The following is a 230686-nucleotide window of genomic DNA, read 5'->3' on the forward strand; positions in this document are numbered from 1 at the left end:
AACTTCGCGACGTAGATCAGCCGGTGCTCGCGACCAGTGCGTACTCGAATCTCGCACACCCCGTCGCCAATACTCGCCATCGGTTTCCAGTCAGTCGGGTCCAACCCGAGCTCAAGACGGTACACTTCGTAACCCGCGCGAGCTCAAGCTTCCGCGGGGAACTCACGGATGCACCGCCGCGTCGAGCCTAGCCATACCGCTGGCTTGCTCATCAAATGGCACAATACAAGAACTTGTATTAGCCGGCAAGTCTACCATAACAATGCATGGAGCGGTCGGGCAATGGCGTCCTCGCGACGAGGACGGTCTCGTGCCCGCCGCTCATGCTTTCGTTATGCTTTAAGTGAGGAGTGATTGTGCCCCTGACACCATCGGAACGCGGAGACATTGCGGTTGCCGCGCGTGTCCTCGAAACCCATTGCCCTTCGGTGGACGACCGGCGCGCCATCTGTGCGCAGTTGATTCGTTCTGTTGGAGTCGCCAACCGACTGTCACCGCGGTCCTGGGCGACAACGCTTCAGGAGGACGGGTTCCGTCTCAATGTCGGAGCCGTAGAAGCATACTGGTTCTTTTCCGGCCGCACCGCAATCTTCGTCGTCGGAAGCGCGCCGCAGTTGTCACGGCCCAACGTCATCGTGGATCGCATGCGGTACGGGCACATCGCCCAGCAGCATTGGCGGATCACATTTCCCGTATCTTACACCGCGGAGATCGCAGCCGAATTATGGGACTCCCATAAGGAATATCTGGAGGAAGCGGCTCTCACGGCGGATGGTCGGCCTCGTGGAACCTCCTTTCATACGACCCATTCGGCAGGCTTGATCGACTATGCGAACAAGATCCCGGCTGCGTGACGGTGCTTACTTGGGTACCGCTAACCGATGTTTGCATAACAGCGCACGGAGCAGCCCGGCATGGGCGTTGGCCTCACGTCCGGCGCCTCGCGCCGGCTGCTCATGCATCCGTTGGGCAGCATAGTTGTCGCTCTCTTCGGGACGCGTTTTTTCTGCGTCGTTGCCAGCGTGCGAACTTTTCTAGGGTCTTGCCGGGTCCAAGCCCGGCGGCGCCTTGCACGAGCCGGGGCCCGGCCTACACTTGGCGGAATGTAGATGCGGAGCTGCGCCATGCACACGTTCAACGTCGTAATCGAAAAGGACCCAGATACATCGCTCTACCTCGGGTACGTCCCGGGCTGGCCGGGGGCTCACAGCCAAGGTGCGTCGATCGATGAGCTGCATGCGAATCTGCGGGAGGTCGTAGCAATGTTGCTTGAGGACGGCGACCCGGAGTTCGAGTCGGAGTTCGTCGGCGTGCAGATCATTCGCGTCGCGTAGTGGGAACAGTTCCGGTTCTAAAGCCACGTGAGGTGGCTGCGCTGCTTGAAGCGCTAGGCTTTCAGGAAATCCGACAGCGTGACTCGCACAAGCAGAGGTCATCGTGGAGCCGGACAAGACGGAACAGCTCATTGTGGTCATCACGGCGTACCCGATCGCGGAGTAGGCAACCTATGCAACAGCCGTATCTCGAAGTTACCTTTCGTCATGGCAAGCCCATCGCCGGCTACTACTATCTTCCGCGTCCGACCAAACAGAAGAGCTACCGCACGGAGAAGCTGAGTTCTGGTCTGCTCGTTGACTACAATCGCGCGGGGCGACCGATTGGAATCGAGATCACGGCGCCTGGCGAGATTTCGCTGACTGTCGTCAATCGGGTTCTGCGGCGGCTTGGGCAACAGCCTCTCCAGAAGCAAGAGCTGGCTCCACTGCTTGCCGCATAGGTGCCGAACAATGCATGGAGCGGCCGGGCAGCGACGTTGCAATCCATCGCAAGTCTGTCGCGCCCGCCGCTCATGCCCTCGTTCGGCTGACAAGCCGCTGGAGAATCATTGATAGTGGGGTACATCGGTTTGGTACTGGGGCTCCTGCTGTCAGCGTGCTCTGAGCAATCTCAAGTCAATGTTTTCGGGCCGGCTATCGTTCGAGTTGGCACGTCCTATGAACTTGCGCTTCCCCGAGCGATGGCCCATGCGATCGAGCGAGCCGTGCCCGGATTCGAAGTCGAGGCCCTCGCCTCGTATGACGCGGACGTGCAGCGGTACTACCGCATCACGGGCCGCCAAGTTCCGTGGGCTGTGGTTGCTGATTTTGACGGGGACGGCGCGCAAGATGTGGTAGTCGACGGCCACGTCGGCACCGTCTTCCACAGATTGGTCGTGTGGGGCGGCTCCGGTGGGTCCTACGCGTCGTCAGATTGAAGTCCGCTCCACTTGCTAGCCGCGTCGGTTGCCGAACAGCGCATGGGCGGGCTGGCCCTTGGCCGGACGGGATTTGCACCCGCTGGACGGCAAACGAAGTTTCATGGAGACATCGCATCCTCCAATTCCCATCGACCGGCATCGCTTGGTCGCACTGAAAGGCTCTGGAGACGCGCGAGGCTCCCGCCGACAAGCTCATCGCGCTCGAGAAGATGCTGGCTTCGCCGCGCAGGTTCACGCTTCCAAGGTGAAGGCGCACCAGGTCGCGCGCTCCGGCGGGCCGCCGGAGGAGTAGCGTGGGCAGCATTCCTGGCGCCGAGTGTGCCGATGGTTGACGAGAACCCTCCCCATCCGCTACAGCGACTGAGACGGCGAAAGCCGCCGGGGGAGAAATATGCGACATTCCGCTCAGGCCGTGGTCGCGGCGTTGTTTATCATCCTGGCACCCCGCATCGCCTCGGCGGACGCCGCTGCGGACTTGGCGGCGTGTCAGCGGGCCGTTGCCGACGCGAGTTCGAAGTACCAGGCGGCAGTCACCAACGCCGTCGACGGTTGTCTGAAGAAAATGTCGGTTGCCGTCATCGCCGGCGGGCTCGACACGAGCGCAGCGGCAACGAAGTCGGCCAAGAGGTGCGCGGCGGCGTTCCGAAAATTCGAGAACGCGATCAAACCGGACAGGGAGTTGGCGACCGTCTTCGACACCACGGTCGGCCGTGCGTGCAATCCCGCCGTCAATCCTGACCTCGAGCATGCGGAGTCCGACATCTGGCAGGTCGGAGCGACGACACTGGCGGCCGGCATCATCGGCAGCTACTGCAATGCCAACGTCGCAGGCCCTGCCACCATCGACAGCTTCGCTGGATGGCGCGACTGCCTTCGGTCGGCGACCGAGTGCGAGGCGCGCGAAATGATCGCAACGCGCTGGCCTCGGGTGCTCGAGTACCTGGCGGCGCTGAAGGTGGAGCTCGCAATGATTCCGGACACCGCCGATGCACTCGCCGCGTTGGCGGCTCTCGACGCTGCGCTCGAGGGAGCCACGGAAGACAACCGCCCGGAGATCGACTGTGCAAGACCGCGCGGGCTTCTCGTCACCGGTGCGATCAACTGTGGACCGGATCACGACTTTCTCACGAACGTCGAAGACATCTTGTGCGAGACGAATCCCAGGACTCTCCATGACGGGTTTTTCCGGTACGGAGTGCCATTCGATCACACCGACAATGGCGACGGCACCGTGACGGATCGCGTGACCGGCCTTACCTGGGAAAAACTCGACTACAGCGACGGAGTTCACGACGTCGATTCGTACGGAGACTGGGCAACCATGGTCTCTGCCAAGATCACCCAGCTCAACGCATCGTCGTTCGCGGGGCACAGCGACTGGCGAGTTCCGAACCGGCGCGAGCTCGAAAGCCTGGTCCGGGTCGGAATCCATGCCCCGGCCATCCAACCGGAATTCAACAACGGCTGCACAACAGGATGTTTGAACACCTCGTGCAGTTGTACGGCGTCGGCAGCGTACTGGTCCTCGACCGCTTATGCCGGCGATCCGTCCCATCGATGGATCGTGGACTTCGGTAGCGGCGTCGTCACTCACGTCGACAAGCACTCCGCACTCTACCGGCTGCGGGCCGTTCGCGGCGGCCTGGTGATCCCATGAAACGCCAACTCCAGGCCATGCTCTTTGTTGCGGCGATCCTGCTGCCGGCTGCTGGGTCGATCGCCGCGACCGCCGACGAGAGCCTGAGCAAATGCCAGATGGCGGTCGCGGCGCGGACAGCCAACTACGTCCGGTCCGTCGCGAAGGCCGTCGGGGAGTGCGTGGGCAATGTCTCGACGTCGGTCGTCCAAGGCGCTTCCCTCTCGGCGGCGGCGGGAGCGAACGCGGCGGGCTGCGCGTCCAAGCTTCGCAAGCTCCGGAACTCGAGCAAGCCGAAGAAGCAGCTCGACAGGAGACTCCGCGCCAAGATCGCTTCGGCCTGCGATCCTGCCGTCAATCCCAAGCTCCCGCACAGCGAGACCGACACCTGGGCCGTCGGCAGCAACACGCTCAGCGCGGCACGGCTTACCGAGTACTGCCTGAGGACTGGCGGCCCGACATCGATCGCGAGCGTCGACGAATGGACGAGCTGCCTGCTGGCGGCATCCGACTGCCAGGCCAATCAAGCCATCGCGCTGCGCTGGCCGCGCGCGCTGGAGTACCTCGAGGCCGTCCGGGCAGCGCTCGCGGCGATGACCGGAACGTCCGACGCCGTCGCTGTCATCGCGGAGATCGAGCAGGCGCTCGAAGGCGCGTGGGACGATAACGTCGTCGAGGGTACCTGCGCACCGTCGATCGGGCTGACAGCGACGGGACAGACGATGTGCGACCAAGATGACGGAACGTTCGGCGCCTGCCCCGGTCCCGAACGCGGCCAGGACGGTGAAGCACAGTCCGGCATCCACTCGCGCTTCACTGACAACGGCGACGGAACGGTTACCGATCGGGCAACCGGACTGATGTGGACGCAGAGCTCACGAGACGCTTGGGTGAACGACGACAGCAGGGTCGTACCGGGGTGGAACAGCAGCCTGACGCTGCATCGCAATGTGCCTGGCGCGAGCCCCAGCGGAGGTGACTGGATCCTTTGGGCGTTCGGCTTCGCCGGCTATTCCGACTGGCGTGCGCCGAACCGTCGGGAACTGGAGAGCCTGGTCGATCTCAGCCGTCACGACCCGGCCATCGACCCCGTCTTCCATCACGACTGCACTCCCGGTTGTACTCTGGACGAATGCGCCTGCACGGCCTCAGGTCCGTACTGGACGACGACGCACGCCGAGGACTCGCCGCATTCATGGGCAGTCGACTTCGCCGACGGCTCCGTCGTTCAGGTCTCGCGAGACCAGGCTCTGCCGGTACGCGCGGTTCGCGGAGGAAGTACGAATTTCGGAATTCCACTGGGAAAGCCGACCATACGACCGATCGACATCAAATCCCCCTGGAAGCAGTCCTGCGTGCTGATCACTTTTGTCGGAACCGACCTCGACGGCAGGTGCTTTCGCGGGCTTCACATCGTTTCCTCCCCCCAGAACGGCTTTCTCACGGAGTTCGTTTCCGGCGTCGCAACTCCGATCCAGCGGGACATCGACGCCGACGGATGTCCGTACAACGGTAAACAAGACTGGCCGCCGGGATCGGAATACGCCATGACTCCCTTCGGCCACAACTTCCATAGGACACTCTGCTACGTGTCGTTCAGCTCCACGTTCACAGGCACCGACTCGCTGACTTGGCAGATGGTGGATTGGGAGGGCAACGTCAGCGACCCTGCGGTTCTCACGATCACCATCTTCGAGCCTTGAATCGTCGCGGCTTCCGAGAGGGTGTCGGCCTGACCGCCGCTCAGCTCTTCGTCCGCGCCGCCGACGGGCGTGATTTTCTCGCTCGAGTTGACGCGGGACGTGAACACGATGCTCCCGCTGCTGGTCGCGGTACCGGTGGCGCACGCGTTTACTGCGTTCGCGACGTCCATCTCGGCGACCTCTGCGCTCCACAGAACGTGCGCGTATCCGGCCGGGCGGCTTCGGTGCAGCGCCGCGCGCCGGCGAGTCTGGGGACGCGTGGAGCAGCGCGGCGCCGCAAGTCAGGCGTGCAAGAGGTGCGTCGGTCGGCTAACAACACCAGGAGCGGACGGGCAGGGACGGCGGCGATGATGGCGAGCGTCTTCGCGCCCGCCGCTCAGGTACTCGTTCGGCAGAATGGTTGTCGTTCGTATCGATATGTTCGCTTTCCGCGGTGCCGCAAGAGGACCCGGGCAACAGGAACTGCCGTTCCATCATCCGCTATGGCCCTGCCCGTGCCCGGAACGTCAAGTGCTGTTGTAGGGGGCGGCGCCGTCTGCTGATCGCACACGGGCTGGCGAGCGAGCGCCAGTCGATCGCCCGTCAGCTTCCGAGCCTGCTGATGCCGGAAGCAAAGCGCTGTTGAACAGGCACTGCCGCATGCACATCGAGCCATACCACCCCGACCACCTGGCGCAGATCATCGCTCTCTCGCTGCGGGCGTGGGCGCCGGTGTTCGCGTCGCTCGAGAAGGCGATGCCGCCGGCGCTCTACGATCATTTCTATCCCGATTGGCGCGACAGCCAGCGAAAGGTCGTCGAGAAGACGTGCATGGCCGAAGATTCGACCGTCTGGGTCTCGCGCGTCGGTCAGCAAGTCGTAGGCTTTGCTGCGTTGAAGCTGGATGCCGAGGACGGGATGGGCGAGATCTACATGATCGCGGTCGACCCGGATCATCAGCGATCCGGCGTGGCCACTGCCTTGATGCAGCACGCGCTGGCTTGGATGAAGCAGCGGGGCGTTGCCGTGGCCATGGTCGAAACCGGCGCCGACCCGGGACACGCGCCGGCGCGACGCACCTACGAGAGCCTCGGCTTCAGCGAATTTCGGGTCGCTCGCTACTTCCTGAAGCTGTAGCGCCGCCGCGCCGCACCGACCACGGCCCCGGTCAGCACTCACCGCCGTTGGCCGTGCACCGCATCACCACCCGCCGCCGCGACACGAACCGATGGCCACGCCGCACTGAGCCGCTGCCGCGCGTGCCTTTTCCAAAGCATCCGGGCATTGTCACCGCAGGCGCACGCTGCTGGAGACGGCCTCTTCCCGCTCGGCGCGCCGGACCGCGACGGGCACGGAGGCACTTCATGGCAACCACGACGAGCACGGCATCGGAGTCGCCGATGGACTTCTGGGGCATCGTCCTCGGCATCTTCTCGCTCGGCAATCTTGGCAACGCCTTCTGGATGCTCGCCAGCCCGCCGAACTGGTACGAGAACCTCCCCGCGGGCGTTCCAGACTTCGGGCCTCTCAACGAGCACTTCGTTCGCGACATCGGCGCGATCTATCTGATGATCGCGGTGGCGCTGGCGGTTGCTGCCTTCTCCCGGCGCTGGCGCTTCATCGCCACGGCTTCGGTCACGGTCTACCTCGCACTGCATGCGCTCGTGCACGTGCTCGACACGCTGCGCGGCCTGGTCGGTCCCGAGCATTGGCTCATCGACATGCCCGGCGTCTACATTCCGGCGATCCTTCTCGCGTTCATCACATGGAAGGTGGCCGACCAGCCGCGCTGACCTGGCCGCGCCTGCTCGCGGCGGTCGCATTCGGCGGCTATCTGGCCGTCACCCCGTTCCTGCGCTACTCGAGCTACGGCCATTCGAGCATTCCCCACGGCAATCACGCCGCCCGTCACGGCGGCCAGCTTGCCATGATCGGCGATCATCACGTCGAGCTGCGACGTGCCGATGGACGGGTGGAGGCGTTCGTCAGCGACGCTTGGCGCCGTCCGGTGCGTCCCCGCAGCGGCCGAGTACGCTTCGACGGCGGTCGCCGTGCACCCATGCAGTGGGACAGCTATCGCATGACGGCTGCGGACGTTGCCGCATCGAGCGCAGTGGCCGTAACGATCGAGCTCAACGACGGCACCGAGCTCACCGCCGACTTCGACTTCACCTCGCTCGCCAACGATTGAACGGACTGTGCAAGGCGCGTGAGCGGAGCACGCGCGGCCGCTCACGCCTGCATGTTCAACGTCATGTCGCGCGTGCCGACTCGGCAGCGTTCAGCGGACCGAACGCACACTCGCTTCCACTGCTGAAGACCGCGCCCTCAGTCCACGATCGCCCGCCCATCCTTCAGTGCCAGCCACCCGCGCCCGATCCGGTACACGACCCACAGCCCGATGAGCACTGCGGCAAGGAACAGCGTCAGGAAGCCGAGACCGAACAGCAGGATCAGTGGCGCCGAGACCAGCGCAGCCAGGATCATCCACAGCAGCGCCAGCCAGAAGGTCCGGATCTGCCAGCGGAAGTGCGTTTCCAGGTAGGTGCCGGCCGCATCCGAGCGCCGCACGTAGTTCATGATGACGGCTATGATCGAGGGCAGGCCAAACACGAAGCTGCCCACGATCGTTGCCGGTCCCGTGATGCCGATCAGCACCGACAGCGCATGCAGCGCGTAGACGGCGTGCGTGTAGGTGACGAGCGAGGGATCGGCGCCGCCATGGACCTCAATGGTGTGGGACGCACGAGGATCGACATCATTGACCATGTCCGACTTGTACGCCCGACACGGCGGCGGCTTCAACCCCGCGGGCAGAAGCCGCGGGCAAAAGTCCTGCTACTCAGGCGCACCCTCGGCCACCTCGGCCGCCGGACGCTCGCGCGAGATGATCAGCACTCCCGCCAGGATGATCGCGCCGCCGACGGCGGCGCGCGCCGATATCGTCTCTCCCAGAAGCAGCCAGGCCAGTGCGATGGAGAAGACAGGGATGGAGGTCAGCACGACAGCCAGCACGCTGACGTCGAGAAGCTCCTGGCTGCGCGCGTACACGACGTAGACGCCGATGGTGCACAGCACGATCAGCGCACCGAGCATCATCGTCGCGTAGGCGCCGCCGTCGCCTTGCCATGCGCTCGGCACCGCGAGGCCCGGCATGGCGGTCAGCGTTGCGGCGCCGAAGATCGGTGCCATCAGCTGAAAGATGCTGCCCGTGCGATGCGCACGCCGCTGCGCCACGGCGTAGAGCGACCACAGCAGGCCTCCGAGCATCACGAGCAGGTTGCCCGTTAGATACTGCGCGGCGACGACGTCGCCCAGGGCGGCGCCTTCGGTTGCCACGTACAGCGTGCCGAAGAGCGTGATGGCCGCGCCGGTTGCGCTGCGAGGCGTCAGCCGCTCGCCGAGCAGCCACAGCGCAAGCAGGATCGTCGCCACGACCTCGACGTTGACGACCAGGCTGGCAAGGCCCGCCGTCGTCAGCTTGACGCCGTGGTTGTAGACGAGGAAGTCGGCGCCGAGCGCGACGCCCGCGATGGCCGTCCAGCGATCGCGCGGCAGCCAGCTCGTGCCGGGCCCGCCGAGGACACGGAAGAAGACGGTGGTCAGCGCCAGACGAACGACGGAAATCACCTCGGGGCTGTAGCCGTCGAGCGCTCCCTTGATGGCCACGGGCGTCAGCCCCCACAGCGTCGCTGCCAGCAGTGCCAGAGCCAGCCCCACCGCTGCGCTCTAGCGCGCGCGCCGCCCGGTGTCACGATCAGCGCTGACGATCCGCAAGCTGTGGCGCGCTCTCGTGCCTCTGCTCGCCGGCCAGCGGCGGCGTGAGCGCCAGTGGTTTACTCGCGCCTACAATCCGAACGGATACGTCTCCGGAACGCCCTCATGCCTCTGCTCGCCGACCAGCGCGGTGACGGCATCGGTCTGGTCGAACCAGACGTAGGCATCGAACTGCCGCGGAAGCGCGGCATCGAAATAGTGGCTGAGCAGCTCGGTGTCGGGCCGGTAGATGACGCCGATGGCGCGCTCCAGGCGCGGCTTCAGCAGCTTGCCGCGCAGTTCCCTGTGCACCCCGCTTCGAAGGTCGAGCAGGAAGCGCCGCGTGCCGCTCTCGTGGCAGAGCCGCTCGTAGCTGTCGCGGTGCGCGGGCCGCACCTGCTTGATCTCCATCGGCCCGTCCCAGTCCGTGGCTGCGGCAACCGTCCCGTGGTCGGTGCCGAAGCCGATGAGCACCGCGCGATCGGCAAAGCGCTCGCGGCACAGTTGCCCGATGTTGAGCTGCTCGCGAACGATGCCCATCTCCGTGGCCGCGGCGTTGCCGACGTGCGAGTTGTGCGCCCACACCACGGCCCTCGCATCGGGTCCGGCGGCCGAGAGCAGATGCTCGAGCGTCTCGAACATGTGCCGGTCGCGCAGGTTCCAGGAACTCGCCGACCCGAAGTACATGACCCGGTAGTAGCGCTCGGCCGAAGCGATCAGGCGCGCGTTCTGCGCAGCATCGAGAAAGCTCTCGCCGTCGTGACGGACGTAGTCGAGCCTGCTCGCCAGCAGCTTCTGCAGCGTCTCGACCACCGCCTGCTCGCAGGGCGCGTAACCGGCGGTCAGCGCCGCGCGGCCGTAGACCTGCGGGTCCTTCTGCCACGGCGTCAGGCAGCCGTAACGCTCGCGCGCCACCCGCGCCGCTTCCGGGTCGATGCTGTCGAGGTAGGAGATCACGGCGTGAATCGCCGCGTTCATGTTGTACAGGTCGAGGCCGTAGAAGCCCGCCCTGTCGCCGTGCGGCCGCGCCGAATTGCGCTCGCGCAGCCATTCGATGAAGTCGTGCACCTCGGCGTTGCGCCACATCCAGGTCGGAAAGCGGCTGAAGGGCGGATCGTCGCCGATGGACGCGGGCGGCTTGTGACGGACGTAGCGGTCGATCGCGGCGGCATCGGGCCAGTCCGCCTCCACGGCCACGATGCGGAAGCCGTGCCTCTCGATCAGGCGCCGCGTGATGGCCGCGCGCGCCTCGTAGAACTGAGAAGTCCCGTGCGTCGCTTCACCGAGCAGCACGACGCGCGCGCCGGCGAAGCGGTCGAAGAGAGAACCGAACGCCGCATCGTCGACGTCCGGCAAGGGCTCGGCCGTGCTAGCGATCAGCTCGGGCACGGATGGCTCACGCGCAGGTTTCTTCGCAGGGGGCGGCGCCTCCTGTTCGGGAGCGCACCAGCCGTGCTCACCGATCAGGGGGACGAACGCCACCGCGCCGAGGTCTTCTTCGTCGTACTCGGCGTCCGAGACGCGCACGATCTTGAGGAGCCGCTGATCGCGCGGAGCCTCGCCCACGGGCATCACCAGCCGCCCGCCGATGGCGAGCTGCTCGAGCAGAGTCTGCGGAATGTCCGGACCGCCGGCTGCCACCACGATGGCATCGAAAGGTGCGGCTTCGGGCCAGCCGTTGGTGCCATCCCCGCAGCGCACGCCGATGTTGTCGTAGCCCAGCTTCTCGAATCTCTCTTGCGCGATCTCGGCCAGGGCCGCGTGACGCTCGATGCTGTAGACCTCGTTGGCGATCAGGCTCGCGACGGCGGCCGCGTAGCCGGACCCGGTACCGACGTCGAGGACACGGTCGGACGGCGTCAGCTCGGCTGCCTCGAGCATGAGCCCGACGATGTAGGGCTGCGAGATCGTCTGGCCTTCCTCGATCGGCAGCGGCGCGTCCTCGTACGCAAACTCTTCGAACCCCGGCTTGACGAATGCCTCGCGTGGGACGGCGCGCATCGCGTCGAGCACCCGGGCGTCGGTGATCCCGCGTCCGGCGATCTGCCTGCTGACCATGCGGCTGCGACTGTTGGAATAGTCTCTCATGCGTCGCCTCCTACGGATGCCGGAGCTTCGTTCGCGTCGACTACGCACCCGGGCTTTGGCCCCGTCAACGCATTTCCCCGCGCGCAGCCCTCTGCGTGGTGGCGAACGACGGCCGCGCACATCTTCAGGTCACTCGCCTGGTGTGCGGACGCCCATGCGAGCGGCAGTTTGTATCCCGGGGTTTGACGAATGGCGGCAGCGGCGCGAAGGATGGACCTTCCGATCGTCGTCATGCACGGAGGCATTCCATGTCCAGATGCGAGAACTGCGGAAACGACTACGACAAATCCTTTGAGATCCGGTGGCAGGGCACGGCGCACACGTTCGACTCCTTCGAGTGCGCAATCCACGCACTGGCGCCGACGTGCGCACACTGCGGCACCCGCATCGTCGGTCACGGCGTCGAGGCGAGCGGCGAGATGTTCTGCTGCGCCAACTGTGCGCGGCATGACGGACATCACGAGCTGAAAGACCGCGCGCACTAGCGGGCTGCCGCTCCTCACCCCGCCGACGTCTCCGGCGCCGGCTGCACGTGCGCGTGCTCCCAGCGGTGCCGCAGCTGCCACTGCTTGGCCAGGTAGAAGAGCACCGGGTAGACGAGCAGTTCCATCGCGAAGCTGACGGCCAGGCCGCCGAGCATCGGCGCCGCCAGGCGTCGCATCACGTCGGCGCCGGTGCCTTCGGCCCACAGAAGCGGCGACAGGCCGATGAAGTCCGTTCCGACCGTCATGGCCTTGGGACGGATGCGCATGACCGCGCCGTCGTGCACCGCCGTCCACAGGTCCTGCCGCGTGCGCATGCGGCCGTCCTGCTCGAATCTCTCGAAGCTGTTCTCGAGATACAACAGCATCACCATTCCGGTCTCGGCGTCGAGCCCGCCGAGGGCGATGATGCCGATGACGACCGCCAGCGACATGTTGTAGTCGAGGATGTGGAGCAGCCAGAACGCGCCCGTGAGGCTGAACGGCACCGCCAGCATCACCACCGCCACGCGAATCCAGCTGCCGGTGGAGGCGTAGAGCAGGAAGACGATGACGACGACGGTCAGCACGGCGGCGGCTGTCAGGCGCGGCAGCGTCTTCTCCCAGAACTCGAACTGCCCCGAGTACAGGATCGTATAGCCCGGCGGCATCGGGACCTGCTCGGAGATCACGCGGCGGGCGTCGGCGATGTAGCCGCCGAGGTCGCGGCCGGCGATGTCGATGAACACCCAGGCGGTCAGCTGGCTGTTCTCCGATTTGATCATCGGCGGCCCCGGCAAGATGTGCACCCGCGCCAGCTGTCCGATCGGTACCTGCACTCCGTTCGGCGCCTGCACGAGCACCTCACGCAGCGACTCGAGGTCGTCGCGCAGCTCGCGCGCGTAGCGGACGTTGAGCGGATAGCGCTCCAGCCCCTCGACCGTCCACGTCACGTTCATTCCGCCCACTGCGGTCTGGATGACGTCCTGCACGTCGCCGGTGGTCAGGCCGTAGCGAGCCGCCGTGATGCGGTCGATGTCGAAATCGAGATAGTAGCCGCCGAACGTCCGCTCCGGATACGCGCTGATGGTGCCCGGGATCGCGCGGACGGCATTGGAGGCGCGCTCGGCGAGGTCGCCGAGCGTTGCAAGGTCGGAGCCGAGGATCTTGATGCCCACCGGCGTCTTGATGCCGGTGGCGAGCATGTTGATGCGGTTCTCGATCGGGAACGGCCAGGCGTTGGCCACGCCCGGCAGGCTGACGACGCTGTTCAGGCCCGGGTGCATGGTTCCGTCGGCGTCGCCCCAGCCGAACTTCAGCTCATCGGTGTTGATGGCGCGCTCGGTGGGCAGGAACCACGACAGCGGCGTGCGCAGGAAGCCGGGCCAGTCGCTGAAGAAGCGCGGCACCTGGCGCCGGCGCCACTTCGACTCGTCCGGCTCCAGCTGCACGACCGTCTCGATCATCGACAGCGGCGCCGGATCGGTGGCCGTGTCCGCGCGGCCGATCTTGCCGTGTACCGACATTACCTCGGGGAACGTCATGATGAGCTTGTTGGTCTGCTGCAGCAGCTCCTTGCTCTTGGTGACGCTGATGCTGGGATCGGTGGTCGGCATATAGAGCAGATCGCCTTCATCCAGCGGCGGCATGAATTCGGAACCGATGCGGGTGATGGGGATCCACGTCGAGGCCAGCGCGGCCACCGCCAGCAGCAGCACCAGGTACGGGTGCGCCATCGCCATGCGAAAAGCCGGATCGTAGCCTGCCTGCATCCAGCGGCTGATGGGATTCCTCTGCTCGTGGATGATCTTCTGCGGGACCAGCAGCATTCCCGCCAGCACCATCCAGACGACGGCGATGACGGTGCGGTACTCCGCCACCGCGTCGATGCGCCCGCACACCACGTACAGAAGCGCAGCGGGGATCAGCATCGCGGCCAGCGTGATGGCGGTGTTGCGCGCTCGCCCCCAGCGCTCGGGCAGCACGCGAGCGGTGATGAAGTACGTCATGAGCACCGGGATGATCGTCACGGCCAGCAGTGAGGAGGCCGCCATCGCCAGCGTCTTGGTCAGCGCCAGCGGCCGGAACAGGCGGCCGGCTTCACCCGTCAGCACGAACACCGGCATGAAGCTGATCGTGATGATGGCCAGCGCGTAGAACAGCGTCGGCCCCACCTCCTGCGCCGCTTCCATGATGACGAGACTTCGAGGCCGCGGCGCCAGGCCGGCGTGCACGCGCTCCTCCTCGCGATCCAGGTGCTTGTGCGCGTTCTCGACCATCACGATCGAGGAATCGACCATCACGCCGACCGCGATGGCGATGCCGCCGAGCGACATGATGTTGGCGTTGATGCCGACCATGTGCATGACCAGCAGCGCCACCAGCATGCCCGCCGGCACAACGAAGACCGCCACCAGCTCGCTGCGCGCGTGCAGCAGGAACAGGATGCAGATCAGGCCGACGGTCAGGATCTCTTCGAACAGCGTGTCGCGCAGCGTCGACACCGAGCGCTCGATCAGGCCGGAGCGGTCGTAGGTGGTGCGGATGAAGACGCCCGGAGGCAGGCCGTCCTCCAGCTCGAACAGCTTGGCCTTGGCGTCGTTGATGACCTTGTAGGCGTTCTCACCGAAGCGCGCGATGACGACGCCGCCGACGGCCTCGCCCTTGCCGTTGTACTCGCCGACGCCGCGCCGCGCCTCGCCGCCGACCTCGAGCGTTGCCACGTCCCCGAGCAGCACCGGCGTTCCGTCCTCGCCCACCATCACCACGACGTTGGCCAGATCGTCGACACCGCGCAGATAGGCGCGCGATCGCACCATGTACTCGTGCTCGGCCATCTCCACGACCGACCCGCCGACGTCGTTGTTCGACTTCTCGATCGCCTCGGCCACCTCGGCGACCGACAGGTTCAGCGCCTGCAGCCGCGCCGGCTCGAGCACGACCTGATACTGGCGCACGAAGCCGCCGATCGGCGCCACTTCCGAGACGCCTTCCACGGACGTCAGCGGATAGCGCAGGTACCAGTCCTGCAGGCTACGCAGGCCGGCCAGATCGTGCCCCGACGAGACCAGCGCCTTGCCGTCGAGCGGACACTGGCCGGGCTCCTCGAAGGCGCGCACGCGCTCCAGCTTCTTGCGCCGCTCCGCCGGCGCATCCTTGGCGCCGGCGTACCAGCGGTCCTGCTCCTGATCGCGCCAGATGCCGCGCGGATGGTCCGGGCAGTAGTGCCCCGGATACAGCACGTACTGGTAGACCCATCCCACGCCCGTGGCGTCCGGGCCGAGCTTGGGCTGCACGCCTTCGGGAAGGCGGTCGCGCGCGAAGTTCAGATACTCGAGCACGCGACTTCGCGCCCAGTAGATGTCGGTCCCGTCCTCGAACAGCACGTAGACGAAGGACAGCTCGAACATGCTGAAGCCGCGCACGACCGTCGAGCCCGGCACCGACAGCATCGCCGTGGTCAGCGGGTAGGTGACCTGATTGTTGACGACTTCCGGGTTCTGCCCGGGATAGTCGGTGATGACGATGACCTGCACGTCCGACAGATCCGGAATCGCATCCAGCCGGATGTTGTAGATGCTCCACACGCCCAGGCCGATGAGCACGCTCGTGATGAGCAGCACCATCGGCCGGTTGCGGATGCACAGCTCGATCAGCCGCGCGATCATCGCCCGTCGCCTCCGTCGGCTGCCGCCGCGCCGGTCTTTGCCGCGCTCGTAGCGGGCACCGGCGCGCCGCTGCCGTGACCGGCATGCTCGCCGGAAGAGGCGTTGCCGCTCTTGCGTTCGTCCAGATACTTGCGAAGCGCTTCCTGCAGCCGGCTCTCCGCATCGAGCAGGAACTGTCCGCTGACGACGACGGTCTCGCCGGGCGCCAGGCCCTTGAGGATCTGCACCATGCCGTGCTCGGCCGCCGAGCCCGTGAGCACCTCGCGCGGCTCGAAGCGGCCGCCCTCCACCATTACGAACACCACCTGGCGCTGCCCGGTATCGATGACGGCGTCGCGCGGCGCCATGACGCCGCGCTCGGTCACCATCGAGTGGATGTGCACGTCGGCGAACATGCCCGGGCGCAGTTCCAGCGACGGGTTGGAGACCGTCGTGCGCACCAGCGCCGTGCGCGTCATGTCGCTCACGTGCGGGTGGATGAACGTGACTTCACCCTCATAGAACTGGCCGGGCTGCGCCTGCACGGACGCCCGCACGCGCTGGCCGTGCGAGATCAGCCCGAGTTGCTGCTCGAACACCTGCGCATCGATCCACAGCACCGTGTGGTCGACGATGCGCAGCACCTTCTCGCCGGCCTCCACCGCCGAGCCCTGCACGACCATCTTCTCGGTGACGTGCCCGGTAATGGGGCTGCGGAACATGATGGTTCCCGGCGCCGTTTCCATCCTGGCCAGGCGGTCGATCTCCTCTCGCGGCAGGCCGTACAGCTCGAGCTTGCGCACCGCCGCGCCGCGAAGATCGGCCGCGATGCTCCCGCCGATGCCGGCGCCCGAGATCGCCGAGGCGCGCTTGCGCAGCGCGATCAGCTCCTCGACCGCGACCTGCAGGTCCGGGCTGTACAGCTCGAAGAGCGGGTCGCCGGCGCGCACGTGCATGCCTTCGGTGTCGGCGTAGAGCTTCTGCACCCAGCCCGAGACCCTGAGGTTGATGTCGCGCACGCCAGGCTCGGCTTCCTTGACGAAGCCGGCGAGGCGCAGATCGCGCGCGACCACGCCTTCGCGAACCTTCGCGGTGCGAAGCCCCATGTTCTGCGTGATCACCGGGTCGATGACGACGGCAGCGCCGGCGCTGACCTCGTCCTCGTAGACGGGCAGCAGATCCATGCCCATCGGGCTTTTGCCCGGCTCGCGCGAGATGTACGGCGGGTTCATCATCGGGTCCCACCAGTACTTGACGTTGCGCTCGGCGCCGGCGGCCGTCCTGGGCCTGGGCGTGTCCATCCGCAGGGGCGTCAGCTCCATGTGACAGATCGGGCATTCGCCGGGATGGTCCTGCACGACCTGCGGATGCATTCCGCAGGTCCACAGCTGTGCTGCCTCTTCGGTCTCGGCGGCCGCGTCTGTCGCGGCGGCGGTGCTGGCGGTCTCGGTGCCGGGCGCCGCGACGTCGCGATCCCCGACGCGCATCCCGATGAGGACGCCGATGACCGCGGCCACCAGCACGAGCAGGATCGTGGAGGCACGGCCGCGCTCGGAGCGGCCGAAAGGCTTGCTCGACGCGTTCATCGCACCGCTCCTTCGGCGAGGCTTTCGGCGGCGCCTTCATCTGATAGGCCGCCGGCGAGACGAGCTGCTCGACCGCTCGCGCCGCCAGTGGCGCCGCCTGCGAGACGCGCAGCTCCATCCCGCGCGCCGCCGGCCGCACCGACCGCCACCACTTCGCCGGCGACGATGGCTTCCATGTCCACGCCTGCCAGCGCTTCCAGCTCCGCCACGCGCCGTTCGCGCTCCACCGCGGCAGCGGCGATCTCGTCGCGTGCCAGCAGCACGGCTTCATGCGCTTCGACGAGGTCGTTGAGCGCCGCCTGCCCCGAGACGTAGGTGGTGCGGGTGGAGGCGACGAGCGCGTTTGCGACCGGCAGCACCTGGTTCTCCAGGAACGCACGCGAGCGCTCGGCATTGCGAAGCGCGATCAGCGCGGCGACGAACTCTCCGGTCCGGTCGAGCTCCGTCTGCCGGATCTTCGCCGCCGTCGACGACCGCAGCGCCGCCGCCTGCGCGATCGAGGAACGAATTTCGACGATCGTGGTCGGCAGGGTGGCCATCAGCCCGAGCACCTCGACGGCCAGGTCCTCGAACGAGAACGAGGGCTGCACGTCGGGAATCCACTGCATGCGCGCCAGGTCCACCTGCTTGCTGCGCGCCTGCAGCATCGCGAGCAGCTCGGCCAGCTCCGGATTGGTGCGCGCACCGCTGGCCAGCAGCACGGCATCGCTCGGCACGGGGCGGGGCGAGGGCAGGTGCGACGGAACGGCGATGTCCTCGGTGTCCAGAGCGACGATGGCGGCCAGCATCGCGCGCGCGCGCCGCACGTCGCTTCCGAGCGTGACGAGCTCGTTTCGCATGCGCGTCTCTTCGAGGCGTCCCTGCAGCGCCGCGGTCTCGGGCTCGCCGGCGGTAACCGAGACGCTGCCGGCGATGCTGCTCAGGCCGGCGACCTCGCGGCGCTGCGACTGGATGCGCTCACGCTCCGCGGCCAGCACCATCTCGAGCCACGCATCCAGAACGCGCTTCTGCAGCGCGAACTTCGCGCCGCGAAACTTCTCCGCTGCGGCGCGTGCCTCCTCCAGCGCCACCTGTCCCGCCTTCATGGTCTTGGTCGGGAACGAGAGGTTCTCCATGGCATCGAAGCCGGCGCTGAAGGCGCCGGGGCCCTCGAACATGGTCTCGTAGCCGACGGCGAGGTTGGTGTCGGGCCAGCCCGAATCACCGGTGACCTTCTCGACGGCCGCCTTCCATTCGAAGTAGGCGGCCTCGAGCTCGCCGTTGGCGAGCAGCGCGCGGTGGACGAGCGCTCCCCAATCGTGCGCATCGCGCGGGACCGGCAGCTCGCGCTGCTCGATCGGCGGCTCGAAGGCAACGCCGGCAGCGGCCAAGCGGTCCTGCTCGTGCGGCAGATCTTTGGGCGTCAGCGCGCAGCCGGCGGCGGCGAGCGCGGACGCGATGACGAGGCCCTTCGCGAGGCAGCGGGAGCGCTGCAGCGACAGCCTGTTCGAGATCGACATACGACCTCTCCTGTAGCTGGGCGACGCAAACGTACCCGTCACTCGCGGGCGTCGCGCGGCGAGGACGGATCTCTAGCGATGGAATGGGTGCGTCAGCGGATGACGCTCAGATCGTCCAGCTACAGAGGAGACTTCGAACGGTGGACGCGTAGGCGTCGGGTGGCGGGATCGGCGGCGCGCCTTCGCATTGCAACGACGGTGCGGCGACGGCGGCCGGCAACAGCGCCGGCGTCAGGAAAGGATGCGCGAGCGCGGATGCTGAAGCATCGCTGGGCTGGCTCTGGCGTGGCTCGCTGCCGGTGTCGGAGCAGCCGCATCGGAACGCAGCCGGCGCCGGCTTCGCGCAGCGCGAGGGCCCATCCGAGGTCTTGCAGCAGTCGCAGCGCTCCTGGCTGACGACGGGCGAGGACATCGGGCACGAGCCCGAGGCGACGGCCGGGAAGGGCATCGCCAGGGTCAGCGCCACGAAGGCCGCCATCAGTCTGCGAGTGAGTCGGAGCATGAGCCGAGGCCTAAGATGCCGCCGCAGGTCCCCGGTTACAACCGGATTGTATGCCCGTGGCGTCAACGGCGGGGCAGCGCACTGCCGGTCTCCGCGCCTCTCCGCCGCGTGGCATGGCACCACGACGCAGTCCGTCCCGGCTCAGCGCCAGCGCACCGGCATGTGCTCGATTCCGCTGATGAAGTTCGATTGCCGTCGCGGCGGCGGCTCCTCGCTTGCCAGCTCGATGCCCGCGAGGCGACGCACCGCTTCCTGAAAGAAGACGTTGAGCTCGAGCCGGGCCAGGCTGGCGCCGAGGCAGTAGTGGGCGCCGAAGCCGAACGCCAGGTGCTCGTTCGGCGAGCGGGCGATGTCGAAGCGATCGGGGCTCTCGAAGACGTCGGCGTCGCGATTGGCCGACGGATACAGAAGGACGAGCTTGTCGCCTTCGCGCAGCGTCCTGCCGCGAAGCTCGGTGTCGCGAGCCACCGTTCGCGCCATGTTCTTGATCGGCGTCACCCAGCGCAGCATCTCCTCGACGGCCGCTGGAATCTTCGACGGATCGTTCTGCAGCGCCTGCCATGCCTGCGGCTGGCGCAGCAGCTCGTACATGCCGCCGGTGATCACGTGCCGAGTGGTCTCGTCGCCACCGATCAGGATGAGCAGCGACTCGGCAACGATCTCCGCATCCTCGAGGCGCTCACCGTCGATCTCGGCGTTGGCCAGGATGCTGAAGAGGTCGCTTTGCATGGGGCAGCCACGGCGCGCGCTGAGCACCGCGTAGGCGTGCTCGAGGAACTCGGAGAACGCGGCCTCGGACGTCGCGAACACTTGCGGGTCCTTGGTTCCGCTGCCGCGCACCATGTCGTCGGACCACCGCAGAACATCGTCATAACGTTCGGGCTCGACGCCGAGCATGTCGCCGATGACGATCAGCGGCAGCCAGGCCGCAAGGTCCATCACGAAGTCGAACTCGTCGCGGCCGCGGACCTTGTCCAGGAGGTCGATGCAGATCTGACGGATTCGCGGCTCGCGCTCCTGCACGCGGCGCACGGTGAAGCCCTTGTTGACCAGCCCGCGGCGCTTGCGGTGCAGCGGGTCGTTCAGGTTGATCATGAACGGGAACGAGGGCGCATCGGGGCGGATGCCGCCGTCGTTGCGGAACAGCTCGGGCTCGCGCGAGACGGCCAGGACATCGGCGTACTTCGTGATCGCCCAGACCTGGCCCGCCTCGTCGAAATGCACGGGATCGTTCTCGCGCAGCCAGGCCAGCTCGGCATGCGGCTCGCGCGCCCAGAAAGCGCCGTCGAGGATCTGGAACTGGCGGGTCGGCGTCGAGGCGGCGGTCGTCGTGGTCACGCTTCCGTTGTGTCCGACAAACGTTCGTTTGCCAAGGCGTGCGTGCGAAAACGCCGCGGGGCCGGACTGACGCAGGGCGCGCGGGCGTTCGCGGGAGGAGGCTGCGGGGTCGGAGGGCGGCAGCGGTCGCCGGCGAGCGAGCGGTCGGGACGTCGCGATTTTGCCCGGCGCGGCGACGGGAGTAGGGACGGCGGCGTTCGCTATCGAACCTGCCAAGGAGCGCCGCCATGGACGACATCGCCAGCTATGCCAACTACGCCGCCGCCTTCGAGCGGGCCTACGCGAGCGACAACTGGGACGAGGTGCGCGAGTACTTCGCCGAAGAGGCCGTCTACGAGGTCAACGGCGGCGCGCCGTTCGGCGGCGTGTGGAAGGGCCGTGACGTCATCGTCAACCATCTGATGGAGTCGGTGAACCAGTTCGACCGCACCTACGACAAGCGCGAGCTGTCGGTGCTGTCGGGACCGGAGATGCGCAACGGCGGCGTGCACGTCGGCTGGACGGCCACGTACAAGAGGGAGGGCAAGCCCGACCTCGTCGTGGTCGGAGAGGAGGAGGCATGGTTCCGCGACGGGAAGATCATCCACCTTCGCGATACGATGCCGTCCTAGCGCCGCGCTGCTGCAGCAGCGGGCGCATGCGGATCATTCGCCGATGGGCAGCGCCGTGCGATATTTGACCTGCTTGAGTGCAAAGCTCGACTTGATGCTCGCCACGCCCGGGATGCGCGTGAGGTGGTCGAGCAGGAAGCGTTCGAACGCGGCGACGTCCGGGACGACGACGCGCAGCAGGTAATCGGCGTCTCCGGTCATGAGGTAGCACTCCATCACCTCGGGCCGCGCGAGCACGTGCTCCTCGAAGACGCCGAGGCCCTGCACCGCCTGCTTCTCCAGGCTCACCTGCACGAAGACGCTGACTCCGAGCCCGAGAGCCGCGGGGTCGAGCAGCGCCACGTAGCGCTGGATGAAGCCGGCCTGTTCGAGCTCGGCCACGCGTCGAAGGCACGGGCTCGCCGAAAGGCCGACCTTCGCGGCCAGATCGACATTGGACAGCCGCGCGTCCTGCTGCAGCGCATCGAGGATTCTCCGGTCAATTGCGTCGAGGGTGCGCCTTGCGGGCGTAGCGCCGGTGCCTGCGCCGGTCTTTCCTGTTCTGGTCATGATCGTCTCCTGCATGTCGTCGTCCGATGCGGGTTGGCTCACGCTCTGCCTGCGACGGTGACGAGCTGCGCCACCGCGGCGCGCGAGTTCGAGAGCTTCACGCTCTGCATGCGCGGTCGCCGCGCCCGACACGGCAGCCGGCGGCGATGAGAATGCTCAGATGCAAGACCTGACCTCGTTGCCGGCTGGTTTTGCCGTTGGGCGTTGAAGCGGCCATAAACGGCGTGGCCGCATCGTTCTCGAGGAGTCAATGCAATGGAACTGGTACTTCGCGCCGGCGCGTTCGCTGGAGAGACCCACATCGTCACGGGAGCCGCGCAGGGCATAGGCAACCGCGTTGCGGCGGTGCTGGCCGCGCATGGCGCGCGCGTTGCGCTCGTCGACCTGGATCCGGGGCGCCTGGAAGAGGCCAAGGCCGAGATGAAGAGCTACGCGGCGGTCGAGCCTCTGACGATCGCGGCCAACGTCGCGCAGGAGCAGGACGTCAGGAATGCAGTGGCGGCCGTGATGGAGGCAAGCGGCCAGATCAACGGGCTCGTCAACGTCGCCGGCATCACGCGCGATGCGCGCATCGTCAAGAAGAGCTTCGACGACTTCAAGGCCGTGCTCGGCGTGCATCTGCACGGCACGTTCCTGTTCACGCGCGAGGTCGCGTTCCAGGACTGGCACAACCGCTTCAACGCCAACGGCAAGAAGCCGCTGCGCGACGGCGTCAATCGCTTCATCGTCAACTTCTCGTCGGTCAGCGCGCGCAACGGAAACATCGGGCAGATCGATTACACTGCCGCCAAGGGCGCCATCGAATCGATGACCAAGACGACGGCGCGCGAGTTCGCCGCCTATGGCGCGCGCGTCAACGCCATCTCTCCAGGGCCGGTGAACACGCCGATGCTGGCCGGAGTGGGGGCCGAAGGGATCGAGGCGATGTCGCGGGCGACGCTGATCGGGCGCGTCTGCGAACCGGTGGAGATGGCCCGCACGGTCGCCGCCCTGGCTGACGGCAAGCTGATGGCCTACGTCACGGGCATCGTGCTCCAGGCCAACGGCGGCCTTCGTTTGGAATAATTCGCTCACCGCGAGTAGATGCGCGCAATGATATTGCGCTATCGGCGCCGCTTCGGCAACGAATCGCAAGCACCTGCCGCAACGGACGGGCTATCCTGCGGCGCTTCCAGGAGGAGCGCCGCAGGTGTCCACGCAGGCCGTTGCCCAACCACCCTCCTTCTTCCCCCGCGACCCTGAGCCTAGGGATCCGGCTGAGGCCCGGCGCCTGGCCCGCCTTCGCGAGCTCGAGCGCAAGGTTCTGTGGCTGGCGTGCTGGACCATCCACAACGCCAACCATCTGCGGCCCAAGCGCGACGGTTTGAAGGTCGGCGGCCACCAGGCCTCGTCGGCGTCCGTCGTCACGCTGATGACGGCGCTGTACTTCGACGTGCTGCGCCCCGCCGACCGCGTGGCCGTCAAGCCGCACGCCAGCCCGATCTACCACGCCATCCAGTACCTGCTCGGCCGTCAGAGCCGCGAGGCGCTCGAGCGTTTCCGCGCCTTCGGCGGCGCGCAATCCTACCCGTCGCGCACCAAGGACGCCGACGACGTAGATTTCTCCACCGGCTCGGTTGGTCTCGGCGTTGCGATGACGAGCTTTGCGGCGCTGGTGCGCGACTACGTGCGGCTGAAGAACCTCGGCGATGCCTCGCTGACGTCCGGACGCATGATCGCGCTCGCCGGCGATGCCGAGCTCGATGAAGGCAACGTCTTCGAATGCCTGCTCGAAGGCTGGAAGCACGACGTGCGCGACGTCTGGTGGATCATCGACTACAACCGCCAGAGCCTGGACATGGTGATCGAGGACCGGCTGTTCCAGCGCATCGACTCGCTGTTCGAGAGCATGGGATGGCGCGTCGTCACGATGAAGTACGGCCGCGGCCTGGAGCAGGCGTTCGCGCGGCGCGGCGGCGATGCGCTGAGGCAGTGGATCGAGACGTGCCCCAACTCGCTCTACTCCTCGCTCGTCTACCGCGGCGGCGCCGGCTGGCGCGAGCGGCTGCAGCACGATCTTGCCGGCACCTCCGGCATCGCCGAGATCCTCGACGAGCACGACGACGACCGGCTGCACGCGCTGATGACGAATCTCGGCGGGCACGACATGCCTACGATCCTCGACGCGTTCGAGAGCGTGCACGACGACACGCCGACGTGCTTTCTGGCCTACACGATCAAGGGCTACGGCCTTCCCTTCGCCGGGCACAAGGACAATCACGCCGGGCTGATGAGCGTCGAGCAGATGGAGGCGTTTCGCGCTTCGATGCGCGTGCGGCCCGGACACGAGTGGGAGCCGCTGGAAGGGGCAGGCGTCGACGAGCAGGAGCTGGCGCGCTTCCTCGAGCGGACGCCGCTGGCTGCGCATCCGCCGCGCCGCTACGGCGCCGGCATCGTGCCGGTGGCGGGCAGCCTCACCGCGCCGCGCGGCGAGCAGATGTCGACGCAGGAAGGGTTCGGCCGCATCCTGAGCGACCTCGCGCGCGGCGGCGGCGAGCTGGCCGACCGCATCGTCACCACCTCGCCCGACGTAGCCAGCTCGACCAACCTCGGTCCGTGGGTGAACCGTCGCGGCATCTTCGACCGCTCCGCGCAGCCTCGCACGGACGCGTTCGTCGCCGGGAACCTGGCCACGACCCAGCGCTGGGTCGCATCGGTCAAGGGACAGCACATCGAGCTCGGCATCGCCGAGAACAATCTTTTCCTGCTGCTGGCGGCGCTCGGATTGTCGCACTCGCTCTTCGGAGAGCGCCTGCTGCCCATCGGCACGCTCTACGATCCGTTCATCAGCCGCGGGCTGGATGCGCTCAACTATGCCTGCTACCAGGATGCACGCTTCCTGCTGGTGGCCACGCCGTCGGGACTGACGCTGGCGCCCGAAGGCGGCGCGCATCAGTCGGTGCTGACGCCACTGATCGGCATGGGCCAGCCGGGCCTCATCTCCTTCGAGCCATCCTACGTGGACGAGCTGGCGGTGATCCTGCGCTTCGCGTTCGAGCACATGCAGCGGCCCGAGGGCAGCGCCGTCTATCTGCGGTTGTCGACTCGCCAGCTCGATCAGCCGGCGCGCGAGATCGACGAGGCGCTCGAGCAGGACATCGTCTCGGGAGCGTACTGGCTCGAGCCGCCGGCACACGATGCGACACTGGCCATCGTCAGCAGCGGCGTGGTGACGCAGGAGGCGCGGCAGGCTCTGGAGATCGTGCGCCAGGATGAGCCGGGTGCAGGCCTTCTGGTGGTGACGTCGCCCGACCGCTGTCACGCCGGCTGGCTGGCCGCCAAGAACGAGCGTGCCGGCGGCAATGCCGGCGCACGCAGTCCCGTCGAGCGCGCGCTTTCGGCGCTGTCGCCGCGCGCGGCGCTCGTCAGCATCCTGGACGGGCACCCCGCCACGCTCTCCTGGCTGGGCGCCGTCTGCGGCCATCGCATCGTCGCCCTGGGCAACGACCGCTTCGGCCAGTCGGCCGACATCGTCGACCTGTACCGGCATCACCGCCTCGATGTCGACGCCATCCTCGACGCCGCTGCGCGCGCGTGCCTGGAGTCGCTGTGATGCCGATCGAGGTGGCGATGCCCAAGCTGTCCGACTCGATGACCGAAGCTGCGGTCATCGCCTGGCTCTGCAAGGAAGGCGATCCGGTGCGCCAGGGCGATGCGATCGCGGAGATCGAGACGGAGAAGTCGACGGTCGATCTGGAAGCGCCCGCCGATGGCGTGCTTGCACGCATTCTCGTCGAAGCGGGGCAGGAGCAGGTGCCGGTTGGAACGGTTCTGGCGCTGATCGAGAAACAGGCATCGGCGGCGGCGCAGCCGGAGCACGGCGAAGTGCAAGGCTCACGCTCGGCTGGCGACGCCGCGCCCGCACACGTCGGCTTCGCCGGAAACAGCCAGATGGCCGCCGATGTGGGCGCGATTGGCGAGGAGGTCTCCGCTGCCGAGCTCACCGGCGGCGGCGAGACCGCGGCATCGGTGGCGGGCAGCGTCGTCGTTGCCGGCCAGCAGGCAGTCGAAGAGGCCGGTGCCGGCGTCATGGCCGCGCCTGCCACGGGCATTCCGCAGCCTCGGCCCGGCTCCAACGGTCATCGCGAGAATCACGATGAGGTCGCCGCAACACCGCTGGCGCGGCGCATGGCAGCGCAGGCCAACCTCGATCTTTCGACGCTGACCTCGAGCAGCCTCGACGGCATCATCCGCAAGGCCGACGTGGAAGCGGCGGTTCGTGGTCGGGATGAACCGCCGACCGCGGCGCGCGCTCCGCGCGGCGACCAGGCGGTGCGATCCACACGCATGCGCCGCACCATCGCCGAACGCATGACGCGCGCCAAGCAGACGATCCCGCACTTCTATCTGTCGGTGGACTGCCGCGTCGACAGCCTGCTGGCGACGCGCCGGCGCCTGAACGAGGATTCGCCGGTCAAGCTTTCGCTGAACGATTTCGTGGTGCGGGCCGCCGCGCTGGCGCTGCGGGCGGTGCCGGCCGCCAATGCATCCTGGACGGAAGCGGGCGCGGCGCAGCATGAGGGTGTCGACATCGCGGTGGCCGTCGCGCTCGACGACGGTCTGGTCACGCCCGTGCTGCGCGACGCCGACAAGGCAGGCCTTGCCACGATCTGCGCCGGCATCACCGACCTGGCTGCGCGTGCCCGAGCCGGCAGCCTTGCGCCCCACGAGTACGACGGCGGCACCTTTACCGTCTCCAATCTGGGAATGTTCGGCGTGGCAACGATGTACGCGATCATCAACCCGCCGCAGGCATGCATCCTGGGCGTCGGCGCCGCCGAAGAGCGACCGGTGGTGCGTGATGGCCGCATCGAGCCGGGCCACGTCATGACGCTGACGCTCTCGGCGGACCACCGCGTCATCGACGGCGCCATCGGTGCACGGCTGCTGGCGCACATCCGCCGCCTTCTCGAGGAGCCGGCGCGGATGCTGCTCTAGCCGTTGCCGACGACGGCGAACGCTGTCTGGCTGGAGACGCTACTCGATGCTGCCGCCGCAGCAGCTGCATAGCAGCGGCACTTCCTGCCCGACCGCGTGTCGCAGTACCGCCAGCGCATCGGTGGCCACCGTCGCGCCGGAGGCATCGACGTCGCACACGCACTCCAGACACAATGCGCTTCCGACCGCCGCGCGCAGGACCAGCAGTGCATCGGTCGCGGTCACGCCGGGCGGATCGGCGGGATCGCCGCATTCGAACGGCGATTCCTCGGGTGTGCTGGCAACGTCGACGGTGAAGCTGCCGCTGTTGTTGAACCAGCCGGTGCCGTCGGCGGTACCGAGGAACAGCCGTGTGGCATCCGGCGGCACCGTGAACGTCTGCTCGACGCCGTTGTCCATGCCCGCGTTCGTGTCCGAGGTCAGACCGTCGCCGATGAAGAAGATCTGTCCGACGGCCGGAGCGATCGAGTGGAAGTCCAGTCCTGCGCCGAAATCGAGCTGGGCCGGCGTCGTCTGTCCCGTCGGCGCTTCCTCGCCGAGGAACACCCCGACGAGCGCGTTGGCGCGGATGTTGGCCGGAGCGGAGATGCCGTCGCCATAGTTGGTCATGCTGAAAGCCTCGTCACCATCGGGATTGTCACCCATCGGCGAGCTCGGCACGTAGGAGACTTTTCCGCTGACCGCGAAGCTGAGCCTCGCGCACGCATCGATGTCGATGGCCGTCACCTGCACGGGCGACTGTCCGGGTACGCTGTCGCCCGAGCAGCACGAGTAGCCGTCGGCCCGGCCGGCAAGATTGGGGTTGGCAGTGCCGGGGACGTTGAAGGCGGCGCCGGCTGCGGCGGCATGCAGGAGGATCAGGGTTGCGCAAGCGACAGAACGCGTGATGAAGGTCATGGCGATACCTCTCGAGCGGGCTCGACGTACGAGCTTTGGCGCGCCCGCTCCCGGAGAGCAAGGCCCTTGCCGGTGCTGCGCGCGAAGCTTTCTTCGGACCGCCGGCTGCGGCAGTGTCGACCCATGCTCCGGCGCATCACGTTCAAGACCAACCCTGCCGACAACCGCTGGGAAGACATCCTTCGCTTCTGGACTGATGCCGATTCCATCGATGCCCTGGACGGCGGTTTCCTCTTCGACCACTTCTATCCGATCTACGGCAATACGAGCGGCCCCTGCTTCGAAGGCTGGACGGCGCTGTCGTATCTGGCCGGCGTCACCAGGCGGCTGCGCCTGGGACTCATGGTGACGGCGGTTCCGTATCGCCACCCGGGGCTGCTGGCCAAGATGGCGTCCACCTTCGACGTTCTCTCGGGCGGCCGTCTCGATCTCGGCCTGGGCGCGGGGTGGATGCAGGAAGAAGCCGACAACTACGGCATCCCCCTCCTGCCCATCAAGCAGCGTCTCGATCAGTTCGAGGAGGCGGTCACGATCCTGGACTCCATGCTGCGCAACGAGGCGACCAGCTTCGACGGCACGCATTACACGCTCAGCAACGCGCGCTGCCAGCCAAAGCCCGTGCAGACGCCGCGGCCGCCGTTCGTCATCGGGGGCCTCGGCGAAAAACGGATGCTCAAGATCTGCGCGCGTTGGGCCGACGACTGGAACTTCGTCGGCGGTCCGGCCGACATGTTCCGAGAGAAGGTCGAGATCCTGCACCGTCATTGCGAGACGGTCGGGCGCGATCCGGCGGAAATCACGCTTTCGAGTCACGTCTTTGCCAGCCAGGGCGCCGAGATGGCGGTGATGCTTTCGGAAGCGCTGGTTGCTGCAGGCTGCCAACACCTGTGTCTGTACTTCACGGACTGCTCCGATCCCGATCAGCTCGGATCGACCGTGGAGGCGGTGGTGAAAGCGGTCGGCCGCCCGGCGTGAACGCAGCGATGCACGCAGCTGAGTCGCCGGCTGTGGCGTCTGGCTGCGTCGCCGCGAGATCACCCACGACGCTGCATCGAGTGAGCGACGACGCGAGCACGGCCTGCTTTCAACGCCGGACCTCCCGCGATAGGTCTTGATGCCGCATGGCCACGCGTCTGATCGATCCGCCACCGCTTCCTCGCCAGGTTTTCGCGAGCGATCTCCTGGCCGGCAAGACGGCGCTGGTTACCGGCGGCGGCAGCGGTCTGGGCCGCGCGATCGCCGACCAGCTGTCAGCCGCGGGCGCCGATCTGCTGATCGCTGCACGCAACGTCGAGCGGCTCGAGCACGCGGCTTCCGAAATCCGTTCCGCCACCGGCCGTCGCGTCGAAACCGGCATGGTCGACATCCGCAGTCGCGAGGCCGTCGAGGCACTGGCCGAGCGCGCGCATTCCCTGTACCCGCGCATCGACATCCTGGTGAACAATGCCGGCGGCCAGTTCGCCCAACCCGCGCGGGATTTTCGGCCGAAAGGCTGGAATGCCGTCATCGAAACCAATCTGACCGGCACGTGGAACATGACGCAGGTCTTCGGCGTCGCCATGCTGGAAGGGCAGGGCGGCGCCATCGTCAACGTGATCGCCGTGGTCGGCCGCGGGTTTCCGGGCATCGCGCACACCGGCGCAGCACGCGCCGGCGTGCTCGAGCTGTCGCGAACGCTGGCGTACGAGTGGGGGCCGAAAGTGCGCGTCAATTGCGTGGCCCCAGGCGCCATCCGCACGGCCGCGTTCGAGACGACCTACCATCCCGACATCGACAAGATGTGCGAAGGAATTCCCATTCCGCGCTTCGGTCGCCCGGAAGAAGCTGCGTACGCCGTGACCTATCTCGCGTCGCCGGCGGCGTCGTGGATCACCGGTGAAGTGATCTACGTGGCCGGCGGCGCTCAGAGCTACGGCCTGAATCAGGCACTGTTCGACGAAGCGTTCGGGCGAGGATCCCACTCATGAAGCTCGAGAAGCTCGCCACCGACATCTATGCCTACCTGCAGCCCGACCATGGCCTGGGCTGGAGCAACTCGGGCCTGATCGCGCGCGGCGGCGGCCTTGTCGTCGATACGCTGTGGGACCTCCCGCGCACGCGTGCGATGCTCGAGACGTACGCGACGGTGCATCCGCAGCCGCCGCAGCGGGTCGTCAACACCCATCACAACGGCGATCACTGCTGGGGTAATCAGCTCCTCGAAGGTGCGGAGATCATCGGCCACCGCGAATGCGCGCAGGGGATGCTGCACGACATCCAGCCCGACGTGCTGCAGGCCATGCTGGAGGGGCCGCTGCCGGAGGGACTGGAGCGCTTCAGCAGGGCGCTGGCCGACTACGACTTCCGCGGCATTCGCATCACACCGCCCAACCACGTGTTCGACGAGCGTCTGGACCTCGATCTGGACGGTGTTGCCGTCGAGATCCTCTACGTGGGTCCTGCGCACACGATGGGCGATGCGATCGTGCACCTGCCGGGGCAGCGCGTCGTCTTTGGTGGCGACGTGATGTGGAACCGCTGCACTCCGATCGGATGGGAGGGAACGTACGCGCAGTGGTTCCGCGCGCTCGACCGCATTGCCGAGCTCGAGCCGGACGTCGTCGTGCCGGGGCACGGGCCGCCTACCGACGTGGCGGGCGTGATGGAGGTGCGGCGCTACTTCGAGTACGTGCTGGCGGAGTCGCGTGCCTTCTATAACCAGGGCCTAAGCGAGATGGACGCGGCGCGCCGCATGGACCTGGGCCCCTACGCCGACTGGACCGAGCCGGAACGCGTGATCTTCAACGTGCGTCGCGCCTACCGCGAGCTGCGCGGCGACTACGAAGCCAGCGTCGATGCGATCACGGTGCTGCGGGAGATGGGAACGCTCGCCGAAGAGATGGAAGCGCGCCGCAGCTGAAGAACGGGTCCCATTCAGACGACGAGGGCTTTCATCGGCTCGAGATATTCGCCGCCCACCGCGGCGGCCACCGCCGCGTGCGTGACCTTGCCTCCGCACACGTTGAGACCGTTGCGCAGGTGCGGATCGTCCATCAGCGCGGTGCGCCAGCCCTTGTTCGCCAGCGCCAGCACGAACGGCAGCGTCGCGTTGTTGAGCGCGAACGTGGAGGTGCGCGCCACCGCTCCGGGCATGTTCGTCACGCAGTAGTGCACCACGCCCTCGTCGACGTACGTCGGATTGGCATGCGTGGTGGGGCGGCTGGTCTCGAAGCAGCCGCCCTGGTCGATGGACACATCGACGATGACCGAGCCACGCCGCATCGTGCGAACCATGTCGCGGCTGACGAGCTTGGGCGCCGCGGCGCCGGGAACCAGCACCGCCCCGACCACCAGGTCGGACTCGGCAACATGGTGCTCAATCGCATCCACGGTTGCGAAGGCGGTGTTGAGCTTCGCGCCGAACTGCAGGTCGAGCTCGTAGAGGCGCGGCAACGACTTGTCGATGATGGTGACGCGCGCCTCCAGGCCCATGGCCATGCGCGCGGCGTTGGTGCCGACGACGCCGCCGCCGATGATGAGCACGTCGGCCGCCTGCACGCCGGCCACGCCGCCAAGCAGCATGCCGCGACCCTTGCGCGGCAGCTCCAGGCAATGCGCGCCGGCCTGGATCGACATGCGTCCGGCCACTTCGCTCATCGGCGCCAGAAGCGGGAGCCCGCCGCGCGCGTCCGTCACCGTTTCGTACGCGATGCCTACGGCGCCGGTGGCCGCCAGGCTGCGCGTCAACTCGGCATCGGCCGCCAGATGAAGATACGTGAACAGCACCTGACCCTCCCGCAGCATCGCCAGTTCTGACGGCTGCGGTTCCTTGACCTTGACGATGAGGTCGGCGCGCTCGAAGACGTCCTTGGCACTTGCGGCGATGGTGGCGCCGACGCTGCGGTACAGGTCGTCGTCCAGCGCGATGGCATGCGCGCCCCTGGTCTCGACCAGCACCTCGTGCCCGTGGTGCACCAGCTCGCGCACGCTGGCCGGCGTCAGTCCGATGCGAGCCTCGTCGGCCTTGATCTCCTTCGGGATGCCGACGATCACCGCGAGTTTCCCCCGTCCTGCGAGCGCGAGATCGTGACGACGATCGACTTGTAGGTGGGGGTGCGGCTGCCGTCGGCGAAGCTCTCCAGCGCCACCAGCGGATTAGCCTCGGGAAAGTAAGCGGCCGCGCACCGGCGAGGGATGTCGTAGGGAATCACGCGGAAGCGGCGCACGGTTCGCGTGACACCCTCGTAGCGGCTGGTCAGATCGACTTCGTCATCGGGCGACAGGCCCAGATCGGCCGCATCCGCATCGTTGAGGAACACGACGTTTCGCCGTCCCTCGATTCCGCGGTAGCGATCGTCGAGGCCGTAGATCGTGGTGTTGAACTGGTCGTGGCTGCGGATCGTCATCAGCAGCAGTTCGCCGTGGGCGAGGCGGCGCCCTGTCATCGGGTTGATGGTCAGCCGTGCAAGCCCGCCCTCGGTGGCGAAGCGGCGCTCCCGCGCGCCGTTGGGCAGACGGAAGCCGCACTCCTGCCGGACGCGTTCGTTGAAGCGATCGAAGCCGGGGATGACGCGCTCGATGCGATCGCGGATGCGGTCGTAGTTACCCACCAGGTGCTCCCACGGGACCTTGGTGCGGTTGCCGAGCGTGGCGCGCGCCAGCCCCGCAACGATGGCGGGCTCGCTGCGAAGATGCTCGGACGCCGGCGACAGGTGTCCCTGCGAGCGGTGCACCATGCTCATCGAGTCCTCGACGGTCACGAACTGCTCGCCGCCGGCCTGGCGGTCGCGCTCGGTGCGTCCCAGCGTCGGCAGGATGATCGCCTCGGCGCCGCCGACCACGTGCGAGCGGTTGAGTTTGGTCGAGACCTGCACCGTCAGCTCGCATTTCGACAGCGCCTGCTCGGCGCGCTCGCTGTCGGGCGTTGCGGCCGCGAAGTTGCCGCCCATCGCGAAGAACACGCGCACCTTGCCGTCGAGCATCGCGCGCAACGTCTCGACGGTGTCGAGGCCGGGCGCGTGCGGCGGCGCGAAGCCGAACTCGCGCTCGAGCCGTTCGAGAAACGCGGCGGTCGGCCGCTCGACGATGCCCATGGTGCGGTCGCCCTGCACGTTGCTGTGCCCGCGCACGGGACAGACGCCGGCGCCGGGGCGGCCGATGTTGCCGCGCAGCAGCAGAAGGTTCGTGACCTCGCGGACGTTGGCGACGCCGTTCTTGTGCTGCGTCAGACCCATCGCCCAGCACGCAATGACGTTGCGAGCCTCGGTGTAGATGCGTGCGGCCTCGGCCATCCGGCCGCGATCGATGCCGCTTTCCTCTTCGAGGTCCTCCCACGGCGTCGCAACCACGTGCTGCCGCAGCTCCGGAAACCCGACGGTGTGCCGGTCGAGGAACTCGTGGTCGAGTACCTTGCCGGGCCGCGCGCTCTCCATCTCGAGCACGTGCTTCATGATGCCCTTGAGAAGGGCGACGTCGCCACCGATGCGGACCTGCAGGTAGAGGTCGGACAGCTCGGTGCTGCGGCCGCCGAGCAGCTCCAGCGGCCGCTGCGGATTGGAGAACCGCACCAGGCCGAGCTCGCGCAGCGGATTGATGCTGACGATCCTGCAGCCGCGCTCCTTGGCACGCTGCAGCGTCGTCAGCATGCGAGGGTGATTGGTGCCGGGGTTCTGCCCGAGGATGAAGATCGCATCGGCCTCGGCGAAATCGTCGAGGCTGACCGTGCCCTTGCCGACGCCGATCGTCTCGCCGAGGCCGATGCCGCTGGACTCGTGACACATGTTCGAGCAGTCGGGCAGGTTGTTGGTGCCCAGCTCGCGCACGAAGAGCTGATACAGGAAGGCTGCCTCGTTGCTGGTGCGGCCCGAGGTGTAGAAGACGGCCTGGTCGGGCGAGCCCAGCGAGCGCAGCTTGCTGCCGATGTGTCCGAGCGCCTCCTCCCACGATATCGGCTCATAGTGATCACGGCCGGCGCGGCGGATCATCGGCTGAGTCAGCCTTCCCTGCGCCTCCAGCCAGTGCGCGCTCTGCTCGCGCAGGCGCGAGACGGGCCAGCGCGCGAAGAAGTCGGCGTCGACGCGTTTGGTCGTGGCTTCGTGCGCGACCGCCTTGGCCCCGTTCTCACAGAATTCGGCGAAAGACCGGTCGCCGGCCTCGGGCCAGGCGCAGCCGGGACAGTCGAACCCGCCCTCCTGATTGAGACGGTACAGCGCGCGCGTGCCGCGGCTGACGCCGGCTTCGTGGAACGTGCGCCGCAGCGCGTGCACCACGGCGTCCATTCCGGCCGCTGCCTTGGATGTCCCGACCTTCTCGCTCACGTTGACCTTTGCCGTATTCGGCTCGTGTTGGCGTACACGTTCATCGCCTGTCCGCGAAGGAAGCCGACCAGCGCCATTCCGGAAGCCTCGGCCAGCGCCACTGCGAGAGAGGACGGCGCCGAAACCGCCGCGATCACAGGGATGCGCGCGGCCAGCGCCTTCTGCACCACCTCGTAGGAGATGCGACCCGAGACCATGAGCGCGTGACCGGCCAGCGGCATGCGTGCGTTGCGCAGCGCCCAGCCGATCACCTTGTCGACGGCATTGTGCCGGCCGATGTCCTCGCGCACGACGAGAAGATTCCCGGCGGTATCGAAAAGGCCGGCCGCGTGCAGGCCGCCTGTGCGCGCGAAGATGGCCTGGCGCTCGCGCAAGCGCGGCGGCATCGACGCCAGCACCTCGGGATCGAAGACCGTCTCGTCGGTGAGCGGCGGCGCGACGGCCATGACGTTCTCGATGGTCGCCTTTCCGCAGATGCCGCAGCTGCTGCTGGCGTACAGGTTGCGACGCAGGAGCGTCAGATCGACGGAGACGTGCGGGGCCAGCGTCGCGCGGATGATGTTGTCCTGCGCCTCGGGCGAGACCACGGCCGTGCAATGCCGGATGGAGTAGATGTCTTCGGGCTTGGCGACGATGCGTTCGGTGACCAGGAATCCCAGCGCCAGCTCCTCGTCGTGCCCGGGTGTGCGCATGACGACGGCCAGCGAGACCGGTCCGAGCTGGATCTCGAGCGGCTCCTCGCTGACGACCTCGTCGGCGTCGTCGGTGGCGCGGCCGTGCTCGAGCCGTCGCAGGCGAACCGGCTGCGCGCCGGCAGCGGGCTCGAGTGCGGAGGTGATGTCGTCGGTGCGTCGAGGGCGCATCGTCAGCGGTCGAGCCTAGCAGAAAAACCGGTCATGTCGGCACGTGGCGCTCGCTCGGGCTGCCTGACAGTCCTAGAGTCGGCTCGCGCGGGTGCACGGGCACCGGCTGCCGGGGGTCAAGTGGCAAAGCGTTCGGCCGATGCCAATCGCAAGGACGCCGTCGTCGGCGTGGTGCTGTTCGTCTCGCTGGCCGTGATTGCGGCCTTCGTGTGCGCGTGGGTGGTCCTGCGCGATCAGGCACCGCCGGCGGCGCCTGCGCCGGTGGCCGTCAACTAACCGGGCATCACCATCTTCTCGGGCCGCACCGCGGCATCGAACTGCTCGGCGGTGCACAGCCCGAGCTCCAGCGCCGCCTGGCGCAGCGTCTTGTTCTCGAGGTGCGCCTTTTTCGCCATCTGCGCAGCGGCGTCGTAGCCGACCAGCGGCGCCAGCGCGGTGACGAGCATCAGCGAGCGCTCCAGGTTCTCGTCGATGCGGCCGCGGTTCGGCTCGATGCCCGCGACGCAATGCTCGTTGAAGGATGCGCATGCGTCGCCCAGCAGCCGGATGGATTGCAGCAGGTTCCAGATCATCACCGGCTTGAACGTATTGAGCTCGAGATGTCCGCTGGCGCCCGCAATGCCGATGGCGACATCGTTGCCCAGCACCTGCGCGCAGACCATCGTCATCGCCTCGCACTGGGTGGGATTGACCTTGCCGGGCATGATGGAGCTGCCCGGCTCGTTCTCGGGCAGATGCAGCTCGCCGATGCCGCTGCGCGGACCCGAAGCCAGAAGGCGTATGTCGTTGGCGATCTTGTTCAGGCTCACCGCCAGCACGCGCAGCGCACCGCTCACTTCGACGATGGCATCGTGCGCCGCCAGCGCTTCGAACTTGTTGCCGGCACTGGCGAACGGGTGCGAGGTGAGCGCCGCGATCTTCGCCGCGGCCAGGTCGGCGAAACCGACGGGTGCATTGAGACCCGTGCCGACGGCCGTGCCGCCCACCGCCAGCGCCAGCAGCGATCGCGATGCATGCTCGATGCGAGCAATGCCGTTGCGGACCTGGGCAGCGTAGCCGGAGAACTCCTGCCCCAGCGTGATCGGCGTGGCGTCCTGCAGATGCGTGCGGCCGATCTTGACGATGGGTGCGAATGCAGACGCCTTCTCTTCGAGCGCGGCGGCGAGGCGATTCACCGACGGCAGCAGGTGCTCTCGGATGCGGCAGTAGGCGGCGACGTGCATCGCCGTCGGGAAGATGTCGTTGGAAGACTGGCTGCGGTTGACGTCGTCGTTGGGGTGAATCGGCTTCTTCCCGCCGAGCGGCTGACCGGCCATCTCATTGGCACGGTTGGCGATCACCTCGTTGGCGTTCATGTTCGTCTGCGTTCCCGAGCCGGTCTGCCATACGACCAGCGGAAAATGCTCGTCGAGGCTGCCGTCGACGACTTCTTCGGCCGCGGCGACGATGAGGTCGGCCTTTTCCTTCGGCAGCACGCCGAGCTCGGCGTTGGCCTGTGCGGCGGCCTTCTTGACCAGACCCAGCGCGCGAATCATCTCGCGCGGGAAACGCTCGGTGCCGATGCGAAAGTAGCGAAGGCTGCGCTCGGTCTGCGCGCCATAGTAGCGATCCTCGCGCACCTCGATCTCGCCCATGCTGTCGCGTTCGATTCGCATCTCGGTCTCCTCGAGTCCGCCGGCGTGCCGAAGGGGCCCTCGTGCATGACGAGATCTGTCGGCGGCGGACGGCGGCGCACCCTGCGGCAGCCGCTTCGATCCAACGCTAGTCCATCCGCCGACGTTTGCGAAGGCGTGCCGGCGAACTTGCCGGGCCACCGCCGCTCCTGCGTGCGGCGGGCCCGCTCTGCCGTCTGCGCACCGCATGCCTGCGCGCTCTTTCTCGGGCTCGTCGTCGGGGGTAAGGTTCGCCGACTTTTCAATCAGAGGTGGAAGATGAGTGAGGAGGCCAGCCGCGTCGAGCGGCCCGTCGTCGAGGCCCTCGACAGCATTCTCGGCGTTCCCTTCAAGGTCCTGGACGACGGCTTCGTGCGCGTCATCGATTACATGGGCGCCGACGAGTCGATCGTGCAGGCGGCGCGCGTTTCGTATGGGCGCGGCACCAAGAAGGTGCACGAGGATCGCGGACTGATCCGCTATCTCATGCGTCACTGGCACACCACGCCGTTCGAGATGTGCGACATCAAGCTGCACGTGCGCGTCCCGATGGACTGCTGGCGGCAGTGGATCCGACATCGCACGGCCTGCCTGGCGGAGGGGACCGAGATCCATTTCGACCTGCCCGGCGGAATGCAGCGGCGCGGGGACCGATTGTGCAAGGTGAAAATCGAAGACCTGTGGCAGCAATGGCAGCCGGCCTGCAATCGCACGCGTCGGGAAGGACAGAAAGATTCCCACTCCCAACGCGACGGCATCCGAGGGATGCACCTACGTCAGATGAAGGAGGATACGCTCCGCCTCGGTCACACGCGCGTCGTCGACATCTACAAAAACGGACGGAAGCCCGTCTTTGCGATGATCCTGGCGGATGGAAAGCGCATCGAGGCGACGAAGGATCACAGGTTCTTCTTCAGTACGGGCTGGGCGACGCTCGAGCAGGGTGCCGGTCTCTGCGAACGCGAGGGACGCGCCGTCTGGAATGCAGGGGAGCACCACGTCTACGTGAACGGAGCCGAGCTGGCGATTCCCGCCGGCCATCAGGACCGCGACTGGCTGAACGAGCAGTCCAACGTCCGCAACCTGAAGATCGAGGAGACCGCCGGAAGCGAGCTGGCCTTCGTGGAGTTGCTGGGTGGAGAGCCGGTGCGCGCACCGTGGCCGAAGAAGCCTGTGCACCAGCAGAAGGTCACGGTCGCCAAGCTCGTCCGCATCGAACGTTTCGAGTACGTCGGAGAAAAGGAGACGTACGATCTGGAGGTGGAAGGCCCGTTCCACAACTTCATTGCGAACGGGATCGTCACTCACAACTCCGTCAATGAGTACAGCACTCGCTATTCGATCGCGATCGATGCGGCGCAGCGTGCAGGCGAGAACGAGTGGCGCGCGCAGTCGGCGGGGAATCGTCAGGGCAGTGAAGGCTATCTCGATTCCGAGCAGGGACGGGCGCTGAGCGAGCGCGAGCAGCAGCTTCACGCGCTGTCGCGCGAGATCTATCAGGAACGGCTGCAGCTGGGCGTGGCGCGCGAGCAGGCGCGCAAGGATCTTCCGCTGTCGACGTACACCGAGGCGTACTGGAAGACCAACCTCCACAACCTCTTCCATTTCCTGCGGCTGCGCATGGACGCGCACGCGCAGGAAGAGATCCGCGACTACGCCAGGGTCATCGGCGAGCAGATCGTGGCTCGTTGGGTGCCCATCGCCTGGGAGGCGTTTCTCGACTACCAGTTCCATGCCACCGGCCTTACGCGGCTCGAGATGGCGGTGGTGCGTGCGGTGGCCAGCGGCGACAACGATGCGGCCATGCGCGCCGCGGCAAGCTACGGTTGGCTCGAGCAGGGCGCCAAGGGGCTGAAGGTCAATCGCGAGCGCGGCGAATGCGAGGCCAAGCTGCGTGAGCTCGGACTGCCTATTCCCTGGGCGCAGTGAGCGAATCGCGGCGCTGCCCCACCACCTCCTCGACGAACTCCTTCACGGCGCGAAGGTAGTCTTCGCGCGCCTCGAAGAACCCGTCGTTGTGCCCGCCGCGGATGTCTAGGAAGCGCTTGGGATGCGGCGCCGCTTCGAAAAGGGCTCGTCCGTGCGCGTAGGGCACCAGGTCGTCGTTGGGGCTGTGGACGACCAGCACCGGCACGTCCAGCTCGCGGATGCGCTCGAGGTTCGGATAGTGGATGCGCATGAGATGGCCGAGCAGCGAGACGCGAAGCACGTGGGCGACCATGTCCGGAATGGACGTGAAGGTTGCTTCGAGCACGATGCCGGCCGGCTTGTGATGCTGCAGAAGGCCCAGTGCCACGCCGCCGCCGAGCGACCGTCCGATGACGACGATTCGCGAGGGGTCGACGCCGCGGGTCTCGGTCATGTGCTTCCATGCGGCCCTGGCGTCGAGGTAGGTCCCTTCCTCGCTCGGCGAGCCGTCGCTGAGGCCATACCCCCGGTAATCGATGAGAAGGACGTTCCAGCCGAAGGCATGGTAGCCACGCACGGCATCGAGCCAGTAGGAGACGTTGCCGGCGTTGCCATGCAGGAAGAGCACCGTCGCAGGTGCATCTTCGGACGGCAGCCACCATCCATGGATGGCAACGCCATCCTCGGTCCGGAGGCGCACCTCCTGGTAGGGAATGCCGAGATCGCCGGGGCTGGCGACCATCTCGCGGGACGGGAAGTAGAGGAATCGGCTCTGCAGCGCGGTCAGCACGATCAATACGACGCCGATGCCGAGCGTGGCACGACCGATCTCGCGCAGCCAGCGCTGCAGCCGTGGCCGTCCGCTGTTCAGTTTTCGGCCGTGACGATCCAGGCGGCCGCCGGCATGCGCACGCCGCGCGGGCCTTCGAAGCTCTTCAGCGCCTGCGCGATCTCGTCGGCGATCTCCCTCTTCTTGGCTTCGGGAACGTCGACCATCGCTCGCGAGAACGGCCCCAGCTCCATGACGAACTGCACGGCCTGATCGACGTCGCCGCCGCCGCCGATGGTCAGGTCGCGGTTGTAGGCTTCGACCGAGATTCCGCTGAAACCTGCGTTGCGCAGGATGCGGTGCACGCGGTCGGCATCGGCGAACGCGAATGGACCCGGCGCGTCCGGACCGGCCGACATCTCCAGGGGGATGTGCTTCATGCCGATCATCACCGGCACCGACATCCACGGATTTCGATCCGGCGCCTGCCAACACACGAACGCGACGTGGCCGCCCGGCCGCAGCGCGGTGCGCATGTTCTCGAATGCCTTGACGGGATCCTCGAAGAACATGACGCCGAAGCGCGAGAAGAGGATCTCGAACTCCTCCTCGGGAAAGCGGAACGTCTGCGCGTCGGCTTCCTCGAACGTGACGTTGTGCAGCTTCTCCTGCTGCGCTCGCTGGCGTGCCAGCTCGAGCATCGGACGGGAGATGTCGATGCCGACGGCGCGGCCGCCGTTGACGAGCTCGCGCGCGAGCATCAGCGTCGTGCTGCCGCATCCGCAACCGACGTCCAGGACGTTCTCGCTGCCGGTGATGGACGCGGCTTCCAGCGCTGCCATGCCGAGGCCTTCGAGCTGGCTGTCGAGCATCTGCTGGAAGCGGACCCATTTCGGGCCGCCGACTTCGTTCCAGTATTGGATCTGTTCGGCGTTGGCGTTGCGCTGAGCAGTGGTCATGGCTGTCTCCTGGGACGAAATGTGCTGGGGCTGCCAGCGCCGTGAAGCTTACGTGCTGGCCCACGCCCATCCAATGCGTGCGGCGAGGAAAGTGGCACGCGCCCATGCATGCGGCAAGGAAGGCCGCCGCGTCCGGAGCGCCGCCGTCGCGCCGTGCCGCCGAGCGCCTTTCGCACTCTGCCGGTGAGCGCGACCGTCGCCGCATCGCCATGCGTCACGCCGTCGCACGGCGCCGGCGCGACGCCGTCGCGCGTCGCATCGCGTCAGCAGCGCCCCCACCTGCCGGGACGCGCGCACCGATGCGGCCGTTTGTCCGCTCCTGGTATGTGTTCTAGTTTCGGCCGAATCGGCCTGCCCGCCGCGGGATTCGCCAATTTTTCCAGCCCCACCTTCCACGGAGGAAAAGCCATGGCCATGCCGAAGGACATCGGCGTCATCGATCTCATGCTCGAGCTGCCCACGGACGACCGTGGCACCTGGTACGACTTCATGAAGCCGCTGCTCATGGACCAGGAGAGCCGGGAGCTGTTCAAGTTCCCCGCCGAGTACATGTTCAAGGCCGTTCCGACGGTGCGCGAGTCCGACGACTACATCGGCATCGCCCTCGACGAGATGGACAAGTACGGGATCGAGAAAGCCATGATCAGCGTCCGCTTCGGCAACCCGCTGGGAGCCCGGGCGCTGCGCGAGCATCCCGACCGTTTCATCGGCAGCTACGCGGTCGAGCCCAACCTGGGAATGGAAGGAGTTCGCGACCTCCGGCGCGCGGTCGAGGAGCTGGGCGCCAAGGCGGCCACCGCGTTCCCCGCCGGCTGCGTGCCGCAGGTGCCGATCAACGACAAGAAGTTCTTTCCGATCTACGCGGCCTGCGTCGATCTGGACATCCCGATCTTCGTCTGCGCCGGCATCCCCGGACCGCGCGTGCCGGCCGCCTGCCAGCACGTCGAGCTGATCGACGAGGTCTGCTGGTTCTTCCCGGAGCTGAAGTTCGTCACCCGCCATGGCTGCGAGCCGTGGACGGAGCTGATGGTCAAGCTCATGCTGAAGTACCCGAACCTCTACTACTCGACGAGCGCGTTCGCGCCCAAGTACTACCCGAAGGCGATCATCGACTTCGCCAACACGCGCGGCGCCGACAAGATCATGTACGCCGGTTATTTCCCGATGGGCCTGAGCCTGGAGCGCATCTTCACCGACATGCCGTCGGTGCCGTTCCGCGACCACGTGTGGCCGAAGTTCCTGCGCGAGAACGCACTGCGCGTCCTGAAGATGTAGCTGCGCCTCAGACGGCGCTCGAGCTGAGCGCTTGCAGCACGATCTCGGGCGTCAGGATGCTGGGAAGCAGGACCGGGTCGCGGTCTTTCCCTCGCGGGTAGAGCACGTACAGCGGCACGCCATTACGCCCGAACGACTCGAGCGCCCGTGTCACCTCGGGATCGCCGCGCGTCCAGTCGCCCTTCATCGCCACGATGTCGAGCTCGCGAATCTTCTTCTGCACGGCCGTCGACTGGAGCGCGACCTGCTCGTTGACCTTGCACGACAGGCACCAGGCGGCGGTGAAGTCGACGAACACCGGCCTTCCTTCGGCGCGCAGCGCGGCGAGCCTGCCGGCGTCGTACGGGATCCAGGAGATCCCATCCTCATCGGCGGCAGCAGCGCATTCGCTGGCGGTGGGCAGCGAAGCGGCGGAAGCGACGAGAGCCACGCCGCCTACGAGTGCAACGGCCGTGGTGGCACGCGCGACGACGCGTCCGATCGCCGCCAGCGGCGCGGGCCCGAAGTGCCCGCCAGCCCATGCGGCCACGCCGATCAGCAGGAAGCCCGAGAGCAGGCGCAGCACGCCGTCGTTGCCCACCTGCTGGCCGAACACCCACACCAGCCACAGAACCGTCGCCATCAGGGGGAACGCCATCGCCTGCCGGAACGTCTCCATCCATGCACCGGGCCGCGGAAGCCGTCGCAGCAGCGCGGGCACGCACGAGAGGACCACGTACGGCATGGCCATTCCCGCGCCCAGCGCCGTAAAGACCGCCATGGCCACGACCGGCGGCTGCGCCATCGCGAATCCCAGCGCCGCGCCCATGAACGGTGCGGTGCACGGTGTGGCCAGAACGGTTGCGAGCACGCCGCTGAAGAAGGAGCCGCGGTAGCCGTCGTGCGAATCGAAGCGGCCGGCGGCGCTGGGGATGATGCTGCCGATGGCGAAGACGCCAAGGAGGTTCAGGGACATCGCGAACAGCAGCAGCGCCAGGACGGCGACGAAGCCCGGCTCCTGGAGCTGAAAGCCCCAGCCCAGCGCCTGACCGCCGGCGCGAAGCGCGAGCAGCGCACCGGCCATGATCCAGAACGAGACGAGCACGCCCGCTGCGAAGACGAAGCCGTGCTGACGCACGCGCGAGGCCTCGGCATGCGCCACGTGCACGAAGCCGAGGATCTTCAGCGACAGCACTGGGAAGACGCACGGCATCAGGTTGAGAATCAGCCCGCCGGCGAACGCGAGCACCAGCGCCAGGGCAAGAGTGACGCTTTCGGCCCCGTCGATGCGCTGGCTCGCCGCACCCTGCGCTGCCGCGGGAGCAATGTCCGTACGCGCCGCGCCGGTTGACGCAGGGGCAGACGCCGTGCGCTCGGCGGGCGGGCTCCCGATCGGTTGCTGCGCGGCCGCCGCCGGAGCCGCCGCGTCGTGCATGGCCGGCGCGGCCTGCTGCTCCTGCGCTGCTGCCGAACCTTCGACCACCACCGGCGCCGAGACCTGCAGCGCCGGAATATTGCCTGCAGCGTCCCAACCGCCCTTGGCGACCACCACCGCGGTGACGTTTTCGGGCAGCGCGCGCGACTTTGGGCGCTTGCGCATCTCGACCTGCAGCCCGAACTCGGTGGCTCTGGCCACTGGCGCGACGTTCTCGTCGATGACGTTGAAGTCGACGGGGAAGACCTCGACGTCCTGCGTCGACGGATAGCCGCCCGCCGGTCCCTCCAGCTCCAGGACGATCGAATCGCCGCGATCGCGCAGGCGTGCCGAATAGCCTTCGAGATTGCGCGGCACGCGTTGCCGCACTTGTGCGAACAGCGGCGCCACGCGCGCGTCGGGAGCCGGGGCCGAGGCGTCGATCGGAACGTTCAGCGTCAGATCGGCCTTGCCCGGAACGCATGCGTCCTCGCGGCACACCAGCCAGCTGACGTTGGCGGCGATCGCCGCCGACTTCTGCGATGACGCCGCCTGCGGCACGTCGACCGCCGCGAGCATGAGAAGATCGGCCTTGTAGCCGTAGCCGACATAGGGAGGCGCGCCGATGCGATCGGGATGAGGCCACTGCAGCGGACCGGCGGTGAAGCCGTCCGGCAGGTCCCACTTCACCCTGGCGGCAAGTCCCGTATGGCCGGGATTGATCCAGTAGGTGTGCCAGCCGGGGTCGGGAACGATGCGGATTCCAAGCGACAGGGGGGTGCCAGGCCGTGCGGTCGTGGTCTCGCTCAGCAGCTCCGCGGTTGCGTAGTTGCCGCGCACGGGCGCGGCCTCGGCGACGGAAGGCGCCGTCACGGCACTGAAAAACAGCAGGGTTCCGAGCGCATGGCCCCACCGGCTGGCCTTGCGGGGACGGAGCGCGGAGGTGGCTGGATTACGGCTCATCGTCTGCAGGAGATGATGGAGATACCACCGACGTTACGCGCTCGCGACCCCAAGGCCTCTGGCGCCATGGACCGGCGCCGCATCGGCTCCGGCACGCGCCGCGTCTTTCCCGAGGCCGTGGAATGGCCTAGGCTCCGCCGCCTGGCCGGCTCCCCATGCAAATGACGGATCAATATCAGCACGCCTTGAGCAGCGTGGGCGTGGCCACGCTCGCGGCGCTGGGCGGCATGGAAGCGGCGGCGCGCTTCCTTCATCCGCCCGAGATGCCCAAACTTCGCGACTGGCTGCGACCGCATCATGCGGAACTGGGACGTGCGCTCGAGCAGTTTCGTTCAGTCACGCCGCCTGCGCCGCTGACTTCCTTCCACGAGCGCTTCGCCGAAGGTGCCGAGCTCACGCACCGCGCGATCGATCTGTTCGTGTCGCCGAGCGATGCCGGTGACGCGATCTTCCGCATCATGAGCAGCCTGCGCACGTTCTGCCGCGCGTGCGAGGCTCTCTACAGCCTGCATCGTTTCCCACCGCTCAGCCGATATTTCGTCGAGCCGGCCTACCACGACCAGCTCGAGCGGCTCGAGGCCACGCCGCCCGAGGGCGTTTCGGTAGGGCTGCATCACACCGGCGGCGAGCGCGGCGCCGATTCACGCGGCGGCTTCTGCCTCTACGTGCCCGAGAGCTACGACGGCAACAGCGAATGGCCGCTGGTGATCGCGCTGCACGGCGGCTCCGGCAGCGGACGCGACTTCCTGTGGTCGTGGCTGCGCGAGGCACGGGGCCGGCGTTTCCTGCTGGCCGCAGCCACGGCGCAGGGCTCGACCTGGTCGCTGGCGGGACCGGACATCGATTCGGCCTCACTCCGCGCAATGGTCGAATACATCGCCTCGCGCTGGCGGCTCGATCGCAGCCACATCCTCCTGACGGGCATCTCCGACGGCGCGACGTACACGCTGCTCGAAGGCCTGTCGCCGGGCGCGCCGTACACGCACCTGGCCCCCGTCTCGGGCGTGCTGCATCCGGCAAACATGGTCAACGGAAACCTGTCCAGGGCGCGCGGCAAGCGCATCTATCTCGTCCACGGCAAGCTGGATTGGATGTTCCCCGTGGCAATCGCCGACGCCGCCAGCGAGGAGCTGCGCCAGGCCGGCGCCGACCTCGTCTACAGGCCCATCGACGATCTCTCGCACACCTATCCGCGCGACGAGAACGATCGGATCCTGACCTGGTTCGACTCGCGGCTGGCTCTTCCGCCGTCATCGCCGGCTTGAGGAAACGGCAAGCCTGGGTAGTTTGAGTCGATGGCCATTCGACCGGTGATGACGATCGGCAACCCCGTGCTGCGCAAGGTCGCGCGGGACCTGACGCCCGTGGAAATCCGTTCCGACCAGACGCGCGCGCTGGTCGAGGACATGATCGATACGATGCACCATGAAGAGGGCATCGGCATCGCGGCGCCGCAGATCGGCGAGTCCGTGCAGCTGGCGATCATTCAGATCGACGTCGATTCGAACCGCTATCCGGATTCACCGGCTTTCGATCTGTCGGTCATCATCAATCCGCGCATCCGCGTTCTGGACCGCACCGAGCAAGGCTACTGGGAAGGCTGCCTGTCGGTGCCGAACATGCGCGGAGAAGTGTGGAGGCCGCGCAAGGTGCGCGTGGACTATCTCGACCTCGACGCGCAGCCTCAGTCGATCGAGGCCGAGGGCTTCCTTGCCACCGTCTTTCAGCACGAGCTCGATCATCTGCAGGGCGTGCTGTTCCTGGACCGCATACGCGACACCAGAAAGCTCGCCACCATCGACGACTACGCCAGGTATTGGCTGAACAAGCCCGGCGAGCTCCACATGCCCGATTGACGGCCGCGCATAGCGCCGCATCCGCGGCGTTGCGCGACTCCTTTCTCAGTGCGACGGGCTTCCAGCGCGGCTCCGCTCGTTCGGCGCCGCGCGCCTTGCGGCTGCGGCACTCTGCGCGGCCTACAAAAGGCCGCTTGCTGGCTCTTGTTGTTGGCTCGTCATGCGCCGCCGCCAATGCTGAGGCGGCCGTCGCCTCGGGAGGCGAGGTAGAGGAAGACGAAAGCGTAGATGGCCGCCAGCTCGCCGTGGTTCTGGATGGGAAGCAGGCCGTCCTTCTGGTGCGCCATGAAGTAGCCCACGGCCATCGTGCCGCTGCAGATGAAGGCGGCGATCGAGGTCTGCCAGCCGACCATCACGAGCAGACCGCCGATGAGCTCGATGGGGCCGGCGGTCCAGATGATGAACGCCGGCGCCTCGGGCGGCGAGCCCCCGAACATGCCGAACACCTTTTGTGCCCCGTGGCACGCGAACAGGAAGCCGGTGACGATGCGCAGAAGAGCGTACGTGATGTCAGCGTAGGGTCGCAGGAACTGCATGCTCGAGCTTCTCCTTTCTGTCGAAGAGGTTGCACCCGCGCCTCGTGCCGGTGAGCACGGAGCAGCGGTGATTGTCCCAGGGCCGGCGCCGCGGGTCCAGCCGGGCGCGGCAGATAGTCGCGCAGCCGCGTGTCAGAAGAAACGTGGCTGCGGGTTCCGGCCCTCCAGGATGCCGTCGACGCGCTCCCGGAAACGCGCGCGGCCGTCCTCCGTCCACGGCAGGATGTAGAAGGCGCCTGCGCGGATGCCTTCGAGGGCATGCTCGGCAACCTCTGCCGGCGACGTCGTCTCCAGCTTTCGGCCCATGGCCTCGAACATCTGCCCCAGACTGTCCAGGGTGATGGCAGGCGCCACCTGCGGGATCTCGCGTTGCAGCTCGCTCGGCCTGTTGCGGGCGGCCGTGAAGATATTGGAAGCAACGATGTGCGGCCCCGGATACAGCACATGAGCGTGAATGGCAGACCCTTGCATGGAGAGCTGCAGATGCAGGCTCTCGGTGATCGCACTGACGGCCGCCTTGGTTGCCGAATAGATCGGCGTCGTGGGAATCAGGATCAGGCCGCCGTTGCCCGAGGACGTGTTGATGACGTGCCCTTCCTCGCCGTGCGCGACCATGCCGGAAACGAATGCCTTGATGCCGTGGATGACGCCCCAGACGTTCACGGCCATGCACCAGCGCCAGTCGTTGAGCGGCAGCTCCCACATCGGGACGTCTTCGTGCGCTCCGACGCCGGCATTGTTGACGAGCACGTGAACGTTGCCGAACGTCTCGACGCTGCGGCGCTCCAGCGCCTGCACCGATTCGAACGAGGTGACGTCGGTGCGCACGCCGATCGCTTCGGCGCCACCCTGGCGCAGCTCGGCGACCGCTGCATCGAGCGCCCCGGCCTCGACGTCGGCAACGACGATCTTCATCCCTTCGCGCGCGAACACGTCGCACAGCGCGCGGCCGATGCCGCTGGCGCCGCCGGTGACGACGGCCGTCTTGCCCCGCAGATCCTTCATCCTCAGATCTCGATGCCGTCGCCGGAGGTGTCGTCGTATCGCTGGTGCAGGAAGGGCGCCAGCCAGTCGCCGGGCACGCTGCGCAGCACCTTTCCGTTGCTCTGCGCCGTGCCTTCCTCGTACTCGGCCAGCAGCAGGCGCCGCACGGGAACGTCGGCCACCGGATCGAAAGGAGAATCGTAGAGCTTCAGGGCGGCGCCCTCGAGCCGCCAGGCGTTCTTATGCTCGTGACGCCATTCCAGGCGCACCAGCAGCGGGTCGGCATCGAAGGCCTTGCTCTTCTCGCACGAGGGCATGGCCTTGTAGCAGTAGCCGTGCTCGACGAACTGGCGCGGGCCGATTTCGGCGCCGATCCTGCCGAGGCCTTCCAGATAGGTGATGCCCATTCGAGTAACCTCGCTGGACACCCGGTCGCCCTCCTTCTTGAACTCGATCTGCGCGATCTTCTTGGGTTCGCCGTACGTCTCGCGCCCCGGCACCACCGCCTGCTCGGTCGTCATCGGCATCGTCACCAGGTAGATGCCTTCGACGCCTTCGTAGCTGGCACGCACGCCGAAGATGGCCGAGCCGATCTCGAACGTGAAGTCGGGGGACAGGTGGATCGCGACGTTGGAGAACGTCACGCACATCTGCGGCTCCGGCCCCACTTCCAGCGGTTTGGGAACGAGCGCGCGTGCGATGGCCGCATCGGTCTCGTAGACGAAGCGCAACGACCGCACGGTGCTGGCCAGGAACTCGGGGTTGGCGTTGCGAGCCTTCTCGACCTGCTCGGGCGTCTTGACGTAGCGCAGCTTGGCCATGGCATTCTCCTTGTGGCGGGCGGCACGCTCAGGCGGCCGCGGCGTTTCGGAACAAGCGTTTTTCTGGGCCGATCTCGCCCGCGATCTCCTGCAGCGCCGCTTCGTCGAGACCGTAGAAGCGCACCGCGTTTCCGCCGAGCATCGCCTCGATCTCCGCCTCCGGGAGGCCGGCGAATGTCTCGAGCATCTGGTTGCGCGTGTGCGGCCATGAGCCTTCGGGGTGAGGATAGTCGCTGCCCCACATGATGTTGTGCAGGCCGATGGCATGTCGCAGCTCGGCTTCTCGGCGCGGCATGCACGAGGCGCCCATCGCCACGTTCCGCGCGAAGTACTCGCTCGGCTTCATCGAAAGGTGGCTGCGGTAGTCGCCGAGCTTGGCGGAGTAATGCGTTTCCTCGTAGCGCTGATCCAGAAGCGTCAGGTATTCGGGCACCCAGATCGTGGTGCCCTCGGTGACGGCCACGCGCAGGCGCGGATGGCGCTCGAAGACGCCGCCCCAGATCAGGAAAGTCAGCGGGCGCGCGCACCACCACACCACCTCGGAAATGTAGATGCCCATGGCGCCGGGACGATGGACGCCGTCGGGCGAGGCGATGGGGCCGAAGGCGTCTTCCATGGGTGCGGCACCGCTGTGGAAGTGCACGACGACCTCGTTGTCCTCGCACGCCGACCACAGCGGGTCGTACTTGGGATGATGGTAGGCGTCCAGGCGTCCCCACAGGCACGGCAGCAGCACGCCGCCGAGCCCGTTGTCGCGTGCCCATTCCACCTCGCGCACGGCTTCCTCCACGCTCCATAGTGCCGGACACAGCGCGACGCCGACGCGCCGCTTGGGCGCCATCGCCACCAGCTCGGCCAGCCACCGGTTGTGCGCGCGCGCTCCGGCCCACTGGAGCTCAGGCACGATGCGTTCCTCGACGGGCAGCGAGAGGCCGGCGCCGAATGGCGGCGTATTCATCTCGGTGATGCCGTCGGGGAAGATGACCTCGGCGGCGATGCCGTCGGCGTCGAGCACGCGCAGCCGCGTGTCGTGGTCCCACGCGCCCGCCAGATCGTCTTCGCGGCCGATGCGCCACTGCGCGTTGATGTCGGCGATGAGGAACATCTTCGACATCCGCTGCATTTCCGAGATCTGGATCGGCAGCGCCTGGTCGAACAGCTCACGGTACTGCGGATCGAGATAGTCGCGATACTGCTCCGGCGGCAACCCGGCATGACAATCCGACGACACCACAACATGACGATCCATGACAGTCCCCTGGGTCAGGTCTTGCATTCGAGCATCTCGTTGCGGCGCATCACCTCGGTCACGCGCCGCGCCAGCCACGCGGGCCGAACGTCAGGCCGCGGGCGTCGTGTAAAACTGCTTCACCCAGTGGCGAAACTCGGACAGGAACGTGTCGGCCTCGCACAGCACGGGGCGCGCGCGGTGCACCTTGTTGGACCAGATGCGAAGGTCCTGCATGACGCCGCTGGTCAGGCCGTTCATGAAGTCCTCGCCGGCCAGATCGACCATGTTGTTGGTCGCGGTCAGCAGCCAGCGCGAGTGCGTCCGTTCCGCAGAGATCGGCGTGGTCGAAGAAAACATCAGCAGCCCGGCGTCGGGAATCCCTTCGGTGCGCACTGCCGACAGGCCGATGCCCCAGGAATCGCGCACGAGCTGCGTCCTGAAGGTGCCCATCGGCGTCACGCGCTCGGTGACGCTGCTGATCCGGTAGGCGCGCCCGTCCTCGGAATAGGAGATGTCCGAGGGCAGCGGTTCCATGGCTCCGTGCACGTACTGGAAGTGCACCGGGTCGTTGTTGTTCTCGTGCATGTCCTGCACGTGCACCGGCACCTCGAGCTCGAACGTGCGCGGCTCCGACCAGTCGGGATCGCCGATCTCGGGCAGCAGCGGAAAATCCCACTGCGGCGGCAGCGCCTGGTCGTGGTGCCAGACGAAGATCATCCCGTTCTTCTCCTGCACCGGCCACGCCCGCACTGCGGCCTTCGCGGGAATGCGATCGCAGTAGGGAATGGAGACGCAGCGGCCGCTCTCTCCGTCGAAGGTCCAGCCGTGGAACGGGCATCGCACCGCATCGCCGACCACGCGTCCGCCTTCACCGAGATGTGCGCCGAGGTGCACGCAGTAGGCATCGACCACGCGCGCCTGGCCCGAGCGCGTGCGGAACAGCACGAGATCCTCGTCGAAGTAGTGGATCGACCGGACCTGTCCGGCAATGAGCTCCTTCGACCACGCCACTGCGAACCAGCCGTTGGGGATGGGAAGGCGTGTGTGCTCGAGATCGCGTCTTGCCATCGTCAGGTCTCCTCGGGCCGCGGCGAGAGCGCATCCGCGAGAAATCTGGCGGCGGCGCGCGCGCGGCGCGCGATCGGATAGTCGTCGAGGTTGGCCCAGTCGAACATCAGCACGTAGTAGGCGCCGAGGATCATCTCGGTCAGCGTCTGCACGCTGTGCCGCCGCGTGACGTCACCGGCCTTGACGCCGTCTCGGACCAGCGCGCCGAACGCTTCGTGCAGCCGGCGTGCATGCTCGGGCTCCTGCGGCGACTGCTGCGCCGCGTGAATGATCTCGGTGAGCACGTCGCGCTGCATCGGCCCGGCCTCGCCGGCGCGCTGGGCGATGCTGTCGAAGAAGCGCAGCAGCCGCTCGCTGGTGGTGCGGCCCTGCCTGCGGGCAGCTTCGATGTCGTCGAGGAGGAACTGGATGGAGGCCGCGGCCAGCGCCTTGACCACGTCCTGCTTGGTCGGGAAGTGATTGAAGAACGTCTTGTGCGCGACGTCGGCCTGCTCGCAGATGTCGGCAACGGTGGTGGCCTGCACGCCCTTGGTCTCGAACAGAACGCGGGCGGCCTCGACGATGCGAGAGCGCACTTCGAGCTTGCGGCGCTCGCGGCGGGTCGGGGTCAGGGCAGCGGCGGTGGACACGGGCCGACCGTACGCCTGTTTACAGGATCATGCAAGAGTATACTGGCGGTATATTTTCCTTCACCGCGGCGTGCCGTGATTGCACGCCACCGCTTCCCGGCCCGGCCGCGCCTCAGTAGGATCGCGCAATGGCCGATACACCCGCGGAAATTCTCGAGCTGGCGCAGCGGTTCTTCGCCGCGATCGAAGCCGGCGACGTCGATGCCGTCCGTGCCGGCTACGCGCCCGGCGCCGTCGTCTGGCACAACCACGATCTGGTCGAGCAGTCGGTGGACGAGAACCTTGCGACGCTCGCCGCGTTCATTGCGGCCAGCCGACAGCGCAGCTACGCCGTCACGCTGCGACAGGCGTTCGCGGGCGGCTTCGTGCAGGAGCACGTGCTGACGGCCATCTCCCACGCTGGGAAGGCTTTCGAGTTGCCGGCCTGCATCGTCTGCAGGGTTCAGAACGGCCGCATCACGCGACTGGACGAATACTTCGACTCGGCGCAGGTGCACGCGCTCATCGACGGCCTCAGCCGCGGCGTGCAGGCGTAGCGGCGGGGCGGCTCCGCCGAAGGATCAGCAGCCGACGAACTCGTTTGACGCCGCCGTGCCGCTTCCGCGCGCCCGATCGCCCGCGCTGCGCTGCCGCGATGGCGGAAGATCGTCGCGAGTCCCGCCTATCCGGCACACCGCTCCCTCAGCGGCTGACCGTCACCGTGTACTGAGCGCAACTCGGCTTGCCTTCACCAACGCGGTACACGCGGAAGAAGATCGTCGAAGGCCAGGGGACCGGCGTGCACGTCGGGCAGCTGTACTGCGTGTCGGTCGTTCCCGAGCCACCGCCCGTCCAGCACGTCGACTGCGCCGGACCTGCGCAGCTCGTGAACAGCTCCAGGCGGAAGGAGCCCGTGGCGTCGCCGGAAATGCGTACCCGCGGAGTGCCTGCGCCGCACACTTCGCCGAATCTGGCGACGTACCAGTCGCTGTCACCAAACTGCAGCGTGTTGCCGCTCACGTTCACCGAGGCTCCAGCGGAGATGGTTCCGAGGTCGGTCGCCGCGCTGCACGCGGCTCCGCCGCCCTGGTTGGTGCAGTTGATATCGAAGGTGGCGGAGATGGACTTGTTCGAATCGACCGTCACGTTGCAGGTGTTGCCGGCGGTCGAGGCGCAGCCCGAGCTCCAGCCCGCGAAGACCGAGTCTGCGTCTCGTGGCGTGGCCGTGAGTGTCAGCGTCGAATTGATGACGTACGCCTCGCTGCACGCGGAGGCCGTCGAGTTTGCGTACCCGCAGTTGATGGGCGTCGTACCGGGAATGCTGGAGCTCGTCACGGTGCCCTGGCCGCTGCCGGCCGCGGCGACGGCGGTGAGGGTGCGGTACACTCGCGCAAAGCTCGCGGTGACGTTCACCGGGCCGCCGAGGTTCGCGATGGTGCAGGTGTTCCCGCTTGGCGATGGACAGTTGGCCCAACCCGAAAAGGCCGAGGTGCTGTCCGCCGTCGCTGTCAGCACCACGTTCGACGACTCCACGAATTGAGCCGAGCAGGTCGATCCGGCGCTGCAGCCGTCGATGCCCGTCGGCGTGGACGAAATGCTTCCGCCTCCAGGTTGGGTCGGCGGGTACGTGCCGGGCAGCGAGCTCGTGACGGACACGGTGTAGTAGGCGGGCGGCGTCGTGGTCGACGTGGACGGGAGAGTGGTGGTGGGAGTTTCGGCTACGGTCGTGGTTGGAGGTTCGATTACGGTGGTGGAGGGAGCTCCGGTTACCGTGGTGGTGGTGGTCGGCGCCTCGTTGCTGGGACAAGCGTCGGGCGCTGGAGCCGCCCTCCGCTTGAAGATCTCCGTCTGGTCACCCTTGGCCGTTCCACCAAACTCGGCGCAGTACCTCTTCGGACCCGTGCCCACAGACAAGATCACTCCGAGGTTGCCCTGAAACGGCAATGCGAAGCCGACATCGCCGCCCCTACAAAACGCCTTCACCACCTTCGCTGTCACGAGCACGAGTTTGCATGGGTCGCCGGGTTCGCCCGCGCCCTTGTACCTGTAGCCGTTCACGTCGCCAGGCGAACCGATCCGCTTCCAGCCAGCGCCCGCCGGAAGCGTGAAGGTGAAGTCGCCGTCAGGACGTAGAGCGGTGTCGAAAAAGCGCAGCGTCGCGCCATTGGTCACCGGGTCGTTCGAGGGGTCGGGCAGCTCAAACCGTGCCGGCCTCACGGGCTTGGCGACGAACTTCGCAATCGTGGCGGGCTCGACTACCGCTACCTTGCCGGGCATCAGCTCATCGGGCTCCGTGACGGCCATCGAGCTCGAAGCCGACATCAACACGGCCAACGCGATCGCGGCAGATCTGGGTGCCATTGCGCATCTCCTCCCTTGGAGCAGGCGCCCCAACACGACGGACGTTAGCAGGCAGGATGCCGAGAGGTAGAGAGTCTGCCTACCCTGAATCTGATCGGGCTGAGGTCGAATGCGGAGCAGCCGGGAGGTTCCGGCGCATTGGCGTCACGGGGCGACGCTCCAGCACACCCGCGTTAGTCTTCGTAGACCGGCGGCCGTCCTTCGCGGCGAGCGCGAATCGCTTCGTCCAGGTTCTGCGTCGTCATCCGCACCAGCAACTGGTTGCGGTTCTCCAGATCGATTGCCGCCTGCAGGCTGCCGGTTTCGAGATTGGCCCACAGCACTTCCTTGGTCATCGCCAGGCCGTGCGGGCTGTAGCCGCACATCTGCTCGGCCAGCTCGAAGCACGCCGGCAGCAGCTCGGCGTCCTCCACGACTCGCGACACCAGGCCGATCCGCTCGGCTTCCTGCGCGCCCATCTCGCGCCCGGACAGGATCAGCTCGCTGGCTCGCGAGGCACCGATCAGCCGCGGCAGCAGGTAGCTGACGCCGCACTCGGTGCCGGTCAGGCCGTTGTTGATGCCGGCGCCGCGAAAGCTGGCCGACCGGGCGGCGATGCGAATGTCCGCGCCCAGCGGCAGGCACATCCCGCCGCCGTAGGCCGGCCCGTTGATCGCGCAGATCAGCGGCTGCGGGATCGCCCGCATCGCCGGTACCACGTCCGACATGAACGCCATGGCGCGCGTGGCGATGCGCGAGACCGGAAGGTTCTCGCTGCCGGGCGGCATACCGACGTCGGTCAGATCCATCCCCGAGCAGAACCCGCGCCCCGAGCCGGTCAGAACGGCGACCCAGCAATCGTTGTCGTTGGCGACCTCCTGGAGCGCCGCGTACAGCGACCCCACGAGATCGAAGGACATCGCGTTGAGGCGCTCGGGGTTGTTGAGCGTGATGGTGCGAACGTGCGGGCGCGGCGCCTCGATGCGAACGAACGGCTCGCCGTCGCTTCGAGTGCGCATGAAATGGCGGGTGTGATTCATCGCGCGCTGCCTCGAACGCGCTCGCGACAAAGTCCAACGCTCGCAACCGAAACGATGAAGGGACGGGTATCGGCTCGTTGCGGGAGCCTCTCCCGTCCCTTCGTGGGACGACATGGAAGAATTGCCCGGCGCCCCTCTGGCCTTGGGGCGCCGGGCCTCACTGTCCGCAGCCCCCCGGGGGGAGTGAGTGCGGACGTGAGCCGTAGCGTTGGGGGACTGTCCTACGGCTCAGAGTCTGTTCGTGTCGGGATCGGCAGAGGCGCGGCCCGTGCGCCGCGCCTCTGTGCTCCCCCTTTCTCCTGACGGCCATCGCCGCTGATTGCCCTACAGCATTTCCCATGCCGCGCGGTTGCATGACCGAGAAAAAAAATTCTCTTGTCATTTCCGCCGCATAGGTACGCGCCGTCGGCACGGGAAGGGGGACTGTCTCAGCGAAGTTGTGTCACGACCGTCTCGTCGCCCTTATCGCTGAGACACCGTGACACACCGGCGGCATCACCTCGTCGCTGCTGCGGTACATGGTCTTGTCGATGCCTGCGTCAGCCGTCCGATGAATCCTGGATGGGAACGCCGAGCGCGGTCAGTCGCCGGTAGAACGTCGCCCGGCTGACGCCGAGCAGTTGTGCGGCGCGCGAACGGTTGCCGCCGGCCCGGTCCAGCGCTTCCAGGATCTCGAGCCGCGCCGCCAGCGGTCCGCGCGGCACCGCCGCCGAGCTGGTCGCACCGTCGACGACCTCGGCGGGCAGATCCTCGGGCTGCAGCAGGGTCCCGCGGCAGCGGGCCGTGGCCACTGCAACGGCGTTGCGCAGCTCGCGTACGTTTCCCGGCCAGTCGTACAGGTGAAGGATGCGCATCGTGTCGGAGGCCAGGCCGCGCACGGGTTTTCCGGTCACGGCCGCCTGCTCCTCGAGGAAATGCCGGATGAGCAGCAGCAGATCGTCCTTGCGCTCGCGCAGCGGGGGCAACGTGATGGTCGCGGCGCGGATCCGGTAGAAGAGATCGGCGCGAAACGTCCCCGTCTCGACCTCGCGGACCAGGCTGCGATTGGTGGCGGCGATGACGCGTACGTCGACGGGATCGCCCTTGGTCTTGCCGACCGACTGCACCACGCGCTCCTCGAGCACGCGCAGCAACGTGGCCTGCACGCGCGGCGACAGCTCGGCGATCTCGTCGAGGAACAGCGTCCCGCGATGCGCGGCCCGGAACAGGCCCTGATACTCGCTGACGGCGCCGGTGAACGCTCCGCGCGCGTGACCGAAGAGCTGACTGATGGCCAGCTCTTCGCTGAGGCCGGCGCAGTTGATGGCGACGAACGGGCCGCCGCTGCGCGGGCTGGCCTCGTGGATGGCGCGGGCGACCAGCTCCTTTCCTACACCTGTCTCGCCGTCGACCAGCACGGGCGCATCCATGGCGGCGAAATCGCGGATCAGCAGGAACACCCGCTGCATGCTCTCGCTGTGGCCGATGATGTTGCCGAAGCTGGCGCGCTCGCCCAGCAGCCGCTCCAGGCTGACCACGCGTGAGACGTCGTAGAGGAAGAACATGCGCCCGCCTTCGGTGCGCACGTCATCCTTGATTTCGACCTCCACCGAAAGGCCTTCGGTGCCGGCGATCTGCGGCTGCACCAGCACCTTCTCGCGCGACTCCTGGGGAGCGGCCGACACTCGCTCCAGCTCCTCGCGCTCGCGTGCCGAGACCGGAAACACCTCCTGCCAGCGCTGACCCACGCCCGATTCGGGCGTCGTGCGAAGCAGCGCGTGCGCGGCCTGGCTCAGGAACGTGATTCTGCCGTCGGGGTCGGTAAGAACCGTTCCCTGCCGCTGCACGTCCAGGATCGCCTGGAGATCGTCGCGCGACTTGCGAAGCTGCTGGTGGATGCGGCTGCGGTGCAGCGCCAGCTCGACGGTGACCTGCAGATCGCGCTGATCGAACGGTTTGATGATGTAGCCGAGCGGTGCGGCCTCGCGCGCGCGCTCGATCGTCTCGCCGTCTGCGTAGGCGGTCAGGAACACGACCGGGATCTCGAAGTCGTTGCGGATCCGCACGCCGGCCGAGATGCCGTCCTCCTCTCCTTCGATCCGGATGTCCATGAGGACGAGGTCGGGACGATGGCGCTCGGCAAGGTCATAGGCCGTCCTGGCGGTGCGCGCGGTGCCGATGACCTTGTATCCGATGCGCTCCAGACGGGAGGCGATGTCGACGGCGACGATGCTCTCGTCCTCGACCACCAGGATCGTGGCAAGCGTGTCGGTGTTGAGCTGAACGGCCTTCATGGATGCGTTGCCCTCTGAGCTTGTCGTGTTCATGCAGCGCGTGTCGGCGCCTGTGCCGGGTCGCCTTGCTCCGGCTGTTTCTTGGATGCGGGGAAGGTGACGCGGAAGGTGGCGCCGCCGTCGTTGAGGATCTCCAGGCGCCCGCCGAGCTGGTCGGCCAGCGCGCGCACCAGCTTGATTCCAAGCGTGGCGCCCGAATCGAGATCGACGTCGGGGTCGAGGCCGACGCCGTCGTCGCTGACGATCAGAATGCGCTCGTCCTCGGCGGCAGTGAACCAGACGCTGACCGTGCCGGCGCGGCCGTCGGGGAATGCGTGCTGGATGCAGTTGGTCACCAGCTCGTTGACGATCAGCCCGCAAGGGATGGCGACGTCGACGGCCACCTCGTCGAAGTCGCACGAGATCTCGACCTTGCAGTCGAGGCGGCCGAGATAGCGTGCGATCTGACGGCTGAGGTTCTCGAGATACTCGCCGATGTCCACGCGCGCCAGGTCGCCCGAGCGGTAGAGCTGCTCGTGAATCAACGCCATCGCTCGGATGCGGCTCTCGCTTTCGATGAAGACGGCGCGCGATCTTTTGTCCTCGGTGCGCGCGGCCTGCAGGCTCAGCATGCTCGAGATGATCTGCAGGTTGTTCTTGACGCGATGATGGATCTCCTTGAGCAGGATCTCGTTCTCACGCAGCGAGCGCTCGATCTGGCGACTGGCCGCCAGGCGCTCGGCGACGTTCTGCATGACGTAGACGTGGCCGGGGCCGGCGCCGCCGCTCTCGCGTAGCGGCGTGGCGGAAACCTGCACGGGCGTGGTGGTGCCGTCGGCGCGCCGCAGCTCGTAGTGCGGCGCGGTCTCGCCCGGCCTCTTGGGCCGCGGTGGCGCCACGCCCTGTGGGGGCAGGCCGGGAACGAAGCGCTCCAGCGGAAGCCCGCGAGCCTCGTTCCCCTCGAAGCCGATCTCGTGCAGGAAGGCGTGATTGGCGGTGACGATGGTGCCGGCGGCGTTCGTCACCACCAGCATCTCGGCCATCGACTGCAGGATGTTGTCGACGTATTCCTTGGAAACCGTCGTCGACTGCAGTGCCGCCGCCATCTCCTTGAACGCGCGCGCCAGGTCGCCCAGCTCATCACTTCGCTCGAGCACTCCCGGCCAGTCCGGAGCATCGCGTTCGCCGCGGCCGATCGCGCGGGCACGCATCGCCAGCGCGGAAATCGGCAGGGCGAGGCGGTTGGCGACGATGGCTGCCGCGAGCATCGACAGCGCCACCAGCGTAAGACCGGCGGCCGCGCCGGTCGCCGCCATCGAGACCCACTTGCTGCGAATCATTGCCGCCAGGTTGCCTCGCTCCAGCTCCACCTCGGCAAGGCTGTCCACGCGTGAGAACTCGACGACGGCCACGCCGAGCAGGCGCGCGCCGTCCATGACCGGCGCCGTCACCCGCAGTGACTCCATTCCGGCAGAGACGATGGGATGGAGCTCCGTGAGGACGGCCTTGCTCCATCGTGCGGGGATGCTGGTGCCCGCCGCCGCGTTGGCGGGCGTGCCGTCGTCAATGACCGTCCCGTTGGGGTCGAGGACGTGCACCGACAGCACCGAGGGATACATGCGCGTTTCGGCGGTGACCTTCGCGATCTCGTGAACATCGAGATCGCGCAGGCCGTGGATCAGGCGACCGGCGAGCACGGAGGCGACCGACAGAGCCTGCTTCTCGCCCTGGCGCTGCAGCGCTCCTTCCATGGCGCTGGAAGTTGCCCGCTCCAGGTCCCGCGTGAAGGAGCGATTCTCTGCCGTCATCGCGATCAGCAGCATCATCAGCGCCGTGAACATCAGGCCGCCGATGGCCAGCGTGTAGCGGCTCTGCAGGTCGAGCTTCACCGTGCGCTCCCAGGTGCCCAGTTTCCCCCTTACCGGCCCCATCGGCTGGCGTGTGTATCATATTGTCTCGCGGCCGTCTCAGGTTTGTCGCGAGATCCTGTGCCCGGCGCGGCGCTGTGCCGTTGCCGGGCCTCGGGCGCCACGGCCAACGTCCTGCGCTCAGGCTGGCGCGCTCGCTGCCGTCCAGCCGCCGCATCATGGGCATCGGTTTGGACCAAGAGCTGCCTTCCTCCAGGTTTTGAACCAGGGCGAGGCGCGGCTATATAGGCCGTCGCTTTGCGGCCTCGGCGCCGCATCCTCTCAGGCTGACGTAGCTCAGTTGGTAGAGCAGCTGATTCGTAATCAGCAGGTCGCCGGTTCGAGTCCGGCCGTCAGCTCCAACTTCACCGGGACTTCCTCATGGCTGCGAGCGCAATGACCGCACTTACCGGCATCTTGCGCTGAAGTTTTTGCACCCGGTGCCCTCGAGGGCCTGGACGTAGCGGCGCGCGCGGGTAAATGAGGGGGAGCCGTTCCTCCCCGGCAGGAGGGGTGGCGCGCGCCCGTCTCCACAACGGACGCGCGCCGTCCACTCCCCTGCGTTGGGCCGCTGCCGGGGAGGGACACGGCTTCCGAAGAAACCGCGACCTGTCAGAGCAGGCGTCGTGCCAAGGCGCCCGCTGCCGTAACGATTGGAATATACAGACTTTGCGTGTGGCGCAGCGGCCGTGGGGGTTCACGGCGGTGCGGCAGGGCGCATAAATGTGCCGCCGAAAGCCCGCACCACCCGTCCGTGAATGCTCACCCCCAACCGAGGGACGCAAAAGTGGCGTACCTCGCGAGGCGCGGAGCGATGCCGCCGCAGAGAACAGGTGGAGAATCGTCCCTTATTTCGCGGCAAATCCCGCACCTCGCGAAGCCGCGACGTCGTCTCTCTGTAAACGCCCGCGACCGTTGCTGATTTTTTTCTTTACACGGCAGCGTACTTGATGCTTTTTTGCGCCCGGGCCGCTTTGCTGGGCGGTCTCCGCGCGAAGATCGATCGCTCGTCCAGCCTCGTGAGGAGTTGGATGAGCAAGTCCCAAAGACTGGCAAGCACGAGCATGATCCTGAGGGCGAGCCGGCCCGACCCTGCGGTCGAAGCCGAGCTCGAGCTTCTGCGCGCGCACGTCCGAGAGCTGGAAGCCAAGCTCGCCAAGCGCAACACCGAAGCCATCGAGATCCCGCCGTTCGCCGCGCGCGTGCTGCACGGCATGCTGTCGCTGCCGTTCATCTGCTTTCGGATCGAACGCGACGGCACCATCACCGAGAGCATCGGCGGCGGCTTCAAGGTCCTGCCGGTGCCGCCGCACAGCATCCTCGGCCTCAATGCATTCGAGATCTTCCCGGAGGTCGCCGACTACATTAAGCGCGCCCTGGAGGGCGAGACGGTCTACCACGAGTCCGACGGCGCCCTGGCCGGCACCGGCTGGTCGGCGTTGACCTACATTACGTATGACGACACCGGCGGCGGCGCGGCCGTCGGCGTCTCGCTCGACATCACCGAGCTTCGCCAGACCCAGGCCAGCCTTCGCGCCAGCGAAGACCGTTACCGGCTGCTGGCGGAGACGGCGCCCATCGGAATCGTCCGCATCGATCCGCAGGGCTTCTTCCTCTACGTCAACGCGGGCTTCAGCGAGCTCGTCGGCGTTCCGACGCACGAGGCCATCGGCCGCCACTGCCTGGAATGGATCCATCCCGACGACCGCGACCGCGTCTGGCAGGAGTGGAACGCCACGCTCTGGAGCCCCGGCGAGCCGAGGCGGCTGACCTTCCGGGTGCCCAGCACCGACGGCCAGTCCCTGTGGGTGATCTGCCGCGGCGTCGAGGAGCGCAACGAGCAGGGTGAGATCGTCAGCTACATCGGCACGGTCACCGACATCGGCGAGCACAAGAAGGTCGAGCAGGAGATCCGCCGCCTCAACGACGATCTGAACGAGCGCGTGGAGCGGCGCACTGCCGAGCTGCGCGACGCCAATCGCGAGCTCGAGGCGTTTTCGTATTCGGTCAGCCACGACCTGCGCACGCCCCTGCGCAGCATCGATGGCTTCTGCTACCTCATCGGCGAGGAGTACGGCGAGGTTCTGGGCGACCGCGGCATGTCCTATGTGGCGCGCGCGCGCTCGGCCAGCCAGCGCATGGGGCGGCTGATCGACGATCTGCTGAAGTTGTCACGCGTCTCGCGCGCCGAGCTCAAGCGCGAGAGGATCGATCTGACCCAGCTCGCCATTGATGTGCTGTCGGAGATTCGCGAGATGTGGATGACCGACCACGCCGAGGTGCAGATCGACGAGAACATGTCGTGCACGGGCGATCCGACGCTGGTCCGCGACGTCATCGCCAACCTGTTCGACAATGCATGGAAGTTCACGTCGCAGACGCAGAACGCGGTCATCCACTTCGGCGCCGGCCGCCTGCCCACGGGACAGACGGTCTTCTTCATGCGCGACAATGGCGCCGGCTTCGACGCGCATTATGCGGACAAGCTCTTCAAACCGTTCGAGCGGCTGCACAACAGCCGCGAGTTCGAGGGCAGCGGCATCGGCCTGGCCACCGTGGAGCGGATCGTGCGCCGCCACGGCGGCGCCGTCTGGGCCGAAGGCCGGCCGGGCGGCGGGGCGACGTTCTACTTCACGATCCCGACGGCTGCCGCCATCTGACGGCCTTCGGTCTGCGGGTCGGCCGCGGTCATCTGCAGGATGTTGTCGGCGGCCGCCGGCTCGGCAGCCAGCTCGTAGAACTGGTGCGCCCAGCGACGCATGCGGCCGATGGGCCCGTCGACGCGCGAAAGCTCGGGCCGGGCGACGTAGACCTTGTTCTCCCAGATCTGGAAGTCCTTCGGCAGATCCATCGCGAACGTCTTGACCCACACTTCCTGCAGCGAGGCCGTCGTGTCGTCGTCCCCGAGCTTGCGAACGCTCATCGCCGCGCGCAGGCAGATGTGTTCCTCGTCGATCGGCGTCATGTAGAGCGAGTTGCGGAAGCAGAAGCCGAACTCCGGCAGCACCGTGTCGGCCTGCAGCACACCAAGCCCCTGCAGGTCCATGCGCACCTTGGTCGGAAACTCGCCCGGAAGGCCGAACGCCTGTCCGTTCGACAGGGTATCGAACGTGACGGTGGAGCGCTCGCCTTCGAACGTCAGCTGCGCGTTGGGCGGAAGTCCCATGCCGTGCACTGCCGGGAAATGCGCGATGTCGTAAGCGTTCTCGCAGATCTCCTGCACGTGCGTGCGCAGCGTCCAGCTGCAGTCCGCCGGCGCCTGCGGGGTGCAGAACGCCTGGGCCTCGCTCATCGGCTGCACGAACCAGTCGGGCTCGGAACCGTCGAGGTCGTGCCAGACGAGGATCATTCCGTCGACCTCGGCCACCGGCCAGCGATGCAGCCGCGCACGCGACGACGGCCGGCTCTGGAACGGGATCTCCACGCACCGCCCGCTCTCGTCGAACTTCCAGTGATGGAAGGGACAGCGGATGCAGTTGTCCTCGATGACGCCGCCGTAGCCGAGATGCGCGCCGAGGTGAGGACAGTGCGCGTCGGCGACGACCGCCTGGCCCTGCTCGGTGCGGAACGCCACGAGATCGCGACCGAAGAAGTGGAGCGGGACGACGGCGCCGGCGGGAACTTCCTCGCCCCAGGCAACCGCGAACCAGCCGCGGGGAAATGGTGGGAATGGAAAGCGATATCGCCCCGGACGCACGTAGGCGTCCCGGGACACCGCGATGGCCGCACGGCCCAGAGCCGCCATCGGAGTCCTCCTAGGTTTTCTGCCGCGCCGGCCGTGGAGTGCCTTCGCGACGGCCGCCATCATCGCTGGGCGCCCTTCTGAAGCAAGGCGAAAAGTGCGACCGGCGCGGGTGTCGAAGCCGCGGGTCTTCGCTTACGGAGCCGTAGGTTACGGTTGCGTATCAAGCCTGCCGCAGTCAAGGTGGCCGGGAGACGCAATGGGCAGGGACGATAAAGGACCGCGACTCTCTTCGTCGGCGCGGCGGGCGCAGCTCGTGGACATCGGTCGCAAGGTCTTCGCCCAGCGCGGCTACGAGGCGGCATCGGTCGAAGAGATCGCCGAGCGCGCCAAGATCTCCAAGCCCATCGTCTACGAGCACTTCGGCGGCAAGGAAGGACTCTACGCCGTCGTCGTCGACCGCGAGATCGAGCACATCGTCACCTGCATCGTCGATGCCATCTCGGTCGGCACGCCGCGCGAGCGGCTCGAGCAGGCGGCGCTGGCCTTCCTGCGGTACGTCAAGGAGCGCCCCGAGGGCTTTGCGATGCTGCTGCGCGATGCGCCGGCGTCCAAACGCACCGGAGAGATGCCGGCGCTGATGTACGACCTCGCCGACCGGGTCGGCGCCATCTTCACCGACCAGTTCCGCAAGGCCGGCTACGACGCCAAGGCCGCGCCCATCTACGCGCACGCGCTGGTGGGCATGGTCGCTTTCGTCGGCCAGTGGTGGACCGAGAGCAGCAAGCCACCGGCGGTCGAGACCGTCGCCAGCCACATTGCGGCGTTGGCGTGGATGGGACTCCGCCATCTTCCGAAAAAGCCGACGCTGACGGCGAACACCGAGAAAAAGCGATGAAAGAAGCTACCGCCATGCGTGAAGTGCTGCTGCACGGTCATCTCATCCGCTACCGGACCGCAGGCCGTGGACCCGTGGTTCTTCTCATCCACGGCATTGCAGGCAGCTCGGCGACCTGGGACGAGCTCATTCCGCATCTTGCGCGCAACTACACCGTCGTCGCTCCCGACCTGCTCGGCCACGGCAGCTCGGCCAAGCCGCGCGGCGACTATTCGCTCGGCGCGTACGCCAGCGGCATTCGCGACCTGATGGCGGTGCTGGGACATTCTCGGGCCAGCGTGGTCGGGCACTCTCTGGGTGGCGGCGTGGCGATGCAGTTCGCCTACCAGTTCCCTGAGCGCTGCGAGCGCCTGGTGCTCGTCTCCAGCGGCGGCCTCGGCGAGGAGGTGCACGCCATTTTGCGCGCCGCCACGCTGCCCGGGTCGGAGTGGGTGCTGCCGCTGATGTGCGCCGCCGGCATTCGCGATGCCATCGACAATGCCGCAGGCTTCCTCGCGCGCCTGGGCCTGCGCGTGGGGCCGGATCTGGAGGAGGCATGGCGCGGCTTCTGCTCGCTCGGCGACGCCGACTGCCGGCGCGCCTTCCTCCACACGCTACGCACCATCGTCGACGTGCGCGGACAGCGCGTCAGCGCCACCGACCGCCTCTACCTTCTGGACGTGGGGCTGCCGGCCATGATCGTCTGGGGCGCGCGCGACCCGATGATTCCGGTTCGGCATGCGCACGAGGCGCACGCTGCCATACCCGGCAGCCGCCTGGAGGTCTTTGACGGCGCCGGCCACTTCCCGCATCGCGACGAGCCGCTGCGCTTTGCCGAGCTTCTCGTGGATTTCTTCGAAAGCACGGAGCCGGGCGTGATCACCGATGACAGGATCCACGCGCTGCTGCGGCGGCGCGAGCGCCAGGGCAGCGCCGTCGCGTAGCTTCACGATCTGCGCCCGTCCTGCTAGGCTCGCCCAACGGCCTCGGCAGCGAGGCCCTCGGGCAGCATCTTGAAGGCCGGTTTCGCACGCTCGGCAGTGATTCTAGTCCGCACCGTGTCGGCGACGCTGCGCATCTCGATCGCAACGATCTGGGAAGTCTATCGCGGCACCTTCCGCCGCTCGGTCGGCGACGAGCGGCTGCGCTGGTGGTCGCGCCGTCTGATCGACCTGGCCGAGCTTCGCTGCCGCGTCGTCAATCCGCGCGGGATCACCTTCGGCAATGACGGCAAGCCGACGATCCTGATGAGCAACCACTCGAGCCTCTATGACATCCCGCTGATCTTCGTCGCGCTGCCCGGCTCCATCCGCATGCTGACCAAAAAGGAGCTGTTCTCGATTCCGATCTGGGGCCGCGGCCTGCGCGCCGGCGAGTTCGCCTCCATCGATCGCAGGAACCGCGAGCAGGCGATCCGCGATCTGGCCCAGGCGCGTGCCAAGATGGAGAGCGGCATCGTGCTGTGGGTGGCGCCCGAAGGGACGCGCTCGCGCGATGGGCGGCTCGGTCCGTTCAAGAAGGGCGGATTCATGCTGGCGCTCGAGACCGGGGCTCAGATCGTGCCGATCGGCATTCGCGGCGCGGGGCAGGTGCTTCCGCCCAAGACCTTTCGCAGCCTGCAGCTCGGCTGCACGGCCGAGGTTCATGTGGGCGAGCCCATCGACGCGAGCAGCTATTCGATCGAGACGCGCGATCAGCTCATGGAAGAAGTCGCCCGGCGCATCGTCGAGCTCGCACGCGTCGAGCGCCGCGGCGCGCCGGCCGAGCAGGAAGCGGCCTGACTTCCGACTTGCAGGAGACGACGCTGGCGCGCCGGACGTGGTGCGTCGTGCGAAGGGAACGCGTGACCGCGCCTGCTCGCCGTCAAAGGCGCGCGCGCGAGCGACGCATCCTCTCCACGAGCACTCGCATCACGTGCAGCGCAAAGAACGGGGTCTCCTGCACCATCGTCAGGAACGCGCTCTCGTCGACGCGCGCCAGCTTGACGTCGGTGCGTGCCACCGCGGTCGCGCTGCGCGCCTTGTTGTCGATCAGCGACATCTCGCCCAGCAGATCCCCGGGGCCCGAAAGATCGAGAAGCTTGTCGCCGAGCATGATGTCGACGGTCCCTTCGAGCACGACGTACATCGAATCGCCGGCTTCGCCCTGTTGAAAGACGGTGGCGCCAGCGGGAAACGACTCGATGTTCCTCGAGCTCGCAAAGAGCTTCTCCAAGCGCAGCAGCGGTCCAGCCATGTCCGTCGTCCCCCTGGAACGGTCGCAGCGATATGTCCCGAGCATCGGCCCTACGCAAGGCGATGCACACGCGCTCTTGCTGCCGACTCCATGTTGACGGCCATGCCGGCAACCGTTTCAACGACCGCAAGAAAAAGGTGACGGCGCCGTCGCCTTGGCGCACCGGTCATGGCCGCCACGCAACCGACAATGAGTAAGCCGGGCACGCCGCCGCAGTACTGGCTCACGCGCTTCGTGATCCTGCGCCTGCTCGGCACGGTCTATGCCGTCGCCTTTCTGGCGGCGGTGCGCCAGCTGCCGGCGCTCATCGGCTCGCAGGGTCTGATGCCGGCGGCGGTCTTCCTGCAAAGCGTGCGCGAGCATTTCGGGTCGGCGCCCGCGGCGGTTGCTCGGGTTCCTTCGCTGTTCTGGATCGACACCTCGGACGCGGCGCTGCAGGCCGTGGCGTGGAGCGGTCTCGCCATCGCCTGCATCGTCGCGGCCGGCTACGCCAACGCACTGATGATGGCCGCGTTGTGGCTGCTGTACATGTCCATCGTGCGCGTGGGGCAGGACTGGTACGGCTACGGCTGGGAGATTCAGCTGCTGGAAACCGGGTTCCTGGCCATCTTTCTGTGCCCGTTGCTCGACGGGCGGCCCTTCCCGCGCCGCGAGCCGCCGCGAGCGATCGTGGCGCTGATGCGCTGGCTGATCTTCCGCATCATGCTCGGCGCCGGCCTCATCAAACTGCGCGGCGATCCGGTGTGGCGCGACCTGACGGCGCTCGACTACCACTTCGAGACCCAGCCGCTGCCCAATCCGCTCAGCCGCTGGTTTCATTTCCTTCCGCGCCCGGCGCTGCGCGCCGGCGTGGCCTTCAATCACCTCGCCGAGCTGGTCGCGCCGTGGCTGATGTGGATCGGCGGCCGCGCTCGCTACCTCGCCGGCGTTGTCATCGTCGCCTTCCAGCTCACGCTGATTCTCAGCGGCAATCTCTCGTTCCTGAACTGGCTGACGATCGTGCCGGCGCTGGCGTGCTTCGATGACGCCTTCTGGAGGCGCCTGCTTCCGGCGCCGCTGGTCCGCCGCTCGATGGCTGCGCAGGAGCGCGCGGAGCCGAGCGTGGCCATGCGCCGCGCCTCGCTGGCAGTCACGGCGCTGGTGGTGGTGCTGAGCCTTCCGCCGGCGTTCAACATGCTGTCGGCAAGCCAGATCATGAACACGTCGTTCGACCCTCTGGCGCTGGTCAACACCTACGGCGCCTTCGGCACCGTCGGCAAGGTACGGATGAACGTGATCTTCGAAGGCACCCACGCTGTCGTGCCCGACGAGCGCGCGCTTTGGCAGCCTTATCGGTACGTCGCGCTGCCGGTGGACGTCGATCGGATGCCGCCGCTGGTCGCGCCGTACCAGCCGCGGCTGGACTGGCAGATGTGGTTCGCGTCGATGAGCCGCGCCGAGGACTATCCCTGGACGCTGCACCTGGTCTGGAAGCTGCTGCACGGCGACGAGGGCGCGCTGTCGCTGTTCGCGGAGAACCCGTTTCCGAACGGGCCGCCGCGCTTCATCCGCGCGACGCAGTACCGGTACGAATTCGCCGACCCGGACGATGAGCAGGGGCGCTGGTGGAATCGCGAGCGCGTGCGGACATGGCTGCCGCCGCTGGCCAAGGACGACCCGCGGCTGCAGCGCGCGCTCGAGCACCTCGGCTTCCTCGGCAAGGCGCCGGACTGAGGCAGCTCCACCGCCCGCCGTCGGTGCAGCGGGACCGCTCGAAAAGATGCGTGACGGCGCGCGGAAGGCGCAACGCGCCGGTGGCGGACAAGGGGCCGGCACCGAAGACGCGCTGCGAACCGAACTGCGCCCGGCTACGGTGTCGCAGCCGGGCGCAGCAAACGCGCTCTCGTAATGCGGGCGATCGATTTACCCGAAACGTCGGGGCGCAATCGCACGTTCCGCGCTCGCTGTCGCGGCCACGCGCTCTTGACCGCAAAGATACGGTTTCAGCAGAGGCGATAGCAAGAAGTAGTTTTCGTTGTCGGTTGTCCGTTCGCGATGACTGCGCTCCTCCGAAACGCGATCGCCCGCGACGGGGCTGCCGCCGCGGGCGATACGCGCATCCGGAGGAGCGAGTCCTCGGAATCAGTACGGGTAGTAGTACCCCGGCGGCGGATAGTAGTACCGGCGAACGGGCGCAGGGTAGTAGTAGCGCGGACCGTAGGAGTAGTAGCCGGGTCCGTAGTAGTAGCGCGGATAGCTGTACGAGTGCGCCAGCGCCGCGCCTCCCAGGATCGCGCCGGTGATACCGAGCGCGATCGCCGCGCCGTGGTGACCATGATGGTGATGACCACCCCAGTGGCCGCCCCAGCGATGTCCGCCGCGCCACCCGGCATCCGCTGCCGTTGCCGACAGCGAGACCGTCATCGCGACCGCCGCCAAAATCATCCCAAGCTTTTTCATCTCTCTTCCTCGTCGAGGCCTGATCGTCCCGCTACGGAATCAGGTCCCTGCCTCAACGACGACGTTGGGGACCCGACATTCAAAAAGATAATGGAAACGGGCGAGTCACGCCACGGATCTTCGGCGGCCGGGGGCGTGTCTGGAATCGCGGCCGACGCTGTCGTACATGACCGTGCGGCTGCGGCAGCGCCGCACCCTGTGTTCATCGACCACCCACGAGGGAGGTGCCGTCATGCCAGCGTTCCTTTGGCCGTCGCTGATCTACGCCGTGCTGCTGGCGCTGCACGTGGTGGTGCCCGGACGCTGGGTCGACGGCTACGTCACCGATAAGACCACCGGCGCCCGCCTGCGCTACCGGCTCAACGGCCTGCGCGTGCTCGCCATTGCCATTGCCTTGTGGGCTGCGGCCTGCGCCTCGGGACTGCTGGCGTGGGACGCCTTCTACGTCCATCGCTGGGAGATGGCGGCCGGCGCCTGCGCGCTCGGCCTCGTCTTCACTCTCGCCATCGTGCTGCCGGCGCCGCCGGTGCCCGGCAGGAGCCTGCTGGAGGAACTCTACCTCGGACGCTGGGAGAATCCGCAGGCCTTCGGCGGGATGCTCGACGCCAAGATGGTGCTCTACCTGATCGGCGCGGTGATGCTCGAGCTGAACATCCTCTCCTTCACTGCGCATCACGTGATGCTGCATCCCGACGACCCGTCACCGGGCGTGTTCCTGTACGCGGCGATGTTCAGCTTCTTCGTCGTCGAGTACCTGAACTTCGAAGAGGTCCATCTCTACACTTACGACTTCATGGCCGAGCGCGTCGGCTTCAAGCTGGGGTGGGGATGCCTCGTGTTCTACCCGTTCTTCTACTGCGTGGGCCTGTGGGCAGTGGCCGAGCTTCCCGACCCTGACACGTCGGCACCGGCGCTGGTGCTGTGCGCGATGATGTTCTTCGGCGGCTGGGTGCTCTCGCGCGGCGCCAACCTGCAGAAGTTCCAGTTCAAGCGCGATCCCCACGCCAAGGCCTTCGGCATCCTGGACCCGCGCCCGCTCAGCGCGCAGGGCCGTCACGTCCTTACCGGCGGCTTCTGGGGCCTGTCGCGCCACATCAACTACCTGGGCGAGATCCTGATGGCGTGCGGCCTCACGCTCAGCCTCGGCTATCCCGCCGTGCTGGCACCGTGGCTGTACCCGCTCTACTACGTCGCGCTGCTCTTCCCGCGGCAGGCCGACGACGACCGGCGCTGCGCCGAGCGCTACGGCGAGCTCTGGCAGGAATACTGCCGGCGCGTGCCGTGGCGCATCATTCCGTTCGTGTACTGAGCGCCGGGTCTTCCTCGCCGGCGGTTGCGGCGATGACGCTGCCTGGTGCATCGCTCTGCCAGCCGCCGCCGAGCGCCTTGTAGAGCGCGACCAGATTGGTTGTCACGGTTGCGCGGCTTACCGCCAACGATTCCTCCAGGCCGAGGCGCGCACGCTGCGCTTCGAGCACCGACTGGAAATCGATCACGCCATTCTCGTACTGCGTGCGCGCCAGCCGCTCCGCCTCGCGCGCCGCGCCCACGGCGTGTGCGAGGCGATCGCGACGCACCTGCTCGCGCGCGAACGCCACCAGGGCGTTCTCTCCTTCCTCGTACGCTGCCAGCACCGCCGCCTCGTAGTCGGACAGCGCCTGGTCGGCTCGTGCGGAGCGCGCCGCGATCTCCGCGCGGATGCGGCCGGCATCGAAGAGGTTCCAGCGAACGCTCGGGCCGATGCCGTAGCCGCGAGCGGCCTCGTCGTCGAGGCCGCTTACGCTCGTTGCCGACAGCTCGAGCGATCCGTTCAGCGTCAGCTTCGGATACAGATCGGCCGTGGCCACGCCGATGGCGGCGGTCGCGGCCGCGAGGCGGCGTTCGGCGGCCGCCACATCGGGTCGGCGGCGCAGCAGATCGGCCGGAACACCGACGGCGATGCGCGCGGGAGCAGCCGGAAGCGGCTGCTCCGTGCTCAGCCCCGCATCGAGCGAGCCCGCCGGCAGCGCCAGCAGCACGGCCAGACGATGGCGCGCCTGGGCCATCTCGCTCTCCAGCGTCGGAATGCGCGCTCGCGTTTCGGAGAGCTGGTACGTCGCCTGCTGCACGTCGAGATCGCCCACCAGGCCCGCCTCGAAACGCCACCGCGTCATCTGCAGCGTCTGCGCCTGGCTCTCGGCGTTGTCGATGGCGATGGCGATGCGCTCCTGCAGCGAGCGCAGCTCGACGTAGTTGCGCGCCACCTCGGCCGTGACGCTGACGAGCGCGCTCCGCAGGTCGGCACGCGCGGCTTCCAGCGTGCCCTGCCTCTGCTCGATGTCGCGGCGCACGCCGCCGAACAGGTCGATCTCCCAGCCCGCATCGAAGCCGGCCGAGAACAGATCGAAGCTGCCGCCGGAGCCGCCGCTTCCGCCGCTCCCGCTCGCGGAGCTGCTCGCACGCTTCTGCCGCTGATAGGCGGTGCTGAGGTCGGCCGTGGGAAACAGCGAAGCGATGGCGCCCGTACGGCGCGCACGCGCTTCGCGCACGGCGGCCATCGCGCGCGAAACGTCGGTATTGCCTGCCAGCGCACGCGCTATGAGATCGTCGAGGACCGGGTCGCCGAGCAGGCGCCACCACTGCGCAAGCTCCTGTGCCCCTGCCTCCAGGCCGCCCTGCAGCGGCGCGTTCCACTCGCGCAGCGACGGCACCGGCGGCGGGCGGTAGTCGGGACCGACGGTGATGCAGCCGCCGGCCAGCACGGCGCAGAGAATGCCGAGCGTCGGCAGCGGCAGGCGCCCTCTACTCATGTCGCAGCGCCTCGATGGGATCGAGGCGCGCCGCGCGCCGCGCCGGGAAGAACCCGAAGATCACGCCGATGGCGCCCGAAAAGACGAACGCGATCGCGACGATGCCGAGGTCGAGGATGAACGGGATCTCCATCCCGCGGGTGATGGCGATGGCCGCCAGGATCGCCAGGGTGATGCCGATCAGGCCGCCGATCAGCGACAGCACGACCGCCTCGACGAGGAACTGCAGCAGCACCTCCCCTTCGAGCGCGCCCACGGCCAGGCGAGTTCCGATCTCGCGCGTCCGCTCGGTGACCGACACCAGCATGATGTTCATGATGCCGATGCCGCCCACCAGCAGGCTGACGGCGGCCACCGCTCCGAGCAGCGTCGTCAGCACGCGCGTCGTGCCGGTGAGCGTGGCGGTGATCTCCTTCATGTCGAAGACGGTGAAGTCGTCCTCTTCCCCCGTGGACAGATGGCGCCGCTCGCGCATGAGCAGGCGAATGTCGCGCGCGGCCTTCTCCGTCGACGTGCTCTCGTCCACCGATACCAGCATCGACGATACGTCCTGATTGCCGGTCAGGCGGCGCTGGAGCGTGTGCAGCGGCATGATGACGGTGTCGTCCTGGTCGGTCCCCATTCCGGACTGGCCCTTGGCCACGAGCAGGCCGATGACCTGGCACGTCACCTTGCCGGCGCGGATCAGCTCGCCGACCGGATCGACGCCGCCGAACAACTCCTCCCGCACCGTCTGCCCGATGACGCAGACCGCCTTACCCGAGCGCAACTCCGCGTCGTTGAACACGCGCCCCGACACCAGCGGCCAGGCACGCGCCACGAAGTAGTCGTTGTTGGTGCCGACGATCGTCGTGTTGCGATTGGCATTGCCATACACCACCACCGCGGCGCTCGAGGACGTCGGCGCGACCGCCCGCAGCGAGCCGACCTGCTCGGCCAGCACCTCCACGTCGCGCTCGGTGAAGGGCCTGGACGTGGAGGATCCGCGCCCGGGGCCGCGTCCCTGACCCGGCGACACGTAGAGGATGTTGCTGCCCAGGCTGGAGATGTCGGCGCTGATCTTGGCCGTGGCGCCGCCGCCCACCGTCACCATCGTGATGACCGCGGCCACGCCGATCACGATCCCGAGCACGGTCAGGAACGAGCGCAGCGCATTGCGGCGGATCTGCCGCAGCGCCAGCAGCAGAGTGTCCCGCCACATCAGCGGTTCTCCCGGTCGGACGATACCAGCCCGTCGCTGAAGTGCACGATGCGGCGCGCGTAGCGTGCCATGTCCTGCTCGTGCGTGACCATGACGATGGTGATTCCGGCGTCGCGGTTGAAGCGCTGCAGCAGCTCCATGATCTCGATGCTGCGCGCCGAGTCGAGATTGCCCGTCGGCTCGTCCGCCAGCAGCAGCGAAGGCCTGGTGACGATCGCCCGTGCGATGGCCACGCGCTGCTGCTGTCCTCCCGAAAGCTCCGCGGGCGTATGCGTCTCCCATCCGCGCAGGCCCACCTCCTCGATGGCCGCGAGTGCGGCGGCGCGCCGCTCGCGCGGCCGCGTGCCGCGATACATGAGCGGCAGCTCCACGTTTTCGACGGCTGTGGTCCGCGGCAGCAGGTTGAAGCCCTGGAAGACGAAGCCGAGCCAGAAGCGTCGCAGCAGCGCCCGCTGGCGCCGCGACAGCGTGGTGACCTCCACGTCCCGAAAGCGATAGCTGCCGCCGCTCGGCGTATCCAGGCAACCGACGATGTTCATGCACGTGGACTTGCCCGAGCCGCTCGGCCCCATCACCGCCACGAACTCCCCGCGGTCGATGTCGAGGTCGATGCCGCGCAGCGCATGCATTGCGGCCTGCCCGCTGCCGTAGATCTTGCGTACGCCGCGAAGCCGGATCAGCGGCGCATTGCCGTTGAAGCCTGCCGTGCTCACTGCGTGTTCGGTGGAGTGGCGTCCACGATCAGATCCTCGCCCTCGCGCAGCTCGCCTTCGACCACTTCGGTCATGCGTCCGTCGGTCAGTCCGGTGGTGATGGTGACGGCGACGGGCTCGCCATCCTCGAGGCGATAGACCGTTCGCGTGCGTCCCTTGGGCTCCTCGCTGCGCTGCGGCCCGCCGCGCCGGCGGCTGAACGGAACGATCTTCTGCAACAGGCTGCGGTCGTCCTCGCGCGTCCTGGGCGGAACGAAGCGGAGCGCGGCGTTGGGGGCGAGCGTCGCCTGCTCGAGCGTGGCCACGACGATCTCGGCGGTGGCGGTCATGCCCGGACGCAGCGCCAGGTCCTCGTTGCGCACCTCGAGCACGGCCTTGTAGCTGACCACGTTGTTGACGGTCTCGGATGCATAGCGAAGCTGCGTGATGCGCGCCGGGAAGCGCCGATCCGGATACGCGTCGACCGTGAACGTGGCGTCCTGTCCTTCGCGCACCTGCCCGACGTCAGCCTCGTCGACGTCCACCTCGAGCTCCATCTGCTCGAGGCTTTCGGCCAGCGTGAACAGCTTGGGCGCCTGAAACGAGGCGGCGATCGTCTGGCCCGGCTCGACCTCGCGGCTGAGCACCACGCCGTCGATGGGCGAGCGGATCTCGGCCTTGGCCAGGTTGGTGCGGTCGAAGTCGACCTTGGCCTGCGCAAGCTCGATCTGCGCCTGCGCGTTGGCGACCGCCGCGCGGCCGCGTGCAACGGCGGCTTCGGCATTGTCCATCTCCTGCCTGGACGGAACGCGTCCGCCGCTGGCCTTTCGCACCGCAACCAGACGCGACAGCGCGGCTTCGGCCTCGGCAAGCGTGGCCTTCTTTTCCTGCAGGCCCGCCTTGGCCACGTCGAGCTCCGCCTGCGACTGCAGCGCCTCGGCCTGCAGCTTGGAGAGATCCAGCCGCGCCAGCACCTGGCCTTTCGTGATGCGATCGTTATAGTCGACGTGGACGGTGTCGATGACGCCCGAAAGCTCGCTGCCGATCTCGACCTGATTGGTGGGCTGCAGCGCACCGGTGGCGCTGACGGTGACGACCAGCGGCCCGCGCGCAACCGCCTCGGTGCGATACTGCACGCGCTGCGAATCATCGTCGGGGCCCATCGCCCACCACAGCATGGCAGCAATGGCGGCCGCGCCGCCGATCAGCGCGAGACGCCGCCGGCGCGCCGCGACCAGCGCGTCCTCCGCCGCCAGCAGTTCCTCGACGTCGCTGCCGCGCGGCTGTTCCTGCGGGGAAGCCATTTCGTCGATTCAATCGCAGCCGTACGGAAACAGAAAGCCGCTTCCTCCCGCTATGGCAGACGTGGAGGTGCTGCCTGCATCCGAGGCCGCATCGCCATCGGCAGGAAGAAACGTGAAGAGCCGCGCTGTCTGGATTCGCGGCAGCCGCCGTAGTACTTGCCGGCATGGCAAGCTCGATGCGCGCTGTCGCCGCTGCGGTGCTGCTGCTCCTGGCGGGCTGCGGCGAACAGCCGCCTCTGGTCCAGAGACCGGCCGGAGACGCAGCCTCTCTGGTCATCCGCAACGTGCGCGTGTTCGATGCGCCGCGCGCGCGCCTGGCCGATGGCACCGCCGACGTTCTGATCCGCGACGGCAGGATCGCGGCGGTCGGTGTCTGCGGGCTCGATTGCGGCGGCGTCCCCGAGCTGGCCGGCAATGGCGGCACATTGCTTCCCGGCTTCGTGGACACGCACACGCACACCGGCTCCTCCTCGAATCCGCCCGGGGCCACCGGCTCGCTTCCCGATCTCGACCAGACGCTTGCGGCATTTCTCTATGCCGGCGTGACGACGGTGCTGGACCTCGGCAATCTTTCCCCGGCCGTGTTCGAGCTGCGCGCGGAGATCGCGGATGGGCAAAGGCTCGGTCCGCGTGTGTTCGCCGCCGGCCCGGTCTTCACCGCCCATGGCGGGCATCCGGCCGAGGTGCTGCGCGAGTGGCTGCCCTGGTATCTGAAGTGGTACGTGCTGCCGCGTGCCACGCGCGAAATCGCGACGCCTCAGGACGCGCGCGAGGCGGTGGCCGAGCTGGTCGAGCATCGGCCCGACATGCTCAAGATCACCGTCGACGCAGGCGCGCGCGGCGACGTCCCGAATCTGACGGCCGAGGCCCTGGCCGCGATCATCGCTGCCGGGCATGACGCCGGCATCCGCTCCATCGTCCACATCGGCGATTCCGCCGAAACGCTGATGGCGGTGCGCGCCGGCGCCGATGCGCTGGCGCATTCGCCGTGGCGCGACGAGCTGACCGAAGAGGCGGTGGCCGCACTGGCCGAGAAGCCGACGCCCGTGGTCGCGACCATCGCCGGATGGGACCTCGGCGGTCGGCCGCGACAGACGCTGGAGGATTTCCTCCCCATCGAGCGCGAGGTGGCACCGCCCGAGCTCGTCGATCGCCTGCTGAAGACGCCGCCGGCGCAGGACGAGATGACGCGGTCCTTCATGCAGGCCGCATCGGCGTCGTGGGATGCGCGCCGGCGCAACGTCGGAAAGCTGATGGCGGCGGGGGTTCCGGTGCTGGCGGGCAGCGACGCGGCCAACCCCGGCAACATCGCCGGTGCCGGTCTGCACCTCGAGCTCATCAAGCTGGTCGAGGCGGGCCTGCTTCCGGGACAGGCGCTGCGCGCCGCAACCTACGACGGGGCTCGATTCCTGGCCCGCCGCGATGCCGACTTCGGCGAAATTGCCATCGGCAAGCGCGCCGACCTCGTCCTGATCGATGGCGATCCCACCGCGCGCATCGAGGACACCGCCAGGATCGCACACGTGATTCTGGGCGGAGTGCCGCTGACGCGCACGCCGCACCGCTGACGCCCGCGCCGCGCGCCGGCGCCACGCTGGGACGCGCGATGCCGTGCGACGCAGGCGCGAGGCCTGCAGCTACGGTTTGGCCACGCCGATGACCGCGCATGCGACGCGACCGCCGGCATCGCCGGTGGGCTGCGTCTTCAGGTCGTCGGCCTTGGCGTGCACGATCAGCCCGCGTCCGAGAATGCTGTTGACGCCCTCGAACGTGGCGCGCTTGTCGGTGTGATCGATGGTCGCCGTGCCGTCCTCGCCGGCTTCGACGTTGCCGAGGTCGCCGGTGTGACGGGCGGCATCGGTGGGCGCCGCGTGCGGCTCGCCGGTCGGATTGAAGTGGCCGCCGGCCGACGTCGCATCGGGCGCCGAGCAGTCGCCGAACTCGTGCACGTGAAAGCCGTGCTTGCCCGGGGTCAGGCCGCTGATGGTGCCGCTGACCTTCACGCCGTCTCCGGCCTTGGTGAAGGTGATGGTGCCGCTGACCTTGCTGCCTTCGGTGGCGCGCAGCACCGCCACGGCTTTGGTCGGCGCGGCCGCGGCGGCATGCGCGCCGTGCGCCGCCGCCGTCCCGGCTGCCGGCGCAGCCGTTCCCTGTGCGTGCGCAGTACCGAGAAACAAGGCGCCGAAAGCCGCAAGAGTCACAGAAGCCGTAGATCGCATTCGGTTACCTCCGGGACGAGCGTTGCGCGGAAGTATCCCCTAAATCCGTTCCACCGCCAGCGCCGTCGCCTCTCCGCCTCCGATGCACAGCGCCGCCACGCCGCGGTGCAGCCCGCGCCTTTCTAGCGCCGACAGCAGCGTCGAGACGATGCGGGCGCCCGACGCACCGATGGGATGGCCGAGCGCACATGCGCCGCCGTTCACGTTGACGCGCGAGTGCGGCAGGCCCAGCTCCTTCATCGCCGCCATCGTCACCACGGCAAACGCTTCGTTGATCTCGAAGAGATCGACGTCCTCGGCGCTCCAGCCAGCCCTGGCCAGCACCTTCTGGATCGCGCCGACCGGCGCCGTCGTGAACCATGCCGGGGCCTGCGCGTGGAACGCATGGCCACGGATGACGGCGGCCACGCCGCGGCCGCGTCGTTGCGCCTCGCTCTGTCGCATCAGCACCAGCGCCGCGGCTCCGTCGGAGATCGAGCTCGAGTTGGCGGCCGTCACCGTGCCATCCTTGGCAAAAGCGGGCCTGAGCATCGGGATCTTCTCGGGCGCCGCCTTGGCCGGCTGCTCATCGATGCGGACGATCTGCTCGCCGCTGCGCGTGGCCACGGAGACCGGCACGATCTCGGCGGTGAAATCGCCGTCGCCGGCGCGTCGCGCGCGCATCAGCGACTCGACTGCGAACGCGTCCTGCTGCTCGCGCGTGAAGCCGAAGTGGCGCGCCGTCTCCTCGGCGAAGCTGCCCATGAGACGGCCCTGCTCGTAGGCGTCCTCGAGGCCGTCGAAAAACATGTGGTCCTTGACCGCGCTGTGGCCCATGCGAGCGCCGGCGCGCGCCTTGGGCAGCAGGTAGGGCGCGTTGCTCATGCTCTCCATGCCGCCAGCGACGATGATGCCGCGGCTGCCTGCCGCGATGGCATCGTGGGCGAGGATCGTGGCCTGCATGCCCGAGCCGCACATCTTGTTGACGGTCGTGCATCCGGCGCTGTGCGCGATGCCCGCGCCCAGCGCGGCCTGCCGCGCTGGCGCCTGTCCGAGGCCCGCGGGCAGCACGCATCCCATCATCACTTCCTCGACATCATCGCCGGCAACGCCGGCGCGCTCGATGGCGGCGGCGATGGCGACCGAGCCGAGCCTGGTGGCGGAAACGCTGGAAAGGTCGCCCAGAAAGCCGCCCATCGGCGTGCGGGCATGACCGGTGATGACGACAGGATCGCTCATGAAGATTTCTCGCCTTCAGGGAACCAGCAGGACCTTGCCGAGGTTCTTGCGGTCCTGAATGTAGTGATGCGCTGCCGCGGCCTGCGCAAACGGGAACGTGCGATCGACGTGCGGCCGCACGACTCCCTGCCTCCACAGCTCCAGAAGATGGTCGCCCCACTTTCTGAGACGATCGACCTCGCCCCACATGTGTCCGAGGTTGACGCCGAAGACGCCCTTGTTCGCGTTGAGCAGCGCGGGCGGATTGAACTGCAGCCACGGCATGCTCGCCACCGTCTTGAGCGCTCCGAGGATGCTGCGCTCCTTGCCCGTGGCGGCCGCCGACATGCCGAACATGCCGAGACGCCCCGTGGGCGCGAGCAACCGGTAGCCTTTCTTGAAAGAATCGCCGCCGACCGCATCGAGAATCAGCTCGACGCCGCGGCCGCCGGTGATCTGCCGCGCGCGCTGCTCGAAGTCTTCGGTGCGGTAGTCGATGAGATGATCGACACCGAGCTGTCGCAGCTGCTCGTGCTTGGAATGCGACGCGGTGCCGATGACGGTGGCGCCGATGTGCTTGGCAAGCTGCGTGGCGGCGATCCCGACGCCACCGCCGGCCGAGTGCACCAGCATGGTCTCGCCGGCGCGCAGGCCGCCCATGACGATGACGAGCTGGTAGGCGGTGAAGTAGTTGACCGGAATGGCCGCGCCCTCCTCGGCGCTCATGCCTTCGGGCCGGGCGAAGACCTGGCTGACCGGGACGCAGACGACGTCCGAGTAGCCGCCGAAGCGCGTCATGGCCAGAACCTCGCGTCCGACCCACGCCTCATCGACGCCTGCACCGACCGCGTCGACGCGGCCGCCGACTTCATAGCCGACCACCACGGGCATGGCCGGAAGATCCGGATACAGACCGAGGCGTCCCATGATGTCGGCGAAGTTGACGCCGCTGGCCTCGACGCGAACCCGCATCTGCCCGGCCTGCGGCTGCGGATCGGGCGCCTCGCGCACCTCCAGGACTTCGGGCGGACCGGCCCTGGGTATCCAGACCTGACGCATGCGGCAGTAGTAGTCGCGGAACGAGGGCAGATACAATTTCGCGGCGGCGCCGCCGGCAGATAGCATCGGACGATGGCTCTGCGGGCGACAGCCGGCGACGGCGCGTTCGACGCCCTCCTGGTGCTTTCCTTCGGCGGCCCCGAAGGACCCGAGGAGGTGATGCCGTTCCTCGAGAACGTCACGCGCGGGCGCGGCGTACCACGCGAGCGTCTGGAGCAGGTGGCCCGGCAGTACATGCTCTTCGGCGGCGTCAGCCCGATCAATGACGAATGCCGCAAGCTCATCTCGGTCCTGGAAGCGGAGCTGCAAGCCGCCGGCCTGCGGCTGCCGGTGTACTGGGGCAACAGGAACTGGACGCCGCTGCTCGCGGATACGGTCGCGCAGATGGCGCACGACGGCGTGACGCGCGCGCTGGCGATCGCCACCTCTGCCTACAGCTCGTACTCGGCGTGCCGGCAGTATCTCGACGACATCGATCGCGCACGCGCCGCCGTCGGCGCCGCGGCCCCGGTCATCGAGAAGATTCCGCCGTACTGGAACCACCCGGGCTTCATCGAGACGATGGCCGCCAGCGTGCGCGCCGCGCTCGAGGCTCTCGGCGACGTTCCGCGGGAGCGCACGCGACTGGTCTTCACCGCGCACTCGATCCCGGCATCGATGGCTGCCACCTGCGATTACGTCGAGGAACTGCGCGAAGCCTCACGGCTGGTCGCCGAGCGCGCTGCGCCGGCTCTGGGGTGGGATCTGGTCTATCAAAGCCGCAGTGGTGCGCCGGGCCAGGCCTGGCTCGAGCCGGACGTGCGCGATCATCTCGTCACGCTGCCTCCGCAAGGCGTGGCCGGCGTGGTGCTGGTGCCGATCGGCTTCGTCGCCGATCACATGGAGGTGAAATTCGACCTGGACGTGGAGGCAGCGCAGGTGGCGGTGCGATGCGGCCTGGCAGTTTCTCGTGCGGCTTGCGTCGGCGCTGCGCCCCGCTTCGTCGCCGGCCTGGTCGACATCGTTCGTGCGCGGCTCGAGGGACGCGCGCCACGAGTCCTGGGCGCGCGCGGCGCGAGGCCGTGGCCGTGCAAGCCCGGCTGCTGCGCGTACACGCCAGGGCGCCCGTAGCCGGCGGCTCAGGCGGCGGGTCGGCACCTGAAAGGCGCGACGTACCGGGTGCGCGAAAGAAGCGCCGCGCAGGCGAAAAAAAGGACGCCGGCATTGCCGGCGTCCTCTCTCCTCTCCATGCCGCCTGGCACGGCGGGCGCCGCAAGGCGCCCATCGCACCATCAGCTCGCTCATCGTTCACTGGAGAAGGGGCAGCTCCAGCGTTCCGCCGTCCGGCAGGGTCGTCGGCACCGGCAACGTCGTCGCTGTCGGCAGCGTCGTCGTGGTAACCGCCGGAAGCGTGGTCGTCGGAATGGGCAGCGTGGTCGTGGTCGGCGGCAGCGTCGTCGTCGGGAACGCACCCTCGACGGCCGGCGTGCACAGACGCACCGACTTCTTGAACTCGATCGACCGCGTCCCGAACTGGTCGCTCACGACCTTGGGCGCGATGTCCTGGTTCGGGCACGAGACCTTGTAGCAGATGCGGCCGCCGCTCTGGTCGTCACCGCCCAGCTCGAGCGGCGATCCATCTTCCAGATTGGTCACGGTCTTCTGCACCGGTACGCAGTACGTCTTGCCTTTCGGCTTGATCTCGCAGTTCTGCAGACCGAAGTCGTCCGACTGCGCCTGCAGGTTCGCTTCCGCACGTTTGAACATCTTGGTGTCCTTGATGCGGTAGCACTTGAGGTGGTCGGAAGGTGCTTCCTGCGCCGCAGCCATCGCCGGGGCCATCAGGATCACCGCGCCGAGAACGGCGCCACAGATTGGTGTCAGTATCTTGAGTTCGGTGATGGGCTTCATTTGGTGCTCCTCCGCTCGCCAGTCGTGCTGGCCGTGTTTCGACCAAGTCTGAGCAACGCATTCGGCGGCTGTCCAGCCTTTCGCCGGCGATTGTCGGCATTGCTTCCGCGATCAGGGTGCTTGCATTCGTGCCATCCCCTCGCCGCGGCAACGCAACCTACTCATAAGCGGTGCATCACGCGCAGCGTGCGCCGTCTTCTCCCTTCGACGCCGAAACGAACGTTGCCCCTCCGCCGGCCGCGGAAAAGTCGTAGTCATGGGGGAGCGACGCACCTGCCGAGGCGCATGCGGTTGCTGCGCAGGCGCTCATCGTGCGGCGCAACGCGGGTGCCGGTGCAGTTGCGACGTGCTTCGCTGGCGGAGGCCCATCCTCGGCCGGGACACCGTTCCTGGATCAATCCTGATTCGTGAGACATCAGGATTGAGACGTGAGGCTTCGGCAAGCATGATGGTGGTCGTTCGGCCGAGGAGCACACACGAGGTGATCACAGCGGCACAGGTGCGAGCCGCCCGCGCCATGCTCGGCATCGACCAGCGCACGCTGGCGTCGCTTGCGGGCGTGTCGCTTCCGACCATCCAGCGCATGGAGCGCAATGCCGGGAACGTGCGCGGCGTCGTCGAGACGCTGACCAAGGTCGTGGAGGCGTTCGATCGCGCAGGGATCGAGTTCATCACCGACGAAGCAGCGAGCGTCAGCGGCGGTCGCGGCGTGCGCTTCAAGATGCCGCACAAACGGTGACGGCCCTGGAGGCGGCGATCCGGCTGGCGCCTGTCGCGCGCATCCTCAATACGTCGCGCATGCGCTGCACGAAGCTCTGCGGCGTGATCGAGACGGCAGGTGCGCAGACCGCCGCGCGGAGACGGAAGCCGGCCTGCGCGTTCCGTCGGCTGTCGGGATCGCTGACCTAGCCTCACCTGGCGAAGCGGCGCTCGCCGCCTTGGTCCGCCGACAATCTTCGTGCTAATTCCGAAGCTGCTCGCAAGCGGGCTGCGAGCATCTTCCATGACAACCGCCGGCAAGCTTACCACCCGACACCGCCGCCGTGCGCGCCCACGCGTTCTCATCTGCACGCCCGAGATCACCGAGCTTCCCGAAGGCATGGGCAACGCCGCGCTCTACATCCGCGCCAAGGGCGGCGGCCTCGGCGACATCTCGGCAGGCCTGATCCAGCACTTCCACGAGGACGCGCGCTTCGACCTGCACGTGGTCCTGCCGCGCTACGACGCGAAGATCCGCGACGTCGCGCGCGTCACCTACCGCGAGATCGACGCCCTTGGCCGTACGCTCGGTCGCCGCGGGGTGCATCTGGTCACCGACAGTGCCTTCTCGTCGTTGTCCGACGTCTACGGCGAGTCCGATGCGCACCCGCGCATCCACCGCGCCGAGGCATTCCAGCGCTACATCATCAATGAGCTGCTCGGGCGCCTGCAGCCCGACGTCGTCCACTGCAACGACTGGATGACGGGCCTGGTGCCGGCGGCCGCCAAGGCCTTCGGCTTCAAGAGCCTGTTCACGCTGCACAACGTGTTCACCGAGTACGAGACTCCGCGGGACATCGACCGCAGCGGCATCGACGTGCGTCGCTTCCACGAGTTCCTGTACTTTCGCGACTTTCCGACCGACACCGAGGCCAACTGGACCTCCAACGGCGTCGACTTCACGGCCACCGCGATCCACGCCTGCGACATCGTCAATACCGTCAGCCCGACGTTTCTCGAAGAGATCGTTGCCGGAGAGTTCGAAGGCATCATCCCTCCGTCCGTGCGCCACGCCATGCGCGAGAAGCACCGCGCCGGACGTGCGCTCGGTATCCTGAACGCGCCCAACGACTCCGACGACCCTCGCATCAATCCGCACATCCAGCCCTACGACATCGATGACGTGATGGCGGGAAAGCGGGCGAACAAGGAGAACCTGCAAAAGGAGGTGGGGCTGCGGCCCGATCCGGAGGCGCCGCTGTTCTTCTGGCCGAGCCGCCTGTACGCGCAGAAGGGGCCCGAGCTGCTGTCGGCGATCGCGGCCGACTGCGTGCGCCGCTTCGGCCTGCAGATCGTGCTGGTGGCCAACGGCGACCGCGTGCACGAGATGGCGTTCCGCAAGCTGTCCGCCGTCACCGACAACAACATCGTGCTGAAGTCGTTTCGCGAGGACCTGAGCACGCGAGCCCTGGCCGCATCGGACTTCGTGCTGATGCCGTCGCTGTACGAGCCGTGCGGGCTGCCGCAGATGATGGGCCCTCGCTTCGGCACGCTTGCGGTGGCGCGATCGACAGGCGGCCTCAAGGACACCGTGGTGCAGCTCGATCCGACGCGCGCCACCGGCAACGGATTCCTCTTCCACCCGCACACACCAGCAGCGCTGGCGGGAGCCATCGGCGAAGCCGTCAAGTTCCATCGCGAGCCCGAGGAAACACGGCGGCGCACCATCCAGCGCATCATGCGAGAAAGCCTGCAGAAGTTTTCGCTGGCCGTAACGGCGAAGGCCTATATCGAAGTGTACGAGCGTCTGATCGCCGGCCGATAGCAGGGAGCGGAGCGATGACGGGGAGAACAGTGATGGCGATGAACATCATCCGGCGTGGACACGTGGGGATGTTTTGCGCGCCGGCGATCCTGGCCGCTGTCGTGGCGGCAGGCACCGGAAGCGCGCAGGATCTGCCCGCAGCGGCCGTGGCCGAGGCTCAGAGCATCTGGGAGGTTCGCTGCAGCACCTGCCACGGCGCCGGCGGCAAGGGGGACGGGCCGCTCGGCGCGTCGCTGACGCCTAAGCCGCGCGATCTGAGCTCGCCGGACTGGCAGAAGTCCGCGACCGACGAGCACATCGAAAAGATCATCGCGGCCGGCGGTCCTGCCGTCGGGATGAGCGTGCTGATGCCGGGCAACCCCGACCTGGCGGGAAAGCCCGATGTCATCAAAGCGTTGCGCGCCAAGGTCCGGTCGCTGGCAGCGCCGTAGTCGTCAGAATGTCGCGCGCCGGCTACGGGTTCTCGCAGAGAATCGTCTTTTCGAACACCGTCAGATGCGGAACGTTCTGCGGCGACTCGCCGACGTCGGCGAGCACGTCCAGCACCGTGTGCACCTGCGGGCGGTACACGACCAGCGCCTGGCTGGCGCATCCGTAGTCGAACGACTTCTGGAAGCGGTCTGCCATCGTCTCGACGAGCGGCTCGGCGACGATGCCGCCCTCGGATGGCGCCCAGGCGCCAAAGTCGTTGTCGGTGTAGGTGGCCGAATCCACCGAGACCGTCTGGCCACCGTCGCCGTCGAACACCTCGACGTCCACCGACACGTCGGGGTCACCGACCTCGGCCGCCTCGGGCACGTCGGCGAGCGAGACGGCAACGCCCGTGCGCACGATCGCCAGCTGCGAGAAATGCGAGAGCGTCGCGCCGGCAGTCATCCGCTCCTGATCGATCTCGACGAAGAGCTGCTGGACCGGCAGCAGCTCGGTTTCGTTGCCGTCGACGCCGACGAGCAGAGGCAGCAGCGCCGTGGCCTGCGTCGGACTGACGACCGGATTCCCTCGCACGACCACGTCGAGCTCGACCGGCGAGTTGAAGATCAGGCTGTCCGGTCCCAGCGCGTACGCGCTTTCGGCAACCTCGCGCACCGACTCGGGCACCTCCGACAGCGCGACCTCCTCGATGGTCAGCTCCTGCGGCGCCGCCAGCGCGCCGGGAGGAATGTTGAGGAAGACCTTGTGATCGGCCGATTCGAGCAGGCCGCCGCCGGGACCGATGGTCTCGGTGACGAGGCATGCCAGGCAGTCCAGCTCGTCCACCGTGCCGACGGCGAAGCGCAGCGTGCGCAGGGCGTCGGAGGCATTGGTGCCGCCGCTGCTGTCGACGTCACAGACGCAGCTCAGGCACTCGAGGCTGCCCACCGCCGCGCGCAGGACGCCGAGGGCGTCGGAGGCGACCGGCTTGGTGAAGTTGGTGACGGGCTGGCCGCAGTCGCCGTTGGCGGCGCGCGCCGCACCGGGCGGCACGAGCGCGGTCAGCCAGGCCGCGGCCAGCATCGAACGGAGCATCGTGGATGGCAGCATGCTCTAGCGGCTAGCACGGCTGGCGCGGACCCAGCAATGGGGGTTTCGCAGTGGCCGCGGGTCGCGCAGCCGACCCACCGTCGAGCGCCTCAGTCGACGCCGTCGCGGCGAACAACCAGCTTCACCGACGGCTCGAGCCATGCCTGCGCCGCCTCGGCCCAACCGACCACGCGCGTGGTGATGTCGGGAATGCGCAGGCAGCCGCGCTCGAGCAGGTCGAGCACCGCCGGCAGCGCCGCGCGCGACTGGACGCGGCTGTTCTCGAACGTGACGCCGCGCGAGTACATAGCCGTCACCGGCAGCGCCACGTCGCCCGCGGGAAAAGGGCCCTGGTTCGTGCAGATGCCGCCGGGCGCTGTCGATGCCAGCGCCAGCTTGAGCGCATCGACGTCGATTGTGGCGTTGGACGTGATCTCGTAGGGGCCGTGACGACCTTCGTACGGCGCACGGATCGCGCCGGCGCCGAGCCGTTCGGCGATCGCCAGCGCCGGGCCGTCCGGAGCCAGGTAGTCGACGCGGCCGGCACCGAGCGCCAGCGCGATGTCGACGGCATACAGGCCGACGGCGCCATGACCGGTCCCGACCACGAGCACGCTGGCGCCAGGACGCTCGGCCAGATACGGCGCCACCGTTCGCCAGCCGTCGGCGATGTTGTCGCCGGCGCCGCAGGCAATGGTGGGCGCCACACCCGCGGGTGCGGGAAGCAGCATCGCATCGGCGAAGGGCACCAGGAGCAGGTCCGCCAGCGCGCCGCCCCAGTCCTTCTCGGTCAGCGGCATCCCGTACGAAGAGCGGAACGGCACCGATTGGCAGCACGCGGTCAGGCCGCGCCGGCATGGGCCGCAGGCGCCGCAGCTGATCTGGAACGGCACCGCCACGCGATCGCCCGGCCGTACCGAAGCGACCGCGTCGCCCACCTCGACCACTTCGGCGATGCATTCGTGCCCGAGCGCGAAGGGACGGCCCGGCTGCACCAGGCCCATGGCGAAGGGCAGGTCGACGTCGCAGCGTGCGACCGCCAGCGGCCGCACCAGCGCCTGCGCGTCATCTTCGATGCGAGGCGCGGGCACCTCGCGCCATTCCACGTTTCCGGGACTCGTACAGAGGAGTGCTTGCATGCGCGGCAGCGTAGGCGAGCGGGCGGCGGCGCGTAAAACGACTCTTTCTCAAGCCGGGTTGCGCGCCGTGCAATCGAGCGGCTCGGCCATGGCGTCGCGAAGCCAGCGAGCCAGCGCGCGCACGGCAGGGCGCTCCAGGTCGGAGCGGCGGCAGACGAAATGGTAGGTGGCATCGCTCAGCGCTTCGTGCGGGAACGGCTTGACCAGGCGACCTTCGGCGAGCTGGCGATGGACGAGCACGTGCGTCGACAGCGCCACGCCCTGGGCCGCGGCCGCCGCGTCCAGCACCAGCTGCGCGTTGTCGAAGGCGCGCTCCTGCCGCGGCCGCAGATCGGGCACGCCGGCTTCGGCCAGCCACTGGCTCCAGGCGTCGGGCACGTGCAGTTCGTGCAGCAGGCGCTGCGATGCAAGATCGCGCGGCTCGTGCAGCGCAGCGGCGATCTCGGGCGCGCACACGGGAAAGAAGCGCAGCTCGAGCAGCGGCTCGCTGTGCAGGCCCGCCCACGGCCCGGCACCGAAGCGGATGGCGGCATCGACGTCGTCGCGCTCGAAGTCGGCGTAGTCGGTGGTTGCGCGCATCTCGATCGCGATGCGCGGATGCTCGCTTTCGAACCGGTGCAGGCGCGGCAGCAGCCAGTTGCCCGCAAAGCTCGGCAGCACGCTCAGCCGCAGCCGTCCCTCGGGCTCCTCGCCCACCAGGCGCTCGGTGGCCCGCACGATACGCGAGAGCGCCGTCTGCACCTCGCGAAGATAGACCGCTCCTTCGTCGGTCAGGCGCACGCCGCGATGCAGGCGGTGGAAGAGCGGCACGCCCAGGTCATCTTCGAGGGCCTGGATCTGGCGGCTGATCGCCGAGGGCGTTACGTGCAGCGCCGACGCCGCCGCCTGGAAGCTTCCCAGGCGCCCGGCGGCTTCGAACGCTTCCAGCGCCCCGAGGCGCGGCATCACCGGCTTCTTCAACTGCGCTACCCTTCGTCGTGCTCAGGCGTTGTCGCCGAAGCGCGTCTGCCATTCGAGCTGGATGCGATCGATGACCGCGGGATACACGACCGCGCGGCGGAACGGGTCGATGGTGCGCATGTAGACGCTCGTCCAGGGGCTGATCGGCTTGACGTAGATCGCCCAGTACAGACGGTAGCCGCTCATCGTCGGGCGCAGCGCCAGGCACGAGAACGCGTGCACGGTGGCATTGCGGATCTCGCTCAGCGCTTCATAGGGCAGCACATAGACGATCTTGAAGATGCTGTCGTCGGTGCCCGGCGGGATCAGCGAGGCTGCGCGCTCCTCGTCGCTGAGCCTGTGGCTGTAGTATTCGCCGGCCCACGTCTCGTTCTCGCGGTCCCACCACAGCATCCAGCCGATGCTGCGCCGAATGAAGAACAGCAGGCGCACCGCGAAATTGGCGGTGGTCGCGGTCTGCGCGGTAAAGCACGTGCGGGCGTCCAGGATGGTGCGGCCGGCACCGCCGCCGTGCAGCTCGGCCAGCCACACGTCGTGCAGCTCGACGTCGGAGAGGAAGGAGTGGACCTTCAGATCGAGCTGGCGGTATTCGGACGGATCGGCCTGCATGCGAACCTTGTTTGCTCCGTCACTGCCCCAGACGCGGGCGGAGCGCGCGGAACGGGCCATCGACTGCGTTGCGCTCCTTGTCCCTCGCTCCGGCGGGCCTCCAGCCCGCCTGCGCTCGTTCCTCGTCGCGCGCCTTGCCGCTGACCCGTTGCGCGCGCTCCGTTCCTCTTGTTTGCTCCGTCACTGCCCCAGACGCGGGCGGAGCGCGCGGGACGGGCCATCGGCTGCGTTGCCCGCGCTCCGTTCCTTGCTCCTGTTGTCCGCTACGGTCGTGGATGCGTCAAAGGGGCCGACCGGGGCGCGGGGCGGTGAGCTCGCGCAGCCATAGCGCTAGCAGGAGAAGCGTGCCCAGGGACCAGCTGGCCACCATGGCGGGCAGATAGAAGGGGCGGTAGCGGACGGTGACGGGGCCGCTGCGGCGAAACTGGACGGCCAGCCGCTTGCGGCCCTGCAGCACCGTGGCGGCTCCGCTCTCGACGACCCAGCCGCCGAGCGCGTTGAGGTTGACCTCCGCGATCGCCGGCGACGCGCCCTCGTAGTGCAGCGTGACGCGTCCAGGCGTGACCGTCTCCAGCGTGGCTTTGCCGCGTCCCGAGCGCAGCTCCAGCTCGCCGACGTAGACCGGCTGCTCCTTGAACCGGATCGCGCGCTGGCTCTGCACCGGCTCGTAGCAGTACCGCGAGCCGAGGCCTTTGCCGTAGTGCGCCGGCTTCTCGGCCATCTCGATGGTGTGATGCCAGTCCTCGACCGTGATCAACGGCGCAGTCGCATCGGCGCGAATCGTCGGGCTTCCCCACGAATAGGCGGCAAGCCACGTCAGCGTCGAGACCGTCAGCGTTTCCGCCGCCAGGAACACGGCAACCGCCAGGAACGCCGCGCGCGCCGGCCGCAGCCGCTCGAGCGATGCCGTCAGCACGACGATCCACGCGATGTGGAAGAGCACGAACAGGCGGCTGGGAACGTGCGCGTTGCGCAGCAGCGGGAGGTTCTGCAGCAGACTCCAGGGGCTCAGCGGCGTCAGCCAGTTCGTAGCGGCCCAGAAGAACAGCACGGCCACGAGCAGCCATCCCAGCATCGACCGTCGCAGTTCGCGCTGCCGCAACCCCCAGGCAACGCATGCCGCGGCGACGACTCCGAGGTACATGCCGTACTCGTGAAAGCGGTACTCCAGGCCGATTCCGTGATGGCGGCTCTGGCGCGGCCAGAAAAGGATGCGCGGCAGCTCCCAGAAAAGCGCGACGCTCTCGACCTTGCGCGCGCTCGTGTCGTGCATCGCTTCGATGGGATAGGCCTTGGAAGCGATCAGCGCGGCCGCCGCCACGAGCAGCGCCAGCGAGAACAGCGGCGCGCGCCACGCCGCCGCCAGCGCCTGACGCCACGGCACCATGCCGGCCAGCGTCAGCGCCAGAGCCAGATACAGCGAGTAGACGAAGGCGTAGATCGCGCCCTCCAGCATGAAGAACGAGAGCAGCGTGGCCAGCGCCAGCTGCATGCGGCGCTCGCTCAGCCGCAGCAGCGTCAGGCACACCAGCGGAAGCAGCGCGATGGCGGCAAAACGGATGTGGCCTTCGCTCCAGTGGAGCGAGAACCACGTGCTGGCGATGAAGAGCCAGCCGCCCAGCAGCGAAAGCGGACGGCTTCGGCCCAGGTGCCGCAGCAGCAGCGTCATCGAGGCCCAGCCGCCGGCGGCGAACAGCCACAGAGTAAGGAGGTTGGCGTTGTGCGGCGTCAGCGCCAGGTCCAGCAGCATGAGCGGCGAGAGCAGACGCGACTGCGGATTGGCGGCCAGGTCGACGCCGCCGCAGACCCACGGGTCGTGCAGCGGGAGCGTCCGGTAATGCAGCACGGCCGAGCGCACCACCCACGACAGCGAATCGAAGTAGTGCCAGTCGTAGCCCGCGCTCCAGCGCCAGAACGCCAGCGGCACTGCCAGCGCCAGCGACGATCCGCAAAGATAGGTGACGGCCTGCAGCAGTCGCGAGGATGGCCGAAACGGCAAAGGCATCGACATGTGCCGTGCCGCTCAGCGCGGAGGACGGTAGGGCTTCTTCAGGCGCGGCTCGATGCCGGCGTCCAGGTACGGCTGCAGCCAGCCGTTGCCGGCATGCGGATGGGCGTCGATGCCGGCGAGGTAGGGCTTGATGTCGAGAATGGGCGTGCCATCGAGCAGGTCGATGCCGTGCACGTGCACGAGGCCTTCGGTCTGCCGCACCTCGCGCACGGCGACGTTGCTCAGCCCGATCTGCGAGGGACGGTTGGGCGCGCGCGTCGCGAACACACCGCGTCTGGGCCCACCGCGCGGCGGCTTGACAGTGGCGCTCCAGCCGCGGCTGCGATCGAACAGGAAGAGGATCCAGATGCGCTCGAAGCTGCCGAGATCCGCCAGTGCCTCACGGTACTCCTGCTCGATCTCCAGCGTGCCGAAGCTGTCGGGCACGGCCGAGGGCTGATGAGGCGCGTCCTCGCGCCGCGTCCAGGGCGTGCGCGCCAGGCCGACGATGCGCAGCTCAGCGATCGTTGGCAGCATCGGTGACCTTGCCGAGGTCGCTCGTGGACATCCCGGTCACCGAGAAGATCTCGGTCAGCGCGTCGATGCGCTCCTGGCGGTATCGCTCTCGGATCTCCTCGCCGGCACCGTCGGGACGCAGGTGCCGCAGCACGCGCTGGGCCGCACGCAGCGTCATCGCCGCATCGGTGAGCCGCTCGAGCTGGGCGTCCTCGAGCTGACGATCGGGCAGCTGCTCGGCAAGCTGAGCCACGACCAGATCGCGCACCTGCTGGCGCGTCAGCGTTTCGCGCCGCTCCAGGCGCTCGGCCTGGCGCTCGATGCGCTCCTTGTCGCGGCGACGCTCGTCCTTTTCGTGATCGACCGCTCGCTGCGGCTGCGGCAGGCGTTGCGAGGGCGCCTGGCGGGGCTGCCGCTCCACCGCGGCCGGCTCCGCGGCGGCACCCGCGCCGCGGCCTTCGTCCTGGTCGCGGTGCGGCTCCTGACGCCCCGAGCCGGTGGCTGCCGGCTCGAGCGGCGCGCGTTGCCGCGCATCGAGAAAACGCGCGGCGACGACATAGCCGCCGAGCAGAGCCGCCACGAACAGAAGCGCGCCGGTTCGCTGCACTCGCGCAGGCTATGAGGCGGACCTCGCGCAAGTCAACACGAGCGGTCTCGTCGGTGGGATCGGGAGCTCAGCCGCCGCATCCTGGTCTGGCCAGTCGCCTCGGGCGCCGAAATCCTCTAAGGAAGGCTTCCGTGAGCGAATCGGCTCGCAAGCGCGTCCCGCGCGACGTCCGCGAAGCAGCGATCCTGGAAGCAGCCCTCAAGGCCTTCTCCGAGGACGGCTATGCCGGCGCCAGCCTCAAGCGCATCGCCACCGATGCGGGCCTGGCATCGCCTCAGCTGCTGGCCTGGTACTTTCCCTCCAAGCGCGACCTCTACCTGCGAACGATGCTGCGCTATGCCGCGGTATTCGCCGACCTGCACGTGGGTCTGGAGGAGTGGGAGGCCGATCCGGAGCAGTACCTGCATCGCATGGCGGAGCGCTTCCTCAGCGGCTTTCGCGACCCGAGCGTGCGCATGGCGTACCGCCTCATCCTTCGTTCTCCGCACGCCAACACGAATCGGCACGTGACCGAATACCGACCCGAGAACATCTACGTGGTGCTGGAGCGTTATCTGAAGCGGCAGATGGACGCCGGCAAGCTCGTTCGGCAAAACCCGACGCTGGCCGCGGCGTCGTTCGTCTCGTTGCTATGGGGCCATGCCACGGCGCGCCTGTTCCCGATGCTGACGCCGCCGCCGCCGTCCGACGAGGAGTGGGCCCAGCACTGCGTGCAGCTGTTCCTGCGTGGCATGCTGCCGCGCTGAGGCGTCAGCTCGGCGGTCACCACCGCGCGCTCATCGCAGCGCCGGAATCACCTTCTCCGCAAACAGCCGCAGGCCGCGGTGTGCGTAGTCGCCCGGTATTCCGGCGAAACGGAAGCACGCATTGAAGATGAAGTCGCCGATCATCTCGCGCCGCTGGCGGAGCTTCTCGACGATCATCTCCGGCGTTCCCCACGCCTGCACCTGCGTGTAGTTCTCGACCACAACGTCCAGGCCGATCGCGCGCAGGATCTCGACGCTGTTGCCGTACATCTCGTAGCCGCGCGCCTTCTTGAGGTGGTCGCTCATCAGCTCGTAATGTTCGAACACGGTGAGCAGATAGCCGCCGACGTACTTGCGCGCCATCTCCTCGGCGCGCCCGGCATCGTCGTCGCAGACGATCATGTCGGCAGTCAGCACCGGGGGAATTCTCTTGCTCGGGTGCCGGGTGCGGAACAGCTCGCGATAGCGGTCGATGCCTTCGCGCGCCGTCGGCCACGGCGCCTGCGAGAAGATGGCCATGCCTGCGCCGATGCGCGCCGCCGCCTCGACCGAGTCCGGCGACATCGCGATCGCGTAGACACGATCGCGAAATCCCGCACGTGGCCGCGGCCGGATCTCGGTGCGTTCGCGCTGGTAGTAGCGGCCGTTGCATTCGAACCAGCCGGTGTCGAGCGCGTCGAGGATCGAATCGGCAGCCTCGTCGAAGCGCTCGCGCGAGGTCTCCATGTCGATGCCGAAGCCGGCGTACTCGCGCCGCGCCAGCCCTCGGCCCATGCCGAAGATGGCGCGCCCGTCGCTGAGGTGGTCGAGCACCGAGAGCTTCTCGACCACGCGAAGCGGATCGTTCCACGGAAGAATGACGGCGCCGGTGGCCAGGCGGATGCGGCGTGTGCGGCCGGCGAGATACGCGAGGTACTGGAGGTTGTCGGGGCAGGCGGCGTAGTCGCGGAAGTGATGCTCGACCACCCACACCGAATCCAGGCCGAGCTCCTCGGCGTCCAGCGCCATCGCGATCTCTTCGCGCCATAGCCCCGCGTCGTCGATGGCGCTTCCATGGTTTTGGAAGATTTGCAGAAGGCCGAACTGCATGGGTCACCTCCGGGCGTGCGCATCGGACCTATCGCCCAGGATGGGATCCGATGCACGTCGACCACGTCGCTGCGGCCTCAGTCCTGCGCGCAGACTCCCCAGGATCACCGGTGCCGAACTGATAGCTGGTGTTGCACGAGGATGCGCGGCGCAGCATCCGGAATGGCTCGGGAGGTGATGTCGACGCAGTTGCCTCGGGCTGGGACGCGCACTGCGGCGAGACGCCGTTTCCGGTCACCGAATAGGCCCCAAGCTCGGGGCCGCTGGCCAGCGTCTAGCCATAGAAACCTTCGGCGCGGATGCCGTAGAGGCCATTGCCGTGGATGCCCGAGCCGCCCAGCACACGGATATGCGACTCGACGAGCGCGCCGCCGCCGCCGTTGTCCTCGATGGTGGAGCCGATGACGGTGGCCCTGACAGCGTCGATGCCGTGCCCGTCGTTGTTCGAAATGTGGCTGTCGCGTATCCGGCAGCGTGTTGACGCGCACGCCGCCTCCTGCGTTTCCAGTGACCGACGTGCGAACGAGGGAGGCGTAAACGGCCGCGTCGATGGCGAAGCCGGCGTTGGTGCCGGTCACTCCGGTGATCGAGCTGTCGCGGATGTGCAGCCGCCGCGTCACGATGCGCCCGACGATGTCGATGCCGGTGACATCGAGCTTCGGCCCCAGGTCGTAGATTTCCCCGTCGCCGCCGCGGATCGCCAGCGGCGCCTGGATGCGCGAAGGCCGAGCGTGGGCAATGTCCTCCACTGCGACCCTCGTCGTCTGTAGGAGGTGAGTCAAGACAGGCGGATGACCGCGATCTCCGTCCAGCCACGAGCTGTACTTGCCATTGGCAGCCGGGAACGATGCGGCATGCGCCCAGCCGCTTTCCTCCTCGTCGCCTGTCTCTGTGTTTCACCGTCGATCGCCATGGGCGAGCGCCTGATCTCCACGTTCGACCCGGTATGGACCACGGCCACGTACGGCAACGGTATCGGGTTGACCGGCATCGAGCATGCAGACCTCGATGGCGACGGCCTCGAAGAGGTCGTCATCGGTTCCGCCCGGCACTCGGGCCGCAACACGATCTGGGCGGTGCAGCAGTACGATCGGCGGCGCCAACGCTACGACCTGCGCTGGCAGAGCCTCGGTGACGGCGACTTCATCAACGACGTGGCCGTTCTGCGCTTCGAGGTCACCCCATGGCGAATCTACGTCGGCCGTCCTAGCGGGACCGTGGAGATCTACGAGGGGGTCCGCCCGGTGCTCGTCGATACGGTCACGGTCGGCGACGAAGAGATCCAGCAGGTGCTCCAAGGCGATCCCGACAACAACGGCGTCGCCGACCTCGTCATCCTGACCGTGGACTCCACCTATTTGTACGATCCGTTCACGCTGGAGCGGCGCCGCCGGCTTTCCATCGGCGCTTCCTCCATGGTCATCGGCAACATGGACGACGACGCCGAGGTCGAGATCGCCTACGATACCGGGCAGGTCATCACGGAAACCCCGCTTGGCCGGCAGTTCCAGTGGCGTCGCAAGCCCTTCGGCAGCTCGATCATCGGCGCCGACATCGATGGCGACGGCCGCATCGAGATCCTTTCGCACGACGATCAGACCGTGCGGGCGTTCGATGTGGAGACCAAGTCGCAGCGATGGGCGCGCTCGGCGGGCGACCACGTCATGGCACTGCACGCCGCCGACATCAGCGGCGACGGCACGGACGAGGTCTTCCATGCCGTCTACCGGGACGACTCGCTGAGCATGCGCGACGGGGCCACCGGCACGCTGGTTCGTAAGATCGGCAGCGTCGGGTGGTGGGTGCACGGTGTCGGCGTCCTGGACGCGGACGGCGACGGCAGGCTCGAGCTCCTGGTCGGCGGCGGCTCGCCTACCGATCTCAGCGCCGCTGCGCTGCACGTATATGACGCAGCCACGGGATCACTGGAGTGGCTGAGCGTCGACGACGATCCGCCCTATTACGGCATCGCCTTGGGCGACACCGACGGAGACGGCAGAGACGAGCTTGTTACCGCCAGCGCGACCAGCAACAACCAGTACGCCGACGGCCTGGTCACCGTCTATGATCCCAAGCGCAACATCCCGCTCTGGCAGACAACGCCCACGACCTTCGGCAGGTGCGTGTGGGAAGGAATCTTTGACGTCGCACTCCACGACATCGACGGCGACGGCGCGGCCGAGATCTTCGTTGCAGGAGACTGCATCCGGGATGGAGTGCTGCACGTGCTCGACGGAAAGACCCGCACGCTGGAGAACACGTACCACTACGATGACAGCTGCGGGCTGTACACGCTCGCGTTTGGCGATCTCGACGGCGACGGAGACATCGACCTAGCCGCCGGCGCCGGCGGCCATTGTTCGCGAATCTATTCGATCGATCCGCTCACCGGCGCCGTGCAATGGCAGGTCGATGGGCCGGCGGTGGCCTGGACTGGCATGTACGACATGGCGGTGGCCAACGTCGACGCCGATCCGGCCGCCGAGATCGTGGTGTCGATCATGAACCTGTTCATCCTGGACACACACACGCGCCAGTACACGAGCATCACTCACCCGCACTACCTGCGAGCATTCGGGCTGGTGGATACGGGCTCGGGCCGCAAGAGGATTTTCGGCGGAACCGAAGGCGGAGAACTGCTCGAGATCGACACGTCGGCCGCAACGGCCACCAGCTTGGGCAAGGTGTGCGATCACGCGATGCTGTCCATCACGCAGCTTAGCCGCCGCCGCATCGCCTATAGCTGTCGCGAGACGCTCGGCACCTACGATATCGGCGCACGCGTGGAGGAGTGGGAAAGCGAGCCGCTCAACTGGCTGCTCGGATATCACGGCTCGATTCTATCATGGCGAGCCGGGGGCAGCCGCCGCCTTGCGGTCGGCGGCTACTACCGCGTCACCGTGCTCAAGGAGACGCTCGTGCCGGCCTCGGCGGTCACTCCGCCTGCATCATCACCGTAGCCGAGGGAAAGGTGCTGGCGGCGAAACGCCAGCGTCCGCCCGTGCGCCACACCGGTATGTTGTTGCCGCCGGCGGCCAATCCGGCGGAGACCTGGCTGCTCCAGGTCACGGCATGCGTGCGCATGTTGAAGGTACCGAGCGTGCGATCGCAGCCGAAAATCAGCGTGGAGGCACGCAGGTAGGCTAGGCCCGCGACGAAGCTGGTGCAGGGCTTTCCCAGCACCGAGGGGCTGCCGGTGGCTGCATTGAGCAACCATAGCCGGCCGTCATTGCTGCCGGCGACGAGCTGCGAGCGAGTGGGATCACCGGACACGGGCATGGGCGCAACTGCCCAGAAATCATTGCGCTCGGTCTGCCATCCCTCGTGCGTGCGGCCGTCGAAGACGAAGACGTGGCCGAGGGAAGCGATGATCTCCAGCGCCGGATCGGCGTCGAGATTGGCCAGCTTCAAGTCGTACGCGCCCTCCCACGATTCCGTCAGCGAGTGCGAGGTCCAGCGCACATTGCCGCTCCTGGGGTTGATGACGTAGACGAAGGTGCCGGGCGAGCCCGTGTGGACCTTGTCGCCTGCCGCTACCAGGTCCAGTCGGCCATCGGCATCGACGTCGCCGACGGCGATGACGTTGAAGGAAGAGCCGTCATCGTAGCTGTGCCACTCGGTCATCTTGCGCTTCTTGCCGTCGATGACGAAGAACGCGCCCGCGTAGCCCTCGTCGCCCGAGACGATGATTTCCTCGGCGCCGTCCTTGTTCAGATCCGCGAGCACGAGGTCGCGCAGGCCCGTCGACATGTGCGGCATCGAATCGGGACCGGTCTGCCAGCGGAAGCGGTAGTTGGCGGCGTCGTAAACGCTGACGATGCCGGTTCCATAGCTGCTTTCGCTCAGGAAGCTGGCCGACACGTACTCCTTGCGCCCGTCACCGTCGACGTCGCCCACGGCCAGGCCGAAGAAGCCGGGATCACGCTGCACCGTCACGTACTCCAGCGCCAGCGTAGCGAGGTCGAGAACGCGAATGTGCTTGCCCGAGGAGATGTTCACGCCGGCACTGAAGACGAACTCGAGGCGGCCGTCGCCGTCGGCGTCGTAGACGACCGTGTCACCGACGCCGGGCTCCTCGTACTCGATCGTATCCAACGGTCGGCCGTCGTCGCCGGCCAGAATGTGGATCCTGGTTCTCTGCGCCTCGGCCCACACGACCTCGCCGACGCCGTCGCCGGTCATGTCGTGGATGGACAGGGCGCTGATGTCCAGATCGGTGCGGCGGTGCCATTTCACGCTTCGCGTCTTGGCATCGAACGCGCGCAGGTTGTGCCACTGCTCGGCCGCGACGATTTCGGCTCTCCCGTTGCCGTCGAGATCGCCGACCGCGAAGTATGCTCCGAACGCTTGGGTGTAATCCCAGTCCAGCGTGAATGCGGCACCGTCCTGGCTGACGACGTAGCCGGAGTCGTAGGCGATCTCGACGCCCGGGGAGCCGTCGACATCGGCGATGCCGAAGGCGCTGCCGCCGACGGGAATGGTGCGGCGCAGAAGCAGGGTCGAAGGGTCGTACAGGTAGGTGGCGGTCGCCGTCAGCGCGACCAGGTCGAGGCTGCCGTCGTTGTCCGCGTCGGCGGAAGCGGTCTGCCATACCGCATCATCGCCGACCTTGATGCGGCGGAATGAGGCGAGGTCGCCGCTCGGCCGCACTTCAATTTCTCCGTTGCCGAGGGAAAGATAGATATGGGGCGCGCGGTCACCGAAACGCAGCACCGCGAGATTCAGGATGTACTCCGGGTAGAACGGGCTCTGCCAGTGCAGGTCGTAGCGTTGGGCGCGGCGGTCGTAGTACTGGACCGACCAGAACTCGTTGGCAGGCGCGCCATATCCGTTGTCTCCGAATACGAGTTCCTCCAGTCCGTCGCCGTTCAGATCGGCGTGCTGCATGCCGCTGCGTCCAGCGCCCTCGCCGTAAGGCGCTTCCACGAAGCGGGGAACGAAACGCATGGCAGCGCCCGAGGCGGCAGCGGGATCCAGCGCGGACGCCGCAATCAACGTGCTCGCGGCCCAGAGCGCGAACAGGCGGGACGGAATCAGGGGGACGGATCTCATGGAGAACTCGTGCGGCGCGACAGGTGATGTCAGCCGTGCGGCGATGTGGCAAGTGCGGGTCATGGGCATGCGACACCGCCCGCCCGGCTGTTGCTCCACCCCGCACCGGCGCTAAAACCGCCCCATGGAATGCTCCATCAAGTTAACCGGCGGCAGCGTCATCGACGGTACCGGCAGCGCAGCGTTTCGAGCCGACGTCGCCGTCACCGGCGGCGAGATCGTGGCCGTGGGCGATCTGGCCGGGCTGCAGGCTCAGCAGATCATCGATTGCAGCGGCCGCATCGTCACGCCCGGCTTCATCGACATCCACAGCCATTCCGATTTCCTGGTCCCGGGAGCCGAGCACGGCAAGCTGCTCGAGCCGTTCGTGCGCCAGGGAATGACCACGCTGGTGGGCGGAAACTGCGGCTTCAGTCCCGGCCCCATCACCGACCGCACGCGCGCGACCATCACCGAGGCCAGCCTGCTCATCGGCGATGAGCCGATCGATCTGCGATGGGAGACGCTCGGGCAGTTCCTGGATGCGCTCGAGCAGGGCGGCGTGGCAATCAACGTCGCGCAACTCGTCGGCCATGGCGCCGTGCGCGCCGCGGTCACGGGTCATCTCAACCCCGCCGCGCCCAGTACCGACGAGCTTTCGCAGATGGAGCGGCTGACCAGGCAGGCGCTGGATGACGGCTGCGTCGGTGTCAGCTCGGGTCTCGGCTATCCGCCCGGCATCTTCGCCAGCGAGGAAGAGCTGGCTGCGTATGCGCAGTGGGCGCGGGAGGCCGGCAAGATCTTCACCTCGCACCTGCGCGCCTACAGCTGGTCGAGCCCTGTCTACCACACCGATCCGACCGCAACGCCGCACAACATCCAGGCCATCGAGGAGATCCTGCGGGTGGCGGAACGGGCCAAGGCGCGGCTGCAGATCAGCCATCTCATCTTCGTCGGCCGCGGCAGCTGGGGAACGGCCGAGCGAGCCATCGGCATCATCGACGAGGCGCGCGCACGCGGGCTCGACGTGGCGTTCGACGCGTTCCCGTACACCGCCGGCAACACGACGGCGAGCGTGATCTTCCCGCCCGATCTGCTGCCGTTCCTCGAGAACGTGCTGTCGAGCCCCGAGCAGATGGAAGGGCTGGTGGCCGTGGGTGAGGCCGTGTTCGCGCAGATCGGCTTCCACCTCGAGGACATCCAGATCATGAACGCCAACGCCGAGGCGTTCGAGAAGTACAACGGCTGGTTCTGCGGCGATGCCGCGCGCGATGCCGGCATGAGCGTGTGGGAGTTCTACGCGCGCATGGTGCTGGCCAGCCACCGCAACGCGCGCGTCCTGATCCACAAGTACAGCGGGGACGCCGCCGACGAGAGCGCACTGGAGGCGGTGCTGCGCCATCCGCTGTGCACGATCGAGACCGACACGTTCGTGACTGCGTGCGGGCATCAGAACCCGGCCAGCTACGGGACGTTCCCGCGCGTGCTGCATACGTACGTGAAGCGCGGGCTGTTCCCGCTCGAGGAGGCGGTGCGGAAGATGACGGGCGCGCCCGCCGAGCGCCTCGGCTGGAGCGATCGCGGCTACGTGCGCAAGCGATGCGCCGCCGACCTCGTCGTGATCGATCCGCGCACGCTCGAGGACACGGCGACGTTCGAGAAGCCGTCGCAGTTCCCGCGCGGCATCGAGCGCGTGTTCATCAACGGGCGCTGCGTCGTCGACGGCGATCGCTATGACGCCGGTGCGAAGGCGGGGGCGGTGATCCGGCGGTAGCTGCGCCGATGCCGCGGCGGAGCGGCATGGCTCGACAGAGTCAGGGCCTCGAGAGCAGCCGAAGGACCGTCTCGGTGGGGAAGGAGTCGCAGGCGCATTCGCGTGAATGAACCCCGGACCTGCGGCGTCGCCTTTCCATCTCGTCCGTCAGGAGGCCCGAGTGCCCTCACGTGTCGCTCGATCCGAATCCTCGACCGCTTCTCGCCGCGGCGTGACTGCAGCGTCGCGTCGGCTTCAGCCGGCGCGGCAGGCGTGGTGGCTGCTTTGCGACTCGAATGATGTCTGCACCATCTGCGGCCACGCCTTCGCCTGCGGCACCGAGTCGCGCTGCAGCTCCTGCGACGGGCCGATCTGCACCGTCTGCGTGACCGTCGAGCTGCACTGCGGAGGCTGCGCGTGAGCCGCGGTTCGGACACGCCTTCGCGGACGAGCGCGCGGCAGGGATGCAGGGGAGGCTCCCGATGAGCGCGCGCTCCATCTGGAAGGGCAAGCTCCACATCGGACGTCAGGCGCTGCCCGTCAAGCTGTACTCGGCCGTCACCGACCACACGGTCCATTTCCACCTGCTCGACAAGCGCACGCGCACCCGCGTCAAGCAGCACATGGTGCACCCGGAAACCGGCGACGAAGTCCCGAACGAGGAGATCCAGAAAGGCTTCGAGGTCGAACCTGGCGTTTTCGTGGTGCTGCGCGAAGAGGAGCTTGCCCGGCTCGAGCCCGAGGCGGCGCGCGACATCGAAGTGGTTCGTTTCGTGCCAGTCGGCGCCATCGATCCGCAGTGGTACGAGCGACCGTACTTCCTCGGCCCCGACGGCGACGCTGCCGGCTATTTCGCTCTGGCCGAGGCGCTGGCGAGGCAGAAGAAGGAAGGCGTGGCGAAGTGGGTGATGCGCAAGAAGCAGTACTTCGGCGCGCTGCGTGCGCAGGACGGCTATCTTGCGCTGGTCACGCTGCGCAACGCCGAGGAAGTTCTGCTTCCGCAGGAGCTGCCCGAGCCGCAAGGCCGCGGCGCCAGCAAGACCGAGCTCAGAATGGCCGAGGAGCTCATCTCCGTGCTCGAAGGCGAGTTCAATGCCGAAGAGTTTCGTGACGAGTATCGCGACCGCGTCGTCGAGTTCCTGGAGGCGCGCGCCAGGGGCAAACGTCCGAAGCTCGTGCGGATGAAGCCGCGTCGCGCGGCCAAGGATCTCGAGTCCGATCTCGCGCGCAGCATCGAAGCGATGAAGCGTGGCAAGGAGCGGGAAGTTGCCTAGACAGAGGAAGAAGAAGGAAGCCGAAGGCGAAACGAGCGCGCGGCCGTTCTGGTCCGGCACGATCACGTTCGGTTTGGTCAGCATTCCGGTCGACCTGTACCCGGCCAACCGCACCAGCCGCGTCTCGATGCGCATGCTCAGCCCGGACGGGCAGCCGCTGCAGCGCCGCTACTACTCCGAGAAGACCGGCCGCGACCTCTCCGACGAGGACATCGTGCGCGGCTACGAGCACAAGAAGGGCAAGTACGTCATCGTCAGCGATGAGGAGCTCGAGCGACTGGCGCCCGAGAAGACGCGCGACATCGACCTGAAGCGGTTCGTTCCGTTGAAGGACATCCCGCCTCTGCACTTCGAGCGCGGCTACTACCTGGCGCCTTCGGGCGGCTCCTCCAAGGCCTACCGGTTGCTGGCCGAGAGCATGGAGGCTTCCGGGCGCGCCGGCATCGCGACCTTCGTCATGCGCGGCAAGGAATATCTGGTGGCGATCCTGGCCGAAAACGGCATCCTTCGGGCCCAGACGATGCGCTTCGCCGACGAGATCCGAAGCCCCGAACAGCTCGGCCTGCCCGACAAGCCCAAGCTCGCCGCGGCCAAGGTCAAGGCGTTCGAGCAGGCGATCAGGCGTGCGACAAAGCGCGATCTTCCCGCCAGCCTGCTCGAGGACGAATACGCCGAGCGCGTGCAGAAGCTGGCTGCGAAGAAGAAATCGCAGGGAAAGGACGTCGTCGAGATCGAGGAAGCCGAGGGCGCCACCGCCGAGGTCATCGACCTCATGTCCGTGCTGCAGAAGAGCCTGAAGTCCGGCGGATCCACCGGTGGCAAGAAAAAGAGAGCAGCTTGAGATCGAGGGACGCCGCCTCGCCGTATCCAACCTCGACAAGGTGCTCTACCCCGGCGGCCGCTTCCGCAAGGGACAGGTCATTGATTTCTACATCCGCGCCGCCGATTTCCTGCTGCCGCATCTGAAAGATCGCCCCGTCACCCTCAAGCGCTTTCCCGACGGTGTTAGCGGCGAGCACTTCTACGAGAAGGACGCGCCGAGCTTCACGCCGGAGTGGGTGCGCACGTTTCCGGTTCCTCGCCGCGGCGGCGGCCCTCCCATCCGCTACATCGTCATCGACGACCTGGCCACGCTCGTATGGTCGGCGGATCTGGCCAATCTGGAGATCCATCCGTTCCTGCACCGCACGCAGGACATCCAGCGACCGACCCACGCGGTCTTCGACCTCGACCCTGGCGAGGGCGCCGACGTGTTGACGTGCGCGCGCGTGGCCCTGCAGCTTCGCGACATGCTCGGCGACCTCGGCCTGCAATCGCTGGCGAAGGTTTCCGGCTCCAAGGGAATCCAGGTCTACGTGCCGCTCAACAGCGAGGTTGCCTACGACGTCGTGCAACCGTTTGCCAAGGCGATTGCGCAGCTCATGCACGCGCGCAGCCCGGACCTGGTGGTCGCGGACATGTCCAAGGCGCTGCGTACCGGCAAGGTCCTCATCGATTGGAGCCAGAACAGCGACTACAAGACCACCGTCGGCGTCTACTCGCTGCGGGCCAAGAACGTCGTGCCCTTCGTGTCCTTGCCGATGACGTGGGAGGAACTGGCGGCGGCGCTCGGTGCCGGCGATCGCGACCGCCTCTACTTCACGCCCGAAAAGGCACTGCGTCGCATGAACGACGTCGGCGACCTCTTCGAGCCGGTGCTGACGATGCGCCAGGAACTGCCCGCCGAGGTGAGGAAGGCCGTTCACGCGCGCCGCACGCGACGCGGCCGCGGCAGCGCGGGCACCGAGCGACAGCTCGCCGCCTACAACGCCAAGCGCGATTTCCGCAAGACCCCGGAGCCTTCGGGCGCCGAGCCGCGCAGCAGCCGTCAGGGCAGCCGGCGGCGCTTCGTCGTGCAGAAGCATGCGGCGAGCCATCTCCACTACGACTTCCGTCTGCAGATGCACGGTGTGCTCAAGTCGTGGTCGGTGCCGAAGGGGCCGCCGTACAAGAGAGACGAGACGCGGCTGGCCATCGCCACCGAAGATCATCCGCTCGACTACATCGACTTCGAGGGCATCATTCCCAAAGGACAGTACGGCGGCGGCACGGTGATGGTTTGGGACACCGGCACCTACGCACTCATCGAAGGAAACTACTACAAGGGCTTCCTCCACATCCATCTGGACGGTAGGAAGCTGCGCGGCGAATGGATCCTGCGCTCGGACGGCGACGGCAGGCATTGGCACCTGATGCGCAGCGGCCGCTCGATGAAGGCGCTCACTCCCGCGCAGGACGATGCGTCGGCTGTGACGGGAAGGTCGATGCAGGAGATCGCCGACGCTGCCGATGCCACGTGGCAGAGCAACCGCGGCGGCGAGCAGGCGCCGGCTGGTGTCACCGAGCGGCGGCCGGCGCGTGCCACGCAGCGTGCGGCACGCGCCACCAGGCAGCGCGCGGCACCTGCCACCGAGCCGGACCTCTCCGGGCTTCCCAAGGCGCGCGTCGCTTTTGTCGAGCCGATGCTGGCAAGGCTGACCGCTCGCCTGCCCGCCGGCGCCAACTGGGCCTATGAAATCAAGCTCGACGGCTATCGTGCCCTCGGCTTGCGCACGGCCAGGGCTTCGCGTCTGCTGTCACGGCGCGGCCGTTCCCTGGAGGATCGCTTCGGCTCCATCGTCGCCGCGCTCGATGCATTGCCGGAAGCAACGATCGTCGACGGCGAGGTCGTGGTGCTCGACGAGCAGGGACATCCCTCGTTCGCTGCCTTGCAGAACGTCGGCAACACCGGCGCGCCGCTGCATTACTATCTTTTCGACCTCCTCGCGTATCGAGGCCGCGATCTGCGCGGGCTGCCGTACTCGCAGCGACGGGAGATCCTGGAAGCGGCGGTCATGCCGCGCGTTGCCGACCCGGTCCGTCTGTCGTTGTCGTTTCTTGCCGATGCGCAGCAGGTGCTGGCGATGGCACGCAAGGAAGGCCTGGAAGGGATCATCGCCAAGCGCACCGACAGCCTCTACGAGCCCGGCGAGCGCTCGGGCGCGTGGCTCAAGCACAAGACGAATCAGGGACAGGAGATGGTCATCGGGGGCTACATGCCGGGAGCCAACGGCTTCGATGCCCTGCTGGTCGGATACTACGACGGCGACCGGCTGATGTTCGCCGCCAAGATCCGCAACGGCTTCGTTCCGGCCTTGCGCAGGAAGATCGCACAGCGCTTCGCGGCCCTGACCATCGCCGACTGTCCGTTCGCCAATCTTCCCGAACCGGCCAATGCCCGCCGCGGGGAGGCGCTGACGGCCGAGGTCATGAAGAAGTGCCGCTGGCTCGAGCCGGTGCTGGTGGCGCGAATCGATTTCACCGAGTGGACGCGCGCCAATCACCTGCGGCACGCGCGCTTCGTGGCTCTGCGCGACGACAAGGAGGCACGCGAGGTCGTTCAGGAGAAGGTGGCCTGAGCCGCCGCCGTCGCTACTCCTTGCGCTGGATCAGCTCGACCGGATACCCGGTGGGGTCCTTGACGAATGCGATGACCGTGCTGCCGTGCTTCATCGGTCCCGGCTCTCGAGTGATGGGAACGCCGGCTGCGCGCAGGGTCTCGCAGACGCCGTAGATGTCGTCCACGCCGAGGGCGATGTGGCCGTAGGCAGTTCCGATCTCGTAGTCGCGGCCGTCCCAGTTGTAGGTCAACTCGATCTCGTGCTCCGTGCCGGGGTAGCCCACGAATGCGAGCGTGAACTCTCCGCCGGGGTAGTCGGTACGCCGGTGGAGCTGCATGCCGAGCTTGTTGCAGTAGAAGTCGAGCGAGGCCTCCAGGTCTTTCACCCGCAGCATCGTGTGGAGGATCTTCATCGTTCACCTCGCAGCGTCGAGGCCGCTGCCGCCATCACCGGCTCGCAGGAGCGAGCGATCATTTCAGAGCCCGCAGCTCGAAGCGCCGCACATCAGAACTCGTAGGTGGAAACGCCGACGCGCCGGTGGTCGGGATCGCGCACGTAGACCGTGTGCTCGGTCTCGCCGTCGAAGCATCCGCGCGCCAGCGCAGCTTCGCGCACCGCCGCCTTGCGTGCGGCATCCACGCGAAACGCCACCAGATCCATCGTGCCGTCCGGCAGCGTCGGCTCCTTGGCCTGACGACTCTCGATCATCAGCACGGCGTCGCCGCCGAGGCCCAGCCACAGCGAGCGCGGGGCCAGATCACGAATCAACGGCAGGCCGAGCATCTCGGCGTAGAACGCGGCCAGCGAATGGATGTCGCCGGTTCGAAGCGCGACGTGATGCACGGCCGGCGGCAAGCTCACGAACGGCTCATACAGGAAGCGGCTGGCAAGGTCTCGCGCTGCGGCTGTCGCTAGCGAGCGCGACGCCGGAAGCTCGAATGCACCGGCGAAGCGCACTATGATCTGCCGATGCTGACCGGCCTCGAGGTTCTCCTGCAGAACCCACGCCGCCACCTCGAGGGCGGGCGCGTGGGCTTCCTCGCCAACCCCACCAGCGTCGACGCCTCGCTGCGGTCGGGCCTCGATCTTCTCCACTCCCATCCCGAAGTGAACCTGAGGCTGCTGTTCGGGCCCGAGCACGGCATCCGCGGCACCGCTCAGGACATGGTCGGCGTCCACGAGGGACGCGACGCCGCCACCGGCCTCCCCGAAGTCAGCTTGTACGGGGCCTCGTTCGCGTCGCTGTCGCCGACGCCGGAGCACCTCGCGCAGATCGACGTGCTCGTCTACGACATCCAGGACGTCGGCGCGCGCTACTACACCTATGCCGCCACGCTTGCGCTGTGCATGCGCGCGGCGGCCAGGGCAGGCGTCAAGGTGCTCGTGCTGGATCGGCCCAACCCGATCGGCGGCATTCAGGTCGAAGGCGGAGGCCTGGACGTCGGCCTCGAGAACTTCTGCGCGCTCTATCCGGTCCCGCAGCGGCACGCGATGACCGTGGGCGAGCTGGCACGCCTCTACAACGTCAGCTTCGACATCGGCTGCGAGCTCGAAGTCGTGCCGTGCCAGGGATGGCGTCGAGGCGAGTACTTCGACGAGACGGGGCTGCCCTGGGTGATGCCCTCGCCGAACATGCCCACGCTGGAGACGGCGATCGTCTACCCGGGCATGTGCCTGCTCGAGGGCACCAACGTATCCGAAGGCCGAGGCACCACACGTCCCTTCGAGCTGTTCGGTGCGCCATTCGTCGACGGCCGTGCGCTGGCCGCCGAGCTTGCCGCCTGCGATCTGCCGGGAGTGACGATGCGACCATGCAGCATCGAGCCGATGTTCCAGAAGCATGCGCGCAGGATGTGCGGCGCGGTCCAGCTGCACGTGCGCGACCGGCGCAGCTTCGACAGCTACCGCACCGGCCTCGCCGTGCTGGTCGCGCTGCGCCGCCTGTATCCGGAAGACTTCGCCTGGCGCACCGAGATGTACGAGTTCCGTGACGACGTGCCCGCCATCGACCTCCTCACCGGCAAGCCCGCGGTGCGCGAGGCGATTGATGCCGGGTGCGACCTCGATGCCGTGGCAACCATTGCCGCCGGCGGCATCGACGTCTATGAGCGCGGCCGGGACGCTGCGCTGATCTATGACTGAGAGCGCGCGGCCGCCGTGCTGCGCTGCCTGCGACCGAGCACGCTGCTGCCGTGTCGCGCCCGCCACGGTGGGACACGCGGCCGCGGAACCAGGTGGCGGATGCGCTGCCGTACGACGCAGCGATCCGCTCAGCGTTCGCAGTCGCCTTCGCTTTCGACCTTGACCTCGCCGCTCTCGAGGTCCTTCTCGTACTTCTGCTTGCAGCCCTTGTCCTCGTATTCCTGCTTGATCTTCTCGGCGTCCGCTTCGTACTTGGTCTTGACGCCCTGATCGTCCTCGTACTCCTGCTTGTACTTGCCGTCCTTGGTCTCGATCTTGTTCTTGGTCTCGGCGTCGACCGCCGGCGGCAAACCCAGCGTCGTGGTCATGGCCGCAACGGCCAGCCACGCGGCGATTCCCTTGCTCATTCTCATAGAGCCTCCGTCTTTCTCCTCACGATAGGTTCCTCCGCTGAGGCCTCGGCCGCCTTCGGGGAGGCATGCGGGTTCGACCGCCGGCATCGGCATTTCATTCGCCGGGCACCGCATTCACCCCGGCGTGGCGGCGCCAGCGGCCCATCGCGACCCACGATCGTCCGATAGAGGACGACGCGGTCGCGGAACCTACCGGTCTCCCGCCCCAGCGACGCTGTCCAGGATCTGCTGCGCCGCGCGCAGGCCCGTCTCGAGGGCGCCGTGCACGGTGCCGCGATAGCCCGCGGTGTCCGTCGCCTCGCCAGCAAAGAACAGCGTTGCGTCCACCGGCGCCGCGAGCGTGGCGGCAGCCTTCGGCGCGCCGGCCGGCACCCAGGAATAGGCGCCGCGCGACCACGGATCCCGAAGCCAGTTCACCGCGGCTGCATCGCGTACGTGTGCGGCGATGACGTCAGCCGGTACGCTCAGCGCGCGAGCCAGCGTCTCGATGCCCGCTGCCACGACGGCGCGATCATCCAGCTGCGACAACCTTTCGGCTGCGGCACCGCCCGACCATCCCACCAGCACCGGCGTCCGCTTCGTGCCGATCTTCCACCACGTCGGGACCGGGGCGTCCGGCGTCTGAAGGAACGTCATCGTGGAGAGCTTTGCTGCAACGGTCTCGCTCAGGTTGGGGATGCGCTCGAGCGGCCCGTGCAGGAGAAGGAACAGCTTGACCACGTTGCCCATGGCGAGCGCACGTGCCGCCGCCGTCTTGTCGGGCAGGGGCGGTTCGAAGGCGATCGCGCCGTGCGCGTCACCGTCGAGCTGCAAAATGGTCAGCGGAACCGTCACCAGCACGCGGTCTGCGTCGACGATCGCGCTGCCGGCGCCGTCGCGCGCACGGATGCGTACGCGTCCCCGGCGCCATCGGATCTCCTGCACCACGGTGCTGGTCAGAATCCGAGCGTTGCGCTGCTGCAGCGAGCGCGCCAGGTGCCGCACGAGCGCATCGTAGCCTTCGGCGATGGACGCGTCGGTCGGCGACGCAATGCCCTCGGCCGCGCGCTCCTCGAGCGAGATCGCGCGGGCGCTGACGCGCTCGAAGTCAGCGGCCATGTAGCCCTCGACGTAACGGCACATGGTATCGACGGCGCGCTCCGGCAGAGCACCGCTGGCCGCGAGGGCACGCGCGCGCTCGGCCATGGGCACGTCGGGAGCGTCCGGATCGGCGAGCACGGCGAACACCGCCTGCCATGCCTGCGGGTCCGTAACGTCGCGGCCGTCCTGCAGCACCAGCGGGTCGAAGCGGCGTGGCTCCAAGTGAAGCCCGGCCTCCTCGATCAGCCGCACGAGCTCGCGGTGGCGCCCATGGACGAACTCCGCACCGAGCTCGATGGCGCAGGGGCCGAAGTCATGACGCGTGTCGATGCGGCCGCCGAGGCGGGAACGCGCCTCGAGCACCGTCACTGCCAATCCCTGACCGGCCAGTCGCTGCGCGGCTGTCAGGCCCGCCACGCCGGCGCCCACGATGGCCACCGTTGGCGCTGCCGTCACGGGCATTCTCGAAGCGCGGGTGCAGGTGCCGCTGCCGTCATGGCGTCGTCGTAGCGCCGTTGACGGCGTTGCGCGAGCGGCGCGAACCTCTGCCGGACACGCGGACCTTTCGGTTGGCGACCGGCTTCGGGCTAGGATGCGGCCGTGCGCTGGCTCGCTCGCCTCCTCGTGTTCCTGCTGGTGATCGCCTTCGGGCCTCCATTGTCGGCGCGCCTGCTCGGCTACGACCGCGACGAGAGCATGCTGCCGCCGCGCGGTCGCGAAGTGCGCATCGGCGAGAATCTCTTCCTCAACGTGCTCGACACCGGCAGCGGTCCTCCGATCGTTCTCGTGCACGGGCTGCCCTCGAGCGCGTACGACTGGGCCGGGCTTCCGATGAAGCTGGCGGCGCTCGGCCACCGCGTGCTCGTCTACGACCGCGTCGGCTACGGGTATTCCACCCGCGCCCCGGACGCGCCCGATCGCTACACCTACCAATCCAATGCCAACGATCTCGTGCGGCTGCTCGACGTGCTCGGCATTCCACGCGCCACTCTGGTGGGCTGGTCGTATGGCGGCGCGGTCGTGGAGATGGTTGCGCAGACCTGGCCCGACCGCGTCACGCATCTGATCCTGGTGGCGGCAGTGGGCCCGAAGCAGCCGCAGCGCGAACAGGATCTCCTCGAGCGAATTTCCGAATCGCCGCTGGCCGTTCCGCTGTTCCGCTGGGTCGGCTCGGTTCCGCCTCTCTCACGCGCCGTCGTCGCCGAGCAGGTCGCGGAGGCCTTCTCTCCGCAGCGCCCGCCCATCGGCTGGGCCGACTACACGCGCACGATGATGTCGCTGCCGGGCACGCTCGAGTCGTTCGTGCTCGAAGACCGTCGCAGCGCACCGGCCATGCTGGAGCCGGAGAAGATCACGGCGCCGACGCTGGTCATCCATGGCCGCGGCGACAAGCTGGTGCCGCTCGAGGTCGGTCAGGACCTCGAGACGCGCATTCCCGATGCGCGTCTGTTCATTCTGGAGGATGGCGGGCACATGCTGCCGGTCACTCACCCCGATCTGCTGGCCAAGGAGATCCACCAGCACTCGCTCCGCGAGCGTGCGCGTCCCGAGGAGCCGGCTCGGCGCTGATACGCGCCGCCGGCAAACCGCGCGGGAGTTCTGAACCGCGCTGCCGATGCAGGCGAGCTTCAGCGCGTCGAGGATGCGCCGCGGCGCTGAGACGCGCTGCGCAGGATGACCAGGCGGCCGCTTCTTCCGTCGCGCCGGCAATGCTGGCATCGCCAGCGCCGCATGGGCCGCACCGCCGCGCGCGCCTTCCGACACACCGGGCAGCGATGGATGTAGAGCGGCTTGCCGCTGCGTCCCTGCGGGTGCTCGGCGCTTCGAACGGCGACGGGGATTCGCACGCGCGGCTCGTAGCCGGCCATGCGCATCATCTCCTGCCATTCCACGCCGTGCGGCTTGCAGCGCGGACCGTACAACTCGTAGACGGCGGCGTGTGCCGCCTCGTGGCACAGGATTTCGGTGAGAAGATGCGACTGGTTGCTGAGCAACGACGGCGTCAGACGAATCAGGCGCTCGCGCTGATAGCAGCGACCGAAGGATCGACGCAGGCGCGGCGAAAACTCCACGCGCAGCCGATCGGACAACGACGGCGTCTCCCACACACGCAGCCATCGCGCCAGCAGGCGCTGTTGGCGTGCGGGGATCTCGAGAGCGTTCTGCGAGGCTTTCACGGGCGCGGAAGCTAGCACGGGACCGAGCCGGCCGCTCGCCGCGCCTGTCGCCGCCGAGGCGGCGCGCCGCTTGCTTTCCCGGCCATCGTATTCATCTCCCGCCCCGCGACCATTTGCCTTTCCCGAAACGATTCACCCGCGACTTCCACTTCCGCCCTGCCCCCGTCTCAACACGAGACAATGATTTTTTCGGCCGTCGATTGCGGCCAGCGCGCAGTATGGCGGCGCGCTGGCGGTACGCCAGAAGAAATCTTCACGTGCCGGGATTTCGCGAGAGGCCGGGCGACGAGTCGGCCTCGCCATTGCCACGAGCGAAGAGGAAGGGCGGAAGAAGAGAAGGTTGTCGGCGGCAGTAGCGGAGTTTCACGCGACTGCGAGGCACTGCTCCGCTGCGCCCGCCTCTCGACGTCGCGCCGTTGCGCAGCGCCCGAGATCCTACGCCCGCTGGGAGCCGGGCCGTAGCCGGGCCGGCGCCGCGGCCGTACCTGGCCACGGCGCCGAAGCTTTGGCCGGCCGCTGCGATTTCGCCGGCGAGCGAACCGAAACCCATCGATGTCGGGGAAGTGCCGGTCGCCGCCTCCCCACCGCGTGCTCCTCGCCAACCCCGCATGGGGCGGCGACCGGTTCAGCAAGAGAACACCAATCCACACGACAACGCAGCACCATCCTTTCCGTCTTGTGCGTTGATCTCGCCGACCGCGGCCGCAGGCCCGCCACCACTGCAAAAGAGCGGGCGATTTCCGCTTCCCGCAAGTTGGCGGGAGTGGTACAGAGGCGGTCGTTCTACACTTCAGGGGAGGGGTTATGACCAGACTTTCGAGTCGCTACGCGCTCATGGGCGCGGGCGTGGTTTTTTGTTTGATGCCGGCTGGATCGGCGTTCGCGCAGGCGCAGTCCAGCGAGCAGCAGAAGTGCATCAATGCCATCTACAAGGCCGGCGCCAAGATCATCGGCGCCGTCGGCAAGAATTTCACCACCTGCGTCAGCGACGCCACCGACGCCAGCCTTCCCGGCGGCCAGACGACCGACGACTGCCTGGCGGCCGACAACGGGCTCGGCATCGGCAAGGCGCAGACCGGTCTGATCACGGCTTCGACCAAGTCGTGCTCGGCCGTTCCGACCATCGGTCCCAACGACGCGGCCGTGGCAGCCGATGCGTTCGCCGATGATCCGATGCGCGCCGGCGATCTGTTCGGCCTTCCCGTCGACGACGCCATCGTACCGTCGTCCCTGGATTCGGCCGGCGCCTATTGCCAGGAGGGCGTCGTTGCCAGCCTCGGCAAGCTGATGAAGGCGATGACGAAGGAGTTCGACAGCTGCGTCTCCAGTGGCCTGCGCGCGGGCACGATCGACTCGCCGACCGATGTCGGCGCGTGCGTCGGCGTGGATGCCAGCGGCAAGGTTCTGCGCGCCGTGCAGAAGACGCAGCTCAACATCGACAAGCGCTGTCCCGGTCTCATGGTCGCCGACTATTTCCCCGGCGCGTGCGCGGCCGAGCCGCTCTCGAACCTGGCCGCCTGCAGCGCCGATCTTCTCGACTGCGGCATCTGCCTGACGATGCTGGCTGCCGGCGGCGTCACGGCCGACTGCGACGCGCTCGACAATGGTCAAGACGACAACTCGTGCGGGCCCGACTGGCCGGCGACTCCCGAGGAGTATGTCGCAGGTCCGACCGCGTACATCAGCGACGTTCAGGTACCGACGATCGTCAACGACGAGCCGACCTGCTGCCGAGACTTCGGCACCATCTCGCGCGATTTCATCGAAGACGGCACCGACAAGCGCGACAACGCGCTGGCCCGGCTTGCCGACAGCCTCAGCGGCATCGGCTTCGATCTGGAAGCACTCTTGAACGAGGCCATCCAGGATGGCAGCGTCTCGCTGCTGCTCGACCATCCGGGCCTGGACACGATGAGCCTGCCCGAGGACGAGCTGGCGCTGACGGCGCTGACCAGCGAGTGGACCAACGGCACCGACTACTCGACCGCGTCGGCCGGCACCGGCCAGTTCCTGATCGAGCGCGGATCCTTCGTGCCCGGAAAGGGCGAGCCGCTGAGCGTGTTCTATCCCTCGATGTTCGACGAGGGAGTCGATGGCCTGCAGGCCGGACCGTCGACGCTGAACTTCCCGATTCCGTTCGGCATCGTGCTTCTCGACCTGCCGATTGCCAGCGTGAACATCACCGGCGACTCCACCGTGCTGCCGGCTGGCATCCAGTACGACAACGGCGCCGTCAGCGGCTATCTGCTCGTGGACTCGTTCTACACCGCGTTGAACCAGCTGCTCGACTCGCCGCTTTGCGACTGCCTCGGCCACACGCAGTCGCTGTACTACCAGGACGAGGAAGGTGCGTGGACCAGCCAGGGGCGCTGCGTCTCGATGGCGGCCGACAAGTGCCCGGAAGAAACCGAGAGCATCTGCGTCACCCTTGGCGGCGACGGCGGTCTGAGCAGCCCACCGCAGGTCTGCACCCTGCTTCCCGTCGTCATCGAGGGTGCAGCCGACATCGACCTGAACAACAACCCGAGCTACTACGAGGGCTTCTCGGCCGGGTTCAACTTCAGCGCAGTTCCGGCAACGGTCGTGGGCGTGACGCCGTAGGCATCCGCCGCTCACTCACCGAAGCAAGACACGCGGCGGCCGCCCTTGGGCCGCCGCGTTTTTCATTGCAGAAGCCCCGCCTCCGTTCTTGCCACGCCTTCCTCGACGGCCGCTCTCCGGCGGCTCGGTCTCCTCGGGGACTCACGTCGAAACCTGGCCGCCGATCGCCTTCGCCGCTGGCTTCGAAAGCCGCTCGCGAAGCGCCGCGATCAGGCGCGGCGCGTCCCCGACGGACGCCGCCGAGCCGAAGACGTGGAAGTCCGGCCGCACCAGCACCACCCCCGCGCCATTGGCCGCAAACCAGCGCTCGTAGCGGCCGTCGACGTCGTCGATCGCACCGCCGCGCGCGACGTGCGCGCAGATTCCGCCCAGCGCTTCGAAACAGGCCGCGCTTTCTGCGTCGAGATGCCGCGCCGGGTCGTCCTGCGTGCTGACGAGCGTGAAGCCGCGTCCGATCACGTCGTCGAAGAGTCCGCTCGCCTCGTGCCGGCGAACCGGGGCCTGCAGGAAGAGCTCGCCGGCGAGCGCGTCGTCCTCCATGCCGACTCCGGGCCCGATGGCGGGTGAGGGCATCGGAGGTGTCAGGTCGCCGCTCGCGGCCGCGGCCGTCATGACTTCGTCGCGTGCTGCCGCCTGCGCGCGGTCGGCGACGCAGATGATCTTGCCGAGCTCGATCGACAGGTCGATGACCTGACGCACCTGCGGAACGCGCTCGCTCTGGTACGTGTCCAGGAGATCGTCGCAGGCGCGGTCGGACAGCACGAGGCTCAGCTTCCACGCCAGGTTGGCCGCGTCGCGCATGCCCGAGCACATCCCTTGTCCGGCAAAGGGCGGCATCTGGTGGGCCGCGTCGCCGGCGAGCAACAGGCGTCCGTTGCGCCAGCGGTCCACCCAGCGTGCCTGGAAGCGATAGACCGCGTGGCGCTCGAGCGTGGCGTTGGACGGCCGGACGTCCCATGGCTCGAGCAGGCGCCAGGCCGTCTCTTCGCAGTTCAGCTCTTCGATGTCCTCGCCGGGAAGCTTCATGAACTCCCACCGCCGGCGGCCGGGGCCCGCCGAGATCACCGTCGTCGGCCGCGCCGGATCGCAGATCTGCGCGTTGATGGGATGCCAGACGCGCTGCTCGTGCGGAATGACGTCGACGATGAGCCAGTCGAAGAAGAAGCCGAGGTCGGTCGTGGACGTATCGAGTGTGCTACGGACGAAGCTGTTGGCGCCGTCGCAGCCGACGACGTAGCGAGCGCGGACCGTGCGCCGACCGCCATCGAGGCGGGCAAGGTCGACGTCGACGTCGTGGCCGTTCTGCCGCAGCGCCACCACTTCGCACGCGCGCTCGACGCGAACGCTGCGCAGCCGGCGCACCTGACGGTCGAGCGCGTCCTCGAGCGCCGGCTGCGAGAACATGTTGGCTTCGGGCCATCCGCTCAGCCCGTCGCCGGCGGTGCCGATGCGCAGCAGCGTCTGCCCGGAGGCGTTCGTCCACTCGTAGATGTCGGCGGGCTCCGTCAGGCGGGGCAGATCGGCGCCCAGGCCGCATGCCTGCAGGATGCGCGCGACCTCGTGATCGAAATGCGCAGCGCGCGGCAGGGGATAGGGCAACGGCTGCTTCTCGAAAACGCCCACGCGCCAGCCGTGCTGGCCCAGAAGGATCGACAGCACCTGGCCGACGGGGCCGTAGCCGACGATGGCGACGTCGTAGGTCTCATCCATGGAAGGGTACCTCCGGGCCGGACTGCAGCGGTTGTCCCAAAAAATGAGAGTTTCGTCAAATCTTGACGAACTTCTCATTTCTCGATACACCCGTGGCCATGCCCGCCACGGGAAACCGCCGCGGTCGCGCCGCCGGGTCGCGGCAGAACAACGACGACGGCCGTGCCGATGCCGCGCGCGCCGACAGCGGCCGCGCCGATGCCGGCCGCGCGGGCGCTGTTCGCGCGGCCGGGAAGTCGGGGTCGACCGCGCGCACGGCGAAGACGGGCGATGCGCCAGCGCTCAGCGGCACCCGCTCTCGAACGCGCGCCCATCTGCTGGAGGCGGCCACGCGCGTCTTCGCTCGCAAGAGCGTCGGCGAGGCCGCCATCAGCGAAATCGCTGCCGAGGCCGGCGTGGCCAACGGGACCTTCTACAACTACTTCCGGACCCGCGAGGAAGTGCTCGAGGCCGTCAGCGTGCGCCTGGCCGAGCGCCTGCACGACGACATCACCGCGGATTCGGTCGGCGTAACCGATCCCGCCGAGCGCGTCGCGGTCGGTGCACGACGCTTCATCCTGCAGGCGCGGCGCGATCCGCAGTGGGGTGCCGCCCTGCTGCGAGTCTGGAGCACCAGCGGGCGCATCGCGCCGCAGGCGGCCGAGCCGGTGCTCGCCGACGTGCGCGCGGCCAGGCGCGCCGGCCGCTTCTCGTTCCGCTCCGAAACCGCCGCACTCGACGTGCTGCAGGGTGCGGTGATTGCCGGTATTCGCAGCGTCGTCGACGGCCACGCGGGCGAAGCGCACGCCTCCGATGTCGCCGCGCTGATTCTCCGCGCGCTCGGAGTCGGCGCGGGCGAGGCCGAAGAGATCGCACGGCGCCCGCTGCCCGACGCGGACGCCGCTGCGGCGCCGGCGGCCGGCGCGCTCGCCCCTGCCGCCGCCAACCGAGGCGGCGCCAGCCGTCGCCGTTCCTCGAAAACGAAAGGAGCCCCATGAAGATCGCCAGCTACCACCGCGGCGGCGCGCTGCGTGCGGCCGCCGTCGTCGACGGCGCTCTCGTCGACCTGCAGGACGCCGACCCTGCGCTGCCGTCCACCGTCCTGGCGTTGCTCGAGGCCGGTGCAGACGCTCTTGCCGCCGCCTCCAAGGCGGCGCTGCGCGCGCGCGAGCGCATTGACCTTGCCACGGTTCGCCTGGCGGCGCCGGTGCCGCGCCCGCCCAAGCTGCTCGCGATCGGGCTGAACTACCGCGATCACGCCGAGGAGTCCGGGCAGCCGATCCCGGAGGTCCCGGTCGTGTTCAACAAGCAGTCCACCTGCGTGACCGGCCCGTACGACGACGTCCACCTTCCGCGCATCAGCCCGATGCTCGACTACGAGGGCGAGCTCGGCGTGGTCATCGGCCGCCGCTGCCGGCACGTTCCGCGCGAGAAGGCACGTTCGGTGACCGCCGGCTTCGTCGTCGTCGACGACGTCACGGTGCGCGACTGGCAGCTTCGCACGCCGACGTGGACGATGGGCAAATCGTTCGACACGCACGGTCCGATGGGCCCGTTCCTCGTCACCGCCGACGAGCTCGATCCCGCCGACCTCGCCATCGCCACGTTCGTCAATGGCGAGCTGCGCCAGAGCTCGCGCACCTCCCAGCTCATCTTCGATTGCGACGCGCTGATCGAGCACCTCAGCACCGCCTTCACGCTCGAGCCCGGCGACGTCATCTCCACCGGCACGCCGGCGGGCGTCGGCATGGCGAGGAATCCTCCACGGATGCTGGCCGCCGGCGATGTGGTGGCGGTGGAGATCGAGGGAATCGGACGCATCGAGAACCGCGTCGTGGCCGAGCCGGCCCAGACGACGCTCTACTGACGGAGAAGCGCATGGCCCTGCACTGCCTCAGGGGAATCACGCTCGGAGTCTCGCGTCTGGAGGAGACGCGCGCATTCTACCGCGACTTCGGGCTGGAGGAGCGCTCCCCCGGCCGCTTTGCCACCGGCGACGGCGGCGAGCAGCTGCGTCTGGTGGAAGCGCCGCACCGGCGGCTGCTCGAGATGCGCGTGGCGGTCGAGCACGACGACGATCTCGGCGCGATGGACAGCCGCCTGCGCGCGCTGGGGCTCGACCCTCTTCGCCGGCCGCACTCGCTGGAGATCCTGGAGCCGAGCAGCGGCGTGCGCGTGGTCGCCGAAGTGGCGCCGCCGATCCAGCCGAGCCACTACGCGGCGCGGGCCATCAACGCTCCGGGCGTCACGAGTCGCTTCAATGAACGCTCCAGCGCCGCCGTCGTGTCTTTGCCGAGCCGTCCGCGCCGGCTCGGCCACGTCGTCATCGGTTGCCCCGATGCCGCGCTGACCCAACGCTTCTTCGTCCAAGGCGTCGGCTTCAAGGTCAGCGACCTCGTGGGCGAGGTCGGCGCGGCGTTCCTGCGCTGCTCCTCCGATCACCATAACCTGCTGATTCAGCCGGCCCCGGTGGCCTTTCTCCACCACACGGCCTGGGAAATGGCCGACGTCGACGAGGTGGGGCAGGCTGCGGCGCGCCTCGTGGAGTCGCGGCCCGATTGCCACGTCTGGGGCCTTGGCCGCCACGGCTTCGGAAGCAATTTCTTCTGGTACCTGCGCGATCCCTCCGGCGGCTTCAACGAGTACTACAGCGACCTGGACGTAATCGTCGACGACGAGCTGTGGAAGATCGCCGCATCGACCCAGGTCCATCCGCTGGCAGCGTGGGGGCCGCCGGTGCCGATGGAGTTCCTGTTTCCGCCCGACCTGCCCGCGATGGTTTGAGCGCGTCCCAACGATGCGGCCTTGATCGCGCCGGCGGCACGGAGGTTGCGGAGGCCGCCGGGCGTGTTGGCTCGGCTGCGAAGGCCCGAAGACCACCACCGTCGACGGCGGGCTGGCACGCAGCGGCATTTCCCTTTCTTCCAGCGCGGCGCAGCGGGCATACTGCGCGGCGGGGGACTCCATGCCAGTACGACCAGGCACCATTTTTCGTGCGCTTGCCCGCGCGCAGGCACCGCTCCATCACCAGCTCGCCTTGCGGCTACCTTGCGTCGCGCTCGCGATGCTCCTCGCCGCGGCACCGGCGTCCGCGGCACCGCCACTGCCGGAGGTCGCGGCTGCGGCGCAGCACCTCGATGCGCTGGTGGGCGGCGCCGCCAAGGTCGAGTTCCATGGGGCCACCGGCGCGGCCCGCTTCGTCAGCATCGCCGGCGGCGCTCCGCAGGCGCGCGCTCTGGCCGCGGCGCCGCGTGCCCGCGCCGAAGCCTTCCTCGACGAGCACGGCCGTCTGTTCGGTCTGAGCTCCTCGCGCGAGCTCGGCCATCGCCGCACGCGGCGCGAGCGCAGCGGCGCTGCCCACGTCATCTTCGACCAGAGCCATCACGGCCTGGACGTCTTCGGCGCCCGCTTGATCGTTCACCTCGACGAGCAAGGGCGCGTGCGCGCGGCCAACGGCGTCACCGTTCCCGGCATCGACATCGATCCCATCGCACGCATCGACGCGGAGCAGGCCCGCCGGGCCGCCCTTGGCGGTGACGCGGGGCAGGGCGCCGGCGAGGCCACCGTGCTTCGACTGCTCGTGTTCCCGCAGGGGCTGCTGCAGGGCGCGACGCCGGTGGCGCGCCTGGCGTATGAAGTGGAGGTACGCGGCGGCGAGCGCGTGCGCGAGCTGGTCTACGTCGATGCAATGGGCGGCAAGATCCTCGAGCGCATCACGGGCGTGCACCAGGCTCTTTCGCGGCGCCTGTACGATGGACAGTACGCTGCGGCCTCACTCCTCTGGACCGAAGGCGATCCGCTGCCGTTCGGCGAGGCCAACGCCGACTCGATCCTGGACAATACCGAGTTGAGCTACGAGCTGTTCGCCAACGTCAGCAGCGGCACGTACGTCTCCTATGACGGCGCCGACCATCTCATGGAAGCGGTTGCCGATATCGGCCAGGTGCAGCCGACCACCTGTCCCAACGCATACTGGGACGGCACCTCCACCAACTTCTGCAACGAGGTCACCAGCGATGACATCGTCGCGCACGAGTGGGCGCATGCGTATACGGAGCATACCGGCGGCCTGATCTACGCGTACCAGCCGGGTGCGCTCAACGAATCGTATTCGGACATCTTCGGAGAGCTGGTCGATCTCGGCAACGGCACCGGCAACGACCTGCCCGACGCGGTGCGCGCCGAAGGCGTATGCTCGCAGCACGCACGCAATGCGATCGGGCTGGAGCTCGTCATCGCCGCGCCCGCGTCGATCGCGGGCAGCTACGTCGTCGGCGGCGCCGAGTTCGGTCCTCCGCTCGATTCGACCGGCGTTGCCGGTGCGCTGGTTCTGGCCGACGATGGCGACGCCAGCGACGATGGCCGCATCGATGACGGCTGTCAGCCATTCGTCAACGCCGCCGCCGTGACGGGCAAGATCGCCGTCGTTCGCCGCGGCAGCTGCCTGTTCGTGGACAAAGCGGCCAACGCCGAGGCTGCCGGTGCCATCGGCATGGTGGTCGTCAACAACCAGGGCGACGGCGTCATCACCATGGCCGGCGATGCGGTGATCGGGATTCCCTGCATCTTCCTCGGCCAGAGCGACGGCGAAGCCATCATCGCCGCACTCGGCGAAGGCGTCACCGGTACGATGCGCTCGGAGCCCATCGCCACCGCGAATACGTGGCGATGGCTGATGGGCGAGGATTCGACGGCCTTCGGCGGTGCGATCCGCGACATGTGGGCGCCCGAGTGTCTAGGCGACCCGGGCCGTGTAGGCGATGCCGAGCTGTACCGGTGCGGCTCCGGCGACAGCGGCGGCGTGCACTCGAACTCCGGCGTCCCCAACCGCGCGTTCTCGCTGCTCGTCGACGGCGGCAGCTACAACGGGGTTGCTGTCGCCGCCATCGGAGCGACCAAGGCGGCTGCGGTCTACTGGCGCGCGATGAGCGTCTACCAGGTTCCGGCCACGGATTTCCCGGCGCACGCGGACGCGCTCGAGCAGTCGTGCGAGGATCTCGTCGGCCAGTTGCTGCCGGCCCTGGACACCGGCGCGCCGTCCGGAGAGACGCTGTCGGCCGAGGACTGTCAGGCCGTGACCGACGCAATGACAGCGGTGGAGATGCGTGCGCCGATCCCGTGCAGCTTCGATCCGATCCTGGATCCCGATGCGCCCGAGCTGTGCAGCGGCTCGGTCCTCGTCGACGCGGTGGCCTGGGACTTCGAAACCGATCCCTCCGCGACGTGGACGTTCGAGGACGACGGCGTCTTCGAGGAGTACCTGCCTCGCAGCTGGCAATGGACGAGCGACCTGCCCGATCAGAGGTCCGGTTCCGCGCTGTACGCCGCCAACGCCAACATCGGCGATTGCGATCCGGGCAGCAACGATCAATCGGGCGTCGTGTACGCCACGACGCCGCCGATCCTGATTCCGCAGCGCAGCGGGCCGCCCAAGCTGGTGTTCGATCACTACATCGCCAGCGAGCCGGCCTTCGACGGCGGCAATGTCTCCATCAGCGTCAACGGCGGGCCTTTCCAGCTCATCGACGGCGACGACTTCACGTTCAACGGCTACAACCAGATCATCGCGCAGGGCGGAGGCAGCGCGCCGGTGAACCACAATCCACTTGCGGGCCAGATGGCCTTCAGCGGCGTCAACGAGAATTCGACCAACGGCAGCTGGGGCCAGTCGCAGGTGGAGCTGGGCTGGTACGCGGCGCCGGGCGACACCATACGTGTGCGCTTCGCGTTCGGGATGGACGGCTGCTTCGGCGTCGACGGCTGGTACGTCGACGACGTGCGCGTCTTGTCGTGCACCGAGCCCGCCGATGGCCTCGATGCGTTCGTCTGTGACCGCGACCGCATCAGCCGCGATGCGTCCCCGTTCACGCCGGTCGAGGACGTGGAGCTGTTCACCCAGCTCGACGGCGGCCTGATCACGCCCTTCTATGATGTGGTGGCACCTTCCATGCTGTGCCAGCCGCGCGCGCTCGGCGACGAGGACATCAGCGACCCCGAAACGCATCTTGCCGGCTTCGAGCTGAGTGCGGGCATCGCGCTGCCCGAGCAGGCGCTGGATGTGGAGGTCGATACGGCTCTCGGCCGTACGTGGGTCGACACGAAAGCAGCGCAAACGGTGCTCGTGCCGGCGGCGACCGGCGTCTCACCGGTGGCTCCCGATAATGGGTCCCACGTTCTGGACACCTACGCCTGCTATGGCGTGCGCAAGGCTCGCGGGGCGCCGAGGTTCCCGCGCGGCATCACCGCCGGCCTGACCGACGCCGGCGGAGAGACCGTGACGTACGGCGTTCGCAAGCCCTCGCGGCTGTGCGTGGCGGCCGACCGTGACGGCGGCGGAATCAAGAACGAAGGCAGCTGGGGCCATCTTCTCTGCTACAAGGCGAAGCGGCTGGCGGGACAGCCGATCTTTACGGGTGTGTCCGGTCTCAACGTCGCCAGTGACTTCGGCCAGCAGCAGGTGGACCTGACGCGCGAGCACGACCTTTGCCTGCCCGCCACGATCACCGACCTGGCCGACCTCGGGCACTGACACCACGGTCCATAGGTGCACGTGCGATGGACGCGCAGCGGCGGCTGCGCCTCCCATCACCGCCCCGCACTTACGACAGGCATGGCCTGCTGGTAGCGTGGCGCCGACTTTGGCTGGCCGGCCTTCCCGCTCCAGCCGTTCGGGGGATGCTCGAATGCGCGAGACGCCGCTCGTTTCCGCCTTCATCACTGTCCTGTTGGCCTGCCCTGTCTCGGCGGCGTCGCCACCCGTCGATGATCGGCTGGTCTGCTTCGAGCTCGAGGATTCGCTGGCGGCCGAGGAGCGCTGGCGCGAGGTGACGCCCGGCGATGGGAGCGGCTGCAGCGTCCGCACGCGCGCCAGTCTTCTGTGCACGCGAACAAAGGACGTCGAGGAAGAGGACGCGCAGCTCGCGCGCGAGCAACTCTGCTACAAGCTGCGCTGCGCCGGCGCTGCCGCCGCCGGCCCGTTGTGGCTCGAGGATGCATTCGGCGGCCGACGCATCGAGCCTGGCGGCTTCGGTTATGTCTGTACGCCGGCCCATGTGTCGCCCGCCGGTGATGCCGGCGAGCATGGCGCGCGGGCGACGCGTCGGCCCCGATCTTCCGGTTCCGCGGGTCAGTTCGTGCTGCGCGAATGCGGCGACTTCTCCGGCGAAGGCGCCATCAGCGCGAGCGACGCGCTCGGAACGCTGCGAGCCGCCGTTGGCAGCGCGAGCTGCCTGCCGTGCGTGTGCGACGTCGATTCCAGCGGCACGTTCACTGCCAGTGATGCACTGCGTGTGCTGCGCAATGCCGTGGGGCAGGCCATCGAGCTGAACTGCCAGCCGGACGGCAATCCTGTCAGCTGGACCGGCGGCGCCGACAATGTCTCCTGGCACCTGCCGGGGAACTGGAGCCTGGGCACGCGCATCCCCAACCTCTGCGACGACGTCACCATCGCCATCGCCGGGCCCACGATCCTGCATTCGCAGGGGAATGACGGAGCTTTGCGGATCAACTCGACCCGCCCCATCGACCTGTCCGGCGGTACGCTGCAGGTGCGCGATACGGTCTTCGTCGGCAACACGTTCCGCTTCGTTGGCGGGACGCTGAAGGATGGAATCGTCCTGGCGGCGGCGCCGGCTGCGTCCGCCGACGGCGAGGGATCGACGGCCGGCGCGGGGGCCGAGGCGGTGTTCACCAACAGCGGCGGCCTGCTCGATGGCGTCACGTTCGAAGCCGACATGAACCTGTCGGCCACCAGCGTGCACGTGCGCGTGATGAACGACCTCATGCTCGAGGGCACCGCGACGATGGGGTCGGCCAGCAACGTCCGGTTCCAGGGCGGCACCCAGCTCCTCGGCGGGAGCGGCGAGGTCTTTTTCAACGGCACGTCCGGCAAGAGCATCACGGTGGACTCGGGAACGACCCTGGACATCGGTGCGGACATGACCATCCGCGGCGGCACCGGCACCGTCGGCAGCGCGGGCACCCTGACCAATCTGGGAACGATCCACTCGGATCTGCCGGGCGAGATCATCGTGCAGTCCACCAGCGGCTGGACCAACGCTGGCCTGATCCGCGGCAGCGGAGGCGGCGACGTGGAGCTGACCGGAACCTGGACCAACGCCGCGCAGGTCGAGATCCTCGACAGCGGCGTGCTGACCCTGACCGGTCAGTGGCACAACGACGGCACCATCTCCTCGACCGACTCCACCGTGAACCTGGGCGGCACCTTCACGCTCGACGATCTCGGCACGTTCACCCGCGACGGCGGCGAAGTGAACCTCACCGGCACCCTGGACAACGACACCGGCCTGATGCTCGACGACCTCACCGGCAGCTGGCGGCTGGTCGGCGGAACGATTCTCGGGGGCACGATTGCCGCCGAAGGCAACGCCGAACTGATCGCGACCAACTCCGGCGGCCTCCTCGACGGCGTCACTCTCCTGAGCGGCATGGACATGACCGCCACCAGCGCACACGTACGCGTCTCCAACGACGTCGAGCTCGGCCCGGCGGCGGTCGTGACGATGGGTACTGCGGCCAGCATCCGCTTCCAGGGCGGGGATCAGGAGCTTGCCGGCGAGGGCGAGATCTTCTTCCAGGGAACAACCGGCAAGGCCATCACGATCGATGCCGGCACTTCGGTGGACATCGGCGCCGACGTCATCATCCGTGGGGGACAAGGAACCGTCGGCAGCAGCGGAAGCCTGACCAACCACGGGCTGATCCATTCGGATCTTCCCGGCGAGATCACGATCACCTCCACGCAGGGCTGGACCAACGAGGGCAGCATCCAGGGCAGCGGCGGCGGCGATCTCGAGCTTTCCGGCGTCTGGACCAACAACAGCGAGGTCGCGATCGCCGACAGCGGCGTGCTGACGCTGGAAGGGATGTGGTCGAACGCCGGCACCATCGACGCCGTCGATTCCACCGTCAATCTCGGCGGCACCTTCACGCTGGCCGCGCTCGGCGACTTCTCGCGCAGCGGCGGCATCGTCAACCTGACCGGCACGTTCGACAACGTCAGCGACCTGGTGCTGGGACCGGACACCGGCGACTGGTTCCTGCGCGGCGGCACAGTGCTCGGCGGCAGCATCGACGGTACGGGCGGAGCGAGGCTGATCCTGACCAACAGCGGCGGTGTCTTGAATGCCGTGACGATGCTGGCGCCGATGGACATGACGGCCACCAGCTCGCAAGTGCGCATTCAGAACGGTCTGCAGCTGGAGGGGCTCGCCACGATGGGCACCGCCTCCAGCATCCGCTTCCAGGGCGGCCAGCAGACACTGTCGGGTGCCGGTGAGGTATTCTTCCAGGGCACTACCGGCAAGAGCATCACGATCGATTCGGGCACCACCCTGACGATTGCCGAGACGATGACGATTCGCGGCGGTCAGGGCACGGTCGGAAGCAGCGGCATGCTCGTCCATGAAGGTCTCATCGACGCCAACGGCGCCGGCGAGATCACCGTCACTTCCACGCAAGGCTGGACCAACAACGGCGAGATTCGCGGCCGCGACGGCGGCGACCTGCAGCTCTCCGGCGTGTGGACGAACAACGAGGTCGTCAGCATGGAAGACGGCGGCGTCCTGACGATGGGCGGCACCTGGGAAAACGAAGGCAAGATCATCTCCGATCAGGCGACGGTCAATCTCGGCGGCACGTTCACCCTGGCCAGCCTCGGCTCCTTCAGCCGCACCGGCGGCACCGTCAACATCACCGGCACGTTCGACAACGAGACCGACCTGCTGCTGGACATGAGCACGGGAAGCTGGCGGCTCGCCGGCGGAACCATTGCCGGCGGTTCCGTCGACGCCCAGGACGGCGCCGAGCTGCTCTTCACCAACAGCGGCGGCCTCCTCGACGGCGTCACGATGGATGCACCGATGAATCTGACGGGCACCAGCTCCCAGGTGCGCGTTCAGAACGGTCTGGTGCTCAACGACGTGGCCACCATGGGCACGGCGAGCAACATCCGTTTCCAGGGAGGGCAGCAGGTGCTCGAGGGGACCGGGGAGGTGCATTTCTCGGGGACGACCGGCAAGTCGATCACCGTCGACTCCGGTGGCACGCTCACGGTTGCCGAGACGATGTCGATCACCGGCGGCACGGGCACCATCGGCAGCGCGGGCATGCTGCAGATCGACGGCATGGTCGAGGTGAGCGAAAGCGGCGAGATCACCGTTGCGGCCACGCAGGGCTGGGTGAACGACGGGACGCTGCGTGCGACGGCGGGCAACCTCCGGCTTCTCGCCGCCGGCAGCAATTCGGGAGGAACCATCGAGATCGGCGCCGGACGCCAGCTGACGGCGCCGAACGGGTTCACGCAGCTGGGCGGAGGAACGCTGGTGCTGCACCTGGGCAGCGCCGCCAGCTTCGGCAAGGTGGCCGTCACCGGAGCGGCCAATCTGGCGGGCACACTCGAGGTCGCGCTCGGCGACGGCTTCGATCCGCCCGTCGGGACGACGTTCCAGATCATGACGTTCGGATCGCGCGTGGGTGACTTCACGACGGTCGAAGGTCTCGACATCGGGAACGGGAAGAAGCTGCAGCGGACCACGACCGCGACCACGATGACGTTGGAGGTAGTCCCAGAATGACAAGCAGCAGCAGGATCATGGCCGCAGGCATCCTGGCCGCCGTCTGTGGCGCCGTGCCCGCCGCGGCCGGTCGCTTGGATCATTCGCGCTGCGAGCGGGTGTCGGCGGGCTCGGAGGTGATCATGGCCGTCGACGTGGAGAGCGCCGTGCTCGGCGACCATCGCGACTGCACGCTCGGCGAGGCGCGCCATCTGTGCGATCCCGCCGATGCGGTGGTGGCCGGTGGAACCGAGCCATCGGAGCCCTCCGGCGTCGAAGAGGAGGCGCGTCGCCTCTGCTATCGTCTGAGCTGTCCGGCCGCGCCATCGCAGACCGTCACGGTCACGGACCGTTTCGGCTCGCGCACCGCCACGGTGGCGCGGCCGAAGTACGTGTGCCTCGTGACCGGCACTGGAGAGTCAGCGACCGAGCGGTAGACGCGCCACCGCGGCGACCGTCGCGATGAGCTCGGAAGCCTCGACCGGCTTGGACAGATGCATCTGGTAGCCGGCCAGCATCGCGCGCGTGCGGTCTTCGGAGCGCGCGAACGCGGTCAGCGCGACGGCGGGCGTGAGGTGACCACTCGGCATCTCCATCTTGCGCAGCGACCGGATCAGGTCGTAGCCGTCCCGGTCGGGCATTCCGATGTCGCTCAGCAGCACGTCGGGCGGCTGCCTGCGAAACAGATCCAGTGCTTCGGCGGCCGATGCCGCGCGCGTCACGCGCGCACCGTGGTCTTCGAGCAGCTGTCCGATCAGCTCGCGCGCGTCCGCATCGTCGTCCACCACCATCACGTGCAGATTGCTCAGCGACACGTCGTGCGGAATCGGCGCCGCGCCTCGTGCCAGGCGTGGGTGCGCGCGCTCGCTCGGCGATTGCTCTTCGTGCATCGGCATCAGCGGTAGCTCGACGACGAACGTGGACCCCTTGTCCTCGCCGGCGCTCTTGGCCCGCACGCTGCCGCCGTGCAGCTCGACCAGCTGCTTGACGATGGCCAGGCCCAGCCCCAGTCCACTGTGGCGGCGAGTGGTGGAGCCGTCCTCCTGCCGGAAACGCTCGAAGACGTAGGGGAGGAATTCGGGCGCTATGCCCTGTCCGGTGTCGGTCACCGAGATCTCGACGTGCGAGTTCACGCGCTCGAGCGCCACCAGCACGCGCCCGTCGCGGCCGGTGAACTTGATGGCATTGGACAGCAGGTTCCAGACGATCTGCTGCAGGCGATTGGGATCGCCGCGGACCGGACCGATGCCGGGGTCCAGGATGGTCTGCAGGCGGATGCCCTTGGCCTCGGCCGCCGGCCGCACCGTGGTCACCGCGGCCTCGATGACTTCGGGCAGCGTGACCTGCTGGACGTCGAGCCGCAGCTTGCCGGCAACGATCCGGCTCATGTCGAGCAGGTCCTCGATGATCTGCGTCTGCACCCGTGCGTTGCGCTCGATGACCTCCATCCCGTGCGAGACTTCCTGCGCCGGCCGGTCGCCGCTGCGCAGCATGTGCGCCCACCCGAGGATCGCCGACAGCGGCGTGCGCAGCTCGTGCGAAAGGGTGGCCACGAACTCGTCCTTCATGCGGCTGGCGCGTTCCACCTCGATGCGCGCGTCGCGCTCGCTTTCCAGCAGCCGCTGGCGTTCGTCGTGGGCGCGCTGGATCTCGACATCCTGTTTCTGGATCTGCGCGAGCATCTCATTGAAGACGTCGGTGAACTGGCCGAGCTCGTCCTCGCCGTATTTGGCGGCACGGATCGAGTAGTCGCGCGTTTCGGACACGCGCCGGGCCGTGGCCGCCAGCGTGTCGACCGGACGGACGAGGTTCTGCCCGATGCGGCTGGAGATCAGGAAGGCGAAGACCATCGTCATGACGGCGACCGTCAGGATGACGCCGACGTTGCCCCAGGCGCGCGCGAGCGCGCCGCTGCGGTCGAACACGACCTGCAGTCGCCCGACATTGCCGGCACGCCCGCCGACGTCGGCGCTGACGATCAGCCATGTGCCGTCGTAGCGGATGCCGGGTTGGCCCGGCGGGAAGCCCGGCGCGTCCATGCTCGGATTGTCGTAGCGTGCGAAGATCCGGCCGTCGGCTGAGTAGAGCGTGGCCGATGCAACGTTCGGCGACGCCTTGAGGGCAGACAGGGCCTCGGCGCCAAGCTCGGGATCGCCGAATGCCAGCGGGGCCTCGCTGTTGACCGCGATGATGTTGGCCTGCGCACCCGCCAGAGCCGACGTTTCGGCCTCCGTATCGAGGTAGTCGATGATGGCCAGCACCGCCGATACCGAGATCACCGCCGAGCCGGTGGTAAGGGTAACGAGCAGTGTCAGCTTGGCCCCGAAGGAGCGCATCGGCCGCAACAGCGGCATCAGGGACTGCTCCGCGGGCCCACGATCTGCGCGAGCTGAAGTACCTTGGCGCTGACGGCGATGCGTGAGCGCTGGATGGCATCGAGGTTGGCCTCGAAGATGATGCGGTTGCCGCGCAGGACGAACCCGAGCATGCCGCCGCTGGCGGCGAACATCGGTATGTCGCTGACCGTAAGGACGTCTCCGTCCGCCACACCGCGCAGGATCGCCTGCACACGTGGGGCGGGCAGGCCGCAGATGTACAGGAGGTGAGCCGGCTTCATGCTCTCGTACACCGATGCCCATTGCTCCTCGCTGGCCCCATCGCCCGGCACCGCCGCCCGGCGCAGCGTCACCGCGCGCCCGCCGACCGGCTCGGTGGCGGATACGACCTCGGCCAGCACGTCGGTGACGTCACACTGGCCCGCCAGCGTGATCACGATGGGGCTGGTAGGCGAGTCGAAGCACTCCTCGGGCCACTGAGCGTACTTGACGAAATTCAGCAGGTAGGCGGCCTTGAGCTTCGCCGCCTTCTGGGCGTCGATGCCCTGCGCGAGCGCCGGCGCGGCTGCCGCAACCACGACCGACACGGACAGCGCCCAAGCCGCGAGGCGGCAGCTGCCCGATCGGATGCTGTTGCGGAACGTGGCCATCGACGTTTCTTCGCCTTCTCCCGTTAGAACTGCACCGTCGCCGACAAATAGATCGCCCGCTCGATTTGGACGGTCGGGGACGCCTCGCGATGGGTCTCCTGCAGCAGGTTCTGCCCCCACAGCGCCAGCTCGATGTTGTCGGTGGCACGCCAGGTGATGCCCTGGTCCAGCCGCACGTACTCGTCGGCGTCGACCGTGGGAACCTGGTCGACGAAGTAGAGAGCCGTGTCGAGCTCGACGTCGTCGGTCACATCGAAGTGCGAGCGCGCCTTCACCAGGTGATGCGGGGCATTGCCCTGATCCTGTGGCAGCACCGGCCCATGCACCTCCACCTCCACGAAGCTGTAGGAGGCCGCCAGCCTCCAGGGCTCGAGGATCCGCCACTCGGCGCTGAGCTCGAAGCCGAACGTCTCGGCGGTGCCGTCGTTGTTCCAGGCTCCGAACGTGCCCTTGGGCACGAAGATGAGGTCGTCGTAGTCGTTGTAGAACAGGGCGGTGTCCAGGCTCAGCTCGGGGGTGATGCGGATGCGATGGCCCAGCTCGTACGCCAGCACCTTCTCGCTCTTCAGGTCGGGATCGCCGACGACCTGCAGCGGGACGATGAATCCGGCCGGCGGGCCTGCCGGATCGATCAGCAGTCCGGGGTCGGCGAAGCCGAGAGTGAGCGTGGAATCGCGCTCGGTGCGCGAAGGGACGCGAACGGGCCGCGAGATGGACGCCCATAGCGTGTTGCGGTCATCCGGCGTCCACCAGAGACGTCCGCTCGGCTGCACCTCGACGCCGGTGAAGCTGTTGTGCTCGAGCTTGCTGCCGATCATCGCGAACAGCCGCTCCGGAATGACCGTGATCGTGTCCTGGAGGAAGCCGCTGAAGGTCTCGAGCGAGCGCGACGACGGATCGAACTCCACCACCGGCGACGAACGCGTGCTGTCGGCAGTATAGCGATAGCCGAGGCCCCACATGACGTCGTTCCACCCGCCGACGACGAAGTGATGGCGAACATCGATGTCGGCGGTGTGCCGTTCCACTTCGAAGTTGGCGGCTTGCTGGCGGTCGGTGAAGTCGTAGTAGGTCTGCAGGCTCCAGCCGCTCTCTCCGGTATCCCGCGTCACCCGTGCCAGGAAATTGGCGCCGCTCGCCCAGCCGTGGCCTCGACGTCGCATGAAGCTGAGGTGCATTCCGGGGACGGGCAGCCGCTGGTTCTCGTCGAAGTCCACGTCGTAGCCGTCGCTCTGCACCGTCACGCGCGTCTGCTCGTCGACGTCGTAGTCGAAACGGAAACCGCCGTGGCCAAGATCCCACTCATCGTGCGTGTCGCCGCCGGGCATCGTCTCGGTGTGGTCGCGCACGACGTACTTCCCCCACACCCGGTAGTAGCCGTTGTCCGAGGCCTTGCCGCCGTAGCGGGCCGAAGTGAATACGTGCTCCTCGTTGCCGCCACCCGCCTTGAGGTAGAAGCCCTGCGTATCGTGAGCGCGGCGCGTGATGACGTTGATGACGCCGTTGACCGCATTGGCGCCCCAGAGCGTGGCGCCGGGGCCGCGGATGACCTCGATGCGCTCGAGATCCTCGAGCAGGATGTCCTGCACGTCCCAGAACGTGCCGCCGAAAAGCGGGTCGTACACCGCGCGTCCGTCGATGAGCACGAGCGTCTTGTTGGCCAGCCCGCCGCTGAAACCGCGCATGCCAACGGTCCAGGTACGCGAGCCCGATTGCCCGACGAATACGCCCGGCACCACCCGCAGTGCCTCTGCCAGCGTGCGATGGCCGGTACGGCGCAGGTCCTCGCCGGTGACGACATGGAGTGCGGCAGGTGAGCGGAACCAGTCCTGCTCCACGCCGGCCACCGTCGTCACCGGGATGTCCATGAGCTGCTCCAGGGGCAGCTCCAGGAGCCGCTCCATCGACAGATCATCGCGAGCCTGCGCGTCGTCTGCCCAGAGAATGGCGGCGAGCACACTGGCGGCAAGGCGCCAACGGCGTGGGCGGCACGCGCGAAGGAGGCGGCGGGCAATGACGGTTTTATCGATGGATGAGCGCGCGTGGATGCTTTGGTTCATTGGGCAATGGTCCCTGACCGGACAGCACACGTCTTTCCCTCTGGAGACGGCCTTATATGTCGAAGGGGTCTGGTGATGCCAGCAAAACGGCAGCGATGTCGTGGTTTTGAACGTGTGACGTCGCACGGGTCGCGCCGCCACCGCGTCTTCGCGTGCGTGCAGCCGCGGCGGCGCAAGTGGACTTTCGCCCACGTCGAGCTCCGGCTCGTGTTCCGGAGGCGTGCTGCAAGCGGCCGCCGGCGACGGTAGCCTGCAAAGGATGAGCGCAGGCGGATTCCCCGACGACGGCGCGTCGGCGTCGTTCGAAACAGCGGATGCGTTCCTGGCGCAGTCGCACCTCTTCCACCTCGGCGGTCTGACCACGGAGCGGCAGCACCCGCAGACCATGCATCTGTCGGAGTGGGCGGCCGCCGACCTGCCGCATGCGCTGGCCGTGGTCCAGCAGTGTGAGCTGGCGGCGCTCGATGCGATGATGCAGTACGGCGAGGAGCTCGAGACGCTGCGGGCCAAGGTGCAGGCCGCGCTCGCCGAGGGACGAAACATCTTTCTGGGCGGCTGCGGTGCCACCGGCCGCCTGGCCATCACGCTCGAGTTCCTCTGGCGAGAGGCAGCCATGGCTGGCGGCCGCCGCCACGCGCTCGAGCGCGTCCACGGCTTCACCGCGGGCGGCGACCTGGCCCTGGTGCGCTCGGTCGAGAGCTTCGAGGATCATCCTGCATTCGGCGCGCGCCAGCTCGACGGTCTCGGCTTCACCGCGCAAGACCTGATGATCGGCATTACCGAGGGCGGCGAGACGCCCTTCGTCATCGGCGCCGTCGAGCACGCGGCACGCTTCAGCGAGGTGCCGCCGTCGTTCGTGTTCTGCAACCCGGTCTCGGACCTGGCGCTGGAAGTGGTGCGGTCCAAGCGAGTGTTCGAGAATCCACACATCGATTCGCTCAGCGTGTGCGTGGGGCCGATGCTGCTGTCGGGCAGCACCAGGATGGAAGCCAGCACCGCACTCATGCTGGCCGTCGGCATGGCGCTGCTGGGCGAGGAGCAGGGCGAGCCGGTGGTTCGGCGGCTGCGCGCGTTGCGAACGGCCGTGGAGCGCACCGACTTCGCCGCGCTCGCACCGTTCGTGGAGCGCGAGGCGCAGGCCTTCGGAGCACGTGACCACATTCTCTACGAGTCGCGCGACTACGCCATCACGATCCTGACCGACACGACCGAGCGCCATCCGACTTTCAACATTGCGGCGTTCGAGAACGTGCAGGACGAGGACGCGCCGCTGTCGGAGGCGTATTTCGTGTTCCCCGGCACGCGGACGCCGCAGGAGTCCTGGCACGCGCTGCTGGCCAGACCGCCGCGCGCGCTGGACTGGAATGGCTACGAGACGCGCGTGGGTCTGGCGCGGCTGTATGGCTACGACTTCAGCGAGAACGCGCGCGCCCGTCGGCGCCGGCTGGCACCGCCCGGCACCCGCGTGCACCCGTTCGTCATCGCGCGGGAGTCCGACTCGCTGGCGTGGAATCTCGACGAGCTGCGTCTACGGGTGCCGATCGCGGGGCTGACGCCGCTTCTGCAGCACGTGCTGCTGAAGATCCTGCTCAACACGCACTCGACCCTGATGATGGGCCGCTGCGGTCGCTACCAGGGCAACGTCATGACGTGGGTGCGCCCGACCAACGGCAAGCTCATCGACCGTGCCATCCGCTACGTGCAGCACCTGCTCAACACCTACAGCACCAGCCGCCGCAGCTACGAAGAGATCTGCCACGAGCTCTTCGCCGCGATGCAGTCGCTGACGCCCCAGGACTCCGTCGTGCTGAAAACCTACGAACGCCTGACCGGCACCGCGCTGAAATCGCCGGAACATCCGGGAACCGCCAAAGAGGCGCGAGCCTAGCGGATGTCCGCTGTCCTGGCTGCGCCGTCGCGCGACGCGCGGGAGCGAGAGCCGTCGCGCTCCCGGCGGGTAGGGCAGAAGGCGGAAGGGGTTCAGGCGGGGCTTTGGCCGGCATCGAGCGCGAGCAACGCGAAGCTGGCGAGCCAGTGCTCGCCCATGTAGTGGCCGGTGACGTGGGGCAGACTCGCCTCCAGGTGCATCCGCGCGGCCCGCTCCGCGCAAGCTCGCAGCGGGTCGTCATCGGAGAACGCCGATGCGATCCAGCGCCAGCACCACGACCTGCTCAGGTTGAGGCCGTCGAGATGGACGATGCGCGGATCGCTGCGATCGCTGACCGTCGCCGGCGTGAACAGCGTTGCCGGCTCGCAGCCCGCCGCGCGTGGAAGAAAGCGTGCGAACCATTCGCGAAACTCGCCCACGTGCATGGCGCGTCGCATGCACTGCGCCTCCACCAGCGCAGGCGACAGGAAATCCTCCAGCGATGGCTCCCATGCCTGGCAGCCGACGTCGCCGCCATACCATGCCAGCGCGGCCGCCGTTGCTGCCTGCGTCAGCCGCCGGTCCTCGACGACGTCGGCATATTCCTGCACCAGGCTCAGCGCGAAGGCGGTGTTGGCGTGCGTGCCGGAGCGGATCGGGTACCTCGCCCCCGGCAGGAACGACAGAAAGCGTTCGGTGAAGCAGTCGGCAAGCGGCGAGAGCCGCGAAGACCACCGCCGCCGCTGCGGGCTGCGCTCGCGAGCCAGCTCGGCGGCAAGCATGAGCAGCCACGCCCAGCCATAGGGCCGTTCGAACGCGCGCGACGACGGGCGGCGGAGGTAGTCGATCTCGGCGGCGACATTCTCGGTCGTCAGTTGCGTGTCCAGGAGCGCGGATATGGCGGGAGACTCCGGCAGCTCGGGGTAGAGGCGGTGCAGCCTGGCCAGGAGCCAGTAGCCGTGAACGCACGAGTGCCAGTCGAAGCTGCCATAGAAGAGCGGATGCAGCTGTCGCGGCGTTCTGGCGTCGGCGGGGCCGTCCAGGACGTGGTCGAGCTTGCTCGGAAACTCGCGCGTGACGTGACCGAGCGCGATCGCGGCAAAGCGCGACGCGATCTGGGCCGTCAGCGCGTGGGACGTCGGTGACCTCCGCGTATCGCTCGCAGAGGGCCCCGCCGCCATCTACGCCGCCTCGCCCTCGAACTGCGGCAGCGACTGGTAGCGTTCCACGTGCCAGTCGGCATCGCCGAACAGTCCCTGCAGCACGCGTACACGCTTGAAGTACAGGCCGATGTCCTGCTCGTCGGTGATGGCGATGCCGCCGAAGAGCTGGATCGCGTTTTCCTGCACGTACCATCCGCCCTGCTGCAGCTGGACCTTGGCGGCGGAGATCGCCGATTTGCGCTGCGTGGCGTCGGGATTGTCGGCCTGGATGGCGGCCAGCAGCATCATGCCCTTGCACAGCTCCACCTCAGCGAACATGTCGGAGGCGCGGTGCTGCAGCGCCTGGAACGCGCCGATCGGCTTGCCGAACTGCTTGCGCTGCTTGAGGTAGTCCACCGTCATGTTGAGCATCGTGGTCAGCTCGCCCTGCGCCTCGGCGCAGGCCGCGGCGGCGCCGCGATCGATCGCCCACTCGATGGAATCGTAGGCATCGCCTTCGCCGCCAAGGAGGCGATCGGCGTCCACCTCCACATTCTGCAGATCGAGCAGCGCGCTCGAATGTCCGTCCATGCCGTGGATGCGCGTGCGCGTCAGCCCCGGCGCATCGGCATCGACGATGAACAGCGACAGGCCGTTCTCCTCGCGCGGCGTGCCGGCGGTGCGGGCGACGACGATGATGTGGTCGGCGGCATGGCCGTTGAGGACCCAGGTCTTGCGGCCGTTGAGCACGTACTGGCCGCCGCTGCGTCTGGCGCTCGTCTCGCAGTCGGCGAGGTTGTAGCGGCTCTGGCGCTCGGCGTAGGCGAAGGCGAGCGAGGTGCGCCCTTCGAGCATCGGCGACAGGAACTTCTCGGTCTGCTCGCCGGTGCCCAGCCGAGACAGGAGCCCGCCCGCCAGCACGACCGAGGGGATGTACGGCTCGGGCACCAGGCCGCGGCCGAGCTGCTCCAGGATCAGCGCGACATCGGTGAAGTTGCCGCCGTAGCCGCCCTGATCCTCCGGGAACGCCACGGCCAGCCAGCCGTACTCGGCCATGTTCTGCCAGACCTTGGGCTCCCAGCCCTGCTGCGTCTCGCGAAGCTGGCGGAAGCGCGTCACGGGCGAATCGTTGTCGACGAACTTGCGGACGGCGTCGACGATCATCGTCTGTTCTTCGGTGAGCTCGAAATTCATCGCGTATCCTTCATGGGGCCAGGTCGTGCATTCGAGCATCGGGTCCCCGGAATGCTCGCATGCACGACCTGACCCCGTTCTTACTGCGGCAGGCCGAGGATGAGCTTGGAGATGATGTTCTTCTGGATCTCGTTGGAGCCGCCGTAGATGGTGCAGGCGCGCAGGTAGTTGAACTGCGATGCGATCCACAGCTGGTACTCGGGCATTGCTTCGGTTGGCGCATCGAACCAGCCCATCGCGCCGTGTCCGAGCGCGTCCATGGCCAGCTCGGTCACCTCCTGCTGCAGCTCGGTGCCGACGATCTTCAGGATCGAGCTCTCGGGCCCCGGCGCATGTCCGAGCTGCGCCGAGGCCAGCGTGCGCAGGTTGGCCATGCCGACCGTGCGATGGCGGATGTCGAGCCGCGCCAGACGTCGCCGGAACGCCGCATCGTCGAGCAGCGTGCCGTCGCCGACGGGCGTGTCGCGCGCGATGCGACGGATCAGCTGCAGCCAGCGCCCCGACTCGGCCACGCCGCCAATGGAGGTGCGCTCGTGCCCGAGCAGCGCCTTGGCCATCGACCAGCCCTGGTTCTCGGGCCCGACGCGGTTGGCCTGCGGCACGCGCGCGTTGTCGAACCAGGTCTCGGAGAAGGCCGGGGTTCCGCCGATGGTCAGGAACGGCTTCACCTCGATGCCGGGTGTGTTCTTGATGTCGGCCAGCAGGAACGAGATGCCCTCCTGCTGCTTGCCGGTCGAGTTGGTGCGCGCCAGCACGAAGATCCAGTCGGCGTACTGCGCGTAGGTGGTCCAGGTCTTCTGGCCGTTGAGGATGTAGTCGTCGCCGTCCTTGTCGGCGCGCAGCTGGAGGCTGGCCAGGTCCGAGCCGGAGTTCGGCTCGCTGTAGCCCTGGCACCAGACTTCCTCGCCCGAGAGGATCTTGGGCAGGAAGCGCTTCTTCTGCTCCTCGGTGCCGAACTGGATGATCAGCGGCCCGACCATCGTCAGCCCGAACGGCGACAGCGAGGGCGCATTGGCTCGAACCATCTCCTCGCTGAAGATGTGGCGCTGAGCCACGTCCCAGCCCGGCCCGCCTACCTCCTTGGGCCAATGGGGAGCGACCCATCCCTTCTTATGGAGGATGCGGTGCCACTCCATGATCTCTTCGTGCTCGAAGTGCCCGCCGGCCTCGGCCTTGTGCCGGATGTGCTCGGGCATGGCCTGCTTGATCCAGGCGCGGACCTCGTCACGGAATGCGATCTGCTCGGGCGTGTAGGACATGTCCATGGGCGAATCTCCTTGCGAGAACGCGGGAAATTACCGAGCCCCGGCGGGCAAGTAAACGCAGACGACACCGGCCGCGGCGCTCACAGCGCGGCATCGGTGCCAGCTCCGGAGACGTCGCCGGCGACGTCTGCCGACGCGACTCCCAGAAGCTGGGCGATACTGCGGCGCACGGCCCGGTGCGCGGCGGCGGCGTCGAGGTCGTGGCGCGTCCGCAGCTGGTTCCAGGTCGACCACGAGCAGGCGGCGCTCACCACCGCCACCGTCTCGCGCCGAAGCTGCGGCGCCAGCGGCGCCAGCTCCGGGGCGAACGTCTGCTCGATCTCCGAGCGCCGCACGCCGCGAATCCAGCCGAGACGTCGCGCCACCTCCGGCGAGAACGGCTCGTAGAGAATCGCCGCGCGCCGCACGGGCGTGACGCGCTCGTGAAGCTCGCACCAACGCTGGGCGAAGCGGTCCAGCCGCAGCTCGAAGGGTCCGTCCAGCGGCGCCGGCTCGGGCACCTCACGGCCGATGCGCTGGATCTGGATCATCGCCGCCTCCGACAGCAGCGTTTCCAGGTCCTGGAAGTGGCGAAAGACCGCCCGCTCCGAGACTCCCGCCTTCTTGGCGACGGCTCGCGCCGTGGGCCGGAGGAAGCCGTCCCCGACCAGGGCGAGGTAGGCCTCCGCCACGAGCCGGCGGGTTGCCGCCGACCGCTCGTTGCGGCCATCGCGCTTGGGCTTGGCGACCTCGGACACGCGGCGGGAATAACATTTGTCAGTCCGACTGCCAAATGTTAGAAGCAGTTTCGTCAGTCGCACTGACATAACAATTTCGAGGTCGCTACCGATGAAAAGAAGCCTGTCCCCAGCCTCCATCGCTTCGTTCCTGCAGTCGGATCGCTGGTTCGCGGCGCGCGTGGGCATGCTGCTCGCCGCGTGCGCGATGCTGGCGACGGCCTCGCTGGCACACGCCGGGGGCGTCATGCCGCAGCAGGACTGGGAGCGCACCGAGGTGCGGCAGAGCTGCGACGAGTACAACCCGCTGCGCAATCCCTACTTCGGCGACCTGCACGTGCACACGGCCTACTCGGCCGACGCCGTGCTGATCCGCACCCGCAACGGGCCTCGTGACGCCTATGCGTTCGCGCGCGGCGCCACCGTCGGCCTGCCGCCGTACGACGCAAGCGACCTGCCGACGCGCACCGCCACCATCGACCGTCCGCTCGACTTCACCGCCGTCACCGATCACGCCGAGGGTTTCGGCGAGGCGCAAATCTGCCTGCACCCGGGCTACCCCGGCTACGACGACCAGATCTGCGCGGACCTGCGCAACACCTTCGACAACGACTTCGTGCCGGCGCCGCTGCCGCCGCAGGCGTTCTACAACTTCTTCAATCCGCTCAACGTCGAAGATCCCGACCGCTTCGCTCTGTGCGGAGCCGGCGGCGCCGACTGCGCGGCCGAGGCCGCGGTCGTGTGGCAGGACACGCTCGCTGCCGCCGAGGAGCATTACGACAGGACCTCGGCGTGCGAGTTCACGACGTTCGCCGCCTACGAGTGGTCGAGCAACCTGGACGGCAACAATCTGCATCGCAACGTAATCTTCCGGAACGCGGAGGTGCCTCCGCTGCCCATTACGTACTACGAGGAGTGGACGCCCGAAGGTCTGTGGGAAGCGCTGCGCACCCAGTGCCTCGACGAAGACGGCAACTGCGACGTGCTCGCCATTCCCCACAACTCCAACCTTGCGCGCGACATGATGTTCCCTCGCAACATGACCGACGGCAGCTCGATGACCGCGGAGTACGCGGCCACGCGCAAGGCGATGGAGCCGCTGGTCGAGATCATTCAGAACAAGGGCGATGCCGAGTGCCGCCAGGGCGTGGGCGGCGCCACCGACGAGGAGTGCGGCTTCGAGAAGCTGAGCCGCTCGACGCTGTTCGGCACTTCGAACTGGAACCAGAACTTCGAGGACCGCGCCTACGTGCGCTTCGCGCTCAAGGACGGGATGATCAAGCAGAAAACGCTCGGCAGCAATCCCTTCCAGCTCGGCTTCATCGGCGGCACCGACACGCACAACGGCACTCCGGGCCTGGTCGACGAGAGCGACTACCCAGCCTCCGGACACATGGGCATCACCGAGTCCGAGCCGCGCTTCATCCTCAATCACAACCCGCCGGGCAAGATCGAAGGCAGCGGCGGCGGGCTGTCGGTGCTGTGGGCCGAGGAGAACTCTCGCGACGCACTGTTCGCGGCGATGCGCCGCCGCGAGACGTACGCAACCAGCGGCACGCGCCCGATCGTGCGCGTCTTTGCCGGCCGCTTCGCCGAGACTCTCTGCGACGATCCCGACTTCGTCGCCGAAGGCTATGACAAGGGCGTTCCGATGGGCGGCGAGATCGGCCCGATGCTCGGCAAGAGCGACATGCGCATTGCCGTGCTGGCGCAGAAGGATCCGGGGCTTCCCGGCGATCCGGGCACGCCGCTGCAGCGCATCCAGATCATCAAGGGATGGCACGGCAAGGACGGTATCAAGGAGAAGGTCTACGACGTCGCCGGCGACGCGGCCAACGGCGCCGGCGTCGATCTCGACACGTGCGAGCCCACCGGCACCGGCTTCGACACGTTGTGCACGGTCTGGAGCGATCCCGACTTCGATGCCAGCGAGCGCGCGTTCTACTATGTGCGCGTGCTCGAGAACCCGACCTGCCGCTGGAGCACGCATCTGTGCAACTCGCTGGGCGTGGACTGCTCGGCTCCCGAAAGCGTTCCCGCCGACTACGTGATGTGCTGCGACGAGCACACGCCGCTGACCCTCCAGGAGCGCGCTCTGACGTCGCCGATCTGGTATCAGCCGGAGCTGGTGACGCTGTCGAAGGGGCAGGTGCGATTCGGGGAGGAGCCGGGCACCGATCGCCTCAGCCTCAAGCTGTTCTTCGCCAAGGCGCCTTCCTCGCTCGATCCGCAGGCCCACGACCTGACCATCACCTTGCGCGACGAAGCGGGCGTCTTCACCGCCACCATTCCGGCCGGCACGATGGAAGTGAAGAAGCCGGGCAGCAAGTACCAGTACAAGGATCCCACCGGCGCCATCGCCGGCATCACCAGTCTGAGCGTCAAGATTGCAGGCAACGGCTCGGCACAGATCGGCCTGAAGACCGGCGACATCGATCTTGCCGGCCTCGAGCCGTCGGCGCAGACGCTGGCGATCGACGTCACCAGCGGCAGCTACTCGGCCACCGACCGGCACGAGTGGTTGCAGGCGGGCACGGCCCTGTCGTTCAAGCTGTAGACATGCGCCCCGCGATCCACTTCCTGCTGCTGGGGCTGATGCTGCTGGTGGGCACGCGCTACTGGAACGGCGCCGAGGCCGGCGAAGACGCACGCCGCCGCATCGTCATCGATGCCAGCCGAATCGAAGGCATCCGCCGCGCCTACGCCGTCGGCATGGGAGCGCCGCCGACCGAAGCCGAGCTGCAGGCGCTGCTCGACAAGACCGTCGAGGAGGAAGTGCTGTTCCGGGAGGCGCTCGCGCGCGGCCTCGAGCTTTCGGACCGGGCCATCGGCTGGCGCCTGGTGCAGAAGATGCGCTTCCTCGGCGAGGACGACGGCAACGCCAGCGCCGGCGAGCTGTACCGGCGCGCGCTCGAGATGGGGCTGCACCTGGAAGACCCGGTGGTGCGGCGGATTCTCGTGCAGAAGATGCGCCTGCTCGTCGGGCATCGCTCCGACAAGCCGAGCGACGAGGAGCTGGCCAGCTACTACCGGACGCACGGCCAGGCGCTGGTGCAGCCGCAGCGCGTGAGCCTGCGCCATGTCTTCTTCGACGCCTCCCGGCGCGGCGAGGACGGCTCGCGTGCGGAGGCCGAGCGCGCGGCACGGTCCGCCGCGTCCGCCGCGACGTTCGGGCGTGGCGATCCGTTCGTCATGGGCTCGCGCCTTGCTGCGCAGTCGCACAAGGACCTGGCCAAGCTGTTCGGCGCCGAGTTCGCCGACGCGATCTTCGCGTCGGGTCAGACCGGGCAATGGTTCGGGCCGATCCGTTCCGCCTACGGCTGGCACGTCGTGCAGGTGGACGAACGCCGTGGCGCCCGCGTCCCCGAGCTGGAGGCGGTTCGCTCGCAGGTCGAGCGCAGCCTGGCCGCCGAGCGCGCCGGCAAGCGGGTGCAGGAGTTCCTGCAGACGGCGCGGCGAGCGTACGAAGTGCGGCTCGAGCTCGGCGCGACGCGCGGAGGCGGCGATGCATAGGATCGTTGCACTGGCCACGCTGGCCGTCGCGTTGCTGTTCGCCGAGCGCGCGCACGCGCATGCGCTCGATCCGGTCCTGCTCGAGCTGCGCGAGCGCGGCGGCGGCATCGTGGATGTGACGTGGAAGGCCTCGCGCGCGCAGATTCCCGGCGTCGAGCTGGCGCCGGTGCTTCCCGAGCACTGCCGCCGAGCCGGCGAAACAACCGTCGTCGACGAGGACGACAGCTCCACGTCCACCTGGCGGATCGACTGCGGCAACGCCGGCCTGGCCGGCTCGATCGTCGGCGTCTCCGGGCTCGAAAGCACCGATGCGCTCTTGCGCGTGGAGCTGGCCTCCGGAGCGACGGATCGGCGCGTGCTCGGCACGTCGCGTCCCACCGTGCAAATCGAGGCGGCCCCATCGCGGCTGCAGGTGGTGCGGGATTACGCCGTTCTCGGTGTCGAGCACATTCTGGCCGGCCTCGACCACCTGCTGTTCGTGCTGGGGCTGCTCCTGCTCGTGCCGCGCGCCTCGCTGCTCGCGACGATCACGGCGTTCACCGCCGGCCACAGCGTCACGCTCGCGCTGGCGGCGCTGCAGATCGTGCAGGTTCCGCAGGCGCCGGTGGAAGTCGTCATTGCGCTCAGCATCTACGTGCTGGCGGTCGAGCTCGCACGCGGCGACGGCCGCCAGACGCTGCTTCGCCGGCGCCCGTGGGCAATGGCGCTGGCGTTCGGCTTGCTGCACGGGCTCGGCTTTGCCGGCGCGTTGGCCGAGACGGGGCTGCCGCAGACCGAAATCCCTCTGGCGCTGTTCGCGTTCAACGTCGGGATCGAGCTCGGGCAGATCGTGTTCGTTGCGGCGATGCTGGTGGCATCGGCGATGCTGCGCGGGCTGCTGACGCGATTGCCGTCCTGGGTACGGCTGGCTCCGGTCTATGTCATGGGCGCGTTGGCTGCGTTCTGGATGATGGAGCGCACCTCGCTCCTGCTCTGAGGCGGTCGGGCAAAGATCGTCACCCGCCGGCGGAACGTCACTCGGGGATGTCGATGCGCACGCGCGGCGGAACAGGGTAGAGGCGCTCGAGCGCGTCGTTGCGGCGCATGCCCAGCGCTTCGCGGTGGATGGCGAGCTCGTGCCGCACCCGCAGCGCCTTCTCGCGCAGCTCGTTGAACCGTACTTCCAGGCGATAGCGCTCCACGAACGTCGTCGCCGCTTCCAGCTCGTGCCCGCACAGCTCGAGCTCCAGAAGCGCGTGATCGACCTTGAGTGCGGCGCGCGACAGCGCCGAGGCCGCCTCGCGGACGATCTCGCGGCGGATGTCGTCGACGGCATCCTCCAGCGGCAACCTCTGTCGCAGCCGGTCCAGATACTCGCTGCGATAGCCGCGTGCTTCCAGGTCGCGGACGAGAAGCTCCCAGCGGCGCTCCGCCATGACCGGCATGTTGCCGCGGACGATCGTCGCGGGCCACGACGCCGGCGCGATTTTTTCCGATGAGCGGCGATCGTGCCTTCCGACCGCCCTGGCAGGGGGATAGGTTGCGGCGTCATGCGCTCCCGCAGCCGTCGCGCGTTCCGCGCAGTTTGGATGGCGATCGCCGCCGTGCCGCTGGCAGCGACGGTTGCGGCCTCGGCCATCGTCGCCGACTCGGCCGACGACGTCTGCGCGGCCGCAGACGACCCGTGCATCGTCAGCCAGGAGGTGCAGATCGCAGGCCTTCTGGATTTCGGCGGCCGCACCGTCCACGTCACCGGCGACGGTCGCCTCAGCGCCGGCGCCAATCACGCCGAGGTGCGCTGCGGCAACCTGACGGCGGACGTCGGCCAGGCGCATGCCGCCATCATCGTGCGCGGCACGAGCAACGGCACGTACCATGGCGGCTCGATGAAGATCCGCGCGCGCCTGGGCTGCGACGGCGGTCCGGGCGGCTGCATGAGCGACGAAGATTGCCATCTCGGGTCGTGTTCGGTTCGACGCTGCTCGCTGCGGCCCTCCGTCACCTGCGAGCAGGAGACGGACTGCATGCTCGGCACCTGCATTCCGCCCGGGCTGCCGAACGCCCGGCGCTGCACGGGCAACAATCTCGTTCGGTGCTCGACCAATACCGACTGCTCGCTAGGCACCTGCCCGACGGACAAGTTCTGCCAGGCGTACCCGAACCGGCCCGTCGCTTGCAGCACCGACACCGACTGCGATTTCGGACTATGCACGATCGAAAGCGGCAGCGTCGACCTGGGCGGTGCCATTCAGGGCGAGGCCGAAGAAGGAGGCTGGGTCGACATCGAAGCCGCGGGCGACGTGACGCTGCGCCGCACGACGTACCTGTCGGCCACCGCCGGCTTCTCGGATGCCGGCCGTCTCGAGATTCACTCCTTCGGCGGAAGCGTCAGGATCCTGGCGCCGGTCGACGCGACAGGCGCACTCGGCGGCGACGTCGAGATCGAAGCCGCAGTGGACGTGCACGTCGACGGCAAGCTCAGGCTGACGGGCGGAGTGGCGGGCGGCGGTTTCGCGCAGATCATCGGCTGGCGCGACGTGGTCGTTACCGACGACGTCCTGGTCAACGGCTCCGTCAATGGAGGCCGGGGCGGCTACATCTACGTCGACGCCGGCCGCGACGTCCGCATCGAAGGAGGCAGCGCCTCCGACCGTGTGCTGCTGACCGCGGATGGAGCCGCCATTGCCAACATCGAGGAGGCCGACACCGGCGACGCCGGTGACGTCGAAGTCGTGGCAGGCGACGACATCCACATCTCCGCATACGGTCGCTTCAGCGCCAGCGGCGGCGCTCCGCACGGCCCCGGCGGCAGCATCTGGTGGAAGGCCATCGGCGACATCGACGTCCACGGCCGCGTCTCGGCCAACTCGACCGGCGCTGCCGGCAGCGCCGGGTTCGTGCACATTCAGGCTGGCGAGGACGTCTTCGTCCACTCGGCGGCCGATCTGGAGGCGCTCGGCATTCTCGAGGCGGATGCCGGCGGCATCGAGATCGACGCCGGCGGCTCCGCGTCCATCCACGGCAGGCTCGAGCTCGACGGTTCCGACGCCTTCGCTGCTTCCGGCAACATCACGCTCGCCGCGTGCAATCTGCAGGTGGGTGCGAATGCGCTCGTGCACAACAAGGCGAACAGCGGCGGAAACGAGCTGCGGGCCGGAGGCGCCATCGAGGTCGCCAGCGGGGCCGCAATCAAGAACGCGCAGGGCTGGAACCTCGTGCGCAGCCGCAGCGACGCCCCCACTCCATCGATCCAAGGCGCGATCACGCCGCCGCCCGCCTTCGTCGTCGACGACACGATCGAAGCGTGCGTGCCATGCCAGGATCCTGGGCAGGCCGAGCCGATCGTCTGCGACGACGATGTCGCCTGCACGACCGACCTGTGCACGCCGAAAGGGTGCACGAGCACGCCGCAGCATTCGCTGTGTGCGGACGGCTCCTTCTGCAACGGGCAGGAACTGTGCGACGCAGGCGCCGGCTGCGTGGCCGCCGATGCCGTGGACTGCTCGCACCTGAACACGGCCTGCGCTGCCGGCAGCTGCAGCGAGCAGGCGCAAGCCTGCATTGCGATGCCCGTCGCCGACGGCACGGCCTGCGACGACGCCGACGCGTGCACCACCGGCGACGCCTGCTCATCCGGCGTGTGCCAGGGCGGCGAGGATCCCTCCTGCGCCGTCTGCGGCGACGGCACCGTCGACGTCGGCGAAGAGTGCGATGACGGCGATGACGATCATGCCCCGGGCGACGCGTGCGCGAGCGACTGCAGCGTGGTGCCATGCGGCTTCCCGCTCGGCGGCGGCCGCGACCACCCCGGTGCATCCGATGCTCTCTACGTTCTGCGCGCCGCCATCTCCCTCGTCGCCTGCGCGATGAGCGTGTGCGATGTCGACGGCAACGCCTCCCTCAGCGCCGGCGACTCGCTCTATCTGCTGGCGTACGCGGTCGGCCGCGACCTGCAGCTGCAGTGTCCGCCGTGAGCGGCCGAGCCTTTCGCGCGCGTCCCGTCACCATGGCGCTGCCGTGCAACGGCCCCTATCTACGCCAGGCCCGGCACCGGAAAGCGCAGGCAGGCGTTCTCGACCTCTGCGCGCAAGGCGGCAAGGGCCGCGGCGTCGTCGTGACGGCGTAGCGCGGCATCGATCCAGCTGCCGAGGCGGCGCATGTCCCCTTCGCGCATCCCGCGCGTGGTCGCCGCCGGCGTGCCCAGCCGCACCCCGCTCGGCCGCAGCGGCGGATTGGGGTCGTCGGGGATGATCTGCTTGTTCGTCGCGATGCAGATCGAATCCAGCGCGCGTTCGCCCGCGCGGCCGTCGATGCCGTAGCCGGCGATCGTATCCAGCACCATCATGTGATTGTCGGTGCCACCGGTGACGAGCGCGGCGCCGTTCGCCGACAGCGTGGCTGCCAGCACCTTGGCATTGCGCAGGACCTGCGCGGCATACTCGCGGAACTCGGGCTCCATGGCCTTCTTCAGCGTGATGGCGATGCCGGCGATCGTGTTCATGTGCGGCCCGCCCTGCAGGCCCGGGAACACCGAAGCGTCGATGCGCGCGGCGTGTTCCTTGCGGCACAGCACCATGCCGGCGCGGGGGCCGCGCAGGCTCTTGTGCGTCGTCGTGGTCACGACGTCGAAGCCGTGATCGAACGGGTTGGCCAGAGCGCCGCCGGCGATGAGCCCGCCGACGTGCGAGACGTCGGCCATGGCGCTGGCGCCCACTTCATCGGCGATCGCGCGAAAGGCGGCGTAGTCGTAGTCGCGCGGGTAGGAGGTATAGCCGCACAGCACGATCTTCGGCTTCTCGCGCCGCGCCGTCCGACGCAGTTCGTCGAAGTCGATGCGGCCGGCGTCGTCGGTGCGGGTCTTGTACCGAAGGAAGCGGAACAGCCGCCCCATATGCGAGACCGGTGCGCCGTGTGTCAGGTGGCCGCCATGCGACAGATCCATCGCCAGAATCGTGTCGCCGGGGTCGAGAAAGGCCAGGTATACCGCCTGGTTCATCGGCGAGCCCGACAGGGGCTGCACGTTGGCGTGCTCGCAGCGAAACAGACGACGCGCGCGGTCGCGGGCGATATCCTCGACGATGTCAGTGTATTCCTGGCCGCCATAGTAGCGACGGCCCGGATAGCCTTCGGAGTACTTGTTGGTCAGGACCGACCCCAGCGCGGCCAGAACCTCGGGGTACGTGTAGTTCTCCGAAGGGATCAGCTCGATGCCGCGCCGCTGGCGCGTCTCCTCGCCGCAGAGGGCGTCCGCGACCTCCGGGTCGTATAGCTCGAGCGCCTCTCGATGAGTCGAATGCGGGAACTGCAGTCGCGCCGTTTCCATGGCCGGGACTATCGCCGAGCCCGCGTTGACAAGTAAAGTGAAACATCGGACGCACATCGTTCGATGAAATCGAACGTGGCCCATCTCGACAGGCTCGATCTCAACAAGCTGATCACGTTCCTGGTCATCGCCGAATCCGGCGGCGTGGCCGCGGCCGCGCGTCAGCTTTCGCTGACGCGCTCGGCGATCAGCCACAGCCTCGCCGCCCTGGAATCGGCGCTCGGAGCCACGCTGTTCCACCGTGTCGGCAAGACGATGGTGCTGACGCCGGAGGGGCGGCGACTGCGCGCCGTGGTGTCCGACGCGCGCGACCGGCTGTCGGAAGCGCTGACCGAGGTGCTCGGAGGCAGCAAGGAAGTCAGCGGCACGGTACGTGTCGGCCTCTTCACCGGCTTCTCACGCTTCCGCATCGCCGCGGTGGTCGACGAGTTCACGCGGCAGTATCCCGCGGCTCGCGTGCGTGTGGGCTTCGGCCCGCAGAGCTGGCTTGCCGAAGAGCTGACGGCGGGCCGGCTCGATTTCACCTTGTCGCTGCGGCCGGGGGGGCCGAGCCTGCCGCACATCCGCTCGCAGCGGCTGTTCGAGCAATCGCTCGTGCTGGCGGCGCCGCCTTCGAAGTCGCGACGCATCATGAACCCGGAGGCATTGTCTCGCCTTGCACTGATCGACTACTACCAGAGCGACCCTCTCATCGATCGCTGGGCACGCCACCACTTCGGCGCGCGGCGCGCCGCGCGCGATCGGATCCGCTGCTGGGTCGCCACGACCGATCTGGCCGTCGAGCTGGTCCTTCGAGGGGCCGGCGCAGCGGTACTCCCGAGCGACGTAGCCGAGCCGTTCCAGGAAGAAGGGCGGCTGTCGGTGCTGCGCGGGCCGAGGGAACCGATGCGCGATCCGGTGTGGCTCAATCAGCTCGCGAGCGCGCGGCGGGTAAAGGCGCTCGATGCGTTCCGGGAGCTGCTCGTGCGGGAGGCGCCATAGCGGCAGCGGTAGCGCGCGCTGCGGTGCGGGAGGCGCGACAGCCGCGGCGATTGCGCGCGCTGCCGTGCTTGAGGCGCGACAGCCGCAGCCGTGCCCAGCCGCGACGCGGGAGGCACGACCCGCACGTAGGTTTTCAGGCGAGTGTCGGCAGGAACGCCGCTTCTACTGCGGCAGCGCCGGGTAGGGCAGGCGCACCAGGCCACGGTGCTCGGGATCGAATGGCGTCAGGTAAACGCCCTGGGGTCCAGGCACCGCCGAAGCGATGTTGCTCAGTGCCGGCCCCTCGTACATCGCAGCATACAGCGGCGTGCTGCCGTCGGCGCTGAGAACGACGACGCCCGTTCGCCGCGATTGCGGCACGCGCTCCAGCGGCAGGCGCAGAAACAGCGGCTTGATCCACGCATTGGCGTGCAGCCATGTCAGCAGCGCGCTGCGCTCCTTGATCAGCCCCGCCCAGATGCGGCCGTGGTCGTCGCGGTCCAGGCCGTCGGGCATGCCGCCGAGTCCGTCGAGCACGACCTGCGCCGTGCCTGCACGAGCGCCCGCGATGAAGAATCGCGTCAGCCGAAACTGCGGCGTTTGGCTGACGAGCACCGACTCCTCTCGCGCCTTGCCCGGATGCAGGTCGAAGAGGACGCCGTCGATGAAATGGTAGCCTTCGGCAATCAGGCGCGTGACGCCCGTATCCAGATCGTGCCGCCACAGCCTCCCGTTGGCTGCCAGCGAAACCGCTTCAACCAGCGCGCCGCCGCCCATCGACGCGCCTTCGTACGAGAAGGGCTCGGAGAAGTAGATGCGGCGGCCGTCCTGCGAGAGCTCGAGATCGTTGCAGAATGCCAGCGGTCTGCTCCCGCCGCTCGCGTTGCCTGCGAGCTCGGGAGCGTCGCCGTCATCGCGGTAGATGACGGGGCGGGCGTGCTCGATGGCAGTGGCGGGCACGCGAAGGACCACCGGCGTGACGGCGCGCGTCGCCACGTCCAGCCGGTAGAGTCCCACCGCCTCGCCGGCCGGATACGTCTGTCCGTGAAGGTGCGAGGCGCACAAGTAGATGGTGGAGGGGTCGCCCGGCGCCTCGTGCATGCCCGAGGGCATGAGCGGCGGATCGAGAAACGGCTCGGCGGCGTGCGTGCGGAGGTCGACCTTCCACAAGCGGCCGTCCATCGCGCTGACCAGCGCCGCGGCGCCACCGTCGACGAACACGATGTCGTCGTGCCCGGGAAGGTCGGATGGGAAGCTCTGCAGCGAGGACGCGAACTGCTGCGATCGGTCGACGGCCATCATCGCGCGCACGGTGTCTTCGGCGAAGGCGATGCTCGGCGCCGGCGCGACTTCTGGCCGCGGTGCGGTGGCCAGCCACCACAGCGCGAGCAGTGCAGCGACGACGGCGACGGTCCTCATGGGCACGGCTGCTTTCCAGCATTTCCTGCCTCGCGTCAACGGCGGCAGGTTCTGCCTGCGCCGCTGATGCCGGCGGCTGCGACGGTGGCCGAGGAAGTCGATCGCTGCTAAAGCTCGCAGGATGAAGATCTGCATCCTGGGTGCAACCGGTCTCGTTGGACGCGAGACCCTCGAGCTGGTCGGGCGTGCTTGGCCCGGCGCGGAACTGTTCCTCTACGCGAGCCGCGATCAGGAGATGGAGCTTCGCGAAACGCGCTACCCGGTCCTTGCGGCCGCGCGCCTCGAGGAGACGACGGCACCCAAAGGCGATCTCGCTTTCGTCGCGCTCGATGACGAGCACAGCAAGCGCTACGTGCCGCGGCTGCTCGAGCTCGGCTACCGCGTCATCGACAAGAGCAACACGTACCGCGGCGATCCGAACGTGCCGCTGGTGGCGGCCGGCGCCAACTCGCATCGCGTCACCGACGACGTTCGCCTGGTGGCCAATCCCAACTGCACGACGATCCCGCTGACGCTGGCGCTGCAGCCGCTGCGGAAGAAATTCGGTCTGGAGGAAGTCACTGTCAGCACCTATCAGGCCGTCAGCGGTGCCGGCATCGCCGCGCTCGATACGTTCCTGGCGGCGAGCCACGAAGGCTACGGCGCCGTCGACCGCCTCGGCAAGGTTTTCGATCCCAAGGCGTATGCGGGCAACACCGTGCCGCACAACGGCGGCACCGACGACAGCGGCTTCTCGTCCGAAGAGCGCAAGCTCATGTTCGAGGCGCGCAAGATCCTCGAGATCCCCGAGCTGCCGGTCAGTGCCCAGTGCTGCCGCGTGGCAGTGGCCGTGGGCCACTACGAGAACGCGTGGGTGACGTTCGAGAAGCCCGTCGAGCCGTCGGCGGTGGCCGAGGTGCTCGGTGACGAGAAGCAGGCGCCGTTCGTGCGCTTCCTCTCCGGTGCGGCCGGCGAGGGCCTGTCGTCCGTTGCGAGCGTCGGCGACCGCGATCGCGCCCTGGTCGGACGCGTGCGCAAGGACGCGCGCGATCGCAGCGGGCGCAGCCTGTGTCTGACGGTTGTCGCCGACAACCTGCGCCTGGGCGCGGCGACCAACGCCGTGCGCATAGCCAGCCGCTGGTTTGCGTCGAAGGATAGGGAGCTTCAGGCCCCGTAGCGGCGGGCGGACGCGCATAGCGGCCGATCTGCTTCGTTGCAGTCCTCGGGGCTCGCTGCGGCGGGCCTCCAGCCCGCCTGCGCTCGGCTGCACGGCGCTGTAGGATGTGGGCGTGGGTGCGACGATCGAGCTACGCGGCGTTTCCAAGCGGTACGGGGATCGATTGGCGGTCGAGAATCTGACCCTCACCGTCGCCGGCGGCGAGCTGCTGGTCATCGTCGGGGAGTCGGGGTGCGGAAAGACGACCGCGCTGAAGATGATCAACCGGCTGGTCGAGCCGACGGCCGGTGCCGTGCTGCTCGACGGGCAGGATGTCTCGCTGCTGGCTCCTCACGAGCTGCGCCGGCGCATCGGCTACGTCTTCCAGCGCGTCGGTCTGTTTCCTCACATGACGGTCGCCGAGAACGTCGGCATCACGCCGTCGCTTCTGGGCTGGCAGCCCGGGCGCATCCGGCAGCGCGTGGATGAGCTGCTCTCACTGGTCGAGCTCGATCCCGACGAAGTGCGCGAGCGCATGCCCGCCGACCTCTCGGGCGGGCAGCAGCAGCGCGTCGGCGTCGCCCGCGCGCTGGCGGCCGGAGCCACCATCGTTCTTCTCGACGAGCCGTTCGGAGCGCTCGACCCGCTGACGCGCCGCCGTCTGCACGACGCCTTCGACGCGGTCCGGCGGCGGCTGGCGGTGACTTCGATCCTCGTCTCGCACGACATGAGCGAGGCCCTGCTCCTCGCCGACCGCATCGCGGTCATGCGGGCCGGCAGGCTCGTTCAGATCGGCACGCCGTGCGAGCTTCTCCGGCGCCCGGCCGACGATTACGTGCGCGGCCTGCTGGAGACGCCGACGCACGAGTCGCGGCGTATTGCCGAAATGATCGGAGCGGCCACGTGAGCGAGCAGCTCGCGCTGCTGCCGGAGTACCTGACCGCCCATCTGCAGCTGACGGTCGTGGCGATGCTGCTGGCGACGCTCATCAGCGTTCCCCTCGGCATCGCTGCCACGCGCATGCCGTGGCTGGAGCGCGCGGTCCTGGGTTTCGCCTCGATGGTGCAGACCGTTCCTGGTCTTGCGCTGCTGGCGGTGATGGTGCCGCTGCTTGCGGCGTTGCGCCTTCCAAGCATCGGCTTCGTGCCTGCGATCGTCGGTCTGACGCTCTACGCGCTGCTCCCGATCCTGCGCAACACGGCAACGGGGATCGCCTCGGTCGATCCGTCCGTGATCGAGGCCGCGCTCGGCGTGGGGATGACGCGGCGGCAGCAGCTGGCGCGCGTCGAGATACCGCTGGCCATGCCGATGATCGTCGCCGGCATACGCACGGCCACGGTCTGGACCGTCGGCATGGCGACGCTGGCCACGCCGGTCGGGGCGGTCAGCCTCGGCAACTACATCTTCAGCGGGCTGCAGACGCGGAACGTTGCTGCCGTGCTCGTCGGATCGGCGGCGGCCGCCGCCCTGGCGTTGCTCCTGGACGGCATCGTGCGTCTGGCAGAGAGCGGCGCTCGCAGGCGGCGGCCGGGGCTGCTGTGGACGGGCTGCGCGCTCGGCATCGCCATCACGGCCTACGCAGGATTGGCGTCGACGGCGCCGCCCCGCACGGCACGAACGATCGTCATTGGCGCCAAGCCCTTCACCGAGCAGCTGATCCTAGGCGAGATCCTGAGCGCCTGGATCGGCGAGCGCACCGGCGCGGCGACGCGCTTGTTGCCGGCTCTAGGCTCCACCGTGGCGTTCGACGCGTTGCGCGCCGGCGAGATCGACGTCTATGTCGACTACAGCGGCACGCTGTGGACGACGGTCCTGCATCGGCAGGAGCTGCCGGCAAGCCGACAAGAACTGCTGGCGCAGGCCGCGCGCCAGCTCGAGCAGGAACACCGGGTGCGCATCGTCGCGAATCTCGGCTTCGAGAACGCCTACGTGCTGGCGATGCGGGAGACCGATGCATCCGGGCGTGGCATCGAGGCGATCAGCGACCTGCAGCCGCTCGCCCACTCCGCCAGCATCGGCGGCGACTACGAGTTCTTCGCGCGGCCCGAATGGCGCCGCCTGCGCGAGGTGTACGGCCTGCGCTTCGCGCAGGAGCGGACGATGGATCCGTCCTTGTTGTATCCGGCGGCGGCCCGCGGTGACGTCGACGTGGTCAGCGCTTACTCCACCGACGGCCGGCTGGCGGCGGCGAGGCTGCGCATCCTGCGCGACGATCGCCTCGCCATCCCGCCCTACGACGCCGTCGTGCTCGCGCGTGCAGTGTTGCTGGAGGAGCAGCCGCGGCTGCGGGAAGCGCTGGCGGCGCTGGAGGGAAGCATCGACGTGCGGGCGATGCAGCGCATGAATCTGGCGGTCGACGTCAACGGCTACACGCCGGGGCAGGTGGCGCGCAACTTCGTCGCGGCTCGCAAGGTCACTCCTCCGGAGGCCCGCCCGAGCGTGCGACCTGGTCCGCCTTGATCCTGGAGGCATCGAACCGCCTGGCGGACGCGATCATACGGTCCAACGTCGCATCGAAGTCGGCCTTGGCCCCGCGCTGGAACCGCAGCGGGTTGATGCGGGCGACGACGAAGTTCTTGAGGTACGGGCTTTCGAAGCCGCGCGATTTGAGCGACGCCACCGCTGCAGTGACCGCCTCGTCGAGCTGCAGCAGCTTTTCGGCGCGTGCTTCGCGCGTGGTGATCGCCCTGGGCAGCCGGCTTGCCAGAAACGACTCCGTGCGCGTGAGCACCGGGCGATAGACGCTGCCGGCGAAGCGGCCGTTGCGCTCGTAGCAGATGCCGAGCGTCAGAAGCGCCGGCTCCTCGAACATGAGCGCGAAGTCGCGCTCCGGCCCTGCATCGGTCGCGGCCAGGTCGCGCGCCATGCGAATCACCTCGAGCGCCTTCTCGCGCAGGTTGTGCGCCTTCTCCGTGTTCAGCGCCAGGATCTGGTAGGTGATGTCCGACTCGGGCACGAGCAGCGCGACGATGCTGCGGGCGCCCAGGCGCCGCATCGCGTTCAGCCGGTGATTGCCGTTGGGCGTCCAGTACGTGCCGTCGTCGCGGCGCACGGCGATGATCGGATCGAGGAAGCGTCCGAGCTGATCCACCCGCGAGGACAGCCGCTCGACATGCGCCTCGGAGACGTCGCGCTGGAAAGGTGTGGGCGCAACCTTGTCGATGGGGAGCGCCACCACCAGCTGCCAGAGGCCGCCGAGCGGATCGCGATAGGCGCCGGCCACGGTGCCCCCGTCGGACTCGACCGTTGCGGCGAGCCTTGCGACGGCGGCTGGAAGGTTCTCGCTGCAGATCTGGCGAGGCGTCAGGCCGCGGGAGGCCGGTTCGGCGCCTTTCTTCTTCTTTCGGCTCGTCGTCTTGCGCGCGCCCATGGATCAGGCGGGCAGCGGCAGACGCACGGTGAACTCGCTGCCCTTGCCGACGCCGTCGCTGTGGACCTGGATCGTGCCGCCGTGCAGCGTCACCAGGTTCTTGACCAGGGAGAGCCCGATGCCGAGGCCTCCGTTGGACTTGTCGCGCGCGCTCTCGACCTGCGTGAACAGATCGAAGATCCGCGGCAGCATGTCGGCCGCGATGCCGATGCCGGTATCCTCGACGTGCACGACGGCTTCGAGCGGCTCCACGGTCGCCTTGACCCAGATCTTTCCGCGGTCCGGCGTGTACTTGACGGCATTGCCGATGAGATTGACGAAGATCTGGTGCAGGCGCAGCGGGTCGGCGTCGACGATGATCGGCCCGGACGGAAGCAGAAGATCCAGGTCGTGTCCCCGCTCGCGTGCATCATGGGCAACGTCCTCGACCGCCTTCTCGAGCACGGTCTGCAGCACGACCGGCTCGAGCTTCACGTCGATCTTGCCGGCGCGGATCCGCGTCAGGTCGAGGAGATCGTCGACCAGCCGATGGATGAACGCGACCTGACGCTCGATGAGATTGATGGGGTATTCGACGTTGGGGATGTCGGCCGCGGCCAGGCGCAGCAGATGCACGGCATTGGTCAGTGGCGCCAGAGGATTTCGCAGCTCGTGCGAGAGCGTGGAAAGGAAGACGGTTTTCTGCTCGTCCTCGCGAGCCAGCCTCTCGGCGCGCTTTCGTAGCGCCTCGATGTAGCCTTTCTGGTCGGTGCGGTTTCGGAGAATCTTGCCGAAGGCGAAGATGCGGCCGTCGCGATCCTTGAGCGGCGTGGTCGCTCCCGCCGCCCAGAACCTCGAGCCGTCCTTTCGCTGCAGCCACCGATCGTTTTCCGCGGCGCCGCTCGAACGCGCCACTGCCAGCTCGTGGTCGGGCAGGCCCATCGCATTGTCTTCCGGCACGAACAGGACCGACAGCGGTTGCCCGTTCATCTCTTCGGCGCTGGCTCCGAAGATCTCCTCCGCGCTGGGGCTCCACCACAGGATGCGACCGTCGGCGTCGAGCAGGATGAACGCGTGCTCGCGCGCCTGCTCGGCCAGGAGGCGCAGAAGGTCTTCGGTGGGTGGCGTCATCGATGCCTGCGTCTCCTGTATGTGGACCGCCCCAGGATTGGGAGCAACACGTTCGCGGGAAGCGCCGCGCAGATGAGGCCAACGTGCGGCACGAAGCCACGGCAGACGGCGCCGCTCAGCGGCAGGAGAGGGCGCCGGCGTCGCCGTTGCAGGCGGGCGGATCCTCGTCGGGGCCGCCCCATGCGATCGACGCGCATTCCTCGGTGGTGCCGAACACGATGCTGGTGCGCACCGAATCTGCCGGCGGCAGCACGATGACGCCGCCCTTGCCTTTGATCGTGAAGCGCAAGCGCCCGTCTTCCACAGAGGAGCGATCCTTGATCACGACGCGCGTGATGCCCGAGACGGCGCCGGTCGGATCGTAGTACTTCCAGATCGTCCCCGTCGCATTGCTGCTCCAGGCGGCGCCGCCAGGCAGCGCGGCGTCGAAGCCGAAGCTGCCCATCGTGGAATCCACCACCACCCGCACGCCGCCTGCGTCGGGATCCACCGCGATCCACGGGCGCGGGATCACCGCCTCGCCCTTGAGCACGATGGCGAACGGATTGGAGCGCAGCTTCTGCCGCGCGCCTTCGAGGAGGATGGCGCTGGCGCAGACCGGAGCATTGACGCACTGGCAGCCGCTGCAGATTTCTCCGCCGCCGCAGTCGCCGTCGCTCTCGCACTCCTCATCCCCGCACGTGAGCATGTCGCCGCACACCGGGTCCAGCTGCGCGCAGGTGCAGCCGACGCAGGTCGTGCACGGATCCGCGCACTCAGGCAACGTCGGCTCGCCGCAGACCTCTCCGGCATCGCTGTCGCCGTCGCCGCAGTCGGGCAGCTGCACTTCGTAAGCGCCGATGTCGTAGCCGTCGCCGACCGGCCGCGGGTTGTCGTCGATGTCGGTGGAAGGCGCGCCGCTGGCGGTTCCGGCGTCGATGGCAGGCGAGCTCGGCAGCAGACGGAAGTCGCCTTCCGGGTCGAAGAAATGCTGGGCCGGCGTGGCGACGAACGAGTTCAGATCGTAGCCCTCGCCCTGCCACGCGACCAGGTCGATGACGCTGTTGCCGCCGTCGATGCTGAAGCGGCTGCGCACCGAGTTGTAGTCGGACGAGAACCCGGGCCGGCTCGAAGGATCGATCGTGATCACGCCGCGGAAGGAGTGCGTGGTGTACAGGATGTTGTTGCGGACGGTGTTGCCCGTCGACCCGCCGCTGATGTTGATGGCCCAGCGGGTGCTCGGCGTGTCGTGGTAGATCGTGTTGTTGACGACCAGATTGTCGCTGGAACCGGCGGCGGCATCGATCCTGTAGAGGCTGATGCCGCTGGCGTGGTTGTCGTACAGCAGGTTGTTGCGGATGACGCTGTCGGTGACTCCGTCGCAGTTGATGCCCGAGCCGCCGCCGATGCCGTTTCCGTGGATGACGTTCATCTCCACCAGCGCGTTCGAGATCAGGCCATCGCCGCCCTGGCTCTCGTCGCCGTTCATGTGGATGCCATTGGCACGGTTGTCGCGGCTGTGGTTGCCGCGGATGACGGGGCGATCGCCGCTGTTGGAGACGTAGATCCCGTGCTCATCGACCGACCCGAACGTCTCGTTGTTCTCGACCAGGAGATCGTCGACGTGCCCGGTGAAGATGCCCCAGACCCCGTTGTTCCCGGTCGTGCAGTTGCGCACGGTGATGTGATGCGAGACGGCGGCGCGGATGCCGGCGCGCGTACGATGGCTCGAATCGAAGCCGTCGATGGTGATGTAGGCGGCATTCTCGACGTTGATGCCGTCGGGCGTCTGCGGATTGTCGGCGACGATGACGGCGCCGCCGGGATTGTCGGCCACGAACGCGACCGGCTGCGCGGCCGTGGCCACGATGCGCACGTCGAAGCCCGAATAGCTGCCATCGGCTACGTGCACCGTGTCGCCGGGTCCGATCGTGTCGGCAGCATGCTGGAGCGTTGCCCAGGCGGCGGCGGGCGCAAGACCGCTGGAGAGGTCGGAGCCGCCGGGCGAGACGTAGTAGTCGGTGGCGCCGGCGGTGGTGGCGCCAAGGCACAGCGACAGCCAGATGGCTGCGTAGATTCGGAATCTCATCGGGTCCCCCGGAGAAAGATGGCCAGTTGACGGACGAGACGCGCCCGCCGCCCCCGCGGCGGGCACGCTGCAACTGCGAACGGGCCGAGTTTGGCCTCAGGAGGGACGGCTGTGCAAGGGCCTGCGCGTCTGTTGCCCGTCGTCGCAGCGTCATGGAAGGTCCTGCACCCGGCCACCTCCCGACCGGGATGGCGGCCGCCGGAGGCCGCGCGCCCGGCCAGGCATCGAGAGCGCAGTCGCCGTGCTGCGGCTGGGCAACGCACGGTGCAGTGCCGCAACTGCATCGGCGACGACGCCGGTCGGCTAAGCGCGCGATATCGCTGGAGGGCGCAAGGAAGCGCCCTCCGGCCCGGCTCTTGCGAAGAGCGGGCATGAGTCACGCTTCGTACCGCGATAGTCTCGGCCAGGGGCACCGGCCATGTCGATCATCGGAGTAATCATTGCCGTCATGCTGTGCGTGAAGATGAGACATCGGTTGCGCGAGTGGCAGGCGCAAGAGTTCGGCGAGTCCGCGTCGTCGGCAGGCACGACCTCCTCGGCCAGCGGCGCTGCGCGCGAGGCGACGGAGGACGGCGCCGCCGGCACCGGCCAGCGCTCCCGGCACCGCCGCGGCTGCGGCGGGCCGTGGGAGCGGCGCGGCTACGACAGGCCGCATCGTGGTCGCGGCCGCCACGGGGAAGGCGCCGACGATCCGGAGCGCCGCCTGCGCCGCCGTCGCGCGGCGATCGCCGGGTTCTACGCGCACTTCTATACGTACTGCTGCGTCATCGGGTTCCTCGCCTTCATCAACATCTTCACCGGCTTCTACCCGTGGTTCCTCTGGCCGGCCTTCGGCTGGGGCATCGGGGTCTTCTCGCACTACATGGGCGTGTTCGGCGGCCGCTACATTCGCGAGCAGTACTTCGAACCGGCCGTCGAGCGCGAGGTGCGCCGCGAGAAGCAGGCCATCGTCACCGAGAAGCAGGCCGACATCGGCGAGCTGTCCTCGACCATCGCGCACGAGATCCGGAATCCCATCGCGGCGGCCAAGAGCCTGGTCCAGCAGATGGGCGAGGACCCGCAGTCCGTCGAAAACGTCGAGTACGCTCGCGTGGCCATCGAGGAGCTGGATCGCGTGGAGCGGCGCGTGTCGCATCTTCTGAAGTACGCCAAGGAAGAGGACTACGAGATGAAGCTGGTCAGCCTCGCCTCGGTGGTCGATGCGTCGCTGGCGCAGCTCAAGAGCAAGCTGGAGGCGGCCAGGGTGCGGGTGGCGCGAAACTACATAGGCGGCCCCACCGTCAATGCCGACGCGGAGAAGCTCCAGCGCGTCTTCGGCAACATCTTCGACAACGCCATCGACGCCCTGGCCAAGCTTCCCGAGGACCGGCGCATCGACGTCTTCATCGAGAACGGCGTGCCGCGCTCGGTCTCCGTGCGCGTGGTCGACAACGGCGCGGGCATCGCGCCCGAGAAGGTCGGCAAGATCTTCAATCCGTTCTTCACGACCAAGGACCACGGCACCGGCCTCGGCATGGCCATCGCCAAGAAGATCGTCGACGCCCATCAGGGCGAGATCGAAGTCCGCAGCCAGGTCGGTCGCGGAACCGAGTTCCGCGTCACGCTGCCGGTGCCGTCATGATGCGCTTCCTGTTCGAGCTGGCGTCGCGATTCGTGGGGCTGGCGGCATGACGGCCATCACCAAAGGACGCATTCTGGTCGTCGACGACGAGCGCGCGATGCAGATCGCGCTGCGCGGCCTGCTGACCAAGGAAGGCTACAGCGTCGAGACGGCCGGCAGCGGCGAGGAAGCGATCCGCCGCATCGAGGCCGGCGACTTCCACCTGGTCATCACCGACCTCTCGCTCGGCGGCGTCAGCGGCCTCGAGGTGCTCGAGCACGCGCGCGCCTTCGACCCGGACCTTTCCGTGCTCATGATCACCGCCTACGGCTCCGAGAAGATCGCGGTGCAGGCGATGAAGACGGGCGCGTCCGACTATCTTCCCAAGCCTTTCGACAACGACGAGCTGCGCGCGGTCGTGGCGCGCCTCATGGACACCGCGCGCCTTCGCCGCGAGCACCGCCGCCTGCTCGCGCAGGTGCAGGGCCGCTACGGCCTCGATCAGATCGTCGGGCGAACCCCGCTCATGCTGCGCCTGTTCGAGTCCATCGAGCGTGTGGCCGACACCGACGTCACCGTGCTGGTGCGCGGCGAGAGCGGCACCGGCAAGGAGCTGGTCGCCAACGCGCTGCACTATCGGAGCCCGCGCCGCACGCGCCCGCTCATCAAGGTCAACTGCGCCGCCTTCAGCCGCGAGCTGGTCGAAAGCGAGCTGTTCGGGCACGAGCGCGGCGCCTTCACCGGCGCCATCGGCCAGCGCGAGGGCAAGTTCGAGGCGGCCGACGGCGGCACGCTGTTCCTGGACGAGGTCGGCGACATGCCGCTGGAGACGCAGGCCAAGCTGCTGCGCGTGATTCAGGAAAAGGAAGTCGAGCGGGTCGGCGGCAACCAGCCGATCCGCATCGACGTGCGTCTGATCGCGGCGACCCACCACGACCTCGAGCAACTCGTGTCCGAGGGGCGGTTCCGCGAGGACCTCTACTACCGGCTGCGGGTGATCGAGCTGGCGGTGCCTTCGCTGTCGGAGCGGCGCGAGGACATCCCGCTGCTCATCCAGAAATTCCTGACCGACGCCGCCGAGCGCTTCCATCGTCCGGTCAAGCCGCTTTCGGGCAGCGCGCTGCGCGCGTGCATGAGCCATCCGTGGAAGGGCAACATCCGCGAGCTCAAGAGCGCCGTCGAGAAGGCGCTGCTTCTGGCGGCGGGCGAGGAGATCGAGGCCGAGGATCTGTTCGGCCGCCTCGCGCCAAGCGCGGCCCCCGGCGCGCGGCCACTCGACGTCGCCGCGCTGCCCGTCAGCTTTCGCGATGCCAAGCAGCGCGTCGTCGAGGATTTCGAGCGCGAGTTCCTGGCGGCGGCGCTGGCGCGCAACGGCGGCAACATCTCGCGTACCGCCGAGGAGGTGGGCATGTATCGGCAGAACCTGCAGCAGAAGATCCGCGAGCTGGGCCTGGAGGCGCTCGGCGCCATCGACAGCGCCGACGACGCACCGGCCAGGCTCCTGCGCGACGGCAGCGCCGCATCCGGCACCAGCCGCGCCGGCAGTGACGGCCACCAGGTCGCGGAAGCTCTGGCAGCGGGCCGCGAAGCGGCCGACGATGACGACAGCAGTCGCTAGCTCAGGAGGAGCACCATGTTCGTTTCCCGTCTGGTCAATCTGATACGCGGCAAGTTGTCGCAGTGGATGAAGACGCGCGAGCGCCGCGACCCGGCTGCCGTGTACGAGGCCGCCATCGATGAGCGGCAGCGCCAGTACGTGCGGCTTCGCGAGGCGGCCGCTTCGATCCTGTACATGCGCAACAAGCTCGGCCGCCAGCTCGAGGAAACGCGCACGCAGCTCGAGAACACCGTCGAGCAGCTCGATCTGGCCGTCGATCGCGACGACGATGAAGCGGCGCTGTTCCTCATCGGTCGCAAGGACCGCCTGACCGAGGACGTCGAGCGCATCAAGGGCGAGCTGGAGGCGCTGACGCGCGAGGCCGAGGCGGCCAAGCGCAACCTGACGGCGTTCCAGAGCGAGATTCAGCGCCTGCGCGACGAGAAGGCGCGCAACCTGGCGCGCCTGGCCAATGCCGAGGCGCGGCTCAAGCTGCAGAGCGCCATCGCCGGCCTGTCGCCGGACGCGGACATCGCCGCGCTCGAAGGCGTGCGCGAGTACGTCGAACGCACCGTGTCGTCGCTGGCGAGCGAGCTGGAGAGCGGCGATGCCTCGCTGGATGCGCGTCTCGGCAAGATCCGGCAGGAGCAGGCCAGCCAGGCCGCGCGCGCGCAGCTCGACGAGCTCAAGCGCAGCCGCCGCGGCCCTCGCGTTCCGCTGCTGCTGCCGGTCGAGCCTGTCGTCATGGCGCGCTGAGCGCGCGCGGCGCCAGCGAGAGGCGAGACGCGCCGCAGACGACGACCGTACGGCATCGGCGCCGGTCACGCGACGCCACCCGGACGATGGCGGCCGGTGCAACACGAAGTATTCGACAGCAGGAGGAGCAACCCATGTTCGTGATCGGAGTTCTCTGCGGCATCGCCGCATCGGCCGCGTTCGTTCTCTACGGCAACCACGACTGGCTCATCGAGCTGGCCGAGAAGGCACGCCGCTTCTCGGGCAAGTGGCACTCGCACGACTGGAAGCGGCACCGCGGTCCCGTCTGACGACGTCGCCGGACCGCCATTTCCGCACCTGGCCCCGCTATCGTGACGGGACCACTCCGTGCTCGATCATGGTGCGTGCGGTGTCGAGGATGCTCTCGCGCACGGGCCGCATGCGCCAGCCGAGTTCCTTCTGCGCCTTGGCGGAGCTGACGACCTCACGGCGCCCTACGAACGTCAGCGCCAGGTTCACCGCCTTGTCGAACCAGGCGATGATCCACATCAGGAAGTAGGGAAGCTTGCCGGTCGGCACGCGATAGCCGCGCGGGTTGTACTCCTCGGCAAGGATGCGGGCGATGTCCTGCACCCAGATGTGATCGCCGGCGCAGATGTAACGGTTGCCGGCCGCCTGCGGCAGCTCCATCGCCAGACGGTGCGCGATGGCGATGTCGCGAACGTCCACGGGCGCAAAGCCGATCTCGGGGCATGCCGGCATGTCGCGCACCATCAGCTTGCGAATGAGCTCGCCGGACGTGCCCTGGTCCGCGTTCAGGAGCGGGCCCATGACGAACCCGGGATTGATGACCGACAGCTCGAAACGCTGCTCGGCAGGAAGACCGCGCACGAAGTCCCACGCCGCGCGCTCGGCCAGCGTCTTGCTCTTCGGATATGGATCGCACCTGGCCGGGTCGGACCAGTCTTCCTCGGTCAGCACCTTGTCCTGGCCGGAGGCGTGGCCGTAGGCGACTGCCGCCACGGACGAGGTCATCACGACGCGCCGCACGGTTCCGGAGGCGGCGCATGCACGCAGCACGCGCAGCGCTCCATCCACGGCCGGGCGGATCAGCTCGTTCTCGTCCTTGGGCACTTCGGGCGGGAAGGGCGAAGCCACGTGCTGCACGTAGGTGCATCCGGTCACCGCTTCGTGCCATCCGCGATCGGCGGAGAGATCGGCCTCCACGAGCTCGAGCGAGCCGCCGAGCTGCGCCGCCAGGCGCCGCAGATGCTCGTGCTTGGCCGTATCGGAAAGTCGGCGCACGGTGCCGCGAACGCGGTAGCCATGCTCCATGAGCTCGCGGATGCAATGTCCGGCGATGTATCCGGTGGCACCGGTGACGAGGACGAGCGGCTCGGGCGACTCAGCCATGGAATTCCTCCTGTGCGACGACGAGTGGGACGCTGCCGCGAAAGTTGACAGTCTGGGCACATGTTGTCAAGTTCGTGCGATGGCGGCACCGGCCGAGACGACGCGCCCGACGCGTCGCGATGCGACGCGCGAAGCGATCCTCGAGGCCGCCCTGCGGTGCTTCGGCCGCGACGGCTTCCGGCGCACCGCGCTCGATCGGGTCGCGCGCGAGGCCGGCATCTCGCGCGCCGCGCTGTACCTGCACTTCGCGAACAAGGAGGAGCTGTTTCGGGCGCTCGTCGAAGATCTCCATGCCCGCTCGCTCGAGGACGCCATCGCCGCATCGCGGGCGGACGCGCCGGCCGTGGAGCGGCTGACCGGGGCGATCTGCGCCAAGACGGCGAGGTTCTTCGATCTGCTGCGTTCCTCCGAGCACGCGCAGGAGTTCCTCGACGAGAACCACCGGCTGTGCGGCTCGATTTCCGCCGCCTTCGCGCTTCGCCATGCACGGCTGCTCGCGCGCATCCTGGCTTCCGCCGACGCCGCCGGTGAGCTTTCGCTGGCCGCTGCCGGGGTTTCCGCCGCCCAGATTGCCGAGTTGCTGCTCGATACGGCCGAAGGCATCAAGACGCGCAACCTTTCGGTCCTTTCTTCGGCCGCGTACCGGAAACGGCTGGGAGATGCGGTGCGCCTCGTGCTCGCGGGGCTGGTGGCGCCGCCGCAAAGGAGGCGTGCATCGGCGGCGCGCGCGACGCCCAGAGGCACGCGGTGACGGTGCCGTGCCGCGGCACGCGTCGAAACGGCCGCCGCCGACGCGGCGGCCTGCCGTGACGAGGTCGGCGCGATGATCGTTCACCTGATCGACGGGACCTACGAGCTGTTCCGCCACTTCTACGGCCTGCGCCGCTTTCACAAGGGCGAGGATCGCGCGTTCGGCGGCGTGCTCGGGGTGCTGCGCACCGTGGTGCAGATGCTGGAGGATGGCGCGACGCACGTCGGCGTGGCCACCGATCACGTCATCGAGTCGTTCCGCAATCAGCTCTGGCCCGGCTACAAGACCGGCGAAGGCATCGAGCCTTCGCTGCTGGCGCAATTCCATCCGCTCGAAGACGCGCTTGCCGCGATGGGAGTTGCGCTCTGGCCGATGGTCGAGCTGGAGGCGGACGACGCGCTGGCATCGGTGGCCGCGGTCGCAGCCGAGGACGTACGCGTCGAGCAGGTGCAGATCTGGTCGCCGGACAAGGATCTGGCCCAGTGCGTGCGCGGCGAGCGCATCGTGCAGGTGGACCGACGCAGCAAGCAGGTTCGCGATGCGCAGGCTGTGCGGCAGAAGTTCGGCGTGGAGCCCGCGCAGATCGCCGACTATCTGGCGCTGGTCGGCGATGCAGCCGACGGCTATCCCGGCCTGTCCGGCGTCGGCGCCAAGACGGCGGTGCGACTGCTCGGCAGGTACGGAAGCATCGAAGCCCTGCCCGACGACGTGCTGGGTGAGCAGCGCCAGCAGGCGCTGCTGTTCAAGCGCCTGGCCACGCTGCGGACGGATGCGCAGCTCGTCTCGGGCGTGGATGAGCTGCTGTGGCGCGGGCCGACGGCGGGATTCGAGGCGTGGGCGAAACGCGTCGGCGATGTCCGGCTCGTCGCGCGCTGCGCGGCCGTCGTCGCGGCACGCGCGAGCGCAAAGTGACCGTGCGGCCGCGGCAGGGTGGCTGCGGTTGGAGGCAGCCCCCCGCCGCGACGGTGCCCGATGCCGCCGTGCGGCGGGCCGCGGCGCCCGCGCCTGCGGCCGCCCTCGCGCGATGGCAACGCAGGCGCGCCTGCTCTACGACAGCGACGCCGGCGGCTCGCGCCGGCAAAGGACGCTCATGACCGAGCCGCTCGCGTTCAATCCCTTCGACTACGACACGCGCTGGAACCCGTATCCGTTGTACGCCAAGGCCCGCCGGGATCATCCCGTCTACCGCCACCCCGAGTTCCCGATCATCTCGGTGTTCCGGCATGCCGACGTCGAGGCGATCCTGAAGGATGCCGCGCGGTGGTCGAATCAGATCCGCGTTCCCGGCGTGGACATGTCGGCGATGGGACCGCCGAGCATGCTCGGGCAGGACGCGCCCGAGCACACGCGCCTGCGCGGCCTCGTCAACCAGGCGTTCACGCCTCGGATCGTGCGGCGGCTCGAGCCGCGCATGCGCGAGATCGCCGAGTTGCTGATCGATCGCGCGGTCGCGGAAGGCGAGACCGATTTCGTCCGGACGGTTGCCTATCCTCTGCCCGTCACGGTCATCGCCGAGATCATCGGTGTTCCCACCAGCGACATGGAGCAATTCAAGAAGTGGTCCGATGCGGCGGTGGAAAACCTCGGGACGGGGTTGTTCGTGCCTCCCTCGCAGGAGCGCGTCGACAAGATCGTGCGCCTCATCCAGGAGATGGGTGAGTACTTCAACGTTCTGGCCGACGAGCGCCTGCGCGAGCCGCGCGAGGATCTGCTGACCGGGCTGGTGCGCGCCGAGCACGAAGGATCGCGCCTGACGCGCGAGGAGATGGTGCGCATGCTCGTGCTCCTGCTGGTTGCGGGCAACGAGACGACGACGACGCTGATCGGCGACGTCGTGCTCGAGCTGCTGGCCCACCCCGACGAGCTGTCCAAGCTGCGCGCGCGGCCCGAGCTGCTGGAGCGCGCCATCGAGGAGACGATGCGGTTCGCCTCACCGGTGCAGCTCGATCCGCGGCGCTGCGTGACCGATACCGAGCTTCACGGCGTGCCGATCGAGCGCAACCAGCTGGTGGTGTGCTGGATCGGCTCGGCCAATCACGACGAAGCCGTGTTCGAGCATGCGGAACGATTCGACATCGAGCGTGCGAGCAATACGCATCTCGGCTTCGGCTTCGGCCCGCACTACTGCCTGGGCGCCAACCTGGCACGCCTGGAGGCGCGCATCACCACCGAGGTGCTGCTGGAGAAAACGGCTTCGTTCGAGCGCGCGACCAGCGAGCCGCTGCCGCTGCACCCGAGCATCGTCTTTCGCGGCGTCACCGCGCTGCCGCTGCAGCTGAAGCCGCAAAGCTAGCTCAGTCCTCGCGGCCACCAGGGGTTGCCCGGCGCTCGAGCTCGTCGAGCAACGGTACCTGAGAGGCGAGGATCTTCTGGCGCGCCTCGGCGATCGCGTACCACTGGGCGCGGTCGACCTCGGGAAACTCACGCATCTGTCCGGAGCGCGGCGGCCATTCCATCGAAAATGTATTGCTGACGAGACGGCTCGCGTCGAAGTCGGCTTGGCCTGCGAACGCCGTGACGAGCTTGCCGCCGCGCTGCCGGATCGGCGCCAGCTCGATCCACTCGCATGCGTCGGGCCGGCAGCCGAGCTCTTCCTCGAATTCGCGCAACGCCGCTGCCAGCGGCTCTTCGGTCGGCTCGTACTCGCCCTTGGGAACGGTCCAGGCGCCTGCGTCCCTGCGAATCCAGAACGGGCCGCCGGGATGCACGAGCAGCACCTGGAGGGCGTCGTCGCGAAAACGGTAGAGAAGCAGGCCGGCGCTCTTTCTGCCCACGGCGCTCAGGATGGCCCGACGCCGCAAAAGCGCGAGCGGCCCGCCGCCCGGCACGGCACCGGAACGCTCGCCTCCTTCTTCAGCACGCCGCCGCGGTCACGCCGCGAGCCGGACCGGCTCCCTGCCGCGCCGGAGCTGGAGCCGGGCTGGAGCTGGAAATGATCGGCCGCTGCCCTAGCTTGCGGCGGCGATGGCGGCGCCCGTGCAGGCTCGACCGTTCTTCCGGCGCCACCCCGCTCTGGCTTCGCACTTCGCCCTCGCCGAGCTGGCGCAGCTGCCGACGCCGCTGCGGCGCATGGACGCTCTGGCCGCTCGTCTGTCTCTCTCCGACCTCTATCTGAAGGACGACGGCTGCAGCAGCCGCATCTACGGCGGCAACAAGGTCCGCAAGCTCGAGCTGCTGCTGGGCCTCGCGCGCGCCGATGGCGCACGCGAGGTGCTGACGTTCGGCTATGCCGGATCCAATCACGCGGCCGCCACCGCCGTGCACGCCGCCGCCCTCGGCATGCGCGGCATCTCGATGCTGATGCCGCAGGAGAATGCTGCCTATCTTCGCACCAACCTCCTCGTGAGCGCCGCTGTCGGCGCCGAGCTGCACGAGTACGACGGCATCGCCGGTGTCGCTGCCGGCGCGGCCTGGCAGTTGGTGCGCCATCGCATGCTCACCGGCGTCTCTCCTTTCCGCATCGCGCCGGGCGGCTCGAGCGCGCTCGGCACCGTCGGATTCGTCGCGTCGGCGTTCGAGCTGGTCGAGCAGATGGAATCGATGGCATTGCCGCCACCTGCGGCGGTGTACGTGCCCGCCGGCAGCATGGGAAGCGCGGTCGGGCTGGCCCTCGGGCTTGCGCTGCTGGCCGTTCCCACGCGCGTGCACGCCGTGCGTGTCACCGACTCGCGTTTCGTCAACGAACGGCGGGCGCGCGCACTGTGGACGGCGACGGTGCGGCTGCTGCGCGCAGGCGATTCCAGCGTGGGTGCCGCCGCATTCGATCCACAGCGGCTGCAGATCCGCGACGGTTTCTTCGGTGGCGTCTACGCCAAAGCGACGGACGAAGGGACCGAGGCAGCCATGCTCGCCGAGCGGCTCGAAGCGCTCCGGCTCGACGTCAGCTACACGTCCAAGACCATGGCGTGTCTGATTTCCGATGCACGACACGGGCTCGTTCGGGAAGGACCGGTCGTGTTCTGGAACACGTACAACTCGGTCGATCTAGCGCCGCTGGCAGCCAAGGCGAACGTCGGCGACCTCCCGCCGCGGCTGCGCCGATACTTCGACTGACCGGCGCAGATCGGCATGCGCGCCGGCGCGGAAGGTCGTCGAGGAATGCCTGCTCGGCTGAGTCGCGTGCCGCCCATGCCGTTGCTCGATCGCCACGGGCAGGGCAACTTGTACGGGGAGGGCGGCGCCGACCTGCGCGAGGTCCAGGTGTGACCGGTGCGCTCGCTGCCCTCTTCGAACACCATGTCGGACGCCGAGACTCGAGAGCCTGGCGGACAACTGATCATCGTTGCCAACCGCCTTCCCGTTCATCGCGCCAACGGCAGCTGGACCGCCAGTCCCGGCGGCCTGGTGTCGGCCCTGACTCCGTTCCTGAAGGAGCGGACGGGAAGCTGGATCGGCTGGGACGGCAGCGCAGGCGCGGCGCCGGAGCCGTTCGACTTTCACGGCATCCGCCAAATCCCGGTTCCGCTCAACGCGCGCGAGGTCGAGGGCTACTACAAGGGTTTTTCCAACCGTACGCTGTGGCCGCTCTATCACGACGCGGTCCGCCCCCCGCGCTTCGAGCCGCGCTGGTGGAAGCCGTTCGTCGACGTGAACCGGCGCTTCGCCGAGTACACCGCCAGGGAGGCCGAGCAGGGCGCGACGGCGTGGGTGCACGACTACCATCTCCAGCTCGTGCCGGCGATGCTTCGCAAGCTCCGTCCCGACCTTCGCATCGGATTTTTCCTGCACATCCCTTTCCCGCCGCAGGAGCTGTTTGCGCAGCTTCCGTGGCGGCGCCAGCTCCTGGAAGGTCTTTTGGGCGCCGACTTCTTCGCATGCCAGACCGAGCTCGGGGCCAAGAATTTCGCCGAGCTGGCCGTGCGGTATGCGGAGGCGCAGCACGTCGACGGCAAGGGCACGCTGCGAGCGGGCGATCGCCTGATGCGGTACGGCTCGCTGCCGATCTCGATCGACGTCGCTCACTTCCACGAGCTTGCCCGGCGGCCGGAGATCCGCGAGCGCGCGGCCGAGATCCGGCACGAGCTCGGCGAGGACCGCAAGGTCGTGCTCGGCGTCGATCGTCTGGACTACACCAAGGGAATCGATGCACGGCTGCGCACGTATGGCAGGCTGCTCGACCGCGGGCAGATCTCGCCCGAGCAGTGCGTGCTCGTGCAGACGGCGGTGCCGAGCCGCACCGACGTGCTCGAGTACATGACCGTGCGCGAGAAGGTCGAGCGCCTGGTAGGCTCGATCAATGGCCGCCATGGCCGCATCGGCCGCGTGGCCGTCCACTACCTGCACCAGAACCTCGAGCTCGAGGAGCTGGTGCCGCTCTATCTGGCCGCCGACGTCATGCTGGTGACGCCGCTGCGGGACGGAATGAACCTGGTCTGCAAGGAATACGTCGCCACGCACGTCGACGGCGGCGGCGTTCTCATTCTGAGCGAATTCACTGGCGCGGCGTACGAGCTGGAAGAAGCCCTGCTCATCAATCCGTACGACGAGGAAGGCATGGGCCGCGCCATCGTGCGCGCCCTCGAGATGTCGCCGGAAGAGGCGGAGCGGCGTATGGCGGCCCTGCGGCGCAAGGTGGCCGCGCACGATGTCTACTGGTGGGCCGGCGAGTTCCTGTCGGCGCTGAAGGCATGAGCGGTCGGACGTTTGCGCAAACGTGCGGCCGGCTCGAGGAGCTTGCCAGCACGCCGGTCTTGCTCGTGGCCTCGGATTACGACGGGACGCTCTCGCCACTGGTGTCCGACTTCGCCAATGCCCGGCCGCACCGCGAGTGCATCGTTGCGCTGCGCACGCTGGCGTCGCTGCCGCACACGCACGTGGCCGTCATCTCCGGGCGCGGCCTGCGCGACCTGGACCGCCTTCTCGATCTTCCCGGCGAGGTGCATCTGGTCGGCAGCCACGGCAGCGAGTTCGACGCGGACTTCCAGGGCGCGCTGGATGAGGCGCAGATCGCCTTGCGCGCGCGGGTTCTGGAGACGCTGACGCAGATCGCCTCCCGCGGCGAGCGGCTGCGCATCGAGGAGAAGCCCGCCAGCATCGCGCTGCACTACCGCGACGCATCCGACGAAGTGGCCCGGCGCGCGCTCGACGAGGTCGAAGCGGGGCCGTCGCACTGGCCGGGCGTCTTCACCCGCCACGGCAAGCTGGTGGTGGAGCTGAGCGTGCTCGCGATGAGCAAGGGCCGCGCGCTCGGCATCATCCGCCAGCGCGTGGGTGCCACGGCCGTTCTCTTCGTAGGCGACGATCTCACCGACGAGGAAGCGTTCGCCACGCTCAGCGGCCCCGACGTCGGCGTCAAGGTGGGCGAGGGCGAGTCCCTGGCGCGCAATGGCGTCGCCGACGTGCCCGAGGTCGCGCGGCTGCTTTGCAGGCTGGCCGAGCTGCGTACGGCCTGGGCACTGGGCGCCGGCGCCGTTCCCATCCATCATCATGCGTTGCTCTCCGATCAGCGCGGCTTTGCGCTGGTGACCTCCGATGCGCGCATGAGCTGGCTGTGCCTGCCGCGCCTGGACTCGCCGCCGCTGTTCGCCGAGCTCCTCGGCGGGCCGGCAGCCGGTCGCTTCACGATCACTCCGGCAGATGCACGCGCCCCGCGCGGACAATCCTATCTGGACAACTCGCTGGTCCTGCGCACGCAGTGGGACGGCATCACGGTCAGCGACTTTCTCGACTGTTCGCGTGACCGCCCGCGCCAGAGCGCCGGCAGAAGCGACCTGCTGCGCATCATCGAGGGCAACGGGCGCGTTCGCATCGAGTTCGCTCCGCGTCTGGACTTCGGGCGCATTCCGACCCGCCTTCGCCGTCACCCCTCCGGCATCGTCGTCGAGGGCTCGTTCGATCCGATCGTGCTGCGCGCGCCCGACGTTCACTGGGAGATCGTCCAGGAGGGCCGGCATCAGACGGCGCTGGCCGAAGTGCAGGTCGAGGGAGAGCCGTGCGTTCTGGATCTGCGCTATGGCACCGGCAGCCTGAGCGAGCCGAAGATCATGAGCGTGTCCCGTCGCGACCTGACCTGCCAGTACTGGGCATCGTGGGCAGCCCGCCTGGAGCTGCCGCCGGTGGAGCCCGAGATCGTGATGCGCAGCGCGCTGACCCTTAAAGCGCTGTGCTACGGTCCGAGCGGCGCCATCGCCGCTGCGGCCACCACGAGCCTGCCCGAGCACCTGGGCGGCGTGCGGAACTGGGACTATCGCTACTGCTGGCTCCGCGACGGCGCGCTCAGCGCAATGGCGCTGCTCGAGCTGGGCAGCCAGTCCGAGGCGCTGCATTTCCTGGATTGGGTGCTGGCGGTGGTGAACCATTCGCACTCGCCGGCCGCGCTGCGACCGCTCTACGGCGTCGACGGCGAAGCGGTGGCGCCCGATGCGGAGATCGGCGAGTTGGGCGGCTACCGCGGCAGCCGGCCGGTGCGCGTCGGCAACTCGGCGGCCCATCAGGTGCAGCTGGACGTCTTCGGTCCGATCGTCGATCTCGTTTACGAGCTGCTGGTGCGCGAAGCGCCGCTCTCGTCGCGGCACTGGCGTCTGGTCGAGGCGATGGCGGCGGCGGTGCAGGAGCGATGGAAGGAGCCCGACCACGGAATCTGGGAGCTGCGCCTGCCTCCCCGGCATCACGTGCACTCGCGCACGATGTGCTGGCTGACGCTGGACCGCGCCATCAAGATCGCCCACGGCCTGCTCGAGGAGGAGCGACCGCATTGGGTCGCGCTGCGCGACGAGATCGCGGCCGACGTTCTCGAGCGCGGCTGGAGCGCCAGGGCCGGCGCCTTCACTACGGCCTATGGGAGCGACGACCTCGATGCCGCCGCGTTGATGATCGGCCTGAGCGGTCTGGTCGCTCCCACGGATCCACGCTTCGTCGCAACGGTGGAGGCCGTCGAGCGCCGCCTGCGCAGCGGATCGGCCGTCCACCGCTATCGTTTCGATGATGGATTGCCCGGCGGCGAAGGGCCCTTCGTCTTGTGCGCCTCCTGGCTCGTCGACGCCTATCTCGCCATCGGTCGCCGCCACGACGCGTGGGAGCTCTTCCGCGGCATCACCGCGCTGGCCGGCCCCACCGGCCTGCTCTCGGAGCAGTACGACACCGAGGCCGGCATCGCCCTCGGCAACTACCCGCAAGCCTACTCCCACATCGGCATCATCAAGAACGCCCTGAACCTGGCGTCGGCCGGGATGTGACGATGCGCGGCCGGGGCCCGCGTCTAGCCGGTCGCATCCATCTCCGCCTGCGCCTGCACGACACGGCCAGTGACGGCAGCGACGGCCGCAGCAAGCTCGTCGCGATCGGCGGGCTTGCCCACGTGAACCTGGAAGCCTGCCGACAGAAGACGGATGCGATCGTCCACCGAGGCGTAAGCGGTCAGGGCGATCGCAGGAATGCGACAGATGGTTTCGGGACCGGTGCGCACCTTGTGGATGAGGGCGTAGCCATCCTCGATCGGCATGCCCACGTCGCACACCAGCACGTCGGCAGCGCGCCGGGACAGCTCGTCCATCGCCTGCGCCACGGATGCGGCCACTCGCACTTCGGCGCCCCGATTGGCCAGCATCACTCGCACCACTTCGTTGGAATCGGGGTCGTCGTCGACCACGAGCACGTCCAGCCCCGCCAGCGAGATGGCCGGGATCTGCGTCGACTCGGCAGCGGCGGGGTGACGGCGCGCCTGGTCGCTGCTGGCGCTCGCCAGCGGAATGAGCGGAAGGCGCACGGTGAACGTGCTGCCGTGGTCGGAGCCGGGGCTGTGGGCGAGCACGGTGCCGCCGTGCAGCTCGGTCAGGTGGCGCACGATCGAAAGGCCCAGGCCAAGGCCGCCGTAGACGCGGTCGGTGGAGACATCGGCCTGCCAGAAGCGCTCGAAAAGATGCGGCAGCAGCTCGGGGGAAATGCCGCAGCCCGTATCGCTCACGACGATCTCGACCTGCGACTCCGAGCGCTCGAGAACGACGTGCACGCGGCCGCCCTTGTCGGTGAACTTGACGGCGTTGGACAGCAGGTTCCAGACGATCTGCTGGAGGCGGTCGGGATCACCGGAGACCAGGCACGGCGAGGTGTCGAGCACGACCTGCAGTTGAATGCCCTTGGCCTGCGCAGCCGGCCGTACCGTCTCGACCGCATTCTGCACGACCGCCGCGAGCGGGACCGGCCGCACCTGCAGGCGCATCTTGCCCTCGACGATGCGCGACACATCGAGCAGATCCTCGATCAGCTGCGCCTGCATACGGGCGTTGCGCTCGATGACTTCGAGCGCGCGCTCGATCTGCTCGCGCGGCAGGTCCTCGGATCGCAGCATCGTCACCCATGCAAGAATCGGCGACAGCGGCGTGCGCAGCTCGTGCGATACGGTAGCGAGAAACGCGTCCTTGGCCTGCCCGGCCGCCCGGGCTTCGCGGACCGCACGATCGGCCTGCGCCACGGCATCGCGCAGCTGTGCCTCGGTCGTCTCACGCCAGCGCGCGAGCACGGCTGCCATGGCACCGCCGATCATGAAGGCGACGACGGTGAAGCCGATCGCGTACGGCGAGCGGCGCTGCTCGGCCGGCACCACCGCGATGACGCACATGGTGGACAGCGCGGTGACGAAGATGCCGGGGCCGCGACCACCCACGAAGGCGGCAGTGAAGATGAGCGGCCAGAATGCGAAGAACGTGAAGCGTTCGCGCAGAATCGGCACCGAGAGCGTCAGCGCCAGCGCACCGATGACTCCTGCCAGCGCGAGCAGATATCGGCGCAGCACCTCCACGGGCGCAGGAGCCCCCTGCGCCGCGGCCGTTCTTTCCCGTCTGTCCAATGTTCCCCGCCCCCGCGCGAACGCATGGATGCTGCGCGAAGGCACGGCTCGACACAACGGCTAAAGACATGATTCTCAGTAGTATGTGTGACTCACACCTCGCTGTTGCGCCGGCGGGGTCCGTTGGTAGGAGGCGTCACCACGACGCCGGGGATGGAAAGGAGGTCCGCAATGGCAGCTCTGGACGGAGTCAGGGTGATCGACCTGACCCAGTGGGAGGCGGGAACGTCGTGCACGCAGCTTCTGGCGTGGATGGGCGCCGACGTGATCAAGGTCGAACCCCCGGCAGGTGAGCCGGGGCGGCACATGATCCGCGAACGCGCAGACGCGGATTCCATCTACTTCATCCTCTTCAACTGCAACAAACGCTCGATCACGCTGGATCTGAAAAGCGCCCGGGGGCGTGAGCTGTTCCGGCAGCTGGTGGCCGGCGCCGACATCGTGGCCGAAAACTATGCAGCCGGCGTTCTCGACGATCTCGGCTTCGGCTACGGGGCATTGGCGCAGATCAAGCCCGACATCATCCATGCCTCGGTCAAGGGCTTCGGATCGTGGGGCCCGTACGCCGGCTACAAGAGCTTCGACATGATCGGCCAGGCCACCGGCGGCGTGCTGTCGGTGACCGGAACCCCCGAGACACCGCCGCTCAAGCCGGGCGTCACCTTCGGCGACACGGGAGCGGGGCTCCACCTGGGCATGGCGATCCTGGCCGCCTACATCGAGCGCCTGCGCACCGGCCGCGGGCAGTCGGTGGAGGTGTCGATGCAGGATGCGATGTTCAACTTCATGCGCTCGGCGCTGGTGGCGCACTATCTGACCGGCGGCATGGCCGCGATGCGCTACGGCAACCGCATGGGCCTGCTTTGCCCGACCGACCTGTACCCGACCCTGGGCGGCGGCCCCAACGACTACATCTATCTGATGATCAGCACGCCGAGGATGTGGCATGCTCTGCTGCGAGCGATCGGCCGCGCCGAGCTGGTCGGGGACGAGCGCTTCGAGGAGCAGCGCGAGCGCGGCAACCACTGGGACGAAGTCAGCGAGATGATCCAGCAGTGGACGCTGCGACACGACAAGCACGAGGCGATGCGGCTGCTCGGCGAGGCCGGGGTTCCGTGCGGTGCGGTGCTGGACTCGGTCGACCTGTTCGCCAACGAGCATCTGCGTGCGCGCGACATGGTCGTGGCCATCGATCACCCGCGCCGGGGCCGCATGGAAATCCCGGGCATGGCCATCAAGATGGGCAACGCCGCCGAGGTCGTGGTGCGCGCGGCGCCCGAGCTCGGAGCCGACAACGAGCAGGTGTATGGCGAGCTCGGGCTGAGCCGCGACGAGATCGGGCAGCTGCGCGAGCAGGGCATCATCTAGGAGCTCGGCTGCCGCCGCGGGCCGCGGGCGCCGAGGCCGCAGCCCGAGTGGCCACAGGAACCGTGCACGAAATGGCTACAGTGACGACGCACGAGTCCGCGTATGCTGCCGCCGCCATGCGCCTGTATCCCATCGAAGACGCGACCATTGCCGTACGCGAGCAGGGCACGGGCCCCGCGCTCGTGTTCATCCACGGCTATCCGACCCACGGCTATACCTGGCGCCATCTGCTGCCGAGGCTGTCGCAGAGCCATCGCTGCGTCGTCGTCGATCTTCCCGGGCTCGGCGACAGCCGGTGGACCGGCTCGACCGACTTCCGCTTCACCGCGCAGGCACGCCGCCTCTGCCGCCTGTTCGAGACGCTCGGCCTCGAGCGCTACTCCATCCTCGCGCACGACACCGGCGCCACCATCGCGCGCGTCGTGGCGCTCTCGCACGGCGAGCGCGTGGCCAGGCTGGCGCTGATCAACACCGAGATCCCGGGTCACCGCCCGCCGTTCATCCAGCTCTACCAGCGCATCGCGGCGATGCCCGGAGCGAGCCTGACGTTCGCGATGCCGATGCGCCTGAAGGCGTTTCGCAAGTCGCCGATGGGGTTCGGCGAGTTCTATTCGGATCCGGTGCTGTTCGACGATCCCGACAACCTGGGCCCTTACGTCGATCCGCTGTTGCAGTCGCGCGCACGCGTCGAAGGGGCGCTGGCCTACCTGCGCGGCATCGAGTGGGACGTCGTCGACGGCCTGCGCGAGAAGCACGCGCAGATCCGCGCGCGGACCATGCTGATCTGGGGAGAGGACGACAAGACGTTCCCGGTCGAGCTCGGCGAGCAGATGGCAGCGCAGTTCCGACCGCCGGCGCGCTTCGTGCGCATTCCCAACGCCTCGCTGATGCCGCACGAGGAGCGGCCTTCGATGGTGCTCGATGCCGTGGTGCCCTTCTTGGGCGAAGCCGAAACGACCTCGTGATGCCGGAGGGAACGACCGTGCCGCGAAGACGCGATCCTCGGCGCCATCGATGGGCGGGCAGCTACTTGCGCCAGTGCGGCGGATAGGAGCGCTCGTAGCTGGCGCGCTGTCTCATGCGCTCGCGCCACTCCAGCAGCCACGGCGTCTGCGCCTGGTCGAACGCGATCTTGGCGCGACCGCTGATCTCGACGAACGGCAGCCAGGCCAGGTCCGCGCGCGTCAGATGATTGCCGGCGATGAACTGGCCGCCGCGCTCGCGCGCCCGCGCCTCCAGGCGCACGATCTGCGCGTGCACGTCGGCCTTGCGCTCGGCCAGCGTCTTCTCGTCGCGCTGCTCGGGCGGTGTGAAGAACATCTGCTGCCCGACGACCCGGAAGGCCTCGAACAGATAGATCGTGCACTCGAGCTCCTCGATGCGCACGAGCGCCCGCTCCGCAGCATCCTTCGGCATCAGCGGCGGCGTCGGATGGCGCTCCTCGAGATACTCGACGATGGCCTGCGACTCGTAGAGCACCAGGTCGTCGTCGGTCATCGCCGGGACCTTGCCGTGCGGGCTGATGGCCAGGTACTCGGGCTTGCGGGTGTCGCCGGCGCTGAAGCTCAGAAGCACCGGTTCGTAGGGGATGTTCTTCTCTTCCAGGACGAGCTGCACGCGCCACGCAAAGGGAGAGCCGGAGCCGTAGTAGAAGCGAATCATCGTCTGACCTCCTGGTGCCGCGCCGCCTGCCGCGCGGCAGAGCGCAGATGCGGCCCCGCCGCCGTCGCGGCTACGGCATCCGTGCCGCTGCCGTCACTCCTCCGCGTCCTCTTCCTCTTCTTCGTAGGCGAAATGCATCGCCATCTCGAAAGCCTTGCGCGTGAACTCGAGCACCTTCTCGAAGGCCTCGTCGCCGAGGTCGCGTGCCGCGTCGTTGCCGCGCAGGATGTTGACGAACGCGCGCTCGCGCTCGAGCTGCAGCGGCAGGCGTCCCATGCCCCAGTCGTCGAGCAGCTTGGCCACGGCCGGGTTGTACGTGCGGGTCAGTCGAAGCACCGTGGGAACGGGATCGTTGCGCGCGACGATGGCGGCCAGGCGAAGGATGAGGTCGAAGGAGAGCGTGGCGGTCCCGGCCTCCACCGCCTCGACGATCGAGGTGTCGCGAAGCTCCAGCGCTCGCGCCAGGTCGGCGCGGGTAAGGCCGGCCAGCTCGCGCAGCTCTCGGACGTAGTTGCCGGCCTCGCGCGCCAGCGACATCGGGCTCGTCGGACCGGTCAGCAGACGACCGACGCCAAGCGGGTCGCCGGTCAGATCGATGACGCGCTTGAGCGCTCCGGTGGCGGCCTCGCCCGTGATGGATGCCATCGCCGACAGCAGCGCCATCTGCGAACCGATCAGCGTCGACGGCGGCTCGGCGACGGGCCTGGGCGCCGTCGGGCGACGCCGCGCGCTCTTCTTCTTCCTGGCTGGCTCGGCCATCGGGCGCAGCCTTCCAGAGACGCCATCCCAGGTCACTCGCCGCCGGTCAGGCGCGCCGGGTGACGACCCGCTTGGACTGCAAGCCCATCGCCCTGCGCAGCCGATACGAGAGGCGAGAGCGCCGCGCGCGTTCCTTCTCGATGGCCTGCAGGACGGCGGGCAGAGCCCGCTTCCCCATTTCCCGTCCGGCCTCGACGGCTTCGCCGCTGCGCATCAGCTCGAAAATCCCGATGTGCGTGGCGCGCGGCGAGATGAAGACGTCGGGCGGGTCGTCGCGGAAGCGTGCGGCGGCGATGTGCGACTGCACGATCACGCTGCCCTTGGTCAGGATCTGCACGATGCCGAGGTGCTCCTCGCCGAGGCGGTGCAGCGCCTGCGTGTCCTCGTCCTCGGCCAGCGGCTCGTGCGGGTCCAGCGGCGTGGCCGCATCGGACGTGGTTGCCGTGATCTCCACAACGCCCGAAGGCCGCAGCATGCTGATGGCGATGACGAAATCGGCCCCGAGTCGGCGCGCCACGCTGACCGGGACCGGATTCGACAATCCGCCGTCGACCAGCACGCGACCTTCGATGATGTGCGGGCGAAAGATGCCCGGGATGGCAACGCTGGCCCGAATGGCTTCGTCGACGGGGCCTGCTTCCAGGATCACCTCGTCACCGGTGTCGAGGTCGGTGGCGACGGCCGCAAACTTCATCGGCAGGTACTCGATGCGCCGCCCGATGACGGGTTGGATGAGCTCGATGCCTCGCCGTCCCGCCAGCAGCCCGGATCGCGGCCAGACCGCGTCGAACAGCGACATCACCCGACCGCGCGTCAGCGACGTCATGATGCGAGCGAATTCGTCGATACGTCCGGCGGCCAGCGCCGCGCCGACGACGGCCCCGGCGCTGGTGCCGGCCACGCAGTGAAAACGGATTCCCGCGGCCAGCAGCTCTTCGAGCACGCCGACGCAGGCGATGCCTGCGGCGCCGCCGCCGCCGAGCGCCACACCGATCTTCAGATCCGCCTTGCCCATCCCCACGCTGGAATCTAGCCCGTCCGCGCGCGGCTGCGAATGCGGGCGCGAAGCAAAAAAAACCGGGCGGTGGAGTCTCCACCGCCCGGCCACGAGCCGAAACGAACCGTTCTCGATGATCAGTGCGTGGTCACCGCGATCTTCTTGGGCAGGACCTTTTCGGGCGCCTGGATCGTCACTTCCAGAACGCCGTTCTTGTACAAGGCCTGCACAGCGTCGGCGTCGGCTTCCCACGGAAGCGTGAGCACGCGTTCGAAGGAACCGTAGGCGACTTCGCGGTAGACGCGGCCGTCCTGGTTCTCTTCGCGCTGATCGCGCCGCTCGCCGCGGATCGTCAGGCGCTTGCCCTCGACCGTGATGTCGACTTCGCTCGGATCGATGCCCGGAAGATCGGCCCGCACGACGATCTGATTGTCGCGCACGAAGGACTCGATCGCCGGCACCCACTTCAGGTTCTGGATCCCGGTCGGAGAGCCGTTCTGCGCCGCGCCGTTGGCGTCACCGAAGAACCGGTTGATCATGTCGTCGAGCTCGCGGTGCAGGACCGCTACCTCCCGGCCCGGCATCCATGTCGTCATTGCTCTCATCGTCCCGTTACCTCCTGCTGGAGAAAGTTTCCTGACGGGCCCGAATTAAGCATCGGGAACCGGTGATCAAGGCCCCTTCGGCGGACGACGGAATCTTTTTTTCCCACGTCCCCATACCGGGTGACGTGTGGGCGGGCTCAATGCGCGGGCCTCGCCGCAGGCGGTGGTGCGGGCGGCGGCGCGGCCGCCGGCGTCGTGGCGCCGGACGGAACCGGCGGCACCGGAGGCCGGGCCAGCGGCGGCTTGCGCGGCGCGGCCTTCCATTCCCGGGCGACCGTCTCGAGCACCTCGGCCCGCGCCCGACGCTGCGCGGCGATCTCGGCCCGCCCGCCTTCCTCATGAAGCTCGGCCGCGCGCCGGTAGAGCTGCGCGAAGCCAGCGGCCGCGGTCGCGATCCACGCATCGAGCCCCAGCTCGGCGCCCTGCGGCACCTCGCGCAGCGAGTCCGGCTCGCTGCGAAGCTGCTTCTCGGCCACCGTCAGCGCCGCCTCCTTGTCGCCGCGAGCCAGCGCCTCGTCGCTCAGCTCGAGCGCGATGCGGTTGGTGACGTTGTAGAAATCGGTGCGAATCAGGCCGAAGGGAACTTCCCAGGGCGCCAGCGTCGCCGTGCCCACGGCCACGGCCACCACCAGCGCGGGCAGCAAGCGACGCGCCTGCAGCCGGCGTGTCCAGGTCACCATCAGCGCCAGCCCGTGCCCGGCCAGCGGCGTCAGTGCGAGCGCCGCCGGGAAACGCAGCCGCGAGAGATTGAAGAAGATCGCGCACACCGCCGCGGTCGAGGCGACCCAGGCCAGCGGGAACAGGAGGCCCGGGCTGCGCCGCAGCCCGAACAGCAGGCCGACTGCGGACAGTCCGACCAGCACCGGCCAGCTCAGCAGCAGGTGGGACGTGATCGGGATGTGCCGCTGGAAGTAGTAGTAGTTGAAGTTGTTGGGCAGCTCGTACCAGTGCCAGAACGCGATCAGCTTGCCCGCCACCAGGCGCGCCCAGTCCGTCCAATGGTCGTATCGCGCAATCGTCGCCCGCACGACGGCGCGCAGATCCCAGCCTGCTTCCGCCAGAATCGCCGGTGCGTGCTGGTTGCGCACGAATCCGCTGCGCGGCGTGGCACCCGGCCCGTTGCCGTTGATGAAGTTGAGCGGCGCGGTCACCGCCGAGCGCAGCGGCGGAGCTCCGATGGCGACGTTGCGCGCGATGAGCGGCGAAAAGCCGACGGCGAACCCGACGAGGAACGCCGCCAGGAACCGCAGCACCGGCGCGCGCGGAATCCCGAGCCATCCGCGCCGCAATGCGACGGTGCACAGCGGCAATGCCAGCACCACGAAGCCGATCGTGGTCGTCGACACCAGGGCGAACAGGCCTGAGCAGACGCCGGTCAGCACAGCTCGTGCCGGTGAGGACGGCAAGGCCAGCGCGCGCAGCATCGTCCACAGGCACAGCAGCGCCCCGAAGCCCAGCAGCGCGCTGCGCAGCAGCAGCGTTTCGTAGTAGACGCCGGTGCCAAGGACCGCGGCGACGAGTCCGGCCGCGATGCCGCTGGTGTTGCCGAACAGCCGCGCGGCGATCGCGTAGGCAAGCAGACAGGATGCGACCCCCACCGCCGCTTGCGCCAGCAGCACGATGCGGGCGTTGCTGCTCCCGCTTCCCGCATAGACCGCCGCGACCAGGTACGGATAGAGCGGGTCCTGCCAGTACGCTCCGCGGCCGACCCAGTCATTCCACGTCTCGGCGACGTAGGCTTCATCGCATGCGCGGTACCATTCGCCTTTGTGGTCGCGCACCGCGCAGACCAGCGCCGTGTTGTCGGGCAGGAACCCGTCGCGCAGGAGGACGTCGCCGCCGGCGACGGTCTGCGCCCAGCGATGGAAGAAATTCATGTCCGTGACGGCCCATCGCTCCATGTGCAGGACCGCGCTGCCCGACAGCTCCAGCCATGCCAGGGCGCGGACGAGGACGGCTGCGCCGAGCACGAGCAGCGCCCCGCGCGATCTCGTCGCGGAAATGACGGCCATCCGACGTCAGATAGCGGAATAAGCCCGGACGGTACATACGGAGCGGCAAAAGCAGCCGCGACACGAGAGATCCATGAACGAGCATCCGAACGCCGCGCTGGTGCGCGACCTCTTCCGCGCCTTCGCCCAGGCCGACCTCGCGACCATCGAACGCATCATCCCCGACGACGCCGTCTGGGAGTTTCCCGGCAGAACCGGCGCACTGGCAGGCCGTCACGAAGGGCGCCAAGCCATCCTCGGCTTCCTGATGAACGTCACCTCGCTCAGTGCCGGCACCTTCGGCCTCGACCTCGAGGACGTCGTCGCCAACGAGCGCCACGCCATCGCTCTCTTCCGCGGGCACGCCACCAGAAACGGAAAGACGCTGAGCAATCCCACCTGCCTGAAAATGCGGATCCAGGACGGCCAGATCACCCGGCTGAAGGAGTTCGTCTGGAACCTGTACGAAGTGGACGACTTCTGGTCCTGACTAGGGTCGCCAGCTGCCGCTGCGGCCGGCAGGCGGCGCCTTGTTCAGCAGCAGCCAGTAGGAGCCGATGACGCGCGCGGCTTCGTTGAACTGCTGGAAGTCGACGGGCTTGACGATGTAGCTGTTGACGCCGAGCTCGTAGGTTTCCAGGACGTCACGGTCCAGAACCGACGACGTCAGCGCGACCACGGGGATGTTGTGCGTGCGCGGGTCGGCGCGGATGCGGCGCAGCACCTCGACGCCGTCCAGCACCGGCAGCTTCAGGTCGAGCAGGACCAGCTTGGGAGCGTCTTCGCTCCGACGGCCCGCGTAGGGGCCCTCGCCGAACAGATACTGCACCGCTTCGAGGCCGTCACCGACGACCTTGATGCGAGCGTTGAGGCCATGCTTGCGGAACGCGCGCAGCGTCAGCTCGACGTCGGCGGGGTTGTCTTCGACGAGCAGGATCTCGGCCGCTTCCTCGGCGGTCTCGCTCGAGCTCATTCCTCACCTACCGTGAAGTAGAACGTCGAGCCCGCTCCCGGCTGCGAGTGCGCCCACATGCGGCCGCCATGCCGTTCCACGATGCGCGAGGCGATGGCGAGACCGAGGCCGAGCCCATCGTACTCGGCCGGTCGATGAGCGCGCTGGAAGAGCTCGAAGACCCGCTGCGCATTGCTCATGTCGAAGCCCACGCCGTCGTCGCTGACGTAATAGAAGCGTTTGCCGTCCTTGTCGCCGCTGCCGATCTCGATGCGTGCATGGCTGCGCAGCATGGTGAACTTCTGCGCGTTCGACAGAAGCGCCAGCCAGACCGTGCGCAGCAGGTGCGGATCCCCGATGCACTCGGGCAGGTAGCCGGCGCAGACGTCGACCGAGCGGCCCGCCCTCTGGCCTTCGAGCTCGGCGATGCAGCTGGCGACCAGCGCCTGCATGTCGACCGTCTCGCGCGCGAGCGTGCGCCTGTCCTCCCGCGTCAGAGAGACGATCGAATCGATCAGGCGGCCGACCTCCTCGGTGTTGCGCCGGATCACGTCGAGCATGCGCCGCCCCTCCTCGTCGAGGCGCGCGCCCTGGTTCTCGGTGAGCAACGTCGCGAACCCCGCTATCGCACGCAGCGGCGTGCGCAGGTCGTGCGCCGCCATGTACGCGTACTCGCGCAGATCGCGGTTGGCCATCTCCAGCTCCACCGTGCGGCTCTGGACGCGCTGCTCGAGGTCGGCCGCGATCTCGGCGAGGCGCCGCTCCGAGTCCTTGCGCTCACCGATGTCGCGGTGGATCTCGCATGCGCCGCAGGCACGGCCGTGGCGGTCGAGAATGGGCGCGGCCGTGATCGACACCGCGACGATGCGGCCATCCTTTGCGCGGCGGCGCGTTTCCAGATCGACGGTGGTCTGGCCATCCAGCGTGCGCGCGACCAGATCGGTCACCTCGGCGACCATTTCCGGCGGCGCCAGAATCTGCGCCGAAGCGCCGGTTACCTCGGCGGGCGCGTATCCATAGAAGCGCTGCGCGGCGGGATTCCAGCTCGTGAACGTTCCGTGCTCGGAGAGGGAAAAGACGGCATCGCCGCAGCAGCGCACGATGGCCTCGGGGAGGCCCGCCTCGGTTATGGAGAAGCAGTCGTCGGGCGAGGGAAGCGTCCGAAAAGATGTCTCGCTTGGGCTGCTGTGCATCCTCGAACCATCCTCGAGTGTTGCCCGGTGCGACGGCTCGGCCGAGGCCCGCCGCGGCATCGTCTCCGCTTCACGGACTCGCCATCGACATGTGTACGCTGCTTCTCCGACGACGTGCAAGATCGGCTTCGCATCCATCGCGCCCGATGTTCGTAGAAGGGCGCGTCTGCGGGTGGTGAGGCTCCGGGAGCGACAGCGACGGTCTACGACTGATTGCTCAGGTTGGTACCGACAGCAAGAACCCTGTCGTCTTTTCGATTGACGCACGTAGCGATGACGAGATCGCCTGCGACGTTCAAAGCGGTGCGACACATGTCGAGCAAACGATCAACGCCGAGAATGATGCCGATGCCTTCGGCGGGGATGCCGACCGAAAGCAGGAGGATGGCCACGAGCGGAAGCGAGCCTCCGGGCACGCCGGCCGTGCCGACTCCGGCCAGGATCGACAGGAGGACGACCGTAAGCTGCTGTCCCGTGGACAGCTCCACGCCGAACACCTGCGCCAGGAAGAGAACGGTGACACCCTCATAGAGCGCCGTTCCATTCTGGTTCGCTGTTGAGCCAACAGTCAGCACGAACCGGCTGACGTCGCGCGGAAGGTGCAGCTCCTCTTCGGCCACCCGCAGGGAGGTCGGCAGCGTCGCATTCGATGAAGAGGTTCCGAAGGCAGTCACCAGAGCGTCCGAGGCGCTGCGGTAGAACCGCACCGGATGCACGCGGCCGATGAGGGTGAGCGCCAGGGAGTAGACGACGGTCGCCTGCAGCAGCAGCGCCAGCAGGACGACCATGACGTAGCCGATCAGCGTCGAGAGGATCTCCAGGCCCAGCGTCGCCGTCAGCGCGAAAACCAGCCCCGCAACGCCGACGGGCGCCAGTTTCATCGCCATCGCGATGATCACCATCGAGACGTCGTAGAGGCCCTCGAGCACGGCGACCAGCGCCGTGGTGCGCGCGGGCGCCATCGTGATCGCCACGCCGAACAGCAGCGCGAACACCATCACCGCCAGCATTCCGCCACCCGGCGAGCTGCCATCGAGGGCGCCCACCATCTCCTGCAGCGGGTTCTTCGGAATGAGGTCGAGGATGACGTCGCGCAGCGGCTTGGCCTGCTTGCTCGCGGCGATGGCGCGCTCGGTGGCATCGGCCGAGGCGAACCGCTCGCGCAGATTCTCGCGCGTCTGCTCGCTCAGCTGGCGGCCCGGCTCGAGCGTGTCGACCAGGCCGATCCCGATGCCGACCGATGCGCCCGAGAGCAGGACCGTCATGAGCAGGGTGGCGATGCCGACGCGGCGCAGCCGAGAAAGGTCGCCGATCTCGACCACGCCCAGCGCCAGCGCCGAGAACACAAGCGGCAGGACGACCATGAAGATCAGGCGCAGGAAGATCTGTCCGAGTGGCTGCGCGATGTTGTCGCTGGCCCACAGCAGACGCGCATCGTCGGGCCCGAGCGCGAGGTTGCCGGCCAGGCCGAGCACCGCGCCGGCGCCCAGCCCGAGCAGGATCTTCCAGTGCAGAGCCAGCCGGCCTTCGCTCATCCGCCGATTCCGCCGCCGCGCGCGGCGGTCGCCGAACCCCGGCCGAGCAGACGCGGAACCACGCGAGCGACGCCGTCGCGCGACATGTGCGTCTGGTCGACGTACAGCGCCAGCGGCGCGAACTGCGACTGCGCGCGCTGGCGCTCTTCGTTGGTGACATCCAGGTAGTCGACGACGGTGAAGCCTTCCTGCGCGGCGAGGGCGAGCAGCCGCCGCTTCTCGTCGTGATAGGTCGGGAAGTCGAACTGCAGGTGTCCGCGCAGGCGCGTGACCTCGGGAACGCTGTTGTAGATGTAGGGCATGTACAGGAACGTCACGCGCGCGATGCCGGTGCGCCTGACGTAGTCGCGAAGGTAGGCGATCAGATCCTCGGGCGTCCCGTAGCGCGCCTCCGGGTCGAAGTCGTTCTCGCAGAACACGTACAGCAGCTCCTCGAGGCTGCCGCGGTAGCGCTCGGCCGCTCCGTCCATGGCGCAGGCGATGTCGTCGGCGGCCGCGCGCGAGATGCCGAGGTTGACGTACTGACGCGCCCGATCGGCGCTCTGCAGCTGCGAGGCCAGCGTCTCGGAGTCCTCGAGCATGATGCCGTTGGCCACGCTGTCGCCGGCCACCAGGACCTTTCGAGGCGACTGCACCGGCGGCAGCGTGACGCGCTCCCCGTGTTCGTTGGTGGTGTGAAGGACGGTGCGGAACGCATAGCGTGCGAAGAAAGCCTCCAGCTCGGGCGGCAGCTTGCGGTCGGCATCGTAGAAGAACGTCATCTGGTCGAAGGGGTTGAAGAGGTTGGTGCGCAGGAAGCCGACCTTCTTGCGCAGGTTGGGCTTCTGGCGGCGGCACTCGCCGCTCTCGTCGTTGATGGAGGCCTCGGGCGTCTTCAGCTCCGAGAACGGCGAGTTGCCCACGCCGACGCCGTTCGCCTTCATCGCCTCGAGCATGGGCTCGATCTGCGAGAGATCGGTGATGGTCACCGTAAGGGGATCGCGGGGATCGGGCTCGAGCTGACGCCGGGCCACGAAGCGGGTCGCGTAGAAGGACCACGCCAGGCTCGTCTCGGCCTGGCTGCCCTTGCTCAGCGCATAGATTCCTTCGGCCAGCAGATACGGAATGACGGAGGCGCCGAGCAGGGCGAGGAGAGGAAACCATGCCCGGCCTCGCGGCCGGCCTCGAACGCCGCTGCTGCCCATGGATGGTTCAGGATGCCCCGGGGCGCTTCAGGACGAAAGCCAGCGCTTGCGTACACGGCTCGTGAACGACCCATCGCTTGCGCCGGCCCGGATCGGTCTCCAGCTCGAAGCCGTTGCGCGCGAGCACGCGAGCCGAGGCGACGTTGTCGGGATCGACCAGCGCGAAGATGCGCCGCATGCCCAAATCCTGGAAGCCGAAGCGAACGATCGCGGCGACGGCTTCGCTGGCCACGCCGCGGCCCCACTCCTCGACGGCCAGGCAGTAGCCGACCTCGCAGGCGCGTGCCTGCGGGCTCAGGCGTCGCATCAGTCCGCAGCCGCCCAGGATGCGGCCGTCTTCTCGCGACGCGATGACGACGTGATAGTTCGGGCGCGGCCGCAGCTTCTGCTCGGTCAGCGTCCGTTCGATGAAGGCCATCGTCTCGGCCTCGGTGTTGGGGCCCCAGCGCAGATAGCGGGTGACGCGTGCGTCGCTTGCGTAGCGATGGATGCCGGCGAAGTCGCCGCGGCCGATCTCGCGCAGCACCAGCCGCGACGTCTCCAGGCGGATCATGTCTCGTCGACGACTTTGTTCTCGATGGCACCGATGCGCTCGATCTCCACTCGCACCACGTCGCCCGGAACCAGCCAGCTGCGCGTCGGGTAGCCGACGCCGCTCGGAGTGCCGGTGGAGACGACATCGCCCGGCTCCAGCGTGAATGCCGTCGAAAGCGTCTCGATCATCTCGTAGCAGTTGAAGAGGAGGTGGCGGGTGTTGGAGTGCTGGCGCTCCTGCCCGTTGACGAACGTGCGCAGCTCCAGCGCGTGCGGATCTCCCACCTCGTCGCCCGTGACCAGCCAGGGGCCGATGGGGCCGTGGGTGTCGAAGGATTTACCCAGCGTCATCGTCGGCGCCTTGCGCTGCCAGTCGCGAATGGTCACGTCGTTGACGACCAGGAAGCCGGCGATGACTTCGTGCGCGCGCTCACGCTGGACGTGGCGGCAGCGCCGGCCGATGACGAAGCCGAGCTCGCCTTCATAGTCCATGGCGCGGGAAACGCGCGGCCGCACGATCGCATCGTACGGCCCATGGACGCACGTGACCTGCTTGTTGAAGAACACCGGAAACTCCGGCCTCTCCCGCTCGGTCTCGGCGATGTGGTCGGCGTAGTTGAGGCCGATCGCCAGGAATTTCCGCGGCCGCAGCACCGGCGCTTCCAGATGAACATCGGCCAGAGCGATGCGCGCGGCGGTGCCGCCGGCTTCGGCGGCGCGCCGCACCATGTCGAGCGGGTCGCCCGGCGTCTCCAGCAGCGCGATCATGTCATGCGGCAGCGCAGGCGCCGCCACCGCCAGATCGACGATCTCCTGGCCATCGACGACGCCGATGCGCGTCGTTCCTTGGTGGGTGAAGGTCGCAAGCTTCATGGTCGGCTGCGTCTATCACCCCGCCGCTTCAGTGAAAACGTCCCTTGCCCGCAAGCGCACGCCGCCCGGCGATGGGCGGCGCCGCGGTAACGTCGCACTTGCCGGGAAGCGCACGCGCCCGGCGATGGACGGCCGCGCGGTAACGTCGCACTTGCCGGGAAGCGCACGCCGGCGTTGGACGGCGCCGCGGTACGCTGCCTCCAGCGCATCGCCATGGGCCGCAGCGATGGAGGAGACTGCTGCGGATGCGCCGCGCGCTGGCGTCGCAGGCGCTCGTGGGTCGAGATCGGCGCCGATCGTCGCGCGCACGGACCGCGCTGCGGTACGAAGCCGGCGAGGCGTCGTGGCGCATCTGGGGCCGTCGCCGACGACGCTCCGTCAGCAGACGATGGTGCTGGCCAGCATCACGAGCTTTGGTTATTTCTCTTCCACCGCGAGGCACCCTTGAGCGATCGCACCCAGGAACTGGAACGAGTCAATGCCGATCTGCGCGCGCAGATGCAGTCGCGGCACGAGCTCGAGGTAGCGCAGGCACGTCTGGCTGCCATCGTCGAATCTTCCGATGACGCCATCGTCGGCAAGAACCTGGACGGCATCGTCACCTCCTGGAATCGCGGCGCCCAGCACCTGTTCGGCTACACGCCCGAGGAGATGATCGGGCAGTCGATCCTCAAGATCATTCCAGCGGACCGGGTTGACGAGGAGCGCGAGATCCTGTCGCGACTGCGGCGCCACGAGCGCATCGATCACTTCGAGACCATCCGCCGCGCCAAGGACGGCCGCCTTCTCAACGTCTCGATCACCGTCTCGCCGATCCATGACTCGACGGGCACCATCGTGGGAGCCTCGAAAATCGCCCGCGACATCACGCTGCAGAAGCGCGTCGAGAAGGAGCGCGAGATCCTGCTGGCCAACGAGCGCGCCGCTCGCAGCGCCGCCGAGCATGCCAGCCGCATGAAGGACGAATTCCTGGCCACGCTCTCGCACGAGCTGCGCACGCCGCTGACGGCCATCCTGGGCTGGGCGCAGATCCTGCGAGCCAACGAGGCGCTCACGGCGGAGATGTCGCAGGGGCTGGAGGTGATCGAGCGCAACACGCGCGCGCAGGTCCAGCTCATCGAGGATCTGCTCGACATGAGCCGCATCGTCTCGGGCAACATCCGCCTCGACGTGCAGCCGATCGACCTGACCGACGTCATTCGCGCCGCCATCGACTCGGTCGCCCCGGCCGCCGAAGCCAAGGGCGTGCGGCTGCAGAGCGTGCTCGATCCCAACGCCGCGTGTATCTCGGGCGACGCGGCACGCCTGCAGCAGGTGGCGTGGAACCTGCTGACCAACGCCATTCGCTTCACGCCTCGCGGCGGCCGCGTGCAGGTGTTCCTGGAGCGTATCGATTCGCACGTCGAGCTGTCCGTGGTCGATACCGGAGAGGGCATCGCGCCCGACTTCCTCCCGCACGTCTTCGATCGTTTCCGGCAGGCCGACTCGAGCACCACTCGCCGTCACGGCGGGCTCGGGCTGGGCCTGTCGATCGTCCGCCATCTGGTCGAGCTTCACGGCGGCACCGTTCGAGCGCACAGCGCTGGCCTGAACAAGGGCACGACATTCGTCGTTTCGCTCCCGTTGCGCGTGATCATCCAGCACGTCGAGCGCAGTGCGGGCGCTGCGGCCGCGCGCGCCGCCGGCATGCAGGCCGAGCTGCCCTCGCTCCGCGGCTTGCGGGTGCTCGTCGTCGACGACGAGGCAGACGCGCGCGAGCTGATCGCGCGCATCCTGCAGGACGCAGGTGCCGAGGTGGCGACCGCGCCATCGGCCGACGAGGGTATTGCCGCCTTCCTCCAGCACCGGCCCGATGTCGTCCTCAGCGACATCGGCATGCCAGGCGAGGACGGCTACAGTTTCGTGCGGCGGCTGCGCAGGCTTTCGAGCGAGGACGGCGGCGATACCCCGGCGGTGGCGCTGACCGCGTTCGCACGTTCCGAGGACCGGCGCCTCGCGTTGATGTCGGGTTTCCAGATGCACATCGCCAAGCCCGCCGAGCCGAGCGAGCTCGTCGTGGTGGTGGCCAACCTCGCTGGGCGCGTCGGCTGAGCGCGCGCGCCGCACACATTGCATGGTAGCCGTGCCGGCGCGCACCGCGGCTCCGCCTCGCTTCCTTCGCCCGTTCCAGAAGTTCGCCCAGGCCGGTGCGCTCGGCAGCATCGCACTGCTGATGTGCACGGCGGCAGCGCTGCTGTGGGCCAACTCGCCATGGGCGCATTCCTACGAGCTTCTGTGGGAGACGCCGCTTTCCGTGGCCGCGGGCGCGGGCGAGCTGCGTTTGAGCCTGCGCGAGTGGATCAACGACGGGTTGATGGCGGCGTTCTTCCTGCTCGTGGGACTGGAGATCAAGCGCGAGCTGCTGGTGGGTGAGCTGTCGTCGCCGCGACAGGCGGCGCTGCCGATCGTGGCGGCCGCCGGCGGGATGGCGGTTCCTGCCCTGATCTACGTTGCGTGCAACGCCGGCGGCGCCGGCGCGCAAGGCTGGGGCATTCCGATGGCCACCGACATCGCGTTCGCGCTCGGGGTGCTGCAGCTGGCGGGCCCACACGTGCCGCTGAGCCTCAAGGTGTTCCTGGCGGCGCTGGCCATCGTGGACGACCTGGGAGCGGTGCTGGTGATCGCGCTGTTCTATACGCAACGGATCGAGCCGTACGCGTTCGCATGCGCTGCGCTGGCCGCCGCAGCGCTGCTGGCGCTGAACCGGCGGCGCGTGCAGGACCTCGGTCCCTACCTGCTGGTTGGTGCCATGCTCTGGCTCTTTCTGCTGCGTTCGGGCGTGCATGCCACCATCGGCGGCATCGTGCTGGCGATGGCGATCCCGACGCGAACGCAGAGCAACGCGGTCGAATTCTCCTTGCGGGCGCGCCGGCTGCTCGAGGAGTTCGACGCCGCCGAGACCGGCGACCTTCTCGTCATCACTTCCAAGGGCCAGCAGGAAGCGCTGCACGAGCTGGACAACGAAGCATCGCGCGTGAATGCGCCTCTGCTGCGGCTCGAGCACGCGCTCAACCGCCCGGTCTCCTTCGTCGTGATGCCGTTGTTCGCGCTCGCCAACGCCGGAGTTCCGCTCGAGGGCCTGGCCGGGGCTGCACCGCAGGTGGCATGGGGAGCCGGGCTCGGCCTGCTCGCAGGCAAGCCTGCGGGCATCCTCGGATCTTCGTACCTGGCGGTGCGAGCCGGCATCGCCTCGCTGCCGGCCGGCGTGACGTGGCACGAGCTGCGCGCCGCGGCGGTACTGGCCGGCATCGGATTCACGATGTCGCTGTTCGTGACGGGTCTGGCGTTCGAGGATCGGCGGCTCCTCGACAGCGCCAAGCTCGGCGTCCTGCTGGCATCGACCCTCTCCGGCGTGATCGGCTATTGCCTGCTGCGGCGCCGCGCTCAGCAGCCGCAGATCTGAACCATCGGGATCGAGAGGTGGTCGGCGCCCTGGCGCACCGTCAGCGTGCCGGTGAAGCACGAGCCTTGCGTGGGCGGCGTCGGATAGTCGGCGCACGATTCGTACGGCACCTGCCGCGAGAGCGTCACGACCGTGACGGTGTCGTTCGAGTAGGTGTTGCGTACCGGATCGGTGCCTTCGGGCGAGCCCTTGCGGCGCAGCTCGACGGTCTGGTCGCGCAGGCGCAGGCGTGCGGGGCCATCGTAGGGACCGGTCGTGAACAGCACGTTCCTCGGCGTCAGCGCCTTGTCTCGGCGGAAGACGACGCAGCTGCAGTGCTTGCCTTCGAGCGGATGGACCTGCTCGACCGGCAGCGGCGAAAGCTGCAGCGCCGAGGTCGCGCAGCCGGAGAGCAGCGCCGTGAGAACGGCGACGCATGCCGCAGCGGGCAGCGCGCGCGCCGCCTTGCCGGCGCGTGTGCAGGACGGTGCACGCGCGGCGCGGGAAATTGCCGGCGGCGCATGCGTCCGCACTTGCGATCTCGTTGCTTGGGGTACCGCCATCGCCGGCCTCGCGCTCAGGGTTTCACGGCGCGTGCCGCGTGCCAAGGCTGCGGGCTGCATTGCCGGCGACGGTCGCGCCGCAGCGGCGCAGGCGAAGGCGAAGGTCGAGGGAGGCGCCCGGTGTCCGGCACGAACGCTGCAGCGTGAGCGACTCCGGAGCGTTGCATGAGTCGCGGCAGGCTGCGGGCGGTGCCGGCTGCGCGACCGGCCTCGCGCCGGCGCGGCCGCCTCAAGCCGCGTTCACGCCGGGATAGGGGACCGGCGTGCCGGTCGAGCGCGCCAGCTCGAAGAACGCCGCGCGCAGGCGCGCCGTGACCGGGCCCGGCACCGCAGAACCGACCGGCTGACCGTCGAGCGAGCGGACCGGCACGATGCGCGCGCCCGATCCGGTCAGGAACGCCTCGCTGGCACCGAACAGATCGACCCGTCCCATGCTGCGCTCGCGCGCCGGTATCGCCGCCTCGCCCGCCAGCTCGAGCACGGTCTGGCGCGTGATGCCCTCGAGCGCGCCGTCGGTGACGGGCGGTGTGGTCAGCACGCCGCGGCAGACGGCGAAGATGTTGGCGCCGCTGGCCTCGGCGATGGCGCCGGAGGCGTTCAGCAGCAGCGCATCGTCGGCTCCCTGCCGCCGCGCTTCGAGCTTGACCATCGCGTTGTTCAGGTAGTTCAGGCTCTTCACACGCGGATCGAGCACGTCGGCGGCGGGGCGGCGCAGGCTGGCGGTGATCAGTGCGACGCCGCGTTCGCTCTTCTCCGGCGTGAACAGCTCGACGGTGTCGACGATGCACAGGATGCGCGCCTGCGGGCACGTGGTCGGGTCGATGCCGAGCGGTCCTTCGCCGCGCGTGACGATGAGCCGCACATAGGCTTCGGGCGATCCGGTCGCCGCCACCGTCTGCAGCACGATGTCGCGCACGCGCTCGGTGCCGCCGGGGATCTCCAGGCCGATCGCGCGCGCCGACACCTCGAGCCTGGCCATGTGATCGTCGAGGCGGAACATGCGCCCGGCGTACGCGCGCATGCCTTCGAAGACGCCGTCGCCGTAGAGGAAGCCGTGATCGGTGACGGGGATGCGCGCATCCTTGCCGTCGACGATCTGCCCATCGATCCACACTTTCATGCTGCTACTCCCTGGCCGGCTGCGCCGTGATGCGCGCTCGGCCGAAAAGCCCATTGTCAGGCCACTGTCGTCATGCGGTCTTTCGCTGCGGCTCCAGGCGCGCGGCGATGTCGCCGGCCGCCGCCACCACGCTTCGCGCGAGGTCCTGGATTCGCACCTGGTCCACGCGCGAGCTCGGCGCAGCGACGACGAAGCATCCGAGCAGACGGGCACGCAGCAGCACCGGCGCCGCCACCACCGTCATGCCCGCGATCCATTCGTCACGATTGACGGCCCAGCCTCGCGAGCGGGCGCGGGCGACTTCGCGTTGCAATGCGGCGTCCGTCGTCGGTGTCGAGCGCGTGAAGCCGGGCCACGGCTTGGGCGGCAGCTCGATGGTCTCGGGCGCGAAAGCCAGATGCAGCTTGCCCACCGCCGTTGCGTGCACGGGCACCTCGCTGCCGATGCCGGGCGCCACGCGCAGCACCGCCGCACCTTCGCGCTTGTCGAGAACGATGATGCGCCGGTGCCGCGCCACCGTCAGGAATGCGGTCTCGCCGGTGGCATGCGACTCGCGCTCGAGCACCGGATGCGCGGCCGTGGCCAGCGGCTCGCGCTCGAGCGCGCCGAGCCCGAGCGCGACCAGCGCGATGCCGGGCCGATAACGGCCATGCTCGTCCTGCTCGACCAGGCCGCGCCGCAGGAGCGATGCGAGCAGGCGATGCGCGCTGGACTTGGGGACGCCGAGCGAGCGGCCGATGTCGCTGACGCCGCGCGCGGCGCCGCTGGCGTGGAGGTAGAACAGCAGATCGATCGCCTTCTCGATCGTCGTGGCCTGCACGGTGTCGCCGCGCCGGATCACGAAGCCCCTCCTTTTGCGTTCCGATATGCGGAACAGCGTTCACTATGCATGAACGGCTTGTAGACCGCCGGCGGCGTGCGGGCAAGGGGAGCGGCGCGCTGCGTTCATCTCGACGGCTGGCGCCGCCCTCGCCGCCCTCGCAAGCTGCATGAACCCCGGAGCGCCGCGCTCTCGTCCACCACCGCCAGGCGTTCGACGCCTCTCGCCGAGAAGCTGCGGGTGTGGGATGCCGCGCGCACCGTCGCCGTCGTTTTGGCCGGGCAGGTCGATGGTCTAGTGTCCCGCCGCCGACTTCTGCCGCACGGTCCTCTCTGCGCGTGGCCCGTCTCGATGGCTGCGCGATGCGGCGGTCTTCGGCATCCCGTCCGACCCGGAGCACGTTCATGCCTTCACTGGGTTCGCAGGCTTACGATTTCGAAGTCGCTCGCGGCAATCTCCGCCGCTTCCGTTTCGCGCCCGCCACGCAGGCAAGCGAGGTCCGGCTGGACCACGGGCAGGTGCTGCTCGGCGTGGACTGCTTCGGCATGACGGCCAACAACATCACCTACGGCGTGTTCGGCGAGGCCATGTCGTACTGGAACTTCTTCCCGGCGCCCGAAGGGTGGGGACGCATCCCGGTGTGGGGCTTCGCCGAGGTGCTGCGGTCGCATCATCCGGCCATCGCGCAGGGCGAGAGGATCTACGGCTACCTGCCGATGTCGACGCATCTGACGGTGCGGCCGGGCAAGGTCACGGGCGAAGGCTTCCTCGACACCTCGCCGCACCGAAGCCAGATGCACGCGATCTACAACCAGTACACGCTGGTGGCGGGCGATCCGTCCTACGACGCGCAGCGAGAAGCCGAGCAGATGGTGTTCCGCCCGCTGTTCATGACGGGCTTTCTCATCGACGACTTCCTCGCCGACAACGGCTTCTTCGGCGCGCGCCGCGTGGTGCTGTCGAGTTCGTCGAGCAAGACCGCGATGGCCGTGGCGTTCTGTCTGTCGCAGCGGCGCGCGCGACCGCAGGTGGTGGGACTGACGTCGTCGCGCAATCTTTCCTTCGTTTCCGGTCTCGCCATCTACGATCAGGCCGTGGGCTACGACGACCTCGAAGCACTCGATGCCGGCGTTCCGACCGTTTTCGTCGACATGGCGGGCAACGGCGACGTGCTCGCACGCGTGCACCGGCACTTCGGCGACAACCTGAAGTACAGCTGCCAGGTCGGCGGGACGCATTGGGAGCGGATCGCCACCGCGCAGCCGCTTTCCGGCCCGGCGCCGAGGCTGTTCTTCGCGCCCGACCAGGTCGCCAAGCGAGCCAGGGAGTGGGGCGCCGCGGGTCTGCAGGAAAGAATGGGAGCGGCGTGGCGCGGCTTCCTTGCCGGCACCGCAGGATGGCTCGGCATCGAGCGCGGCGTCGGCCGCGAGGCCATCGAGCGCGTCTATCTGGCCACGCTCGAAGGAACCGCCGACCCGCGCCGCGGCTACGTCCTTTCGATGGACTGAAGCGGTGGCGGCCCCGCCTGCAGCTAGCCCGCGCTTCGCCGCGCGCTGCGACCGCCCTTGCGGCAACGCGTGCAGCGCGCGGCGCGCCGGCGGCCGCCCCTTCCGTGCGCGCGCCTGATTCTCGGCCATGCTGGAGACGCTCGATCTGCTCGTGGTTGCACTGGCGGCCGTGGCCGCGGGTGCGGTCAACGCGCTGGCCGGCGGAGGGACGCTGATCACGTTTCCGATGCTGGTCGCCGTCGGTGTGCCGGCGGTGACGGCCAACGTCACCAACACGGTCGCCCTGTGTCCGGGATATTTTGGCGCCACGCTCGCACAGCGCCGCGAGCTCGCGGGCCAGCGGCGACGTCTTGCGATGCTGCTGCCGGCGGCGGCGCTCGGCGGCGTCGCTGGCGCGATGCTGTTGCTGCAGACGGGCGAGAAGACGTTTCGGGAGCTGATCCCGTTCCTGATCCTGCTCGCCTCGGTGTTGCTGGCGGTGCAGGCGCGCGTGCGGCGATGGCTGCAGCGCCGGCGCGAGGACGCGCGCGCCGCCGCAGCGGGCAGCGGTGGGGCGGCCTACGGGGAAGGCGGCGCCGACGGTGCAAGCTACGGCGGTAGCTTCGGCGCCGCGTCCGAAGGCGGCCACGCGCTCGAAGCGCGCGCCCCGGATCGCGTTGCTGCCGTCCTGACCGCGCTGGCGGCGATCTACGGCGGCTACTTCGGCGCCGGCTTGAGCGTCATCGTCCTGGCGGTTCTCGGCGTTGCGCTGGAGGATTCGCTGACGCGGCTGAACGCGCTCAAGCAGGCGGTGGCGCTGGCGACCAACGTGGCTGCAGCCGTCTTCTTCCTGTTCTCCGGCCAGGTCGTGTGGAGCGCGGCGCTGGCGATGGCCGCGGGCGCGCTCGCCGGCGGCGCCCTCGGCGGACGCCTGGCGAGCCTCATCGCGCCCGAGGTGCTGCGGTGGATCGTCGTCGCCGTCGGCGTCTTCCTCTCGCTCGTGTACTTCGCGCGCTGATCGTTTCGCCGGATCGCCCGAAAGTGCTCGAATGCAGCGCCCTGCGCCGATGACGCTGCGGCAGGACGTGGCCTTTCCAGGCAGAGCTACCGGAGGAAGCGATGATCAAGCTGTACCACTCGACCCTGAGCCGCTCGATGCGGATCCTGTGGCTGCTCGAAGAGCTCGAAGTGCCCTACGAACTCGTCAAACGCGAGCTGACCGTGCCGATCCGGCCCTATTCGCAGGACACGCCGACGGGCAAATTCCCTACCATCGAGGACGACGGCATGGTGATGTTCGAGTCCATCGCCATCGCCGAGTACATCCTGGAGAGATACGGCAACGGGCGTCTGGCTCCCGCGCCCTCCTCGTCCGAACGCGGTCCCTTCCTGCAGTGGATGCACTTTGCCGAGGCCACCGCGTTCGTGCCGGTGGCGGTCATCGCCTGGCACAAGTTCTTCCGGCACGACGCCGAGCGTATTCCCGAGGCGATCGCGGACTACGAGACGTGGGCGCACTCGGCGCTCGACCAGGTGGAAAAGGCGCTCGAGGGCCGGGACCATCTGCTCGCCAGCGGCTTCTCCGCCGCCGACGTCATGCTCGGGTACACGCTGCAGACGGCGAAGTTCTTCGATCTTCTGACCGACCGTCACCCGCGGACATGCGCATACTTCGCACGTCTGATGCAGCGCCCGGCGTTTCAGAAGGCGATGTCGTAGGAAGAGCCGCGCACGCGCCGTGCGCCGGCGGGTGAGGCCTCTACGCCGACTGCCGTGCGCGTTCCTGCATCGGAGCCTGCCGATCGAGCGCGAGATCGAGCGTGCGGACCTTGGCGAAGCGCTGCGCCGCGTCCTGCCAGTTCACGATCCTCCAGAACGCCTTGACCCATTCGGCCTTCACGTTCTGGTATTGCAGGTAGTAGGCGTGCTCCCACATGTCGAGCACGAGAAGCGGCACGGTGCCGTTGCCGATGTTGCCCTGGTGATCGTAGATCTGCTCGACGACCAGGCTCTTGCCCACCGGCTCCCACGCGAGCGCGCCCCATCCCGAGCCCTGCACGTTCAGCGCGGCTTCGGTCATCTGCGCCTGTAGCGCTTCCACGGAGCCGAACGACTCGCGGATGCACGCGTCCAGCTCGCCGTCGGGCATGCCGCCGCCGTGCGGGCTCATGTTGTTCCAGAACAGGGAGTGCAGCACGTGGCCGGACAGATGGAAGGCCAGGTTCTTCTGCAGCTGGTTGATGGCGCTGAAATCCTTCTTCTCGCGCGCCGCCTCCAGCTTTTCGAGCGTGGTGTTCGCTCCATCGACGTAGGCGGCGTGGTGCTTGGAGTGGTGCAGCTCGAGGAGCCGCGCCGAGTAGTGCGGCTCCAGCGCGGAGTAATCGTAGGGGAGCTCGGGAAGGGAGTACTTCTTCATTGCCCGCTCCTGTCGCGCGCCGTCTCCGGTCCTTCGCGATGACGATCGAACGGCGGCTGGTACTGCTGTTGCTCCCGCGGCGGCGCGGCATCGGGCTGCGGATGCTCGTGAGGCGCGAGGTCCGAATTGGCAGGCCCGGTGACCACCCGGCCACGCGCCTCGAAGCGCGAGCCGTGCACCGGACAGTCCCACGTATGCTCGGCCGAGTTCCACTGCACGATGCCGCCGAGGTGCGTGCACACCGCCGACAGCTCGCACACCGAGCTGCTGTCGTCGCGATAGACCGCGACCTTGGACAGGCCGCAGCGCATGATCGCGCCGTGCCCCGGCGCGACCTCGCCGGCGCTGGAAACCTCGCCAGGCGTCAGCCAGTCGGTGTACTGCCAGGCGACGTTGGTGTTCTCCTTCGCGTACTCCATCGCGGCCTTGATGTTCTTGCGCGTCGGGTCGTAGAGCGTCGACCAGACGTTGTCGCGTCCCTGGATGAGGTCGGTCAGCAGCATGCCGGCGATGGTCCCATGCGTCATGCCCATGCCGCAGTCGCCGGTGGAGATGTAGACGTTGTCGGAATCCATGGGATTGCGGCCGATGAAGCCGAGCCCGTCCACCGTCTCCCAGACCTGCCCCGACCAGCAGTGCTCGACGTGCCCGGTGATAGGGAAGCGCTCGCGTGCCCAGTCCTCGAGTCGGCCGAAGCACTCCTCGGGCTCGTGATTCTGACCCGTCTTGTGGTCTTCGCCGCCGATGATGATGGTGTCGAAGCCGCTTTCGTTCTCCTGGCTGCCCTGCCCGCCGCCGGAGCGGAACAGCCGGATGTAGTGATACGGATCGTGCGTATCCCAGAACAAGGCGTTGGGCACCGAGCGGGCCGGAACCTTCGCCGTGATGACGTACGTTCGATACGGCGCCTGCTTGGTATGAATGGCCACGCGATCGTTGATGGGCGTGTTCGTCGCGACCACGACGGCCTCGCACGTCACGGTCGAGCCCGCGGCCGTGCGCACGCGGGCCGGCTTTCCGCCGGTGATCTCCGTGGCCTTCGTGTCGGAGAAGATGCGCCCGCCCTTGCGCACGATCGCCTCGGCCACGGCGCTCAGGTACTGCAGCGGATGGAACTGTCCCTGGCGCGGAAAACGCAGGCACGGCCCGGTCTCGAACTTGTCGAAGTCGGCGCGGTCGAGCTTCTCGACCTGCGTCAGGCCCGCGCGATGCGCCGCCGCGAGCTCCTTCTCCAGCAGGTCGGTGGAGTGCTCGGGCGCGAGGAACAGATAGCCGTCGACGCGCTCGAAGCCGCAGTCGATGCTCTCCTGCGCGACGATGCTCTCGATGCAGTCGATGGCCGCGCTGTGGCTCTCGGCCGTCAGTCGCGCGCCTTCCTCGCCGTGAAGGCGTTCGATCTCGAAGTAGCGGGCGTCGATGGCATTGGAGAGGTGAGCCGTGGTGCGTTCGGTCTGGCCGCTGGCAACCGGGCCGTCGTCGATCAGGACGACCGACCGCCCTTCCTGCACGAGCAGATAGGCCGTTGTCATGCCGGCGATGCCGCCGCCGATGACGCAGACATCGGCGAAGACGTCATTGGTGAGTGCAGGATGACGGGGATTGGACACCGACATCCAGATCGAAGTGCTTTGCCCATTGCGGCTCATCGTGCGCTGCCTCCTCAAACAAAGGTACCAGGCACGACGCATGGCCGTGCCTGGTACCGTCTCGTCAACGTGGTGCCGAGTGAGCGAAGCGGAATCAGCCGTGCGTTCTTCCGGTGCCGCCGCCGCTGACGCCGCCGGTCTGGCTCGAGCTGCCGAGGCCGCCGCCGGCGGTGCTGCTGCCCTGGGAATAACCGCCGGTGCCGCCGCCGGTCGTGCTCGTGCTGCCCTGCGAGTATCCGCCGCTCTGCTGGCCCTGCTGGCCGCTCTGGCCCGCCATCTGGCGCGCCTGGTCGGCATACTCGCTGGCCATCTGCCTGCCCTGTTCGCTCGCCTGCTCCGCCATCTCGCGTGCCTGCCCGCCGTACTCGCTCAGCTTGTCGCCGATCTCGCGGCGCAGCTCCGCGCCCGGCTTCGGTGCGAACAGGATCGCCAGGCCAGCGCCGAGCAGCATGCCCGTTCCGAAGATGCCGAGCGCGGGCAGCAGATCCGTGGTTGTGCTGCTGCTGTTGCCGCTCATCCAGTTGCTGCTGGAGGAGCTGTACCGGTTGATCGCGTTGGTCAGGTCCTCTCGCGTCGGGAGGGACTGGAGAATGTCGTCAATGTTCATGGTCGCTCCTTGCCTGCGGTGAAAAGTTGCTGCCGTCGCGGCGCAAGGAGCGTTCGCTCCTGGCGCCGGTTGTGAGTCGCTCCGAGGGAGCGGGCTTCAGTGCTTCTGCTGGCCCTGTCCGGATCGGGAACCGCCGCCGCCACCACCACCACCGCCGCCGCCGGTGTCGCCAGCAAAGCCTTCCGTCACCCAGCTTCCCATCTCGCGAGCGGCCATCGCCATCGCGAAGCGCGTCGCCATGCCGAACGCGAGCAGCGTCAGCCGCGAGCTGAGCCCGCCGCCGAGCAGGTAGCCAATGCCGGCGGCAGTGGCCAGGACCGTGTACGGACGCTGCCGCATCTGGTCGGTGATGACCTGCGTCAGCTCGTTGGTCGTCTCCTGCACGTGCGTGGCGAGCTGCTGCACGTCGCCCTGGATCTGGCGGCCGCTGTTGAGAATCGCCTGCGGCCCGCGCTGCTGCTGGTTGCGCGAGGACGCGTCGGCGCCGTTCGATACCTGATTCCTGTTGTCCGCCATCTCGCTTACCTCCGTGCGAAGATTCGGGCCACGACGAAGCCGAGGCCGAGGGCCGCCAGGACCGCCGCCACCGGCCGCTCGCGCACGAACGTCTGCAGCTGCTGCTCGAAGTCGGTCGCGGTGGAGCGAACGGCCTCGAGGTCGGTCTGAATCGTCTGCGAAATCTGTCGGAACGAGCGATCTTCCGAGTTTCGATCCGTGATCATCGTAGTCTCCTTAACGCGCGGAATTCGGGTCGTGCAGTCAGTAGGGGCCCAAGGGCCGGTTTCTCTTCCTTGTCGTCGTCACCATCGCCGAGGCCGAGCCACAGGCCGAAGCAGAAAGCACCGGCGAGCCATGCCACCGGCGAGGAACGAATGTATTCTCGGAGGTCGAGCTTCTGCTCCGCGACGTCGGCCAGCTCGTGCACCGCTTCGAGAAGGACTTCCTCGTCCCGCTCGATGCCCTGCAGCAGGTCCTCGCGCCGCTCGGCGAAATCGCCGCCATTCTCGGTTGCCATGTCGGTGCCTCCGCCGTTCAGTGATGGGTGTGTTGCGCCGTCGCGCGTGAGTCGTCGCGCTCGTGTTCTTCTTCGGCTTCGGCGGCGAGCTTGGGCAGCTGTTCGCGCACGGCAAAGAAGACGACGACGGCGCCGATGGCCGCATTGACGAGCGCGAAAATCGCCAGGTGCCCGACCGTTCCCATGTTCGGGGTCAGCCACAGGACCAGCGCCGAGATGGCGCCGAACCATGCGGCAAGGCCGACGATGACGCCGAAGATCACCAGGGCAGTGCGCACGACGAGCGTGCCCACGAGCGCGTTGATCTCCAGCATCACGAGATCGATGCGTTTGGTGATGACGCCTTGGGTTGCCGATGCCAGCTTTTCCAGCGCCGCCGGCAGCGACGGCTCGCTTCCCGGCGCATAGGCGCCAACGCCGTTGGCTCTGCGATTCTCGGGCTCTACGTAGCGCGGCCCGCCCGGTTCGGAACGATTTGCCATGGCTTGTCTCATCCTCGCCTGGAAGGCGCTCGGCGCCTGGACGCGCCGACTCTCCCGGTCCTCATGATGCCCGTCCTTCTGCGGCTGCACCGTCTGGCGCACCCGCCTTCTCGCGATCGCGGTCTGCGCGTCAGTTGTTGACGTGCAGATCGTTCTTGACGGAGCAAACGCCGCGCGTGCTGCGCGCAACCTGCATCGCCTCGAGCCGCTCGATGCTCGATGGCACCGTTCCGCTCAGCCGCGCGACGCAGTTCTTGACGTCCACCTCGACGTTCTTGAGCGCGACGCGCTCGCCCATGCTCTTCTGCAGGTTGGTGGCGATTTCGTCGTCGCGCGCGGTCACGGCCTCTTTTTTGGCGGAGGCCACGACCTGCAGCTCGTTCTTGACGTCGCGCACGCCGTCGACCTGGCGCGCCTGGCGCTCTGCCGCCGCCTTCTCCTTCTCGTCGGCAACGATGCCGAACAGCGTAACGACCCCTCCACGGGTATCGACGTTGATGTCCATGGCAGGCGTCGCGTCGTCGGCGAGCAACCGCATCTTCACCATCGAGGTCGTGTACAGGTCCGCGGCGGCGCCGCTGGGACGGGCCGCGTCGTTGCCGCGACGGGCCGTTTCCCGAACGGCGGCCTCGTTCGAGACCGGCGCCGTGCCGCCGGTCTCGGATGCAGCCGCTTCGCCGGCCGCGCCGCCCGCCTTCGCGTTCCTGATCTCGCCGGGCGAGGACGTCTCGGTGTCCGGAAGCGCGGCCGCAGCGCGTTTCTCCTCGCGGTCATCCTTTTCCAGTGCCGCCACCTTCGCCCGGTTCTCGCGGGGATCGTCGGCATCGCCGTAGCTACCGGTGGCGCGCGTATTGTCGATGTTGACGTTGGGATTGATGCTCTCGCCGGTGGCAGGATCGCGCACGGCGTTGGCGGCAACCTTGTTCTCGACGTGCCCGGGTGCCGGCGCGGTGCCGGTGCTGCCCGCGGATCGTGGCCGTTCGCGCCAGATGTCGGCATCGGCGAGCGTGTCGGGGCTCTGAATCTCGCTTGCCACGCGGCGCACGCCCTCGACGCTGCCGGCCAGTTGCACGGCGGTGAGATGATCCGTCAACGTGCGCGCGGTCCCGCCGAGAAGCACCACTCCCTTGTGGACCGAACGGATGGAGATGTTGCTGTCGCCGAGGGAGTCCTCGTGCTGCAGCTTCATCTCGACGTCGCGCGCGATCGCTTCATCACGCGCCTGGACCTGCTCCTGTTTCGCGGCAGGCACCACCACGAGCAGGTTGCGGACGCTGCGGACGCCGTCGACGGCCTTCGCCACGCGTTCGGCTTTCTCCTTCTCCGCTGCGTTCCTGACCGAGCCGTGCAGCGTGACCTGGCGATTGACCGTGTCGACGTTGATCGCATCGATGGCATTGGCATGGATGCCGTCGGACGAGATCAGCGCCAGCTTCACCTTGGTCGTGATCCAGACGTCGTTGGGTGCCGCAAGGACCGGCGCAGCCATGAAGAGGAAGCCGGCGAGCAGGAGGCCGCCGGCGAGAAAGCTTGGGCGTGGCTGGCTGATCGGAATCATGATGCGTTTTCGTCGCGACGTGAAGGGTGCGTCGGGTCGCGCGCCTCACGCACGGGCATGCCGCGCGCGACCCGTCGCCGTCGGCAGAGCGACGCTGCTCGCTCTGCCCTCCCGCCTCATGGTGCGGAAATGCCCCGGCCGCCGCGGCCGCTCAGAAGCGCCACAGCGAGGAAGATCAGAGCCAGAACGGCGAAAAGCCATCCGACCTGCGCCGACAGGCCGGCTACGCCATTGAATCCCAGTACGGACGCAATGAGCGCGATGACGAAAAAAACGACTGCGTAATGTAGCATTGGGGTTACTCCTTCGACGGTCGATTGTCTGCGCCCGTCGGACGAGAGCTAGTGCATGCGCCTGTTCGTGTCGTCGAGGCTTCGCTCGAAGTCCGAAATCTCCTCTTCGACTTTTTCCTTGGCCATGCCGTACTTCTGCTGGAGAACGCCGGCGAGCTTGTCGCGCTTGCCTCCGATGGTCGTGAGTTCATCGTCGGTCAGCTTGCCCCAACGCTCTTTCACGCCGCCTGCGAGCTCTTTCCACTTTCCTTCGATCTGGTCCCAGTTCATCGGGCCTTCTCCTTGTTCCGAGGCATCCCGTCGGCGAGCACACACGAGTGGTGCATCGCTGCACCATCCGCGCGTGACACCCCGCAGGAACGTTCGATTAGACGCTCGGACCGGTGTCGCCTTTCAAACATACGACGCGTTCCGCAGGGCGTGAAGGCCTTTGAAAAACACATGCGGCCACATGAGGCCGCATGTAACGTCGATGGGGGACTGCTCGCGTGATGGCGTACGCGTAAGTGTCGGAAAAGCGGATCAGTAGTACGGTTCGAGGATCCAGAAGATCAGCTCGCCGGCGCGCTTGAAGACGCTGCGACGCTGCCACTTCTCCAGCTGCATCTCCTCGCAGTGCTGCAAGTCGCGCTGGAACATGTCCTCCATCGCGGTAGCGAAGTCGCGATCGTAGACCGAAAGGCTTTCTTCCGCGTTGACCGACATCGACCGCGCGTCGAAGTTGATCGACCCGATCGTGGAGAAGATGCCGTCGACGACCATCATCTTGCTGTGGATCATCGTCGGCAGGTATTCGCAGATCTTGACGCCGTTCTCGAGAAGGCCTGCGTAGTGCATGCGCGAGTTGTACCGGATCATCGGCAGGTCGTTGTGCTCGCCGGGAACCAGCACGTGCACGTCGACCCCCCTCTGCGCGGCCGCGCTCAGCGCGCGCCGGACCTGAGCGTCGGGGATGAAATAGGGATTGGTGATGTGGATGTAGTCGCGCGCCGCCTGGATCGTCATGATGTAGAGCATCTTGGGCAGCGAGGCGGAGTCTCCGGTCGAGGACTTGATCGCGTGCGCGATCATCTTCCCGGTCGGCTGCAGCGCCGGGAAGTAGTCGTCGCCGGCCAGGATCTCGCCGGTGGTGAACGTCCAGTTCTCGTTGAAGATGCCCTGCAGCTGCGCGACCACGGGGCCCGTTACCCGCACCTGGGTCTCGCGCCACTCATCGGGGTTCCGCGCGTCGCCGAGCCAGCGCTTGTCCACGCCGAGGCCGCCGGTGTAGCCGATCTTGCCGTCCACGATCAGCAGCTTGCGGTGCGTGCGCACGCCGGGCCGGCGCAGGGTATAGAAGCGCAACGGATTGTAGCGCGCGATCCGCACGCCGGCATTCATCATCTCCTTTTCGAGCTTGCCCATGTCGGCGCCCCAATCGTCGACCGTCAGGCGCACCTTGACGCCGCGCTGCGCCGCCTCCATGAGCGCATCGGCGAAGATCCGGCCGGCCTCGTCGTCGGCGAAGATGAACGTCTCCATGTTCACCGACACCTTGGCGTTGCGGATGTCGGCCGTCATCGCCGGGAAGATCTCGACTCCGTTCTCGAGCAGCGTGGCGTGGTTTCCCGCCACCATTCCCTCGCCGATGATGTGGAGCGAGCGGAAGAACTCGGGCTCCTCCACCACGAACGAAGGGTGGAAGACGTAGTTGTTCTGCTTGCTCTTGGACAGCAGCGCGCTGCGCACCCCGTTGACGACGCTGTTGGTGTAGACGCAGCCGCTGCTGCTCAGCAGGACCGCCGCTGCCACCGCGAGCGTCATCGCGCGCCTGAGCCGGAGCCGTGGCGTCGCGGATGCATGCTGTCGCGGAATGGCTTGTGTCTGGCGCGTTCGAAGCAAGAGAAGAAGACGCTCCATGGTGCTACGTAAGCATGGAAGCCGCGGGCGAAGAAGACGGCCTTAGAGGGAAGTCGGGCGACGACGCGGCCTGCGGCAACGAAGTCGCCGTCAACTCAGGGGAGGCGGCCGCCGCGCGTCAACTCCGCTAGCCGCTTTCGCATGGTCGCGGGCGAGCAGCGGCGCCGGCGCAGCTCGGCCCACGGGTCGCCGGCCTCGACGTGCCGCAGCACGTTGCGGATGGTGTACGTGCGCGAGTCCAGGCTCTTGCGCCGCAGCTCGTCCCACTCGATGGGGGCCGAAACGGGCGCGCCGGGCAGTGCACGCACCGAGTAGGCGCTGACGGCCGTCTGGGCATACGCATTGCGCGCGATGTCGAGGTAGAGGCGGCCGCGGCGGTTGGCCTTGCGGTGCTCGACGGTCAGCTCGTCAGGATACCGCGCCGCCAGCAGATCCATGAGGTCGCGCGCGAACGCGCGTACGACGTCGAAGTCGTCCTTGCCCGTCAGCGGCACCACCAGATGAAGGCCCTTGGAGCCGGTGGTCTTCAGGAACACCGGCGCCTCCATCTCATCGAAGATCTTCTTGCAGCAGCGGGCCGCCGAGCGCGCCTGCTCGAACTGTCCGGAGGGAGGATCCAGATCGACCACGAGCACGTCGGGACAGTGGATGCGGTCGGCGCGGCTCAGCCACGGGTGCAACGTGAGCGCTGCCTGGTTGGCCAGGTAGAGGAGCGTCGCGCGGTCGTTGCACACGACCAGATCCTGCCAGCCGCCTTCCTTCTTGACGCGCACGGTTCCGATCCAGTCGGGAAAATGCTCGCTGGCCTGCTTTTGATAGAAGCCGAACCTGGCGATGCCGTCCGGGTAGCGCTGAAGAACCAGCGGGCGGTTCTTCAGGTGCGGCAGCATCCACCCGCAGATCGCATCGTAGTAGTCGAGGATGTCTCCCTTGGTGATGCCGTCGTCGGGGAACAGCACCTTGTCCAGGTTCGACACCTCCAGTGTGCGCGTGCCGGCCTTGCGGATCGCTGGGATGCGTTTGGCCATCGTTGCTAGGCCTTCGGCCTTTCGCGGCGGACGTCGCCGGCCTTCTTGTCGGTGCGAAGGCCGTAGAACCGCGGGTGACGCAGCTTGCCGTCGTTGGTCCATTCGGTGAACCCGAACTCGCCGACCAGCGCAGGCCGGGCCCAGTGCGCACCGCGCACGCGCGGCGCCGGCTCGAAGGGGCACCTGTCGGTGGTCAGCCGCCGCAGCTTCGCGCCGAGCGATTCAAGCGTGGCCGCGGTGAAGCCCGTGCCGACCTTGCCGGCGTAGCGCAGCCGGCCTCGCTCGTAGTAGCCCACCAGCAGTGCGCCAAAGCTGGTGCGGGCGCCCGTCGGGTCGGTGTAGCCGCCGATGACCAGCTCCTGGCGCGCGAGGCACTTGAACTTGAGCCAGTCTCGCGAGCGGCGGCAGGCGTACGTGCCGCTGGCGAGCTTCGCGATGAGGCCCTCCCAGCCCTGGCGGCACGCCTCCTCGAGGAACGTGACGCCATGCTCCGCGCGGTGCTCGGTGTAGGCGAGCGCGCCGCCGAACCGCAGCGCCCGCGCCAGGAGCTTCTTGCGCGCGGTCACCGGCAGCCGCGTCGTGTCGAAGCCGTCGAAGAACGGGATGTCGAACAGATAAAGGTGCACCGGGACCGCCCGTACCAGGGCAGGACCGGGATCGGCGACGCCCATCCGTGCCTGCAGGCGCGCGAAGCTGGTGGCCTTGCCGTCCATGGCCACGATCTCTCCGTCGACGATGAAGTCGCCGCAGCGCTGCCGCGACAGCGCGCGCACGAGCTCCGGATACGTCGCGCTCATGTCGCGGCGGTTGCGCGAGTACAGGCGCACGCGGTCGCCGCAGCGGAAGGCCAGGCAGCGGACGCCGTCGAGCTTGCGCTCGTAGATCCAGCCGGGATCGGAGAAGTGCTCATCGGTCAGGGTCGCCAGCATCGGCTCCATCCACGGCGGCTGCCGCTTCTTGCGCAGCAGCGCACGCTCGCTCTCGGCGAGCGCGTTCCAGGCCGCGGCCGCCGTCACTTCGACGACCAGACCCGCCGCTTCGGATCCGCCGCGACCTCCTCCAGCGTCCGCCCCGTCATCACGCTCCGCGCCTGTTCGGTGACGGGGTCCTCGTGTGCGCTGGCGCACTCGTCTCGCATCTTGATGAGCAGCCAGTTCTTGGCGTTGTCGCCCATGCGGCTGTGCACCAGTGCGAAGCCGCCGCGAACCTTGCGGCCTTCCAGCCACACCTCGATGCTGCCGCGCTCGTAAGCGTCCTGCATGCCGATTTCCTGCCCGCCTCGCTTCTTGATGTTGCGATACGGCCCGGCGTCCCAGACGATGACCGTGCCGCCGCCGTATTCCTTGGGAGGAATGACGCCTTCGAAATCGGCGTAGTCGACAGGATGGTCCTCGGTCTCCACCGCCAGGCGCTTGTCGGCCGGATTCATCGAGGGACCTTTCGGGACGGCCCACGACTTGAGGACGCCATCGACCTCGAGCCGGAAGTCATAGTGCAGACGAGTGGCGGCGTGCTTCTGGATGACGAAGAAGGGGTTCCTGTCCTTCTTCCACTTGCTGGTGCCCTGGCCCTGCGGCTCGGGCGTCCTGCCGAAATCGCGCATGCTCTTGTAGACGGCCAGTGGATCGCGCGTGCCGGTCGTGCGGGACCGCGCCTTGCCTGGCGCAGTCGTGCGGGCCGGCGCCTTGGCCTTGGCAGTCGTGCGGGCCGCTGCCTTGGGCTGCGCAGTCGCGCGCGCGGCCGTCTTGGCCTGCGCGGCCTTGCCCGCCGCCGGCTTCCCGCGTGCCTGGCGCCGCGGCGTCTTCTCGGCCGCGGCCGCGGCGGTCGCCGCTTCGCTCTTGGTGCTGCGTGCTGCAGCAACGGTCTTCCTGGAAGCGGTCTTGCTTGTCGTGGCCTTCTTCTTCCTGGCCGTCGGCATGGGCCGTCTCCTAGACCCCCCGTCTCAACAGATACACCCCGAACCACTCACGCTCGTCCATCCATAGCTTGGCAACATCCCAGCCGCCTTGACCAGCGATCTCGGCAAATCGCTCAGGCGTGTGCTTCCAGCTGTCCTCGGTGTGGATGAGCTCGCCGCGCTCGAACGAGAGGCTGCAGCCGGCGACGCGCACCTGCTGCTCGCACGTCGATTCGAGAAACATCCGCATGCGGCCGCTGGCGCCGTCCCAGTGCGCGCGATGACGGAAGCGGCGCAGCGAGAAATCCGCGCCGTACTCGCGATTGAGGCGCCGCAGCATGTTGAGGTTGAAACGGGCCGTGACGCCGCGGCTGTCGTCGTAGGCGGGTACCAGGACGGACTCGGGCTTGCGCAGGTCGACGCCAATGAGCGCAAGCGAGGCATGACGCCGCAGCGATGCCAGCAGGCGCGCGGCATCGGCGGGAGCGAGGTTGCCGATGGTGGAACCGGGAAAGAAGACGAAGCAGCGCTCGGGTGTGCGGCGCGGCCTCGGCAGGATCCACCGGCGCATGAAGTCGGCGTCGACCGGCAGCACCTCCACCTGCGGAAATCGCTGCCTCAGCCGCCGCACGCTGGCTGCCAGGTGGGCCGAGGCGACCTCGACCGGCACGAAGGCGACGGGATCCTCGAGCGCGGCCAGGAGCTGCTCGGCCTTCTCGCCGCTGCCGCTGCCGGGCTCGATCATGCACGCGCGCGCGCCGACGGCGGCGGCCATCTCGCCCACGTGAGCATTCATGATCGAGCGCTCGGTGCGCGTCAGGTAGTACTCGGGAAGCCGCGTGATCTCTTCGAACAGCGCCGACCCGCGCGCATCGTAGAAATACTTCGGCGGCAGGCGCTTGTTGCGCGCCCTCAAGCCGCGCAGCAGCTCGGCCAGCAGCGGATCGCCGGCGAAGACGGCAGCGGCGGCGGGCTTCTGCAGGAGCGTCGTCTGTTGCATCAACAATCCTTCGCCAGTCGCAGTCCGGTGAACTGCCAGCGGCTGTGCGGGTGGAAGAAGTTGCGGTAGGTCGCGCGCGCGTGCCCCGCAGGCGTCACGCACGAGGAGCCGCGCAACACCATCTGATTGGCCATGAACTTGCCGTTGTACTCGCCGAGGCTGCCGCCCGCCGGCCGAAAGCCCGGGTAGGGCAGATAGGCCGACGCCGTCCACTGCCAGCACGCGCCGTAGGCCTCCCGCAGGCCGCTGCGGTCGTCCGCGCGTGGATGAAGATCGAAGCAGTGCCGTACCGGCAGCACCGCCGCCACCGCCTCCCATTCGGCCTCGGTCGGCAGGCGCAGGCCCGCCCAGCGCGCGTAGGCATCGGCTTCGTAGAAGGACAGATGCGCGGCGGGCCCGTGCTCGTCGATCGTTCGCGTGCCGGCCAGCGTGAACTGATGCCGCAGGTCCTCGTGCCAGTAGAGCGGGCGCTGCCATCCCTGCCGCTGGACCGTGGCCCATCCGTCCGAGAGCCACAGCTCGGCGCGACGATATCCCCCATCCGTAAGGAATGCGCGCAGCTCGGCATTGGTGACCAGGCGATTGGCGACCGCGTACGGCGTCAGGTGCACCTTGTGCCGCGGCGCCTCGTTGTCGAACGCGAATCCATCGCCGTCATGGCCGATCTCGACCAGGCCTTGGGGTCCGGGGATCCATTCGAGAACCCTCGGCCTGGCTGGCGGCTCCTCCTGCGCAAGCGCGTACGCCGGCGCCATCGGATTGCACGAAAGCAGATGCTTGATGTCGGTCAGCAGCAGCTCCTGATGCTGCTCCTCGTGAGCCAGCCCGAGCTCCACGCGCGCCGCCAGCTCGCGGTCGCCGGCACGCTGCGAGAGCAGCTCCTCCATTCCCTCGTCGACGCGGGCGCGATAGCGGAGCACCTCGCCCAGCGTCGGACGCGTCAGCATGCCGCGCCGCTCGCGTGGGTACTGCGCGCCGACGGTCTCGTAGTAGGAGTTGAACAATACCGCGTAGGCCGGGTCGCCGCGGTGGCCGGCCACGTCCGCCGCGAGCACGAACGTCTCGAAGAACCACGTCGTATGAGCCAGATGCCATTTGGCCGGGCTGGCCTCGGGCATGCTTTGCACGACCGCGTCTTCGGCCGAGAGCGGAGCGATGAGCTCGAGGCTGCGGGCGCGCACGGCCGCGTACGCAGTCTGGAGCGCATGCTCGGTAGAGCGCATCTCCATGAACGTCTCCTCGCGGGCGGCACGGACCGCCGACCGGCCCGGCGCCGTTCCGCCCGATCAATGCTGTCCCCTACACGCGCAGGAAAGGCGAGCGCACCGCCGAAAGTGGACGCCGGATGAGAGTTGCGCGCGGGGCTGCATGCTAACGTCGGCGGAAATTGACCCGCAAGGAGGACGACATGCCTACCAAAACCGACGCCATCTCGTTGCTGAAGGCCGATCACGAGAAAGTGCGTGGGCTGCTGTCGCAGCTCGAGAAGTCGACCGATCGTGCCGCCTCCCGGCGCGAAACCCTACTGGCGCAGCTCGAAACGGAGATCCTCATCCACACCACCATCGAGGAGGAGATCTTCTATCCGGCATACCGCGAGGCGGTATCGAAGAAGGAAGACCGCAAGCTGTATCAGGAGGCAATCGAGGAGCACCACGTCGTGGACCTGGTGCTGCCGGAGGTCAAGGAGGCGGACCCCGCCTCCGAGATCTTCTCGGCCAAGGCCAAGGTGCTCAAGGAGCTGATCGAGCACCACGCCGAGGAAGAGGAGAAGGAGATGTTCAAGCGCGCCCGCAAGGCTTTCGAAACCGAAGAGCTCAAGGAACTCGGCGAGCGGATGATGGCGCGCAAGGAAGAGCTGATGGAGCAGATGCAGGCCGAGGGCGGCGGCGCCAAGGCGCGCAAGTCGCGCTCGAGCGGCCGCGGCAAGCGCTCCAGCGAGGCCATGGCCAACGGGCACGACCGTGCTGCCCCGCCGCGCCAGGGAGGCCGCAGCGAGTCGCGCCACCAGACTGCGCACTGACCCCGGCGCCGACGGCGCGACGCGCGCGTCGTCGACGCCGGCATCTGCGCCGCGCGCGATTGCTCTCCAGGTGCTGCGGAGAAAGCGGCCGACCTCTCGGCGGTCGCTCGCTCCGCAGCGCGCCGGCGCTTCTAGGCTCCTCTCGCGAAGCAGACGACGCTGATGGCGACCGCGGACGAGCGCGTGCTCGGATTGCGATAGCCGTGCTTCTGGTCGCCCCGGAACACGAGCACGTCGCCTGGCGTAAGCTTCCAGCGCTCGCCGCCCGCGCTCAGCTCCACCTGTCCGCTTTCACACGTCAGGTACTCGCGCGTCCCCGGCGTGTGCGGAACTCCGGTGACCATGGCGCCAGGCGACAGTTCCATGCGTGAGACCTCCAGGCCCGCGATGGCCTCCGGCACGAGCGGCCGCAGCCTCGCGCCCTGGCGCCGGCGCTCGGGCACCTCGGCAGCGCGATAAAGGCGGCACGCCGTTCGCGGCGGGCCGATGAGCTCCTCGATGGCGACCTTGACGGCGGCGGCCACGCGAGTCAGCACGACCAGCGTCGGGTTGGCGCCGCCGCTTTCGAGGCTCGCCCACGTCGCTCGCGGGACGCCGGCCAGGCGCGCGGCCTGTTCCTGCGAAAGTCCGCGCATCGCGCGCAGCCGCCGAAGATTGGCGCCGAGGTTGGATCGGGGGTCGTCTTGCATGGCCGGCGCGTAGCAGGCCGCCTCGACCCTGTCGATGCGGGGCAGTGCCGGGCGCCGGAGCACTCCGTCGGCAGCATCCGCCGGATCCCGGAGGCAACCGCCAACGGTCGACTCGATGGAAGCCTGCCAGCATATCGTCAGGATCGTTGCGACGCTGGCAGGAAAGGCTCATCGTCCCGGCGGCGCGTGAGGCGCCACGAGGAGGAGAGCCATGATCGAGATTGCGGGCGTCTATGAAATCGCCGTCAAGGTGGCGGACCTGGAGAGGTCAGCAGCATTCTACTGCGACGTGCTGGGGCTGGGCGTGGGCCTGCGCGACGATTCGCGCCGCTGGCTGTTCCTGCGCGCCGGCGGCGCCGCAGGCATGGTCGTTCTTCAGGAGGACCGCGGGAGCTGGCCGCAGCAGCATTTCGCCTTCACCGTCACCGCCGATGCGCTCGAGCGCGCGGCGGCCGAGCTGCAAGGGCGCGGCATCGTGGTGGACGGGCCGATGACGCACGACTGGATCCCGGCTCGATCGCTCTACTTCGCCGATCCCGACGGGCATGACGTGGAGCTGCTGGCGCCGGGGACTGCGCCGTAGCTGCGTTGCGCGCCCGAGCGGCGGCCGGGCGCTCGGTGCGGCAGTCGGAATCAGTTGGTGGTGCGCTCGGAACCGGTGAACGACAACACCGCGTACCACACCCCGCCCGTGGAGCGCTTGACCGTCAGCTCGGTCGGCACCTTTTCGCCCGTCGACGGAACCTGCGGCCGGCCGTTGGTCGGGATCTGGATCGTCGTCTCATCGACCCAGCGCGGGAGTCCGGGGCCCCAGCTTCCCGGTTCCAGCGACCACTCCATCTTCGGCTTGCCGGCGTTGGCGGCCATCCGATAGACGCGGATCGCTCCGGGGCTGCTGACGCGATCGGCGGAGGTCGTCACGAAGTAGTTGCCGTCGGGCGAGAACACCGGCGCCGAATCCAGCGTGGCGGCGGCGCCGTCGGCGCGCCGCACGAGCAGGTGCCGGGAGCCCTGCTTGGACAGCTCGAAGACGACGAACGAATCCGCGTTGCGGACGTAGTCGATCAGGCTGTATTGCGTACCCGGGTCCGATGGCGAGCTGCCCCGCGCGTCCTGGAAGCGCCGCTTCTTCCCGCCCGCCAGCTCGAGCACCAGCACGCCGTCGGTACGGTCGGCAAAGCGGTCGAGCTTGGACCATCGCTGCTTTTCGATGGCGCGAGCGCAGCGTCCGGCATCATCGAGGCCGGCGCAGACGCTTTCCTGCCTGGTCGAAAGACCGATGCCCTGCCAAGGCTGGCTCGGCGACAGCGTCGCCGCGCAGCCGGCAGCAACGCCGGCCGCGACCAGAGCTGCGGCGACACGTGCGCTTGCGGTCAAAACCACCCTCCTCTTGCGGTCATCGCCGGCGTAGCGGCAGCACGCGATGTCCATCAAGGACAGTGGCAGAGTCCCGACCGCGAGGTCAAGCACCCTGCGCGCACGCACTCGCCGTTCTTCACTCGTCCAATACCGCGAATTGTGGCGCATAGGTCACGAGCCCGCGCACTCCGGCGAGGCCGCCCGGCTGCACCTCTGCAACCATGAACTGATCACCGTCGGTATAGAGGCAGGCAAGCCCGAAGCGCGAGGCGGGCACGAAGCCGAAGCGCGCGTAGTACGCCGGGTTGCCGAGCACGACGCAGAAGGAGCACGCATGCAGCCGCGCCTGCTCGAGGCCCGCTCGCACGAGGGCAGCGCCGGCGCCAAGACGCTGGAAACGCGGCAGCACGGCCAGCGGCGCCAGCCCGAGCGCCGTCGAGATGTCGCTTCGGCCCGCGATCGCCACCGGACTCATGAGCACGTGCCCGACGACCGTCTCGTCGCGCTGCGCCACGAGCGAAATGCGGTCCTGCCCTGCACGCACCAGCGCCGCGACCAGCCGCGCCTCGGCGCCGGTGGCAAAGGCCGCCTGGTGGATGCGGCAGATGGCCTCGAGATCGCCGGCAGTTGCGGGACGGACGCGGTGCATGAAGCTCCTTCTGGTTGCGCCTGCCGCGCCGCGCCACGATGCGTCGTCTCGGGGCGAAAGCCTCAGCTCTTCCTGGAACTGCGCTTCTTGCCGGCGCGCTTCTTGGTCGCGCGCTTCTTGCCGCCCCGCTTCTTCGACGCCTTTTTCTTGGAAGCCTTCTTCTTGGACGCCTTCTTGGCCGTACCCTTCTTGGAGCTGCGCTTCTTCGCCGCTGCCTTGCCGCCTTTGCGGCCGCCCTTGCGCGCGGGCTCCTTGTTCTCGGGCATGCCGCGTCCGGAGCCGGACTTCTTGCCGCCACCGCTGGTCTTGTTGACCGTGGCCCACGCCCTGGCGGCGGCTTCCTTCTCCGACACGCCGCGCTCCTCGTAGCCCTCTTCGATGTGCTCGGCCTGACGCTTCTGCTTGTCCGTGTAGGCTTTCTTGCTTCCTCTCGGCATCGCATGGCCTCCTTGGATTCCGATGAAGTGAGCGGGGCCATGCATAGCACAGTTTTCGTTACCCGCATTGCTCCTTGCGGCTCTTTTTGAGGATGGCCTCGAGATCGAGCCGGTCCGAGGGCGTGGTGTCGGCCTTCAGGACCTTACGGATCTGCTGCAGCGCGTGCTCGTTCTCGCGCGGACTGTTCGAGATGGTGCAGTCTTCCGGCACATACAGCTCGAAGTCCCGCATGTAGGCGTCGTTGGCCGTGAACAGGATGCAGATGTTGCCGGCGATCCCCGTCATGATCAGCGAGCGCGCGCCGATATAGGCCAGCAGCGTATCCAGCGTCGTTGCGTAGAAGGCCGAGTGCTTGGGCTTGAGCACGAAGTAGTCGTCTTCCTCGGGCTCCAGGATGCGGGCCAGCGGCGCGCCGGTCACACCGTCCTGCAGGCAGTGCTCGACCACCTTGCGGAAGTCGGACTGCCAGCGGCCAAAGTTGTCGTTGGCATAGATGGCCGGAATGCCCAGCGCCTTGGCGCGCCGCTTGAGCGCCGCAATGCGGTGCGCCATCGGGATCGCCGCCTCCATCAGCGCCGGACCGGTGTCGAAATCCATCGCGTTGATGACGTCGATGAGCAGGAGCGCCACCGGGCAGCTCTCGGGCGCACTGCCGTGGAGATCGGGATTACGCGCCGGCATGAGATGCTCCTTGCAGCCGCGAGCGAGCCGGCTTCAGCGCATCAGCTCGTAGGGGCCGCCCTTGGCAAGCGCCCGCTGGTAGGCGGGCCGGGCATGGATTCGATCGAGGAAGGCCTGCAGGCGAGGATAGGCCGCGGCCGAGGCGCGCGCCGCGGCGGCCTCGATGGGAAAGCTCATCTGCACGTCGGCGGCGGTGAACTCCTCGCCCGCGAACCACGCCCGCTCGGCGAGCTCGTCGTCCATGTAGCCGAGGTGCAGGTCGAGCTGAGGGCCGACGAACTGGCTCATGACGCGATCGGCGATCCCGCGCGCCACCGGCTTGACGAAGAACGGCATCGGCGCCTCCTTCACTCGCGAGAACACCAGCGACAGCAGCAGCGGCGGCATCGCCGAGCCTTCGGCATAGTGAAGCCAGTACGTGTAGCGAAGCCGCTGCGGCGTGCCGGGCGGCGGAATCAGCCGGCCGTTGCCGTAGCGTTCGACGATGTACTCGATGATGGCGCCCGACTCGGCCACGGTATTGGGGCCGTCGGTGATGACCGGAGACTTGCCGAGCGGATGGACGGCCTTGAGCGAGGGCGGCGCCAGCATCGTCTGCGCGTCGCGCTCGTAACGCCGGACCTCGTAGGCAACGTCCAGCTCCTCGAGGAGCCACAGAACACGCTGCGATCGCGAGTTGTTCAGGTGGTGGACGACGATCATGCGCGGCCTCCGTGCGGCGCGCGGCGGCGCGCGGGAAGCCATCTATCGAAGTGCGCAACCGGTGACAACGAAGACGAGCGCCAGTCGCGGCGACGGCGGCAGTCATCGTTCGGCCGCTCGCGCCGCTGCGGGCGGGCCGCTCAGCAGGCGGCGCTCCAGCCACAGGGCATTGAGCGTGGCAGCGCCGTACCTGGTGTTGTCGAAGATCACCCAGGCCGGTCCGCTCGCCACGTCGCGCCACAGCCTGGTGCCCAGCTCGTCCAGGAACGGTTCGTCGTAGGAGGAGGTGTACATCTCCGGGGAGCCGTGCAGCCGGTAGTAGGTCAGCCCGCGCCAGGCGCCGGGACGACCGGCTCCCGGAGCCGGCGCAGGATCGGCCGCCACGCGCGCGACCTGGTAGGCGAGCAGAAGCTGCTCGGCCTGCGGCGTGAACCAGGTGCGGTGACGCGGCTCGCACGCCACCTGGCCGAGATGTGCCTCGCGCAGTGCGCCGAAGAACAGGTGTGCGCTCTTGAGGTCCAGCGCCAGGCTCGGCGGCAGCTGCACCAGAAGCGGACCGAGCTTGGCGCCGAGACCGCCGGCTTCGTCGAGAAACCGCGTCAGCTCCTGCTGCGCGCCGATGAGATGACGGTCGTGCGTGATGGTGCGCGGCGCCTTGACGGCGAAGCGGAAGCCGGCCGGGACGCTGGCAGCCCAGCGCTCGTAGGTCCGCCGGCGATGGCTGCGATAGAAGGAGGAGTTGATCTCGACGGCACGCAGGCTGGAGGCGTAGCGCTCCAGGTGCGAGCCGTCGGCGCCGAACAGCGAGGCGTGCTCGGGGCGAAGCGACCAGCCGGCGCAGGCGACGAGAGGCTCGCAGGGAGCCACCGCGCCGCGAGCCCTGCCCGTCACTCTTCGTATTCGTCCGAGCCTTGCACCCACAGGAAGGATTGGATGTCGATCATGTCGCGCGGACGCATGTCGCGAAGGTCGCGGCGCACTTCCTCGGCGAAGGCCAGAACGTTCGAGTAGATCTCCCAGCTCGGGCGCGATCGGTACGAGAGTGGATGGCCGTATTCGAGCGCCGCCGTCCGCGTGACGTTGGGCTTCAGAAAGAAGTGCTGCTCGGGCTGGGCCAGGAACCCGAAAACCGTCACCAGCGGCCAGGTAAGCACCCGCGTCTGCTTTCGCGGCAGGCGCTCGACGACCTCGCACCAGCGATCGAACCTCTGCTGCGGGGAGCCTTTGCCGTGAAGGAGCTCGTAGAGACCGGTGGCGAAGGAGCGCGCACCGGGCGCGGCGCGCACGGCGTCGCGCAGCGCCATCTTCTCGAACGAGAACAGCAGATTGGTGCGCGATTCGATGCGGACGGCCCGTTCGGCGATCTTCTCGTAGGCGCCGCCCTGCAGCAGCGCGCGCATCTCCCTGCGCGACAGCTGCTCCTCCCAGCGCTCGTGCGCCTGCCATTTGTAGCTGCGCTCGAGCTCGATGTAGTCCCCGTCTCGAAAGCCGCCCGGATAGAAGCGCAGGAACTTGCGCCGGCACCGGTTGGCACCCGGAGCCGTCTTCAGCGCGGCTCCCGACGCTGTCATTGCCCGGCCGGCAGCGCCTGTGGCATCGCTGCCTGGGCCTGATGTGCCGTCGCCGTGTCGCACACCGCCACCACGCCGGCAGCCCTGCGGCTGGCCTCGAAGGCGGCGAGGGCGGCATCGCGACTCTCGGCGTGAAGATTGTCGCAGCGGGCCGCGAATGCGGTCAGAAGACAGGCGATGAGAATCGGCAGCCTCAGGATGATCGCGAACATGGAACTGTCTCCTTCGAGCTCGTGTCTCCCTGCCAGCTCGGTTGCTTGTCTCCAGGCCGATCCTAGCTCGCGACCGCAGGTCAGCGAGGAGTCCCTGCCATTTCTCGCACTTCGCGACTCGACGTGGGGATTCTGCAAGGCCAAAGCTTGCAGCTCCGCGCGATAGTCACACCAGTTGCGACACGCGCAGAAATGCGAGAACGGTGTTCCAGATGCGGGGCTCGGCTATTGCGCGAACACCACGTCGAAAACTTTCGGATCCGTTTCGTAAGGCTTGCCCGGACGTGGCCAGTGCACGACGAAATCGGTCACACCCGCGGCCTCGTACAGCTCCGTCGCTTCCTGAAAGGACTGCCGCGACTGCAGGCCCGGATCGAGCAGAGGGCCGCTCAGCACCAGGCGGGCAAGCGTGGAGGGATCGCGGCCCACCGCCGCGCAGGCTGCCTCGAGCCGCTCGATCTGCTCGCGCACCACCGATGCGCCGCGCGCAGGATCCAGCACTCCTTCGCCACGGCGCTCGCCGGTGGTGACCCAGATGTCGGCGTGCCGTGCCACCAGGCGCATGCCGCGCGGCCCCGTCGCGGCAAGGGCGAGGGGAGGCCGCGGGAGCTGGAGACAGCCTGGATAGGTACGCGCCTCGCTGGCGCAATAGTAGCGGCCGCGATGGGAGGCGGCGCTCTGGCGCAACAGCTTGTCGGTGATTTCGACGAACTCGAGGAAGCGGTCGGCACGCTCGCGCGGCGACCACGGCTCCTGTCCGAGCACGGTGGCGTCCCAGCCGCCGCCGCCGGCACCGATGCCGACGATGAGGCGCCCGCCGCTGATGTCGTCGATGGTCATCATCTCCTTCGCGAACGGAACCGGGTGGCGGAAATTGGGCGATGCCACCAGCAGGCCGATTCGCGCCCGCGAAGTGACGGCCGCCGCCGCGGTCAATACCGGAACTCCCGCGAACCACGCGCGATCGCGGAAGGATCGCCACGCGATATGGTCGTAGGTCCAGACGTGCTCGAAGCGCATCGCGTCCGCGCGCTGCCACAGCTCGCGCGCCTGCGGCCAGCGGTGCTCGGGCAGGACGACGACGCCGAAGCGCATGACCGCTCAGCTGGAGGCGAGGTGCCTGAGGAAGAGGATACCGAAGAGGAGGTCCCCTCCCGCCGCCAGCGGTGCCTGCACCGGCAGGTGGCCGGCCAGCCACAGCGCGACCAGGATCGCGACGAAGCCGAGCTTGCCCGCCGCCGACAGGCCGATGAACATGCGCTCATCGTTGCCGGTCATCGCGGTGCGCAGGTAGCCGGCGCCGAACAGCGTGACGAACAGGCATACCGTCAGCACGAACACCGGCGGCGCTTCGGGAAGTCCTGCCAGGGAACGGCCCTGCGGCGTCAGCAGGGCCGCGCCGGCGACGATGTTCATCACGGCGGTGGCGTAGAGAGCGGTTCGCATCCAGGAGGGGAGCTGTTGCATGGCGGTCCTCATTCGAACGGCGGGTACTCTTCGTAGCGTGCAAGATCGTCGGCGATCCGGTCCCACTCGGCCTTCGACCCGACGAAGATGTGGGCGTCCGGCCGCACGCCGGGATCGCCGTCGACGGTGCCGAGCGTCACCCAGATCGCGTCGGCGAGCGGCGCGAACGTGAAGAAGAGGCTGGAGCCGCACTCGCCGCAGAAGCCGCGCGCGATGTGCTCGGACGATCGGTACCACTTCAGGTGCAGGTGCGGATCGTCCACGTGCAGGCTGTCCTTCGCGCTCCGTGCGAACGTGGAGAAGGCGGCTCCATGGGCCTTGCGGCACATGCCGCAGTGGCAGTGGTGGGCTTCGCCGAGCGGCGACTCGATTCGATAGCGGACCGACCCGCAAAGACAGCTTCCTTCGATCATCGTTCCTCCTCGGTCAGGCCACGACGCCGAGCGGCGGCGGGTCGGAAGACATCAGCAGCTGCACGAGCAGCGTCGCCCACATCAGCGCCAGCACCATGCTGCTGGTGAAGTAGACGCCGAAGCGCGCCAGGATGTTGTTGGTCGTCAAGTGGATGTAGGAGTGGATGCAGCGCAGCACCACGTACGTCCACGCCCAGAACACCAGCCAGACATTGGCCTGCGCCGTCACGTAGATCAGGAGGCACACCACGTAGAACAGCGTCGGCATCTCGAAGAGGTTGACGAAGTGGCGGGCCAGCACGCGAAGCTCTTCGGGCTCTTCGCCCACGTACGCCTTGTAGTAGGCGCCTTCGACCTGGCCGCTGCGCACCGCCGCGAAGCGGCGGGCGCGCATGCGCATCAACACGTAGAACGTCAGCGCGAACATGGCGAAGGTCGGATACAGGATCAGGTGCTGCGACATGTCGGCTCCTCGCAAACGAGCTGCGCGACGGCTGAGGTGACGGCGCCAGGCGCTCGCGCGGTGGTGGCGGCATGGGCGTGGCGGGCATTGCTACGCCTCGCGCACCACCATCAGTCGTATCTCGGTCATGTCTTCCATCGCATGGCGAACGCCCTCGCGCCCGAGCCCGCTGTCCTTGACGCCGCCGTACGGCATGTTGTCGACGCGCCACGACGGAGCGTCGCCGATGATGACCCCTCCCACGTCCAGTACGTCCCATGCACGCTGGGCCCGGTACAGGTCGCGCGTGAAGATTCCTGCCTGCAGGCCGTAGCGCGACCGGTTCACCTCGCGCAGGACCTCTTCGAAGTCCCAGTACGGCTCCAGCACGGCCACCGGACCGAATGCCTCCTGCGCGTAGAGATCGGAGTCGTGCGGAACCTTCTCGAGCAGCGCGGGCGACAGCATGACGCCGTCGCGCTCGCCGCCGCACAGCAGCGTCGCGCCCCGGCGCACGGCCTCCGCGATCCAGCTCTCGACGCGCATCGCCTCGCGCTCGCTGATCATGGGGCCGATGAACGTCGCCTCCTCGCGCGGGTTGCCCATGACGAGCTGCGAAGTCCTCTCGACCAGCCGCGCCCGAAGATCGGCGTAGATCTCCTCGTGCGCGAAGATGCGCTGCACGCTGATGCAGCTCTGGCCGGACTGATAGAACGCCCCGAAGAGGAGGCGTTCGACGGCGTCCTCGAGGTTCCAGTCGCGATCGACCACGGCGGCGGCGTTGCCTCCGAGCTCGAGCACGACCTTCTTCTTTCCCGCGCGTCGTTTGAGTTCCCATCCCACGTCGGGCGACCCGGTGAAGCTCAGAAGCCGCAGCCGCTCATCCTCGCTGAAAAGCTCCGCGCCGTCGCGAGGGCACGGCAGGATCGAGAACGCGCCGGCAGGCAGCGACGTCTCGGCCAGCACCTCGCCGATGATCAGCGCGCCGACCGGCGTCAGGCTGGCCGGCTTGAGCACGAACGGACATCCGACGGCGATGGCGGGCGCGACCTTGTGGGCGACCAGGTTGAGCGGAAAGTTGAACGGCGAGATGAACGAGCACGGCCCGGCGGGCACGCGCCTCCACATGCCGCGGTAGCCGCGCGCCCTGGAGCTGATGTCCAGCGTAAGGACTTCGCCGGTCATCCGTACCGATTCCTCGGCCGCCACGCGAAACGTGTCGATCAGGCGCGTGACCTCGCCGCGCGAGTCGCGGATGGGCTTGCCGGCCTCGATGCACAGCGCAACGGCAAGCTCCTCGGCCCGCTGGCGGAAGCGGTCGACGCAGTGCTGCAGGATCGCCTGCCGCTCGTACGCCGCCAGAGCACGCATGGGCGCGGCCGCTTCCACGGCAGCGGCGATGCCGCGCTCGATGGCGCCGCGATCGGCGAGCGCGACGCGCGTGGCAACCTGGCCGGTGTACTTGTCGCGGACCTCGAGGTCCGTGTTGGCCGCGACGGCCTGGCCTGCAAGGTAGTACGGGTACGACGTGTTCAGCTCGCCCATGATCGCGCTCCTGCCACTAGTGTAGGAGCAACGGCAGGCCGGCGCAGCCGCCGCCGGGCTCAGCGCGTCAGCCGCAGGATGCCCCCGAGCACCGCCTTGGCCAGCGGAGTCAGCCGCGTGCGCATGTAGGAGTTGGCCGCCGCCTTGATGCCTTCGGCCTGGGTCGGATAGGGATGGATGACGCCGGCGATGGTGGCGAGCGACAGCTTGCCTGCCATCGCCAACGTGACCTGGCTGATCATTTCGCCGGCATGCGAGGCAACGATGGTGGCGCCGAGGATGTCGGGCGTTCCCTTCTTCGTATGGATTCGGACGAATCCATCGGTCTCGCCGTCGCAGACGGCGCGATTCACCTTGGAGAGCGGTATTGTGAACGTGTCGAGGGCGATTCCGCGCTCGCGGGCCTCGTCTTCGTAGAGTCCGACGTGCGCGACTTCGGGGTCGGTGAAGGTGCACCACGGCATCGCCAGGCCGCTCATCTTCTTGCGTCCGAAGAACAGCGCATTCTGCACCGCGATCTTGGCGGCGGCGTCGGCCGCGTGCGTGAACTGCCATTGCAGGCAGCAGTCGCCGACGGCGAAGACGGCGGCGTTGGTGGTGCGCAGGTTGTCGTCGACTTCGATCCCGCGCTTGCCGAAGCGCACGCCCGCCGCCTCCAGGCCGAGACCCTCGACGTTGGGTGCGCGGCCGGTGGCGACGAGGATCTCGTCCACGACGACCTCGCCGGCGCCGCGCGCCGAGGTGTAGCGGACGGTTCTGCCGCCGGCGCTGCGAGTGACGCCGGAGATCTCGACACCGAGTGCGAGCGATACGCCGTCGCGGACGAGACGCCGCGCGACGATGTCGGCGGCGTCGGCGTCCTCGCGCGGCAGGAGTCGCGCCGCCACGTCGAGCACCGTCACCTGGCAGCCGAGCCGCGCCATCGCCTGCGCCAGCTCGCAACCGATGGGGCCGCCGCCGATGACGGCGAGGCGGCGAGGCCGCTGCGTCAGGTTGAAGATCGTTTCGTTGGTGAGGAAGCCGGCCTCGGCCAGGCCGGGAACCGGAGGCACGGCCGCGCGTGCGCCGCTGGCGACGATCGCCTTGCGAAAGCGCAGCGTGGCGCCGCCGACGTCGATGGCGTCGGCGGAGGTGAACCGGGCGCTGCCGATGAACACGTCGATGCCCATTTCGTCGCGGTAGCGGTGCGCGGAGTCGTCGGCGCTGATCTCGGCGCGTGCCGCGCGCACTCGTGCCATGGCGCGTGCGAACTCTTCGTCGAGGCGCTCGTGGTCCAGGGGCTGGCTGCCCAGCAGCGCTTGCGCCTCGGCCACTCGGCGAGCGCAGCGGATCAGCGTCTTGGAAGGAACGCAGCCGAAGTTCAGGCAGTCGCCGCCCATGAGGTTGCGCTCGACCAGAGCCACCCTGGCCCCAAGCCCGGCCGCCACGGCCGCGCTGATCAGCCCGCCGCTGCCGGCGCCGAGGACGACGAGGTTGTAGCGTCTGGCCGGAGCGGGATTGCGCCACGTGGCCGGTGCGACGTTGGCGAGCAGCGTCCGGTTGTGCTCGTCGAGCGGCTCGACGGCGCTGCGCTCGAAGCCGGCGGCACTGCCGTGCTGCATCGGCTCGGCGCGCAGGCCGTCCCCCGCCGTACGCCCTGCTCCCGGTGTGCTCATTCGACCGCGTGGCCGGCCGCTTCGCGAAGGGATCGGCGGGCGATGCGCGTCACGACGGTCGTGACGGCGATGGTGGCGACCAACCCGAGGACGAGCACGCCGTAGTAGGCCGGGCCCTTCTCCACGGGCGCCCCTCCGGCCAGCGCAGCGACGTCACCGGCCAGCTTGCCGTAGTACACGAACAGGAACGTTCCCGGGAGCATTCCCGCGCCCGCAACGGCATAGTCGGAGAACTTCACGCGGGTCAGCCCGAGCGCATAGTTGAGCAGCGTGAACGGGAACGCCGGCGACAGGCGCAGCAGGAAGACGATCTTGCGCCCCTGCTCGGCAACCGCCCTATCGATGGCGGCAAAGGCGGCATGGCCGCGTATGCGTTGCTCGACGGCAGAGCGCGCGACGTAGCGAGAGACGAGGAACGCCAGGCAGGAGCCGGCAAATGCAGCGGTGAAGACGTAGACGACGCCGGCGCCGAGGCCGAAGATCGCGCCCGCGGCCAGAGTCAGAAGGGACGCGGGAACGAAGGCCACCACGGCGAGCGCGTAGCCGGCGATGAAGACGACCGGGCCGGCCGCGCCCAGGCCCTCCACCCACTGCGCGAAACGCGGGATGGCGGCGCCGGCCTGCCGGCCGAGCAGCAGAAGGACCACGAGAGCCGCCGCCAGGACGGCCCATCGAAGCCCTACGGCTCGTCGGCTGGCCGTACTGGCCTGCTCTGCAGTCACGGCACGCACCTGTATCCGGTGCGGCTCGCCGATGCTCGCGGCTGCGGCATCCGGCCCGATGCCGCGTGGCGAGGAACCCTTCTCCGACCTCGTCTCCATCGAACTTGGATGCCGCCGCCGTTCCGGCGTGACGCCCTTGGCTCGGGTGCGGTTTGCCTGTAGGTGTCCGCGGCCGCCTCGAGCGGCGGGATATTTCCGGAGGCCGGATCAACCGGACCTGCGGTCGGGAGGGGGAACGATGTCCATGAAAACCATTTTTGCGGCGGCGCTGATCGCCGGGATCGTCGTCATCGGAGCGCCGGCACCCGCGCGCGCCGTCATCGGCGGCGCATGCTGCACGAGCCAGGGATGCACCGAAGGCACGCAGGCGTTCTGCGAAAAGCAGCTCCGGGGCAGCTATCGCGGCGACAGCACGACGTGCAAGACGCCCAACATCTGTAGCGAATGCGGCAACGAGCAGACCGAGCCGCCCACCGAGCAGTGCGACGACGGCAACACGATCGACACCGACGGTTGCATCAACTGCCGAGACGCATTCTGCGGTGACGGCTTCCAGTTCATCAACGTCGAGCAGTGCGACGACGGCAACACCAACGACGACGACGAGTGCGCCAGCTGCAGGGTGGTAGTTGCCACGACCACGACGCAGCCGCCGACGACGACGTTCCCGCCGACGACCACGACCTCGACGACGACCACGACGCTATCGGTCAGCGGTGCCTGCTGCTATCCCTCGGGAGGCTGCAACGAGCTGACGCCCGAGATCTGTCAGTTCAAGGTCGGAGGCGCCTACCAGGGCGACCACACGACCTGCGACGACCCCGGCATCTGCTCGACGTGCGGCAACGGCGAGGTCGAGCAGGGCGAGGAGTGCGATGACGGCGACAGCTCCAGCGGCGACGGCTGCAGCGATGACTGCGCCGTGGAGCAGTGCTGGACGTGCACGACCAACGGCGGCTCGACGACCAGCACCCTCATCGTCGGCAGCCGCATCTCCAATCCTTCCGTGTGTGAGCACGACGACTCGGCCAGCTGCGACGACGGCGACGTCTGCACGCTCGGCGACACGTGCTCGGCAGGAACCTGCGGGGGCGAGGCGGTGCTGATTCCGGCGGCCTGCGAGTGGGTGATGGTCGGCGGCGATCCGACGCGGTCGGTGCAGTCGCGCTACCGCGGAAACAGCACGGTGATCGGCGACGTCTGCGGCGACACCGTTCGCATCGGCGACTCCACCTCCCTGACCGGCGATGCCGTGGCCGTCTCGGCCACGGGTCGCGGCGTGTTCATCGCCGCCGCGGCCGTGATCGACGGCGACGTGGTGACCGGCGGCTCCTCGGTCGTCGGCAAGCCGCGCGGCACGGTGCTTCCCGGACTGGCAACCGACGAGGTCGCCTCCGGACAGACGGCCATGCAGTCCGGCGACGCAACCGACGTCTACGACACGACCGGCAGCAGCGCCCGCGTCGACGAGTGCGAAGACGCGCAGGCGGATGTCGACGGCGGCGCGGCACTGGTGGCGGCGCTGCCGTCCACGCAGGACCTCGGCGACGTGCTCGTGAAGGGCAATCAGTCGCTGACGATCAACGCCACCAACATCGGCGGCCTCAACGTCGTGGACTTCGACCGGCTGCGCACCGGCAACGACGCCACCATCACGCTCGACGGCGGTGGCAGCGGCGACACCGTCTTCATCCTGCGCGTGCGCAAGAAGCTGGACGTGCGCTTCCGCAGCGACATCGTGCTTGCCAACGGCACCACGCCCGGCCACGTGATCATCGTCGGCTCGAGCAGGTGCAAGTTCGGCGAAGAGGTCACGGGCGGCGGCACCGTGGTCTGCCCCGATGGCAAGCTCCTGCTCGAGGAGCGCGTGGAATGGATGGGCGCGGTCCTCGGCGGCCGCAAGATCGTTCAGCTGCGCGACAGCGGCGTGCTCACGCATGCGCCGCTTCAGGTCGGGCAGTAGAAGCCTGACGATCGTTCGTGCGAAGGCCGGCTGCGCGCAAGCGCGCCGGCCTTCGTACGTTTGCGTTCCGCAACCCGCGCCCGTAACGGAATCGACATGCGGCTGCGCGCCACGCTGCATCTTCTCGCTACCGCCGCCGCCCTCCTGTGCGCAACCATCGCTGCGGCGCAGCCGCCGCGCCTGATCCTGCAGATCACGGTCGACCAGCTTCGCGGCGACATGCTCGAGCGCCACCGCGACCGCTTCGGCGCAGGCGGCCTTGCGCTGCTTCTTTCGCGCGGGCACGGATTCACCGACGCCACGCACGATCACTCCAATACCGAGACGATCGTGGGTCACGCCACGCTGGCCACCGGCGCCGAGCCCGCCGTGCACGGAATGATCGGCAACGTCTGGTTCGACCGCGGCTCGGGCGAGATGCATTACAACATCGAGGACGCCGCCCACCCGCTGGTCGGCAATGACGAGGGCGGCGCGCCGCCCGACCTCGCCCATCGCGTCGCCCGAACCAGCGGCCGCTCCCCGCGCGCCATGCTGGCGCGCACGTTCGCGGATGCGCTGGCTGCCGGCTACGGCGAGCGCACGAAGATCTTCGCCGTTTCCATCAAGGACCGCGGCGCCGTTCCGATGGCCGGCTTTGCCGGCAAGGCATTGTGGTTCTCGACCAACAGCGGCGAGTTCGTGTCGAGCAGCTTCTATTACAAGCAGCTGCCGGAGTGGGTGCGCGAGTGGAACGCGCGCCGGGCCGCCGAGGCCTACGACGGCAATCCATGGACGCTGCTGCACGACATCTCCGCGTACCGCTACGGCGCGCGCGACGACGCGCCGTGGGAGGTCGCCCCAGCAGGCTTCGGCCGCGCGTTCCCGCATCCGCGCTCGCGCGCGCTGCAGGGCGCGGCCTTCCTGAGCGCACTCGTGGCGTCGCCGGCGGGCGACGAGCTTCTCGCCGATTTCGCCGGGACGCTGCTCGAGGAGGAAGACCTCGGGGAGGACGAGGTTCCCGACTATCTCTCCGTCAGCTTCTCCTCCAACGACTACGTCGGGCATCTCTTCGGCCCCGAAAGCGTGGAGGCCGAGGATGAGCTGCTGCGCCTCGACCGCACGCTCGCCGATTTCCTGAAACTCGTCGACGACGAGGTCGGCCTGGAGCGGACGCTGATCGTGCTGTCGGCCGATCACGGCGCCGCCGAGCCGCCGGCGCAGCTGTCGGCTCGCGGCATCACCGCTTCGACCATCCTGCTTTCGGAGCTGGCGCAGTCCGAGCCCGTCAGGAAGCTGGAGCGGCGCTACGGCCTCAAGAAGCCGCTCGTGCGCGCGGGGTGGCCGCCCTACTTCTACCTGGACCGCCAGGCGATCCTCACCGCGGGCGCCGACCCGGCCAGGGTCCAGCGCGAGCTGGCAGCAGCGCTGCGCGAGCTGGAGGGAATCGCGGCCGTGATTCCCGCCGCCGACCTGCTGGCGCGGCGCACGCCCGATACGCCGCTCATGGCCAAGGTGCGGCGGAACTTCCATCCGCTGCGCTCGGGCGATCTTCACATCGTGGCCGATCCGGGCTGGCAGCTCCTCGACAAGGAGGAGGCGAGGCGGACGCTGGCGACCATTCACGGATCGCCCTGGCGCTACGATGCATGGGTGCCGCTGATCTTCGCCGGCCCCGGCATCCGGCCCGGCACGACGGCCACGCCCGTCTCGACCACCGACATCGCGCCGACGATGTCGGCGTTGCTGGGCGTCAGGCCGCCCTCGCGCGCGAGCGGGCGCAGCCTGGCGGCTCATCTGCGCAAGTGAAGGCGGCGCCTGGCGCGCCTCAGACAGGAGGCGTGCCGGTCGTTGCCGGCCGCGCGGCCGCTCAGGCCGGGCCGACGACGTCAGCTGCGAGGCCGCGGCGTACCGCGCCGTGGATCTTGCGGCGGGCCCATGGGGCGCGTAGCTAGGCTCGCCATGCTGGTCCGCTCCGACAACCCGCAGCGAGAGCCGGCCACGAGGTTGCCTTCCGCGGACGGCGCACAGGAGGCGATCGCCAGCGGCTGCGGAAAGACGGCGACCGCGCCGGCGCCCGCCGTGCGCCGATCGATCTTCGTCCGCGGCATCGTGCAGGGCGTCGGGTTCCGTCCTTACGTGTTCTCGCTGGCCGCCGAGATCGGCGTCGGCGGGTTTGTCTGCAACAGCGCGGACGGTGTCGTCATCGAGGTCGAAGGCGACGCGGCGCGTGTCGCTGCGTTCGAGGAGCGGCTGCCCGCCGGTGCGCCGCCGAGGGCGCGCATCGCACGCATCGACGGCGCGACGGTTTCGGCGCGGGGAGAGCGGGAGTTCGTCATCACGGGCAGCGAGCGCGGCGATCGCGCCGGCGAACGCTGCTTTCCGGCCGACGTCGCCACCTGCTCCGATTGCCTGGCCGAGCTGTTCGATCCCGCCGACCGGCGATATCGCTACCCGTTCATCAACTGCGCACACTGCGGGCCGCGTTTCACCATCCTGCGCTGCGCTCCGTACGATCGGCCCAACACCACGATGGCAGGCTTCGCGATGTGCGGGGCGTGCCGGCGCGAATACGACGATCCCGCGGCGCGCCGGTTTCACGCGCAGCCCGTCGCATGTCCGGCGTGCGGGCCGCGGCTCATCGCGTGCGACGCCGAGGGCCGCAGCGTGGCGGCGGAGCCGTTCCTGTGGGCGCGCTCGATGGCGGAGGCGGGACGCATCCTCGCCGTCAAGGGCGTCGGCGGCTTTCATCTGGCGTGCGATGCGAGAAGCGAGGCAGCCACGCAGCGGCTGCGGGTGCGCAAGAACAGAGACGACAAGCCTTTTGCAATGATGGTGGCGGATCTGGATGCGGCGCGGCGGCTCTGTCACGTCTCGCAGCAGGAGGCCGCGCTGCTGTCGTCGTCGCGCAGGCCCATCGTCCTGCTGCGGCGGCGCCCCGGCGCCGGCATCGCGGCCGCCGTGGCGCCAGGCGGCAATCCGATGCTGGGAGTGATGCTGCCCTGCACTCCGCTGCACGAGTTGCTGGTCGAGTCCGCTGCCTCACCGCTCGTGCTGACGAGCGGCAACCGATGCGACGAACCGATCGCGTTCGACGATCTCGATGCGCTGCAGCGACTGCGCGAGATCGCCGACGGCTTTCTCCTGCACGACCGCCCCATCCAGATCCGATGCGACGATTCGGTTGCGCGGGTGAACCGCGACCGGCCCGTGCTCCTGCGGCGATCGCGCGGCTACGCGCCGGAGCCGCTCGCGACGGCGCTTGCCTGCCCGCAGCCGATTCTGGCGCTGGGCGGCCACCTCAAGAACACGTTCGCGCTGGCCGCCGGGCGCAGCGTCTTTTTGAGCCATCATCTGGGCGACCTCGGCGACTGGGCGGCGTATCGCGCCTTCCGCGAAGCCGTCGCGCACTACGAGACGTTGTTCGACATCCATCCGCAGGTCCTCGTGCACGACCTGCACCCCGACTACGCAACGACCCGGTACGCGCTCGAGCGCAACGCGCACGACCCGGGCCTGCGCCTCGTTGCCGTGCAGCACCATCATGCACACATGGCCAGCTGCATGGCCGAGAACGGTCTGGCCGGACCGGTCATCGCGGTCACCTTCGACGGTGTCGGTCTCGGCAGCGACGGCACGATGTGGGGAGGCGAGTTCCTCGTCGGCGACTACCGCACCTTCCGCCGTGCAGCGCATCTGCGGCCGGTACCGCTGGCCGGTGGCGAGCGGGCGATCCGCCAGCCGTGGCGGGTCGCGCTGGCGCATCTGCTCGATGCCGGGCTGGACCCCGGCCGGCATCTGCCGGAGGTCCCCGGCGATCTCCTCCACATGGTGGGCGCCATGATACGCACGCGTGCTCATTCGCCGGACACCACCAGTGCGGGGCGCCTCTTCGACGCGGCCGCGGCGCTTCTCGGCGTGCGCCGCGACGTTTCGTACGAAGGTCAGGCCGCAATCGAGCTCGAGTGGCTCGCCACGACGGCTGACGCCGAAGAGGCGTTTCCGTTCGTGCTCGAGCGCCGCGCGGATGCGCTGGTGGTCGACACGCGCCCGCTCATCCAGGCGATGATGCGCGGCGTCAGCGCATCCCTTCCCCAGGCGCAGCTGGCACGGTCATTCCACGCGACGGTCGCCGACATCGTTGCCTGCGTCGTAGCTCGTCTTCGTAGCGAGACGGGCATAGAGGACGTCGCGCTGACCGGAGGGGTCTTCCAGAATGCGTTGCTGTTCGACATGACCGTGCGACGGCTCGAGAGGAGCGGCCTACGCGTGCATGCGCACGGCCGCGTCCCTGCCGGCGACGGTGGTCTGGCGCTCGGACAGCTGGCCGTGGCGGCGGCCGTGCTGCAAGAGGCTCGCTGATGTGTCTGGGTGTTCCTGGAAGGGTGCTCGAGGTTCGCCGCGAGCGAGAGCTGCTGACGGCAACCGTCGACTTCGGCGGCGTCTGCCGCAGCGTCTGCCTCGAGCACGTTCCTGACACCGTGCCGGGCGAGTACGTGCTCGTGCACGTGGGCTTCGCGCTTTCGCGCATCGACGAAGCCGAAGCGATCAGGATCTTCGCGCTGATGCGCGAGCTCGACGAGCTGGACGAGTTCCAGAACGGATCGTGATGAAATTCGTCGACGAATACAGGGACGGCTCGACGGCGCGGAAGCTGGCGCAGGCGATCCGGCACGCGGCGACGCGGCCGTGGACGCTCATGGAAGTGTGCGGCGGGCAGACGCACACGATCCTCAAGCACGGTCTCGACCAGCTTCTCCCGGACGGCATCGAGCTGCTGCACGGGCCCGGGTGCCCGGTGTGCGTCACCTCCCTCGAGATGATCGACAAGGCCCACGACATCGCGTCACGGCCGGAGGTGATCTTCTGCTCCTTCGGCGACATGCTGCGCATTCCCGGCTCGCGCACCGACCTGCTCCAGCTGAAGGCGTCCGGGTGCGACGTCCGAATCCTTTATTCGCCGCTGGACGCGGTTCGTGTGGCCGAAGAGAACCCTCACCGGCAGGTGGTCTTCTTCGCCGTCGGCTTCGAGACGACCGCACCGGCCAACGCGATGGCGGCATGGCTGGCGCGGCAGCGACGGCTGCGCAATTTCAGCCTGCTCGTCTCTCACGTCCTGGTGCCGCCTGCGCTGGCGTTCATCCTGCAGGCGCCGGGCAACCGCGTGCAGGCGTTCCTGGGCCCCGGACACGTCTGCACCGTCATGGGGACCAGGGACTACGAGGCGGTCTGCGCGCGGTACCGGACGCCGGTCGTGGTCACCGGCTTCGAGCCGGTCGATCTGCTCGACGGGGTCCTGTGCGCGGTGCGGCAGCTCGAGAACGGCGAGGCCAGGGTGGAGAACCGCTATGCCCGCGTCGTGCGCGATGAGGGCAACACGGCCTCGCGCAGGCTGCTGGAGGATGTTTTCGAGGTCTGCGACCGGCAATGGAGGGGAATCGGGCTGCTGCCCAAGAGCGGGCTGCGCCTGAGCCACGAGTACCGGGATCTGGATGCGGAGCGGCGCTTCGAGGTGGAAGCGGTGACGTCGGTCGAACCGCGCGAATGCATCAGCGGGCAGGTGCTGCGCGGCCTCAAGCGTCCGTCGGACTGCTCGGCTTTCGGATCCTCGTGCACGCCGCAGAGCCCGCTGGGCGCGACGATGGTATCTTCCGAAGGCGCGTGCGCGGCGTACTATCGATACGGGCGCGCGGGGGCGGCATGACGGCTACGGCGTTGACCGACGCCATCCTTCGCAAGGCCCGCGAGAGCGCAGCAACGAAGGAAGCGTTCTTCACCGAGTTCGCGCCGCAGATCGCACAATGCTGCTCGGCTATGGCCGCGGCATTCGACCGCGGCGGGCGGCTGTTCGTCATGGGCAACGGCGGCAGCGCCTGCGACGCCGAGCACCTGGCGGTCGAGTTCGTCCACCCGGTCATCCAGAAGCGACCGGCGCTCCCGGCCATCAGCCTGAGCACGGGAGCCGCGCTGGCCACGGCCACGGCCAACGACCAGCACTTCGCGCTCGTGTTCGCCAACCAGCTACGCCTGCTCGCGCGTGCCGGCGACATCGCGCTGGCGATCTCCTCGAGCGGGCAATCGGCCAACATCGTGCGCGGGCTTCGGACGGCGCGCGAGCTGGCGATGATGACGGTGGGGTTCTCCGGGCGCGACGGCGGGCGCATGCGCGACCTCTGCGATTACTGCTTCGTGGTGCCGAGCTTCAGCATTCACCGCATCCAGGAGGCGCACGAGACGTTGCTGCACATTCTGTGGGACGTCATTCACGTCAGCCGCGGCGAGGAGGACGTCCTGTGACGGACTGCCCGCTGCCCTTGTCGTCTCATGACCGCATCCTGCTCGGCCACGGCTCGGGCGGGCGCCTGACGGCCGAGCTGATCGAGCGCGTGTTCGTGCGTGGGTTCGGCGGATCCGTGCTGGCGCGGCTCGAGGACCAGGCGACGGTCGAGGCTGGCGGCGCGCGCATCGCGTTCACCACCGATTCGTTCGTCGTCCGGCCGCTGTTCTTCCCGGGGGGAGACATCGGCAGGCTGGCCGTCCACGGCACCGTCAACGACCTCGCCGTGGGCGGCGCGCTCCCGCGCTTCCTTTCGGCCGCGTTCATCCTGGAGGAGTCGCTTCCCCTCCAGGACCTGTCGCGGATCGTCGCGTCCATGCGCGAGGCCTGCGCCGAGGCGGGAGTCGAGCTCGTCACGGGCGATACGAAGGTCGTCGACAGGGGCAAGGGCGACCGCATCTTCATCACCACCTCAGGAATCGGAGTAGTTCCCGCGGGGCGTGCGCTCTCCATCTCTGCGGCGCGCGCGGGAGACGCGGTGCTCGTTTCGGGACCCATCGGCGACCATGGCATCGCCATTCTGTCCGTGCGCGAAGGTCTCGAGTTCACGACGGCGCTGGTCAGCGACACGATGCCCCTGCATGATCTGTGCAGCGTCCTGCTCGACCACTGTCCCGCCACCCGCTGCATGCGGGATCCGACGCGCGGCGGCCTGGCCAGCGCTCTGGTCGAGCTCGCAAGCGCATCCGCAGTGGGAGTGCAGATCCGCGAGGAAGCGATTCCGGTCCGGCCCGAGGTTCGGGCGGCGTGCGACCTGTTCGGCCTCGATCCCCTCCACGTGGCTTGCGAGGGGCGGATCATGGCCGTGGTTCCGGCGGCCGACGCCGAGCGGGCGCTGGCGGCGCTGCGATCGCATCCGAAGGGTCGCCAGGCCGCCATCATCGGAAAGATCGTCGCGGACGATCCCGGCGTGGTGATCATGACATCGCGGCTGGGCACGGCTCGCCCGGTCGGCTTGCTCGCCGGCGAGCAGCTGCCGCGAATCTGTTGAGGGAAGAAGAGGAGTCGAAGTGGCCGCAATCGAAGAGATCGAGATTCTGTGGATCACGGCCGGCCTGGGCTGCGATGGCGATACCATTGCGATGACGGGCGCCAGCAATCCGACGATCGAGGACGTCCTGCTCGGCAACATCCCGGGGCTGCCGAGGGTGCGCCTCTACAACCCGTTCCTCGCCTACGAGAACGGCGGCGAGTTCATGCAGCATTTCCACGATGTCGCCGACGGTGTTTCCACCACGCCGTTCATCCTGGTCGTGGAAGGATCGATCCCCAACGAGAACAACAAGGCGGCGGGCTACTGGGCGGCGTTCGGCCTGGATCCGAGCAGCGGCGAGCCGATCACCACGTGCACCTGGATCGACCGCCTGGCGTCGAAAGCCTGGGCCGTCGTGGCGGCGGGAACCTGCGCGACCTACGGCGGGATCCACGCGATGGACGGCAATCCCACCGGCTGCATGGGCCTGGCCGATTATCTCGGCAAGGACTTCCGATCCCAGGGCAGGATTCCCATCGTCAACGTACCGGGCTGCCCCGTGCAGCCGGACAACTTCATGGACACGCTGACCTACCTGCTGCGGCAGGCCGCCGGCTCGGCGCCCATGATTCCGCTCGATGAGGCGCTCCGGCCGCGGTGGCTGTTCGGCTTCACGGTGCACGAAGGCTGCGACCGCGGCAGCTTCTACGAGCAGGCCGACTTCGCACCCGACTACAACTCTCCGCGATGCCAGGTCAAGATCGGCTGCTGGGGTCCGGTCGTCCTTTGCAACGTGCCCAAGCGCGGCTGGATGGGCGGCATCGGCGGGTGCCCGAACGTCGGCGGCATCTGCATCGGCTGCACGATGCCCGGGTATCCCGACAAGTTCATGCCGCACATGGACGAGCCGCCGGGCGCCTACATGTCGACGGCGGCGATCGCGACGTACGGAACGATGGTGCGCGCGCTGCGCCGCTTCACCCAAGGCTCGATGGACATCGAGCCGGAGTGGCGCAAACCGGGCGATGCGGCCGCGGCCGGTCGAGGGGAGGGGACGGTCGATGAGCACGAGTGACGGCCGCAACCTCGTCGACATGTCGTGGGATCCGATCACGCGGATCGTCGGCAGCCTGGGCATCCATACGAAGATCGATTTCGCGAATCTGGAGGTGGCCGACTGCCGCGCGACGTCCTCGATCTTCCGCGGCTACAGCGTCTTCATGCGCGGCAAGGACCCGCGCGATGCGCACTTCATCACCAGCCGCATCTGCGGGATCTGCGGGGACAATCACGCCACGTGCGCGGTCTACGCGCAGAACATGGCATTCGGCGTCAAGACGCCGCCGCTCGGCGAGTGGATCATCAACCTTGCCGAAGCCGCCGAGTACATGTTCGATCACAACATCTTTCAGGACAACCTGGTCGGCGTCGACTTCTGCGAGCAGATGGTGCGGGAGACGAACCCGTCGGTGCTGGCGAGAGCCGAGAATACGCCGGCGCCGCACGCAGCCATCCACGGCCACCGCACCATTGCCGACATCATGCGCGCGTTGAACCCGTTTACGGGTTCCTTCTACCGCGAGGCGCTGGCGGTCAGCCGTCTTGCCCGCGAAATGTACTGTCTGATGGGCGGGCGGCACGCGCATCCATCGACGCTATATCCGGGCGGCGTCGGTACGGTGCCGAGTCCGCAGCTCTTCACGGAATACCTGACCCGGCTCATGCGTTACGTGGACTTCGTCAAGCGCGTCGTCCCGCTGCACGACGATCTCTTCGACTTCATCTACGAGGCCTTGCCCGGCTACGAGAAGGTCGGCGACCGCAGGGTCCTGCTCGGCTGCTGGGGCTCGTTCCAGAATCCGGATGCGTGCGACTTCCGCTACGAGACGATGACGGACTGGTCGCGCGAGATGTACGTCAGCCCCGGCATCGTCGTCGACGGCGAGCTCGTGACGACCGACATGGTCGAGATCAATCTCGGCATGCGCATCCTGCTCGGCAGCTCCTTCTACGACGATTGGCAGGACGGCGAGACCTTCGTGAAGTCGGATCCGCTCGGCAACCCCGTCGACCAGCGCCATCCGTGGAATCAGACGACGACGCCGCGCCCGCAGAAGCGCGACTTCGGCGGCAAGTACACGTGGGTGATGGCGCCGCGCTGGCACGACAAGCGCAACGGCACGAACCTGGCGATCGACACCGGCGGCGGCCCTCTGGCGCGGATGTGGACGACGGCCCTCTTCAACCGCGTCAACATCGGGTACATCGAAGCCACGGGCAGGAGCGTCAGGATCCGGCTCCCGAAGTCCGCGAACCATCCGGAAGTCGAGTACGAATGGAGCATTCCGCGCTGGAGCAACACGCTCGA

205 protein-coding genes and 1 tRNA gene (1 of these 206 cut by a window edge) are annotated in these 230686 nt (G+C 68.1%); 91 read left to right on the forward strand and 115 right to left on the reverse strand.

From position 1 onward, the window contains the following. Positions 1–356 precede the first annotated feature (356 nt). The 9 genes from VEC57_11515 (at position 357) to VEC57_11555 (ending at position 7766) form a co-directional block, all read left to right on the forward strand. On the forward strand, positions 357–854 hold the full coding sequence (locus VEC57_11515) for a hypothetical protein (protein HYB99747.1): 498 nt from the start codon (positions 357–359) through the stop codon (positions 852–854). Between the two features lie 270 nt (positions 855–1124). Next, positions 1125–1334 carry a type II toxin-antitoxin system HicB family antitoxin gene (locus VEC57_11520; protein ID HYB99748.1) on the forward strand — a complete coding sequence of 70 codons (210 nt, stop codon included), beginning with the start codon at positions 1125–1127 and terminating at the stop codon, positions 1332–1334. 173 nt (positions 1335–1507) lie between these two features. Then, positions 1508–1777 (forward strand): DUF2283 domain-containing protein, encoded by a 270-nt coding sequence (locus VEC57_11525; protein HYB99749.1) that lies wholly within the window; start codon positions 1508–1510, stop codon positions 1775–1777. A gap of 240 nt (positions 1778–2017) precedes the next feature. Continuing rightward, complete coding sequence (locus VEC57_11530; GenBank protein HYB99750.1) at positions 2018–2254, forward strand: hypothetical protein; 237 nt, start codon at positions 2018–2020, stop codon at positions 2252–2254. Between the two features lie 394 nt (positions 2255–2648). Next, positions 2649–3914, forward strand: a complete 1266-nt coding sequence (locus VEC57_11535) for a DUF1566 domain-containing protein (GenBank protein HYB99751.1) — start codon at positions 2649–2651, stop codon at positions 3912–3914. Then, positions 3911–5596 (forward strand): DUF1566 domain-containing protein, encoded by a 1686-nt coding sequence (locus VEC57_11540; GenBank protein HYB99752.1) that lies wholly within the window; start codon positions 3911–3913, stop codon positions 5594–5596. The genes VEC57_11535 and VEC57_11540 overlap by 4 nt, the downstream gene beginning before the upstream one ends. A gap of 639 nt (positions 5597–6235) precedes the next feature. Continuing rightward, a complete protein-coding gene (locus VEC57_11545) occupies positions 6236–6712 on the forward strand; it encodes a GNAT family N-acetyltransferase (protein ID HYB99753.1) in 477 nt (158 codons plus the stop codon). A gap of 227 nt (positions 6713–6939) precedes the next feature. After that, positions 6940–7368 carry a hypothetical protein gene (locus VEC57_11550; GenBank protein ID HYB99754.1) on the forward strand — a complete coding sequence of 143 codons (429 nt, stop codon included), beginning with the start codon at positions 6940–6942 and terminating at the stop codon, positions 7366–7368. Further along, positions 7341–7766 (forward strand): hypothetical protein, encoded by a 426-nt coding sequence (locus tag VEC57_11555; protein ID HYB99755.1) that lies wholly within the window; start codon positions 7341–7343, stop codon positions 7764–7766. Before VEC57_11550 ends, VEC57_11555 begins: the two co-directional genes overlap by 28 nt. A gap of 137 nt (positions 7767–7903) precedes the next feature. Here the strand turns inward: VEC57_11555 and VEC57_11560 are convergent, their stop codons facing one another. The 3 genes from VEC57_11560 to VEC57_11570 form a co-directional block, all read right to left on the reverse strand. Further along, a complete protein-coding gene (locus tag VEC57_11560; protein HYB99756.1) occupies positions 7904–8344 on the reverse strand; it encodes a hypothetical protein in 441 nt (146 codons plus the stop codon). Positions 8345–8413: 69 nt separating this feature from the next. Then, positions 8414–9295, reverse strand: coding sequence for a DMT family transporter (locus VEC57_11565; protein ID HYB99757.1), 882 nt, complete (start codon positions 9293–9295; stop codon positions 8414–8416). A gap of 126 nt (positions 9296–9421) precedes the next feature. Beyond that, positions 9422–11419 carry a protein-L-isoaspartate(D-aspartate) O-methyltransferase gene (locus VEC57_11570; GenBank protein ID HYB99758.1) on the reverse strand — a complete coding sequence of 666 codons (1998 nt, stop codon included), beginning with the start codon at positions 11417–11419 and terminating at the stop codon, positions 9422–9424. A 248-nt stretch (positions 11420–11667) separates the two neighbouring features. Between VEC57_11570 and VEC57_11575 the strand changes: the two genes are divergently transcribed. Further along, positions 11668–11904, forward strand: a complete 237-nt coding sequence (locus VEC57_11575; GenBank protein HYB99759.1) for a hypothetical protein — start codon at positions 11668–11670, stop codon at positions 11902–11904. 14 nt (positions 11905–11918) lie between these two features. On the opposite strand, the gene VEC57_11580 is transcribed toward VEC57_11575, so the two are convergent. The 5 genes from VEC57_11580 to VEC57_11600 form a co-directional block, all read right to left on the reverse strand. Further along, on the reverse strand, positions 11919–15548 hold the full coding sequence (locus tag VEC57_11580; protein HYB99760.1) for an efflux RND transporter permease subunit: 3630 nt from the start codon (positions 15546–15548) through the stop codon (positions 11919–11921). Next, positions 15545–17113 carry an efflux RND transporter periplasmic adaptor subunit gene (locus tag VEC57_11585; protein ID HYB99761.1) on the reverse strand — a complete coding sequence of 523 codons (1569 nt, stop codon included), beginning with the start codon at positions 17111–17113 and terminating at the stop codon, positions 15545–15547. The genes VEC57_11580 and VEC57_11585 overlap by 4 nt, the downstream gene beginning before the upstream one ends. Then, positions 17110–18612, reverse strand: coding sequence for a TolC family protein (locus VEC57_11590; protein ID HYB99762.1), 1503 nt, complete (start codon positions 18610–18612; stop codon positions 17110–17112). Before VEC57_11590 ends, VEC57_11585 begins: the two co-directional genes overlap by 4 nt. 106 nt (positions 18613–18718) lie before the next feature. After that, the gene (locus VEC57_11595) at positions 18719–19090 is read right to left on the reverse strand and encodes a hypothetical protein (protein ID HYB99763.1); all 372 of its coding nucleotides are present in this window, start codon (positions 19088–19090) and stop codon (positions 18719–18721) included. Positions 19091–19255: 165 nt separating this feature from the next. Further along, the gene (locus VEC57_11600; GenBank protein ID HYB99764.1) at positions 19256–20452 is read right to left on the reverse strand and encodes a cytochrome P450; all 1197 of its coding nucleotides are present in this window, start codon (positions 20450–20452) and stop codon (positions 19256–19258) included. Positions 20453–20679: 227 nt separating this feature from the next. Here VEC57_11600 and VEC57_11605 point away from each other — a divergent pair, with 227 nt between their 5' ends. Further along, positions 20680–21063 carry a nuclear transport factor 2 family protein gene (locus VEC57_11605; GenBank protein ID HYB99765.1) on the forward strand — a complete coding sequence of 128 codons (384 nt, stop codon included), beginning with the start codon at positions 20680–20682 and terminating at the stop codon, positions 21061–21063. A 33-nt stretch (positions 21064–21096) separates the two neighbouring features. Here the strand turns inward: VEC57_11605 and VEC57_11610 are convergent, their stop codons facing one another. Further along, complete coding sequence (locus tag VEC57_11610) at positions 21097–21612, reverse strand: Lrp/AsnC family transcriptional regulator (GenBank protein HYB99766.1); 516 nt, start codon at positions 21610–21612, stop codon at positions 21097–21099. A gap of 255 nt (positions 21613–21867) precedes the next feature. Between VEC57_11610 and VEC57_11615 the strand changes: the two genes are divergently transcribed. From VEC57_11615 to VEC57_11625, 3 genes are all read left to right on the forward strand, one after another. Further along, a complete protein-coding gene (locus VEC57_11615; protein HYB99767.1) occupies positions 21868–22677 on the forward strand; it encodes an SDR family oxidoreductase in 810 nt (269 codons plus the stop codon). Between the two features lie 124 nt (positions 22678–22801). Continuing rightward, positions 22802–25204, forward strand: a complete 2403-nt coding sequence (locus VEC57_11620; GenBank protein ID HYB99768.1) for a hypothetical protein — start codon at positions 22802–22804, stop codon at positions 25202–25204. Beyond that, positions 25204–26589: a dihydrolipoamide acetyltransferase family protein gene (locus VEC57_11625; protein HYB99769.1), complete on the forward strand. Its 1386-nt coding sequence runs from the start codon at positions 25204–25206 to the stop codon at positions 26587–26589. The genes VEC57_11620 and VEC57_11625 overlap by 1 nt, the downstream gene beginning before the upstream one ends. A 39-nt stretch (positions 26590–26628) precedes the next feature. On the opposite strand, the gene VEC57_11630 is transcribed toward VEC57_11625, so the two are convergent. Next, positions 26629–27486, reverse strand: a complete 858-nt coding sequence (locus VEC57_11630) for a hypothetical protein (protein ID HYB99770.1) — start codon at positions 27484–27486, stop codon at positions 26629–26631. A 123-nt stretch (positions 27487–27609) separates the two neighbouring features. Between VEC57_11630 and VEC57_11635 the strand changes: the two genes are divergently transcribed. The 3 genes from VEC57_11635 to VEC57_11645 all read left to right on the forward strand — a co-directional run bounded on the left by VEC57_11635 (position 27610) and on the right by VEC57_11645 (position 30385). Next, on the forward strand, positions 27610–28461 hold the full coding sequence (locus tag VEC57_11635) for an LLM class F420-dependent oxidoreductase (GenBank protein ID HYB99771.1): 852 nt from the start codon (positions 27610–27612) through the stop codon (positions 28459–28461). A 146-nt stretch (positions 28462–28607) separates the two neighbouring features. After that, the gene (locus VEC57_11640) at positions 28608–29453 is read left to right on the forward strand and encodes an SDR family oxidoreductase (GenBank protein ID HYB99772.1); all 846 of its coding nucleotides are present in this window, start codon (positions 28608–28610) and stop codon (positions 29451–29453) included. Further along, positions 29450–30385: an MBL fold metallo-hydrolase gene (locus tag VEC57_11645; GenBank protein ID HYB99773.1), complete on the forward strand. Its 936-nt coding sequence runs from the start codon at positions 29450–29452 to the stop codon at positions 30383–30385. Before VEC57_11640 ends, VEC57_11645 begins: the two co-directional genes overlap by 4 nt. A gap of 14 nt (positions 30386–30399) precedes the next feature. Here the strand turns inward: VEC57_11645 and ald are convergent, their stop codons facing one another. Genes ald through fdhD form a run of 3 tightly spaced genes read right to left on the reverse strand, consistent with a single transcriptional unit; the run spans position 30400 to position 34645 of the window. Further along, entirely contained in the window at positions 30400–31518 is a 1119-nt protein-coding gene (gene ald, locus VEC57_11650; protein HYB99774.1) for an alanine dehydrogenase, read from the reverse strand. Beyond that, the gene (locus VEC57_11655; protein ID HYB99775.1) at positions 31515–33782 is read right to left on the reverse strand and encodes an FdhF/YdeP family oxidoreductase; all 2268 of its coding nucleotides are present in this window, start codon (positions 33780–33782) and stop codon (positions 31515–31517) included. The genes ald and VEC57_11655 overlap by 4 nt, the downstream gene beginning before the upstream one ends. Continuing rightward, positions 33779–34645 carry a formate dehydrogenase accessory sulfurtransferase FdhD gene (gene fdhD / locus VEC57_11660; GenBank protein HYB99776.1) on the reverse strand — a complete coding sequence of 289 codons (867 nt, stop codon included), beginning with the start codon at positions 34643–34645 and terminating at the stop codon, positions 33779–33781. Before fdhD ends, VEC57_11655 begins: the two co-directional genes overlap by 4 nt. A gap of 120 nt (positions 34646–34765) precedes the next feature. Between fdhD and VEC57_11665 the strand changes: the two genes are divergently transcribed. Then, positions 34766–34921: a hypothetical protein gene (locus tag VEC57_11665; protein ID HYB99777.1), complete on the forward strand. Its 156-nt coding sequence runs from the start codon at positions 34766–34768 to the stop codon at positions 34919–34921. Here the strand turns inward: VEC57_11665 and fumC are convergent. After that, the gene (gene fumC / locus VEC57_11670; protein HYB99778.1) at positions 34918–36300 is read right to left on the reverse strand and encodes a class II fumarate hydratase; all 1383 of its coding nucleotides are present in this window, start codon (positions 36298–36300) and stop codon (positions 34918–34920) included. The two genes, VEC57_11665 and fumC, sit on opposite strands and share 4 nt — an antisense overlap. A 276-nt stretch (positions 36301–36576) precedes the next feature. Between fumC and thyX the strand changes: the two genes are divergently transcribed. Then, positions 36577–38226, forward strand: a complete 1650-nt coding sequence (gene thyX, locus VEC57_11675) for an FAD-dependent thymidylate synthase (GenBank protein ID HYB99779.1) — start codon at positions 36577–36579, stop codon at positions 38224–38226. On the opposite strand, the gene VEC57_11680 is transcribed toward thyX, so the two are convergent. Together VEC57_11680 and VEC57_11685 are read right to left on the reverse strand one after the other, a co-directional pair. Continuing rightward, a complete protein-coding gene (locus VEC57_11680) occupies positions 38207–38995 on the reverse strand; it encodes an alpha/beta hydrolase (protein HYB99780.1) in 789 nt (262 codons plus the stop codon). The two genes, thyX and VEC57_11680, sit on opposite strands and share 20 nt — an antisense overlap. 77 nt (positions 38996–39072) lie before the next feature. Beyond that, positions 39073–39933 carry a class I SAM-dependent methyltransferase gene (locus tag VEC57_11685; GenBank protein ID HYB99781.1) on the reverse strand — a complete coding sequence of 287 codons (861 nt, stop codon included), beginning with the start codon at positions 39931–39933 and terminating at the stop codon, positions 39073–39075. A gap of 408 nt (positions 39934–40341) precedes the next feature. Between VEC57_11685 and VEC57_11690 the strand changes: the two genes are divergently transcribed. After that, the gene (locus VEC57_11690; GenBank protein HYB99782.1) at positions 40342–41208 is read left to right on the forward strand and encodes an amidohydrolase family protein; all 867 of its coding nucleotides are present in this window, start codon (positions 40342–40344) and stop codon (positions 41206–41208) included. 7 nt (positions 41209–41215) lie between these two features. Here VEC57_11690 and VEC57_11695 read toward each other — a convergent pair whose 3' ends face one another. Continuing rightward, positions 41216–43564 (reverse strand): thioredoxin family protein, encoded by a 2349-nt coding sequence (locus VEC57_11695; GenBank protein ID HYB99783.1) that lies wholly within the window; start codon positions 43562–43564, stop codon positions 41216–41218. 161 nt (positions 43565–43725) lie between these two features. On the opposite strand from VEC57_11695, the gene VEC57_11700 reads away from it, so the two are divergent. Continuing rightward, positions 43726–44829 carry a hypothetical protein gene (locus VEC57_11700; GenBank protein ID HYB99784.1) on the forward strand — a complete coding sequence of 368 codons (1104 nt, stop codon included), beginning with the start codon at positions 43726–43728 and terminating at the stop codon, positions 44827–44829. Positions 44830–44859: 30 nt separating this feature from the next. Then, the gene (gene def / locus VEC57_11705; GenBank protein HYB99785.1) at positions 44860–45420 is read left to right on the forward strand and encodes a peptide deformylase; all 561 of its coding nucleotides are present in this window, start codon (positions 44860–44862) and stop codon (positions 45418–45420) included. A 158-nt stretch (positions 45421–45578) separates the two neighbouring features. Here def and VEC57_11710 read toward each other — a convergent pair whose 3' ends face one another. The 6 genes from VEC57_11710 to VEC57_11735 all read right to left on the reverse strand — a co-directional run bounded on the left by VEC57_11710 (position 45579) and on the right by VEC57_11735 (position 50689). Further along, positions 45579–45956 (reverse strand): DoxX family protein, encoded by a 378-nt coding sequence (locus VEC57_11710; GenBank protein ID HYB99786.1) that lies wholly within the window; start codon positions 45954–45956, stop codon positions 45579–45581. A 132-nt stretch (positions 45957–46088) separates the two neighbouring features. Continuing rightward, a complete protein-coding gene (locus tag VEC57_11715) occupies positions 46089–46961 on the reverse strand; it encodes an SDR family NAD(P)-dependent oxidoreductase (protein ID HYB99787.1) in 873 nt (290 codons plus the stop codon). 2 nt (positions 46962–46963) lie between these two features. Further along, positions 46964–47761, reverse strand: a complete 798-nt coding sequence (locus VEC57_11720) for an acetoacetate decarboxylase family protein (GenBank protein HYB99788.1) — start codon at positions 47759–47761, stop codon at positions 46964–46966. Positions 47762–47789: 28 nt separating this feature from the next. After that, a complete protein-coding gene (locus tag VEC57_11725) occupies positions 47790–49010 on the reverse strand; it encodes an amidohydrolase family protein (protein HYB99789.1) in 1221 nt (406 codons plus the stop codon). Between the two features lie 90 nt (positions 49011–49100). Beyond that, positions 49101–50060, reverse strand: coding sequence for a Rieske 2Fe-2S domain-containing protein (locus VEC57_11730; GenBank protein ID HYB99790.1), 960 nt, complete (start codon positions 50058–50060; stop codon positions 49101–49103). Between the two features lie 2 nt (positions 50061–50062). Further along, positions 50063–50689: a helix-turn-helix domain-containing protein gene (locus VEC57_11735; GenBank protein HYB99791.1), complete on the reverse strand. Its 627-nt coding sequence runs from the start codon at positions 50687–50689 to the stop codon at positions 50063–50065. Between the two features lie 128 nt (positions 50690–50817). Between VEC57_11735 and VEC57_11740 the strand changes: the two genes are divergently transcribed. After that, positions 50818–51225 (forward strand): nuclear transport factor 2 family protein, encoded by a 408-nt coding sequence (locus VEC57_11740; GenBank protein HYB99792.1) that lies wholly within the window; start codon positions 50818–50820, stop codon positions 51223–51225. 145 nt (positions 51226–51370) lie between these two features. Here the strand turns inward: VEC57_11740 and VEC57_11745 are convergent, their stop codons facing one another. From VEC57_11745 to VEC57_11760, 4 genes are all read right to left on the reverse strand, one after another. Beyond that, positions 51371–53029 carry a hypothetical protein gene (locus VEC57_11745; protein HYB99793.1) on the reverse strand — a complete coding sequence of 553 codons (1659 nt, stop codon included), beginning with the start codon at positions 53027–53029 and terminating at the stop codon, positions 51371–51373. A gap of 173 nt (positions 53030–53202) precedes the next feature. Beyond that, positions 53203–54048: an enoyl-CoA hydratase-related protein gene (locus VEC57_11750; GenBank protein ID HYB99794.1), complete on the reverse strand. Its 846-nt coding sequence runs from the start codon at positions 54046–54048 to the stop codon at positions 53203–53205. A 539-nt stretch (positions 54049–54587) separates the two neighbouring features. Continuing rightward, positions 54588–56321 (reverse strand): sigma 54-interacting transcriptional regulator, encoded by a 1734-nt coding sequence (locus tag VEC57_11755; GenBank protein HYB99795.1) that lies wholly within the window; start codon positions 56319–56321, stop codon positions 54588–54590. A 29-nt stretch (positions 56322–56350) separates the two neighbouring features. After that, entirely contained in the window at positions 56351–58189 is a 1839-nt protein-coding gene (locus VEC57_11760) for a histidine kinase dimerization/phosphoacceptor domain -containing protein (protein HYB99796.1), read from the reverse strand. A gap of 304 nt (positions 58190–58493) precedes the next feature. On the opposite strand from VEC57_11760, the gene VEC57_11765 reads away from it, so the two are divergent. After that, a tRNA-Thr gene (locus VEC57_11765) sits at positions 58494–58569 on the forward strand. Between the two features lie 669 nt (positions 58570–59238). Beyond that, on the forward strand, positions 59239–60867 hold the full coding sequence (locus tag VEC57_11770; GenBank protein ID HYB99797.1) for a PAS domain S-box protein: 1629 nt from the start codon (positions 59239–59241) through the stop codon (positions 60865–60867). Here the strand turns inward: VEC57_11770 and VEC57_11775 are convergent. Continuing rightward, on the reverse strand, positions 60834–61952 hold the full coding sequence (locus tag VEC57_11775; GenBank protein HYB99798.1) for a Rieske 2Fe-2S domain-containing protein: 1119 nt from the start codon (positions 61950–61952) through the stop codon (positions 60834–60836). The two genes, VEC57_11770 and VEC57_11775, sit on opposite strands and share 34 nt — an antisense overlap. 196 nt (positions 61953–62148) lie before the next feature. On the opposite strand from VEC57_11775, the gene VEC57_11780 reads away from it, so the two are divergent. The 3 genes from VEC57_11780 (at position 62149) to VEC57_11790 (ending at position 64547) form a co-directional block, all read left to right on the forward strand. Next, a complete protein-coding gene (locus VEC57_11780; protein HYB99799.1) occupies positions 62149–62787 on the forward strand; it encodes a TetR/AcrR family transcriptional regulator in 639 nt (212 codons plus the stop codon). Then, a complete protein-coding gene (locus tag VEC57_11785; GenBank protein ID HYB99800.1) occupies positions 62784–63710 on the forward strand; it encodes an alpha/beta fold hydrolase in 927 nt (308 codons plus the stop codon). The genes VEC57_11780 and VEC57_11785 overlap by 4 nt, the downstream gene beginning before the upstream one ends. Before the next feature lie 114 nt (positions 63711–63824). Beyond that, positions 63825–64547 carry a lysophospholipid acyltransferase family protein gene (locus VEC57_11790; protein ID HYB99801.1) on the forward strand — a complete coding sequence of 241 codons (723 nt, stop codon included), beginning with the start codon at positions 63825–63827 and terminating at the stop codon, positions 64545–64547. 82 nt (positions 64548–64629) lie between these two features. Here the strand turns inward: VEC57_11790 and VEC57_11795 are convergent, their stop codons facing one another. Continuing rightward, positions 64630–65001 carry a cyclic nucleotide-binding domain-containing protein gene (locus VEC57_11795; GenBank protein ID HYB99802.1) on the reverse strand — a complete coding sequence of 124 codons (372 nt, stop codon included), beginning with the start codon at positions 64999–65001 and terminating at the stop codon, positions 64630–64632. Positions 65002–65190: 189 nt separating this feature from the next. Between VEC57_11795 and VEC57_11800 the strand changes: the two genes are divergently transcribed. After that, a complete protein-coding gene (locus VEC57_11800) occupies positions 65191–66714 on the forward strand; it encodes a lipase maturation factor family protein (protein HYB99803.1) in 1524 nt (507 codons plus the stop codon). Positions 66715–67122: 408 nt separating this feature from the next. Here VEC57_11800 and VEC57_11805 read toward each other — a convergent pair whose 3' ends face one another. Beyond that, positions 67123–67440 carry a hypothetical protein gene (locus tag VEC57_11805; protein ID HYB99804.1) on the reverse strand — a complete coding sequence of 106 codons (318 nt, stop codon included), beginning with the start codon at positions 67438–67440 and terminating at the stop codon, positions 67123–67125. Positions 67441–67672: 232 nt separating this feature from the next. Here VEC57_11805 and VEC57_11810 point away from each other — a divergent pair, with 232 nt between their 5' ends. Continuing rightward, a complete protein-coding gene (locus VEC57_11810; protein HYB99805.1) occupies positions 67673–68749 on the forward strand; it encodes a DUF1295 domain-containing protein in 1077 nt (358 codons plus the stop codon). Here the strand turns inward: VEC57_11810 and VEC57_11815 are convergent. From VEC57_11815 to VEC57_11830, 4 genes are read right to left on the reverse strand one after another with little or no spacing between them, the layout of a single operon-like run. Continuing rightward, the gene (locus VEC57_11815) at positions 68730–70229 is read right to left on the reverse strand and encodes an efflux transporter outer membrane subunit (protein HYB99806.1); all 1500 of its coding nucleotides are present in this window, start codon (positions 70227–70229) and stop codon (positions 68730–68732) included. The two genes, VEC57_11810 and VEC57_11815, sit on opposite strands and share 20 nt — an antisense overlap. Continuing rightward, positions 70222–71430: an ABC transporter permease gene (locus tag VEC57_11820; GenBank protein ID HYB99807.1), complete on the reverse strand. Its 1209-nt coding sequence runs from the start codon at positions 71428–71430 to the stop codon at positions 70222–70224. Before VEC57_11820 ends, VEC57_11815 begins: the two co-directional genes overlap by 8 nt. Further along, positions 71430–72143: an ABC transporter ATP-binding protein gene (locus VEC57_11825; GenBank protein ID HYB99808.1), complete on the reverse strand. Its 714-nt coding sequence runs from the start codon at positions 72141–72143 to the stop codon at positions 71430–71432. Before VEC57_11825 ends, VEC57_11820 begins: the two co-directional genes overlap by 1 nt. Continuing rightward, a complete protein-coding gene (locus VEC57_11830) occupies positions 72140–73426 on the reverse strand; it encodes an efflux RND transporter periplasmic adaptor subunit (protein ID HYB99809.1) in 1287 nt (428 codons plus the stop codon). Before VEC57_11830 ends, VEC57_11825 begins: the two co-directional genes overlap by 4 nt. 176 nt (positions 73427–73602) lie before the next feature. On the opposite strand from VEC57_11830, the gene VEC57_11835 reads away from it, so the two are divergent. Further along, on the forward strand, positions 73603–74994 hold the full coding sequence (locus tag VEC57_11835) for an amidohydrolase family protein (GenBank protein ID HYB99810.1): 1392 nt from the start codon (positions 73603–73605) through the stop codon (positions 74992–74994). Between the two features lie 69 nt (positions 74995–75063). Here the strand turns inward: VEC57_11835 and VEC57_11840 are convergent, their stop codons facing one another. Genes VEC57_11840 through VEC57_11850 form a run of 3 tightly spaced genes read right to left on the reverse strand, consistent with a single transcriptional unit; the run spans position 75064 to position 77967 of the window. Continuing rightward, positions 75064–75627: a superoxide dismutase family protein gene (locus VEC57_11840; protein HYB99811.1), complete on the reverse strand. Its 564-nt coding sequence runs from the start codon at positions 75625–75627 to the stop codon at positions 75064–75066. A 57-nt stretch (positions 75628–75684) separates the two neighbouring features. Further along, complete coding sequence (locus tag VEC57_11845; GenBank protein HYB99812.1) at positions 75685–76863, reverse strand: acetyl-CoA C-acyltransferase; 1179 nt, start codon at positions 76861–76863, stop codon at positions 75685–75687. Between the two features lie 15 nt (positions 76864–76878). Continuing rightward, a complete protein-coding gene (locus VEC57_11850) occupies positions 76879–77967 on the reverse strand; it encodes a medium chain dehydrogenase/reductase family protein (GenBank protein HYB99813.1) in 1089 nt (362 codons plus the stop codon). 6 nt (positions 77968–77973) lie between these two features. Between VEC57_11850 and VEC57_11855 the strand changes: the two genes are divergently transcribed. Further along, positions 77974–79011 (forward strand): ferrochelatase, encoded by a 1038-nt coding sequence (locus VEC57_11855; protein ID HYB99814.1) that lies wholly within the window; start codon positions 77974–77976, stop codon positions 79009–79011. A 177-nt stretch (positions 79012–79188) separates the two neighbouring features. Here the strand turns inward: VEC57_11855 and VEC57_11860 are convergent, their stop codons facing one another. Continuing rightward, on the reverse strand, positions 79189–79791 hold the full coding sequence (locus VEC57_11860) for a hypothetical protein (protein ID HYB99815.1): 603 nt from the start codon (positions 79789–79791) through the stop codon (positions 79189–79191). Between the two features lie 481 nt (positions 79792–80272). On the opposite strand from VEC57_11860, the gene VEC57_11865 reads away from it, so the two are divergent. The 4 genes from VEC57_11865 (at position 80273) to VEC57_11880 (ending at position 82746) form a co-directional block, all read left to right on the forward strand. After that, positions 80273–80530, forward strand: a complete 258-nt coding sequence (locus tag VEC57_11865; GenBank protein HYB99816.1) for a helix-turn-helix transcriptional regulator — start codon at positions 80273–80275, stop codon at positions 80528–80530. Further along, entirely contained in the window at positions 80527–80700 is a 174-nt protein-coding gene (locus VEC57_11870; protein ID HYB99817.1) for a hypothetical protein, read from the forward strand. The genes VEC57_11865 and VEC57_11870 overlap by 4 nt, the downstream gene beginning before the upstream one ends. 94 nt (positions 80701–80794) lie before the next feature. Further along, positions 80795–82315, forward strand: coding sequence for a glycogen/starch synthase (locus VEC57_11875; protein HYB99818.1), 1521 nt, complete (start codon positions 80795–80797; stop codon positions 82313–82315). Positions 82316–82329: 14 nt separating this feature from the next. Continuing rightward, the gene (locus VEC57_11880; GenBank protein HYB99819.1) at positions 82330–82746 is read left to right on the forward strand and encodes a c-type cytochrome; all 417 of its coding nucleotides are present in this window, start codon (positions 82330–82332) and stop codon (positions 82744–82746) included. Between the two features lie 22 nt (positions 82747–82768). Here VEC57_11880 and VEC57_11885 read toward each other — a convergent pair whose 3' ends face one another. The 7 genes from VEC57_11885 to VEC57_11915 form a co-directional block, all read right to left on the reverse strand. Then, positions 82769–83809 carry a hypothetical protein gene (locus tag VEC57_11885; protein HYB99820.1) on the reverse strand — a complete coding sequence of 347 codons (1041 nt, stop codon included), beginning with the start codon at positions 83807–83809 and terminating at the stop codon, positions 82769–82771. Between the two features lie 116 nt (positions 83810–83925). After that, a complete protein-coding gene (locus VEC57_11890) occupies positions 83926–84954 on the reverse strand; it encodes an alcohol dehydrogenase catalytic domain-containing protein (GenBank protein ID HYB99821.1) in 1029 nt (342 codons plus the stop codon). Positions 84955–85002: 48 nt separating this feature from the next. Beyond that, positions 85003–85899 (reverse strand): transcriptional regulator GcvA, encoded by an 897-nt coding sequence (gene gcvA, locus VEC57_11895; GenBank protein ID HYB99822.1) that lies wholly within the window; start codon positions 85897–85899, stop codon positions 85003–85005. Positions 85900–85935: 36 nt separating this feature from the next. After that, positions 85936–86583: a DUF2867 domain-containing protein gene (locus VEC57_11900; protein HYB99823.1), complete on the reverse strand. Its 648-nt coding sequence runs from the start codon at positions 86581–86583 to the stop codon at positions 85936–85938. Positions 86584–86803: 220 nt separating this feature from the next. Then, a complete protein-coding gene (locus VEC57_11905) occupies positions 86804–88534 on the reverse strand; it encodes a hypothetical protein (protein HYB99824.1) in 1731 nt (576 codons plus the stop codon). Between the two features lie 12 nt (positions 88535–88546). Then, positions 88547–89050, reverse strand: a complete 504-nt coding sequence (gene tsaA / locus VEC57_11910) for a tRNA (N6-threonylcarbamoyladenosine(37)-N6)-methyltransferase TrmO (protein ID HYB99825.1) — start codon at positions 89048–89050, stop codon at positions 88547–88549. After that, positions 89031–89636 carry a hypothetical protein gene (locus VEC57_11915; GenBank protein ID HYB99826.1) on the reverse strand — a complete coding sequence of 202 codons (606 nt, stop codon included), beginning with the start codon at positions 89634–89636 and terminating at the stop codon, positions 89031–89033. The genes tsaA and VEC57_11915 overlap by 20 nt, the downstream gene beginning before the upstream one ends. A 131-nt stretch (positions 89637–89767) precedes the next feature. Here VEC57_11915 and VEC57_11920 point away from each other — a divergent pair, with 131 nt between their 5' ends. Beyond that, positions 89768–90382, forward strand: a complete 615-nt coding sequence (locus VEC57_11920) for a TetR/AcrR family transcriptional regulator (protein ID HYB99827.1) — start codon at positions 89768–89770, stop codon at positions 90380–90382. Positions 90383–90412: 30 nt separating this feature from the next. On the opposite strand, the gene VEC57_11925 is transcribed toward VEC57_11920, so the two are convergent. Next, positions 90413–91471 (reverse strand): LLM class flavin-dependent oxidoreductase, encoded by a 1059-nt coding sequence (locus tag VEC57_11925; GenBank protein ID HYB99828.1) that lies wholly within the window; start codon positions 91469–91471, stop codon positions 90413–90415. 401 nt (positions 91472–91872) lie between these two features. On the opposite strand from VEC57_11925, the gene VEC57_11930 reads away from it, so the two are divergent. Both VEC57_11930 and VEC57_11935 read left to right on the forward strand, forming a co-directional pair. Then, positions 91873–92241 (forward strand): hypothetical protein, encoded by a 369-nt coding sequence (locus tag VEC57_11930; protein ID HYB99829.1) that lies wholly within the window; start codon positions 91873–91875, stop codon positions 92239–92241. An 84-nt stretch (positions 92242–92325) separates the two neighbouring features. Then, positions 92326–94431, forward strand: coding sequence for a VCBS repeat-containing protein (locus VEC57_11935; GenBank protein HYB99830.1), 2106 nt, complete (start codon positions 92326–92328; stop codon positions 94429–94431). Here VEC57_11935 and VEC57_11940 read toward each other — a convergent pair. Then, the gene (locus VEC57_11940; protein HYB99831.1) at positions 94406–96523 is read right to left on the reverse strand and encodes a VCBS repeat-containing protein; all 2118 of its coding nucleotides are present in this window, start codon (positions 96521–96523) and stop codon (positions 94406–94408) included. The two genes, VEC57_11935 and VEC57_11940, sit on opposite strands and share 26 nt — an antisense overlap. Before the next feature lie 124 nt (positions 96524–96647). Here VEC57_11940 and VEC57_11945 point away from each other — a divergent pair, with 124 nt between their 5' ends. The 5 genes from VEC57_11945 to ligD (VEC57_11965) all read left to right on the forward strand — a co-directional run bounded on the left by VEC57_11945 (position 96648) and on the right by ligD (VEC57_11965) (position 102966). Next, on the forward strand, positions 96648–98276 hold the full coding sequence (locus tag VEC57_11945) for an amidohydrolase family protein (GenBank protein HYB99832.1): 1629 nt from the start codon (positions 96648–96650) through the stop codon (positions 98274–98276). A 211-nt stretch (positions 98277–98487) separates the two neighbouring features. After that, positions 98488–98676 (forward strand): hypothetical protein, encoded by a 189-nt coding sequence (locus VEC57_11950; protein HYB99833.1) that lies wholly within the window; start codon positions 98488–98490, stop codon positions 98674–98676. Between the two features lie 61 nt (positions 98677–98737). Beyond that, complete coding sequence (locus VEC57_11955) at positions 98738–99529, forward strand: Ku protein (GenBank protein ID HYB99834.1); 792 nt, start codon at positions 98738–98740, stop codon at positions 99527–99529. Continuing rightward, on the forward strand, positions 99522–100370 hold the full coding sequence (locus VEC57_11960) for a Ku protein (protein ID HYB99835.1): 849 nt from the start codon (positions 99522–99524) through the stop codon (positions 100368–100370). Before VEC57_11955 ends, VEC57_11960 begins: the two co-directional genes overlap by 8 nt. Continuing rightward, complete coding sequence (gene ligD, locus VEC57_11965) at positions 100345–102966, forward strand: non-homologous end-joining DNA ligase (protein ID HYB99836.1); 2622 nt, start codon at positions 100345–100347, stop codon at positions 102964–102966. Before VEC57_11960 ends, ligD (VEC57_11965) begins: the two co-directional genes overlap by 26 nt. A 13-nt stretch (positions 102967–102979) precedes the next feature. Here ligD (VEC57_11965) and gloA read toward each other — a convergent pair whose 3' ends face one another. Together gloA and VEC57_11975 are read right to left on the reverse strand one after the other, a co-directional pair. After that, positions 102980–103360, reverse strand: coding sequence for a lactoylglutathione lyase (gloA, locus tag VEC57_11970; GenBank protein ID HYB99837.1), 381 nt, complete (start codon positions 103358–103360; stop codon positions 102980–102982). A gap of 92 nt (positions 103361–103452) precedes the next feature. Continuing rightward, positions 103453–103809: a VOC family protein gene (locus VEC57_11975; GenBank protein HYB99838.1), complete on the reverse strand. Its 357-nt coding sequence runs from the start codon at positions 103807–103809 to the stop codon at positions 103453–103455. Between the two features lie 108 nt (positions 103810–103917). On the opposite strand from VEC57_11975, the gene VEC57_11980 reads away from it, so the two are divergent. Further along, entirely contained in the window at positions 103918–105090 is a 1173-nt protein-coding gene (locus VEC57_11980) for a DUF1343 domain-containing protein (GenBank protein HYB99839.1), read from the forward strand. Positions 105091–105218: 128 nt separating this feature from the next. On the opposite strand, the gene VEC57_11985 is transcribed toward VEC57_11980, so the two are convergent. Together VEC57_11985 and VEC57_11990 are read right to left on the reverse strand one after the other, a co-directional pair. Further along, a complete protein-coding gene (locus VEC57_11985) occupies positions 105219–105497 on the reverse strand; it encodes a hypothetical protein (protein HYB99840.1) in 279 nt (92 codons plus the stop codon). A 195-nt stretch (positions 105498–105692) separates the two neighbouring features. Beyond that, a complete protein-coding gene (locus tag VEC57_11990) occupies positions 105693–107039 on the reverse strand; it encodes an NAD(P)/FAD-dependent oxidoreductase (protein ID HYB99841.1) in 1347 nt (448 codons plus the stop codon). A 144-nt stretch (positions 107040–107183) separates the two neighbouring features. Here VEC57_11990 and VEC57_11995 point away from each other — a divergent pair, with 144 nt between their 5' ends. Next, positions 107184–108152 (forward strand): alpha/beta hydrolase, encoded by a 969-nt coding sequence (locus VEC57_11995; protein HYB99842.1) that lies wholly within the window; start codon positions 107184–107186, stop codon positions 108150–108152. 59 nt (positions 108153–108211) lie between these two features. Here VEC57_11995 and VEC57_12000 read toward each other — a convergent pair whose 3' ends face one another. Further along, entirely contained in the window at positions 108212–108760 is a 549-nt protein-coding gene (locus VEC57_12000) for a SprT family zinc-dependent metalloprotease (GenBank protein ID HYB99843.1), read from the reverse strand. A gap of 804 nt (positions 108761–109564) precedes the next feature. Between VEC57_12000 and VEC57_12005 the strand changes: the two genes are divergently transcribed. Then, positions 109565–111361 carry a hypothetical protein gene (locus tag VEC57_12005; GenBank protein ID HYB99844.1) on the forward strand — a complete coding sequence of 599 codons (1797 nt, stop codon included), beginning with the start codon at positions 109565–109567 and terminating at the stop codon, positions 111359–111361. Between the two features lie 141 nt (positions 111362–111502). On the opposite strand, the gene VEC57_12010 is transcribed toward VEC57_12005, so the two are convergent. Beyond that, positions 111503–113071, reverse strand: coding sequence for a bifunctional 3-(3-hydroxy-phenyl)propionate/3-hydroxycinnamic acid hydroxylase (locus VEC57_12010; protein ID HYB99845.1), 1569 nt, complete (start codon positions 113069–113071; stop codon positions 111503–111505). A 98-nt stretch (positions 113072–113169) separates the two neighbouring features. Here VEC57_12010 and VEC57_12015 point away from each other — a divergent pair, with 98 nt between their 5' ends. The 6 genes from VEC57_12015 to VEC57_12040 all read left to right on the forward strand — a co-directional run bounded on the left by VEC57_12015 (position 113170) and on the right by VEC57_12040 (position 124061). After that, positions 113170–114048 carry a TetR/AcrR family transcriptional regulator gene (locus VEC57_12015; protein ID HYB99846.1) on the forward strand — a complete coding sequence of 293 codons (879 nt, stop codon included), beginning with the start codon at positions 113170–113172 and terminating at the stop codon, positions 114046–114048. Then, positions 114045–114917: a fumarylacetoacetate hydrolase family protein gene (locus tag VEC57_12020; GenBank protein ID HYB99847.1), complete on the forward strand. Its 873-nt coding sequence runs from the start codon at positions 114045–114047 to the stop codon at positions 114915–114917. The genes VEC57_12015 and VEC57_12020 overlap by 4 nt, the downstream gene beginning before the upstream one ends. Before the next feature lie 11 nt (positions 114918–114928). After that, positions 114929–115834 (forward strand): VOC family protein, encoded by a 906-nt coding sequence (locus VEC57_12025; GenBank protein HYB99848.1) that lies wholly within the window; start codon positions 114929–114931, stop codon positions 115832–115834. Between the two features lie 280 nt (positions 115835–116114). Next, positions 116115–119579: a M4 family metallopeptidase gene (locus VEC57_12030; protein ID HYB99849.1), complete on the forward strand. Its 3465-nt coding sequence runs from the start codon at positions 116115–116117 to the stop codon at positions 119577–119579. Between the two features lie 154 nt (positions 119580–119733). Continuing rightward, the gene (locus tag VEC57_12035; protein HYB99850.1) at positions 119734–123645 is read left to right on the forward strand and encodes a hypothetical protein; all 3912 of its coding nucleotides are present in this window, start codon (positions 119734–119736) and stop codon (positions 123643–123645) included. Continuing rightward, positions 123642–124061: a hypothetical protein gene (locus VEC57_12040; protein ID HYB99851.1), complete on the forward strand. Its 420-nt coding sequence runs from the start codon at positions 123642–123644 to the stop codon at positions 124059–124061. The genes VEC57_12035 and VEC57_12040 overlap by 4 nt, the downstream gene beginning before the upstream one ends. On the opposite strand, the gene VEC57_12045 is transcribed toward VEC57_12040, so the two are convergent. Genes VEC57_12045 through VEC57_12055 form a run of 3 tightly spaced genes read right to left on the reverse strand, consistent with a single transcriptional unit; the run spans position 124044 to position 128514 of the window. Next, entirely contained in the window at positions 124044–125978 is a 1935-nt protein-coding gene (locus tag VEC57_12045; GenBank protein ID HYB99852.1) for an ATP-binding protein, read from the reverse strand. The genes VEC57_12040 and VEC57_12045 overlap by 18 nt on opposite strands. Further along, positions 125978–126610, reverse strand: coding sequence for a YfiR family protein (locus tag VEC57_12050; GenBank protein ID HYB99853.1), 633 nt, complete (start codon positions 126608–126610; stop codon positions 125978–125980). The genes VEC57_12045 and VEC57_12050 overlap by 1 nt, the downstream gene beginning before the upstream one ends. A 23-nt stretch (positions 126611–126633) precedes the next feature. After that, the gene (locus VEC57_12055) at positions 126634–128514 is read right to left on the reverse strand and encodes a TonB-dependent receptor (GenBank protein ID HYB99854.1); all 1881 of its coding nucleotides are present in this window, start codon (positions 128512–128514) and stop codon (positions 126634–126636) included. Positions 128515–128929: 415 nt separating this feature from the next. On the opposite strand from VEC57_12055, the gene VEC57_12060 reads away from it, so the two are divergent. Then, on the forward strand, positions 128930–130558 hold the full coding sequence (locus VEC57_12060) for a hypothetical protein (protein HYB99855.1): 1629 nt from the start codon (positions 128930–128932) through the stop codon (positions 130556–130558). Between the two features lie 92 nt (positions 130559–130650). On the opposite strand, the gene VEC57_12065 is transcribed toward VEC57_12060, so the two are convergent. From VEC57_12065 to VEC57_12080, 4 genes are all read right to left on the reverse strand, one after another. Continuing rightward, entirely contained in the window at positions 130651–131718 is a 1068-nt protein-coding gene (locus tag VEC57_12065; protein ID HYB99856.1) for a DUF2891 domain-containing protein, read from the reverse strand. After that, the gene (locus tag VEC57_12070; protein HYB99857.1) at positions 131719–132873 is read right to left on the reverse strand and encodes an acyl-CoA dehydrogenase family protein; all 1155 of its coding nucleotides are present in this window, start codon (positions 132871–132873) and stop codon (positions 131719–131721) included. It abuts the gene before it with no gap. Positions 132874–132953: 80 nt separating this feature from the next. Next, a complete protein-coding gene (locus tag VEC57_12075; protein ID HYB99858.1) occupies positions 132954–134138 on the reverse strand; it encodes an acyl-CoA dehydrogenase family protein in 1185 nt (394 codons plus the stop codon). A gap of 80 nt (positions 134139–134218) precedes the next feature. After that, positions 134219–134875, reverse strand: a complete 657-nt coding sequence (locus VEC57_12080) for a TetR/AcrR family transcriptional regulator (protein HYB99859.1) — start codon at positions 134873–134875, stop codon at positions 134219–134221. A 91-nt stretch (positions 134876–134966) separates the two neighbouring features. Between VEC57_12080 and VEC57_12085 the strand changes: the two genes are divergently transcribed. Genes VEC57_12085 through VEC57_12095 form a run of 3 tightly spaced genes read left to right on the forward strand, consistent with a single transcriptional unit; the run spans position 134967 to position 139343 of the window. Further along, complete coding sequence (locus VEC57_12085) at positions 134967–137411, forward strand: DUF3604 domain-containing protein (protein HYB99860.1); 2445 nt, start codon at positions 134967–134969, stop codon at positions 137409–137411. A gap of 2 nt (positions 137412–137413) precedes the next feature. Next, complete coding sequence (locus VEC57_12090; protein ID HYB99861.1) at positions 137414–138367, forward strand: peptidylprolyl isomerase; 954 nt, start codon at positions 137414–137416, stop codon at positions 138365–138367. After that, positions 138360–139343, forward strand: coding sequence for a HupE/UreJ family protein (locus tag VEC57_12095; GenBank protein HYB99862.1), 984 nt, complete (start codon positions 138360–138362; stop codon positions 139341–139343). The genes VEC57_12090 and VEC57_12095 overlap by 8 nt, the downstream gene beginning before the upstream one ends. A 37-nt stretch (positions 139344–139380) precedes the next feature. Here VEC57_12095 and VEC57_12100 read toward each other — a convergent pair whose 3' ends face one another. Continuing rightward, on the reverse strand, positions 139381–139791 hold the full coding sequence (locus VEC57_12100; protein ID HYB99863.1) for a hypothetical protein: 411 nt from the start codon (positions 139789–139791) through the stop codon (positions 139381–139383). Positions 139792–139935: 144 nt separating this feature from the next. Here VEC57_12100 and VEC57_12105 point away from each other — a divergent pair, with 144 nt between their 5' ends. After that, a complete protein-coding gene (locus tag VEC57_12105) occupies positions 139936–142320 on the forward strand; it encodes a hypothetical protein (protein HYB99864.1) in 2385 nt (794 codons plus the stop codon). A gap of 59 nt (positions 142321–142379) precedes the next feature. Here VEC57_12105 and glyA read toward each other — a convergent pair whose 3' ends face one another. Next, entirely contained in the window at positions 142380–143669 is a 1290-nt protein-coding gene (gene glyA, locus VEC57_12110) for a serine hydroxymethyltransferase (GenBank protein HYB99865.1), read from the reverse strand. Between the two features lie 63 nt (positions 143670–143732). On the opposite strand from glyA, the gene VEC57_12115 reads away from it, so the two are divergent. Beyond that, positions 143733–144650 carry a LysR family transcriptional regulator gene (locus tag VEC57_12115; protein ID HYB99866.1) on the forward strand — a complete coding sequence of 306 codons (918 nt, stop codon included), beginning with the start codon at positions 143733–143735 and terminating at the stop codon, positions 144648–144650. Between the two features lie 162 nt (positions 144651–144812). Here the strand turns inward: VEC57_12115 and VEC57_12120 are convergent, their stop codons facing one another. Beyond that, positions 144813–146048 (reverse strand): hypothetical protein, encoded by a 1236-nt coding sequence (locus tag VEC57_12120; protein HYB99867.1) that lies wholly within the window; start codon positions 146046–146048, stop codon positions 144813–144815. Positions 146049–146169: 121 nt separating this feature from the next. On the opposite strand from VEC57_12120, the gene VEC57_12125 reads away from it, so the two are divergent. The 3 genes from VEC57_12125 to VEC57_12135 all read left to right on the forward strand — a co-directional run bounded on the left by VEC57_12125 (position 146170) and on the right by VEC57_12135 (position 149643). Beyond that, positions 146170–147204, forward strand: a complete 1035-nt coding sequence (locus VEC57_12125; GenBank protein ID HYB99868.1) for an aspartate-semialdehyde dehydrogenase — start codon at positions 146170–146172, stop codon at positions 147202–147204. A gap of 112 nt (positions 147205–147316) precedes the next feature. Next, positions 147317–148090 carry an ATP-binding cassette domain-containing protein gene (locus VEC57_12130; GenBank protein ID HYB99869.1) on the forward strand — a complete coding sequence of 258 codons (774 nt, stop codon included), beginning with the start codon at positions 147317–147319 and terminating at the stop codon, positions 148088–148090. Beyond that, a complete protein-coding gene (locus VEC57_12135) occupies positions 148087–149643 on the forward strand; it encodes an ABC transporter permease/substrate-binding protein (GenBank protein HYB99870.1) in 1557 nt (518 codons plus the stop codon). Before VEC57_12130 ends, VEC57_12135 begins: the two co-directional genes overlap by 4 nt. Here VEC57_12135 and VEC57_12140 read toward each other — a convergent pair. The 3 genes from VEC57_12140 to VEC57_12150 form a co-directional block, all read right to left on the reverse strand. Next, entirely contained in the window at positions 149597–150553 is a 957-nt protein-coding gene (locus tag VEC57_12140; GenBank protein ID HYB99871.1) for a ParB N-terminal domain-containing protein, read from the reverse strand. The genes VEC57_12135 and VEC57_12140 overlap by 47 nt on opposite strands. Positions 150554–150556: 3 nt before the next feature. Then, entirely contained in the window at positions 150557–151663 is a 1107-nt protein-coding gene (locus VEC57_12145) for a PAS domain-containing sensor histidine kinase (protein HYB99872.1), read from the reverse strand. Between the two features lie 115 nt (positions 151664–151778). Next, positions 151779–153731 carry a right-handed parallel beta-helix repeat-containing protein gene (locus VEC57_12150; protein HYB99873.1) on the reverse strand — a complete coding sequence of 651 codons (1953 nt, stop codon included), beginning with the start codon at positions 153729–153731 and terminating at the stop codon, positions 151779–151781. A gap of 418 nt (positions 153732–154149) precedes the next feature. Here VEC57_12150 and VEC57_12155 point away from each other — a divergent pair, with 418 nt between their 5' ends. The 4 genes from VEC57_12155 to VEC57_12170 all read left to right on the forward strand — a co-directional run bounded on the left by VEC57_12155 (position 154150) and on the right by VEC57_12170 (position 157974). Next, positions 154150–155352, forward strand: a complete 1203-nt coding sequence (locus tag VEC57_12155) for an ATP-binding protein (protein ID HYB99874.1) — start codon at positions 154150–154152, stop codon at positions 155350–155352. Between the two features lie 46 nt (positions 155353–155398). Then, entirely contained in the window at positions 155399–156949 is a 1551-nt protein-coding gene (locus tag VEC57_12160) for a sigma-54 dependent transcriptional regulator (GenBank protein HYB99875.1), read from the forward strand. A 15-nt stretch (positions 156950–156964) separates the two neighbouring features. Further along, a complete protein-coding gene (locus VEC57_12165; protein ID HYB99876.1) occupies positions 156965–157684 on the forward strand; it encodes a PspA/IM30 family protein in 720 nt (239 codons plus the stop codon). A gap of 134 nt (positions 157685–157818) precedes the next feature. After that, complete coding sequence (locus VEC57_12170) at positions 157819–157974, forward strand: hypothetical protein (protein ID HYB99877.1); 156 nt, start codon at positions 157819–157821, stop codon at positions 157972–157974. A 37-nt stretch (positions 157975–158011) separates the two neighbouring features. Here the strand turns inward: VEC57_12170 and VEC57_12175 are convergent, their stop codons facing one another. Next, positions 158012–159058: an aldehyde reductase gene (locus tag VEC57_12175; protein ID HYB99878.1), complete on the reverse strand. Its 1047-nt coding sequence runs from the start codon at positions 159056–159058 to the stop codon at positions 158012–158014. 79 nt (positions 159059–159137) lie between these two features. On the opposite strand from VEC57_12175, the gene VEC57_12180 reads away from it, so the two are divergent. The 3 genes from VEC57_12180 to VEC57_12190 all read left to right on the forward strand — a co-directional run bounded on the left by VEC57_12180 (position 159138) and on the right by VEC57_12190 (position 162102). Further along, positions 159138–159809, forward strand: a complete 672-nt coding sequence (locus VEC57_12180; protein ID HYB99879.1) for a helix-turn-helix domain-containing protein — start codon at positions 159138–159140, stop codon at positions 159807–159809. Positions 159810–159881: 72 nt separating this feature from the next. Beyond that, the gene (locus VEC57_12185; protein ID HYB99880.1) at positions 159882–160721 is read left to right on the forward strand and encodes a 5'-3' exonuclease H3TH domain-containing protein; all 840 of its coding nucleotides are present in this window, start codon (positions 159882–159884) and stop codon (positions 160719–160721) included. A 112-nt stretch (positions 160722–160833) separates the two neighbouring features. Next, a complete protein-coding gene (locus VEC57_12190) occupies positions 160834–162102 on the forward strand; it encodes a cytochrome P450 (protein ID HYB99881.1) in 1269 nt (422 codons plus the stop codon). A 1-nt stretch (position 162103) separates the two neighbouring features. Here VEC57_12190 and VEC57_12195 read toward each other — a convergent pair whose 3' ends face one another. Further along, positions 162104–162583, reverse strand: a complete 480-nt coding sequence (locus VEC57_12195; protein HYB99882.1) for an NUDIX domain-containing protein — start codon at positions 162581–162583, stop codon at positions 162104–162106. 202 nt (positions 162584–162785) lie between these two features. On the opposite strand from VEC57_12195, the gene VEC57_12200 reads away from it, so the two are divergent. From VEC57_12200 to otsB, 3 genes are all read left to right on the forward strand, one after another. After that, complete coding sequence (locus VEC57_12200) at positions 162786–163862, forward strand: pyridoxal-phosphate dependent enzyme (GenBank protein ID HYB99883.1); 1077 nt, start codon at positions 162786–162788, stop codon at positions 163860–163862. A 183-nt stretch (positions 163863–164045) separates the two neighbouring features. Further along, positions 164046–165440, forward strand: a complete 1395-nt coding sequence (locus VEC57_12205) for a trehalose-6-phosphate synthase (protein ID HYB99884.1) — start codon at positions 164046–164048, stop codon at positions 165438–165440. After that, positions 165437–167983 (forward strand): trehalose-phosphatase, encoded by a 2547-nt coding sequence (gene otsB, locus VEC57_12210; GenBank protein ID HYB99885.1) that lies wholly within the window; start codon positions 165437–165439, stop codon positions 167981–167983. The genes VEC57_12205 and otsB overlap by 4 nt, the downstream gene beginning before the upstream one ends. Before the next feature lie 23 nt (positions 167984–168006). On the opposite strand, the gene VEC57_12215 is transcribed toward otsB, so the two are convergent. Beyond that, positions 168007–169539 (reverse strand): ATP-binding protein, encoded by a 1533-nt coding sequence (locus VEC57_12215; protein ID HYB99886.1) that lies wholly within the window; start codon positions 169537–169539, stop codon positions 168007–168009. Positions 169540–169764: 225 nt separating this feature from the next. Here VEC57_12215 and VEC57_12220 point away from each other — a divergent pair, with 225 nt between their 5' ends. Beyond that, positions 169765–170961 (forward strand): CoA transferase, encoded by a 1197-nt coding sequence (locus VEC57_12220; protein ID HYB99887.1) that lies wholly within the window; start codon positions 169765–169767, stop codon positions 170959–170961. A gap of 71 nt (positions 170962–171032) precedes the next feature. After that, entirely contained in the window at positions 171033–171926 is an 894-nt protein-coding gene (locus VEC57_12225) for an alpha/beta hydrolase (protein HYB99888.1), read from the forward strand. A 61-nt stretch (positions 171927–171987) separates the two neighbouring features. Here the strand turns inward: VEC57_12225 and VEC57_12230 are convergent, their stop codons facing one another. The 5 genes from VEC57_12230 to VEC57_12250 form a co-directional block, all read right to left on the reverse strand. Then, positions 171988–172623: a glutathione S-transferase family protein gene (locus VEC57_12230; GenBank protein HYB99889.1), complete on the reverse strand. Its 636-nt coding sequence runs from the start codon at positions 172621–172623 to the stop codon at positions 171988–171990. Between the two features lie 93 nt (positions 172624–172716). Beyond that, the gene (locus VEC57_12235) at positions 172717–173382 is read right to left on the reverse strand and encodes a hypothetical protein (protein ID HYB99890.1); all 666 of its coding nucleotides are present in this window, start codon (positions 173380–173382) and stop codon (positions 172717–172719) included. A 46-nt stretch (positions 173383–173428) separates the two neighbouring features. Beyond that, positions 173429–174397, reverse strand: a complete 969-nt coding sequence (locus tag VEC57_12240; protein HYB99891.1) for a patatin-like phospholipase family protein — start codon at positions 174395–174397, stop codon at positions 173429–173431. A gap of 119 nt (positions 174398–174516) precedes the next feature. Continuing rightward, positions 174517–174984, reverse strand: a complete 468-nt coding sequence (locus VEC57_12245; GenBank protein HYB99892.1) for an Hsp20/alpha crystallin family protein — start codon at positions 174982–174984, stop codon at positions 174517–174519. 137 nt (positions 174985–175121) lie between these two features. After that, positions 175122–176996, reverse strand: coding sequence for a glycosyltransferase family 39 protein (locus VEC57_12250; GenBank protein ID HYB99893.1), 1875 nt, complete (start codon positions 176994–176996; stop codon positions 175122–175124). A gap of 73 nt (positions 176997–177069) precedes the next feature. Here VEC57_12250 and VEC57_12255 point away from each other — a divergent pair, with 73 nt between their 5' ends. Continuing rightward, positions 177070–177465 (forward strand): nuclear transport factor 2 family protein, encoded by a 396-nt coding sequence (locus tag VEC57_12255; protein ID HYB99894.1) that lies wholly within the window; start codon positions 177070–177072, stop codon positions 177463–177465. Here VEC57_12255 and VEC57_12260 read toward each other — a convergent pair whose 3' ends face one another. The 6 genes from VEC57_12260 to VEC57_12285 all read right to left on the reverse strand — a co-directional run bounded on the left by VEC57_12260 (position 177466) and on the right by VEC57_12285 (position 183246). Beyond that, positions 177466–177948 carry a response regulator gene (locus VEC57_12260; protein ID HYB99895.1) on the reverse strand — a complete coding sequence of 161 codons (483 nt, stop codon included), beginning with the start codon at positions 177946–177948 and terminating at the stop codon, positions 177466–177468. Further along, positions 177945–179120, reverse strand: a complete 1176-nt coding sequence (locus tag VEC57_12265; protein HYB99896.1) for an ATP-binding protein — start codon at positions 179118–179120, stop codon at positions 177945–177947. Before VEC57_12265 ends, VEC57_12260 begins: the two co-directional genes overlap by 4 nt. 203 nt (positions 179121–179323) lie before the next feature. Beyond that, positions 179324–180655 (reverse strand): dicarboxylate/amino acid:cation symporter, encoded by a 1332-nt coding sequence (locus tag VEC57_12270; protein ID HYB99897.1) that lies wholly within the window; start codon positions 180653–180655, stop codon positions 179324–179326. Continuing rightward, positions 180652–181839, reverse strand: coding sequence for an SGNH/GDSL hydrolase family protein (locus VEC57_12275; GenBank protein HYB99898.1), 1188 nt, complete (start codon positions 181837–181839; stop codon positions 180652–180654). The genes VEC57_12270 and VEC57_12275 overlap by 4 nt, the downstream gene beginning before the upstream one ends. A gap of 7 nt (positions 181840–181846) precedes the next feature. Continuing rightward, a complete protein-coding gene (locus VEC57_12280) occupies positions 181847–182392 on the reverse strand; it encodes a GNAT family N-acetyltransferase (GenBank protein ID HYB99899.1) in 546 nt (181 codons plus the stop codon). Then, a complete protein-coding gene (locus VEC57_12285; GenBank protein HYB99900.1) occupies positions 182389–183246 on the reverse strand; it encodes a fumarylacetoacetate hydrolase family protein in 858 nt (285 codons plus the stop codon). The genes VEC57_12280 and VEC57_12285 overlap by 4 nt, the downstream gene beginning before the upstream one ends. Positions 183247–183690: 444 nt before the next feature. Between VEC57_12285 and VEC57_12290 the strand changes: the two genes are divergently transcribed. Both VEC57_12290 and nhaA read left to right on the forward strand, forming a co-directional pair. Further along, positions 183691–185337: an ATP-binding protein gene (locus VEC57_12290; protein HYB99901.1), complete on the forward strand. Its 1647-nt coding sequence runs from the start codon at positions 183691–183693 to the stop codon at positions 185335–185337. Between the two features lie 31 nt (positions 185338–185368). Further along, on the forward strand, positions 185369–186688 hold the full coding sequence (gene nhaA / locus VEC57_12295; protein HYB99902.1) for a Na+/H+ antiporter NhaA: 1320 nt from the start codon (positions 185369–185371) through the stop codon (positions 186686–186688). On the opposite strand, the gene VEC57_12300 is transcribed toward nhaA, so the two are convergent. The 3 genes from VEC57_12300 to VEC57_12310 form a co-directional block, all read right to left on the reverse strand. Further along, on the reverse strand, positions 186670–187200 hold the full coding sequence (locus VEC57_12300) for a hypothetical protein (protein HYB99903.1): 531 nt from the start codon (positions 187198–187200) through the stop codon (positions 186670–186672). The genes nhaA and VEC57_12300 overlap by 19 nt on opposite strands. 259 nt (positions 187201–187459) lie before the next feature. Further along, on the reverse strand, positions 187460–188350 hold the full coding sequence (ilvE, locus tag VEC57_12305) for a branched-chain-amino-acid transaminase (protein HYB99904.1): 891 nt from the start codon (positions 188348–188350) through the stop codon (positions 187460–187462). A gap of 70 nt (positions 188351–188420) precedes the next feature. Next, positions 188421–189191, reverse strand: coding sequence for an IclR family transcriptional regulator (locus VEC57_12310; GenBank protein ID HYB99905.1), 771 nt, complete (start codon positions 189189–189191; stop codon positions 188421–188423). A gap of 383 nt (positions 189192–189574) precedes the next feature. Here VEC57_12310 and VEC57_12315 point away from each other — a divergent pair, with 383 nt between their 5' ends. The 3 genes from VEC57_12315 (at position 189575) to VEC57_12325 (ending at position 192376) form a co-directional block, all read left to right on the forward strand. After that, the gene (locus VEC57_12315) at positions 189575–190678 is read left to right on the forward strand and encodes a DUF2855 family protein (protein HYB99906.1); all 1104 of its coding nucleotides are present in this window, start codon (positions 189575–189577) and stop codon (positions 190676–190678) included. A gap of 127 nt (positions 190679–190805) precedes the next feature. After that, complete coding sequence (locus tag VEC57_12320; protein ID HYB99907.1) at positions 190806–191675, forward strand: sulfite exporter TauE/SafE family protein; 870 nt, start codon at positions 190806–190808, stop codon at positions 191673–191675. Between the two features lie 101 nt (positions 191676–191776). After that, positions 191777–192376: a glutathione S-transferase family protein gene (locus tag VEC57_12325; GenBank protein HYB99908.1), complete on the forward strand. Its 600-nt coding sequence runs from the start codon at positions 191777–191779 to the stop codon at positions 192374–192376. Positions 192377–192416: 40 nt separating this feature from the next. Here the strand turns inward: VEC57_12325 and VEC57_12330 are convergent, their stop codons facing one another. The 16 genes from VEC57_12330 to egtB all read right to left on the reverse strand — a co-directional run bounded on the left by VEC57_12330 (position 192417) and on the right by egtB (position 205727). Continuing rightward, positions 192417–193073, reverse strand: a complete 657-nt coding sequence (locus VEC57_12330) for a superoxide dismutase (GenBank protein ID HYB99909.1) — start codon at positions 193071–193073, stop codon at positions 192417–192419. Continuing rightward, positions 193070–194719, reverse strand: a complete 1650-nt coding sequence (locus tag VEC57_12335; GenBank protein HYB99910.1) for an FAD-dependent oxidoreductase — start codon at positions 194717–194719, stop codon at positions 193070–193072. Before VEC57_12335 ends, VEC57_12330 begins: the two co-directional genes overlap by 4 nt. Before the next feature lie 94 nt (positions 194720–194813). Continuing rightward, positions 194814–195326, reverse strand: a complete 513-nt coding sequence (locus VEC57_12340) for a YtxH domain-containing protein (GenBank protein HYB99911.1) — start codon at positions 195324–195326, stop codon at positions 194814–194816. Between the two features lie 96 nt (positions 195327–195422). Further along, complete coding sequence (locus VEC57_12345) at positions 195423–195842, reverse strand: hypothetical protein (protein ID HYB99912.1); 420 nt, start codon at positions 195840–195842, stop codon at positions 195423–195425. Positions 195843–195847: 5 nt separating this feature from the next. Further along, complete coding sequence (locus tag VEC57_12350) at positions 195848–196048, reverse strand: hypothetical protein (GenBank protein HYB99913.1); 201 nt, start codon at positions 196046–196048, stop codon at positions 195848–195850. Further along, a complete protein-coding gene (locus tag VEC57_12355) occupies positions 196045–196341 on the reverse strand; it encodes a hypothetical protein (protein HYB99914.1) in 297 nt (98 codons plus the stop codon). The genes VEC57_12350 and VEC57_12355 overlap by 4 nt, the downstream gene beginning before the upstream one ends. A gap of 17 nt (positions 196342–196358) precedes the next feature. Then, positions 196359–197012 carry a phage holin family protein gene (locus VEC57_12360; GenBank protein HYB99915.1) on the reverse strand — a complete coding sequence of 218 codons (654 nt, stop codon included), beginning with the start codon at positions 197010–197012 and terminating at the stop codon, positions 196359–196361. Then, positions 196954–198381 (reverse strand): BON domain-containing protein, encoded by a 1428-nt coding sequence (locus VEC57_12365; protein HYB99916.1) that lies wholly within the window; start codon positions 198379–198381, stop codon positions 196954–196956. The genes VEC57_12360 and VEC57_12365 overlap by 59 nt, the downstream gene beginning before the upstream one ends. A gap of 116 nt (positions 198382–198497) precedes the next feature. Continuing rightward, positions 198498–198674, reverse strand: a complete 177-nt coding sequence (locus tag VEC57_12370) for a DUF1328 domain-containing protein (GenBank protein ID HYB99917.1) — start codon at positions 198672–198674, stop codon at positions 198498–198500. Between the two features lie 48 nt (positions 198675–198722). Further along, complete coding sequence (locus VEC57_12375; protein HYB99918.1) at positions 198723–198944, reverse strand: CsbD family protein; 222 nt, start codon at positions 198942–198944, stop codon at positions 198723–198725. A gap of 252 nt (positions 198945–199196) precedes the next feature. Then, entirely contained in the window at positions 199197–200477 is a 1281-nt protein-coding gene (locus tag VEC57_12380; GenBank protein ID HYB99919.1) for a phospholipase D-like domain-containing protein, read from the reverse strand. 191 nt (positions 200478–200668) lie between these two features. Then, positions 200669–201601: a non-homologous end-joining DNA ligase gene (gene ligD, locus VEC57_12385; protein ID HYB99920.1), complete on the reverse strand. Its 933-nt coding sequence runs from the start codon at positions 201599–201601 to the stop codon at positions 200669–200671. A 5-nt stretch (positions 201602–201606) separates the two neighbouring features. Then, positions 201607–202617, reverse strand: a complete 1011-nt coding sequence (gene ligD / locus VEC57_12390; protein ID HYB99921.1) for a non-homologous end-joining DNA ligase — start codon at positions 202615–202617, stop codon at positions 201607–201609. After that, positions 202614–203519 carry a DNA polymerase ligase N-terminal domain-containing protein gene (locus VEC57_12395; GenBank protein HYB99922.1) on the reverse strand — a complete coding sequence of 302 codons (906 nt, stop codon included), beginning with the start codon at positions 203517–203519 and terminating at the stop codon, positions 202614–202616. Before VEC57_12395 ends, ligD (VEC57_12390) begins: the two co-directional genes overlap by 4 nt. Before the next feature lie 10 nt (positions 203520–203529). After that, positions 203530–204498, reverse strand: a complete 969-nt coding sequence (gene egtD / locus VEC57_12400) for an L-histidine N(alpha)-methyltransferase (GenBank protein ID HYB99923.1) — start codon at positions 204496–204498, stop codon at positions 203530–203532. Further along, a complete protein-coding gene (egtB, locus tag VEC57_12405; GenBank protein ID HYB99924.1) occupies positions 204498–205727 on the reverse strand; it encodes an ergothioneine biosynthesis protein EgtB in 1230 nt (409 codons plus the stop codon). Before egtB ends, egtD begins: the two co-directional genes overlap by 1 nt. Positions 205728–205906: 179 nt before the next feature. Here egtB and VEC57_12410 point away from each other — a divergent pair, with 179 nt between their 5' ends. After that, entirely contained in the window at positions 205907–206521 is a 615-nt protein-coding gene (locus VEC57_12410; protein HYB99925.1) for a hemerythrin domain-containing protein, read from the forward strand. Between the two features lie 131 nt (positions 206522–206652). Here the strand turns inward: VEC57_12410 and VEC57_12415 are convergent, their stop codons facing one another. Beyond that, the gene (locus tag VEC57_12415; GenBank protein ID HYB99926.1) at positions 206653–207210 is read right to left on the reverse strand and encodes an XRE family transcriptional regulator; all 558 of its coding nucleotides are present in this window, start codon (positions 207208–207210) and stop codon (positions 206653–206655) included. A gap of 211 nt (positions 207211–207421) precedes the next feature. Here VEC57_12415 and VEC57_12420 point away from each other — a divergent pair, with 211 nt between their 5' ends. Then, positions 207422–207793, forward strand: a complete 372-nt coding sequence (locus tag VEC57_12420; protein HYB99927.1) for a VOC family protein — start codon at positions 207422–207424, stop codon at positions 207791–207793. 50 nt (positions 207794–207843) lie between these two features. Here the strand turns inward: VEC57_12420 and VEC57_12425 are convergent, their stop codons facing one another. The 15 genes from VEC57_12425 to VEC57_12495 all read right to left on the reverse strand — a co-directional run bounded on the left by VEC57_12425 (position 207844) and on the right by VEC57_12495 (position 219066). Beyond that, positions 207844–208587 carry a hypothetical protein gene (locus VEC57_12425; protein HYB99928.1) on the reverse strand — a complete coding sequence of 248 codons (744 nt, stop codon included), beginning with the start codon at positions 208585–208587 and terminating at the stop codon, positions 207844–207846. A gap of 118 nt (positions 208588–208705) precedes the next feature. Further along, entirely contained in the window at positions 208706–209218 is a 513-nt protein-coding gene (locus VEC57_12430; protein ID HYB99929.1) for an N-acetyltransferase, read from the reverse strand. A gap of 62 nt (positions 209219–209280) precedes the next feature. Beyond that, complete coding sequence (locus VEC57_12435; protein HYB99930.1) at positions 209281–209655, reverse strand: hypothetical protein; 375 nt, start codon at positions 209653–209655, stop codon at positions 209281–209283. Between the two features lie 58 nt (positions 209656–209713). Then, on the reverse strand, positions 209714–210337 hold the full coding sequence (locus tag VEC57_12440; GenBank protein ID HYB99931.1) for an isochorismatase family cysteine hydrolase: 624 nt from the start codon (positions 210335–210337) through the stop codon (positions 209714–209716). 33 nt (positions 210338–210370) lie between these two features. Continuing rightward, positions 210371–211039 carry a glutathione S-transferase gene (locus VEC57_12445; GenBank protein HYB99932.1) on the reverse strand — a complete coding sequence of 223 codons (669 nt, stop codon included), beginning with the start codon at positions 211037–211039 and terminating at the stop codon, positions 210371–210373. A 102-nt stretch (positions 211040–211141) separates the two neighbouring features. Beyond that, positions 211142–211930: a DUF72 domain-containing protein gene (locus tag VEC57_12450; GenBank protein HYB99933.1), complete on the reverse strand. Its 789-nt coding sequence runs from the start codon at positions 211928–211930 to the stop codon at positions 211142–211144. Next, the gene (locus tag VEC57_12455) at positions 211927–212610 is read right to left on the reverse strand and encodes a hypothetical protein (GenBank protein HYB99934.1); all 684 of its coding nucleotides are present in this window, start codon (positions 212608–212610) and stop codon (positions 211927–211929) included. The genes VEC57_12450 and VEC57_12455 overlap by 4 nt, the downstream gene beginning before the upstream one ends. After that, a complete protein-coding gene (locus tag VEC57_12460) occupies positions 212607–212822 on the reverse strand; it encodes a hypothetical protein (GenBank protein HYB99935.1) in 216 nt (71 codons plus the stop codon). The genes VEC57_12455 and VEC57_12460 overlap by 4 nt, the downstream gene beginning before the upstream one ends. Positions 212823–213047: 225 nt before the next feature. Next, positions 213048–213917 carry an LLM class flavin-dependent oxidoreductase gene (locus VEC57_12465; protein ID HYB99936.1) on the reverse strand — a complete coding sequence of 290 codons (870 nt, stop codon included), beginning with the start codon at positions 213915–213917 and terminating at the stop codon, positions 213048–213050. A 6-nt stretch (positions 213918–213923) separates the two neighbouring features. Beyond that, entirely contained in the window at positions 213924–214289 is a 366-nt protein-coding gene (locus tag VEC57_12470; protein ID HYB99937.1) for a hypothetical protein, read from the reverse strand. An 8-nt stretch (positions 214290–214297) separates the two neighbouring features. Next, a complete protein-coding gene (locus tag VEC57_12475) occupies positions 214298–214702 on the reverse strand; it encodes a GFA family protein (GenBank protein ID HYB99938.1) in 405 nt (134 codons plus the stop codon). 13 nt (positions 214703–214715) lie between these two features. After that, entirely contained in the window at positions 214716–215165 is a 450-nt protein-coding gene (locus VEC57_12480; protein ID HYB99939.1) for an MAPEG family protein, read from the reverse strand. Positions 215166–215255: 90 nt separating this feature from the next. After that, positions 215256–216689: an aldehyde dehydrogenase family protein gene (locus VEC57_12485; GenBank protein HYB99940.1), complete on the reverse strand. Its 1434-nt coding sequence runs from the start codon at positions 216687–216689 to the stop codon at positions 215256–215258. A 59-nt stretch (positions 216690–216748) separates the two neighbouring features. Next, entirely contained in the window at positions 216749–218344 is a 1596-nt protein-coding gene (locus VEC57_12490; protein ID HYB99941.1) for a mercuric reductase, read from the reverse strand. Beyond that, positions 218341–219066 (reverse strand): TVP38/TMEM64 family protein, encoded by a 726-nt coding sequence (locus VEC57_12495; protein HYB99942.1) that lies wholly within the window; start codon positions 219064–219066, stop codon positions 218341–218343. The genes VEC57_12490 and VEC57_12495 overlap by 4 nt, the downstream gene beginning before the upstream one ends. Positions 219067–219310: 244 nt before the next feature. Here VEC57_12495 and VEC57_12500 point away from each other — a divergent pair, with 244 nt between their 5' ends. The 9 genes from VEC57_12500 to VEC57_12540 all read left to right on the forward strand — a co-directional run. Next, positions 219311–221029: a DUF4215 domain-containing protein gene (locus VEC57_12500; GenBank protein HYB99943.1), complete on the forward strand. Its 1719-nt coding sequence runs from the start codon at positions 219311–219313 to the stop codon at positions 221027–221029. A 96-nt stretch (positions 221030–221125) separates the two neighbouring features. Then, a complete protein-coding gene (locus tag VEC57_12505) occupies positions 221126–222817 on the forward strand; it encodes an alkaline phosphatase family protein (GenBank protein ID HYB99944.1) in 1692 nt (563 codons plus the stop codon). Between the two features lie 153 nt (positions 222818–222970). Next, positions 222971–225370: a carbamoyltransferase HypF gene (gene hypF, locus VEC57_12510; GenBank protein ID HYB99945.1), complete on the forward strand. Its 2400-nt coding sequence runs from the start codon at positions 222971–222973 to the stop codon at positions 225368–225370. Continuing rightward, positions 225370–225618, forward strand: a complete 249-nt coding sequence (locus tag VEC57_12515; protein HYB99946.1) for a HypC/HybG/HupF family hydrogenase formation chaperone — start codon at positions 225370–225372, stop codon at positions 225616–225618. Before hypF ends, VEC57_12515 begins: the two co-directional genes overlap by 1 nt. Continuing rightward, on the forward strand, positions 225618–226712 hold the full coding sequence (hypD, locus tag VEC57_12520; protein HYB99947.1) for a hydrogenase formation protein HypD: 1095 nt from the start codon (positions 225618–225620) through the stop codon (positions 226710–226712). The genes VEC57_12515 and hypD overlap by 1 nt, the downstream gene beginning before the upstream one ends. Continuing rightward, a complete protein-coding gene (locus VEC57_12525; GenBank protein HYB99948.1) occupies positions 226709–227305 on the forward strand; it encodes an SIS domain-containing protein in 597 nt (198 codons plus the stop codon). The genes hypD and VEC57_12525 overlap by 4 nt, the downstream gene beginning before the upstream one ends. After that, on the forward strand, positions 227302–228336 hold the full coding sequence (hypE, locus tag VEC57_12530; GenBank protein ID HYB99949.1) for a hydrogenase expression/formation protein HypE: 1035 nt from the start codon (positions 227302–227304) through the stop codon (positions 228334–228336). The genes VEC57_12525 and hypE overlap by 4 nt, the downstream gene beginning before the upstream one ends. Before the next feature lie 19 nt (positions 228337–228355). After that, on the forward strand, positions 228356–229393 hold the full coding sequence (locus VEC57_12535; GenBank protein ID HYB99950.1) for a hypothetical protein: 1038 nt from the start codon (positions 228356–228358) through the stop codon (positions 229391–229393). Then, a protein-coding gene (locus tag VEC57_12540; protein ID HYB99951.1) for a nickel-dependent hydrogenase large subunit crosses the window boundary here: on the forward strand, positions 229380–230686 show its 5' portion. It continues 478 nt past the right edge of the window; 1307 of the gene's 1785 nt are visible here — the first part of the coding sequence; the start codon lies at positions 229380–229382; its stop codon lies off the right edge, out of view. The genes VEC57_12535 and VEC57_12540 overlap by 14 nt, the downstream gene beginning before the upstream one ends.

The sequence above is a fragment of the Candidatus Limnocylindrales bacterium genome (assembly GCA_035626395.1).
Lineage (GTDB): Bacteria > Desulfobacterota > Binatia > UBA1149 > CAITLU01 > DASPNH01.

Coding starts and splice junctions, on each gene's coding strand:
- ligD (HYB99920.1), bottom strand. CDS start 201,601: ATGGCCAAACGCATCCCAGCGATCCGCAAGGCCGGCACGCGCACACTG.
- ilvE (HYB99904.1), bottom strand. CDS start 188,350: ATGAAAGTGTGGATCGATGGGCAGATCGTCGACGGCAAGGATGCGCGC.
- VEC57_11925 (HYB99828.1), bottom strand. CDS start 91,471: ATGCAGTTCGGCCTTCTGCAAATCTTCCAAAACCATGGAAGCGCCATC.
- VEC57_11850 (HYB99813.1), bottom strand. CDS start 77,967: ATGCTATCTGCCGGCGGCGCCGCCGCGAAATTGTATCTGCCCTCGTTC.
- VEC57_11855 (HYB99814.1), top strand. CDS start 77,974: ATGGCTCTGCGGGCGACAGCCGGCGACGGCGCGTTCGACGCCCTCCTG.
- VEC57_11780 (HYB99799.1), top strand. CDS start 62,149: ATGGGCAGGGACGATAAAGGACCGCGACTCTCTTCGTCGGCGCGGCGG.
- VEC57_12260 (HYB99895.1), bottom strand. CDS start 177,948: ATGAGCTCGAGCGAGACCGCCGAGGAAGCGGCCGAGATCCTGCTCGTC.
- VEC57_11560 (HYB99756.1), bottom strand. CDS start 8,344: ATGGTCAATGATGTCGATCCTCGTGCGTCCCACACCATTGAGGTCCAT.
- VEC57_12345 (HYB99912.1), bottom strand. CDS start 195,842: ATGGCGGACAACAGGAATCAGGTATCGAACGGCGCCGACGCGTCCTCG.
- VEC57_12280 (HYB99899.1), bottom strand. CDS start 182,392: ATGATCCGCCTGGAGACGTCGCGGCTGGTGCTGCGCGAGATCGGCCGC.
- VEC57_11625 (HYB99769.1), top strand. CDS start 25,204: ATGCCGATCGAGGTGGCGATGCCCAAGCTGTCCGACTCGATGACCGAA.
- VEC57_11720 (HYB99788.1), bottom strand. CDS start 47,761: ATGGCCAAGCTGCGCTACGTCAAGACGCCCGAGCAGGTCGAGAAGGCT.
- VEC57_12365 (HYB99916.1), bottom strand. CDS start 198,381: ATGATTCCGATCAGCCAGCCACGCCCAAGCTTTCTCGCCGGCGGCCTC.
- VEC57_12370 (HYB99917.1), bottom strand. CDS start 198,674: ATGCTACATTACGCAGTCGTTTTTTTCGTCATCGCGCTCATTGCGTCC.
- VEC57_12175 (HYB99878.1), bottom strand. CDS start 159,058: ATGGCTGAGTCGCCCGAGCCGCTCGTCCTCGTCACCGGTGCCACCGGA.
- VEC57_12040 (HYB99851.1), top strand. CDS start 123,642: ATGACAAGCAGCAGCAGGATCATGGCCGCAGGCATCCTGGCCGCCGTC.
- VEC57_12185 (HYB99880.1), top strand. CDS start 159,882: ATGATCGTTCACCTGATCGACGGGACCTACGAGCTGTTCCGCCACTTC.
- VEC57_12060 (HYB99855.1), top strand. CDS start 128,930: ATGAGCGCAGGCGGATTCCCCGACGACGGCGCGTCGGCGTCGTTCGAA.
- VEC57_12005 (HYB99844.1), top strand. CDS start 109,565: ATGACCAGACTTTCGAGTCGCTACGCGCTCATGGGCGCGGGCGTGGTT.
- VEC57_11550 (HYB99754.1), top strand. CDS start 6,940: ATGGCAACCACGACGAGCACGGCATCGGAGTCGCCGATGGACTTCTGG.
- VEC57_12225 (HYB99888.1), top strand. CDS start 171,033: ATGGCTACAGTGACGACGCACGAGTCCGCGTATGCTGCCGCCGCCATG.
- VEC57_12205 (HYB99884.1), top strand. CDS start 164,046: ATGTCGGACGCCGAGACTCGAGAGCCTGGCGGACAACTGATCATCGTT.
- VEC57_12015 (HYB99846.1), top strand. CDS start 113,170: ATGCCCGCCACGGGAAACCGCCGCGGTCGCGCCGCCGGGTCGCGGCAG.
- VEC57_12255 (HYB99894.1), top strand. CDS start 177,070: ATGAACGAGCATCCGAACGCCGCGCTGGTGCGCGACCTCTTCCGCGCC.
- otsB (HYB99885.1), top strand. CDS start 165,437: ATGAGCGGTCGGACGTTTGCGCAAACGTGCGGCCGGCTCGAGGAGCTT.
- VEC57_12380 (HYB99919.1), bottom strand. CDS start 200,477: ATGACGCTCGCGGTGGCAGCGGCGGTCCTGCTGAGCAGCAGCGGCTGC.
- VEC57_12035 (HYB99850.1), top strand. CDS start 119,734: ATGCGCGAGACGCCGCTCGTTTCCGCCTTCATCACTGTCCTGTTGGCC.
- VEC57_12165 (HYB99876.1), top strand. CDS start 156,965: ATGTTCGTTTCCCGTCTGGTCAATCTGATACGCGGCAAGTTGTCGCAG.
- VEC57_12170 (HYB99877.1), top strand. CDS start 157,819: ATGTTCGTGATCGGAGTTCTCTGCGGCATCGCCGCATCGGCCGCGTTC.
- VEC57_12350 (HYB99913.1), bottom strand. CDS start 196,048: ATGATCACGGATCGAAACTCGGAAGATCGCTCGTTCCGACAGATTTCG.
- VEC57_11630 (HYB99770.1), bottom strand. CDS start 27,486: ATGACCTTCATCACGCGTTCTGTCGCTTGCGCAACCCTGATCCTCCTG.
- VEC57_11645 (HYB99773.1), top strand. CDS start 29,450: ATGAAGCTCGAGAAGCTCGCCACCGACATCTATGCCTACCTGCAGCCC.
- VEC57_11640 (HYB99772.1), top strand. CDS start 28,608: ATGGCCACGCGTCTGATCGATCCGCCACCGCTTCCTCGCCAGGTTTTC.
- VEC57_12500 (HYB99943.1), top strand. CDS start 219,311: ATGAAAACCATTTTTGCGGCGGCGCTGATCGCCGGGATCGTCGTCATC.
- hypF (HYB99945.1), top strand. CDS start 222,971: ATGCTGGTCCGCTCCGACAACCCGCAGCGAGAGCCGGCCACGAGGTTG.
- VEC57_11580 (HYB99760.1), bottom strand. CDS start 15,548: ATGATCGCGCGGCTGATCGAGCTGTGCATCCGCAACCGGCCGATGGTG.
- VEC57_11805 (HYB99804.1), bottom strand. CDS start 67,440: ATGAAAAAGCTTGGGATGATTTTGGCGGCGGTCGCGATGACGGTCTCG.
- VEC57_12440 (HYB99931.1), bottom strand. CDS start 210,337: ATGCCGGCGCGTAATCCCGATCTCCACGGCAGTGCGCCCGAGAGCTGC.
- fumC (HYB99778.1), bottom strand. CDS start 36,300: ATGCGAATCGAACGCGACAGCATGGGCGAGATCGAGGTGCGCGAGGAT.
- thyX (HYB99779.1), top strand. CDS start 36,577: ATGAGTGAGGAGGCCAGCCGCGTCGAGCGGCCCGTCGTCGAGGCCCTC.
- VEC57_11615 (HYB99767.1), top strand. CDS start 21,868: ATGGAACTGGTACTTCGCGCCGGCGCGTTCGCTGGAGAGACCCACATC.
- VEC57_11750 (HYB99794.1), bottom strand. CDS start 54,048: ATGAATCACACCCGCCATTTCATGCGCACTCGAAGCGACGGCGAGCCG.
- VEC57_12145 (HYB99872.1), bottom strand. CDS start 151,663: ATGACGCCACCCACCGAAGACCTTCTGCGCCTCCTGGCCGAGCAGGCG.
- VEC57_12055 (HYB99854.1), bottom strand. CDS start 128,514: ATGGAGCGGCTCCTGGAGCTGCCCCTGGAGCAGCTCATGGACATCCCG.
- VEC57_11810 (HYB99805.1), top strand. CDS start 67,673: ATGCCAGCGTTCCTTTGGCCGTCGCTGATCTACGCCGTGCTGCTGGCG.
- def (HYB99785.1), top strand. CDS start 44,860: ATGGCCATTCGACCGGTGATGACGATCGGCAACCCCGTGCTGCGCAAG.
- VEC57_11725 (HYB99789.1), bottom strand. CDS start 49,010: ATGGATCGTCATGTTGTGGTGTCGTCGGATTGTCATGCCGGGTTGCCG.
- egtD (HYB99923.1), bottom strand. CDS start 204,498: ATGCAACAGACGACGCTCCTGCAGAAGCCCGCCGCCGCTGCCGTCTTC.
- VEC57_11815 (HYB99806.1), bottom strand. CDS start 70,229: ATGAGTAGAGGGCGCCTGCCGCTGCCGACGCTCGGCATTCTCTGCGCC.
- VEC57_12085 (HYB99860.1), top strand. CDS start 134,967: ATGAAAAGAAGCCTGTCCCCAGCCTCCATCGCTTCGTTCCTGCAGTCG.
- VEC57_11570 (HYB99758.1), bottom strand. CDS start 11,419: ATGAGAGACTATTCCAACAGTCGCAGCCGCATGGTCAGCAGGCAGATC.
- VEC57_11785 (HYB99800.1), top strand. CDS start 62,784: ATGAAAGAAGCTACCGCCATGCGTGAAGTGCTGCTGCACGGTCATCTC.
- VEC57_11880 (HYB99819.1), top strand. CDS start 82,330: ATGACGGGGAGAACAGTGATGGCGATGAACATCATCCGGCGTGGACAC.
- VEC57_12410 (HYB99925.1), top strand. CDS start 205,907: ATGCCTACCAAAACCGACGCCATCTCGTTGCTGAAGGCCGATCACGAG.
- VEC57_12355 (HYB99914.1), bottom strand. CDS start 196,341: ATGGCAACCGAGAATGGCGGCGATTTCGCCGAGCGGCGCGAGGACCTG.
- VEC57_12155 (HYB99874.1), top strand. CDS start 154,150: ATGTCGATCATCGGAGTAATCATTGCCGTCATGCTGTGCGTGAAGATG.
- VEC57_11935 (HYB99830.1), top strand. CDS start 92,326: ATGCGCCCAGCCGCTTTCCTCCTCGTCGCCTGTCTCTGTGTTTCACCG.
- VEC57_11535 (HYB99751.1), top strand. CDS start 2,649: ATGCGACATTCCGCTCAGGCCGTGGTCGCGGCGTTGTTTATCATCCTG.
- VEC57_12010 (HYB99845.1), bottom strand. CDS start 113,071: ATGGATGAGACCTACGACGTCGCCATCGTCGGCTACGGCCCCGTCGGC.
- VEC57_12285 (HYB99900.1), bottom strand. CDS start 183,246: ATGAAGCTTGCGACCTTCACCCACCAAGGAACGACGCGCATCGGCGTC.
- VEC57_12075 (HYB99858.1), bottom strand. CDS start 134,138: ATGGACATGTCCTACACGCCCGAGCAGATCGCATTCCGTGACGAGGTC.
- VEC57_12220 (HYB99887.1), top strand. CDS start 169,765: ATGGCAGCTCTGGACGGAGTCAGGGTGATCGACCTGACCCAGTGGGAG.
- VEC57_11885 (HYB99820.1), bottom strand. CDS start 83,809: ATGCTGGCCGCGGCCTGGCTGACCGCGCTCGTGCCGCCCGGTGCGGCG.
- VEC57_12470 (HYB99937.1), bottom strand. CDS start 214,289: ATGCAACAGCTCCCCTCCTGGATGCGAACCGCTCTCTACGCCACCGCC.
- VEC57_11590 (HYB99762.1), bottom strand. CDS start 18,612: ATGTCGATCTCGAACAGGCTGTCGCTGCAGCGCTCCCGCTGCCTCGCG.
- VEC57_12525 (HYB99948.1), top strand. CDS start 226,709: ATGACGGCTACGGCGTTGACCGACGCCATCCTTCGCAAGGCCCGCGAG.
- VEC57_12420 (HYB99927.1), top strand. CDS start 207,422: ATGATCGAGATTGCGGGCGTCTATGAAATCGCCGTCAAGGTGGCGGAC.
- VEC57_12490 (HYB99941.1), bottom strand. CDS start 218,344: ATGAGCACACCGGGAGCAGGGCGTACGGCGGGGGACGGCCTGCGCGCC.
- VEC57_12275 (HYB99898.1), bottom strand. CDS start 181,839: ATGGGCAGCAGCGGCGTTCGAGGCCGGCCGCGAGGCCGGGCATGGTTT.
- VEC57_12335 (HYB99910.1), bottom strand. CDS start 194,719: ATGAGCCGCAATGGGCAAAGCACTTCGATCTGGATGTCGGTGTCCAAT.
- VEC57_12070 (HYB99857.1), bottom strand. CDS start 132,873: ATGAATTTCGAGCTCACCGAAGAACAGACGATGATCGTCGACGCCGTC.
- gloA (HYB99837.1), bottom strand. CDS start 103,360: ATGAAGATCCTCCACACGATGCTGCGGGTGAAAGACCTGGAGGCCTCG.
- VEC57_11685 (HYB99781.1), bottom strand. CDS start 39,933: ATGACCACTGCTCAGCGCAACGCCAACGCCGAACAGATCCAATACTGG.
- VEC57_12435 (HYB99930.1), bottom strand. CDS start 209,655: ATGCCGAGAGGAAGCAAGAAAGCCTACACGGACAAGCAGAAGCGTCAG.
- gcvA (HYB99822.1), bottom strand. CDS start 85,899: ATGCCGCGCCTCGGGGCGCTGGAAGCGTTCGAAGCCGCCGGGCGCCTG.
- VEC57_11555 (HYB99755.1), top strand. CDS start 7,341: ATGGAAGGTGGCCGACCAGCCGCGCTGACCTGGCCGCGCCTGCTCGCG.
- VEC57_11525 (HYB99749.1), top strand. CDS start 1,508: ATGCAACAGCCGTATCTCGAAGTTACCTTTCGTCATGGCAAGCCCATC.
- VEC57_11830 (HYB99809.1), bottom strand. CDS start 73,426: ATGGCTTCCCCGCAGGAACAGCCGCGCGGCAGCGACGTCGAGGAACTG.
- VEC57_11940 (HYB99831.1), bottom strand. CDS start 96,523: ATGAGATCCGTCCCCCTGATTCCGTCCCGCCTGTTCGCGCTCTGGGCC.
- VEC57_11955 (HYB99834.1), top strand. CDS start 98,738: ATGAGCGCGCGCTCCATCTGGAAGGGCAAGCTCCACATCGGACGTCAG.
- tsaA (HYB99825.1), bottom strand. CDS start 89,050: ATGCTGCCAACGATCGCTGAGCTGCGCATCGTCGGCCTGGCGCGCACG.
- VEC57_12265 (HYB99896.1), bottom strand. CDS start 179,120: ATGCACAGCAGCCCAAGCGAGACATCTTTTCGGACGCTTCCCTCGCCC.
- VEC57_12485 (HYB99940.1), bottom strand. CDS start 216,689: ATGGGCGAGCTGAACACGTCGTACCCGTACTACCTTGCAGGCCAGGCC.
- VEC57_12050 (HYB99853.1), bottom strand. CDS start 126,610: ATGGCCACGTTCCGCAACAGCATCCGATCGGGCAGCTGCCGCCTCGCG.
- VEC57_12475 (HYB99938.1), bottom strand. CDS start 214,702: ATGATCGAAGGAAGCTGTCTTTGCGGGTCGGTCCGCTATCGAATCGAG.
- VEC57_12115 (HYB99866.1), top strand. CDS start 143,733: ATGAAATCGAACGTGGCCCATCTCGACAGGCTCGATCTCAACAAGCTG.
- VEC57_11945 (HYB99832.1), top strand. CDS start 96,648: ATGGAATGCTCCATCAAGTTAACCGGCGGCAGCGTCATCGACGGTACC.
- VEC57_12250 (HYB99893.1), bottom strand. CDS start 176,996: ATGGCCGTCATTTCCGCGACGAGATCGCGCGGGGCGCTGCTCGTGCTC.
- VEC57_12190 (HYB99881.1), top strand. CDS start 160,834: ATGGCAACGCAGGCGCGCCTGCTCTACGACAGCGACGCCGGCGGCTCG.
- hypD (HYB99947.1), top strand. CDS start 225,618: ATGAAATTCGTCGACGAATACAGGGACGGCTCGACGGCGCGGAAGCTG.
- glyA (HYB99865.1), bottom strand. CDS start 143,669: ATGGAAACGGCGCGACTGCAGTTCCCGCATTCGACTCATCGAGAGGCG.
- fdhD (HYB99776.1), bottom strand. CDS start 34,645: ATGCGCCCTCGACGCACCGACGACATCACCTCCGCACTCGAGCCCGCT.
- VEC57_12505 (HYB99944.1), top strand. CDS start 221,126: ATGCGGCTGCGCGCCACGCTGCATCTTCTCGCTACCGCCGCCGCCCTC.
- VEC57_11715 (HYB99787.1), bottom strand. CDS start 46,961: ATGAAGGATCTGCGGGGCAAGACGGCCGTCGTCACCGGCGGCGCCAGC.
- VEC57_12240 (HYB99891.1), bottom strand. CDS start 174,397: ATGGGCAAGGCGGATCTGAAGATCGGTGTGGCGCTCGGCGGCGGCGGC.
- VEC57_12465 (HYB99936.1), bottom strand. CDS start 213,917: ATGCGCTTCGGCGTCGTCGTCCTGCCCGAGCACCGCTGGCCGCAGGCG.
- VEC57_12160 (HYB99875.1), top strand. CDS start 155,399: ATGACGGCCATCACCAAAGGACGCATTCTGGTCGTCGACGACGAGCGC.
- VEC57_12025 (HYB99848.1), top strand. CDS start 114,929: ATGGCCCTGCACTGCCTCAGGGGAATCACGCTCGGAGTCTCGCGTCTG.
- VEC57_12375 (HYB99918.1), bottom strand. CDS start 198,944: ATGAACTGGGACCAGATCGAAGGAAAGTGGAAAGAGCTCGCAGGCGGC.
- VEC57_12430 (HYB99929.1), bottom strand. CDS start 209,218: ATGCACCGCGTCCGTCCCGCAACTGCCGGCGATCTCGAGGCCATCTGC.
- VEC57_11900 (HYB99823.1), bottom strand. CDS start 86,583: ATGGCCCGTTCCGCGCGCTCCGCCCGCGTCTGGGGCAGTGACGGAGCA.
- egtB (HYB99924.1), bottom strand. CDS start 205,727: ATGGAGATGCGCTCTACCGAGCATGCGCTCCAGACTGCGTACGCGGCC.
- VEC57_12315 (HYB99906.1), top strand. CDS start 189,575: ATGCCTTCACTGGGTTCGCAGGCTTACGATTTCGAAGTCGCTCGCGGC.
- VEC57_12325 (HYB99908.1), top strand. CDS start 191,777: ATGATCAAGCTGTACCACTCGACCCTGAGCCGCTCGATGCGGATCCTG.
- VEC57_12120 (HYB99867.1), bottom strand. CDS start 146,048: ATGAGGACCGTCGCCGTCGTCGCTGCACTGCTCGCGCTGTGGTGGCTG.
- VEC57_12395 (HYB99922.1), bottom strand. CDS start 203,519: ATGCCGACGGCCAGGAAGAAGAAGGCCACGACAAGCAAGACCGCTTCC.
- VEC57_11710 (HYB99786.1), bottom strand. CDS start 45,956: ATGCAGTTCCTGCGACCCTACGCTGACATCACGTACGCTCTTCTGCGC.
- VEC57_12045 (HYB99852.1), bottom strand. CDS start 125,978: ATGCCGCTGTTGCGGCCGATGCGCTCCTTCGGGGCCAAGCTGACACTG.
- VEC57_11530 (HYB99750.1), top strand. CDS start 2,018: ATGGCCCATGCGATCGAGCGAGCCGTGCCCGGATTCGAAGTCGAGGCC.
- VEC57_11985 (HYB99840.1), bottom strand. CDS start 105,497: ATGAGCAAGGGAATCGCCGCGTGGCTGGCCGTTGCGGCCATGACCACG.
- VEC57_12095 (HYB99862.1), top strand. CDS start 138,360: ATGCATAGGATCGTTGCACTGGCCACGCTGGCCGTCGCGTTGCTGTTC.
- VEC57_12140 (HYB99871.1), bottom strand. CDS start 150,553: ATGGGCGCGCGCAAGACGACGAGCCGAAAGAAGAAGAAAGGCGCCGAA.
- VEC57_11930 (HYB99829.1), top strand. CDS start 91,873: ATGACGGTGGCCCTGACAGCGTCGATGCCGTGCCCGTCGTTGTTCGAA.
- VEC57_12445 (HYB99932.1), bottom strand. CDS start 211,039: ATGATCGTCGTCCACCACCTGAACAACTCGCGATCGCAGCGTGTTCTG.
- VEC57_11545 (HYB99753.1), top strand. CDS start 6,236: ATGCACATCGAGCCATACCACCCCGACCACCTGGCGCAGATCATCGCT.
- VEC57_11595 (HYB99763.1), bottom strand. CDS start 19,090: ATGGCGGCCTTCGTGGCGCTGACCCTGGCGATGCCCTTCCCGGCCGTC.
- VEC57_11860 (HYB99815.1), bottom strand. CDS start 79,791: ATGAAGCCCATCACCGAACTCAAGATACTGACACCAATCTGTGGCGCC.
- VEC57_11775 (HYB99798.1), bottom strand. CDS start 61,952: ATGGCGGCTCTGGGCCGTGCGGCCATCGCGGTGTCCCGGGACGCCTAC.
- VEC57_12455 (HYB99934.1), bottom strand. CDS start 212,610: ATGACAGCGTCGGGAGCCGCGCTGAAGACGGCTCCGGGTGCCAACCGG.
- VEC57_11585 (HYB99761.1), bottom strand. CDS start 17,113: ATGAACGCGTCGAGCAAGCCTTTCGGCCGCTCCGAGCGCGGCCGTGCC.
- VEC57_12320 (HYB99907.1), top strand. CDS start 190,806: ATGCTGGAGACGCTCGATCTGCTCGTGGTTGCACTGGCGGCCGTGGCC.
- VEC57_11740 (HYB99792.1), top strand. CDS start 50,818: ATGGCCGATACACCCGCGGAAATTCTCGAGCTGGCGCAGCGGTTCTTC.
- VEC57_12090 (HYB99861.1), top strand. CDS start 137,414: ATGCGCCCCGCGATCCACTTCCTGCTGCTGGGGCTGATGCTGCTGGTG.
- VEC57_11520 (HYB99748.1), top strand. CDS start 1,125: ATGCACACGTTCAACGTCGTAATCGAAAAGGACCCAGATACATCGCTC.
- VEC57_11730 (HYB99790.1), bottom strand. CDS start 50,060: ATGGCAAGACGCGATCTCGAGCACACACGCCTTCCCATCCCCAACGGC.
- VEC57_12460 (HYB99935.1), bottom strand. CDS start 212,822: ATGTTCGCGATCATCCTGAGGCTGCCGATTCTCATCGCCTGTCTTCTG.
- VEC57_12340 (HYB99911.1), bottom strand. CDS start 195,326: ATGAACATTGACGACATTCTCCAGTCCCTCCCGACGCGAGAGGACCTG.
- VEC57_12030 (HYB99849.1), top strand. CDS start 116,115: ATGCTCCTCGCCGCGGCACCGGCGTCCGCGGCACCGCCACTGCCGGAG.
- VEC57_11575 (HYB99759.1), top strand. CDS start 11,668: ATGTCCAGATGCGAGAACTGCGGAAACGACTACGACAAATCCTTTGAG.
- VEC57_12150 (HYB99873.1), bottom strand. CDS start 153,731: ATGAGATTCCGAATCTACGCAGCCATCTGGCTGTCGCTGTGCCTTGGC.
- VEC57_11905 (HYB99824.1), bottom strand. CDS start 88,534: ATGTCGATGCCTTTGCCGTTTCGGCCATCCTCGCGACTGCTGCAGGCC.
- VEC57_12480 (HYB99939.1), bottom strand. CDS start 215,165: ATGTCGCAGCACCTGATCCTGTATCCGACCTTCGCCATGTTCGCGCTG.
- VEC57_11605 (HYB99765.1), top strand. CDS start 20,680: ATGGACGACATCGCCAGCTATGCCAACTACGCCGCCGCCTTCGAGCGG.
- VEC57_11540 (HYB99752.1), top strand. CDS start 3,911: ATGAAACGCCAACTCCAGGCCATGCTCTTTGTTGCGGCGATCCTGCTG.
- VEC57_12245 (HYB99892.1), bottom strand. CDS start 174,984: ATGAGAGCAATGACGACATGGATGCCGGGCCGGGAGGTAGCGGTCCTG.
- VEC57_12270 (HYB99897.1), bottom strand. CDS start 180,655: ATGAGCGAAGGCCGGCTGGCTCTGCACTGGAAGATCCTGCTCGGGCTG.
- VEC57_12230 (HYB99889.1), bottom strand. CDS start 172,623: ATGATTCGCTTCTACTACGGCTCCGGCTCTCCCTTTGCGTGGCGCGTG.
- VEC57_12415 (HYB99926.1), bottom strand. CDS start 207,210: ATGCAAGACGACCCCCGATCCAACCTCGGCGCCAATCTTCGGCGGCTG.
- VEC57_11755 (HYB99795.1), bottom strand. CDS start 56,321: ATGAAGGCCGTTCAGCTCAACACCGACACGCTTGCCACGATCCTGGTG.
- VEC57_12235 (HYB99890.1), bottom strand. CDS start 173,382: ATGGCCGAGCCAGCCAGGAAGAAGAAGAGCGCGCGGCGTCGCCCGACG.
- VEC57_11890 (HYB99821.1), bottom strand. CDS start 84,954: ATGCAAGCACTCCTCTGTACGAGTCCCGGAAACGTGGAATGGCGCGAG.
- VEC57_11700 (HYB99784.1), top strand. CDS start 43,726: ATGACGGATCAATATCAGCACGCCTTGAGCAGCGTGGGCGTGGCCACG.
- VEC57_12125 (HYB99868.1), top strand. CDS start 146,170: ATGAAGATCTGCATCCTGGGTGCAACCGGTCTCGTTGGACGCGAGACC.
- VEC57_11745 (HYB99793.1), bottom strand. CDS start 53,029: ATGGCACCCAGATCTGCCGCGATCGCGTTGGCCGTGTTGATGTCGGCT.
- VEC57_12065 (HYB99856.1), bottom strand. CDS start 131,718: ATGGCGGCGGGGCCCTCTGCGAGCGATACGCGGAGGTCACCGACGTCC.
- VEC57_11695 (HYB99783.1), bottom strand. CDS start 43,564: ATGAGCCGTAATCCAGCCACCTCCGCGCTCCGTCCCCGCAAGGCCAGC.
- VEC57_11690 (HYB99782.1), top strand. CDS start 40,342: ATGGCCATGCCGAAGGACATCGGCGTCATCGATCTCATGCTCGAGCTG.
- VEC57_11795 (HYB99802.1), bottom strand. CDS start 65,001: ATGGCTGGACCGCTGCTGCGCTTGGAGAAGCTCTTTGCGAGCTCGAGG.
- VEC57_11800 (HYB99803.1), top strand. CDS start 65,191: ATGAGTAAGCCGGGCACGCCGCCGCAGTACTGGCTCACGCGCTTCGTG.
- VEC57_11770 (HYB99797.1), top strand. CDS start 59,239: ATGAGCAAGTCCCAAAGACTGGCAAGCACGAGCATGATCCTGAGGGCG.
- VEC57_11980 (HYB99839.1), top strand. CDS start 103,918: ATGCTGACCGGCCTCGAGGTTCTCCTGCAGAACCCACGCCGCCACCTC.
- VEC57_11610 (HYB99766.1), bottom strand. CDS start 21,612: ATGACCAGAACAGGAAAGACCGGCGCAGGCACCGGCGCTACGCCCGCA.
- VEC57_12105 (HYB99864.1), top strand. CDS start 139,936: ATGGCGATCGCCGCCGTGCCGCTGGCAGCGACGGTTGCGGCCTCGGCC.
- VEC57_11820 (HYB99807.1), bottom strand. CDS start 71,430: ATGTGGCGGGACACTCTGCTGCTGGCGCTGCGGCAGATCCGCCGCAAT.
- VEC57_12180 (HYB99879.1), top strand. CDS start 159,138: ATGGCGGCACCGGCCGAGACGACGCGCCCGACGCGTCGCGATGCGACG.
- VEC57_12330 (HYB99909.1), bottom strand. CDS start 193,073: ATGAAGAAGTACTCCCTTCCCGAGCTCCCCTACGATTACTCCGCGCTG.
- VEC57_12020 (HYB99847.1), top strand. CDS start 114,045: ATGAAGATCGCCAGCTACCACCGCGGCGGCGCGCTGCGTGCGGCCGCC.
- VEC57_12100 (HYB99863.1), bottom strand. CDS start 139,791: ATGCCGGTCATGGCGGAGCGCCGCTGGGAGCTTCTCGTCCGCGACCTG.
- VEC57_11845 (HYB99812.1), bottom strand. CDS start 76,863: ATGAGCGATCCTGTCGTCATCACCGGTCATGCCCGCACGCCGATGGGC.
- VEC57_12515 (HYB99946.1), top strand. CDS start 225,370: ATGTGTCTGGGTGTTCCTGGAAGGGTGCTCGAGGTTCGCCGCGAGCGA.
- VEC57_11635 (HYB99771.1), top strand. CDS start 27,610: ATGCTCCGGCGCATCACGTTCAAGACCAACCCTGCCGACAACCGCTGG.
- VEC57_11835 (HYB99810.1), top strand. CDS start 73,603: ATGCGCGCTGTCGCCGCTGCGGTGCTGCTGCTCCTGGCGGGCTGCGGC.
- VEC57_11875 (HYB99818.1), top strand. CDS start 80,795: ATGACAACCGCCGGCAAGCTTACCACCCGACACCGCCGCCGTGCGCGC.